Below are 228537 nucleotides of genomic sequence, written 5' to 3'. Positions count from 1 at the left end.
TGTTTAAAAGGAATAGGTGGATAATCCCGTGGCCAATTCTGAAGAGCAACTGATACTGCGGATTTACGATACGGTTGCCGATAGCAACTGTTGGGGCAAGGTTCTTGACGAGGTTGTGGATCGCATCTCTGCGCAGGGGAGCATCATTTTTGAGTGGGCAGATACGGTCAACGGGCGCACTCTGACTGCACCGCTACATTCAGGGCTATATTCTCAGGATGTGCTGTCCGTCTATTTGTCCAAGTGTCAGGACTTGGAGGCGCGCGACCAGGCCATCATACGGCGGGAGACGAATGAGGGTGACGCCGTAGAGCTTATAGATGACAGCGTTTTGGCTCCTTCACTCAATGAGCTCAAATCGCAGGAACACGTCAAAAAACTGATGAGGCTTGGTATTTTGCATCGCGCTGCGGGCGTCATGAACAAGGACAATCAGTGGATCTCACTGTTTTCTGTTCAACTAAATATCGCGCGCGGTCCATTGACCGGAGAAGAACGCGCCTTCCTGTCCAAAATCCTGCCGCACCTTGCAAAGGCGATTGATTTGGGCATCCCAACGCGCCAGTTGCAACAGCGATACGAAGGCATTCTGTCCGCAATCGACAAACTGTCCATCGGGATTTGTGTGTTGGACGCGCGTGGCTGCGTTGTCGTGCGCAACGACGAGTTTCAGCGCCAGCAGGAAAGCTATAGGTTGTTTCGTATTCGGGCGGACGGACGTCTGCACATAGCGGATACCAAGGGACAGAAAAGCTTGGAAGCCCTGATGGACAGCCCGCGCCAACATGGCAAATTCGGCGCAAGACCCCGAAAGGAATGTATACTCAGCCACACGAATGATGTGCTGTGTGTTGAAATCATCCCGTTGTATAGGCTGGACGAGATGGGAGCTTCTCCGTTTCGGGGTTTTTTGCTTTGCAGCACGGATGCCAGCTTGCCCGTCACCTTTAACGTCAATCACGTGCAGCGAGCTTTTGATCTGACCCAGACAGAAACTTCGATCGTCAATTCAATCGGGCGCGGCTTGACCAATCCGGAGATTGCTGACCGGCGCGGGCGCTCTGTTTCGACAATTAATGCACAGACGAAATCAATTCTTTCAAAAACCGGTTGTTCCAACCGAACGCAATTCGTTCGAATGATGATGCGTTACGGAGGTAGTTTTCTGACATCCGAAGTTTGAGTGTACGGAGCTTTTTATGATTATTCTTTATTATCTTGCACTTGCCGCTGTAATCATCGGTCATTTGGTATTTGCATACGCGCAGTGGTTTCACTGGCAGAGAGTATGTGAAAGGTTGACTATTTTTGACGCGAAGGAGATCGAAAAAACGCGCTTCTTGGGCCGTAGCATTGCGTCCTACAACGCATCCATCGGTGTGGGTCTCTGTCTCAGCATATTTCTGCCGGATATTTCTCAAGCCTGGACACAGGCCGTTGTTTTGGGCTTTATCGTGCTGACGGCCATGGTCGGAAATGCGGGTGCGCGCGGAAATTTCATCCTCTACACTAGACTGTCACCCGCAGCAATTGCGCTGGTTTTTCTGATCATTTCTACATGGTTTTGACGTAGGGTGCTGAACTGACACAGTTTTTGCACATGGGAGCTGCTTTAGGAGCTCACGCGTGGCGGCGAATCATGCCATCCTCAATCAACGACCTAAGTCCTACTCCGCATGCTGCATTTGGAGTTGCAGATCAGGAAGGTTGCTCGAGCGATGATCCTTTGACTCAACTAGACCGGCTGAATACTGAACCTGGCGGGAGTTTGTCGGTTTCTTCTGAGCAATCCGGTCCAGAGCATTCGTCCCAAAGAGCTTGACTGTACAATTTATTCGACCTCAACGGCAATTGCCACATTTTCATGATCAACCGGATAGAGGCTTATCTGTGCGCCTGCCAAGGTGGGTGTATCTACAATTGCGCGCCACTCGCGCTGACACAGCCTCTTTTTGACCCCAATTCCATTCCCCTTGTTTTTCGGAAAGACATGAGAAACGTGCTTAACGTATTTTGGTACCTGTCCGGAGTGTGAATTCACGTTGAAGCGCAATTTCTGATTTGTTCTTTTACGTCAGCCGGTTCTGTATTTCCATCAGCTTGCTTTCGAAGACTTCGGCTGGCGTCCGATATCCGAGGCACTCGCGCGGCGTGGAATTGAGGCGATGGCAAATCGACCTAAAAAAATCGATTTGTCAGCGCCGTCGGTTCGGTGATCTTGGAAGGTAGCGCCGGAGCCTGTTGTTGGTGTTCTCGACGGTGCCTTTTTGCCAGGGGGCCTGCGGATCGCAGAACCAACTGTCAGCTCCCGTTCCATCCTTCAGCCTCTGCCAGGCCGAGAACTCGGTGCCGCGGTCGAAGGTAATCGACTGACGTGAATCAGCGGGCGGGGGAGCGAGCCCGTTGATCAGCGCTTCCATGATCGGCTTCGATTGACGGTCCTCGTTGCGCATGACGACGGCATAGTGGCTGACGCGTTCGACCAGAGAGGTCACGTTGACCTTCCCATGCTCTTTGCGGAACATCATCAAATCGCATTCCCAATGACCGAACTCTGTGCGTTCAGGGATACGCTCGGGCCGATGTGACAGGCTTTGGGTGTCGAAAATATGGGTTCGGTTGTGCCTGCGGTGCCCACGCGGTCTGCGCCGCCTGCGGTGTTCAGGCAGGTGGCGGTAGAACTGTTCTTCGCGACCGTCCTTCGAATAGGCGAAGCGATAGATCGTCTCGTGGCTTACACGGACAGGCTGATCGTCGTAACCGAGGCGGCCCGCGATCTGTTCCGGTGTCCAACCTGCAATCAAACGGTCGGTGACATGTGCGCGCAGGACTTCCAAACGTATCAGCTTGCGCCGCCGAGCGCGTCTGGACAGCGCCGATCGTTGTGCTTTGACGTCATAATGACCACTCAGATACGACACCTCGGAGTCTTCGAAACGGTTCCGGTTGATCTCTCGATAAACCGTGGATCGATGCCTACCGATCTCCACCGAAATCTTGCTGATGGGCATCTTTGCGTTCAACATATTCTCAATGGCGCGCCGCTCGTGCAGATCCAGTTCCGTGTGTGCCAATTTCCGTTCTCCTTGCTTTTCAGCAAGATAGGGGATTTTTCGCAACCCAGTTTAGAATGTGCCCGAGCACTGCTTTTCGGAAAGATAAGGGCCGTTATGTTAAATCGTGTGGTCACAGCAGTCTTCCTTGCGTTCGCTGATCAAACGTATTTGCCTGCCGCTGATGTGTGCACAGAAATCTGAGGTAGCAATCGGCAGATAATCAGGCCGAAGCGGCCGCTCCACTGCCACTGCGTTGGGAGACAGCGGAATTTCCGCCATTGATCAAAGTTGGTAGAGCAGGCCACGTTGCCGGTCGCTGCGCTCGCAGGAACAATCGAGCCAAATGGTAGCTATGCTGAGAAAGTGACCTTTGCACTGCCGGGGGACCGGGAGTCCAAGATGAGCCTGAAGACCCATGGTCGAGCTTGTAATACTTAGCGTCTAACAACAGGTTTTTCCCAAAGTGAAATTTTGGTGAAACCGATTGAGCAAAAACGAACTTTACCCAATCGGATTTGCGAGCTTAACCAAGTTCCAATACCAAAAAAAGCAAATCAACCAGTTAACTGCATAATATGAATTTCAAAAGACTTCTTGCTTTCATTTAAAGCGTCTAATAGCGGACGAACATTTGACTGATGTTTCTTTCCAGAGAACCGCGTGATTGCGTTTATTCCTGTGTTCAGGGTCCCCTGAAATTTCCTAAGTGTCTTAACATCTCTTGTTCGCGAAGCGCCGGAAATCAGAACCTGGAACACTTTTGACGCCTCGGCTCCGAAAACGATGCCCGCCTTAATCGGTGCCTCGAAAGCATTCAGAAGGAATCGGAAATCACCGCCAGAGCAAGTTATGTAGCCCTGAAGTGCCCTGCTAAGCCAGTCCAATGTCATGGACTGATCAATTTCATTAGCTGAATCCGCGAAGTGTAGGGCCCATGAATAGTGAAGTACTGCGTCCGCATACAACCTCACTTTGTCTGGGTTGTCCGTGCCAGAAATTGAACGTGCCTGCGTGGATTTGCATTCACCAATCTTAGATGAAAATTCAGAGCGGTGTCTGCTTGAGTACTTTGGGTTGTCTACTACAAGCTGGCAGACCTCGATCGCCTCAGCGAAGCGATATCCAGATTTTCTTTCCGCATGATACCATGCACGGAGCATAAAAATATCGTCAAAACCAAAATTCGATGCGGAACGAAACAAATCTCTCGCTTTCACTAGGTCGGCGGAACTAGCTTGCACCAATGCTCTACCATATATCGCCATGAACTTGGGATTCACTCTAACGGTATCGCTTGCATCTAGCCCGTTAGAGAGAGATACCACCGAGTCATATTGCTTTGATCGCAAAAGATGTTCGGCTTTCGAAATGATTGATGCTTCCCGAGGAGTCGAAGTGGCTGTGTCTTTTCGGAAATGGTCGATAGCGCGGCAGATAGCCGGGAAGTATGGGAGACGCTCTGAGTACGCTCGAACAAATCCAGCTGCAGACGGAGACAAACTATATGCTGTTGTCCCGTCTTCGGCGCTTGAAACTTTCAAAAAGATGTTTGCCGTTTCGTTTATGGCTGACCGGATTCCTTCAGTTTCCATTGTGTTCGTAAGGGCGCAAATTGAGTCGAAGCTTAGTGGACGTTCATACTGCATAAGAGTTGCGAGAACCTGTCGGCTTTTGCCTTTCGCAGATAGCTTTTCGTATTCCCGCTGGTACAGGTAACTGCGAGCGGCATCCCCCCCTCTTTCGCGAAAGTCACGTATTGCCTGTTCGTAACTACTGCCGTTTGTTCTTAACCCAATTATTGTTTCAATAAGCAGAGGCAAGCGGGAGCTTTCCAACACCAGCTCGACTAGTTGAGCTGAGTTAGGCCGCTCGGTATTGAAGAGCTCACAGCAAGCGTCTACGAATGCTGGTACCTCCGTTTCTTCGTCTAATCCAGGGACGGGGATGGCTGCGTTCATTGCATATGAGGCGTCGTTTCGCAAAGTGTAGACGATTTTAACAATCTTCTGGGCCTGGCTCGAAAGGAGAAACAAGTCTTCTTCTCCAGTGTCCCGTCCAGCACGGCTCAATGCGTCTATATCGTCGATTACAATCAAGCCGTTAAAGCTGTCGAACAGTAACTCAATTTTTTCCAGCAAGCTTTCGCGGCTTTGTCCTTCCAAATTAGAAGGCTCCTCGCCGCCAACGTTGGTCAATATCAACTTGAATAAGCCCTCGGCGTCTTCAAATTGACGTAGACTGTACTTTTGTTCTACTCCAGACCTAACGTCTAGTTCTGTTTCTTTCGCTGAGACAAATGCAACAAAGTCAATAGTTTCAGAATTTCTTAACTTGAGGCCAGTCCAATTTCGAGCAACTTGGTCCATAAATTCATAAGCTAGAGTGCTTTTTCCAGAGCCTCCAGCCCCCGATAGATAGATTCTAGGTTTCTTATCTATCAGCAGCCAATCCCAGAGTTTAAAGGCTAGAAAATCTCTACCAATGAACGTTGGAAGCGTTGAAGGTGATGGCGGGGCGTAATACTGCAATCCGATAATGTCCTCACCTGACTCATCACTAAGTATTTCCCGACGTGAGAATAGAATTGGGTAATGACGGCTGTTTGCAACTTTGGCTTCATGACGTTCTCGAATATAGGTATTACCTTTTAATATTTGCCCGTAATTCTTGTGTGCGACCGCCGGACGAGTAGTGCTCCTCCTCGGCACTAAAACTGCAATAATTTTCGCGGGCATTCCGCCTACATTTACATTGTAACTTTTTTTAATAATTTCTATGTTGTTGCCAAATATTTCCGAATAGAGGGCATTATATTTTTCCACATCAAATTCACCTTCCACTCCAACTGGTTTGAAATCCACATCGCGAATCCCAAACAATATCAAGCCTCCATACATATTGTGAAATGCTGCGACTAGCTTAAGCAGCCCCGATCGATAATTTAAATCTCCTTCAGCAGGGAGGTGTTCTTTATAATCGAGCAATGAATTTTCTTGTATCTTAAACTGATCATGCCTTTGATCGTAAATTTCCCCAAAAAGCTCATCAAAATCTGACGGCAAGCTCTCATCGCATATCGCCTTGAAAAGGTTTTTATTTTCTTCTTTCATTACTCGTCGTCCGAAGGTCCATATTCCATGCAAGCCAATCTCGGTTGTGCTGAACTTGGGGTCAAGCCGAAGTTTGCGAACGGGTCTGCAGGAACTTCTCTGTCCACCTTATACGCGGCTGAGTGTCGTGTTTGGGCTGAGGCGGTGTTAAAACTCCGGCACATGAGCTCTCTCGTCGCGCTCGTTTTAGGCACCTGAGCAAAAGCCCTCTCAGAATTGCGAGAGGACGTACGTAGAGGCTGTTTTCGGCATATTTCGCCGGACCGTCAGAGTTTTCACACAGCCTCGGCTCGAGCCAGACATTCAACTTTCTATGTTGGATGTCTGGTTACGGTTTTCGGTGGCTATGAAGAAAGACTTTACCCGTGCTGCGAGGTGTCCCACCAATGCGGTAGCATTAGTTGATGACCAAGGGCGGTCGCGTCAACGCGTTCTTTCCCAGGTCCAGATCGCGTAATCCAGTTGCCGAGGAGTCCAAGCGAAACCGCGCTCAGCCAGTTTGGTAATCGCATTCTGCAATACTGATCTGGCAAACTCCGGCGTGACCCGCTCGGGTCTCATGTTCGCCGCCTTTGCGACGTAGCGCTGAACCATCCGGTCCGGTTTAATCAGGTTGTCGTTGCCGGCGAGCATCCGAAAGTAGTCGAATGAGATTCCGCTGCCCTGGCCCGGGATACGGCGGACCTGCTTTTCGATCATTGTAAGACGGGTTTCGGTCATGTCCCCAAAATCTTCGATCCCGTTTGCCTGCAATGCTTCAGCATACTGGCGAACTGCTTCGGCCTTCAGAATGCCTGAGCGGGTGGACGTGTGCTGTCGATTACCGAAGAGGTCATCGGCCATCTGGTCCGGCGTCAGGCCATCAAACAGCGCCAGAAACTCACTGATGGTGTGCTCGCCGGTTGCGCGAGGCGCATCCGGCGCCAGCGACTTCGTCCAGCCCTGGCGTTCGCAAAACCGGGTCACCGTGTTTGCGGTAGAGGTGTATGTGACGCCAATCGAAAACACCGCATCGATTACACAAAGGGGCAGGGAGGCGTAGAAGAACTCCGCGGGCAGGGGCAGCGGCTTCAGCCCGGTTTCGATGATGTAATCAGCGAGCTGCTTTGTCTGTTTCTCAATGGTAGCGTCAGGTCTTCCCGCGGTTGTCTCTGAAATCAGCATATCAATTCCCTTGTCGTCGATCAGTGACATCGACAAATGCTCGCTGCAAGATGGAAGTCAACATAAAATGTCACTGATCGTCTGTAGACGGATTGGCGACATCCCGTGCCTTTGGGGGCCATGGATGTTCGTAACCGTCTCAGTGGAAACATGCGCCGTCTGCGCCGGTCGAAAGACTGGTCGCAGGAAGAGCTTGCGCATCAGTCCGGCATCCACAGAACATACATCAGTGACCTCGAACGCGGAGCCAGAAATCCCACGATAGAAGTGGTGGACAAGATAGCTGTCGCGCTGGGCGTACCCTGCGGCGAGCTACTGGACTGAGCCGAAGCCGAATCACGTCAGGGTTGAGAGGCCGCGGTAGGGTCCTGAGTGAACCGTTTGCCCGGCGCGAAATCACGGCAAAACCGGCCTGAATGTCATTTTTTGTATAAGCCATTTATAATTTAGGCTTCTCTACCAAAAAAACTTCTTGAAATTCCCACCGAACTTTCCTTTCTGGTGTTCAGCAAGACGCATCCATCGGGTGATCTTGCCTATCAACGGAAGCTGGCTGGTTTGCTGAACCTGCCGGATGTCGGGCTCAGACCCGGCAATTCCGTAAGCGCTCATGAGGCTGCTTACGCATCAACGGAGTTAAGCGGTGACTATCACCGCATGAAATTTCGAAGCCGCCGGATGGTCCGGAGGTAAATGGTGTGTGAGGAGTACTCTGATGCATGCTTCAAAACTGGAACTGCAGGTTCCTAAAATGCCGGTGACAAGCCGGTGGAAAACTGAGCAGGTTTCTCCAAAGAAACTTGTGGACTATGGTCGCGAATACATGCCGCTTCACAGTGGCGAGCAGATCAAAGTGATCGCTAATACGATCCGTGAATTTGGTTTTGCTCTGCCAGTTGTGACAGATGGCCGGGACTCCATTATCTGGGGGCCTGGCCGTGTGAAGGCGGCAATAAAACTCAGGTATTCGACGATTCCGACTATTCCACTTCAGTGGATGACCGAGCAGGAAAGGCGCCTGCTGAGTATTGGCATGATCCGCTTTGCCCGTCTCGGAAACTGGTCGCCGGAGATCCTGGATCTTGATGTGCGTGGCCTGAGGGAAACGGAGCTGAACACTGAATTCAAGATCAATGGTGGCTTCTGTGACGCGCGTGGAAACATTTACTATCCGAAGCTGCGCTAAACAGCCTGACCTGAACAAGCGTTAACTTTTTTGCTTGTTCACACGCAAAGCGAAGTGATCGGTGGGGGGCCTGCCGATCTTGTGCCGGAAGAGTCCGGCCCTTTGCAGGGATCTGTTGATCCGGCCTCTTCCTGAAACAGCGCAGACCGGTTCTCCGAGCAGAGATCCGATCTCTGTCAGGGCGAGCCGGCTGCGCGCATTTGAAAGGCCCCATAATGGCTGACATTAAATCTCTGCCGGAAGAAACCCGGCTGAAGATCGTCTATCGCAAAACGGATGATCTGATCCCCTATGCCGGCAATGCCCGGACGCACAGTGACAAGCAGATTGATCAGATCGCAGCGTCGATCCGACAGTTTGGCTTTACCAATCCTGTATTGATCGACGAAAAAGGCGGCATTATTGCCGGCCATGGTCGCGTCGCAGCAGCTAATCGACTTGGCGCTGTCGAAGTGCCGACGGTTGAACTTGCGCATCTGTCGGACGCAGAACGGCGTGCCTATGTCATTGCTGACAATAGGCTGGCTGAACTGGCCGGCTGGGATCGCGACATCCTGAAAATAGAATTCCAGGCGCTGGAAGAGCTGGAGCTGGATTTTGATCTGGAAATCACCGGCTTTGAAACAGCCGAACTGGATTTGTTGCTGGATTACGATGATGAAGAAACAGCGGACCCGGCTGATGAGGTGCCGGAACCGGATGCAGAGCAGGCAATCACGAAGCCCGGTGACGTCTGGATGCTTGGCGCGCACAGGCTGATCTGCGGCGATGCGCGTGATCCCGAGACATATGCAACGCTGATGGGCGACGATCGCGCTCGTGCTGTTTTTACCGATCCGCCCTACAACGTCAAAATTGATGGCCATGTCTGCGGCTCCGGTGCCGTGAAGCACCGTGAGTTTGCAATGGCTGCCGGCGAGATGGATGCCAGCGCCTTTACAGCCTTCCTGGACGCATCGCTCGGCGCTATGGCAGGTGTCAGCATCGACGGTGCCATTCATTTTGTCTGCATGGACTGGCGCCACATGCCGGAACTGCAGGCAGCCGGATCCAAAACCTATTCAGAACTGAAGAACCTGATTGTCTGGGCCAAGACCAATGGCGGTATGGGTACGTTTTATCGATCGAGACATGAACTGATCTATGTCTGGAAAGTCGGATCCGCTCCCCATCTCAATACTTTTGGCCTTGGTGAGAAAGGCAGATACCGGACGAATGTCTGGGGTTATCCTGGCGTGAACAGCTTTGGCGGAAATCAGAAAGATCTGGAACTGCATCCAACTGTTAAGCCTGTGGCGCTGGTGGCTGATGCCATCAGAGATGTCACGCGGCGCGGTGATATCGTGCTGGACGGCTTTGGTGGTTCCGGTACAACCCTGATTGCTGCCGAGCGCTGTGGCCGAAGAGCCCGCCTGGTGGAGCTCGACCCGATCTATTGTGATGTTATCTGCCGCCGTTTTATGGCGTAGACAGGGCAGCAAGCCGTTCTGGCCTCCACTGGTGAGACATATGCTGAGATGGCCGCTCATCGGTCTGTAGAGGCTATGGCGCCGGCGACGGAGGCTGCAGAATGAGTGATCAGACCAAAACTCAGGTGGGCTATATGCGCCCGCCTGAACACAGCCGTTTCAAAAAGGGAAAATCCGGAAATCCAAAAGGCCGGCCCAAAAAACAGGAAGACATTCTGTCTCTGACGCAAAAAGTGCTGAGGCGCAAAGTCAGGCCGAAGGGTGCAGAGAAACAGATGCCAATCAGCGAAGCCCTGATCCGCAAACTGCGGGAGCTGGCGCTGTCCGGTGACCGGCGTGCCATGGACCTGCAGCGGCGTATCCTGGAAGAAGCCGGTGCCGCCCGGGCTGCTGAGTTTGATCCGAAGGAGAAAAAGCAGCGGATCCTGGATGCGCTCCGTAAGATGGGTGTTAATGTCATCGACGATGGAGGTGGAAATGCCTGACACCTACGACATCGGCTATGGCAAACCTCCGAAATCCGGCCAGTGGAAAAAAGGTCAGTCTGGCAATCCTAAAGGTCGGCCGAAGACCCGTTCCGATCTGATGAAAGACGCTGCAGCGATCCTGTCAGAGCCTGTTGCAGCCCGCACACCGGATGGCCGGACTGTGTCGCTGGACGGATATGAAGCTGCCTACCTGGCGCTCTGCAAAAAAGGTCTTAAAGGTCATGTGCCGTCCCTGATCAAAGCGATCAACATCATGCTGGAGGTGCAGCCGGAAATGGATGCCAGAGAAAACCAGGACAAACAGCGCCGCGAAGAGATACTCGCCAGGCTGGAAAAAATGGGTGTCGATGTCAGTGGTTCCAGGCGCGTATCTGCGGATACCAGCTGAAAGGTTACGCCACTGATTTTAGCGTCCAGACAGGGCCTGGATCAGGGGCGGCGGTGTTATACCTGTCGCCCCTGTCGAACATAGTCTCAGGGGGGTGTCGACCGGGTATCAGCGATTCCGGCCAGTCAGCCGCTCTATGGCCCGTATGCGGGCGTCAGCGTGGTTCAGCAGGGCCTGAATGGACCGTATCAGCTCTTCGGCCTCTTCCGCACTTATCTGCGGGCGCTGGCCCTTCAGGGCCAGCGAGGCCGCATCCTCCAGATTACCGGTCAGCTTCGCAAAAACAAAACTGAGCTGTTCCCGGGTTGCGTCGTCCATGGCGGCAGTACCGCTTGCCGGGCCATGAAAGTCGAGCGAATTCTGCGCCACGATTGGATGTATCGCAAAAACGCAACTTTCATCCTGCCGGTGGAAAAGTCTTAATCTGCGTTAACTTCAGATTCACTTCAATGTTTCCAGAATGTTCTTGCTTCGCGGGACTCTGGCCGCCATAGTGACAAAAAAATTCCCCGCGAATATCTGAAGCGCGGGAGCAGAGGGCGAGCAGAATGACCGAATTTGAATTGTTGTTGCAGAAAACCGGCCATTCGGTTTCTGAGGCCGCGGAAATCCTGGGTTATTCGGAGAGTCACATCTATCGCTGGAAACGCGGAGAGGAAACCCCGCGTGAGGGGGTCATGAACCTGCTGCGGATGGAGGCCGAGGCGCGTCAGCCTGATACCTCCGGCACGGCTTTTTCGTTCATTGACCTGTTTGCCGGTATCGGGGGCCTGAGAAAGGCGATGGAGAGCGCGGGCGGGCGCTGCGTATTTACCTCGGAATGGGACAAATACGCCCAACAGACCTACGACGCCAACTTCGCGGATAACCGCCCCATCGCGGGCGACATCACTCAAATCGAGGCCGAAGACATCCCGGAACATGATGTTCTGGTCGCGGGCTTTCCCTGCCAGCCGTTTTCGATTGCAGGGGTGTCAAAAAAGAATGCACTGGGCCGCGCCCATGGCTTTGACGATGAAACTCAGGGCACGCTGTTTTTCGATGTGCTGCGGATCCTGAAACATCACCGTCCGGCTGCGTTTATGCTGGAAAACGTGAAAAACCTGCGCAGCCACGACAAGGGCCGGACCTTTGAGGTCATCACGCGTAAACTCCGGGACGAGCTGGGCTACTACGTGCCCGAGCCCCGGGTGATTGATGCAGCCCACTTTGTGCCTCAACACCGGGAACGGATCGTTATTGTGGGGTTCCGTGAGGAGGTACCGTTCAGCTTTGATGATGTTGCTCTGCCGGCACGCGGAGCGCGCCGAATGCGGGACATTCTGCATCCGGAGAACGGTCTCGAGAATCCTGAAGGGCATTTCACGCTCGGCAATGACGCCACTGTCAGCGACAAATACACCCTGACCGACAAGCTTTGGAAATACCTGCAGGACTATGCAGCCAAACACAAAGCCAAAGGCAACGGGTTTGGCTTTGGTCTTGTTGACGGCGACAGCATCGCCAGAACTCTGTCCGCCCGCTACTACAAGGATGGATCGGAAATCCTCGTCAGCCGGGGTGAAGGCAATAATCCCCGCAGGCTTACACCGCGCGAGTGCGCTCGTCTGATGGGGTATCCGGAAGATTTCCGGATCCCTGTCTCTGACACCCAGGCTTACAAACAGTTCGGTAACTCAGTCGCTGTGCCGGTATTTGCCGAGGTGGCGCGGGTTATGGAGCCGCATGTCCGCGCAATTCTGGAAAGGCAGGGGACGGCACCTGTGCGCAAAGCTGGCTGACGTCCACGACCGGCAAACCCGCAGCCGTAATATGGCGGCAATCCGGGGTGCGGATACCAAGCCGGAACTGATCATCCGGCGCGGGCTTCATGCCCGGGGATATCGCTATCGCCTGCACGACCGCAAACTGCCGGGACGGCCGGATCTGGTGCTGCCAAAATATCAGGCCGTGATCTTTGTAAACGGGTGCTTCTGGCATGGTCATCAATGCCCGCTGTTCAAATGGCCAAAAACGCGTGAAGAGTTCTGGCGGGACAAGATCGGCGGGAATGTGGAGCGGGATCAGAAAAACCATGCTGCCCTGCGGGAAGCGGACTGGCGCGTGGCAATCGTGTGGGAATGCGCCCTGAAGGGAAAAGGCAGGCGAAACGTTGCGGATGTGATTGACACGCTCTCGCAATGGTTGTCCTGTGGCGACGCGGAGCTTGATATTGAGGGGCTCCGGTAGCCATTCAGGGAGCAGTACTTGTCCGGGCACGGTTTTCTGTCGAAGTATTTTGTTGGTGCCGGTGCAAAAGTCCTGCGCGGCACGGAAGTTGACCCCAAAGTCTCCCATGGCCATGAGTTCCAGGGCGTTGATGTGTTCCGGGCGTTTGTCGGAACCCCGGAAGATCGGGAAAAGATCCCGGTTACTTACATCTGGATCGACGACAGCGGGGATGACCCCGTCAGGCTGAACCTGACCGGATCCTGGTACAACAGCCGGAAGCGGCAACCACATCGGACCGCGGAGTACAGGTTGTACTATCCGGCGGCTTCGGAGCCGGTGGTCTATCGCGCGTCTGCCGGAGACACGCTGTTTCTCTGCATGACTGCCGAACGTCACGTACTGGCCATTCTCTGCCCGGCTGGCAGTTCAATCGAGCAACAGCTCCTGTGGTTGTTTGGTCTGGCTCTGACCGGGGGCTATGAGCTGAGCCAGCGCGACATTGGTAGTGAGGGCGGCAGGGATGTTGATTTTGCTGCCCGGATCATTCTGGATGCTCTGGGCATTGAGCCGGAAGACGTTGAACCGCGTGCCTTCGAGCGGCTCGTTCGCAAGTTTGGTCTGGCGTTCCCGTCAACTGCGAAATTCTCAAAGTTCGCGCGAGACAGCCTGACCGGTGTTGATCCCGTTGGATCCCCTGATGAGGCCCTGCTGGCCTGGATGGAGCATGAAGAAGCGCTGTTCCGTTTCATGGAACGCGAGATCGTCGCGGACCGGTTAAAGACCGGGTTCTTCGATGAAAGTGGTGCCGATGTAGATGGCTTTCTGAAGTTCTCTCTTGGGGTCCAGAACCGCCGCAAGTCACGAGCCGGCTATGCGTTTGGTCATCATACTGAGGCCATTCTTCAGGCTCACAACCTGCGCTACAAACGTGAAGCTACAACCGAAAAACGCAATGCCGCTGACTTCCTGTTTCCGGGCGAGGAAGAGTACGCAAACACCAGCTATCCCGAAACCGGCCTTACGATGCTTGGAGTGAAAACGACCTGCAAAGACCGGTGGCGCCAGGTTCTGGCTGAAGCCAACCGGATTTCCGAAAAACACCTGCTGACGCTCGAGCCTGCGATTTCTCGCGCGCAGACAACAGAAATGCAGGCACAGAACCTGCGCCTTGTTTTGCCACAAGGGCTGCACGGGACTTATCACGCGGACCAGCAACCCTGGTTGCTGAGTGTCACCGGCTTTCTGGATCTGGTGCGGGAGCGCGGATCCGGAGATGTGTTGCTATGACGGGTTCTCCAGAAGTGCTCAACGCCGGATAAACGCGAGATTAGTGGGATCCACAACGCGGTTCTTGAACTTTCCCTTACTCCGGGAACAGGTAAGTGCTGATTTCGGTGATCAGCGGCTCTAAAAACAGCATACGGGCTCGGAAATCATCATCGGCCTTGTTTGCAAAATGCCTGGCCATCGGCCCCTTGCCTATCTGTTCGAATTCTTTCTTCACGAAGATCGCCCAGTCGTCGTGCAGGTGGGCATCCAATGTAGTCTCAGCGTTCACGATCTGGTTGTTGAGTTGGTTCGAAATCACGCTCGGGACGTCCCTGACCTTTAGGTGCCCGCGATCGTCGGCCCACACCCATGCCTCCCTGTCGTATAGGCATTCAAGAACGACCGGCACCCGGAACCCAGCCTGAAGCACGGGGATCAGATGTGGTGGGGTGGGTAGCTTGAAGCACTTGGCCGACTTGATGTTGTCGGGGACATCATTCCAGTTCTTGAGAGCGGTTTTCGCTTCCGGGTCGAGGTCCAAAAGACCCGCTGAGTTGGGCAGTTCAGGATGGTGCTTTGCCCGGCTTCGCCATGATTGGAGCATATCGATTACATAGTTAATCCCGGCCCCGACCTTGGTCTCGACATCGATGTCAGCAGCTCTTTCTGGTGCAAACACGCTCAGAGCCTTATCGATGATGAGTTTGTCGGACTCTCCCTCGACGAAAATTTTTCGGCGGTTGGCCTGGGCAAGCCGTTCTACCTCAGTACGTGCTTGCTCCTGACGTCGCACCCTATCTTCCAACTCGGTTACCATGGGTGCGAACAGAGCCGTGGTTCCCATCCGTTCATCAAGATCGCCAAGTTCGGTGACCTGCTTGGTCCCTTCCTCATCCCCTTTCCGGAAGATGTGGTGGCAGGAAATCCGGTTTTCTCCTTCGTCCTGCTTGCGGTGCAAATTGTAGAAGACCGGGGAATGTGTCGTCAGGAAAATTTGAGAGACCCCGTGGTCAATGAACCCCCAAAACTGATCGGCGAGCTCAACGCAACTGGACAGTTCCAGATTGTTCTCCGGCTCTTCGTACCCCCATATGAACGTATGCGGCTGAGCACCCCGTACCTGAAGACCACGTTTTTTGTCGGCCATGAACTTGAGGATCAGTGGGATATGGCGGGCCTTAATCCCATCGCCTCGTGCATCGAGCGAGATATCTTGGCCTTCGCTAAGGAAATCAAGACTCTCGAAGATATGACTGAGATCCTTGGGCAGTGCCAGGCGGGACCGGAAACCGAGAGCGGCTGTGATCTGGGTTGTCAAGTCTTCAAGCTGGTGGGATATTGATTGTTCGAAGTCTTGGCTTGAATTCCGGAATTCTCGGTCGGCTACTTCGGCAATAACATCGTAGATGCTGGCCCGGAGTTCTGAGAAGTATTCTAGGTCTTTGATAGCGGGCACATAGACGAAATTGATGTTTCGCAGCAGTGCGTGAACGTTGGACTGCTTTGGGATTTTGATCGTTTCGACACTGGTTCCGCCCCGTGGACCTGCCACCCGCCGTCGCCCTGAGTATTCGTCATAAACGAACCCCTCGGAGCGCCACCGACGCTCCCAGACCACGTAGTCGCCGTTTGTGGCTCGATACGACTCGGGCATCGTGATCTCGAGCTTGATAGACACTTCTTTGGCTCGCCGGTTAGGGGTGTTGAACACGTTGTGATCGACCTCGAAGTCGAGATCATCCGTGGGCATGGTCCGGCCATTGAAGAACAAGTTCAGGGCTCTGAGGACGTTCGACTTACCAGAGTCGTTCTTGCCTACTAAGACCGCCAGTTTGCCTGGCGACAATGACAGGTTCCGCACCGAGCGAAAGTTCCGAATTTCGATTTTGGTGATATGTAAGCCCATTAACCCTCTGAAGGACTGATGTAATTGATTTAATTATGTTGGATGACATGCAAATGACGCGCAAGTCTAAGTTGTTCTGCTGTTTAACGAGAAAATACAAAAACTCTGTGTTACAACGGCTCGGGTTAGTGGCTTCGATTTGGCCCCTCATTACACGAGTGACTGGCATCGGGAAGGTCTCATTTTTTGTGCGCAACTTTATTTTTGAAACTACTATAGGTCGGTCACAGACGATGCTTGCCTCACTATCGTTGTCGATTGAAGCATTGCCTGGGCAAAAACTGACCAAGGTTTTGCGTCGACGCCGGACAAAAGAACGCCTGTTTCGATTGTGCTCTCGAGTGATGCCTGCAGCAAGTTTGCCGAACCAATATAGGCCCTAGTATCGTCGCCAACAAAGTATTTTCCGTGGAACGTTTCTCGTTTTCCGCTTGGAAGCTCCCGGCAATAGGTGAAGACAGAAAATCTGGGCGACAGTGATCGGCCCAGACCATGCGCTTCTGCCTTTAATATGGAATCGTACGTACGAACGATAAGGTGGCACTTTGAGCCAATGGGCACAGCTTTCACAATTTCATTCAAGGTATCGACACCTGTGGCATCGATAAATGGAGTGGCGACAAAGAAATCATTCTTTGCGTCTCGAGCGACTTTCAAGAAGGCATCTATTGTTCGACCCAAGGTGGCTCGCTCGACACCTCGACGGCGAATACTCTGGGCGATGTCATATTCATTGTTGGGAAGCGTAATAACAGAGACTGGTTCACTGGCAGATTGAGCAGATCGAAGGCCGATCCTGGCACCTTCGATGGCCCACCTTAAGCTTGCCAGCGATTCCTCCGGCCACAAAACTTCTTGTGCTTGATCGTTTCTTGAGATGACACCATAAGACACTAAAATCTGCTTCAGGGCGAGAATCTCTGTTCTGGATTTGCTTTTTCCAGCAGTGCGTTCCGCGAGAGATTCGAGAACAATATGCCGACCAGCGTAACGGATCATGACGTCTAAAAGATCGATCGCCGCGACTGCATAGGGCAAGCAGGCAGTTGCGGCATGTCGAATATTCTGAGGCTTTGTCAATTTGGGGCTTTCACGAGAAGTAACCAACAAGTGGTTGTTGGTTAGTATCCCAGGACATTGCTTCTCCGCCTGCAAGAAACGCCCGAGATATGATGTTATTAGCAGCCACACAGCTTACTTCCGGTATCATAATACATGCTGGGCAGGCACCACCTCTATGGTCGCATAGAGTACCCGAGCCGCATCGAAGCGACCGGGGGTCATCCAGTGACAGGAGAACGTCTTGCCCGTGATTACGCCACATTGCGGCGAGATTACCTAAGTCTGGTGTCATACCTTTACGATAGATGACAAAGGCGAGGTCTGCGGAAAAAATCCTTTCGCCAAACGAGCCAAGATCCAACCCACTAAACCGAGAGCAAGCATGAATTAGTTGGTGAGATAGTGTGTGAAGCAGACCGTAAACAAAAACTGGCGCATTGCGCTCTCGACGCCCTGAAGTTTCAGAATAAGCCTCTGCAAATCGTCCAAAGTCTTGGTGAAGTTCAATTAAGCGTCCGCCCAGAGTTTTACCGTTCAAACCCTCCACTGCAGCTGACAATCCATTGTCGAAAAGCCAACGCACGACGCGTGCTTCATCCAGTCGGACATAGAGCGCTTCGTTGCTTTGTCGAAGAGCGTAGATAGGTCTTTTCCGGCTGTCGACGCGCGGGAATCCGCAAAGGCGAACAGGCATAGTCAGGCCTTTTTGCTCCGTCGTCGGTGAAGGCGAAACGCGGCTGTATCCGAAAGAATATTGTAGCATCTTTAGGTTCCGGACGAGCTTGAGGTCGCGAATGCCTAAAGCCTCTTTGCGGGCTGTAATCCCATCCAGATAGGTTCTTCGAACGTCGGTGTCGCCAGGTGGCTGTAGGTCCCTGTCCGGTGCTTCAAGATCCACCACAGGACGAATTGCATCGTTCGAGACAGGTGCATCTATTAGCTCTTCTCGAAGCGCTTGATGCTCCAACCCCAGTCGGATCGGGTCAAATTTTCGCGCAATATGAGCTCTAGTTATTGCTTGCCTTCGTAAATCGGCAGGTGCTTCAGGACGCGTGTCTATCCAACCCTTGGTTTGCGCCTCTTCGCGGAAAGCATCCAATTTTGGCTTTAGGAGGTCACTTGCGTTGGATTGGCCGTTTGCTTCAAGTGTCTTGATCGCGTTCAACGCATCTAGAATTCTTGCCGCAAGTTCGGATGAACCAGGTTGATTCACTGCCTGAAGTATCTGAACGATCGATTCATCGTCTTGTGAGCTTGATGGGTAATCATAAAGGACTAAAAGCGCCTCTAGAAGTTCTTCGATTTTGTCTTCTGCCAACAAATCAATATGGCGCGTCGTTTCATAGGAAATCATCTGTTCAGATTGAACATAATAGAGGCTGTTCGCGCGATAAGAGACGGGAAGCATATTGATTTCCCTAAGCGTCTCGCCGGGTTCCTGTGCGTAGCGGTCCAGAAGCCACCTCAGCGTGTTTTCGTCCTTCTGGCGAAGCTCTCTTCGCTCGCCACAATGGCAATAGAAGTACCAATCACGAAACTTTCCTGAGCGCCCTTTGTGGAGTTTGAACTCACACTTCTGCGCCGCGTCACACCGTCCTGGAAACTGTTGGGTGATTTTTCCATTCTTGGTATTAATGTCTTTACGATAGGGAGACAAAGGTTCGACACGCCCTGACCAGTGCGCGAAGACAACGTCGATCTGGCGCCATTCGTGTTTTCCATTGATGTCGGCAGTGCAGGGACGAATTTTTTTGAATGCACCTTCGTCATAAGCGAGTTCGGCCAGTGTTGCTTCATGAACGACTGAACAATTGCGGCAGACCAACATCAAAGGATCTGGCACATAGGCCATTCTATCTGGGGCGCAAAACTCGAATTTTGACAGCTCAAAGGAGGGACGCTTTTCCCGATCTAAAAAGACTTGTTCATCTAGCGCTTGTTCGGGGGCAACAGGTGGATCTTGACGCATAGTAGCGCGCCGGTGCCAGTTTTGAATAAACTCCAAAATACCTTCACGAACTTGGTTGCGTTCTGCCGGTCTAATCTGAACGTCTGATCGCATAACTGGCACGGATCTGCAGGCACCCGCACCCCCCTCGAATGTAAAGTGTTTATCAGGCGCGTAAGTCGTTGCCATTTGTGTTTGAGAGCGCTGCATCACGGTTTTCGACATGACATTAGCCTCCTGTCTCATCGTCTAGTTCTGAACCGCTGGCCCTTTGCTTTCTCAGGTACTTTAGGGCGCGTTCAACTTGATCTTGATATGTGTCTGTTTTTTTGCGCCCAATGGGAGCGATCGCTGGGGCAATCTGTCCAGCGTCTTCAACGTCTCGCAATGACATCATCGGCTGGTTGACGTCTGTGCTGCCACGCCAAAAGTCCGATAGCTTACTAACAGCGAGTTCAGCTTCAGGACCCACAAACAGATCGTAGATCTCGCGGGCTTCATCGAGGACCAAGTTACGGTAATAGACCTGATTGTATGGTTCACCAATTTTTCGCCGCCCGCGACCGTCTACTCCGGTCGCTCCGAGGGCAAAATCGTTAAAGCTGGACCGAAAGATTTGTTGGTTCTTTATCGGTTCCAGATACCGTCGAATATCACGCATCCTCGACATTTGGGGCGCTTTAGATTTGTCGGTCGCGTTTCTAAATAGTCGTGGTTCCACAAAGCCGACTAGCCAGGCTTGAAATAGACTTGGCATCACCCTTTTTATGGCTTGTGTCGCCCACCGATCGATGGCGGGTGGCGAAATCATCCTTTCAAGGAAACGGTGGAAAGGGCGGTGAACTTCAACAACATAGCGATCACGTCGAGACTGCGGTGTAGGCACCAGTAGGCTAAAGCCGACATGCGTTCTTCCCACGCGCGAGGAGGCTTGAATGTATTCGGCTATGTTGCTTGGCATTCCCGCAAACACCATTGAGTTGAACCGATCAACATCGACGCCGTGAGAAATCGCTGATGTGGCGACAATGTTCCGTAAGCTATCGGCAAGCGGAACGAACTGGCCATCCTCTGTCCGGTCTAAATCAGCCTCGCGCATAATCCGCTCAATGCCTTCCATGTCGACACCGCCGGAGATCAGATCGAGTTTGAGCTCGTCCCTTGATAGTCCATCATATCGATGCGTTTCCTCCGAAATGTCTTGTAGTGCGTCTAGTACGACATCGCCGCCCTTCTTGTTGGTGACATAGGTCAGAACCACTCTGTGAAGGTCGACAAGGCTGGCGAGCACATCAAACTGCTGATTGTCGCGGGCTTGTGCCAATGCGTTGGCTCGAAGTGTGGTCACGCCATCTTGGTCTGACGACGATAGCGCCGCAATCATCCGATCGACTGCTCTTGCTTGACGGGCCGCGTCTTCCGCATGCCAAAGATCCGACAGCAATGAGGTTAATGCAGCGTGCATAGCAGCCAATATCGTGACTGTCGTGATAGTGTGCGTTCCGCCATTTGTCATAACTGAGACGTATACTCGGGACCAAAGCGCGGCTTCTTCAGTATTGCCGGATGCCTCTTGGAGTGCTTTTCGCGCAGCGTTGATGGGAGGTTTTGGATGAGAATAAAAAGACTCGTATAGATCCGGGCCAGGCCGCGGAAACTGCTGACACTGGCGCTGGTAGAGAATCTCGGTTTGCCTGGCTGGATCAGAGACCGTGGCTGTCGCGGCGATGATCTTGGGCATGCGTATCGAACGATGCCCTTGATGGTCGGCTATTCCGCGAACAACGCGGTCGCCGAACAACTCCTCGTTTTGACGAAACACTTGCTCTAAGGCCGTTTCGAATAACCCTGCGAAGGCACCTAAGCTTTCTTCTAGCAGGTGCGCTTCATCCTGAATAACCAAGGAAGGAAGCGGGTCGTAAAACAACTCGTGACCGCCTTCGACGAGTGGGCTTAGAGCAACCTGGCCCGTTGGCGGAGTATTCTGATAGTAATCCCTTGGTGCGCCGACCCGTTCAAATCCATTGATTGCTGAACGAGCGAGTCCAAACATTCCAAAAATCTTAGAGATTGTACTATCGTGCTGACCAATAAGCGCGAGCTTGTCGATCGTACCAAGAATAACCGCGGGCGCACGCGCATATATGTCCTCATCCACTAGTAAGAAAGGCAATGGCTCCGTGATTGCACCGGGGTGTTCTAGATTCCATCTGCAGTTTTTGTTGACACAAATAAGCGCTACCCTGTGATTGCCTCTGGCGCTTTCACGACGGCGTCGACGCAATTCTGTCGCTTCGCCACAAAATGGGCAGGACGGAACTTTGTTGAGCGCCCTACGTACGGAGAGATATTTACGTTCGTCATTGCTGCCTGCTTCCAGTAACGGTGCGTCGTCAAATGGAATATCGATCAACCTAGAATCACCAAGGCTGTTTGGTGTATTGTTGTTTCCTACCCAAAATCCAAGTTGGAACGGCGCGCCATCTATGTTTTCAGATTTCCTGATAAGTTCAGCTCGAACCAGTAAGCGAAACAAACGTCGGGCTTGTTGGACTGTTAGTAGCCTCAAGGGATAACGCACGAGCGCGCTGACGCCGAATGTCTTTCCGCGCAACCGATCTAGGAAAAGGAGATACACAAGCGCCCCAAAAAATGCTTCGGATTTTCCGCCTCCAGTCGCGAAATACAGTAGTGACGCTGTTTCCTCGTCTCGCTCGGCGTCAAAATCTTCGGCGTAAGAAGGAAGACGCGATGCAAAGCCTGCAACTTGAGCCAGAACAAACGCAATTTGAAACAGTCGCCATTCAGTAAATTTGGCGCCGCCCGCATCCTTGAAGGTCGCATTCATCATTATCCAGGCGCGAAACGGTGCTCCAGCGGGATCGTTTGGGTTAATATTGAAGGCAGCCTGTGAGCGAGCCAGTAGGTCGATGCCACGTGCAATATCGCGGGCTTCGAGCCGATAAGCTTCACAATCTTCTTCAAAGTTCTGCTGTTCAATGAGTGCCTCGTTGGCGTTGAGATCACCGTTTGTCGGATCGATCCGTGTGCTGAGACCATTAATCCATGCATTAAATTCTTCCGGTAATCTCATGAGATCGCTGATCGGATAGCTTGGGTCGCTCAGCGTTGTGTAGTCTCGCCGAACAGTTGAAGCGGTACGAGGAACTTGCCGCGGCAGTATGTAGCGAGGTGCCCAAGTTGAACGTAGCTCTGTTTTTGTCTCGCTGGTTGTTTGAACAACGCCGCAATTCACGCCCATTCCCGCTTGCGACATGTAATGGCGGTACCGGTAGCTTGGTTTGACGCGATCCAAAGAAAGTGGCCGGAGCGCGGAATTCAAAACACTAACCGTCAGTGAAACCTGAAAACAGCCAGGCTCAATGAATGGTTGGCGTATACTTGCGGGACGTCGACCATGGTGCTCAAAAGCGACTCTAACCAGACTCGTTTTTTGTGATCTGCGATCCGGATTGGACTGCAATATCAGTTTCAAGTCGAATGGATTGGGTAGCAGCTGTTCTATGCGAGGGGCGGTTTTTCTGCATTGCTCTAAATAACCCTCCCAACGTTCTTTCGACTGGCAATCAGATGGCTTTATGCTTTTATTTCGGTAAGCACGTTGACGACCTTCTTCTGTAGAGAGCCAGGTTGCGACAGCGTCTTTGATGCGGCTTTCAATTTCTTCTGAGAGTTTATGAGCTTGGGCAGTTAGGTCGCTTGTGGCATCGATCTTCTTCGGACCGAAGTCTATGGGCACTCTTTTCCAAACTTCCGGTGGTTGCATTGGCTCAGCCAGCGAGTCTGGGATTTCTCTGTTTGGTTTTGCATATAAAGCGTCTTCGAGCAGTGCGCCTGCGTTCTTCTCGTCCTCTGCGGTGTTCTGCGAGTCTTCGTCGAGTTGTTGAAGGGCGACTTCATCGAGATCGACGCTAGGTGTTGGCAATCCCAGTAGTTTGCATTCTGCAGAATAAGCCTCCTGCTTAGCGGTCTGATAATCAGCGTGGCTCGATCCCTGGCCATGGTTCGCTTTCCAACTCTCAAGGCGTCGTTTGACAGCAGTTTTTAGGTGCCGCCTTAACTCTGTCTTAGGCTGAAAGATTGGGAGCAGATTATAGCGCTCTGAATACAATTCTTCCCATTCAGGCAATCCTCGAACGTAAACGCTGAAACTGCCTGAAACCTCAAGCTCTTTGCCGATTTCATCATCAATCGCAAAGTCTATTCCCACTGTGTTAAGACGAATATCATTGGTCTCGTCGTTCTCGCCTGTTGGATCAAATCCAGGAAGAAGAAAACCAGAGACGAAGTGTCGGCTGGGTTTGCGCCCGAATACCAAATCGCCATTCGGACCAAAGCCACTTACACGCTGGAAAGTCAGGTTTACAAGACTATCGCAAACTCCTTCCTTCAGTTCCTCAAGATTTTCAATATCTTCAGGATTCAAAGGTACAGGTTTCATGCATCCTCCTGGCGAACGCGTTCAATACTTGAGACTTCACTTACATGCTCAGCGGACAGATCGTGGATTTTGTCGATCAATGGGCCCGCTGCACCATTTCTTCGAGTAAGTGCATCGGGATCGATAAGTGCTGCTGCGTAAAATTTTCTCAGAAGAAGCCCGGATCGAATGCGACCGCCGCGCGTGGCAACAATGGCGAGCGACCAGTAGATTTCGGCCATAGTGAAATCAATGCCAATAGCTTTGCAAAAGGCGAGGAAATGAGAATATGTACGTGGCGCTTGCGGCGTGCGAAGCTCGATTGGCACTTCGTTCTGCGAAGCAACGTCTAGCCAACGCCGTACGCTCTGCTGCCTCGGCGCGGGTTCGCAATCCATTCGTGTAAGAATTTCTGACGCCAAAGACAGTACGCCCTGGCCATTTGCTTCGACCCGTTGTCCAATTGCTCTATGATAGTCAGCCAAGAGCGGTGCTGCTGCTGCTCGAAATTCATGGGATGCTTCAATAGCTTCCAAAAAGGCCGGGCTGGGAACAAGGATCTCACGTCCTTGAGTGATTTTGTCAGCGCGAACACTTTCGAACTTTTCAAGATCCGCCTGAACTCTAGTTACAAAAACGGTCTGGGGACTTGCATGCAAGACGTCACCGTTAACGGTGTGAATTTCAAGCGTTGCAGACCGCCTTCCACTCGACTGAACAGTTAGGTCAATAAGCGGCGAACCAGAAAGCGACGGTTCTCCAAATGAAAATTCAGGAAGCTCTGCAACCCGGCTTTCAAGACTTGAGTTGAGCTTCTGCAAGGCCTTGTCGACTTGAATTCGGCCCGGAACACTCTCCGACCAATACTGTAACAGAGACTTCCCGTAGTCTGCTAGAAACTTTGCGCTCGAAGTATCACAGACTATTTCAATTCTCTTGGGGCATTTGGGATGCGCTAAAATGGCAAGTGTGTCGCGCGGCTGAGTCGACAGCAACAGGACGTGACCATAGGGTTTTGGCGAGGCCGCTGCTAGTTTGAGTTTAGCAATCGCATCACGTGCAGGAGCTATATCAAACTTTTTGCCTAGGCGATCGGCAATCTCTGACAGATTTTCGTCGGTCTCAATCCAACGCTCGAGCAGTTGGGTCGATGAAACGCCTGCAGTAGCCACCAAGGTTCTCGTTGCACGTTTGGTTAGCGCTTGCAGCTTTGTACGATACAGTCGGCCCGTTGTTCTCGTCGCCTCACTCGAAAGCGACTTTGCAAGCTCAGTTGCCTCTGAAGAGAGAGACAACACGGCACTCTCGAACACGCCAGCATACGAGGCATGATCTCTCAATTCTGCGATAGCTGCGCCTATGTCGAACGTTTTGAGTCGCCGATCGGATAGATGAGGTTCGTCCGGGTCAAAGAGTACATCGCTAACCCCTGACTGTGAGAGAGGCGAGTTGGCGACTGCGCGAAGACGAGAAAGACAGCCACCGATAGATCGAGCTATGGAGCCGCCAGAAAGTCCAGAAACATCCCTCCGGATCTCCATCGCTTTTGCTGCAAATCTCGCTACGTCACTCGCAAAAACATCGACTGTGATATTAAGGTCAGAGCCTTCGCGTTTTCCAACTCTGTCATATGTCGTTTCAGGAGATAAAATTTCTGGTGAATCTTGGTGAAGGAACCGCACGGGGAGCGGGCGTTTTTTTGCGCGTCCTTTTGGCTTTGGAGACAGCTCCCATTTCAAGAAGGTTGCGGTAAAAGGGTCGTCCGTGACGAGAATGAGCGGAATTTCTAGATCGCCATTTCGAAGCTTAGAAACTGCGCTTGAAATTTCTTTTCGCCAATTCTCTCCAAGCCTTGCGCGAGCGCGGTATTGAAGATCAATTAAAAGCACGTTTGGTTTTCGATTGCTTGGCAGAGTGCAGGCTGCCCAACTCCTTTGCGGGCTAGCGCCGTGAATTGTAGATAGCAACCAAGGTGTTGTATCCGGGTCGACTGCCTCGACACGCTGGTAATCAGCTGCATTTTTCTTTGATGTCAGCAGCTCAGACAGTCGTTTCGATCGATCAAGGAAGGTTTCTTCTGGGCTAGAAACTTTCCCATGTGCATCGATCCTTCGCCTTGCGATGAGCTCAAATAATGTTGGATGCCCTCGGTCACCAGTGCGATCAACTATCGCCTTCGCCCTTGGAAAATTCGACAGTGCTTCCGGTCCCAAGTCTTTCGTCCGCGCCAACATATTATGGAACCGCGCTTGCGTTCTCTCTAGGCTATGCAAGGTTGCTGACAAGTTTGAATAGTGGGCGTTCAGCCATGGACGGTTTGCGGACATGAGCCAATCTCTATTGACTAGTAGTGCGCGTTGATTAGCGCCGGTGCGCGCGCTCGCCGGATAAAACACTGTCGTAAAACCTTGGAAATCCTCTGGCCCCTCCGCTAATTCACACAGGAGTGCCAAACTATGGAGTGCAGAAACACCTGGAAGTCCGTTGGGCCAGTTTAGAATGACTGTTGATTGCTGATCTAACAATGTTTGACGAAAAGCTCGCACAGCGCCGGACATGCCTATTGACAACGGAACGTCCTCGAGACTCCCGCTTCGCAGTAGAGTGATTTCTTGCGGATCGAAGGCTTCTTTTTGGTAGGTTTTCTTTTTTGTATCTGCAAGCTTCTTAGCCTTGGCGACCTCCTTCATCTTGGCCGTAAGCGCCTTGACTTTCTCTTCTCTCTCAAAGTGTTGATCGGGCAGCGGGTCTTGCGTCCAATGTCGATTTCGTCTGTGCTTCGACATCAGCCATAAGCCTCTTCGAGAATGGTCTCGAGTTCGACATCACTGTAACCTTCCAAAGAGCTTAGGTTTTCCTTCGAGAGTTTTGGTATTTGTAGGTCCCGCAGGGCCGTTACGTTTATGCTATTGGATGACAACAGTAGGCGCAGACGTCGGTCCACCGCTTTTGTCGATAGCAGCCTTAAAAGCACCCGCAGTGAACATCGCTGTTTTTTTTGGGGGTCGGGTGAGATGACGACAACGTGATTTTCTCCATAGAATCCACCATACTTAGCTATCCAAGCTTCGTCGACTAACCCAGCCCGAATTCGTTTTTCTTGGTCACCGCTATTGGTGCGTTGTAAAACGATTGATGGCGTCGTTACCGGAGGTGTAATTCGCTGAGTCGATACAAAAGTTATGGCGCCGCTGCCTGGTTGTCGGCTTCTCGATGCGGGCTCTACTGCTAAGAAGGGTTGAATGACATGGCCCCATACTAATGGAACAGCGTCTTTTCTGCGCCGTCTAATCCCATCAGAGAGCCCTTTATCGCGATTATGGACAATCGGACCGCAACGCACTGTGAAACCTAGTGCTTCAAGGCTATCGAACTTGGTTTTTTTGTTGTTGTCGTAAAGCCGAGACCAGAGTTCGTCGCTTGAACGGGTTATCCAAAAATCTGTTTCACAGCGCCAGCTAATATTTCGATCCACTGATCGGGCTTGAGCTGAATACCCCTTTCTTTTCTCCACTGCCTTCCTGCAGACCAACAAACAAATATCCTGGGAAACATCGCGAAAGAACTGCCTTCGTTGTTCAATCTTATCGATCGCGAGGATTGTCGAGTTTTCGGAGATGTACTTTCGGAGTGGGCGGAAGTAGGTGCCAGTTATAAAACTTGTTGGAACCAATAACGCTAATAGCCCATTGGATCTTAGTAGTTGAATTCCTCTTAGAATAAAGAGTGAGTAGAGGTTTGCATAGTTCCCTAAAACTACTTTTGCCCAGTCTGGCATTTTTTCTCGCTGGGATGGTGACAGTACTTTGTAGGGAGGGTTCCCAATAACAGCATCGAAGCTTTCAGGTTGGCCATAGACTAGGCCATCGCCACATGCCACCAAATGCTTGACGGGTCTCTGAACTACACAGCGCGCAGCCGCCCGCGCAAAATTCGCAAGCGCGGGATCAATTTCCACTCCTCGCAATGCTTTCGCTATCTGCTCGTGCGTCGCACCTCTGGCGCTCATGCGGCTGGCAATTGGACCGATGAAAGAAGCGCCGCCGGCGGCAGGGTCAATAAATCGATGTTTAGTAAAGTCACCACCAAACGCCTCGACTCGATCTAGTACATATTCACTCAATCGGGGTGGTGTGAAGTACATCGCAAGAGACTTACGTCGGGCTCTCGATTGCGCCCGCGCATAGACAAGAGATGCCGAGTAGATTCGCTCTATAGTTGTCAGCTGTTCCGTGTACGATTTTAGACCAGAATCCAGTGTACTTTCTGGAAGCAGAAGTGATTGACAGTACTCTGACCAGGCATCATTTCGTTCATAGCTGTCCTGTTCAAGAGACTTGGAGCGGACGTAGGTGTGACCCTGCTTGAGCGCATTTTCCAAGAAAAGAGTTTCAGACATCTCCACTACTTACGTTCCACCTTTTATGCTCGCTTACCCGCCCAACCCTTGCATTTCGATAAGTAAACATCGGGTGTTTGTTCTGTGGTGAAGGGCGTTAAATTCCTGCTTATAGTATTAACAAGTAAGTAGCGTTGTTTGCGTACTTGAACAACACAGTTCTCGCTTACTTTTAAATATCAATTTGATGCCTAATTGTGAGTGAGTTTTCTCGCAAAGATGTCTCAGGTTGGCAACAATATTTGAAGCGATCCAAGCACCGAACTCCACAGGTGGTTACCGGAATTTTCCGTCAATCCAGACAAGGATAGCTGGTCGGTCTCTGAGATTTTCTTCGACGAGGAATTTTGACGAACCACGACTTCAAATGACGCATGATGTACGCGCTCATACAACTGCCCCACATCGGTCGATAACTCGACAAACGCTCACTCTTACCGAAGCGTAGCGACACTCTCCTTTGGCTTGTACTGTTTCATAACCAACCGTTCTCCATCCCCTTACGGTCGCAAACTACTCTGCAAAAGGCTCTGGGTGGTTTACAAGAGCAGACCAAACGGGTTGACCAACGTTTTCTTGCACCCAAGCGATTGCATCGCCTGTCATCCGCATAGCTTAGATTGGAATGTCCGCTTTCTTCGGTGATTTCAACTGATCGCCGCAAATCACGCGATGTGGGTGCCTACTTGGGGTTGGTCCCACAACGACACCAATCTGGAGAGGTTGACTATACCGGGAGCATCTCGAAACGAGGGGATGTCAAAGTCCGAACGCTGCTTTACGAGGCTGCAAACGTCATGCTGACTAGATACGCTGCGCCGTTGAAGCTGAAAACATGGGCGCTGGCAATCGCCGCCAGGTCCACGATGCGAAAGGCGCGCGTTGCTTTGGCTAGGCGCCTGGCGATCATTCTTCATGCCATCATGCGAGACCAAACCGACTTCAGGGTGGCCTGAGATTGCAAAGATAAAACCAAGGATTCCAACACCAGTTCCCAGCGGGAACGATGCCCGAGGGAGGGCGTAGGACACGGCGTGTATTCTGTAGCAGCGGCTGCGGCCAGATTGCGGTTTCAACCTTGCCGACCTACCTCGAGCCAACCCCATCATGAGCCCGTGAGCTCGAAGAGAACCAAGGCAACCTCCGACATCGACAGAACTGGAAGAACAGAATTGACAGATTAGAGAACGATATACGCCCGTTTTACCCTATACTACTGGACATTGGGTTGTTCGGAAGCGGTACTGACACCGGTCAAGAATCGCCCGGAATAGCCGGGCTCCACTCAGTACAGGGCGTAGGATCAGCCTGTGTCCGCAAAGTGGAGACAAAAATGACAATTGCATCCGAAACAAAACCCAAAACATCGCCCGCCGAACCCGCCCGGAACAACCTGTCGCGTCAGCAGCAGCTTCAGAAACTGCTGTCCCGCAAGTCCAGTGCCACGATTGCGCAGATTCAGAAAGCCTTTGGCTGGCAACCGCATTCTGCGCGCGCAGCAATTTCGATGATGCGCAAGGCGGGACATAAGGTTGAGCGATCAGCTTCTGACAAAGGCACGGTCTACCGGATCATGAAGGAGGCGTGAACGCCATGGATTCTACGCGCGCAGACCATGACCTTGAGAAGATATTACATGACATTGAATACCTGGATCGCCCCGGCTGTCTTGATCAATGGCGGGAAGTTTTCGGTCGGCCCCCGCCGAAATACCTGTCGCCGCAGTTCATGAAGCGGGTGCTGATCCGGGAGCTGCAGAACCGGGAACTGGAAGTGTTGTCTGTGAAAACAGAGCGTCGACTGCAGCAAGTCGCGTTGGGAAAAACACCGCCGCCTGCTCTGAAACCGGGGTCACATCTGGTGCGGGAATGGAACGGACGCACCTATCAGATTGAAGTAGTCGAGGGCGGGTTCGTCATGGACGGCAAAACGTGGCGCTCCCTGTCAGCCATCGCAAAACACATTACCGGAGCGCACTGGTCAGGCCCGCGCTTCTTTGGGGTTCAGTGATGCGACGTATCCGCTGCGCCATCTACACGAGGAAAAGCTCGGAGGAGGGGCTGGAGCAGGACTTCAACTCACTCGATGCCCAGCGGGAAGCCTGCGAAGCTTATGTTGCTAGCCAGAAGCACGAGGGGTGGGAACTTCTACCGGATTACTATGACGATGGCGGTATCTCGGGCGGTCATCTTCACCGCCCGGCGCTGCAGCGGCTGATGCAGGCTGTAGATGATAATCGTGTTGATCAGATTGTTGTTTACAAGATTGATCGGCTGACGCGCTCCCTGGCGGACTTCGCAAAGCTGGTCGACCGTCTCGACGCGGCGGATGCATCGTTCGTGTCCGTTACCCAGTCTTTCAATACGTCTACCAGCATGGGCCGCCTGACACTCAACGTTTTGCTCAGCTTCGCCCAGTTCGAACGGGAAGTCACCGCTGAACGCATCCGGGACAAGATCGCAGCCTCGAAACGCAAGGGTCTGTGGATGGGCGGGAATGTTCCACTCGGGTATCAGGCGGATGGCCGAACGTTGAAAATCGATGAAAAAGAAGCTGAGATCATCAGGGCGCTCTACGATCTTTATCTGGAGCATCGGAGCATTCTTGATGTGAAAGAGCAGGCTGAGGCACTGGGTCTCCGTTCGCGCCGTCGGGAGCGCCCGGGCGGACGCGTGGCAGGCGGTAAGTTTTTTGACCGCGGACACATCCATCATTTGCTCAGCAATCCTATCTATGCTGGCCGCATCCGACACAAGGGTCAGGTTTATGAGGGGCAGCACCCTGCAATCATTGACCCGGCAGTGTGGGAGCGGGTGCAGCAGCTGTTGACGGATGGAGCGGCAAGGGAGCGTGGAGTAAAGCAGAAAGCGAAGCGATCACTGCTCGCCGGAAAGATCTTTGATGAGACCGGAGATCGGCTGACGCCCAGCCATAGTCGCAAAAATGGCAAGCGCTTGCGTTACTACATCTCCGGCCGGCTGGTGACGGATCGCAGCCAGAAGCATCCGGATGCGTGGCGGCTGCCGGCAGAACAGCTCGAGAGCCTCCTGGCCGAAATGATCAGGCAACATCTGAAGCGACCGAACGCCGTGACATCAATGGCGCGGGATATGTCAGCGGCCGAGATTGCTTCAGCAACGGAGCTTCTCAGAGATTGCCAGTCCGTCAGGAAATGCCTCGGCCTGATTGCGCGGGCAGATCTGCGACAGGGGTCACTGAGGGTGCAACTGGATCTCCGGGCACTGGCTCGAATGATCGAGTGCAGGGCGGATCAGGTCGATGCCGCGAAACTAACGATCGAAGCGCCATTCCGGATGCGCCGCAGAGGTGTGGAGCTGAAACTGCATCTTGGCGATGCACCGCCTGAGATCGATCAAACATTAGTGCGTAACATCATCAAAGCGCGCCGCTGGTTGGCGATGATTATTGATGGCAGAACGTTCTCAGAAATTGCGGAAGAAGAAGGTACGTCCAAACGCCGGGTGCAGGATGTTGTCGATCTCGCAATGCTGGCGCCTGCTGTTTTGGATGCCATCGCTGCAGGCGAACAACCTGACGGCCTGACCACGGATTACCTGATCAAGTCGGGCTTCCCGGCAATCTGGTCAGAACAGCGAAATCAGTTCGCCGTGCTCTGACTGCCTGACACTTCCAAAGATACTAAACTCGTACCGCAGGAATCGCGGACTGAGACTGCGGCCGGAATTCGACCATTGTTGCGCAAACGCTCGAGTCTCAGCTGAAAACGCCAGAAGCTAAGCCGCTGAAAACGCGCCATATTCGGCGACCAAATATTCAGCGCGCGATTTTAGGGAAAATCATGGCTGGGGTGGTAGGATTGGTAAGTTTAAATTATACATTTTATTTCAGGTACTTATGCCGAGGTGTGTGCCAAAATGTTGCGGGAATTGTTGCGGGATCAATTCGACGGCTGGGAGCTGGACACTTCGAATTTTTCAGCCTTCAAAATAATGGCTTCGATAATCTGACCACGCTTTTCGCGAGCGTTCACCTGAAGCCGGACCGGAACTTTGCTCCACTCAGCGTCTTGAATGACCGCGCGATCTTCATGGGACTCCAAAACTTGTTGTACGTCTGCGGAGAAACGCTCTCCTGTTTCAATATTCTCGACCAGCACACGGAAACCATCAGGTACTGTCGTATCGACTTTTAGAATACGATAGTTGCCATCTTTCCTTACTTCGTTCGCAGATTGCCTCGTCTCTCTAGTTATTCTTTGACCAGCTTCGGAAGGAACGGAGACACCGTTGACTTGTGCGTCAGTTTTGGTTGCGTGACGCGTAATCGAATGCCTTGCGTTCTCAGCTTCATTCTGAAGGTCAACGAGCGCAGGCACTTCCTCAGTTGCTTGACGCAATACCTGCCGCTGATCATCTGTCATGCTGTTTGGGCCAATCGTTTGAAGCGCCCGATCAATGGTTTCAAACGCCCGTTGGCTCGAGGTTTCTCGAAGTTCGGTCAGCTTGATTTCTTTCTGATTGTTTAGCCAATTGCTCGTAACACTGGTGCCGCCCCAAGTAAGAATGAGAACAATCAAAACCGTTGCGATCTGTTTTGGTTCCATCTTGCCCACGGCGCTTAGTGCCGTCTCCTTCAATACATCAAGAATATCAGCTTTCTGATCAGAGCTTCCGCTAGAAACCTTTACGACGAGTTCAAGTCGGCTTCTTTCCTCGTCGGTTAGTGATCTAGCGTTGGCATCACCCTTTTTGAGCAGCGCGTAGGAGCGATAGATTGCTCTTTGCGCATCTTGCCACCCTTGCATCATGTATGCGCTCAGCGAAGAGTCGTACTTTCCTTCGGGAATGTAAACTCTTGTTCCAACCCAATCTCCGAAGCGCAGATCGTCGAGAGAGTCTATTTCTAAATTGCCGTTTATCAAGCCATGAAGTGTTGCCCAAGCGTCTTGTTCGGAATTGATTTCTATTAGCATTTCTTGTCCATGAATTTTCGGCGAGAGAACCAGCTTTCGCGTACAACGTAAAGAAGAAACATGCGTGGTTGGTTCGATTTGAAATGGTGCCGAATGCGACCAACTCAGTAAAGAACAAGTTGGAATCCGTAGCTCTGATTCAAACTCAGGAGTGTTGCGGGATCCCGCAACATTTTTATTCAATAAAATCAATAGGTTACGTGATAATGGCTGGGGTGGTAGGATTCGAACCTACGATACACGGTACCAAAAACCGCTGCCTTACCACTTGGCTACACCCCAACGGTGAGGCGCTGTCTACGATTGTTGATCGGCGGGTTCAAGGCCTTTCCGACAAAAAACCAGCGCGGTTTGAAAAAAAATTTGAAGGACACTTTTGACGGTCTATGCGAGGCTTGTTTTCACGGCTTCCTTGTTCGATCCTTCTGTCTGATGATCGCTTTGGCCTACTATTTTATTGCCGGGTAAGGGATGCGCGCATTACAGTGAATTCTGCTGGGCGCTTGTTATTAATTATGTTTCTTTGCAGTAGTTTAGGCGCTTTTGATGCCGCTTCGGCGGACCGCGGGCAGTTTTCTGAAAGGTATGACCATGGAGTTTTTACGCACACCTGTCGCTCGGTTTCAGGGGCTGCCCGACTTCCCTTTCGAACCGGTTTACACGCAGATTGACGACACAGAGGGCGGCCAGCTGCGGGTGCATCATGTGGATGAGGGGGCGAAAAATGCCAATCCGATTCTGATGATGCATGGTGAACCCAGTTGGTCCTACCTCTATCGCCATATGATCGCGGGATTCGTCTCGCGCGGGCACCGGGCGGTTGCACCCGATCTGATCGGGTTTGGTTGCTCTGACAAACCGACCGGACGCAGTGACTACACCTATGAGCGGCACGTAACCTGGATGGGCGAGTGGCTGCGCAAGGTCGACCTGCGCAACATCACGCTGATCTGTCAGGATTGGGGTGGGCTGATCGGACTGAGGTTGTGGGCCGAGATGCCCGATCGGTTCGCGCGCATCGTTGTTGCCAATACTGCGCTGCCGACTGGCGATCAGCCCATGGGGGAAGCGTTTGAAAACTGGCGAAAGTTCAGTCAGGACGTGCCGGAGTTTCCCGCCGGTGGAATTCTGAAAGGGGGAACGGTCTTGTCCCTGTCCGAGGACGTCATCGCAGCTTATGACGCGCCATTCCCCGATGAAAGTTACAAGGCCGGTGCGCGGCAGTTTCCAATGCTGGTGCCAACTTCGCCGAATGATCCATCTTCGGGGCCGAACCGACAAGCTTGGGATGTGATCCGCGAATTGCAAACCCCGGTACTCACTGCATTTGGGGCAGACGATAAAGTCATGGCCGGGATTGATAAGGTGTTTCAAAAGTTGTGCCCAGGCGCTGCGGGGCAGCCGCACGTGATTTTGCCAGATGCAGGTCATTTTCTGCAGGAAGATGTTGGACCGGAACTGGTGGATCTGGCCTGCGATTTCATCGCGCGAACTTCCTGAACTGCGACGGCTATTCGCGGATTTCAGCAGGGTCCACGCCCCAGAGGTTCGATTTCAAAGTCCAGCCGCGATAGCCACCGGCCGAGATTTGGCACCAGTCCAAAGAGCAGCTGCCGAGCCGGGCCACGACCCCGGATTCGAATTGCGCGCTGACCGGCGCTTTGGGGTCGGGGCTGGAGTAAACAGGCAGCATTTCGGATTCGATCAACACGGTCCTCACGCCAGACAGCAAAGCATAGTGAACCCATCCTCCGGCACCGTCGCGGTCCTGAACCTTGCGCCAGTTGCCGTATTCGGCCGTGATCTGCAGCGGCATACCCCGCCGTTTAAACACCCAATCGATTCGATGCGTCAGTGAAGGACCCCGGCGTACATTGCCTTCGGCTGCTTTCATAGAGACATATCGCGGCAGCGGCAGATTCGTGACCGGGCCACGTTTGTCCTGCGCGTTGGCAGGCAGATTGCCGAACACGGCCAGAAAAACAGCGAATACCGCCGGAACAAGGCGTTTTACGGGTAGAAAGCCACTCACTTACTGTCTGCTCTTGTGCCTGTTGATCTTGGTTCGAAAAAAGGTCGACTCAATGCCTATGGGGTTCTTGTGCCCCGCCTTATCCTGCGCCACGATGCCATGGCGCGCGAATGTTTGCAAAGCAGTGGGAGTGCAGAGGTGCCAAGAGAACGTCTGAGTGTTGTCGTTACGCGACGGTTGCCCGAGGCGGTTGAAACCCGGTTGAGCGAATTGTTCGATGTACAATTGCGCGACGATGACAACCCAATGACCCGCGAAGAACTGGTTGCGGCGGTAAAAACAGCTGATGTGCTGGTGCCGACGGTAACCGATACGATTGACGGTGGTTTGCTGGGGCAGGCCGGTGAGAACCTGCGCCTGATCGCGAATTACGGTGCTGGGGTCGACAATATCGACGTCTCAACCGCGCGCCAGCGCGGCATTTTGGTGTCGAACACGCCGGGTGTTTTGACCGACGATACTGCGGACATGACCATGGCGCTTATTCTGGCGGTGACCCGTCGAATCCCCGAAGGCCTGTCCGTGATGCAAAAAGGCGATTGGGACGGATGGGCGCCAAACGCGTTCTTAGGCGGGCGGATCGGTGGGCGTCGCCTGGGTATTTTGGGCATGGGGCGCATTGGTCAAGCCGTGGCGCGCCGTGCCAGCGCTTTTGGAATGCAGGTGCATTACCACAATCGCCGTCGACTGCGCCCCGAAACGGAACAGGAGCTGGAGGCGACTTATTGGGAAAGCCTCGATCAGATGGTCGCGCGGATGGATGTCATTTCCATCAATTGCCCGTCGACGCCTTCGACCTTTCACCTGATGAACGCACGGCGATTGAACCTGATGAAGCCGTCGGCTGTGATTGTGAACACCTCTCGGGGTGAGGTGGTGGATGAAAACGCGTTGACGCGTCTGATCCGCTCAGGCGAAATCGCAGGCGCAGGGCTGGACGTTTATGAGCACGGAACAGATGTGAACCCGCGTTTGCGGCAATTGCCGAATGTTGTCCTGCTGCCCCATATGGGATCGGCCACCTTGGAAGGGCGGATCGAAATGGGCGAGAAAGTCATCATTAACATCAAGACGTTCGAAGACGGCCACCGGCCGCCGGATCAGGTTGTCCCCGCGATGCTTTGACGGGATCTCGCCTGTGCTTCGGTGCGGGCGCTGCGAATTGGAACATGCATTTTTCAGGAGGATACAATGAAACGACGTCTGATCTCGGGTCTGTTTTTGTCGGCGATGGTATTGGCGGGGCCGTCCATTGCCCAAGAGACGGCCGATGCAGTCGCCCCTGAAGGCGCGTCCGAAGGGCAGGTGCAGGGCCTTACCGATGAGGTGATCGCCGCGCTTGAGGCCAAAATGGGCGGAAAGCCGGTCACATCGGAAAACTGGATGGTTGCCGCAGCGAACCCATTGGCGGTTGAAGCTGGCGCAAAAGTGCTGCGGGCCGGCGGCTCGGCGGCAGATGCGATGGTGGCCGTTCAGGTTGTGCTGGGACTGGTCGAACCGCAATCCTCGGGCCTTGGGGGCGGGGCGTTTCTGGTCTGGTACGATGCAGCTACGGGCAAGCTAACCACGCTGGACGGGCGCGAGACTGCACCGCTTGAAGCCAATCACAGGCTGTTTCACGATGAAAACGGCGAACCGCTGAAGTTTTTCGATGCGGTGGTTGGCGGGTTGTCAGTCGGCACCCCCGGCACACCCGCCTTGTTAGAAGAGGCGCACCGGCGCTGGGGTCGCAGCCCTTGGCCCGGCCTGTTTACCGACGGCATTAAGTTGGCCGATGAAGGTTTCCTTGTTTCTCCGCGCCTCGCCAGCCTGGTCGAGAAGGATGCAGAACGCCTGTCGCGCTTTCCCGTGACGGCAGAGTATTTCCTGCCCGGCGGTAAACCGCTGGAGCAGGGGCAACGCCTGACGAACCCGGCCTACGCCAAAACGCTGCGGACTCTGGCGAGCGAAGGGTCTGCCGGTTTCTACGGTGGTGAAATCGCTGCGGGCATCGTCAGTACCGTTCGTGGTGCCGAAGGCAATCCGGGTGTTCTGTCGGGTATCGACTTGGCGCTGTATCAGGTGATCGAGCGTGAACCAGTCTGTGCCACCTACCGCGCCTATGAGGTCTGCGGCATGGGTCCGCCATCGTCCGGAGCGCTGACAGTTGGTCAGATACTGGGCATGCTGGATGGCTATGATCTGGCGGCAATGGGCCCCGAAGACGCCAATGCCTGGCGTCTGATCGGTGATGCCTCGCGTTTGGCTTTCGCGGATCGCGGCCGTTACATGGCCGATCACGACTTTGTCCCAATGCCGACCCAGGGTTTGGTTGATCCAGCTTATCTGTCCGACCGCGGTGCGCTGTTGGGCGGAGAGGCTGCGCTGACAGAGGTCGCGCCGGGCAACCCCGAGTTCGATCATGCGTCAAACTGGGCCGATGATGTCTCTATCGAGCTGCCTTCGACCTCGCACATCTCGATCGTTGACCAATATGGCAACGTCCTGTCGATGACGACGACGATTGAGAACGGTTTTGGGTCACGTCTGATGACCAACGGATTCCTGTTGAACAACGAGCTGACGGATTTCTCGTTCAAAACCCACAGCGACGGGGTGCCGATTGCCAACCGGTTGGAACCGGGCAAGCGTCCGCGTTCGTCGATGAGCCCGACAATTGTGATGCAGGACGGCGCGCCTGTTCTGGCCATCGGATCACCGGGCGGCAGCCGCATCATCGGCTATGTGGCCAAGTCGATCATCGCCTGGGCCGATTGGGATATGGACGTTCAGCAGGCTCTGTCGCTTCCGCATCTGGTCAACCGCTTCGGGACTTACGATGTCGAAGAAAGCACCGCGGCCGAAGGATTCTCGGACGCGTTGATTGAGCTTGGGTTCGAGGTGAACCCACGGGATCTGACCTCGGGCCTGCATGCGATTGAAATAGGGGACGTGCTGGTCGGCGGTGCCGATCCACGCCGTGAAGGCATAGCGCTGGGCGAATAGCCCGGCGTTTCAAAGGGGATAGACATGGTGCAGGCAGTTGCATTGCCGCGAAACTTAGTTGGGATTGAGGCAGCTGTCGGTATCCTGAAGCGGAAATTCGGCGACCGGCTGCAAACCGGACAGGCGATCCGCGAACAGCACGGCCATACAACCACCTGGATCGAAAATCAGTCCCCGGATGCCGTGGTTTTTCCGCGTTCGACGGAGGAGGTGTCGGAGATCGTCAAAACCTGCGCGACCCACAAAGTGCCGGTGATCGCCTTTGGCACTGGCACGTCGCTGGAGGGCCATGTGAACGCGCCTTCTGGTGGGGTCTCGGTCGATTTGTCACAAATGAACAATGTACTGGCCGTTCATCCCGGTGATCTGGATTGTGTGGTGCAGCCCGGTGTGACGCGAGAAGAACTGAACACCCATTTGCGCGACCAGGGCTTGTTCTTCCCAATTGATCCCGGGGCAAATGCCTCATTGGGGGGAATGGCGGCGACGCGTGCGTCCGGCACGAATGCGGTGCGCTATGGCACGATGAAGGACAATATTCTCAGCCTCGAAGCCGTCATGCCGGATGGGCAGATCATCCGCACCGGGCACCGGGCCAAGAAATCCTCGGCCGGGTATGACCTGACCCGCTTGCTGATCGGCGCGGAAGGAACGCTGGGCATCATCACCGAACTTACACTGCGCCTGCAGGGCATCCCCGAGGCGATCACCTCGGCCCGCTGCTCGTTCCCCACGGTCGATGCGGCGTGTCAGGCGGTCATGCTGACCATTCAGTATGGTGTTCCGGTGGCCCGGATCGAGCTGCTGGACGAGATGTCGGTCAAGGCCGCCAATGCCTACTCTGGTCTGAGTTTGCCCGAAACACCACTGCTGCTGCTCGAGTTCCACGGCTCGGAAAGCAGTGCGGTCGAGCAGGCCGAAACCTTCGGCCAGATCGCGGAAGAGTTTGGCGGCTCCGATTTTGCGGCAACCTCAACGACCGAAGAGCGCAGCAAGCTCTGGCAGGCTCGGCACGACATGTATTGGGCTTGTCTTCAGCTGCGTCCGGGCGCGCGGGGGATTTCCACCGACGTATGCGTTCCGATTTCCAGACTGGCCGAATGCGTCACGGCAACACAGGACAAGGCGAAGGAGCTTGGGTTGATGGCGCCCATGGTCGGACATGTTGGCGACGGGAACTTCCATACTCTGCTACTGATCGACATGGAGAATGCCGACGAAGTGGAAAAGGCAGAAGACTTTGTCGGATGGCTGAACGATCTGGCTATTTCGATGGAGGGCACCTGCACGGGCGAGCATGGAATCGGACAGGGCAAACGACCCTATCTGATCAAAGAGCTTGGCCCAGCGGTTGCGTATATGGAGGCCATCAAAAAGGCGCTGGACCCTGATAACATCATGAACCCCGGAAAGATTCTGCCGACACCGTAACGCCTCGGAATTTCGTCTCCAAGCCACAAGAGTGCCCAAATTAATCACTATCAATTGCACGTATGAGCAGTGATTGATTTCGGGGATTGAAATGGACGCTTTAAGGTTCCTTGGCTTTGGGCTGATTGTAGTTCTGGTCGTTGCTGGACTGGATTACTATCAGCAGGACAAAAAGTCGGAAGGCACACTTTCGTTCAATGAGTATGTCGAAACGATCTCTGAACGATTCGACCGGAGCCAACAGAAGCGAGAGGCAAAAAAGGCTGATCGCGAGCGTGAGAAGCTGTGGGATGCGGGGGCTAAAAGCTATTTGCCCAAGCCACCGACCGGGTGGGCGCAACATGCCATGACCGAAGCTGATAACAGCGCGGTTTCCACGGCTCTTACCGAGTTTGGCCTGACACCGCTTATCAGTTCCATCAGTGGTCCGGCTGAGTTGGTCGCGCTCAATAGCGCTGGGAAAGAAGGCGCGATTCGTAAACTGGATGAGACCGGCGCGGTGTATTCCAACGATTCGGAGGTTATTTGGCTTGATATCTCGCTCAAGCCAAAGTCCGCTCGCAATACAATGGCCGGGCTGGCTTTGAGCGCTCAGAGCGCATTCCTTGGAGGCATGAAAGTTGAGGAAGGCTATGCCGTGATCGACGGTGTGGCATTCATGGAAACCACTGGAAATCTGCTGGATAACGACGAAAGGCCCAGGTACCGCGCGTTCACAGGTCGCATCGGTTTTGATCAGGAGGTCGTCATTCGCCTTCACACAGATGCCAAAGACGCGACGATCCGCGACTTTCTGGGCCGGGTGGATTACGCGGGCCTGAACCAGCTGTTGCCTCTGCCTGCCCTGGTTGTCGGCAAGGGGATCAATGTTCCCCTGGAACAACAGTCAGAGATCGCGGACGAAATGCACAAGCTCTATGAAGCGATGCAAAATGCGCAACTCAAACTGGGGCAGGAAAAGTTCAAAAATCTGGATGCTGCCTCTGTGATGGTTAACACTTTGGCCAGTTCTGGGTTCAACACCGAGGGTGTGGTGGACATTACGAATGGTAAAGTCTTCGAAAACCAGGAATTGTCGCAGCTGGCTTACATTCGCACGCAGGATCTGTTGCTGGAATCTGCCCTTAGCAAGGTCGAACCCCAGGTGGCCAGTGAAGGTGGCGACGGCGGGTTTTTTCAGAATCTGATGAACATGGCATTTAAGGCCAAAGCCGGGACAGATGCATCCCAGCAGAAGGCTTCATCGCAAGAGGTGAAGGTACGCAAGGGCGGTTTGGGTACTTCATCCTGCGCAACGCTGGGAAGCAGTAAACGGTGTTCGGTGGGCAGCAACTGACAACTCAGATAGCAAAAAGGACGATCTGCGCCATGCGCGGGTCGTTTTTTTTATATCACTGGTCGGATGAATGTCGCGCCGGGTGCCGCAAATGCGCCATATGGTGTCAACTGAATTCAAGGGGAGACGCCCGGTTATGAAAACCCAAGTCAAAGCACTGGTTGTTGGCGGCGGCGCCGTCGGGACCTCGATTGCCTATCATCTGGCCAAGGCAGGCTGGGACGATGTGATGCTGATCGAGCGGGACGAGCTGACATCGGGCTCGACCTGGCATGCGGCGGGCCTGTTGCCGCTGTTCAACATGTCCTATGCGACGACCCACATCCACAAATACTCCGTCGATTTCTACAAAACGCTTGAGGAAGAAACTGGTCTGAACGCGGGTTTCGCCGTGGTCGGCAACCTGCGTATGGCGCAGACGCAAGAGCGTATGGACGAGTACATGCTTTATGCGTCCACAGCCGAAACCTGTGACGTTGCATATGAGTGGCTAACGCCTGAGCAGATCAAGGAGCGCTGGCCGCTGATCGAGACCTCTGACCTGAAGGGTGCGATTTATCACACCGAAGACGGCTACATTAACCCTGCCGACGTGACTCAGGCGATGGCCAAAGGGGCCCGTCAGCGCGGTGTCGATATTGTTCGCAAAATGCAGGCCGATGCCTTCCACTGGAATGGCACACACTGGGAAGTCACCTGTACCAAGATGGTCGAGAAGGGCGGCAACCTCGTTCCTTCAGATGAGCAGGTGGTAATCACTGCCGAGCATGTCGTGACCGCATCGGGCAACCACGCGCAGCGGACAGCCAAGATGCTGGGCATCAAAATGCCCGCGATCCCGGTCGAGCATACCTTCATCGTAATGGACAAAGACCCTGAGCTGGTCAAATGGCGTGAGGCTGGTAACCCCGAACACCCTGTTGTCCGTGACGCCGACAATGAATCTTACGCCCGCGAAGAACGCGGTGGCTGGATTCTGGGTATCTATGAACACGGCGCGCCCGCACAGTTCGAACATGGCGTGCCAGACAGCTTCCGCGCCGACCTGTTCCCATTGGATCTCGACCGGATTGCGGATCAGTACATGGCAATGGCCGAACGTGTGCCGTCTTGCGCTGAATCCGGCCTGAAAGACGATTTCAACGGCCCGATCTGCTACACCCCTGACGGCAACCCGCTGGTTGGCCCCGCTCCGGGTCTGCGCAACATGTGGCTGGCCGAAGGTTTCTCGTTCGGTATCACCGCCGCAGGCGGCACCGGCTACTATCTGGCGCAGATGATGGTCGACGGCGAAGCCGAGATCGACATGGCCTCGCTGGACCCCAAACGTTACTCGTCCAACTGGATGACCACCGAGTTCGCAGCGCGCAAGAACGAAGAGTGCTATGAGCACGTCTACATTCTGCACCACCCGGATGAAGAGCGTGAGGCATGCCGCCCGCTGCGGACGGTTCCGGCCTACGACCGCCAGAAAGCACGCGGCGCGCAATTCGGTTGGGTCAATGGCTGGGAACGTCCGAACTATTTCGGCCCGCTGGACGCGCCGGACAACTTCGACAGGGAAAGCCGTTCGTTCCGTCGTGGTGGCTGGTGGCAATACGCCGTCGAAGAAGCCAAAGCGATCCGCGAAGGCGTTGGCCTGATCGACGCCTCGGCCTTCACCAAGCATGTCGTCAAAGGCCCCGGTGCGACTCAGTTTCTGGATTGGTTCACCTGCAACAAGCTGCCCAAGGTCGGTCGCATCAACCTGACCTACGCGCTGACCTCGCACGGCACCACCCGCACCGAGTACACCATCGTCCGCAACGGCGAAAACAACTACTACATCGTCTCTGCCGGTGCCTGGACCGAGTACGACGCCGACTACCTGCGTAAGGCGGCCGAGGACAAGATGGAGGAGTTCGGCTATATCGAGATCCAGGACGTGACCACCCAGTGGGGCGTCTTCGCCATCGCCGGACCCAAGTCGCGTGACGTTCTGAAAGAAGTCATCAAGGACGCTGATCCGGAAACTGCACTGTCCAACAAGCGCTTCCCGTGGCTGTCGGCGCGCCAGATCGAACTGGGCATGTGCCCGGTCAACGCGATCCGCGTGGCCTATACCGGTGAGCTGGGTTGGGAATTGCACCACCCGATCGAGATGCAGAACTACCTGTTCGACCTGCTGGAGCAAGCTGGTGAGAAGCACGGTATGAAGCTGGTCGGTGCCCGCGCCCAGAACTGGCTGCGTCAGGAGAAATCCTATCGTGCATTTGGTACCGAACTGGGCCGCGACGCGACACCGCTTGAGGCCGACCTGCCGCGCTTTGTCGACCTGTCGAAAGACTTCTACGGCAAGGCCAAGCTGGAAGAGACCGGCGTGCGTGTGAAGTGCTGCACTCTGCTGATCGACGGACCGGACGATGCCGACCCGTGGGGCCGCGAGGCGCTGTACACGCCTGAAGGCGAGCGGGTTGGTCGTCTGACCTCGGGCGGCTATTCGGTGGCCTTCGAGAAATCCATCGGCATGGGGTATGTGAAGCCCGAGCAGGCGGTCGAAGGCACCAAGCTGCAAGTTAAAATTCAGGACAAGCTGTGGGACGCGGTCGTCACCTGTGACAGTCCGTATGATCCGAAAAACGAAACCATCCGCAAGGACGGCTAATTGACCAAAGGCCCCGGTAACATCCGGGGCCTTTTTCTATTGGTTACGCAGAGAGTTCGTCGAAACATTCCAGCGCTTTGGCTGCGTACATCATCGACGGACCTCCGCCCATTTGAATGGCCATGGCCAGAACATCCGAGACCTCTTCCCGACTCGCCCCGGCTTTGATCAAGGCTTCGGTGTGCAGCGTGATGCAGGGCTCGCACCGGGCGGCAATGGACATACCCAAGGCGACCAACTCTTTTGTTTTGTAGTCCAGCACGCCGCCTTCCTTGACGGACTTCCCAAGCGCACCAAAGGCGCGGGCGGTGTCTGGGATAGCCGAATTGAGATTTCTCAGGTTTTTGCGTGTGTCCGAGAGCTTTTCTTGCCAACTCATAAGTAAGGGTCCTTATACATATCACACATTGAATATGTAAGCGGCTCCTATCACACCTTGATTTCGATCAGGTCCTTGGCTTTTCCGAGACAAAAGCAAGATTGTTGGCGGGCATCTCGACAATCTCAACCAAGGTCAGATTGCATTGACGCAGCAATCCCCGGATTTCGCCGTCGTCTTTGTATCCGATCTCAGGGTATTGTTGTGTCAGCGCCGCGTGGAAGTTCTGGTCGCCCTCGCTGGTCAATTGGCCTGCGCGCATGAATGGCCCGTATAGTACAAGGCGGCCCCCAGGATTCAGGGACAGAGCGGCTTCGGTTACCAGAGTCTTAACCTCTGGCCAGCTGATCAAATGCAGCAGGTTGACCAAGACGATCAGGTCCTGCGCGCCGTGGCGTGAATGCCAACCCGGATCGGTCGCATTCAGTTCAATTGCAGGGGCTATGTTTTCGAAACCGTCCGCGTACGCGTCGATCGAAATGCGCCGTTGGGGTTCGACTTCGCTGGGTTGCCAGTTCAGCCCGCGCAGGCGCTGCGCAAAGGCGGCAACGTGTTGGCCTGTGCCGCTGGCCAATTCCAGTGCGCGACCTGTTGGCGGGGCGAACCGCGCCAACAGATCGCAAAGGGCTTCGGCGTTTCGGCTGGCTGCCGGTGCCACCATTTTTTCCCCATCGGACGCAGTTGCGACGCTGGCATTCGGGGGAAGCTTGCGTGGAGTCATGCGCGTAACCTTTCCGGTTTGAGGGCCGAAACACTGGCTTCATCCAACTCTGACCGATGTCCAGTCGTCAAATCCGCCACAAGTTTCGATGCGGCAGGCGCAGTTTGAAAGCCGTAACCGCCCTGAGCGGCCGACCAGATAAACGTGGGCTCAGCCGGGTCGGGGCCCAGAACCAGTGTCCCGTCTGGTGCAAAGCTGCGCAAACCGGCCCAGTTTGCCTCGACCCTTGTCACGGGTTCGGTCACCATCGCCTCGTACCGTGCCAGCCCTTCGGCCAACACCATATCGTCAGCATAGGCGTCATGGGGAAAACTCGGGTCGGCCTCACAGGGCGAAACAATCAGCTTTCCGGCATCGGGTTTGGCATACCAGCCTTCACCGGCACCCAGCATCATAGGCCAACGCGTTACGTCATGTCCGCCAGGGGCAGGAATGCGCGCCATCGAGCGGCGACGCGGTTCAATGCCGATCGGTGCGACACCTGCCATTGTTGCGACTTCGTCCACCCACGCGCCAGCAGCGTTCACCACGTTTCGGGCTTCGAAAACTTCGCGGGTTTCTACAATCCAATGCCCGGACTTTGTGACGCTTTGCACCTTTTGGCGGGTCAAAACCAGGCCGCCGTTGGCCCGGATCATGCGCACAAAATCCTGCATCATCCGGTCCGTGTCGATGTCAAAGGCCGAGTAGCTTGTGGCCACTTGGCCAACTGTCTGAGGGTTCAATATCGGAACCCGCGCAACGGCCTCGACCACCGAAATCCCCCGAAGCCCAAGATCTGCCGCATCCTGCGAAAACTGGTCTTCTTGATCGTGCCCGGCGATCAACATCAAGCCACGCGGTGACAGATAACCGTTCGAGGTAAGGTACGCCTCGCTGGCCGTGTTCAGAGCAACCACGGACGGCGGGCCATAACCTTTTTCGAACATGGCCGCAGACCGGCCGGAGGTATGATACCCCAGCGCGTCTTCCGCCTCGAGAACGACGACTTGACCATGTTCGGACAACCGCGCGCCCGCGCTTAGGCCGGCTATGCCTCCACCAATGATTAGGAAGTCTATCATGTCCGAAACTCCGAGGGAGGACTCTCCCGAATACCCTGCTGATTTACTTTTACGTGGCTCGTGCGCGAACACTTGCACGCGAAACACAGTTCGAAAAGAGGTGTAATTTCCGTAATGTAAACTTGATCCAAAGCTATCAGCCTGTTTTTAGTGCAGCCAACATCGGAATCGGAGAAAAACGTGACACCGGCAGAGTTACATCCAATGGCCACGGGGCATATCCCGTCTTACGTCACGCAGGCAGATGGCAGTGACTTCCTGCTGACCTTCATGTTTGTGTTTACCGTCCTTGTGATCGTGCTGATTGGTGTTGGCTATTTCACCCTGCATTCAATTCCGGAAAAAATTGCGCATGAATCCAATCATCCCCAGTTTCAGCTTGTGGGTATTTTGGCTCTGTTGGCGTTGTTTACTCACAATGGGTTGTTCTGGGTGGCTGCCATTCTAGTCGCTGGGTTCCAGTTTCCGGATGTTGCTGCACCCTTGCGCGCCATAGCGGATGCGATCCGATCGCTGGGCAATCAACGCGGCGATGAACCGTTGCCTGCCGAACCGACGCAAACCACCGCGCAGCGGGAGCAGTAAACGATGCTAGAGACACTGATGTGCGCGCTGGTAACGGTGCTGCCCGATTACCTGTTCCGTCGCTTCGTGCAAGGCAAACGCATCGGGCACGAGATCACTCTGTTCACCATGTGGTACGAATTGCGCTGGGGTTTGACCACCTGTGCCATTCTCGCGCTGACCGTGATCACCACGCTGTTCTATTTCCACCCGGCCAGCAAAACGGCGGCGTCCTACTTTCGTACCGTGACGATCCTGCCGCAATTGGGGGGGCGCGTCTCTGAGGTCTATGTGACGAACAACCAACAAGTCGTTGCCGGACAGCCCATTTTCCGGATCGAAGATTTCACCCAAACCGCGCAGGTCGAGTCCGCGCATGCGCAAATTGCGCAGGTTCAGGCCTCGTTGAAGGTGGCCGAGACCGACCTGGCCGAAGCCGAGGCCGGCATTGCAGGCGCGCGTGCCGCTCTGGACCAGTCGCTTGAGGATCTGGAGCGTAACACCACCCTACGGGACGAAGGCTCCAGCGCCGTGCGGCTGGCCGAGATCGACCGGCTGGAAAACCTCGTCGCCGAGCGCGAAGCGCAGCTGACCGCATCGCAATCCCGACGCGCCGCTGTCGTGCAACAAATCGAGGAATTGATCCCCGCGCAACTGGCCAGCGCAAATGCCCAATTGGACGCAGCGCTGACAGAGCTGGACAAAACTGTGGTCAGCGCGGGCGTGACGGGCCGGGTCGAACAGTTCGGCCTGCAGGTCGGCGATTACGTCAGCCCTTTGTTGCGACCGGCAGGCATCCTGGTCCCGTCCGCCTCGGGGCACGACAGGTTTCAGGCTGCGTTCAACCAGATGTCGGCGCAAGTCATCAAGCCCGGCATGATCGGAGAGCTGGGCTGCATGACCAAACCGTTCACCGTGATTCCGGTGGTCGTGGTCGAAATTCAGGACGTTATCCCTTCCGGGCAGATCCGCCCCTCGGATGAGCTGCGCGACGTGCAGGCCAACAACAATCCCGGGTCGATTCTGGTGTATCTGGAACCTTTGTACAAAGGCATGGCGGACGACATTCCCCCAGGCAGCAACTGTCTGGCGAACGTCTATACCGACAACCATGAAAAGCTGGAGCACGAGGACCTTGGTTTCTGGGAGGCTGCTTTCTTGCATGTGGTCGACACGATCGGCGTCGTCCACGCGGCGGGCCTGCGCCTGCGCCTGATCCTGATGCCGGTGAATACGCTGGTTCTGACGGGGCACTGACCAGTTGGACAGTTGGATGTATCGATCCGGTTTGCGCATCGCACCTAATGGGATGTGCGACCGGGCTGGTCATCTGGGGCAAGCGAGACAAAGGAATAGGCCAGAACGCAGGCGGCAAACGCTGCGACAAAGCAGAAGACCGTCGTGAACGAACCGGTTATGGCAAAAACCGAACTACCCAAAGCCATGCCGACGGTTCCGCCCAACAGCTGAAACGTCATCGAGATGCCGCTTGCCTGCCCGTGCAGGGTTTTCGGCACGGTTGACATAATAGCACGCCTTGGGGGGACAAACAGAAACGGCACGCAGCATCCCCAAAGGAAGTACCCGCTATAGATCAACATGGCGATGTCCAGGTGCATCCCTAACGCGACCAAAAGAATGGCGATCGTACCCAGCGTTGTACCAGTCAGTGATGGTCCGCGCGTGCCGAATTTATCCGCAACTTTTCCCGCCATCGGGGCTACGAAAATTTGCGGAAAGGCGATCGGTAACAGGGCGACGCCAGCGATCAGCGGTGAAAACCCGAGCTGGGATTGAAAATACGATGCACCGAAGACGAACAGGGCAATCTTGCCGAACTGCGCAGTAAACAGGATCATGTTCGAGGCCGCAAAGCCCGGGTTGGCAAAAAGAGATATGGCAATCAGGGGCGATCCCACTCTCCGCTCAGTGCGGACAAATAACACCAGCAAAGCAAGGCCTGCAGATAGTGCCATCAGAACCTCGGGTTGTGCCCAGCCCCGATCCGGACCTTCCATGATACCGAAAACAAGGGCCGCCAGCCCGGCCACCAGCAGTACCAGGCCTTTCGTGTCAAACCTGCTCTCTTTTTGATGCGGCGGATCCTGCCAGAAAACCCAGGCGACCAAGGCGACCACCAGAACGATTGGGGGATTGACCCAGAATATCCAGCGCCAGGACAGGTACTCGGTCAACAAGCCCCCAACCAGCGGACCCATCGACAGGAAAACGGTCCCGATCCCGCCATAAAGGCCAAGTGCCAGACCTCGTTCCTTTTCGTCAAAGGACTGGATCAGAACGACTAGCGACAGTGGGAAAATCAGGGCCGCCCCGATGCCCTGAACAGCTCGGGCCGAAAGCAGCGCAAAGCCGCTTTCGGCAAATCCACCCAAAGCGGATGACAGGCCGAATATTATCAAGCCAGCGCTGAGCAACAGGCGTATACCCAGAATATCGCCCAGCCGACCCGCCGCACCGGCAAAGCAGGCCAATACCAGCAGATAGATGTTCACAACCCAATGTGCATCCAGCCGCGACAGACCAAGCTCAGCACGGATGGTTGGCAGGGCGACGCTGACGACCGTTTCGTCCAGCAGAATAACACCCAGAATGGCCCCCATCGCACCGAGTATCCACCAGCGGCTGCGATCGTGCGCGTTGGTCTCCATAGGCTTTTTCGTTTCGTGTTGAGGTGGGTAAGCCATTGGCCCATCAGGTCCCGCACACCTGCGCTCGTCAAGGCTCCATCCAGTATTCATTGAGCTGGGTGGTCACCTGAAACAAAAAAGGGCCGGACAAATGGCCAGCCCTTCGGTGCGTTGTGAAGTGGTTTATTGCGGAATTTCGCCTTCCAGCCCTTCGATATAGAAGTTCATACCCGCCAGAGTGCCGTCATCTGCGGTCTCACCTTCCGCCAGCCAGTCGCTCCCGTCCTGTTTTTTCAGCGGACCGGTGAAGGGGTGGTATTCACCTGCGGCCATTGCGGCTTTCATTGCGAGTGCTTCTTCCTTGACGTCGGCCGGTACAGCGTCCGTGATCTCGCCGATCTCAACCATGCCTTCCTTGATGCCGTCCCATGTGTTCACGGTTTCCCACGAACCATCCATTACGGCCTGGGTCCGCGCGATGTAGTAAGGCGCCCAGTTGTCGATGATCGAAGATACGCGCGGGTGCGGAGCGTATTCGCTCATATCCGAAGCCTGACCAAAGGTGATGACGTTGCCCGCCTCCTGCGCGGCCGCCTGCGGAGCGGTCGAGTCGGTGTGCTGCAGGATCACGTCTGCACCCTGTTCGATCAGAACGGTGGCGGCGTCAGCCTCTTTTGCAGGGTCGAACCAGGTGTAGGCCCAGACGATCTTGAACTCGACGTCAGGGTTCACTTTCTTGGCGTGGATATAGGCCGAGTTGATGCCACGGATCACTTCGGGGATCGGGTACGACCCGATGTAGCCGATGATGTTCGACTCGGTCATTTTCCCGGCGATGTGACCCTGCACGGCGCGACCTTCGTAGAAGCGGGCCGAATAGACGGACACGTTCGGTGCAGTCTTGTACCCTGTGGCGTGCTCGAACTTCACGTTCGGGAACTTCTTGGCCACGTTGATGGTCGGGTCCATGTAGCCGAACGAGGTGGTAAAGATCAAATCCGCGCCTTCCAGCGCCATCTGGGTCATCACGCGTTCTGCGTCCGGGCCTTCGGGTACGGATTCAACAAACACGGTCTCGACCTTGTCTCCGAATTCTTCCTCTACCGCCAGACGGCCCTTGTTGTGTTCATAGGTCCAGCCGCCATCGCCCACCGGGCCGACATAGACGAACCCGACCTTGGTCTTGTCTTCGGCCATGGCGCCCGTGGCCAGACCCAGCGCCATGGCGGCACTTGTCAGAAGTGTAGTGAATTTCATGTTGTTACTCCCCAAGTTGGTTCAGTTGGCCCCGTCTAATGCGAGGCATGGAAGGTCCGGCCCAGTGCGGCAGGTGCGCTGCTCTTGTCGGCCGAAAGGATCACAAGCACAAGGATCGTGATGATATAGGGCGACATTGCCAGATACTCGACAGGAATGGCAACGCCCGCTGCCTGCAGATTAAGCTGCAACACCGTGATTCCGCCAAACAAATACGCACCCAGCAATGCGCGCCATGGCTTCCAGCTGGCGAACACCACCAGCGCCAGCGCGATCCAGCCGACACCGGCGGTCATGCCCTCGGTCCACTGCGGCACGCGGATCAGGCTGATGTAGGCGCCACCCAGACCGGCGCAGGCACCACCAAACAGAATCGCCATTATGCGGATCTTGATGACCTTGTAGCCAAGCGCGTGCGCCGCGTCGTGGTTTTCACCCACCGCGCGCAGGATCAGACCAACGCGGGTGTATTTCAGCGTGGCCCAGACCGCTGCGGTCAGGGCGATCCCGACATACAGGATCGGGTCATGCTGGAACAGGATCGGGCCAATCACCGGGATGTCGCTGATCACCGGGATATGGATATCACCCATGCTGGGCGGTTTGATCCCCACATAACTTTGGCCCAGAAGGGCGCTGAAGCCGAGGCCGAACAATGTCAACGCAAGGCCACTGGCCACTTGGTTCGCCAGCGCAACCTGTGTCAGCAACACGAACAACAGTGATAGCACTGCACCACCGATGGCCGCAGCAATAAAGCCCAGCCAAGGAGACCCGGTCTCGACCGAGATCGCAAAGCCGCTGATCGCACCGACGATCATCATACCTTCGACGCCAAGGTTCAGAACGCCTGCCTTTTCGACGACCAGTTCTCCGATCGCGGCCAGCAGCAGGGGGGTTGCGGCCACCATCAGCGAGGCCAGTAAGAGTACGGGATTGATTTCACCAAGGTCCATGGGTCACGCCACCTCGCTACGGGCCGCACGGATGCGGTAGTTTGTCAAAAGATCGAATGCCAACAGGAAGAACAGGAGCATCCCCTGGAACACCTGAATGGCGGCGGCAGGCAGGCCCAGCTGAGACTGCGCGATTTCTCCGCCGATATAGGTCAGCGCCATCAGGCCACCGGCCAGCAGGATGCCCACCGGATGCAGTCGGCCCAGAAAGGCCACGATGATCGCGGTAAAGCCGTAGCCCACGTTGAAGTCGATGCTGACGACGCCCGAGGGGCCAGAGACTTCGAACATCCCGGCCAGCCCCGCCAAAGCACCGGACAGACCCAGGCAGAACAGGATCAGGCGGGCAGGGTTCACACCTGCGAATTTTGCCGCCCGTGGGGCCTCGCCGGTCAGGCGGATGTGAAAGCCCAGCATATGCCGGTTCAGCAGGACATAGGCAAAGATCACCGCAATCAGAGCCGTAACCACGCCCCAGTGCATACCGGAACCGGCGATCAGCTCGGCGTTATGCGCGCTTTCATAGGATTGCAGATTGCGCGATCCGGGAAAACCGAACCCTTCGGGGTTCTTCAGCAGGCCCAGTGAGACTGAGGCCAGCATCTGCTCAGCCACATAGACCAGCATCAGCGATACAAGGATCTCATTGGTGCCAAAGCGCACTTTAAGAAAGGCAGGGATCATCGCCCACAGCCAGCCGCCAATCGCGCCGGCAATCACCATGATCGGGAAGATATAGAACGCGTCCAGAGGGTAAAAGGCCAGACCAGCCCCTGCGCCAAAGATGGCACCCATGATGTATTGACCCTCGGCCCCGATGTTCCAGATGCCTGCTCGAAAGCCCAGGGACAGACCAATCGCGATCAGCACTAGCGGGGCGCCCTTCACCAGCAGTTGCGGGCGATAATAGAATGCGAACTCCCCGAATAGAGGCTCCCAGAAGATCGTGCCAATGGCTTCGACCGGGTTCTTGCCCAGAATGGCGAACAGGATGCCGGCGAAGATCATGGTCGCCAGAACCGCGACCAACGGGGTGGCATAGGACCACGCCTTGGACGGCTGAGGCCGTTTCTCCAACACTATCATCTGCTCATCCCCCCAGATTTTTCATCTTTTTGTAAATACTCTCGCCGAAGGCGGTCCGACGGATCAAACATGAGCCACCTCCATGCCGTGCGCGCCGCCCATCATCAGGCCGATTTCGTCCACGGTCAGACCTGTTGTTGTGCGCGGGGCGCTGAGCCGTCCTTCGTTCAGGGCGGCAAAGCTGTCTGAGATTTCCATAAGTTCGTCCAGATCCTGACTGATGCAGATCACCGCGGTTCCCTTGGCCGCCAGGTCCAGAATAGCCTGACGGATCGAGGCCGCTGCCGCCGCGTCCACGCCCCATGTCGGTTGGTTCACCACCAGAACGTCGGGGTTTTGCAGCACCTCACGCCCGATGACGAATTTCTGCAGGTTACCCCCTGACAGAGATCGCGCGGCGTTTTCAGGTCCGGGCGTGCGGACGTCAAAAGCGCTGATGATTTTTTCAGCAAAACTCTTAGTCTCAGCCCATTTCAGAAAGCCGTTACTCTCTAACCCCTCGCGGACCGAACCGGTCAACAGCGCGTTTTCAGTCAGGCTCATATCGGGTGCCGCGGCATGACCCAGCCGTTCTTCGGGCGCTGTAAGAACACCCAGCTTGCGACGAGCAGTCGGCCCGAGTTTACCAATCCGTTGACCGTTGAACTTAATCGCATCGGCGGCTGTAGGAATCTCACCCGATAGAACGCCCAGCAACTCGTCCTGACCGTTGCCGGCAACACCACCGATGCCCAGAACCTCACCCTTGCGGACGGTCAAGTGGACGTTCCTCAATGCGGTCCCGAACTCTGACGGTGAAGGAACCGACAAGCCGCTGACATCCAGCGCCACCTCACCAAACTCACGGCCAGAACGTTCCGGGGTCTGCAGGGTCGATCCGACCATCATCTCAGCCATGTCGCGGGCTGACGTCTCGGCTGGAACACATTCGCCCACATTCTTGCCCAACCGCAGGATTGTGGCGTGATCGCAAAGCGTGCGGATTTCTTCCAGCTTGTGCGAGATATACAGGATCGACGTGCCTTCCGAGCGCAGTTTGTTCAAAGTCTCAAACAGGATATCCACCTCTTGCGGCGTCAGAACCGAGGTCGGTTCGTCCATGATCAGCAGCTTAGGCTCTTGCAGTAGGCAGCGGATGATTTCGACCCTCTGGCGTTCACCAGCGGACAAATCACCAACGGTGCGATAGGGGTCCAGCGGCAGGCCATAGGTTTCTGAAACTTCGCGAATACGCGTGGCCAGATCACCCATGGCCGGAGGGTTTTCCATCCCCAAAGCGATGTTCTCGGCCACGTTCAGCGCATCGAACAGCGAGAAGTGTTGGAACACCATCGCAATTCCGTCGGTCCGCGCCGCGCGCGGTTCAGGCGGGGCAAAGGGTTGGCCGCGCAGCAACATGGTGCCGCTGTCGGGTTTCACCAGCCCATAGATCATTTTCACCAGTGTAGATTTTCCCGCACCGTTTTCACCCAACAGCGCGTGAACTTCGCCTTCACCGATGTCAAAGGACACCTGATCATTGGCCACGACGCCGGGATAGGCTTTGGTCAGCCCTTGCAAGCTTAAAAGTGGAGTGGTCACGCGCTCAGGTCCTTTTTCAATTCGTTCTGCCGGGCAGGGCGCAGAATTTGCGCCGCGACACCAACTGCGATCATTTGCGGGTGTTTGCCCAGAGAGGGGTCCCCGATTGGGCAGGTGATCCGACCAATCCGCACGGGCGCATGCCCCAACGCGGCCAGCCGGGACCGGAATCGCGCCCATTTCGTAGCCGAGCCGATCAGGCCCGCAAAGCGGAAATCATGCAAAAGCAGCCTGTTGCACAGTTCCAGATCCAGATTGTGTGAATAAGTCAGCACAAGATGCTCGGCATCGCGCGGTGCGTGACGAACTAGTTCGGCCGGTTTGGCCGCCGGAACAATGGTCACACCGTTCGGCACATCATCCGGAAAGCGTTCTGGCCCGGTGTCGACCCAGGTAATCGCCAGATCGGGCAGGGGGGACAGTACATCTACCAGAGCCCTTCCAACATGACCTGCGCCCCAAATCCAGAGGTTGCGTGTAGGTTCGTGAACCGGCTCGATCATCCATCCATCGATCAGCTGCGGGTCGGGCTTTACACCTTGACCGCGGGCCTGCGCCAGCAAGCGCTTGACCGACAGTGGCATTTCACCGCCCGAGGCTGAACGCGCGATGATAGAGTCACTCAGTCGTTCAACCGCCTCAAGATCATAGATTTCGCTAAGCAGGGTTACGGCCCCGCCGCAGCACTGGCCCATATCAGGGCCAAGCGCGTGTTGTGTCTGGCGTGCAGGCACGGTTTGAGATCGCGCCGCTTCGGCCGCCTGAAACTCCAGGGTTCCACCGCCGATGGTGCCCGATTGCCCGTCCTCCCAAACAAGCATTGCGGCACCGACCTCGCGCGGAGACGACCCCTTGATCCCGGCGATAACCACCCGGACCACCTTACCGTGGGTTTTGACCGCCTCCCTCAAAGCCTCTCGATCAAATCCCATCAGATGCCTCCCTTCATCCTTTGGACGCCGTGCCAGACCTCTTCGGCCGTGGCGGGCGCATCCAGTGCCGGATAGCTGTCGCCGCAGGCGGCTACTGCATTGGACAGGGCCAGCCACGCCGAGATACCCAGCATGAAGGGCGGCTCTCCCACCGCTTTCGAGCGATAAATCGTATCCTCGCGGTTTTGACCGTCCCACAAGGCGACATTGAAGATGTCAGGACGGTCCGAGCAGGCCGGAATCTTATAGGTCGACGGCGCATGCGTGCGCAGGTTGCCTTTTTCGTCCCATACCAGTTCCTCGGTCGTCAGCCAGCCTGCGCCCTGTACGTAACCACCTTCGACCTGCCCGATATCCAGTGCCGGGTTCAGCGACGCGCCTGCGTCGTGCAGGATATCGGTGCGTAGGATGCGGTTCTCACCGGTTAACGTGTCGACAGCGACCTCGGTGATCGAGGCACCGTAGGCGAAGTAAAAGAACGGACGACCCCGGCCTTTGATCCGGTCCCACTCGATTTTGGGCGTCTTGTAGAACCCGGTTGCCGACAAGCTGATCCGGCCCTGATAGGCCAACGCGGCGGCTTCGGCGAAGGTATATCGTTCTTCACCGACCGAGACATACCCATCCGAAAAAGTCACCGTCGACGGATCGGCCTGATGCCGTTCGGCCAGATAGTCGGCCATCCGGTCACGGATCGTATCGCAAGCCGCTTTCACCGCCATTCCGTTCAGATCACTGCCCGAAGACGCCGCCGTGGCCGACGTGTTCGGCACTTTGGCCGTATCTGTGGCGGTGATCTTCACCATCTCGAGCGGGATGCCAAAGCGCGAGGCTGCCACTTGCGCCACCTTCTGGAACAGGCCCTGACCCATTTCGGTGCCGCCGTGGTTCAGGTGGACCGATCCGTCCTGATACACATGCACCAGCGCACCGGCCTGGTTCAGGTGAGTCAGCGTGAAGGAAATGCCGAACTTGACCGGAGAAAAGGCGATGCCTTTCTTGATAACGGAGTTCTCTGCGTTCCACTTCTTGATGGCTGCCTTGCGGGATATATAGTCACTGGATTTGAGCAGCGCCTCTGTCATCCCATGCAGTTCGAAATCGGTGACTTCCATTCCGTAGGGCGTGGTGTTCCCCCCCGCAGGAACTGGCCGGACAGGCGGAGCAGTTTTTACCTGTTCAACCCTGCCGGGGCTTGTCAGCTCTTCACGAGGGTCGACATGGCCAAGCGGGCGTTCGGGCAGGTGCTCGGGCTCCATGATCGGCACATGAGCAGGGTCGTAATAGTTCCGGCGACGCAGTTCGACCGGGTCCAGACCCAATTCATACGCAGCATGGTCCATCACGCGTTCAATCCCGACCATACCCTGCGGGCCGCCAAAGCCGCGATAGGCGGTAGCGGATTGGGTGTTGGTCTTCAGCCGATGGCTTTCGATCTGGGCATTCGGCAACAGATAGGCGTTGTCCGAATGCAGCATCGCACGGTCCGCGACGGGCAGGGAAAGGTCCTGAGCCCAGCCACAGATTGCGTAGTGGTGGAACGAAACGCCCTGAACATGGCCGTGCTCATCGAACCCGGCCTTGTACGCAATCCGGAACGCGTGGCGCTTGCCGGTAATGATCATGTCATCGTCGCGGTCATAGCGCATCTTGCAGGTCTTGCCGGTTGCGCGAGCTGCCACGGCGCAGGATACGGCCAGTGCGTTCCCCTGACTTTCCTTGCCGCCAAAGCCGCCACCCATGCGGCGTGTCTCAACACGTATGGCGTGCATGGGAACGCCCAAGGCATCCGCCACTTTGTGCTGAATCTCGGTGGGGTGCTGAGTCGAGCTATGCACCAGCATATCCGCACCCTCATTCGGCACGGCCAGTGCGGCCTGACCTTCGAGGTAGAAATGCTCTTGCCCGCCGAGCTCGAAAGAGCCTTCGATGACATGCGCGGCGTTTTCGATTGCTGCGTCCGCGTCGCCCTTGGCGTAGATGCGCGGGCCTTCCTCGAACCGGCTGTCAGCGTCCAGCGCCTCTTGGATTGTCAGGATCGGTGTTTCTTCGGCATAATCGATATTGCCCAACCGTGCTGCCTTGCGCGCGGCCAGATGGCTGGTGGCGATCACAAGGAAAACGGGCTGACCGATATAGTGGATGGTGCCATCCGACAGCAGCGGCTCATCATGGATCGACGGAGAGACGTCGTTTGCAAAGGGCAGGTCATCAGCGGTCATCACCATGACAACCCCGTCTGCAGCTTTCACCGCTGACAGATCCATCGACGTGATCGTGCCCTTGGCAATCGGGCTTAAGCCAAAGGCCAGATGCAGCGATCCCTTGGGTGTTGGAATGTCATCCACATAACGCGCAGTTCCCGAGACATGCAGTGGGGCTGCGTCATGGGGCAGGGGTTTGGTCACGCTCATGCCAACACCTCCAATACGTTTGTCACTTCACCCTGATCTTCCAGGAAGTACCTCTCAAGCATCGCTTTCGCGGTTTCCAACCGGTAGTTGGCCGAGGCCCGCATGTCCGTCATCGGAGTGAAATCGCTGTCGAAGGCCGGCATTGCAGCTTGAACGGTCTCGCGTATCCAGGGATTGCCCGTCAGTGCCGCTTCGACAGTCGAAGCGCGCTTCGGAATACCAGCCATGCCGCCGAACGCGATACGCGCATCAGTGATTACGCCGTCCGTCACGGTGATATTGAAACACCCGCACACGGCCGAAATATCCTGATCGAAGCGTTTGCTGAGCTTGTAGGCCTTCAGACGATCTTCCTGACGTGCGAAGCTGACGGCCTCGACGAATTCGCCTGGCGCGCGGTCCTGCTTGCCATAGTCGATGAAAAACTCTTCCAGCGGGATCGAACGACGCGCGTCGCCCTTGCGCAGATGCAGTGTCGCGCCCAGAGCGATCAACGCGGGCGGGTTGTCCCCGATGGGCGAGCCGTTGGCGATATTGCCACCGACGGTTGCCGCGTGGCGCACCTGTACACTGGCATAACGGCGGATCATTTCAGCGTAAGAAGGGTGCGGGTCGGCCAGCGCCTCACCCATACGGTTCATGTCAACCATGGCGCCGAAACGGATTTCTTCTTCGGTGATCGTGATCTCTTTCAGATCATCACAGCGGTTCAGAAAGATTACCGGATCGAGATCGCGCAACTGTTTGGTGACCCACAATCCTACATCAGTCGCTCCGGCGACCAAAGTGGCGTCCGGATTCTGGGCATAAACAGCCGCCAACTCATCCGTTGATCCCGGCAGCATCGGCGATGTCACCCGTGTTGCGACCGGCTTGTCTTTGACCCAAACAGGAACCGGTTGAGCCTCGGCAGCTTCAGCCGCGCGTATGATCGGTGCGTAGCCGGTACACCGGCAAAGGTTCCCAGCTAGCTGCGTGTCGTGATCCGTGGCACCATTGGCATGGCTTGCAACCATCGACATGACGAAGCCGGGGGTGCAGAAGCCGCATTGCGATCCATGCAGGTCGATCATGGCTTGCTGGGCTGGGTGCGCCTCGCCATTCGGGCCGCTGGCACCTTCGACGGTGCGCACGGCCTTGCCATGCAGTTGAGGCAAGAACAGAATGCATGAATTCAGCGCCTTGTGGCCGCCCTCATCCGTCACCATGACGGTGCAAGCTCCGCAATCGCCTTCATTGCAGCCTTCCTTGGTGCCGGTCAGGCCGCGATCCTCGCGCAGCCAGTCCAGCAGGGTCGCCGTCGGATCGACATCCGCCAGCTCCACTGTCTCTCCGTTCAGAAGAAACGTGATATTCATTCGAGAAACCCGTCGCCTTACCCGGTTGCGCCCATCGGTGCCCTCCTTCGATGCGACGTAGAAAGAGTGGCGGGCGAATAGCTTGCCGTCAGATGTTAGAAAGTGCATAGGTTGTCTGGCAAGAAAAACTGCCTATGTGATACACCAATTGGGGCTGACGACGCGTGATTATTGCATTCGTCTAATGATCAGCGGCTTGAAACTAAAGCGCTTTTTTCCTTTAGCTGGCGATGAGCTCCGAAGCACCTTCTAAAAAAACCGAATAATCAAAGGTTATTTTTTAGGCGTCTCACGGCTAAGGTTCCTGCTTTTGCCGGGCGCCCTGCTGCGATAGCGTGGCGGTCATGAGCAGTACTCCACGATTCATTCACCTCCGCGTTCACACCGAATATTCCCTGCTGGAAGGCGCCGTGCGGCTAAAAAAGCTGCCCGGTTTGTGTGAAAAGATGGAAATGCCCGCCGTTGCGGTAACTGACACCAACAGCATGTTTTCGGCGCTGGAATTTTCGGTGACCGCTAGCGGGGCAGGTGTCCAGCCGATCATGGGGTGCCAGGTTGATCTGACGTACGTGCAGGCCCAGCCGGGCGAAAAGCCCAAGGCCCCGGCGCCGCTGGTACTGCTGGCGCAGTCCGAGGTTGGGTACGAAAACCTGATGAAGCTGAGTTCGTGCCTGTATGTCGATAAAGGTGGGCAGTTGCCGCAGGTCACGTTGGAGGAACTGGCGGATCGGTCCGACGGTTTGATCTGTTTGTCCGGAGGTCCGGATGGGCCGGTTGGTATGCTGCTGCAACAGGGGCAGCGCCCCGCTGCTGAAGCCCTCGTGGACCGATTGGCGAGGATGTTCCCGGATCGCTTGTATATCGAACTCCAGCGGCATCCGGGCGAAGGTGGCCAGCCTGAAGCCGAACGCCTGTCCGAGCGTGGCCATGTCGAGATGGCCTATGCCAAGAATCTGCCACTGGTCGCAACCAATGACGTCTATTTCCCGACTACGGATATGTACGAGGCGCATGACGCGCTGATCTGCATCGCCGAAGGGGCCTATGTCGACCAGCAGGACGGTCGCCGTCGCCTGACCGCTCAGCATTATTTCAAGTCGCAGCAGGAGATGGTGACATTGTTCGCCGATCTGCCCGAGGCGATTGAGAACACGGTTGAGATCGCCAAGCGTTGCGCCTTCATGGCCTATCGCCGCGATCCGATCCTGCCAAAGTTTGCTGATGACGAGGTCGCCGAGTTGCGCCGCATCGCCAATGAGGGCTTGCAGAAACGTCTGGCCGTGATCCCTCATGCGGTCACGCCAGAAGAGTATCAGGAGCGGTTGGACTTTGAGCTCGACATCATTGAAGGGATGGGTTTCCCGGGTTACTTCCTGATCGTTGCGGACTTTATCCAATGGGCAAAAGACGAAGATATTCCGGTGGGGCCGGGCCGGGGTTCGGGCGCGGGCTCGTTGGTGGCCTATGCGCTAACGATCACCGACCTTGACCCGCTGCGGTATTCGCTGCTGTTCGAACGGTTCCTGAACCCCGAACGGGTCTCGATGCCCGACTTCGATATCGACTTCTGCATGGATCGCCGAGAGGAAGTGATCCGTTACGTGCAGCAGAAATACGGGCGCGACAAGGTGGGGCAGATCATCACCTTCGGTGCGTTGCTGTCGAAGGCGGCCGTGCGCGATATCGGTCGGGTTTTGCAGATGCCCTATGGGCAGGTCGACCGTTTGTCCAAGATGATCCCGGTCGAGGGCGTAAAGCCTGTCTCCATCGAAAAAGCCCTGAAAGACGAACCTCGTCTACGCGAAGAGGCACGCAATGAAGAGGTCGTCGACCGTCTGTTAACCTACGGCCAGCAGGTCGAAGGGTTGCTGAGAAACGCTTCGACCCACGCCGCAGGGGTTGTGATTGGGGACCGTCCGCTGGACGCGCTGGTGCCACTCTATCAGGACCCGCGGTCCGACATGCCTGCCACCCAGTTCAACATGAAGTGGGTCGAACAGGCCGGGCTGGTGAAGTTCGACTTTCTGGGTCTGAAGACGCTGACGGTGATCCAGAACGCTATGGATATCATCTTCAAGTCCGGGCGACCCTTGCACGTGGCGGCGGACGGCACCGAACTCTACGAACCCGCAGAAGGGGCTGAGAACCAGATCAACGCTATCCCTCTGGATGATGAGGCGACGTACAAGCTGTATTCGGCGGCCAAGACAGTGGCGGTGTTCCAGGTGGAAAGCTCGGGCATGATGGATGCACTCAAGCGCATGAAGCCCACCTGTATCGAGGATATCGTGGCCCTTGTGGCGCTGTACCGTCCCGGCCCGATGGAGAACATTCCGACCTATTGCGAGGTCAAGAACGGCCTTCGTAAGATCGAATCCGTACATCCGTTGATCGATCACATCCTTGAGGAAACCCAGGGCATCATCGTTTATCAGGAACAGGTGATGCAGATCGCGCAGGTCATGGCCGGGTACAGCCTCGGCGGTGCTGATCTGCTGCGCCGCGCGATGGGTAAGAAGATCAAAGAGGCGATGGACGCCGAACGCCCGAAATTCGAAAAGGGCGCGGGCGAGAATGGCGTGGATGCCAAGAAGGCCTCCGAGGTTTTCGACCTGCTGGAAAAATTCGCCAACTACGGCTTCAACAAATCCCACGCGGCCGCCTATGCGGTCGTCAGCTATCAGACGGGCTGGCTAAAGGCGAACCACCCGGTCGAGTTCATGGCAGGCGTCATGAACTGCGATATCCACCTGACCGACAAGCTGGCGGTCTATTTTGAAGAGGTCCGCAAGGGGCTGGAGTTGCCCTATGTGCCGCCATGCGTGAACCGCTCGCTGGCGACATTCGACGTGGTCGATGGACATCTGGTATACGCGCTGGGCGCACTCAAGAACGTAGGCGTTGAGGCTATGAACCTTGTGGTCGAAGGCCGCGAGGATAAACCGTTCGTGAACCTGTTCGACTTCGCCCGCCGGGTTGATCTGAAGAAGGTCGGCAAGCGCCCGCTTGAGATGATGGCGCGCGCGGGGGCTTTCGACCAACTCGACAAGAACCGTCGCCGTGTCTTCGAAAGCCTTGAGCAGTTGGTGCAATACTCGGCTGCGATCCACGATCAGAAGAATTCAAACCAGGTCTCTTTGTTCGGTGAGGCAGGCGACGACCTGCCAGAACCACGCCTTTCGCCAACGCCGGATTGGTTGCCGGCAGAGCGCCTAAGCGAAGAGTTCAAGGCCATCGGTTTTTACCTTTCCGGCCACCCGCTGGACGACTACATGCCCGCGCTGAAGCGCAAACAGGTTCTGACGCTGGACGAAGTGACCGAAAAGGCGCGTTCCGGTCCGTTGATCGCCAAGATGGCGGGTGTCGTCGCGGGGCGACAGGAACGCAAATCCGCGCGCGGCAACCGGTTCGCCTTTGCACAGCTATCGGATCCGACCGGTGCTTACGAGGTGACACTGTTCTCGGAAACCTTGGAGAAATCACGCGAGTTTCTGGAAACCGGCGCGCAAGTTGTCCTGACTGCCGAGGCAACGATGGAGGCAGATCAGCTCAAGCTGCTGGGGCGCTCGGTCGGGCCGGTGGACTCGGTTGTGGCCGAGGCTGGCGCAACCGGATTGCGCATTTTTGTTGATGAGCCGCAGGTGCTGCCAACCGTTGCCAAAGTTCTGGAAGACGCAGCAGGTGCCGCCAAAGGGGCGGCAAAAGGGCCGATCCATCTTTGCCTGCTTGATCCCGGACTGCCAGGAGATGTCGAGATGGACCTCGGTCAGGACTTTCCGATCAACCCGCAGATCAAAGGGGCGATCAAATCGCTGGACGGCGTTATGTCGGTCGAGGAAATCTAAGCTATCGTTTTGTTGCCACAACGAATTCGCCCGGCTAGGCTGACTCTTATATCTTATTGGGTCATGCCACAGGAGGGCACCGATATGACGATTTCACGCATTGGTTTCAGAACACTGACTTTCGCCGCGGCGGCAACGGTGGCGATGGCATCGGCCGGGATGGCGGATGACAAAAAGAAAGAAAACACAATCAAGGGCGCGGTGGTCGGCGCGGGTGTTGGTGCGCTGATCGGTGACGGCAAGGGCGCGGCGATCGGCGGCGTGGCCGGGGCTATTATCGGACATAACTGGAAGTGATGGCGATGCGGTATTTTAATCTCAGAATGTCCGTGTTCGCCGCAATTCTGGCGGCTCCGAGTGTGGCGATGGCTGATGACGAGGCTGACCAGATGGTGCAAGACGCCTTGCCTGTGATGCACTATACCTGCGCCTCGATTGCCGAAGAGGCGGATGGTGACGAAGCCTTTGTTGTGGCCGTTGTCGGAAAGATGACGGCCCTATCTCTCTACAATCGCCAGATCAATATCGAAGATCATGCGACCACGGATGAGGAAAAGGCTCAACTGCGTGAGGCATTCATTGCCGCGCTGTCAGAAGGATGCGCCGCGGATAAGGATGCCCTTTTGGGCGGAGTGGTGGATAACGCAGTGAAAACAACGCTGGGATTTTGAACGTTCAATAATGCGGCGGGCGTTCGTCTCCGAATACGACCCCGCCGGACCCTTCCTGCGCCCGTTCGGCCTCACGCTGCAGTAACATCTCGACCCGGCGGGTCAGGCGGTCGATTTCGCCTTGTTGGCGGGTGACGACCGTGTTCAGCTCTTCAACTGTGCGGGTCAGATGGGCGATCTGTTCTTCCAGATGCTGCATGGGCGACTCCTGTATCTCGGGCTGGTCATAGCGACCCTGTGACGCCGTGGCCAGCGAAAGCGCGCCTTGCCCCGATGCGGGCCATGGGATAGACCGCGCGCGGAACATGACCCTCGAAGGACGCCCCACATGGCCAAGCCCAAGAAACAGCCCCGCCCCAAGGCAATTACGCCCAAAGGGTTCCGCGACTATTTCGGCCAGGAAGTCACGCAGCGCACCGAGATGCTGCGGGCCATTGCGAACGTCTATCATCGTTACGGGTTCGACGCTCTGGAAAGCAGCGCGGTGGAAACCGTTGAGGCGTTGGGCAAGTTCCTGCCCGACGTGGATCGCCCGAACGAAGGCGTGTTTGCGTGGCAGGAGGTCGATGAGAACGACAAGGGCGACTGGATGGCGCTGCGGTATGACCTGACCGCGCCTTTGGCGCGTGTCTATGCGCAGCACCGCAACGATCTGCCGACGCCGTATCGCCGCTATGCGATGGGGCCGGTGTGGCGCAACGAAAAGCCCGGACCGGGTCGGTATCGCCAGTTCTATCAGTGTGATGCGGATACGGTCGGCACGGCCTCGATGGCCGCAGACGCCGAGATTTGCGCCATGCTGTCGGACACACTGGAGACCGTGGGTATCCCTCGCGGTGACTATCTGGTGCGCGTCAACAACCGCAAAGTTCTGAACGGCGTTATGGAGATTGCTGGCTTATTCGATAAGCAAAATCCGGGAGCTTTTGAGACAGAGCGGGGAATTGTCCTGCGGGCTATCGACAAATTCGATAGGCTAGGCGCAGAAGGAGTGCGTTCACTTCTGGGAGAAGGGCGCAAGGATGGAAGTGGTGATTTCACAAGTGGAGCTGGGCTAAATCTTCATCAAATCGAAACCATAATGTCGTTTGTGCTCGCTCCTGGTCTCGTCGCTGAGAAACAGGAGGAAATAAGGGCGCTTGTCGAAAGCCAAATTGAAGACGGTGTTGGTGCCACCACGGTTTCTTTGGATAAGGGGAATAAGATTAGCCAATCCACTAGGTTAGTCGCTGCGCTGTATGCACCCCACCCCAACAATCCGTCACCCGAAAATCACTACTGGAATATTGCCGCAATTAGCGTCCTAGGAGAGCTGGTTCGAGGTTCCGAGGAAGGTGAACAAGGTGTAGACGAGCTTAGTGAGATTGTAGATTTACTCTACGCACAAGGCTACGGTCCTGACCGGATTAAAATAGACCCAGCTGTTGTGCGTGGCTTGGGATACTACACTGGGCCTGTATTTGAAGCTGAGCTAACCTTCGATGTTTTCGATGAGAAGGGGCGCAAGAGGCAATTTGGCTCAGTCGCCGGTGGTGGACGTTACGACGACTTGGTAAAACGCTTTACTGGTCAGCCCGTACCTTCTGTCGGCGTGTCTATCGGTGTTGACCGTTTGCTGGCAGCTCTACGCGAAAAGGGCCGGATCGCCGCGCAGGCCACCGGCCCCGTTGTTGTCACCGTAATGGACCGCGACCGCATGGCTGACTATCAGGCGATGGTGGCGGAACTGCGCAACGCAGGCATCCGGGCCGAGGTCTACTTGGGCAACCCCAAGAACTTTGGCAATCAGTTGAAGTATGCGGACAAGCGGAACTCTCCGATTGCGGTGATCGAAGGCGGCGATGAAAAGGCCAATGGGATCGTGCAGATCAAGGACCTGATCCTTGGCGCAAAGATTGCCGAAAGCGCCACTCTGGAGGAATGGAAAGAACGCCCCAGTCAGTTTGAAGTGCCGCGCGGTGATCTGGTTTCCAAGGTGCGCGAAATTCTGGACAGTCAGGACTGATCCATGCCCAACCGTTCTCAGATACAGGCCCGCGCCGCGATGATGCGTGTCCGGTTCGAGGCCGCAGGCGCACAGGTCGTGGATACGCCTTTGCTGCAGCCGGCGGAAATGCTGCTGGACCTCTACGGCGAAGACATTCGTGCCCGTGCCTATGTGACGTCGGACGCCTTGCGCGGCGAGCAGATGCTGCGCCCCGACTTCACGCTGCCGGTTGTGCAAATGCACATGACGGAAGGGGCCGAGCCGGCGCGTTACACCTATTCGGGCGAAGTTTTCCGCCGACAGGAACACGACCCAGACCGGTCCAATGAGTACATTCAGGTCGGGTACGAGGTCTTTGACCGGGACGATCCGGCGGGGGCGGATGCCGAGGTGTTTTCGCTGTTTGCTCTGCAATTGCGGGGTTTGCCCCTGCGCGCGGCCACCGGCGATATTGGCATTCTGACTGCGGCTGTTCAGGGTCTTCGCACCACGGATCGCCGTAAAGCGGCTTTGATGCGCCACCTGTGGCGTCCACGCCGGTTCCGTATCCTGCTGGATCGCTTTGCCGGGCGAAAACCCGAGCCGGAACACCGCGCAAAACTGCTGGATGCAGCGGACCCCATGGGGTTTGACGCGCCGATGATCGGAAAAAGACGCGCTGCCGAGATTGAAGCCCGTATCGAAGCATTGCGCGAAGATCGCGAGACGCCACCGATTTCGGATAACGAACTCGCGGGGCTCGAGTCGCTTTTGGCAGTGCGGGAAACTATGCCCTTCGCGCTGGAGCAGTTGCGGGATGTGGCCGTCGACTTACCACAGATCACTCCGGCGCTGGACAGGCTCGAGGCCAGAATTGCGGCCCTTCAGGCACGCGGCGTGGAAGTCGAGACGCTCGATTTCGAGGCTGCATACGGGCGCACGTCCATGGAGTATTATGACGGGTTTGTCTTTGGGTTTTATGCTGAAGGTCGTCCGGACCTGCCGCCGATTGCCACGGGCGGGCGCTATGATGCGCTGACCCGGCAATTGGGCAACGGGGCGGAAATTCCGGCCGTTGGTGGTGTTCTGCGCCCGGACCTGATGCTGGAAATCGAGGAGGACGCGAAATGAGCCTGAAACTTGGCGTGCCCTCCAAAGGCCGGTTGATGGAGAAAACCTTTTCGTGGTTCGAAAAGCGCGGCATCACCCTTTCGCGCAGCGGATCGGACCGGGAGTACGCAGGCAGGGTCGAGGGGATTGATGGTGTCTCGCTGATCCTGCTGTCTGCGGGTGAAATCCCTCGGGAACTGGCCGCGGGTCGCATTCACATGGGTGTCACCGGAACTGATCTGGTGCAAGAGAAACTGCCGCGCTGGGAGCAGCAGATCGAAGAGATATCGCAACTTGGGTTCGGCAAAGCGGATCTGATCATCGCGACGCCTGCCTGCTGGGTCGACGTTGATACGCTGGACGATCTCGATGCCGCAGCCGCCGCGTTTCGAAAGACCCATGGCCACCGGTTGAGGATTGCCACCAAATACCACCGTCTGGTGCGAGAGTTTCTGACCGATGCGGGCGTTGCCGACTACACGTTAATCGACAGCCAGGGCGCGACTGAAGGCACCGTGATGAACGAAACCGCCGAAGCGATTGCCGATATCACCTCGACCGGTGAGACTTTGCGGGCCAACCACCTCAAGATCCTGTCGGACGGTCTGATCCTGCAATCACAGGCAACACTGTGGCGTAGTCGTGTAGCTGCTTACGATGCGGGTGATAAAGAGGTTCTGTCTGAACTATTGGATCGGCTGAGCTGATTACAGCACGCCGATCTCCGCCAATGCGCGGTTCAGATCATCGGGCAGAGAATCGTCCTCTGCCCGTCCTTTGGGAAGATCGGCAGGCGTGTCCTCCGGTTTAAGGTATCGCCAGCCCTGGAATGGGCGTTTCAAAGCGTTCTGCGTGCGGTGCACTTCGGGGTCGAGCACGATGGCGCAGCGGCGGATGCCGTCTTCGCCGCGCACTTCATCCAGTCGCAGAATCTTTTGACGACACTGGACGACGCCCTTGATCACCCAGTAGATTGATCCGCCGTTCAGAATCTCGGCCTCGCGCTTGGGCCACATGCGGGTGACGTGGCGCGGGCACCCGTCCTCATACAGCGGCTTACGGCTGTCCTGCCACGCAATCAGCGTGTCGACGCTTTCCGATCCGACCGATAGTTTTATGAGGTTTATGTAGTTATCCACAGCTTTCCCACAGAGTCGTCCCGAGGCCCATCTTTATATTGTAGCTTTCTGGTGGCTGTCATCAAGGTGTTGTGGTGCGCATGTGAATTGGGATAGTCTGGATACCTCTTTCAAGACAGGGAATCACCAATGAGCCGCTTTGCCGCCCCCATCGCCGAGCAGATCTGGGACATGAAATACCGCTTCAAACAGGCGGATGGCACGCCCATCGACCAGACCGTCGAGGACAGCTGGCGGCGCATCGCCCGCGATCTGGCGCGGGTAGAAAAGGATCAGGGCCATTGGGAAGAGAAATTCTACGAAGCGCTTGAAGACTTCAAATACCTCCCCGCCGGTCGTATCACTGCGGGTGCGGGTACGGCGCGTCAGGTGACCCTGTTCAATTGCTTTGTCATGGGCACCGTTCCCGATAGCATGGGCGGTATCTTCGACATGTTGAAAGAGGCCGCGCTGACCATGCAGCAGGGTGGGGGGATCGGTTATGATTTCTCGACCATCCGCCCTCGTGGCGCGGATGTGCACGGGGTAGCAGCAGATGCTTCAGGTCCGCTGTCGTTCATGGATGTGTGGGACGCGATGTGCCGCACGATCATGTCCGCAGGTTCGCGCCGCGGGGCGATGATGGCTACTATGCGCTGCGACCACCCTGACATCGAACACTTCATCACCGCCAAATCCGATCCGGCCCGCCTGCGTATGTTCAATATGTCGGTGCTGGTGACGGACGCCTTTATGGAGGCGGTCAAGGCCGATGGCCCGTGGGAACTGGTGTTCGGAGACAAGGTTTATCACACGGTTCAGGCGCGTGATCTGTGGAACAAGATCATGCAGGCAACCTATGACTATGCCGAACCGGGCGTGATTTTCATCGACCGCATCAACACGGCCAACAACCTTAGTTACGTGGAAACCATCGCGGCGACGAACCCCTGTGGCGAGCAACCTTTGCCGCCTTATGGTGCCTGTCTTCTGGGCTCGATCAATATGGCGCGTCTGGTCGCGGAGCCGTTTGAGAAGGGCGCACATCTGGACGAAGCCGCGATGCAGGAATTGGTCGCCACGGCTGTCCGGATGATGGACAACGTTGTGGATGCGTCGAAATTCCCGCTGCCCGAACAAGCCGCTGAGGCGCAGGCCAAACGCCGTATCGGTTTGGGTGTGACCGGGCTGGCGGACGCTCTGCTGATGTTGGGTCTGCGCTATGGGTCGGACGAAGCGGCGCGTCAGACAGAGCGCTGGTTGCACGCGATCGCCCGCGCCGCGTATCTGGCGTCGGTCGACTTGGCAAAGGAAAAGGGGGCGTTCCCCTTGTTCGACGCCGAGAAGTATCTGGCCAGCGGGACCATGCAGCAAATGGATGAAGACGTGCGCGACGCAATTCGTGAACATGGTATCCGCAACGCGTTGTTGACGTCGATTGCGCCCACCGGGACGATCTCGCTTTATGCCGGGAATGTGTCTTCGGGGATCGAGCCGGTGTTTGCCTATGCCTACACACGGAAAGTGCTGCAGAAAGACGGTTCGCGTACGGAAGAGGAAGTCGTGGATTACGCCGTGCAGATGTGGCGCGACAAGTTTGGCGACACGGATCTGCCGGATTACTTCGTCAACGCACAGACGCTGTCCCCATCCGATCACGTCAAGATGCAGGCGGCGGCGCAGAAATGGATCGACAGCTCGATCTCGAAGACGATCAACTGCCCTGAGGACATCAGCTTTGACGCCTTTAAGGATGTTTACATGCAGGCCTGGGATCAGGGATGCAAAGGGTGCACCACCTATCGTCCCAATGATGTGACCGGATCGGTCCTGACAGTGTCGGAGAGCGATGACAAGGCACCGGGAGAAAGCGCCGATGCCCCGCATGGGGTGGACGGCGGAGACGTGATTTACATGTCGGAGCCGTTGGACCGTCCGCAATCGCTGGAAGGGTCAACCTACAAGCTGAAATGGCCCGATAGCGAGCACGCGATTTACCTGACGATCAATGATATTGTGATCGGCGGCCGTCGTCGCCCGTTCGAGGTGTTCATCAACTCTAAGAACATGGAGCACTACGCCTGGACTTTGGCGCTAACGCGGATGATCTCGGCCGTCTTTCGGCGGGGTGGAGATGTGTCCTTTGTCGTCGAAGAACTGAAGGCTGTGTTCGATCCGCGGGGCGGTGCATGGGTGCAAGGAAAATACATCCCTTCGATTCTGGCAGCGATTGGTGGCGTGATCGAGCAACACATGATCAATATTGGCTTTCTTGAAGGTGAAGGCATGGGGTTGAAGTCCGATCCGCAGGCTCAGGTCGTCAACATGGACGCGCCTCGCGGTAAGGCCTGCCCGTCTTGCGGCCAGTTTGATATGGTGATGATCGAGGGCTGCATGACCTGCCGCAGCTGCGGACACTCAAAATGTGGTTGACGACTCTGTCGTTATCTCCCTAGGGTTGTATTGCGTATTGCCGGAGTCTCATTGTGAAATGACTCTCCGGCAACATTTTCGTGATTGCTGCATTTCCGTCTCTTTTCCGCCAGAATCTGCCCTGATAAGTGTAGTTCAGTGAGCAGTGATTTGTTGAAAGGTACAGGCGGGCACAATGAGAGCCGGGCATAGCGGTCGTATAGCCATTTCGTGGACGCAGACAGAGTTGGATGGGCTTGAGGCTGCGCCTCAGTCTTTTTTGAAGGTTGGTGCCGCATGGTCGTGGCGTGGACAGGCCCATTCGTTGACTGAATCCTCCCCACACAGTCTTGCGCTGTCGGGGCAGGCCCAAGAAATCACCGAAAAAATGTTGAAAAGCTTAGTGCCGTCGCTTGAAGTGGCTGATGGCGCAATGGCTGTTGTCGTTCTGACCAACGGAGCGCAGACGTTTACAGGGCATCTGTACTTGGTCACCGGCGAGGCAGATCCTGTGCTGGTTTTCGAAGACGGATGTCCTGCCCGAGATCAGGAATTCTGGATCGGCGCGTATACCGAGTTTGAAAATCAAAGCGATTCTATTCAGCTGGATCGAACTGTCGTCGCGTTCCCGACGCGGGCGCGGTCTGACGGGGACTGGGAAAAATCGGTTGATCGTCCTGCCGTTCGTGCCAGGACCATGGCGGACTGAGCGCACGAGCCGATCGGTTCTTTGAACATATAGCTAAACTTCCCAAGCCGTGTTGACTCTGCCAGTTCTGCAGATATAAGCGCGGCTTCATTGGTGTTGGTGGCCCCCGCAAGGGGATGCCTGTCATGGGGGAAACCTCAAGAGGACAACGCCCTTCATAGTGGCCTGAACTGGCCTCGACCTAAACGAAGGAGATCAGCCGTGACCAAACGCACGTCTGCCAAGTACAAAATCGACCGCCGGATGGGCGAAAACATCTGGGGCCGTCCGAAATCCCCGATCAACCGTCGTGAATATGGCCCCGGCCAGCACGGTCAGCGCCGCAAGGGCAAACTGTCGGACTTCGGTCTGCAGCTGCGCGCCAAGCAGAAGCTGAAAGGCTACTACGGCGACCTGACCGAGAAGCAGTTCCGCCGCATCTACGCCGAAGCCGAGCGTGTCAAAGGCGACACCGGTGAAAACCTGATCGGTCTGCTGGAGCGCCGTCTGGACGCCGTCGTTTACCGCGCCAAGTTCGTCCCGACCGTGTTTGCTGCACGTCAGTTCGTGAACCACGGCCACGTCAAAGTGAACGGCAAGCGGGTCAACATCCCGTCCTACCGCGTCAAAGAAGGCGACGTGATCGAAGTACGTGACAAGTCCAAGCAACTGGCTGTTGTTCTGGAAGCAGTTGCTCTGGCCGAGCGTGATGTTCCTGACTACATCGACGCCGACCACTCGAAAATGACCGCGACCTTCGTTCGTGCACCGGGCCTGGGCGATGTGCCTTACCCGGTCATGATGGAACCGAACCTGGTCGTCGAATTCTACGCGAAGAACTGATCTTCGCCGATCCGACTGGAATTCAGAGCCGCGCTACCCAGCGCGGCTCTTTTTCTTTTCAGCCCAGCAATACGATATCCGACGCGCCGGTGCTGCGGCGCAGATCGTGCACGTCTTTCAGTTCCGGGTCGTTGATCCAGCCAAGTGCTGCGTCCTTGTCCGGAAAGGACAGAAGGGCTGCAACGTCGGGCAAATCGGGGGTGCCGTCCAACGCTGTTGTGTCGGCTGTGGCCTGTTCGACCTTGCCGCCGTGACGGGCCAGGGCGGGGCCTGCCTGCTCGCGATAGGCGGCCAGAGCATCGGGGTTTTCTACTGTGAGTTTGGCGTATGCGTAGATCATGGTTTTTGTCCTCAATTACGTGATACAAAGCTAGGTTTCGTGTTGGCCTGCGAAAACGCGTGCTTTTGCATCCTTCGTATGCGATTTTGCACGTATGAATATGCACTGGGATGATTATCGCGCTGTTTTGACGGTTGTTCGCAGGCGGACCTTGTCTGCTGCCGCTGAGGATCTGGGCGTAAACTATACCACCGTTGCGCGCCGCATTTCCCGGGCAGAGAGCGCGACAGGAGAGGTCTTGTTCGAACGATTGGCTGACGGGTATCGGCCTACTGAGGCGGGCAAACTGGTTGCCCGCCATGCGGCCGAGATGGAGAGCGCAGAGCATGCCATGCTGCGCGGGTTGTCCGGCCGCGACGAAAAGCTGGAAGGAGAGCTGACGCTAACCGCGCCCCAGCTGCTGATCGCGCAGGTTTTGGCTCCGGTTTTGGATGCGTTCAGCAAACAGCATCCCGACGTTACCCTGCGGGTCCGAGCGGCTAACGAGATCCTCGACCTCAACAAGCGCGAGGCCGATATCGCCATCCGTATCAGTCGCAATCCTGGCGATACATTGAAAGGCTTGCGCCTGGCCGAGCAACATGCGGCCAGCTTTGCCGCACCTGAACTGGCCGAGCGAATTGCCAATGACCCAGAGGGCGTCGTGGATTGGTTGGTTTACGAACGTCGGCAGGACCTGCCTGAACATGTTCGCGCGTCACGCCCCGGATCGCGTATCAAGATGCGGTTTGATGACATGGTCGCTATGTCCGCCGCTGCGCAGGCAGGGTTGGGCGTGGTCAGGATGCCCGTTTTTTTGGGGCGGTCACTGCAGGGGCTGGTTCAGGTGCCTGAGTTTAAAACGCACCCCTACGCAGACATTTGGATTGTCGCGCATCCGGACGTTTGGCCCTCGGCAAAGCTGGAGGCATTTCGCGCCATTGTCGTCCCATACTTTCGCGAAAATCGCCCGCTGTTTGAGGCCTGATCAAATCGGCAGAGGACGCCCTTCAGCGATGGCTTCCATCGCGAAGTAGGACGTCACGCTGTCCAGTTCGACCTTATCGATTAGTCGCTGATAGACCTTGTCATAGGATGCCATGTCCTGCGTAACGACCTTCAATTGATAGTCATAGTCGCCTCCGATGCGGTGGAAATCCACAACCTCGGGGATCGTCAGAACATGACTGCGAAAGGCCTGCAGCCATTCTGCAGAATGATGCCGGGTGCGCAGCATTACGAAGACCACAAGGCTCAACCCGAGTTTCTCTCGCGCGATGCGTGCGGTGGAGCCGGTAATGACGCCGTTCTCATTCAATGCCTTAAGCCGCCGCCAGCAAGCGTTTTGTGACAACCCGACACGATCCGCCAGCTCGCGCTGAGACAGCGTTGCGTCTGTTTGAAGCTCGCGCAGAATGCGTTTGTAAATATGATCTAAATTTTCGCCCATTCCGAAGCATATGACACAACAAACAAGAAATCTATCCAAAGAAAGGTGAAGTTTTTGCACTGCTTCTCAATCATATTTGATACTGCAATACGGAGATATTCCCATGACCTTGTCCAAATTTCGCGCAGACCTCCAATCCACCACTCGCAATTCAACCCTGCGCGATGGGCTGATCGGAGAGAATGTTCTGATCCCTGGTCTGAACGGGGACGTGCCGCTGGTCTATGCGGATTACGTCGCTTCGGGTCGTGCGATGCGGCAGGTTGAGGATTTTGTCGCCCACGAGGTGCTGCCTTTCTATGCCAACAGCCATACCGAAGCCTCCTATTGCGGGTCTTACATGACCCGTCTGCGCCGCGAAGCGCGCGCAGAAATAGCCCGCATAGTTGGAGCGAGGGGAGAGGACGCGGTGATCTTTACCGGGTCCGGCGCCACTGCGGGTCTTAACCGGCTGGTCAGTTTGATGGGAGTTGATGGGGCTGACCGGCCGGTTGTCTTGATCGGGCCTTACGAGCATCATTCCAACATTCTGCCGTGGCGCGAAAGCAAGGCGCAGGTGATTGAAATCCCCGAAGCGCCGGAAGGCGGTGTCGATCTGTCAGCGCTTGAAAAAGCACTGGTTGAGAACGCCGACTCTGATTTGATCATCGGGTCCTTTTCGGCGGCATCCAACGTGACGGGTATCATCACTGATCCGGATCCGATCACCCGTCTGCTCAAGTCTCATGGGGCTGTTTCGATCTGGGATTACGCTGGCGGTGGACCTTACTTGCCGATGGATATGGGGCCAGAGGATGCGCGCAAGGACGCCATCGTTGTTTCCCCACACAAGTTTCCGGGTGGCCCGGGCGCGTCCGGTGTGTTGATCGTCAACGAGAACGCGGTGCGGCGCACATGCCCCAGTTGGCCCGGTGGCGGCACTGTCAGTTTCGTTTCGCCCTGGCGGCATGATTACAGTGAAGATCTGGCAACGCGTGAAGAGGCCGGAACGCCTAACGTGATCGGCGATATCCGCGCAGCGCTGGCCTTCATCGTCAAGGATGTCGTCGGTACGGACGAGATTGCCAAACGCGAAGCGCGGTACAACGAGATGGCCTTGAAAGGGTGGGGCGACAATCCGAACCTGACCTTGCTGGGCACAGACAACCCGCACCGTCTGCCGATCTATTCCTTCCTTGTGCGGGACAATTCCGGCAAGCCAGTGCATCAGCAACTGTTCACCCGGATGCTCAGCGACATTTACGGCATTCAGGCGCGTGGCGGCTGTGCTTGTGCCGGGCCATATGCGCATCGCCTGCTGGGTATCGACCGCGAAACGTCGAATGAACTGCATGCCGCCCTTTCCGCCGGGGAAGAGATGAAGAAACCCGGTTGGGTGCGGCTGAATTTCTCGTACCTGATGAGCGAGGAAACGGTTCAGTTCATCATTGACAGCGTCAATGACCTGTCCCACCGGACCGAGGAATTCACACGCTTTTACAACGCGGACCCGGCGACGGCCCGCTTCAAGGCGGCGTGACGGAATTGCCGCTTTTCTCAACCCGTTGAGACAGGTATGAGAGGCTCCAACAACGGAGCCTCTTATGAACAAGATCACCCCACAACCCGGCATTATGGACATCGCCCTCTACCAGGGCGGTCAGTCGCATGTGGCGGGGGTGGAGCATGTGATCAAGCTCAGCTCGAACGAGAACCCGTTCGGCCCGGGCCCCAAGGCGATCGAAGCTGTACGGGAAAGCGCGGAAACCCTGCATCGTTATCCCAGCACCGACCACGCCAGCCTGCGCGCGGCGATTGGTGAGCGTCACGGGCTGGACCCGGCACGGATCATTTGCGGCGTCGGCAGTGACGAGGTCCTGCAATTCATCGCTCAGGCTTATGCGGGGCCGGGGGATGAGGTGATTTATACCGAGCACGGGTTTTCGATGTACCCGATCATCGCCCGCATGGCCGGTGCGTCGCCAATTATGGTGGCCGAACGCGAGCGTCATGTGGACGTCGACAATATTCTGGCTGCGGTGACCGGGAAGACCCGCATCGTTTTCGTGACCAACCCGGGCAACCCGACTTCGACCATGATCCCCGAGGCTAAACTGGTCCGGTTGGCCGAGGCGCTGCCACCGACCTGCCTGATGGTGATAGACGGTGCATATGCCGAGTTTGTCGATGGGTTCGACGGTGGCGCATCTCTGGTGGATCAGTTCGAAAACGTGATCATGACACGGACCTTCTCGAAGGTCTACGGCTTGGGCGGCATGCGGGTTGGCTGGGGATATGCAGCACAGTCAATCATCGATGTGCTGAACCGGGTGCGTCAGCCGTTTAACCTGTCCTTGACCGCTTTGGCGGCAGCAGAGGCTGCTGTGAAAGACGTGGAGTTTCTGTCTTTCTGTCAGGCCGAAAATGCGCGTCTGCGGGCGTGGCTGTCCGAAGAACTGGCCAAGATCGGAGTACCTTCGGACGCGTCCTGCACCAATTTCATCCTCGCCCGCTTGGCCGATCAGGCCGAGGCTGAGGCGTGTGATGAGTATCTCAAAACCCAGGGTTTGATCGTGCGTCGCGTAGCGGGCTACAACCTGCCGAATGCCCTGCGTATCACCGTGGGCGATGAAGAAGCCTGTCGCCGAGTTGTTGCGGCCATCACTGCGTTCAAAGGGGGCGTCGCATGAGCCAAGTTTACGACCGTGTGGCCCTGATCGGGCTGGGCCTGATCGCCTCGTCCATGTTCTGGGCGATAAAACGCGCAGGGCTTGCGGGCGAAGTGACCGGCTATGCCCGGTCTGAGTCTACGCGCGAAACGGCCCGACAGATCGGCCTGTGCGACCGCGTATGTGACACCGCGAAAGAGGCGGTTGAGGGCGCCGACCTTGTCGTGCTTTGCGTGCCAGTTGGCGCGATGGGGGCCGTTGCCGAGGATATTGCGCCAGCCCTGAAATCCGGGGCAACGGTAACAGATGTGGGATCGGTTAAGCGGCACGTCATCCAAGCTGTGTCCCCACATATTCCCGAAGGTGTGCATTTCATCCCCGCGCACCCATTGGCCGGGACCGAACACTCCGGCCCTGAGTCAGGTTTTGCCGAGCTGTTCGACAACCGCTGGTGCCTGCTGGTTCCAGTCGAAGGCTCTGACCCGAATGCAATTGCCCGTCTGCGCGCGCTGTGGGAAGGCATGGGGTCAAACGTGGATGAGATGGATGCGGATCACCACGATCTGGTTCTGGCGGTCACATCGCACGCGCCACACCTGATCGCTTACACAATGGTGGGCGTGGCCGACGACCTGCGCCGGGTGACGGATACAGAAGTCATCAAGTATTCCGCCGCGGGTTTTCGGGACTTTACCCGTATCGCGGCCTCGGACCCGACCATGTGGCGGGACGTGTTCCTGACCAACAAAGACGCGACGTTGGAGATCCTCGGCCGATTCACCGAAGAGCTGTTCGCCTTGCAGCGCGCAATCAGAACAGGTGACGGCGAGCAATTATTCGACTATTTCACTCGCACACGCGCGATCCGGCGCGGGATCATCGACGCCGGACAGGATACGGATGCGCCCGATTTCGGACGGGGAAAAGCGAACCCATGAGACACGGCTGGAGAACCTTTCTGATCGGACTGGCGGCGATTTGCGCCTCATCTTCTCAGGCGGGCTCTCCGAAAAGCTCTCTGTTCCCGGTGTCGCGGCCCGACGCAGCTCCGGTGGTGGAAGCCGTCGCTTTTCTAAGTGCAGCGCCGCAGACGGCGCTGCCGAACATGCGCCCAGAATTGCGCCCGGTTTCACCCCAGGTGCTGGCCGTTGCAGCCCGTCCGTCCAACTTGCCACTGCTTGGGCCGGACACTTCGCTTATGCCATACCTACGACCGAAATCTCTTGAGCAAGAGGCCTTTTTCAAACGGCGAAAGCTGCGAAAAGGATCGGTCTGCGGTGACATTGATATTCAGGGCAAACCGATGGGCAAAGTGCCGGGCAAGATAAAGGCCTGCGGTATCAAAGACGCTGTTCAGATTACATCGGTGTCGGGTGTCACGTTAAGCCGACCATCCACGATGGATTGTGGAACGGCCGTTGCGCTGAACAATTGGGTCGAAAAAACGGTCAAGCCGACATTCAAGCGGCGCGGGCCTGTGGTCGAGTTGCAGGTCGCCGCGCATTACGCTTGTCGGACACGCAACAACCGCAAGGGCGCACGCATTTCCGAACATGGGAAGGGCCGGGCAATCGACATCTCGGCCTTTAAAATGGCTGATGGAGAGGTGGTGACGGTCCTGAATGGGTGGCGCAAGAACCCGTCGCAAAACCAGTTGATAAAGGTCTGGCGCGGGGCGTGCGGGCCGTTTGGCACCGTTTTGGGGCCGAATGCCGACCGCTACCACCGCGACCATTTCCATCTGGACACTGCCCGCCACCGCCGCGGGCCATACTGTCGTTAGCGCAGGATCAGATGCGGCGCTGGCCCAAGTGGCAGGGGACCAAGTGCCACGAACCCATCCCGGAAGTTCAATTGCAGGTCCAGCGTCTTTGGATTCCCTCCCAGCCCGGCCATGAAATTCAGCGCCCGCGTCACCGGATCGACGGCCTGATCGGGCAGAGCGCCTGCCGCGTTTGCCATGGCAATCATATCCCGCCAATTCTCGGCCTTGATCGCAATTTCACCCGAGGGAATGCCCTGTGCGTCAACGTCCAGCTTACCCGCCGCAAACAGGCGCAATTCGCCCCACTTCATCTCGGCCAGTTGCAGATCGATCTTCACCGGTTGCGGTCTGCTCTGCTCTAGGGCTGTTCGATCCCAGGCTTTGTCGAACGTGACTGTCATGTCCATCTCAAGCGTTTCAAACGCCTGAGGCAGAGTTGTGGCAGACCGCATTAGCTCTCGCAGATCGTCCCCTGGCGTGAACCCATCGATCCGGGCGCCGACTGTATATGCCTCAGGAATTGATGTTTGCTCCATGATCAACGTAAGCGTGTTGCCCCCCGCCAAAGCTTCGGCTTCGTCCGTGATCGACCACGGACCTGCGGTCAGTGCCATCTTTTCCAACACCAGCGCGACACCTGGCCGTAACTGCAACTCGGCCTGCAGATCATTGGCTTCAATGGTTGCGGTCTGGTCGAAATAGGAAAGGCGCTGAGGCGTGTCGGCAAAGCGCAGCACCTGCCGACCCGGCCAGATTGAGGGGCTTTGGAACTCGATCCAATCCGCGCTCCAGGCCGTGCCATTCACTGGGTCGGCCAGGGCCGGGCTGTTCAGGTGCGTTACGTGATGAAACGGATACCCAGCGGTTGAGACATCCGAAAATTCCGCCTGCCAGCCTCTTTCCTGCTGCTTGTCGAACCATGTGGTAATCGCGTTTCGCAATCCGAATCCGGCGACGAACCAATAGGCGCTCCAGACAACGGTTACAAAAATGATCACTCGTATAAGACCGCGCATGGCAGTTGGCCCTTTTTCCCGCGTTGAAATTGATGTTTATAGGCGCAAACGGGCAAGGACCAGAGCTATGACGATGTGGGTTTTCGGATATGGATCACTGCTGTGGAATCCGGGCTTTCCCGTGGCCCGCAGTGAGCACGCCACTTTGCATGGCTATGCGCGGTCCTTTTGCATGAGCTCGATCCACCATCGCGGAACCGAAGAACACCCTGGTCTTGTACTGGCGCTGGACGAACAAGCGGATGCCAACTGCACAGGTCTGGCGCTCGCGGTTGAGGCGGGGCATGAAGACAGAACTTTGCAGGAATTGCGCGAGCGTGAACTGATTTCCTCGGCCTATGTAGAGAAGATGCTGGATGTGCATTTGAACAGTGGCGTGGTCGTCAACGCAGTGACCTACGTGATCGATGCTGACCACGTGCAATATTGCGGTGGCCTGCCACTTGAGGAGCAAGCACAGATCATCGCTCATGCGGTTGGTGGGCGTGGGCCGAATACGGAATATCTGTATAACACGGCCGAACATCTGGCTGAGATCGACCTGCACGATCCTGATCTTGAGTGGTTAGCGCAACGGGTGCGCAACATCACCGCATAAACCCTTGGCGTCACCGGCTGATTTTCGCTAGATTCGGGCCAGAGCAGGCAAATTCAGGATCAACGCGCATGGCGCAGGCACATCAGGGCGCGAGACCCCATTTCTCGCATCCCATTCGACAGATTGTGATGATGTTAGTCGCAATTGGCCTGGCAGGCTTGGGCGTCTTCATGGCGCTGCCCTATGTCATGCCGGTTTTTCAGGCAAACCCTTACCTGAACGGCTTTATCATTCTGGTGTTTGTGATCGGCGTATTCGCCTGTTTCTATCAGGTGACGCAATTGATCGGTTCGGTCCGCTGGATTGAGGCTTTTGTCGGCGGTGTCGTCCGCGAAGATGCCCGTACGCCGCAACTACTGGCGCCGCTGGCCTCGCTGCTGCGGGAACGGGGCGCGAGATCGCAGATCAGTTCAACGTCCACCCGCTCGATTTTGGATTCGGTTGCTGAACGGGTCGAGGAAGAGCGTGAGATCACGCGTTATATCACCAACGTACTGATTTATCTGGGTCTTTTGGGCACGTTCTTTGGTCTGGCAACCACGGTTCCTGCTATCGTTGACACGATTCGCAGCCTGAACCCGCAAGAGGGTGAAGAAGGCCTGGCCGTGTTCAACCGCCTGATGGTTGGACTTGAGGCGCAGTTGCAAGGCATGGGCGTGGCATTCGGTTCATCCCTTTTGGGTTTGGCCGGATCACTGATCGTGGGGCTGCTGGAACTGTTTGCGGGCCATGGCCAGAACCGGTTCTACCGCGAGCTTGAGGAATGGCTGTCGTCGATCACTCGGGTTGGCTTTGCCGCAGGGGACGAGGGCGGTGCGGAGATCGCCGTGCTGACGCCCGTTCTGGATGCCATGTCCGAACAGATGGACGCGCTGCAGGATCTGTTCTCGGCGCAGGAAGCGGACCGGGCTACGGTTTCGTCCAAGTTGGGTCAGTTGGCCGACGCCATCGGTGAAATGAATGTTCGGCAGTCCGATAGCGAAGGTGTAACAGCCGCACTGGAACGCGTCGCGCTTGGTCAGGATGCGCTGCTGGATCACATGCGCGAACAGGGCACTGGTGATGGCATCGACGCCGAAAGCCGGATGCGTCTGCGATCGATGGACGTGCAACTGCTGCGTATTCTCGAAGAAATCTCGGCTGGCCGTCAGGAAAGCATGAGCGAGATGCGCAAGGATATCGAACTGCTGGTCAAAGCTCTGACATTACCTCGAGGCGCCGTACGCACCGCTCCGGAAGGAGAGTAACTTATGGCTCTGTCCCGCCGCACAGGTCAGCGTTTTCAAGGGTCGGTTTGGCCGGGCTTTGTTGACGCGATCACAGGGCTGTTGATGGTGCTGACCTTTGTTCTGACCATCTTCATGGTGGTGCAGTTCGTGTTGCGCGAAACCATTTCCGGGCAAGAGGACGAACTGACCGCGCTGTCCGATGAGGTCGCAGCGCTGGCAGGGGCGTTGGGTCTGGAAGAGCGCGAAAACAGCCGGTTGCAAGCCCGTCTTGGGGCGCTGAATGCAACCTTGTCGCAAACCGAAGATTCTCTGGCGCGGGCCGAAGTGGATCTGGCCCTGTCGCAGGCGCGCATCACCGATTTCGAAGCTCAGGTTACCGCATTGCTGGCCGATCAGGAGCGGGCGCGCGGTGCAATCGCCACGCTGGAATCCCAGCAAGCGGAATTGCTGGATGAACAGCAGGCGCTGAATCTGGCATTGGCGCAAAGCCGGGCCGAGATTGACGAACAGACCGAAGCTGCGCGGCTTGCTGCAGCCCAACGTGAGGCGCTGGAAGCTCTAGTCGCGGACCTTGAACAGAGCGAAACGACTCAGGCCACACGGATCGGAGAGCTGGAGGAGCAGATGAGCGCGGAAGAGGCCGCCAAACTGGCCGAGGCAGCTGCTGCCGAAAACCTGCGCAATCGGCTACAGGATGCCGACGCCGAACTGACAGCCATGACGCTGGCTCTGGAAGCGCAGCGTAAAGAGGCCGAGGATACGCTGACATTGCTGGCGGCTGCGCGGGCCGCCAAAGCGGAACTCGAACGCCAGTTTGGTGCGTTGAACACCGAAGAGTTGCGGGACCAGCTACAGGCCGCACTCGCAGCGCAAACCGAAGCACAGGCCGAAGCGCAAACCCAACGATCGCTGGCGGAAGAGCGTGCGGCCCTGTTGGCTGTTGCCCGCGATGCGATTTCCGCCGAGAAGGAGATTTCCGCCGAAGCGCAACGCGAAACTGCATTGCTGAACCAACAGATGGCTGCGCTGCGCCAACAGCTGGGCGGGTTGCAAGCGATTCTGGATGACTATGAAGAACGGAATGCCGCCGCCGATATCCGCATTCAGACGCTGGGTCAGGACCTGAACGCAGCGCTGGCCCGCGCCGCCTCGGAAGAGCGTCGTCGTCGTCTGCTGGAAGAGGCCGAACGCGCACGGCTGGAGGCCGAGGCCGAAGCTCTGTCTGGTCAGAACGAGGAACTGGCTGCTCAAGCCGAAGATCTGCAGCGCTACCGCTCGGAGTTCTTTGGCCGTCTGCGTGATGTTCTGGGAGACGAGGAAGGTGTTCGTATCGAAGGCGACCGCTTTGTGTTCTCATCGGAAGTACTGTTCGACACAGGCTCGGCCGTTTTGTCACCGATTGGGCGGCAAGAGGTTGCAAAGGTGGCCAACATCCTGCGCGGCGTGGCGGCCGAAATCCCCGAAGGCCTGAACTGGGTGATCCGCGTCGATGGTCACACGGACAACGTGCCGCTGGCTGGGTCCGGCCGGTACCGCGACAACTGGGAACTCAGCCAGGGCAGAGCTTTGTCGGTGGTGCGGTACATGGTCGAAGCGCTGGGCATCCCGCCAAACCGGCTCGCCGCCAATGGGTTTGGTGAGTTCCAGCCCGTCAATCCGGCGGATACGCCGGAGGCGCGGGCGCAAAACCGGCGGATCGAGCTGAAACTCACCGAAAGGTAACAGGGTACTCGTTAACCACATTGGGTTTTGGTCAGCGCCGCCCGAACCGAAAGCTGTCGTCTGGCGTACCGGCAAAGCAGCGTGGCACGACGGGATATGCCTCGGTCAGGAAGTAGGCGTATGTGCCCGAGGGGTATTCTGGCGATACGGTGAAGGCCCCATTGCACGCTTCCAGATTTCCGGCGCCAGCGACATACACGTAGTCTTCATTGAACGTGCCGTCGTGCTTTCCGTCTGGTGAGCCGCCGCCGGGGCGATTGCCGCTTTTCAAACGATATGACGACGTCATTTGCGTCACGGTTCCATTCACGACACCCGTCATTGCGTAAATCGGGAAACCATCTGCTGCATAGCCGATCAGCGGCGAATGACGGTTTGGCGCATAGTCCAACAGTTCGATCAAACTTGTGGGAATACCGTGATAATGATATTTCCCGTTGGGTTGTACATGGGCATAGTTTTCGTCCAGCCCCAATGCGACAGCGCCACCCAGCGCATTGTACGACCAGCCCGAGCGGGGGTTCCCCTGCCAAAACTCGGCGGCCAGTGGGTCGAACGCAACCCCGTTCAGGGACACGCCAAAGTTCCACCCCAGATTGAGCGGAGTGACAGACCCATTTGATTTTGGGTTGGAAGGAATCTTCAGATTGACCTTTTGTTCGGAAATCTGGTGGGGATTCCCCCGGTTTGGGAACTTACCTACCAGGTGATCCGGAATGCCATTGGCTGAGACGCGTAGATTGGTTCGGGATTCCTTTAGCTCAGAGCGGCTGATCCCCGGGTCGACTGTTGCCGCTTGCAAGGTCAGCGGCCTGGTTTCCGTTTCATCGTGATAACGAAACCTTTGCTGCGCTGTCGCTATGGCGGCAACGGTGGAAAGGGCGAATGCAATGCTCCATACGGTGATGATTTTGATCATGAAATTCCCCATTGCGGTCCGACTATGAAATTAAAACGCGCAATGCTTGGGATTCCGTCGAAAAAACCATCACTGGACGGAAAACTGCGTTAGTTGGCGCACAAATGGAAATCGCCCGGTTGAAGGGTCAACCGGGCGATCAGTTTAAGAACTCAGAACGAAGATTAGTCCGCTGTTAAAAGCGGGGGCTTGTCGCCCGGAATGCGCGGCTGATCGGGGCCGAGGATTTCCAGGTTCAAATCGCCCTTCTTGACGGACACCCGTACCACGCCACCCTTGGCCAGTTTCCCGAACAGCAGTTCCTCGGCCAGAGGTTTCTTGATGTGCTCCTGAATGACACGGCCCAGCGGACGTGCGCCCATCTTGTCGTCATAGCCCTTGTCAGCCAGCCATTCAGCGGCCTTTGGCGTCAGGTCGATGGTCACATTGCGATCCAACAATTGTGCCTCGAGCTGCAGGACGAACTTCTCAACGACCTGCAGGATGACCTCTTTCGGCAGCGGCGCGAACGAGATCACAGCATCCAGACGGTTGCGGAATTCCGGCGTGAACATGCGTTCGATCGCGGCGGTATCCTCACCTTCACGGCGGTCACGGCCAAAGCCGATGGCAGCCTTGGCCTGTTCCTGCGCACCCGCGTTCGAGGTCATGATCAGAACCACGTTGCGGAAGTTCACCGTGCGACCGTTGTGATCGGTCAGCTCACCGTGGTCCATCACCTGCAAGAGGATGTTGAACACGTCCGGATGCGCTTTCTCGATCTCATCCAGCAGCAGCACACAATGCGGATGCTGGTCGACGCCATCAGTCAGCAGGCCACCCTGATCGAAGCCGACATATCCCGGAGGCGCACCGATCAAACGGGAAACGGCGTGCTTCTCCATGTATTCGGACATGTCAAACCGCAGCAGTTCCACACCCAGCGTATCCGCCAGCTGTTTCGCGACCTCGGTCTTACCAACACCGGTAGGACCTGCGAACAGGTAGTTGCCGATGGGCTTCTCGGGTTCGCGCAGACCGGCACGCGCCAGCTTGATTGCGCTGGACAGCGCTTCAATGGCCTCGTCCTGACCAAACACCACCCGTTTCAGCGAGGCTTCGAGATCCTTCAGAACCTCGGCGTCGTCCTTGGTGACGTTCTTGGGCGGAATGCGGGCGATCTTGGCGACAACCGCTTCGATTTCTTTCACACCGATTGTCTTGCGCCGTTTGCTTTCCGCGACCAGATGCTGTGCGGCTCCGGCCTCATCAATCACGTCGATGGCCTTGTCGGGCAGCTTGCGGTCGTTGATATACCGCGCCGACAGTTCGACGGCAGTTTTGATTGCATCCGCAGTGTATTTGATCTCGTGGTGCTTTTCGAAATAGGGCTTCAGACCACGCAAGATTTTCACGCTGTCTTCGACCGAAGGTTCGTTCACGTCGATCTTCTGGAACCGGCGGCTGAGCGCGCGGTCCTTCTCAAAATGCTGACGGAATTCCTTGTATGTGGTTGAACCCATAGTGCGCAGCTTGCCGCCCTGCAGGGCAGGTTTCAGCAGGTTTGACGCATCCATCGCGCCACCCGAAGTGGCACCGGCACCGATGACGGTGTGGATCTCGTCGATGAACAACACCGCGTCGGGGTGGTCTTCCAATTCGGTCACGACTGCCTTCAGACGTTCCTCGAAGTCACCGCGGTAGCGGGTGCCCGCAAGCAGAGCCCCCATATCCAGAGAATAGATAGTAGTGTTGGACAGCACTTCTGGGGCTTCGCCGCCCACAATCTTATGTGCCAGTCCCTCGGCAATGGCGGTTTTGCCTACGCCCGGATCACCCACCAGCAGCGGGTTGTTCTTGCGGCGACGGCAAAGAACCTGAATGCAGCGCTCAACCTCGTCGGCGCGACCGATCAGCGGATCGACATCGCCTGCGCGGGACTTGGCGTTCAGATCAATGCAGTACTTACCCAGCGCGCTTTCTTTCTGCTCGCCTTCACCTGCGTTGGACTGAACTTCTTCTTCGACCTGGTCCGCGCCTGAAACCGAGCGGTTCTCGCCATAGGCTGGGTCCTTGGCCACACCATGCGCAATGAAGTTCACCGCGTCGTACCGGGTCATGTCCTGCTCCTGCAGGAAATAGGCCGCGTTACTTTCGCGTTCGGCGAAGATGGCGACCAGCACATTGGCCCCGGTCACTTCGGTGCGGCCAGAGCTTTGGACGTGAATCGCCGCGCGTTGAATGACGCGCTGGAAAGCAGCCGTTGGAACGGCTTCGGAACCGTCGATATCCGTCACCAGATTTGACAGATCTTCGTCGATGAATTCGACCAGTGTGCTGCGCAGTTCATCCAGATCAACGCTGCAGGCTTTCATGACGCGAATAGCGTCGGGTTCTTCCAGCAGCGCCAGCAGCAGATGCTCAAGCGTAGCAAATTCGTGGCGCCGTTCATTCGCAGCCGCCAGGGCCGCGTGAATGGCTTGTTCTAATGTGCTCGAGAATGAAGGCACGCGGGTGCTCCTCTGTCTTGGGTCGAAAGGGGCAGCCTTTGGCCGGCACCCCATCCAACCATGTCCTCATACTATTAGAGTTTGGTTGATCGTGGCGCGGCTTCAAGGGTTTTCTTTCACTTGACAGTCACATTTCACGTGACCGTGGCCGTGAAGAAGGCGATTTAGGCATTAGAAGCGGTCTTTTCTAGCCCGAATTTCCGCAAAAACTTCTGCCGGGTCGGTATTCTGCATCCCCAAATGTGCCTGAATCGCCGGATCGTCGGCGCGCAAGAACGGGTTTGTTGCTTTTTCCAACGCCAGAATCGACGGTACGGTGGGCTCTCCCGCGGCGCGTGCTCGGTCAATATCCGCCATGCGCTGCTTCAATGCCTTGTTGTCGGGATCGACGGTAATGGCAAATTTCGCATTGGATTGTGTATATTCGTGACCCGAGCATACCATAGTTTCATCCGGCAACACAGCCAGTTTGCTGAGTGAGGCCCACATCTGCGGCGCCGTGCCCTCGAACAGGCGGCCACAACCCAACGCCATGAGGCTGTCGGCAGTAAAGACGACCGCGCTCGCGGGCAAATAGTATGCGACATGTCCGACGGTATGGCCGGACACGTCCATCACGTGCACAGGCTCGCTCCCGATCTCGAACGTATCACCTTCGCTGACCTGTTGATCCAGCGGGGGCAGGCGGTGCGCGTCCGCTGCGGCCCCGATCACCTTGGCAGGTTGCTTTTCCAGAATACCGGCCAGCCCGTCTACGTGGTCCCAATGGTGATGCGTCAGCAGGACATGAGACAGGGCCCATCCGCGCTTGTCCAGTTCGGCCAGAATGGGCCCGACCTCGGGCGCGTCGATCAGTGCGGTGTTGCCGCTAACGGCGTCATGCGCCAGAAAGGCGTAGTTGTCGCTGAGACAAGGAATGGTAACGATCTCAAGAGGCATGGCCTTTTGCCCTTTCGTTGCTAGACTGCCTCCAGCTAAGCCGATTGACCGGGTGTCCGCAATGCATCTTGATGTGCAGGATCTGAGGAATTTCTACTATCGCAGCACACTGGGCCGTGCGGCGCAGGCGGCGATCCGTGGGCGATTGGTCCAACAGTGGCCTGAAGCCAAGGGTCAAACCGTTGTTGGGTTCGGATTCGCAGTGCCCTTGCTGCGCCCCTACTTGGCCGATGCGCGGCGCGTGATAGGCCTGATGCCAGGCCCGCAGGGGGTTATGCCGTGGCCTGCAGGAATGCCAAATGTTTCCGTTCTGACCGAGGAAACACTGTGGCCGATCGAAACCGGTCATGTCGACAAGCTAATTGTCATGCACGGGCTTGAGACGTCGCAAAGGCCCAGTCAGTTGCTGGATGAATGCTGGCGTGTGTTGGGGCCCGGTGGCCGGGCGTTCTTTATTGTGCCGAACCGGGCAGGGCTGTGGTCGCGAACGGACAAGACCCCGTTCGGATTCGGTCGGCCCTATTCGGCTTCGCAATTGGAAAGCCAGCTCAAGGCACATCATTTCATTCCGGAACGTCATTGTTCGGCGTTGTACTTGCCGCCGTCCTTCCGTCGTTTCTGGCTGAAGTCGGGCAGTCTGATCGAAAAGACCGGGCAGCGGTTGCCGACTATCATGGCGGGCGGTGTGCTGATGGTCGAGGTCACCAAACATATCCGCCCCCCCAGCGGCAATGTCGCGAAAGACACGGAGCGCCGGCCGATCAAGGCGCTGGATGGTCTGCTGAAACCGGCCTGAGGCGTCAGGCTATTTTCCCGCATCAAATCGCGAAAATTGAGGGAAAAAGGCCACAGGAATCGCAAAAACCTACACTTTCGTAACATTTTTCGCCCTTCTCAGCCGGATAAAAGGGTCGCACCCATCGTAAGTGGCTGAAATAAAACATTTTGTGGATAAAGTGCTTGCCGTGATAATATATTGCTAGCTGAGTTCGGCTCTGCTAGACCCCCGGTGATTTTGATCCCCGGCCGCATGGGCGGGGTTTCCTCACGCCCCGGGTAGCGGCCGCTACGCAAAATCGGGGCCTCAAATATCGGAAGGGTGGACGTGTCCGAACCAGCTTCGATTTCCACTGGCATTGCCGAGCGCTATGCCACAGCGATCTTTGAGATCGCAAAAGAGAATAACGACCTCACAGGTCTGGAATCCGGCATCAATGATCTGGCAGCAGCTTTGGGCGAAAGCGCCGACTTGCGTGACCTGATCGCCTCGCCGCTGGTTTCACGCTCCGAACAGGAAGCAGCGATTACCGCGATTGCCGACAAGATGGGTCTGCATACCATCCTGCGCAACACGCTGGGTCTGATGGCCGAAAAACGCCGCCTGTTCGTCATCCCGCAGTTGGTGCAGGTTCTGCGCGACATGCTGGCGGATGAGCGCGGCGAAGTGACCGCGGATGTCGCCTCGGCCAAGGCGCTGACCAAGACGCAAATGGAAAAACTGTCCAAGACGCTGTCCGAGCGTGTGGGCAAGACCGTGACAATCAATGCGACCGTTGATGAAAGCCTCATCGGCGGTCTTGTCGTTAAAGTGGGCTCGAAAATGATCGATAGCTCGATCCGTTCGAAGCTGAACTCCCTACAGAATGCAATGAAAGAGGTCGGATAAATGGGAATCCAAGCTGCAGAGATTTCTGCAATCCTGAAGGACCAGATCAAGAATTTTGGTCAGGAAGCCGAAGTGGCCGAGATCGGCCGCGTGCTGAGCGTCGGTGACGGGATTGCCCGTGTATACGGCCTGGACAACGTGCAAGCCGGTGAAATGGTCGAATTCCCCGGCGGCATCATGGGCATGGCGCTGAACCTGGAAAGCGACAACGTTGGTGTCGTTATCTTCGGTTCCGACCGTGACATCAAAGAAGGTGACACTGTTAAGCGCACCAACTCGATCGTGGACGTTCCGATCGGTGACGAGCTGCTGGGCCGCGTTGTTGACGGTCTGGGCAACCCGCTGGACGGCAAAGGTCCGATCAACGCAACCAAGCGTGGCGTTGCAGACGTTAAGGCACCGGGCATCATCCCGCGTAAATCGGTTCACGAGCCGATGGCAACCGGCCTGAAATCGGTTGACGCGATGATCCCGATCGGCCGTGGCCAGCGTGAGCTGATCATTGGTGACCGTCAGACCGGTAAAACCGCCGTTGCTCTGGACGCGATCCTGAACCAGAAAACCTACAACGAAGCTGCCGGCGACGACGAGTCGAAGAAGCTGTACTGCGTGTACGTTGCGATCGGTCAAAAGCGTTCGACTGTTGCTCAGCTGGTGAAGAAACTGGAAGAGTCCGGCGCGATTGACTACTCGATCGTTGTGGCCGCAACCGCGTCCGACCCGGCGCCGATGCAGTTCCTGGCGCCCTACGCCGCGACCGCGATGGCCGAGTACTTCCGTGACAACGGCCGCCACGCGCTGATCATCTATGATGACCTGTCGAAACAGGCCGTTTCGTATCGTCAGATGTCGCTGCTGCTGCGTCGTCCGCCCGGACGTGAAGCCTATCCCGGCGACGTTTTCTACCTCCACTCCCGTCTGCTGGAACGTTCGGCGAAGCTGAACGAAGACTTCGGCGCGGGCTCGCTGACCGCTCTGCCGGTCATCGAAACTCAGGGTGGCGACGTTTCGGCGTTTATTCCGACCAACGTGATTTCGATCACCGACGGCCAGATCTTCCTGGAAACCGAACTGTTCTACCAAGGCATCCGCCCTGCTGTGAACACCGGTCTGTCGGTTTCGCGTGTGGGCTCCTCGGCTCAGACCAACTCGATGAAGTCGGTTGCCGGTCCGGTTAAACTGGAACTGGCTCAGTACCGCGAAATGGCTGCGTTTGCGCAGTTTGGTTCCGACCTCGACGCCGCAACTCAGCAGCTGCTGAACCGTGGTGCACGTCTGACCGAGCTGATGAAACAGCCGCAGTACTCGCCGCTGACCAACGCTGAAATCGTTTGCGTCATCTTCGCGGGTACCAACGGTTACCTCGACAAGATCGACGTGTCCGACGTTGGCCGGTACGAGGCTGGCCTGCTGGCGCACCTGCGTGGCAAACACGCGGATCTGCTTCAGTGGATCACGGACGAAGATCCCAAGGTCAAGGGTGACGCTTCCGACAAGATCAAGGCTGCGCTGGACGAATACGCCGCAACCTTCGCTTAAGGGAGAGGCGGGCATATGCCAAATCTTAAGGACCTTAAAAACAGGATCGAGTCGGTCAAATCGACCCGCAAGATCACCAAGGCCATGCAGATGGTCGCGGCTGCAAAATTGCGCCGCGCCCAGGAATCTGCCGAAGCCTCGCGTCCCTATGCCGAGCGGTTCAATGCCGTGATGGCGGGGTTGGCGGCTTCGGTCGGGGGCAGCGACAGCGCCCCCAAGCTGCTCCGTGGTACGGGCAGTGATGATGTCCATCTGCTGGTTGTCATGACAGCCGAACGCGGTCTCTGCGGCGGCTTCAACTCGAACATCGCCAAGCTGGCCCGTCAGAAGGCGGAAGAGCTGCGCCTGAAGGGCAAGACGGTCAAAGTTTTGACCGTTGGCAAGAAGGGCCGCGACGCGCTGAAGCGTGATCTTGGCGATCTGTTCGTTGGACATGTCGACCTGAGCGAGTTCAAGCGCATTGGCTACACCAACGCGCAGGACATCGCGAAGGACATCCTGTCTCGCTTCGACGGGGGTGAGTTCGATGTTGCAACGATCTTCTACTCGAAGTTCGTCAACGTTGTGACTCAGATCCCGACGGCACAGCAGGTTATCCCCGCCTCATTTGAGGAAACCGAGGGTGACGACAGCGGTGCGGTCTTCGATTACGAGCCCAGCGAAGAGGCCATTCTGGCCGACCTGCTGCCCAAGGGGGTTGCGACCGCGATCTTCTCGGCTCTGCTCGAAAACGGAGCGTCTGAACAGGGTGCACGGATGTCCGCGATGGACAACGCGACACGCAACGCGGGTGAGATGATCGACAAGCTGACGATCCAGTTCAACCGTTCGCGTCAGGCCGTGATCACCAACGAGCTGATTGAAATTATTTCCGGCGCCGAAGCGCTGTAAGAAAACCGGAGACGAAACATGGCGAATGCAAAAGGCAAAGTCACACAGATCATCGGGGCCGTCGTCGACGTGCACTTCGAAGATCAGCTGCCTGAAATTCTGAACGCGCTGGAAACCACCAACAACGGCAAGCGTCTGGTGTTGGAAGTTGCTCAGCACCTGGGTGAAAACACTGTCCGTACCATCGCGATGGACGCGACCGAAGGTCTGGTCCGTGGCGAAGAAGTGTCCGACACCGGTGCTCCGATCTCGGTTCCGGTTGGTAATGCCACTCTGGGCCGCATCCTGAACGTGGTTGGTGAGCCGATCGACGAAAAAGGCCCGGTTGAGGCGACCGAAGCCCGCGCGATCCACCAGCCCGCACCGACCTTTGATGAACAGTCGACCGAGTCGGAAGTTCTGGTCACCGGCATCAAGGTTGTTGACCTGCTGGCCCCCTACGCCAAAGGCGGTAAGATCGGTCTGTTCGGCGGTGCCGGCGTTGGTAAAACCGTTCTGATCATGGAACTGATCAACAACATCGCAAAAGTGCACTCGGGCTTCTCGGTGTTCGCGGGTGTTGGTGAACGGACCCGTGAAGGGAACGACCTGTACCACGAGATGATCGAATCGAACGTTATTAAGCCGGACAACCTGTCGGAATCGCAGGTGGCCCTGGTTTACGGTCAGATGAACGAACCTCCGGGAGCCCGTGCACGTGTTGCTCTGACCGGTCTGACTCTAGCCGAGCAGTTCCGCGACCAGTCCGGCACCGACGTTCTGTTCTTCGTCGACAACATCTTCCGCTTCACGCAGGCGGGCTCCGAGGTTTCGGCTCTGCTGGGTCGTATTCCTTCGGCGGTGGGCTACCAGCCGACGCTGGCCACCGACATGGGCGCCCTGCAGGAACGCATCACCTCGACCAAGTCGGGCTCGATCACCTCGGTTCAGGCGATCTACGTGCCTGCGGACGACCTTACCGACCCTGCGCCGGCAACCTCGTTTGCTCACTTGGATGCGACTACCGTTCTTAACCGTGCGATCTCGGAAAAGGGTATCTACCCGGCGGTTGACCCGCTGGACTCGACCTCGCGTCTGCTCGACCCGGCCATCGTTGGTGAAGAGCACTACAAGGTTGCGACCGACGTTCAGCAGATCCTCCAGCGCTACAAATCGCTGCAGGACATCATCGCCATCCTCGGCATGGACGAACTGTCGGAAGAGGACAAACTGACCGTGGCTCGTGCCCGTAAGATCGAACGCTTCCTGTCGCAGCCGTTCGACGTGGCCGAAGTCTTCACCGGTTCGCCGGGTGTTCAGGTTGCTCTGGATGTCACCATCTCTTCGTTCAAGGCTGTTGTGGCCGGCGAATACGATCACCTGCCCGAAGCAGCCTTCCTGATGGTTGGTGGCATCGACGATGTGGTCGCCAAAGCGGAGAAGATGGCCGCAGAAGCTGCCTAAGGAGTATCCCTGATGGCAAACACGATGCAATTCGACCTCGTCAGCCCCGAGCGGAGCCTAGCTTCGCTCAGCGTGACGGCGGTCCAGATTCCCGGCGCGGACGGGGACATGACGGCGATGCCTGACCATGCCCCCACCATCACCACGCTGCGCCCCGGTCTGCTGAAGGTTGAGGCACCCGAAGGAGCCAGCGAATACCTGGTCACCGGAGGGTTTGCCCAGATCAACGGCGATGGCCTGTCGGTTCTGGCCGAAAAGGCCATTCCGGTTGCCGAAGTGACCCGGTCGCATCTGGACGACCTGATCGCCGAGGCGCGCGCTTCGCACGACGCGGCAAAGGAAGGCGATGATCAGACGATCGTCGACGATGCCGCCAAGCTGCTGGCCGACATGGAAGCCCTTGGAACGCATATGAGCCTTTAAGGCTCGTCGCATTTAGACAGTTAGAATCGGCCCCGTATACTCGGGGCCGTTTTTTTATCGTGATATTACCACGGCGCTGAGTTAAGGTGCGGAAATACATAGATAAAGACAAATGAATGAAGACGTTTCGAACCCATCCTATTGGTATCGACCAAGGCGAGGCCGTACTGTTTTCCGAATTCGCCGATGGCGGCGAAATGTGGACGGGTGAAGGCCCGCGCGAGCGACGGTCGGCCATAACATTCAACCAACCGTTCCGTTCTATACCTGCGGTTCAGATCGGTGTGTCCCTGTGGGATGTGGATACGTCTTCTGCTTTGCGGGCTGAAGTTATGGCAGAGAACATCACCCCCGAAGGCTTCAGCGCCGTTTTCCGCACCTGGTCCGACACCCGCATCGCGCGCATCCGCGTGACCTGGACCGCCATCGGAGAGGTGGCGCATGAGGATGACTGGAATATCTCTTAAGGGCAGAGGCGCCATTGCGTTGGATTGGCTCCTTCTTCAGTGACTTGAGATTTCGCCAATTTGTGTTGTTCGTCTCGGGCCAACATGAAAATGCCCTTTTCATCACGGATCATCGCCGGAATGAATTGAAAGCAATTAGGTTTAAGGCATGTCCGACAAGAGCATTGAGATTATCTACAGCATAGCCGACATTCCGGACATCACTGACCGTAGCGCGTTCAGCGCCCAGGCTTTGGATTTCCGCAACGCCGCGATGGAGCATATCGAGAGCGCATTGACCGTTGCCAATCTGGGAGAATGGGAAGGCGCTGAGATTGGGGCGGATGAGGTCAGTTTCGGTTTCAGTGTTTACGATTTTGAGCAGGCTGAAGCGGCTGTAAGACAGGCCGTATCTGGCACGCGCTATGCTGGTATTTGCGAGATCGTGCGGTGTGAACTGTCCGAGAATGACTTTGGTGGCATCGCAGTGGATGCAAAGCCTTTGGGGTTCTTTGGCATGCTCAGCCTCCTGATTTTTCGGCGTTTGCCAAAGCGGTTCAGGGATAACTGACTGTTAAAAAAACGGGTGGTTGAAACTAAAAAGCCAGACCCCGTTTCAGGTCTGGCAAAAATTGTCCGGGTACGGAGGCAAGCGACCTCAGTCGTCGTTGCTTTCGATCATGTCCACGCGGGTTGCATGGCGGCCGCCTTCGAACTCGGCCTCCAAAAACGCATCGACGATGTCCAGGGCCTGACCTTCGCCTACCACACGCGCACCGATGGACAGCATGTTGGCGTCGTTATGCGCGCGGATCATGCGGGCCGAGAAGGCATCAGAGCATACGCCGCAGCGGATGCCCGGAACCTTGTTGGCTGCCATCATGATCCCTTGACCGGTGCCGCAAAGGACGATTCCAAGTTGGCAATCGCCCGAAGCAACAGCGAGCGCTGCGGCTTTTCCGTGAACTGGATAATGCGTGCTTTCAGGTGTTTTGGGTCCGATGTCCACGACCTCCCAGCCTTGTGCTGCGACGTGGTCGGCGACCGCCCGGCGCAACTCGATGGCCGCGTGGTCGCTGGAAAGAACAATACGTTTTGAGGCTGTCACGGGAATGTCCTGCCTTCTTGTGTTGACGAAAAAGGGCGGCTGTTACGCCGCCCAACTCGGTCAGTCCATGTGATACATCGACTCGTAGATCGGAGTCAGGGTTTTGTCCTCGAACAGCGAGGATACACTCGTTCCGTTCCAGATGTTGAGAATCGCCTGAGTGAAAATCGGCGCGGTCGGAACAATGCGGATGTTCTTCGCTTTGGCGACTTCTGCGGTTGGTTGGATCGTGTCGGTCAGCACCAGGGACTTCATCACCGAATTGGTCACACGCTCGACCGCCGGGCCGCTCATGACGCCGTGCGTAATGTAGGAGTGCACTTCCTTAGCGCCGTTATCCAAAAGGACCTGAGCTGCTTTGCACAGCGTGCCGGCGGTGTCGCACATGTCGTCCACGATCAGGCAGATCTTGTCTTTCACGTCACCGATCACGGTCATCTCGGCCACTTCGCCTGCCTTTTCGCGGCGTTTGTCCACGATCGACAGCGGGGCGTTGATGCGCTTGGCCAGTTCGCGAGCACGGGCCACACCGCCTACGTCGGGTGATACGACCATGAGCTCGTCCAGATTGTTCTGGAATTGGTGCTTCACATCCAGCGCAAAGATTGGTGACGCGTAGAGGTTGTCGACTGGCATGTCGAAAAAACCCTGAATCTGCGCGGCGTGCAGGTCCATGGTCAGGATCCGCTCGATCCCTGCTCCGGTCAACATGTTAGCCACCAGCTTGGCGCTGATCGGCGTACGGGCCTTGGTGCGGCGGTCCTGACGGGCGTAACCAAAATAGGGGATCACGGCGGTGATCCGCTGGGCCGACGAGCGGCGCAAAGCGTCGGCGATGATCAGCAGCTCCATCAGGTTGTCGTTTGCCGGGTTCGACGTTGGCTGGACGATGAACATGTCCTCGCCGCGTACGTTTTCGAACACTTCGACGAAGATCTCGCCGTCGTTGAAGCGCTCGACCCGTGCATCGACCAGATTCTGATCGACACCGCGATACAGGCTCATGCGTCGCGAGATGGATTCGGCAAGAGGAAGGTTAGCGTTCCCAGCGATTAGCTTGGGTTCGTTGAGTGTCGGCATCGGCTGAGGTCCCCGGGCAGCAATGGCAATGTGACAGATTCGTGATGTTGACACCGCTTAGCATGGCCTTACCGTCTCGCAAAGATAACGCAGCGGAGAAAGTGCACATGGCCAACATTGACTACTATTTTGCGACACTCTCGCCATACACCTACCTGGCAGGCTCGCGCCTAGAAGAGATTGCGGCCAAACATGGTGCAACGATCAGCTACAAACCGCTGGATATCGTCGCGCTGTTCGGACGCACGGGTGGAACCCCGCCGAAGGACCGGCACATCTCGCGCATTGAGTACCGGGCGCAGGAGCTTTTGCGCCAGTCGAAGAATTTGGGAATGGCGTTCAATCTGCAGCCAGCGCATTGGCCAACCAACGCGGCACCATCTTCGTACGCGATTATTGCGGCGATCAAGGACGGTTCGGGCGATGTCGGCAAACTGGCCCATTCCTTCGTGCGGGCCTGCTGGGCCGAGGAAAAGGACATCGCGCAGGATGATGTGATCCGTGAGTGCCTGACACAAGCCGGGTTTGATCCGGGACTTGCCGATAGTGGTTTGCTTGTCGGTGCTGAGACCTACGCCGCCAATCTGGAAGAGGCCGTGGACCGCGGCGTTTTTGGCGCGCCGTTCTATATCACAGAAGACGATCAGCGGTTTTGGGGACAGGATCGGCTGGATGATTTGGACCGGCATCTCACGGAGTGAAAGGGTGAGAGACGACCCCCCGTCAAGCGATGTGTTTGTCAGAACGCTGGGGCAGGGCGCGCGCGAGGTGCTCGCTCTGCACTGCACCATCGCGCATTCAGGGGCGTGGTCCGGGTTGGCGTCCGCACTGGACGGGCAAGCGACATTGATCGCCCCCGATATGCCATCCCATGGCCGAAGTCCTGATTGGGACGAGCAGTGTGATTTTTTTGACCTTGTAACAGAAGCGTCGGCGGCGCAATTGACCAAGCCGATGGACATTATCGGGCACTCTTTTGGCGCTGTGGTCGCCTTGCATTTGGCGGCCCGGTTGCCGGACCTGGTTCGCAGCGCCGTGCTGATCGAGCCAGTGTTTTTTGCGGTTGCCGCCCAGGATGCGCCGGAACTGACAGGGCGTTATGATGAGGAAATAAAGCCCGTTACCAACGCGTTTGCCGCTGGAGATATGGCGCTGGCGGCTCGGTTGTTCAACCGGATGTGGGGCGCAGATGCCGGCCCGCGCTGGCCTGATCTGCCGGAGAAAACACGAGCGGCCATGACCCGCGGCGTTCACGTTGTTCCGGCCGTAGATGACGTCTTGTTTCGCGATCAAAAGGGGATGTTGAACGCTGGTGTTCTGGATCGGGTTACCATGCCGATCCTCATTGTTAGTGGGTCAGAGACGCACCCGGTTGTGCCTGCAATTGGCGAGGGTCTTTGCCGACGACTTCCCAACGCCCGAGCCGAAGTTGTTTCGGGGGGTGGGCACATGGTGCCGATCACGCACCCCCAGCACGTGGCAGGCGTTGTCCAACAGTTCTGGTGCGATTTGCCTCAGTCGTCTTGATGTGAGTGTCCTGAAAGTTTCAAGGGGAGGCAATCCCCCAGCGTTGCTCACAACAAAGCAAGGAATTTATCGATATCGTCCGAGCTGATGGACCAGTCGCAGACTAGGCGGCAGGCTAGAATCTCATTGTCATCTGCGCCGTCCAATTCCGCACCCCACAGGTGATAGACCGCGCCCGCCTCGTGCAGTTGCTTATGCCGCGCTCGGGAAAACTGCGCAAAGATCATGTTGGCTTGCGGTTCGTGCAGGAAGGTCGCCCCTTTGGCGCGTAGCCCATCGGCCAGATGAGCGCAGTTTGCGTTGGCCATTCTTGCCAACTGCAGCCACAGGTCGTCATTCAGATACGCAGCCATCTGTGCGGAAAGATAGCGATGCTTGGAAAAAAGATGCGCACCGCGCTTGCGACGCAGTTCGAATTCCCAGGCTTTGGATTCGTCAAAGAAAACGACGGCTTCGACACCCATCAATCCGTTCTTGGTGCCGCCAAAACTGACCGCGTCGACGCCCGCCTTCCATGTCATCTCGGCCGGAGAACAGTTCAGCGCCACCAAAGCGTTGGTGAAACGCGCGCCATCCAGATGCACTGGCAGGCCGTATTCCTTTGCCACACCGCACAGCGCCTGCAATTCAGTCAGAGAATAGACCGACCCGCGCTCCGTCACCTGTGTTATCGAGACCGGCCCGCGCTGAGGTCCATGAACTCCGCGGGTCTCCTCGGCCAGAATCGAGCGGCGCAGCGCCTCGGGAGTCATCTTGTCAATGCCCGGAACCAGCGTCAGTTTGGCACCGCTATAGAATTCGGGCGCGTTGCATTCATCCTCGTGGATATGGGCCACGGGCGAGCAGAACACCGTTTCCCACGGCCGGGCCAGCGTTGCCAATGCCAGTGAATTCGCCGCCGTACCGGTGGCGACCAAATATACGGCTGCTCCGGGTGCTTCGAAAATCCCGCGAATGCGATCCCGGACTTCGTTCATCAGAGTGTCCGCGCCATAGGCCATCTGATAGCCCTGATTGGCTTCGTTCAAAGCGGCCATAACCTGCGGATGAACCGGCCCGGAATTGTCAGAAGCGAAATACATCAGCTGGGCTCCTCAATGATATAGTCTTCCCACTCTTCCATGGGGGTTTCGAACTCAGACACCGTGCGCCCCTGAACCGAGACACCTGCGGCGTGCACGCTATCCGGCGTACCAGATATCAAGGGGTGCCAATCGTAAAGAGGTTTCCCCTCCCACAACAACCGATAGGCGCAGGTCTGCGGCAACCAGTAGGCGTGATCGTCGATGTTGTCCGGTTTCATCACGATACACTCCGGCACGAATTGGTGGCGGATATCGTATTGCGTGCAGCGGCAGCTTTCATCATCCAGCAGGCGGCACGCGACGCAGGTCAGGGCGACCTCGCCAGTATCCTCATCTTCAAGCTTGTTCAGACAGCATTTGCCGCAGCCATCGCACAGCGCTTCCCATTCGCGCTGGTTCATCTTCGTCAGCGGTTTGCGTTCCCAGAACCGGGGCGACAGCCCGCCGCGATCGATCGGGTCGGTACTCATAGTGCGGCCAGCAGGGAGCGGGCTTTGTCGCAATCGGCGTTCATCTGGGCGATCAGCCCGTCCAGCCCGTCAAACGTCATTTCGGGGCGCAGATACTCGACCAGTCCGACAGAGAGCGTCGACCCGTACAAATCGCCCGAGAAATCAAACAGGAAGGTTTCGATGTTGGGCACTTCGCCGTTGAACATCGGTCGCGTCCCGACCGAGGACGCGCCATGATAGCTGCCCTGATGGGGGCCATCCAGCACATCGACGAGCACGGCATAGACGCCAAATCTCGGCGGGTGAAGCCCTTCGATGGACATGTTGGCGGTGGGGAAACCAAGTTCGCGCCCGCGTTGCTCGCCGCCGATCACCTCACCTTCGACGCGGTGCCAGTGGCCCAGCATTGCGGCGGCGTCGCGAGGGCGGCCATCGGTCAGTGCCTTGCGGATCGCGGTCGAAGATACGACGTCGTCGGACCGTTCCATCAGCGGCGCAATGGTCACGCCAAAACCCATCTCTTGCCCAAACCGGGCCATGTCTTCGGCGGTGCCACTGCGCCCTTTACCGAAACAGAAATCCGCACCGACCACCACATGTGACAGGCCAAGGCCTTCGCAGATGACGTTTCGGGCAAATTCCTCGGGTGTCAGCCCTGCAAGGGCCGCATTGAATGGCAATTCGTACAGCTTTTGCACTCCCAGCTTCTCTAACCGGTGCGCGCGGGCATTGCCGCGCATCAGACGAAACGGCGGAGAGTCAGGCGCAAAGTATTCGCGTGGGTGCGGTTCGAACGTCAGTACGCCCAATGGTGCATCGGGGGCCACGCTGTTTGCCAGTTCAATGACTGACTGGTGGCCGACATGCACGCCATCAAAGTTCCCGATGGCCACACTGGCACCGCGGTCTTCTGGCTCGACAAACTGGAAATCCCGGATGATCTGCATGGAGCTTGCCTAGCGGGACTGAAGGCTGTGTTCAAGCACCTGATTGGCACTATGGCTTCAAGGGGCCTAAGCGCGGCTTTCAGACAGAAAACGCCGGACCCATTCCCGGTTTGTGGCATCTGCCAACCGGGATGTGGGCGGTTCGATGTCGAAGGGCACGTTTGGATCAAGACCCAGTTGCGCCAGAATGTCAGCCACCACCTGCGCGGGCGAGGCGGCCAGATGATCGTAGTCCACCTGCAACGGATCAATGTCTTGAGTTAAGAACCAGTCTCGCCAACGATGATCCATACCCTCGAACTCTTTCTTGCGGTGGGCGATTTCGACACTATCGAATTCCGGACGGGCAGGCGGGGCCGTTCGTTCCATCTCGGTGCCGTCCGCGTTTCGATGCCAGAGGCCGGTCTGCGCCGCTTTCACAAACGAGACCGCTTGCTCCAGCTTGTCCTTGCGGGACAGGTGGATGAACAGCGTCCTGCCGAATTCCGAACTGATCCGCGCAGTGTCACTGTTTGCGGCTGGGTGTAGTAAGCGTAGCTGCGCCAGGAAGAAGTCCAGAGTTTGCCCCTGCAGGCGCAGCCCGAATATACCTGTTCCTGCAGTCCCCTGTGTGCGTGCCGCCTTGAAAACTGCGCGTAATGCCTGCGCGCGGTCTTCGAAATCAGCAGCGTTAAGCCCAAAGTAATTCAGCCACTCAGGCACAGACGGTGCATGGAAGTATGAGGATGGCCTGCCTGCCAAGTTGGTTTGAGACAACAGCTTGCACAGCAGAGTGCTTCCGCTGCGCGGGCTGGTGCAGATGACGTAGGAATCGTAAAGGAGCATGGCGGTTTGACACTTTTCTGTCAGGCAACGCTGCTGGTGCGCCGAAAATTACTAATGCGTTTAAAGGGCTTGCTTAACAATCTCGCAACAAAAAAAGGCGCCGTGACCGGCGCCCTGTGATCCTGTCGAAGCGATGTAGTTCAGTCGAACTTGCGCGATGGAGCCAGTACCATCGCTTCGCCCACCAGCACCTTTTTGCCATCGACCGCGCAATGGCAATCCAGTTTTACACGGCGCTTGGCAAAGTCGATATCGATGACCTTGACCTCGGCATAGACCATGTCGCCGGGGCGTACCGGGGCCAGAAACTTGAGAGACTGGCCCATGTAAACCGTACCGTGGCCCGGCAGTTGCTCACCGATGACAGCCGAGATCAGACCCGCCGTCAGCATCCCGTGGGCAATACGCCCTTCAAAGATCGTATCGCGGGCATAGTCGTCGTCCAGGTGTACCGGATTCCGGTCCGTCGATACCTGCGCGAACATCTCGATATCTTCGTCCGTCACCACTTTGCGCAGGTGGCGGGTCATGCCCATTTCGATGTCTTCAATACAGATCGTGCCGCGTGGAAGATTATCCAACATGTCGCCCTCACTTGAGTTCATCGGGCAACAAAACAACGCAAGCCGCCCCCGTTTGGCAACTTTATTACTTCGCAACTGCAGAAAATCAAGTCTTTTCTGACTATCTCAAGCGGCCGATCGTGTAGGTCGGGTTTATCTTTTCCCTTGCAATATAATCACTTAGGGATTCGTGGTGCGGATGGTGCTCAGTTTTTGTTTCTGCGGCGGCCAATCCGCCCGAGATAAACAGAGAATCAATACCCTCTCCCATTCCGCCCAAAATGTCGGTATGTGGCCCGTCGCCGATCACCAGAATGTCGCCATCGGGGATGTCGTGACCCAGTTCCTGCAGCCGGCGACGTGCCAGATCATAGATCGGTGGATGGGGTTTTCCGAAGTACAGGCTCTCGCCCCCCATTTCGGTAAACAGCTTCGCCAACGCACCTGCGCACCATTCGCGCACTTCACCCCGGTCCACGACAATGTCCGGGTTCGCACACAGCAACTTCATGCCTTTCTGCTTGGCATACAGGAAATCGGGGCGGTTGACGGCAGGGTCAGCCATCGGATCGAACGGCCCGCAGCACACGATACCTTCGGCCTCATCCAGCGGGACGCGTTCGATGTGGATCGGGTGGTGCAGTAGTTTCAGGGGCTCAAAGAAACCCGCGTCGCGCTCCCATTCGCCCATGAAATAGACTTTGTGCCCAACCGCTCCGCGGAACATCGCAGATCGCGCCGAGTCCCCGCTGGTGGCGATAGTGTCGTAGGCGTCGGCGGGGACGTTGAACTGCCCAAGCTGATCGGCCACGCCTGCCCGCGGTTTAGGAGAGTTCGTGACCAGCACGACGATCCCACCTTGCGCCCGGTATTGCTGTAGTGCTGCGACAGCTTCGGGATATGCAGTGATACCGTTGTGAACGCACCCCCACAGGTCAACGAACAACGCTTTGTAGCGGTCTGAAATCTCGGAAAGCGTGTGGATGATCTGGGTCATGGGGGCCTCGGGATCTGAAGTCGGAGTTGTGACAGCTATGGCAAAGCTTTCATCCGTTGACCATCCCGCAAAGCAAATTACAGGCTCAGTTAGAGCCGCCTGTTAGTTATCTTCCGAGATTTCCTCAACGTCGGGGGCCTGTTGGACGTTTTCGGTTCCCAAGATGACTTGCGCGCCGATTCTGTTCTGGAACCGAACCACGACCAGATACCCGGGGCCCAGTTCATCGCGGAGCGCATCGATCAACGGCGTTTCCCGCAGCGACTCGGGTAACAACCCCGCGATCGAGGAGACTTTGTACGCCGCTTCGATCGGTAGATCGACAATCAGCCAAACATCCGCGTGTTTGCGTTTGGCATTCACGTCGACGCGGATGATCTCGACCGAAACGGGATCTGCCCAATCGCGGATTGCCTGCGCCAGTTGCGCCTCGGTCCGGGTTTCTAGGTATCGATTGTAGGTGGACTTTCCCAATTGTAGAACAACGAAGGCAAGGAATGCCAGTGTCACGACCACGCTGGCGGTGAAGTTCAGTTTGCGCCGACCCTTGCTGAAAACCACGGCGCGCGCCGCGTACACGATGTAAACCGCGCAGGCGGACAGAATGATCGCGCCAAGGTTTGTTGCGAACAACAATCCGGCCTCATAGGCCTCGGCAGGTTCGCCGAAATACAGCAGGACACCCGAAGCAGACAGGGGCGGCACCAGCGAGACGCCGATGGCCGCACCGGGAAGCAGGCTGACCTCGGACCGGTTGATCTGAACGTAGGCAGCGGCCACTCCGGCAGCCAAAGCAACGATCAGATCCTCGGTGCCGGGATCAGTTCGGGCCAGAACCTGATCGGGGATCAGGATACCGCGTGGCACATCTGCGACGTAGACAAGAAACCATGCCAGAAAGACGCTGATCAGCGCCGCACCGCAGACAATCAAGGCCAGTTTGAACGCGCGGCCCAGCCATCCCATGACCATGGCGGCCGCAACGCCCAGGATTGGTGTCATCAGCGGCGCGACCAGCATCGCGGCGATCACCACCGCGCCTGAGTTTCGCAACATGCCCATTGTGGCGATCACAACGGAAAGGGTCAGCAACATTGCAAACCGCCGCCAATAGGCGGCCTTGTCCGTGCCTTCGAACCTCAGGATATCGCGCGTAGTGCTGAACTTGCGAGAACTCATAAACGTCGTCTGATCCTATTAGCTGTCTGGCCGTCGAATCCAGACTAGCAATGGTTGGCGGTCTCGCAAAACACTCGTCGCAAAGAAAAAAGGCGCCCGTGTTGGGCGCCTTTCGTTTGGGACGTTTGAAAAGTCAGACTTTGAGGTTCGGAATGATCTGCTTTTTGCGGCTCATGATGCCGGGCAGGACCACGGCGTCGCCGTTTACGCTTGCGCCAAAGCTCTTTTCGGCGACGCCTTTGACCAGATCGTTTGGCACCAGCAGGGTGGCTTCTTCGTTCAGGATGTCGACCACGAACAGCAGGACCTGATCGACGCCGTCTTCCTTGGCTACGTCGACCATCGAGTCCGCCAGGCTGGCCTTGCGGTCCAGCACAACGCCCGGCGCGGTGGTTTCCAGAACCGAGACGCGGAATTTGGTGCCGTCGACCTCGTACTCTTTGCTGTCCATGCGGATCAGTTCGGCGTCCGAGAACGAGGATACATCCGACTTGGCCGCGAACATGTCGGCGGCATAGGCCGAGATGTCCAGACCAAGATCAGCGGCCAGTTTCTCGGCCACGGCGCGGTCATGCGCGGTTGTGGTGGGCGAGCGGAACTCCAGCGTGTCTGACAGGATGCAGGTCAGTGCTGCGCCCTTGATGGCCTCGGGCATCTTGGCGGCGTCATCCCCGATCAGGTCCATCATGATGGTCGCCGTGCAGGCCAGAGGGCGCACGGTGATGTCGATCGGACCTTTGGTTTCCAGGCCGCCGACCAGCTTGTGGTGGTCGATGATGGCACGGATGTCAGCGCTGTTGATGCTGGCAGGCAGTTCGGCCGGGTTGTTGGTGTCCACGATGACAACCGGCGCATCGGCGTCGACGTCTTCGATGATGCGCGGTTTGGGCAGGTCCCAGCGCTGTAGCAGGAACGCCGCTTCGGTGTTGGGTTCACCCAGCAAAACGGGCTCGGCCTGTTCGCCTTTGATTTCGTTCAGGTACCAGGACCATAGGATCGGCGAACCTGTGGAGTCGGTGTCGGGGGATTTGTGGCCAAATACGAGCGTTGTCATGTCAGCGTCCTGAGGATGATCATTTCGCGCGCCTTATAGGGCGGTCCGCCGGGGTTGTCACCCAGCAGTAAATACGCTGCGACGGTTGGTCTGACTTTGGTTGGAAGATTAGAAAGAAGCGCGCGTCAAAGAATACCCCGCCTGCTGCAATTGGTTTAGCAACCCGTGGGTGTCCCCCAGATGCCCGGCCCCAACCGCGATGACGGCTGTCTGATCCTGAATGCCCAGAATGTGCTGCATCCAGTTGTTGTTGCGCTCGACCAGCAGTTGCTGCTCGAAGCTGTTCCATTCCTCGTCGAAAACGTCCGGAGACAGACCCGACTCTTCCAGCCCCTGCAGGCGGGCAAGCTGGATGATTTCGACGTGCTTTTCTTCCAGATAGGCGTTGACCATCGTGGCCAGCTGATCTTCGCTGCCGCCTAACGCACCGGCCATCCGCACAAGGGACTGGACCTGATCTTCGATGGGGTGGCTGTCGAACATGGCCATCAAATCGGCGACCTGTTCAAGCGAATATTGAGGGATACTAAGTTCGATTGCCAAATCGTTCAGGCGCGCGTCCATCCCATGGTTCGCATCGGGGTCCTGCATCATGCAAGGCGGGATGCCCAGCATCATACTCAGGAACCAGGGACGCATTTTGGCAGCCATCCATCCGGGGATCCCGCGCTCGGACAGTCCGCTGGACAGGGCGGCCCAGTCATCCTCGGACATCAGATCGATCAGAGTCGGGCCCGAAGTTATCATCACAGGGCTCATATCTTCAGCCAGATCCTTTTCGAACGCGTCCATCTCGTCCTGAGTGACCTCAAAGTAAAACGCATCAGCCTGTTTCAGTGTAGGCATCAGGCCTTCCACCACCGCATCCATGCGCGGATCATTGGTATGCAGCGTCCCGATCAAGTGCAAAACAGTGTCGCCCTTGGTGGCAATCCAGTGATTGCCTTCGGGAAACGGGATGCCCGTCACCGCCTTTTGCAGTTCAGTCCGTTCCTCGGCCGTTAGATCCGGCCTCAGGTCGCGCCCTTCGCACGCGGCCTGAACCGAAACGGGCAGCAAAAGACAAATCAGCAGTGCAATCAGGCGCATCAAGATCATCCCAGAACCATAAACGTTGTCAGAACATTGCCTTGGCCCAGCCTTGTGTTCAACCCGGACACACGTGATGTCTGGCGTTCGCGGCAAATTTGCCTAGCATGGCAGGATGAACCGCGAGCAGGACTTATACCCTCCGATCAAGGCGCTGCTAGAGCGTCAGGGATACACCGTAAAAGGTGAAGTCGGCGCAGCTGATATCGTTGCTGTTCGCGATGGCGGTGAACCGGTGATTGTTGAGCTAAAGCTGCGGTTCTCATTGGCGCTGTTCCATCAGGCCATCACGCGGCTCAAGGTGACCGACCAGGTCTATATCGGTGTGTGTAAGCCAAAAGGCCGAACCGCGCGGCGGGCGCTGAAGGATAACCTGGCGCTGTGCCGCAGGCTTGGTCTTGGGCTGATCACCGTGCGGGCTGATGGTACGGTCGAAGTGCAATGTGACCCCGGGCCCTATGCTCCGCGTAAGGCCAAGGCAAAGGCCGAGCGGCTGCTGCGCGAATTCGACCGGCTGCAGGGCGATCCCAATGCCGGAGGAGCCACCCGGCACGGGATTGTGACGGCCTATCGTCAGGACGCGTTGAAATGTGCAGCGCACCTAACTAAATGCGGAGCAACTAAAGGGGCAGAGGTTGCCGAGGCAACTGGTGTACCCGGGGCCACGCGTCTGATGCGGGACAATCACTATGGTTGGTTCGAGAAGGTTGAAAAGGGCGTTTACAATCTGACCGAAGCGGGGCGCGAAGGTCTGAAACACTGGGCCTATAGCTGGGAACAGGCTGACTGAGGCCTATCGCCAAAAAATTCCATCACAGCTTGTTGACTCGGGGAATTCGAGCCCCTAGCTATGCGTCGTTATCACTCTCTACCTTTGAGTGCTAACGCCTCGCCAGCCGGCGAGGGGAGGATAATAAACTTTGAGCCCAAGGAGCTGCAAAGATGGCATTGAAACCGCTTCATGACCGCGTGCTGGTTCGCCGTACCGAAAGCGAAGAGAAAACCGCAGGCGGCCTGATCATTCCCGACAGCGCTAAAGAAAAGCCCAGCGAAGGCGAAGTCGTCGCAACCGGCGAAGGCGCACGCAAGGACAGCGGCGAACTGATCGCAATGGCTGTTAAAGCTGGCGACAAGATCCTGTTCGGCAAATGGTCGGGCACCGAAGTTCAGGTCAACGGCGAAGAGCTGCTGATGATGAAAGAAAGCGACATCATGGGGATCATCGAGTAAGCCCGAGCGCTTCTCTGATCTTCATTCCAATACATTTTCTCAAGGAGAAACGACATGGCTGCAAAGGACGTCAAGTTCGACACCGATGCCCGTAACCGCATGCTGGCAGGTGTGAACATCCTGGCCGATGCTGTTAAAGTGACCCTGGGCCCCAAAGGCCGCAACGTGGTTCTGGACAAATCCTTCGGCGCACCGCGCATCACCAAAGACGGTGTTTCGGTTGCCAAGGAAATCGAACTGGAAGACAAGTTCGAAAACATGGGCGCGCAGATGGTGAAAGAAGTCGCCAGCCGCACCAATGACGAAGCCGGCGACGGCACCACCACCGCAACCGTTCTGGCTCAAGCCATCGTTCGCGAAGGTCTGAAGCAGGTTGCAGCTGGCCTGAACCCGATGGACCTGAAGCGCGGCATCGACCTGGCAACTGCCAAGGTTGTTGAAGGCATCAAAGACGCCTCGCGCGAAGTCAAAGACTCGGCGGAAGTTGCTCAGGTTGGCACCATCTCGGCCAACGGCGAAGCCGAAATCGGCCAGCAGATCGCAGACGCGATGCAGAAAGTTGGCAACGAAGGCGTTATCACCGTCGAAGAAAACAAAGGTCTGGAAACCGAGACCGACGTTGTCGAAGGTATGCAGTTCGACCGTGGCTACCTGTCGCCTTACTTCGTCACCAACGCAGACAAGATGATCGCAGAGCTCGACGACTGCATGATCCTGCTGCACGAAAAGAAACTGTCCTCGCTGCAGCCGATGGTTCCGCTGCTCGAGCAGGTGATCCAGTCGCAAAAGCCGCTGCTAATCATCGCGGAAGATGTTGAAGGCGAAGCGCTGGCGACCTTGGTTGTCAACAAACTGCGCGGCGGCCTGAAAATTGCTGCTGTCAAAGCACCGGGCTTCGGCGATCGCCGCAAAGCGATGCTGCAGGACATCGCAATCCTGACCGGCGGTCAGGTTATCAGCGAAGATCTGGGCATGAAGCTCGAGTCCGTCACCATGGACATGCTGGGCACCGCCAAGAAAATCGAAATCACCAAAGACGAAACCACCATCGTCGACGGTGCTGGCGAGAAAGCCGAGATCGAAGCACGTGTTGCTCAGATCCGCACTCAGATCGAAGAAACCTCGTCGGACTACGACCGTGAGAAGCTGCAAGAGCGCGTTGCCAAACTGGCGGGCGGTGTTGCTGTTATCCGCGTCGGCGGCATGACCGAAGTTGAAGTGAAAGAGCGTAAGGACCGTGTGGACGATGCTCTGAACGCAACGCGCGCTGCTGTACAAGAAGGCGTTGTTGTCGGCGGTGGTGTTGCTCTGGTTCAGGCCGGCAAAGCACTTGACGCTCTGGAGGGCGCAAACCCTGACCAGAACGCAGGCATCAACATCGTGCGCAAGGCCATCGAATCGCCGCTGCGCCAGATCGCCGAGAACGCAGGTGTTGACGGTGCGGTTGTTGCGGGCAAAGTCCGTGAATCCGCTGACGCAGCATTCGGCTTCAACGCGCAGACCGAAGAATATGGCGACATGTTCTCGTTCGGTGTGATCGACCCGGCCAAAGTTGTCCGTACCGCTCTGGAAGATGCGGCATCGGTTGCCGGCCTGCTGGTCACCACCGAAGCGATGGTTGCAGACCGCCCCGCCAAAGAAGGCGCGGCACCTGCAGGCGGCATGCCCGACATGGGCGGCATGGGCGGCATGATGTAAGAACGTCGAATTCGCTTTGGCGAATTCTGACGATCCCGACAGGCGCTTGGCTGTCAGGCCAAGCTGCCGAAAGGGAAAGCCCAAACATAATCAAGCGGGGTCGCCTTCGGGCGGCCCCGTTTTTTGTGTTTCATGTCTCGCGCAGGAATGTGAGTGTTCAGGTGACAGTGAAACCGCTATGCGACTGATATGAGACTGCTCCTCCTCACCTCACTGACGATGTGCGCCTTTGCGGCGAACTCAATCCTGAACCGTCTTGCGATAGACAGCGGTGCCAGTGATCCCACGGCTTTCGCCGTTGTGCGCGTTCTGGCTGGGGCTGTGGTTCTGGCCGGGCTGGTTTTTCTGAGAGGTGGGCATCTGCCCCTATTTAACCGCCGCAGAATTTCGGGCGCAGGATCCTTGTCCCTGTACATGATCGGGTTCTCACTCGCTTATCTGACCCTGGATGCCGGGCTGGGTGCGCTGATCCTGTTTGCTGTGGTGCAGATCACGATGTTCACGGTGGTGTCGGTCACAGGTGTTATGCCGACCGGTCGCCAGATCGCGGGCGCGGCGATCGCGTTGTTGGGACTGGCTTATGTACTGTGGCCGTCCGGTGAGATTCGGGTCAACCTGACGGGAGCCGCGCTAATGATTGCTGCTGGCGTAGGCTGGGGAATCTATTCGCTTGTTGGCAAGTCCGAGCCGGACGCATTGTCCGGAACAGCCGCCAATTTCGTCGTCGCACTGCCCGTGACATCGCTGGCTTTGGTGGCGACCGGTGGGGCCTGGCAAATGACCGCCAGCGGGTATTTTCTAGCTGCGCTGTCGGGTGGCGTCACGTCGGGAATGGGCTATGCGCTTTGGTATCGCGTTCTGCGGCAGTTGACGCCCACAACTGCTGCAGTCGTACAACTCAGCGTTCCGATCATCGCAATTGTAGCAGGGATCATCCTGCTTGGCGAAGCCGCCAGCCTGCGCCTGTTCCTCGGGGCCGCTTTGGTACTGGGCGGGATTGCGCTAGCTGTTCTGCGTACGACGCCCCGCTAGGGGTTTATTCGTGCGCCTTTTGCCCTTATCTGGCGGATATGCGCTATTTGCTTGCCCTCTTTCTGTTCTTTGTCCCGGCCGTGGTGAACGCGAAATGCGTGGTGCTACTACACGGGCTGGCTCGGACCGAGGCATCCTTTACCGTCATGGAGCAATTGTTCAAAGCGCATGATTATACCGTTGTGCGACCGGGCTATCCGTCAACTGATTTGCCCATTCCGGAACTGGCGGCGCAGACCCTGCCGGGTGCCTTTGCTGAATGTGGTGATGACACCGTGAACGTGGTTGCGCATTCGATGGGTGGTATCCTGTTGCGCTATTGGATGCAGGACAATCATCCTGACAATCTGGGCCGCGTTGTCATGCTCGGGCCGCCCAATCAGGGTAGCCAGCTGGTAGATGAGCTTGGCGCGTATGAGGTGTTTGGCATGCTGCACGGCCCCGCCGGTCTGGCGCTGGGCACAGGCCCCGAAGGTATTCCAAGACAACTGCCGCCGGTCGACTTCGAGCTGGGTGTGATTGCGGGAGAGAATTCGCTGAACCCGGTGTTTTCCTCGATGATCGAAGGCACGGATGACGGCAAGGTTTCAGTGGATACCACCAAGGTCGAGGGGATGGCCGACCACATCGTCTTGCCCGTGACCCACACTTTCATGATGAACAACCCACGCGTGATGGCGCAGGCGCTGCATTTCATCGAATTTGGTCAGTTCGATCCGCAGATCACCTGGCTGGATGGCGTGATGGATATCATCGACGAAATTTGCATCGGGCAGGATTGCTCGGAACCTGCTTCGGAGCCTTCTCAATGACCTCACTCACCCTGACGCTGACCGGCGCAGAGGTTCTGCTGCCGGACCAAGGCCTGACGCGCGCTGACTTATCTTTGGCCGAAGGTATCGTGCAGACCGAACGTGCCGGGCGCGAGGTAGACCTTTCAGGTTATCTGGTCCTACCCGGTATCATTGATCTGCATGGCGACGGATTCGAACGCCACATCGCCCCGCGACGGGGGGCGATGAAGCAGATGGACGAAGGCATTCTGTCGGTCGAGGCTGAACTGGCCGCCAACGGGATCACAACAGCGGTTCTGGCCCAGTTCCTCAGCTGGGAGGGTGGCGTGCGCGGTCCTGAGTTCGCTGGTCAGGTTTTCAACGCCATCGCATCGGTCAAAGATCGTGTGGTGACTGACCTGATGCCTCAACTGCGCTTCGAAACCCATATGTTGGAGGACTACCCTAGCTTGCCTGAACGCATCACTGCTTGGCAGGTGCCTTATGTAGTGTTCAATGATCATCTTCCGCATGATCGGTTGGCAGAGGGGCGCAAGCCGCCGCGTCTGACCGGGCAGGCGCTCAAGGCCGGACGCAATCCGGAAGTGCACTTTGAAATGCTGCTGTCCATGCATGCCCGCCGGGATGAGGTCCCGGCTGCACTGGACGCGCTATGTACGTCATTGGCGGAACAGGGTGTCCGCATGGGCAGCCATGATGATGCAACCGCCCAAACCCGCGCCGATTGGCGCGCCCGCGGTGCTATGATTGCCGAGTTTCCCGAGACGCTTGCCGCGGCCGAGGCCGCACGTGCCGCCGGGGATCACATCATTCTGGGGTCACCCAACGTTGTGCGCGGCGGATCGCACAAGGGTAATGTCAGTGCTCTCGACCTGATCACAATGGGACTGTGCGATGCGCTGGCATCTGATTATCACTATCCCAGTCCACGACGAGCAGCGTTGATGCTGGCCAAATCGGGTCTGTTGGATCTGGCTGGCGCGTGGGCGCTGGTGTCGTCCGGTCCGGCGCGGGTACTTGGGCTGCAGGATAGGGGTGATTTGTCCCCCGGAAAGCGTGGGGACATTGTGATTTTGGACACTGAAACAAAGCGCGTAGCCGCCACGCTGGCAGGCGGGCGGGTCAGCTTCATGTCCGGCGATATTGCGGCGCGGTTCGTGGGCTAAGTCACCGCGAGATGCGATTGAAGTGCCCCATCTTGCGACCTGCTTTGACCTCGGCCTTACCATAAAGGTGCAGGGCGACGTCGCGTTCCCGTGCCAGGTCCGGCACACGGTCCATATCGTCGCCAATCAGGTTCTCCATCACGACGTCGGAATGACGTTGCCCATCACCCAGCGGCCATCCAGCCACCGCGCGGATGTGCTGCTCGAACTGATCCACCGCGCAGCCGTTCTGCGTCCAGTGGCCTGAGTTGTGCACCCGTGGCGCAATCTCGTTCACGATCAGGCCCTGCGGTGTCACGAACAGCTCAACCCCCATCACGCCGACATAGTCCAGTGCGTTCAGGATATTGGCAGCCAGCAGCACGGCATCGGTTCGCTGCGCCGGGGCAAGGCGGGCCGGGACAGTCGACGTGTGCAGGATGCCATCGCGATGCACGTTCTCGCCGGGGTCGAAACAGGCCACCTGACCATCCAGTCCGCGGGCCGCGATAACCGACACCTCATGGCTGAAAGTTACGAACCCTTCGAGAATTGCTGGCGCGCCTGCCATATCGGCCAGTGCAGCCTCGGCATCTTCAGGGCTGCGCAACCGGGCCTGTCCTTTGCCGTCATATCCAAAGCGGCGCGTCTTCAGGATTGCGGGCGTGCCGATCTGATCAATCGCCGCCTTCAGGCTGTCCAGATCCGAAATGTCCGCAAACGGAGCGGTTTTGAGGCCCAGACCGGCGAGAAAGTTCTTTTCGGTCAGCCGGTCCTGACTGACACGCAATGCTTCACGTCCCGGACGGATCGGGCGGTGGGCTTCGAGCAGATCCAGCGCCTCGGTCGGGATGTTTTCGAATTCATAGGTGATAACATCAACGGACTCGGCAAACGCCTTCAGCGCGTGCTCATCGTCGTAAGCCGCAGTGGTCACCCGATCAGCCACCTGCCCAGCGGGTGGGTTGGCGCCGGGCTCGAAGATATGGGTCGCAAAGCCCAGCCGGGAGGCTGCCACCGACAGCATCCGGCCCAACTGACCACCGCCCAGAATCCCAATTCGCGCACCCGGAGCGAGCATGTTTGTCATCAGTCTGTCTCCAACCTTTTCCCAATCGCCTCCAGGGCAGAGCGCAGCGCATCATGTGCTTTGCCCGCATGCAATGCCTGCGTCATCTGAAGGCTGAGCGTTCCATCCGTTGCCAGCGCATCCCGCTCCTCGGCCAGCCGGCCTGCGTTACCTGTCTGCATCGTACTCAGGAAACCGGACAACAGCTGCGTTGTGTAAAACTCCGAAGCGTTTTCGTCGCCGGTTTGTTCAGCCAACCACTCCGCGCCCGTCGCCATTACGTCCAGAATACCGGGAACCATGGCGCAGATCGCAAAATGCGCATTCAGCGCGGCCTCGTCCGCGACTTTCACGACCGGGTTTTCGGGTTCGAACAGCTTGGCCAGCAGCACATCGTTGCCAAAGGCCGCAAGCGGGCACCCGCCTTGTTGAAGAAAACCCAACGGAATTGTTTGCACGAAATCAGTCGCGGGCGAGCACAGGGCGGTCAACTGATCCGCCGATACAGCCGCCATCACTGATATGATCTGTTGATCCGGGCGAAAGTGCAGCGTCTTTAGTACCTCGGGGGCGATCTGCGGGCGCAGGCATAAAAAGACAATATCGGATTCGTCGATGACCGCTTGCGGGGCGGCAACGATTACGCCCAGTTCGGCTTTCAATTCGGCAGACACATTGGCATTGCGCTCGGTCACGGTGATCTCGTGCCCCTTGGCCGCCAGAAAACGGGCGATGGGCGCTGCAATATGTCCGGTTCCGATGAAGCCGATCCGGCTCATCCCTGCGGCTCCTCGGGGATTGAGGCCGACAAAGCCTCACGCCAGGAATCCAGCCGATTGGCCAGCGCTGCGTCCTGCAGGGCCAGGATACCCGCTGCCATCAGACCGGCATTTGCGCCGCCAGCGGACCCGATTGCCATAGTCGCCACAGGGAAGCCTTTGGGCATCTGAACGATTGAATACAAGGAATCGACGCCGGACAGGGCACGCGTCTGAACAGGAACACCGATCACCGGGACGCGCGTCTTGGACGCCATCATACCCGGTAAATGCGCAGCGCCACCTGCGCCCGCTATAATCACATGCAAGCCGCGTTGGACGGCGGTCTTGCCGTACTCCCACAGACGATCTGGGGTGCGGTGTGCCGAGACGATGCGTTTTTCATACGCAATGCCCAGCTCATCCAGAATATCTGCGGCTTCTTTCATCGTGGGCCAGTCCGACTGGCTGCCCATGATGATCCCCACTTTCACATCGCCCATCCGCTTGCGCCCCTGTCTTCTGAAAGAGCGCGCACTATAGCCAAATCGGCCTGTCTGGCAATGCGGTACAGGGGTTTCAGGCGATGATATCCGGGGTCAGGCGGTCTTCGATCAGGCGAATGATGTCTTTCAGGCGCAGTTTCTGCTTTTTCAGCCGTTTTATCGTCAATTGATCGGATGTGCCTTTGGCCTGTAACGCCTCGATTGCCTCGTCCAGATCGCGGTGCTGACGTCGAAAGACCTCAAGCTCGACCCGCAGAACTTCATCTGTTTTCATCGAAATGTCAGTGGGCGCGTTCATGGGCGACTCAGTGTTTATTGTGGTGCTTTCCACACAAGATAGTGTGTCAGGGTTTATCCGGCCAGACCTTGTGGACATCCCTGCATATTCCCATATTCTATCATACGCGGTTGCCAGAACGGGGCCGCACCACACGTCGCTTTGGCAATAAAGGACGATAATACGTGTCAAAACTTACTCTTGGCTCATACCCGCATCTTTTGGGGTTCGAGCAGTTGGAACGCCTTCTGGAACGGTCTGCAAAGGCTGGCAACGAAGGGTACCCGCCCTATAACATCGAACAGACCTCGGATTTTTCCTATCGCATTACGCTGGCTGTGGCCGGTTTTGCGGAAGAGGACCTGTCGATTACGATCGAGGATCGCCAGTTGGTGATCCGGGGCCGTCAACGCGACGACAGCGAGGGGCGCATCTTTCTGCATCGCGGCATCGCGGCGCGTCAATTCCAGCGCATGTTCGTGTTGGCAGACGGGGTCGAGGTGGGCGAGGCGATCATGGAAAACGGTCTGCTGCATGTGGACCTGACCCGCGCCGTGCCGGAAACCGTGGTTCAGACAATCAATATACGAAAGGGGTAAGAGCAATGAATACACAGATTGAAATCAACGCCGAAGGCGACCGGATCGTATACGTAAAAGCTGTCGACGTGGCTGATCTGCCTCGTGAAGTACGCGAACAGGCCGGTGATCTGGACCAGCTCTACGCTGTGCACGACTCCGATGGCCAGCAACTGGCGCTGGTCGCTGATCGCAAGCTGGCCTTTGTCCTGGCGCGCGAACACGACTTCTCACCAGTGGCCGTTCACTGAAACGGCCGCGCCTCTGTCGATTTTCCCGTGACATCTGCCGCCCAGCGGGTGAGATATGCGAACCAACAAAGGTTCGCATGGCGGAGGCAAGATGAATGAGCTGGTTTGATTTTGACTGGGTGGATGCATTTAGTGACCGTGCCTTTGGCGGCAATGGCTGTGCCGTAGTCCATGGCGGAGCCGTCCTGTCCGAAGATGTCTGTACCGCCTATGTGCGCGAGACCTCGTTAGTTGAATGCACCTTCACCGGACCCTCGGACGTCGCCGATATCCGTGTGCGTTACTTTCTTGCCAGTCGCGAAATTCCCTTTGCCGGACACCCGACAATCGCAACTGTCGCGGCTATGCAGTCACGCAGGCTGGTTCAGGGCGACGCGCTGACGCTGGAGACCGGGGCGGGGATCGTGTCGATCCAACTCAACGGCGATGAGATCGAAATGACGCAGGTCGCGCCGCAGTTCGGCACCATAGTTCCTGCCGATCTGGTTGCCGCGTCTATCGGCCTGCCTGAAAGCGCGATAATCTCGCCGCCGCAGATGGTTTCCACTGGATTGCCATTCTGTATCACCGTTCTGCGCGATCACGATGCATTGCGCGCCGCGAGGTTGGACGAAGAACCTTTACGCAAAGTGATCAAAGCCGGAGGGTATTCCGGGTCGGACATGGCCGAGCCCTTCCTTGTTACGCTAAAAGGTGCGACCGAGGCCGGTGACACGTTCTCGCGCCTATTGATGCTGCCGCCCAGCCCGCCAGAAGACCCGTTCACCGGATCCGCCACGGGGGCAATGGCGGCCTATCTTTGGAGATATGGACTGATGCCCAGAGATACGTTTGTGGCCGAACAAGGCCACGACATGGGTCGCCCAGGTCAGGCGACCGTCACGCGCGTCGGGCCGACGGATGCAATGACAGGCATCAAGGTCGCGGGACGCGGCTATGTCCTGATGCGCGGTCAGGTCGACTTGCCCGAGCAACTGCAATGACCGAACCCGCGATCGCCATCCTGCCCTATGGGCACCGCCTTGGGCCAAAACTGTCCTCGGTTCCTTTGTCCGAGCTGATCTGGCCAGAGGGGTGCCCGGATCGGCTGACAGGAAAAACAGTTGGCGATCTCGAACGCACCGATCACCTGATCATGTATCCCAATTCGACCGTGCATCTGCGCCTGCGTCGAGGAACCCGTGCGCAGATTTCACTGATGATGGGTGAGCCATCCGCCATCCACGCTAAGCATGATCGGATGCTACGCTATACTTGGCGGCGGTTCTTTCGGGTGATGACTTTCCACGATGTATTATTGCAGAATATCCCGAACGCGGTGTTCTTGCCCTACGGCGTTACGATGATTCCGGATTGGCGAGGATTGAGCGTTGAAAAGACCAAATCCTGTTCGCTGATTGCCTCTGCCAAACGCGATCTGGAAGGCCACCAATTGCGCCATTCCATCATTGACTGGGTGCGTGAGACGGGCGCTGACGTGGATATCATGGGTCGCGGCTATACGCCATTTGATCGCAAGTCCGACGGGCTCGCCCCGTATCGTTATTCGGTGGTGATCGAGAATGTTCGTGAGAAGAACTATTTCTCGGAAAAGCTGACAGACGCGATCCTTTGTTCGACGATTCCAATCTATTGGGGTTGCCCGAACATCGGTGACTTCATGGATACCGCTGGCATGATCCTGTGCGAGTCCGAGGCCGATATTCGACAGGCAATCAATGGTTTATCCGCAGACGACTATGACCAGCGGCTGCCGCACCTGAAGGCCGTTCAAGAAAAGGCGGCCGAATACGGCGACTTTGAAGGCCGGGCGGTGCGCACATTGCGAGACCAGATAAACGCAGCCTAGCGGTCCCTTGTCCGGGGCGCCAACCATCCCACGGGCAGGATCGGGTTTGCTGACGGATTGATCCCATGCCGCTCGCAGAGCCGATGCAAATAGGATCCCGTTACGGGCAGTCCGGCTGTCTTGCCAGCCAACAGCTTTTTCTGGTGCCCATAAACGTGGACCGAGTGAACCGTGTCGCGTTCGATTTCGGTCGTCGGAATGCGCGGGTCGTGCAGTTTCCGCAAGTCCTCGGTGGCCAATGGATAAAACACATCGGCTTGCATGACGTGGCTCTCTTCGCCGGTTTGACGCAGAAAGAACTCTAACGCTTTAGGTCCTGAACTCCCCCAGGGGAGGGTTTCGATGCCCCAGGTTTCGCCGTCTCGGATGCGTCGGCGATTACGGCGATACAACCTGCCGCCCCTCCATGGCTGGGTCGGGTTGGCCGACGTCACAAATTCATACATCAGGGCCAGTGTTTCAGAGTTCTCGGGCAGGCGCAGCACACCGTTGGGATAGTTCCCCGAATGCGAGCAACCAAGAATGTATGGCGATGGAAAGGCGAAAGGCTTTACACAATAGGCATCCAGATCGACCCAGATGTACTGTGTCTTTTGCATAAGCCGCAGCCGGAAGATGTCGGAAAACACCGCAACGCCTTGCCTGTCCTCAGGGCGGAGTTCAAACGGTGCTGGCCAGAGGATGTCGCCCGCAGGATGTATCTCGACACCGTCGGGAATGCCTTCGATGTCGTGCGCGGCATACAAAATAAACCGGTGGCCGTTGTCGAGATAGGATTGAATACACAGCGCCTCGAGCCAACTGAGGTCTGAGCCGAACCAGAAACTGGCGATTACAGGCAGGTTTCGGTTCATGGGCACTTTGCGCGTTGAACGGTTTCTGTAATTGCAGCAAGGCAGTGCGTGCTTGTCAATCCGGCATTAAAAAGCGGCCACCGAGGGCCGCTTTGTTTGTCGATGTCAGGGCTGACTTACGATGCTGCAATCAGACCCATGCTCTCCAGTTTGAGCAAGACCTGATGGGCGCAGTTGTCGACCTCGACATTTTCGGTCTCAACGCTCAATTCAGGGTTCTCGGGCACGTTGTACGGGTCCGAGATCCCAGTGAACTCCTTGATCTTGCCTTCGCGGGCCAGTTTGTACAGACCTTTACGGTCACGGCGTTCGCATTCCTCAAGACTGGTGGCCACGTGAACTTCGCAGAAGGCACCGAATTGTTCGATCTCTTCCCGAACGGCACGGCGAGTGGTCGCGTAAGGCGCGATGGGCGCGCAAATGGCGATGCCGCCGTTCTTGGTGATCTCGCTGGCCACGTAGCCGATGCGGCGGATGTTCAGGTCGCGGTGTTCTTTGGAAAAGCCCAGCTCGGATGACAGGTTTTTCCGTACGATATCGCCATCCAGCAAGGTAACGGGGCGGTCGCCCATTTCCATCAGTTTGACCATAAGAGCGTTGGCGATGGTCGACTTGCCCGAACCGGAAAAGCCGGTGAAGAACACGGTGAAGCCCTGCTGCGAACGCGGCGGGAAACGGTTGCGAAGTTCCTGCACAACCTCGGGGAACGAGAACCACTCGGGGATCTCCAGCCCTTCGCGCAGACGGCGGCGCAGTTCCGTGCCAGAGATGTTCAGGATGGTGACGTTGTCTTTGTCGTGGATTTCGTCATTCGGCTCGTACTGCGCGCGTTCCTGCACGTAGACCATGTGTTTGAAATCAACCATCTCGACGCCGATTTCGTCCTGATACTGGCGGAACAGGTCCTGCGCATCGTAGGGGCCATAGAAATCTTCACCCTGGCTGTTCTTGCCCGGACCAGCGTGGTCACGTCCGACGATGAAATGCGTGCAGCCGTGGTTTGCGCGGATCAGCCCGTGCCAGACCGCCTCGCGCGGGCCAGCCATGCGCATGGCCAGGTTCAGCAGCGACATCGATGTGGTCGAGGCCGGATATTTGTCTAGCACCGCCTCATAGCAGCGAACGCGGGTGAAGTGGTCCACATCGCCCGGTTTGGTCATGCCCACAACCGGATGGATCAGCAGGTTGGCCTGCGCTTCCTTCGCGGCTCGGAAGGTCAGTTCCTGATGCGCGCGGTGCAGCGGGTTACGGGTCTGGAACGCGACGATACGACGCCAGCCAACTTTGCGGAAATAGGCGCGCAGTTCGTTCGGTGTGTCGCGGCGGGCGCGGAAATCATAGTGCACAGGCTGCTGGATGCCGACCACGGGGCCACCCAGATAAACCTTGCCGGCTACGCTATGCAGGTAGTTGACCGCCGGGTGCGCTTCGTCGTCGGCACCAAAGACCTTTTCGGCCTCACGCACCTTGTCAGGCGTCCAGCGATCGGTCACGGTCATGGTTCCCAGAATGACACCTTCCTGATCACGCAGGGCGATGTCCTGACCCAGTTCGATCTGGTCGGCAAACTCTTCGTTGACGTCCAATGTGATCGGCATCGGCCACAAGGTGCCATCGGCCAGTCGCATGTTCTCGACGACATTGTCGTAGTCCGCCTCGCTGAGGAACCCTTTGAGTGGGTTGAACCCGCCATTCATCAGCAATTCCAGGTCGCAGATCTGACGTGGACTCAGGTCCCAGCTGGTCAGATCGGCGGCTTCCACCTTCAGTTTCTGCGCCGACTCGTACGAAACATACAGTTCGGAAATCGGGGCCAGATTACTTAACATTGTCATTGGAATACTCTTGTCGAAGTGCTGTTTTGCCGTTGTTTCAAGGGCGTTTGCCCCGGCTTTTGCTTGAAGTCCATATACCTCGGTTAAACAAAGGACGATATGCGCCGTTTTTTCACGGAATGGAAGGATATTCCTGTTTCTGGTGCAGTTGGCGAAGCTGGTCCCTGAGATGGGCAACAATACGCCCGGTTTGAGAGCGTGTGTTCCTATGCGGCGACGCCAGTGATCAGGTCCGCAGCGTATTGGACGGGTAGGGCGGGAATCGGACGCGTCACGCCGCGCAGTTCAAAGGACTGAACCTGCCGCATGTCGCCATCATATCCTGCGGCCAGCAACAGCTCTTCCGAGACCAGAAGCTCGCAGCCCAGCTTTTTGGTTTCGGCTTCCAATCGGCTGGCGACATTGACCGTGTCGCCGATGATCGTCCGTGCGGCATGTCCGGCGGCGCCGATCTCGCCCAGTACTAAATCCCCCAGATGTAGACCCATGCCGATGCGAATCCGGGGGCTGCCTTCGGTTTCCAACTGTTGGTTGAACCGTTTCAGCGCAAGGCTGATATCCGTGGCGGCCTTCATCCCTGCGCGGGCCGAGCTTTGGGCGTCGGCCGTTTCGAATACAGCCAAAAGGCCATCCCCCATATATTTATCGACCACGCCGCCCTCGGCCGTAATCGCCGGGACGATGGCGTCGAAAAAGCGGTTCAGCAGGAAAACAATGTCATAGGGCAGCTGACCGGCTGTGCGCGAGGTAAAGCCGCGCATGTCCAGAAACAGCACCGCCAATTGCCGCTCCTGACCTTGGCTTGCATGTGCCCGGTGCCGCGCGCCATCCGGACGGAACATGCGAAAGGCGGTGATCGGTTCGGTTGGGCGGATTTGACAAGCCAGACGCGCCCCTTTCGGCGCGCTGACGGCCGCAAGGCTGCGGGCCTCGATGTCGCTGGGATCAGGCAAGTGATCCGCACCGTCTTCGACAATCACGCGGCAAGTGGTGCAACGGCCTTTGCCACCACACAGGGCGGTATGTGGAATGCCGTTGGCTTGCGATATCTCAAGCAGGGTCATGCCTTTTTCAGCCACGACCTCTGGGCCTTCGACATATTTCACGCGCACAGAATGCCTGCGGCGCCAAAGTTTGCGGATCACAAACACTGCCAAAGTTGCGCCCAAAGCCATCCAGAACGCCATCAGGGCGTTGTCTTTTACACTGAATAGTTCCTGGAACTCTTCGGGAGAAGGCCAGTTGTAGTGTTCGATATACTGCTCACGTAAAAATGGGTCCGCAAAGTCGGCCCAGATCCGGCGCCCTTCCGTCAACACCCCGGCAAGGGCAAATGTCGGAACGAATACCGCCACGCCAATCAGATAAGGAACAGTTTTGGACCACCAGCTCGTCAGCCGAAGCCACATATGAAGGCCGATACAGCCATGCACCCAAACCACCAGCAACAACAGGCTTTGCATCCAGACCGCATAGCTGGGCCACATCAGAACGATGATGTACCCCATCTCGTCGTTCACATCGTAGACCGTGTTGGCATAGCGCGTCTGGACGATGTGCGAAATCAGTTGCAGCGGGATTAACAGCCCCAGAGCAACCTGCAATCCGGTGCTGAACGGCATACGCAATGTGCGGCGCTGGCTGATAGAATACAGGGCCAGCCCCGCGTGTATGAACAGCGCGGCATACAGGATCACACTGCCGATGTCGTGACGGGTGATAACGTGTCGGGCATCCTGCATGTCGTGCAAGTAGTCGGTGTGGAACAGGCCCAGCCCGATGTTGACGAAGTGAAAGAACGCAAAGACGAACAGAATCAGACCGCTGCCGATCCTCAGCCGGCTCACCCAGCTGCCTTGCCAAAGAACACTTTTCAATCAGGTCACCTGCATTCGTCTCGCCGTTGTCCGAGTCTGATACGTGGCAGCTTAGCGGTCAAGCGAACGTTGTGAATAGGGCGGTGTCCATGCCTGTGCGGGCGCATCAATGCGGATGAGGGCAGGGGAGGTATTGAACAGGACGATGTGGCTGAGTTCCGGGCGAGAGCGCGAGCTGTAAAGCAACCCGTCAGCGCCCGCGTCTCGGGCACGGTCGGAATATTGCCACGTCGGAGAAGTACCCTGCCTTTCGTGAGTGTCTTGCCAGACGATCGACGCGTCGCTCTGTCCACGCACGTCGAATAGCTTTGCGCCGGTTATCTGCGCCTGTTGCATGACCCTCGGCGGGTCGCTGGCCGAGACATACCGTCGAATGGCGACACCAGCACCTTCTTCGCTAAGCGAAGCATACAGCGCCGTCTGCCCCGAATAATGAAAACGCCCCTCGGGCGCCCGCGCGGGGGCCAGAGGGGCGTTCATTTGTGACAGATACAGAATTCTCCAGACCGGGCCGGAGAACTCCAGCATCGGATTACTCCTGCTCGGCCAGGAAGCGCTCGGCATCCAGCGCGGCCATGCAGCCCATACCGGCGCTGGTGACAGCTTGCCGATAGACGTGGTCGGTCAGATCTCCGGCGGCGAAAATCCCCGGCACCGAGGTTTCGGTCGTGCCCGGCTTGGTCACGACATAGCCACCCATATGAGTTTCCAGCGAATCCTTGACCAGTTCGTTGGCCGGGGCGTGACCGATGGCAACGAAAACGCCTTTGCAGGGGATTTCGGTGATCTCGCCGGTTTTTACGTTTTTGACACGCACGCCTTCGACACCCAGCGGGGCGTCAGCGCCGATCACTTCTTCCAATTCGTGGAACCAAAGCGGTTCAATCTTTTCGTTCTTGAGCAGGCGGTCCTGCAGAATTTTCTCGGCCCGCAGCTCATCCCGGCGGTGGACCAGAGTGACCTTGCTGGCGAAATTCGTCAGGAACAACGCCTCTTCGACTGCGGTGTTGCCGCCGCCGATCACCACAATTTCCTGCCCGCGATAGAAGAAACCGTCGCATGTGGCACAGGCCGAAACACCGAACCCTTTGAATTTCTCTTCCGAGGGCAGACCCAACCATTTGGCGCGCGCGCCGGTGGCCAGAATGACGGCATCGGCAGTGTATGTCGTGCCATTGTCACCCTTGGCGGTGAACGGGCGCTTGCTGACATCCAGATCGCTGATGATATCGCCGACGACCTCACATCCCATCGCCTTGGCGTGGTCCTGCATCTTGATCATCAGGTCGGGGCCCTGAACTTCGGTGAATCCGGGGTAGTTTTCGACATCCGTCGTCGTGGTCAACTGGCCACCGGGTTCGATCCCCTGAACCAAAATTGGCTCCAGCATTGCGCGGCTGGCATAGACGCCGGCTGTGTAACCGGCCGGTCCCGATCCGATGATCAGAACCTTTGTATGTCGTGTTTCGGCCATGGTACCCCCAACTCGATCTGCCTGATGCGGGCGCGTGGCCCCTGATGGTTGGATATAGCGACCGCCGCGCAGGGCTTAAACCCCTTTCGTTTCGCCTACCCGCTATGCATTCGGCGAAGAGTGCTCAATTTAAAGGACATTGAAAATGTGGAATATTGCGCATGTACGAAAGATAATTGCGCATTGATCGGGTGCTGATATAACAACCGAAAAACTAGGAGCATTTCATGGTCGCGATACGGCTGGATGAGATTGACCGCAAGATTCTGGCAGAATTGCAGGCCGACGGTCGCATGACCAATGTCGAGCTGGCGAAACGTGTGGGAATTTCCGCGCCGCCATGCCTGCGGCGTGTGCGTACGCTTGAGGAATCCGGGTTTATCCGAGGCTATCATGCCGACGTGAATGCGCGCGAGCTGGGGTTCGAGGTTCAGGTCTTTGCCATGGTCGGGCTGGAAAGCCAGGCCGAATCCGAACTCAATGCGTTCGAGGAACGCTGCCGCGAATGGCCCTTGGTCCGCGAATGCCACATGTTGAACGGCGAAGTGGATTTTATTCTGAAATGCGTCGCCCCTGATCTGAGCAGTTTTCAACAGTTTCTGACAGGTGAATTGCTGACCACGCCAAACGTGGCCAGTGTCAAAACGTCGCTTGTTATCCGCGGCGCAAAAGACGAGCCAGGCGTTCCCTTCGATGTTCTCGAAGAACGAATGAGCCGGACGGCGTAAACATCATCCGTTTGTTTTGCGGTTTTGACGGCGGCAGAAAAGCTGCGACCGTCAAGGAAAGAATCCAACTAATTATCAGCTGCATAATGCCCCCACATTGCAGTTATCGTTAGGAATCAGGCCGTGATCGCATCTATCTCTCCGTCACCGGCGCGCGGTAGAAGCAGCGGGCCAAAGTCGTTCAGCGATTCGACATGTGCAAACAGGTTCAGATAGATCGACCGTAGCGAGCGGCTTACCTGGCGCACGGCGTTGATGCCGGGGTGGTAAGATTCGAATTGCAGGCCGTCGACCTTGATGACCGAATGGCGTTTCAAGCAGATATGAAACAACTCAATCGGCGTCGGCGGCAACGTTTCAATCACGCTCATGCCATCCTGAAACTCATGGACCGGGGTCAGGATTTCGCCACCCCCGTGCAAATGACGCAGATGCGCAGGTGCACCCAACAGGCGAGCAGCGGGTCCCGCGATGACACCGGACAACGGCTTTTGCATTCCGAACGTATCGGCCATGATCCGAGTCAGTGGTCGTGTGCGACCCCGCGAATCCTCGCGGCCTGGGATCAGGGTCACCGACCCCTTCCATAACACGGTCTGCGAACTACCATCCTGAGTCAGAACAGTATCGCCCGGCAACAGATCTTCGATCGCCAGTGGACCAGTTTCCGTTTCAACCAGCGATCCACGCGTAAAGGCGCAGAAGGCGTCTTCGAACATCGGCAGGGCCGGGGCGATGTGGCGCGTTTGCGAAACATCTCCGTTCGGCAACAAGGTACTGACCTCATAGCGCCGCAGTTGCGCTTTTGGCCTTGGTTCTGCCCTTGAGCGTTCGCGCAGCATTGCCGACGTTTCGACGGCATTTCTGGCCGCGCGGGCCAAGGAATGTGGAATCGTCATTGTTATTCCGTCCCCTCTAATAACCGCTCAGACAGGTAAAGCCCTCCGTACAGGGCAGCCTGACCGGTTTCTTTTTTGTCTTGAATGAGATGGAGACCACAGAGCGTACGCCGTTCCGGCGCCGCGACGCGAGTAAAATTCGCATACCTTTGGTCAACATACTGACCCCCCAGACAAACTCACTACACCGCAGGCGGAAATTGCCTACGCACACACGCCCCAGAACCTGGCCGCTGGAAATCTCAGCGACAGGTCACACACCGGCCCGGAGCACCCCTCCGATGTGCGTCTTGGCCCCGGGAACCGGCAGCATGGTCCCTGGGCTTTTGGTCAGCGTCGGGTTGCCAGACGGCGTGCGACCCTGACCGAACTGCTGGAAACCCGTTTCCACGGCATCTCCGGCGCCTGCTCTCTTGTGGCCGCAACGACGGCACTTAGAAAGCGAGATTTTACCTTCATTTCTTGTTCCTGCTCGTATTGGGAGCGAACGCCCCGATTTCCTTTGTCGGACCAATGTGACGGGCCAATGCGGCACCGGTATGGCTGTTCCGGGATGAAATCAGGAATATTGAAGGTTGGCAGTTCCTCTTCTTTCGAACTGTCGCACGCTGCAGAAAAATCGCCTGATAAGCACCTGAGCGTGGACAATAAAAATCAAAATGTCTCGACTCAGATAGACACAACAAATGTGGCGAAAAAGCGGCGAAGCCGCCACAATTCAGGCGAGGCCTATAATTTAATGGCGGAAATCAGGCGGCCGTAGTCTGCTTCTTTTGCATGAGTGGACCGGCGGTAGGAATAGAATCTGTCCGGGTCCGAATAGGTGCAGTGGCGGGTCCATTCAGCCTGACCCACGCCCGCCTGACGCAACCTGTGCAGGCCAAATGCGGGTAGGTCGAACTGTAGCCGGTCGCCTTCGCCGTTTGCAAAAAACCTGAGGTTTTCGGGCGATTCCGCGACGAACTCATCAAGAAAGTCTGGGCCTACCTCGTAAGCACGTTGTGATATCGTCGGTCCAATTACGGCGACGGTGTTTGCCCTCTGGGCGCCCAACGTCTCCATCGCGTCCACCGTTGCTTCAAGGACACCGTCCAGTGCGCCGCGCCAGCCGGCATGCGCGGCTCCGATCACTTTGGCGTCAAGATCGGCAAACAGGACAGGTTGGCAGTCCGCCGTAAGAATCGTCAGCGCCAGGCCCGGGGTTGCCGTCACCACGGCGTCGGCCTTTGGTTTGTCCCCGTTAAATGGACTATCCACTGTCAGAACGGTTGGAGAATGAACCTGATGCACGCCGACCAGGGCCTCCGGTTCGACCTCCATCGCCGCGGCTACGCGCTGGCGATTGATCGTCACCGCTTCGGTCTGGTCAGAGGATCCGTACCCACAATTCAAGCCCTTGAATATCCCGGACGATGCGCCTCCGCGCCGGCTGAAGAACCCGTGGCGGACAGGGGATAGGAGGTCCGAGGTCAGAATTTCCAGTGTCATGATTCCAGTCCCGGTGGAGGTGCAGCATAGGAGGGGTAGAGACCCAGTACTTTGAACAGGTTTCCCATTTTCTCGGGGTGCGTCAACCGGCGATGTGCGGCAACCAGCGTCTCAAGCTCAGACCCGCCGAGCGGCGCGGCCAGAGCCTGCGCGCGCGCGGTGATTCCCAGCCGCTCCAGAAACACACCCTGAGGCGTGAGCAGTGTATGGGCACACCCTGCTGCGCGCGCGGCCAGAGCAAGCGGCTCAAAGTCCACATGGGCGGTCAGGTCCGCCTGACCCGGTGTCTCCAGCGGGTCCACACGTTGATGCGCCTGAAGGGCCTGAAATGTATCGCCAAGCGAATGCCAGTCGCCGTAGTCCACGATCAGCGCGGCCCCTCCATGCGAGGCGATCCGGCCTGCGACCACGGTTAGAATCGGAATCGCAGCGGCGCAGAGTTCGATTAGATCACCGTCTTCGGTGTCCACGATCCGGTCGTTCAGCGCCACCTGAGCCGCGTGCGGCCCCAACCCATAAGTCAGCGATTCGCCTTCTGCACCGATCAGCCGTTCCCGCCAGCCATCGCCGTCCCGCATGAATTGGCGCACGGGCAGGGCATCAAAGAACTCGTTTGCCACCAGAAAAAGTGGCGCTTCGGGGAGGTCCGCTACCGAGTCGATCCAGAGTGGTTCGTACTCAGTGAGTGTTTGCCTTTGAATGTCTCGCAAAGCAGGCGAGGCTTCGAACAGCACGATCTGTGCGGCCGCGTGAAAACCCGGTACGCTGCGGGTCGCACGCAGGATGTCAAATAACAGCGTGCCGCGTCCCGGACCAAGCTCGGCCAGCACAAACTTTTCCGGTTTCCCTTGGTCCATCCAACTTTGTGCGAGGCTTAGCCCGACTAGTTCGCCGAACATCTGAGAGATTTCCGGTGCGGTGATGAAATCCCCCTGCGCCCCCAGCGGGTTGCGCGTGGTGTAATAGCCGAATTCCGGATGCAGCAGGCATTCGGTCATGTATTCAGCAAGACTCATCGGTCCGTTCAGGGCGACGTGCGCCAGCAAATGGTCCTTCAAGCTCATGGTGCCCGACGTGCGCGTAGGGCGAACCACAGGCCGAGCGCGATCATTGGCAGTGACAGCAATTGCCCCATCGTTAGCCCGTATCCACCTACGTGCCACGCCAGCCCCAAGGGATTTCCGGGCGAGACGAACTGTGCGTCAGGTTGGCGGAAGAATTCGACTATGAACCGCGACGCGCCATATCCGGCAAGGAAGATACCCATCACAAGACCGGGCTTGTGAAACGCCCCGCGCCGATAGGCCATCCACAACAGAACTGCGCCCAGGAGCAAACCCTCCAGCGCGGCTTCGTACAGTTGCGAAGGGTGTCGTGCGCACATCCCGGCAACGACGCTGGGGCAATCCTGTGCGGCCGCGCCGGGGAATATCACCGCCCAAGGCAATTCGCTGGGTCGCCCCCAAAGTTCTGCATTGATGAAATTGGCCAGTCGTCCAAGCAGTAGCCCGGGTGGCACCGTGTGTGCGACCAGATCTGCCAGAGGTAGAATCGGAATCTGGTTGCGCCGCGCGTACAGAATCGTGGCGACCACGACCCCCAACAGGCCACCGTGGAATGCCATCCCCCCCTGCCAGATTTTCAGAATCTCCAGCGGATGCGACAAGTAATAGCTGGGTTGGTAAAACAGAACAAATCCCAGCCGTCCGCCCAGAATCACGCCGAGGATGATCCACGTGATCAGGTCCTCCAACTGCTGTGGTTTCATCGGGGGCGTCTGATTGGGCCACAGGGCAGGGCGTTTCAACGCCATGGCTCCCATGCGCCACGCAATCAGAATTCCGGCGATATAGGCCAGCGCGTACCACCTGAGGGCGAACTCCATCCCGAACAGCGAGATCGAGAACAATTCGGGCGACAGATCGGGGAAATTCAGAACAGCCTGCATATGCGTCTCATTGCCCGGGGTTAGCGGGGCAAGTCAACCTTGAGCCCGGGCCAATCTTTACCCATATAGAGACCAACTGCGATACCGGAGTAAAGCCATGCAAACCCGCAACAAGATTCTTGATGACGTTTCCCAACTGATGACCAACGCCATGGGTGTGGCGCAGGGCGCACGGGAAGAGGCCGAGAATGCAATGAAGTCGATGATCGACCGCTGGCTGGCCGACCGTGATTTCGTCACGCGTGAGGAATTCGACGCTGTCCGCGCCATGGCCCAGAAAGCCCGCGAAGAAAACGCAGCGCTAGAGGCGCGCATTGCGGCGCTTGAAGCCAAGCTGGACAAGTAAGGTCCGCTTATCCAAGTTTTGAGAAAAGCTAAAACGCCGCGCAATCCAGCTTCGGATTGTGCGGTGTTGTGTATCTTGACGCCTCGCAGAATTTAATCAAGACAAAGCTGGGCAAGATGCCAATATTTTGACCTCCGTTGCCAGCTGTCCACAACTTATTGCTGTTATCCCCAATAAATAGGGTTGCCAGAACCCGGCCCGCGTCGCACCATATTTAGTACAGGCAGACGGGGGAAGCCCGGCTTGTAGAGCAAGCAACTAGCGCTGGGGCGCTGCCAGCCCCTAAAAGGCTAGAGATTAGTGAGGTGGCATTATGGCCCTTTCCGAACAGTTTCTCGAAGAAGACCTTCATCCAATCGACATTGTTGAACATCTTGCAGAACATCACGACTGGGATTTCGACCGGATCGGGGATGATCAGATCGCCATGGCTGTCGAGGGGCAGTGGCGCACGTATTCGATCACTCTGGCGTGGTCCAACTATGACGAAACGCTGCGTATGGTGTGCTCGTTCGAAATGGAGCCTCCATCCGAGCGTGAAACGGAACTGTACGAGCTGCTGAACAAGATGAACGATCAGTGCTGGGCCGGGGCATTCACCTACTGGGCCAACCAGAAACTGATGGTCTATCGTTATGGTCTGGTGCTGGCGGGCGGCCAGATGGCCAGCCCGGAACAGATCGACACAATGATCACCGCCGCGGTACTTAGCGCCGAGCGGTATTATCCGGCGATCCAGTTGGTCACATGGGGCAACCGCACCCCCGAAGAAGCGATGCAGGTCGCCATTGCAGAGGCCTACGGCCGCGCGTAAAGCTTTGCCCCAAGCCGAATAAGGGGAGGGGCAATCATGGACATGTCACGCGTCGCCGAGCAGGGGCTGGTTCTTCTGGGATGCGGCAAGATGGGATCGGCCATGCTCGCCGGATGGTTGGAGCATGGCCTTCCTGCGTCCGCCGTCTGGGTCATCGATCCATACCCTTCGGACTGGTTGAAAGCGCAGGGCGTCAATATCAACACACCTTTGCCCGAAGCTCCAGCCGTGGTGCTGGTTGCCGTTAAGCCACAGATGATGGGCGACGCGCTGCCTGCTATCAAAGCGCTGGGCGGGGGCCGTAGCCTGTTTGTTTCCGTTGCGGCGGGTACGTCCATCGCCACTTTTGAAAGTGTCTTGGGCGACGGTACTCCGATCGTGCGTGCGATGCCGAACACTCCGGCTGCGATCCGGCAGGGAATCACCGCTTTGATCGGCAACGGAAATGCCTCGGACGCCGACTTTGCTCTTGCCGAAAATCTGTTGTCCGCAATCGGCGAAACAGTTCGCCTGGATGATGAGTCGCAGATGGACGCGGTGACCGGCCTAAGTGGTTCGGGTCCCGCTTACGTTTTTCATCTGATCGAGACACTGGCCGCTGCGGGTCAGGCGCAGGGCTTGCCGGACGAATTGGCAATGAAACTGGCCAAATCCACCGTAGCCGGGGCAGGCGCGCTGGCTATGGCGGCTGAGGAAGATCCCTCGCAACTGCGTATAAACGTGACGTCGCCCAATGGTACGACACAGGCCGCGCTTGAGGTTCTGATGCACGAAAAGTTTGGCTTCCCTGACCTGTTGCACCGCGCAGTCAAAGCCGCAACCGATCGATCCAAGGAGCTGTCCCGTGAGTGAGATTACATTCGACGATTTCCTGAAGGTGGACATCCGCGTGGGGGAAGTGATCCGCGCCGAACCGTATCCCGAAGCTCGGAAACCGGCGATCAAGATGTGGATCGATTTCGGAGAGGAAATCGGCGAACGCAAGACCTCGGCCCAGATCACGGCTCATTACGATCCGGCGACATTGGTAGGCAAGCAGGTGATGGCCGTCGTCAACTTCCCCCCGCGTCAGATCGGCAGGTTCATGTCCGAGGTTCTGGTTCTGGGTCTTCCTGACGACAATGGTGAGATTGTTCTGATCGGCCCTGATGGCGAAGTTCCAACCGGTGGGCGGATGCATTGATGAAGCTGTTTATTGCCCGACCGATGACACCGGCCGTCGAGACCCGCGCCCGCGCTGAGTTCGATGTCGAAATTCGCGGCAACACCCTGCCGATGACGCATGAGGAAATGCTGCGGACCCTGGCTGAGTTCGACGTGGTGGTTCCAACGCTGGGCGATCAGTTTTCGGCTGAGGTTTTTGCCAAGGTGCCAGAGACACGCTGTAAGTTGTTGGCCAATTTCGGTGTGGGATACAACCATATCGATGTGGCGGCAGCACGAGCCGCAGGTGTTGAAGTCACCAACACGCCGGGGGCCGTAACCGATGCTACGGCGGACATCGCCATGACCTTGCTGTTGTCCACCGCCCGCCGCGCGGGCGAGGGCGAACGGCTGGTTCGAACCGGTGACTGGCAAGGTTGGCACCCGACCCAGATGCTTGGGCATCATGTGACCGGTAAGCGTGTCGGAATCGTGGGGATGGGCCGCATTGGTCAGGCGATTGCCTGGCGTTGCCATTACGGATTTGGGATGGACGTAGCGTATCAGTCGCGCAGCCCAAAGGAAGTGGAGTTCCCGGCTGAGAACATCCTAAGTCTAAAGGAATTGGCCGCAGCCGTCGATTTTCTGGTTCTCGCCGTGCCAGGTGGTGCCGAAACCCGGCATCTGATTGATGCAGAGGTGCTGGAGGCCATGAATCCCTCGGCCATCCTGATCAACATCGCGCGCGGAGAGGTGGTGGACGAAGCCGCCCTGATCGCTGCCCTTCAGTCCGGTCAGATCGCGGGCGCGGGTCTGGATGTCTACGAATTCGAACCCGCCGTTCCGCAGGCGCTGCGCGGTATGGATAACGTGACGTTGCTGCCTCATCTGGGTACTGCGACCGAAGAGGTCCGGACCGATATGGGACACATGGCGCTGGACAACGTTGCGGCCTTTGTCGCAGGCCGACCGCTGCCAAACCCGGTTTAGTCGCCGACGGCCTCACGCCAATGTTTGCGGCACAACGAGACATAGGTCTCGTTCCCGCCGATCTGCACTTGCGCGCCTTCGGTGATGGCGTTGCCGTTTTCGTCCTGACGGATAACCATCGTCGCCTTGCGCCCGCATTCGCAAATGGTGCGCACTTCGCGCATCTCATCGGCCAGGGCCAACAAAGCAGCCGAGCCCGGAAACAGGCGGCCCTGAAAATCGACCCGCAAACCGTAGGCCAAAACCGGAACCCGCAGGTCGTCCACCGCTCGGGCCAACTGCCAGACCTGTTCTTCAGTCAGAAACTGCGCCTCATCGACAAAGACACAGGCTATTTTTCCTTGGCTAATGCGCTGTTCAATCATCGAAAACACGTCGTCTCCGGCGGCGAATGTATCGGCATCCGCGGATATTCCGATTCGCGATGCAATCCGGCCTAAACCGGCGCGCCCGTCCAAAGCAGCGGTCATCAGATAGGTGTCCATGCCCCTCTCACGGTAATTGTGCGAGGCCTGCAGCAACACGGTCGATTTTCCCGCGTTCATGGTCGAATAATTGAAGTAAAGCTTAGCCATGGTCCGGGTCTAAAACGCCTGAACCGTGCGGGCAAGTCATCAAACTGCTTGAACAAGCGACGTCGCCGTTATTGTTGCAGAGGTCGAGCGTAAGCCCTTTGGGGATGGATACCCCTGCCTCAACAACAGCGACGCCGTCGGCCAACATGCGGCCTAAACAAAGCAGTGCGAAAAAGCACTGCACCTACTCATTACCGGCATGAAATGCCGCCACTCACTCACAAAACCCCTGCATATCTGAGGGATAGCCAACATATGACATTTCAATTATGAATCGAGTATGGGAAATTTCGTTTCCCTTTCCCCCACAATGGCAGATGTAGTGGGTGACGCAGGCAATAAAGGTAAAAACATGGCAGATATCGGGGCCTACCTGAAAAAACACACAGAAGCGCTGGTCAAGGACGTCGGAATCGAATCCGCGTGCGAGATCACGGGCAAATCCAAAGCCACGTTGGGCCGTTACTATTCTGACAATATCGAACATGCCGACCGGTTCATGCCGGTGGACGCAGTCGCCCGGCTTGAGGCGGTTTCGAACTTCCCTCACGTCACCTCGGCACTTGCCGATTTGAAAAACATTACCCTGTCTTACGACGGGCGAAACGACGACAGCCCTCGCACCGGCGGCGTGAATTCCGACGTGATCGCACTAAGCCAGCGATTTGCGATGCTGATGACCGAGTATCAGTCAGCGATTGAGGACGGGATCATCACGGTGAACGAAGCCAAACGCCTGCTGAAGGAAACCAGCCTGCTGCAACAGGTCCTGTTGGACATGAAACTGCATCTGGAAGAGGAAAGCGTGAGCTGAGGTTCGCACCCGTTTTCCACTTCCTGAACGGTCCCGTTGCAACACCAGGCTTTTTGATTTGGTGCCGATGGAAACGCCAATTGGTGAGGGTGGGGAAGGCTTCGGAAAAGCTCATAGGAAGCTAAATGCGTTGCCTAAGCCACCAACCGGCACGGCAAATCTGGGCTTCAGGAGAACACCAGAACCTTGACCGGCAATAGAATGGCCTGCGCCCGAAGAACGATGGCGTTGGCAATTCCCATGCCGTCCACGATCCGGGCAACAAACGCCGACATTCCAGTGATCTTTCCGGATTCGATTTCCTCGGCGCGGCTGGTATAGGCCACACCAACGCAGGAACTGCCCCGCGGAATTCCCTCAACGTGCTCGGGAAAAATTGGGCTGAGGAAAACGGTCACCGTACCCGGACGGGCGCGGTCCTGTTGATCCAACAGTGCATCACCAGGCCGGAACTGCCCGGCGGCGATTGCCCCTTGGACTTCATCAACGACCATCGGGATGACAACCAGCGGTTTCGATGCGCAGGTGATTTCAACAAGCATACCAGTTTTCACAACACTGGCCGAGATTTGACCAAAGGCCGCTACGAAACGTCCTTGTCCGGTGGTCTCCGGCACCAGAATACCTGCAGGACGCAGAATCGGGTTAATTATGTCACCCGGTTTCAACAGGAATTGTGTTACAGTCCCGTCCACTTCGGCAAATATGGTGGACTTGGCAATTTCATTCTCGGCCTCGCGCAGAACGGCGCGTGCGCTTTCTCGTTGTGCCGGTAAAAGAGTAGTTTGGCGCAGTTTCGCACCGTCAAGCACCGCCAAAGCGGCGGTACGTTGACCATCCGCGCGAGATACTGCCGTCTGCAAGCGTTCCAGCTCCTGTTCGCTGACAACGGTGTCGTTGCGTTCCGCCAGAGCGACACGGCGGTTCAGATCGTCTGTTGCCTGCCTCAGATCAGCTTCGGCCGTTTCCAGTTGCGCTGTGGCGCCGGCTATTTCTGTCGCAATGAGGCCTAGTGCTGCGTCGATTTCCTCCATCCGTCGCTGCGCGGTTTCCACAGCCGCTTCCTGACGTGTGGTATCCATGCGGAAAATCGGGTCACCGGCCTCAACCGTTTCATTGTTTGCGACATAGACTTCTGCAACTCGGCCGGGTCGGTCAGACAGGATCGTCACGGTGCGAAACGGGGCAGACACATTGCGCGTCGAGGGGTGAAAATAGAAAATGACGGTGATCAAGCTGATCGCAAGGATCGCGCAGGCCGTTAGCCCCCAACGAAGCTCATACCAGATATTGAACAAAGTAAGTTCATGTCCCCACCTCTTACCTTGTTTGTAGCGGCGATAAAGATAGTCGGGAACGATTGTGATCAGGGCGGAGAAAAGAAGCTCAAGCATCGTCGGGCTCGGATGCGTGTTTTAGCGGGAAAACCTCGTGCAATGGTACGGCAGCGACAAGGATTGCCGCGATCCAAAAGGCGTTGTTTAAAGTGAACAGTGAAATCAGCCCAAGTACGCCTACCAATTGCATTTGCACTTTGTGAGCGCCGGCCGCCATGCGGTCGGGGATAGCCTGAACTGTGAAATAGAGCGCGCCGAAACCGAGAAGAACCAACACAAGAAGAAACCCGACGGTAACAAGGAAACCATCTGTTTCTCCCGGCGGAGTTACCCAGAATGGAAGTCGTGCCAGTGCTTCATCGGAAATGGATTTGTCCATTTGATCCTCCGATTTAGTGACGATCCCGTTAAAGATAACCGCCTAAACCTTGGAAAATCAACGTAGTTCAGTGCAGGGTGGCTTTTGGATCAACCCGGCTTAGCACAATCTCGTTCGTATGACTCCTGGACCGGAACCGGCCCAAAGAGCTGATGTCACCCGTGCCGTTTAACGATCACCGAACCCACCGAATACCCTGCGCCAAACGAGCAGATCAGACCGACATCCCCGTCCGTCAGGTCTTCGGAATACTTGGAAAACGCGATGATCGACCCGGCCGAGGACGTATTGGCATAGTCCTGCAGAATGTTGGGTTGCTCACCGGCTTCGGGCTCACGTCCCAGAACTTTCTTGCCAATGAAGTCGTTCATCGTCTTGTTTGCCTGATGCAACCACAGGCGTTTCAGGTCACCGCTTTCGACACCTTCGGATTCCATGTGGTCCGAGATGTGCTTGCTGACCATCGGCAGTACTTCCTTGAATACCTTGCGGCCGTTCTGCATGAACTGCATGTCACGGCGATCAACGACACCGTCTGGGCGTGAACGGCGCAGGAAGCCGTTGTTGTTGCGGATATTGTTCGAAAACTCGGTGGCGCAACGTGTCGACAGGATCTCGAAATGCGGACCTTTCGCGTCTTCGACCCGTTCGATCAGAGTGGCCGTTGCCACATCACCAAAGATGAAGTGGCAATCCCGGTCGCGCCACTCCAGATGGCCCGAGCAAATTTCGGGGTTCACGACCAGCGCCGACCGGACCGAGCCCGAGCGCACCATGTCGGCCGCGGCCTGAATGCCGAATGTGGCCGAAGAACAGGCGACGTTCATGTCAAAGCCGAACCCCTTGATCCCAAGGGCCTGCTGGATCTCGATCGCGACGGCGGGATAGGCCCGTTCGTGGTTCGAGGCGGCGCAGATCACAAGATCAACGTCTTCGGCGCTGCGCCCGGCCTGTGCCAGCGCCTTTTTGCAGGCGTCGACAGCCATCTCGGTCATGATGCCCGGTTCATCGTCGTTACGCTGGCGCAGCAGCGGGTGCATCACGTCGGGGTTCAGAACACCGCCCTTGTCCATGACATAGCGGTTTTCGATGCCCGACGCCTTGACGATGAATTCCTCCGAGGAATGCTGCATCGGCTCCATCTCACCCGCCGCAATCGCATCCGCGTTCCGGGCGTTCATCTTGTCGGCATAGGCATTGAACGCTGTGACAAGTTCGGCGTTTGTGATGACGTTTTCTGGGGTGAAAACACCGGAGCCGGTGATCGCGGGCGTGTACATGATAGAACCTGAATGTTTCGGATTTGCCCAAAATGCAGTCATCAATGGGTTAGATCAAGAGAGGTTGACCCAAGGGAATATTAAAGATTTCGACTAAATCAACTTCACTTCTTGAATAGTTCATTTTTCGAAGTATATGCGAAGCCGAAATCGCAAACGGATTCGCCCATGACATACGACGACAGCGCTTTGGTCAGACGCCTCAGCCCCGAAGTGCAGGCAATGATGGGGGTCTACGCACTCTATTGGAAGCTGGAAGAAAGCTTGGATGCGCTTGAGGTCGAGCTGAGCCATCAGGAATGCCACATGATGGTCAAGCTGGATCAACCCAAGCGCATGGGCGTTCTGGCGGCAGACATGCTGACGGTGCCATCGACCATCACGTCGACTGCCGATGCGCTGGAAGCGGCGGGATATCTGACCCGGCAGCGCGACCCCGAAGATCGTCGCGCGTGGTTGCTGGTTCTTAGCGAAAAGGGGCTTGAGATGCGGCAGATGCTGTTGTCCGAGGCAGGGGATTCGTTCCGGCGTGCTTCGGGTCTGGACGCTGATGAGACTGCCGAGTTCGCACGACTAGCCCGGAAGATCCGGGAAAACATAATGAAAACAGGAATTCCTGAGGGATTGAAGAAATGAAACTCTTCTCTGTTCTGAGCGTTGCTCTGACCGTAATCGCCACGACTGCCTTGGCGCAGGATACGGCCAAACCTGTGAAACTAATGGTGGTCGAGGAAACCTCACCGGGTTTCTCGCGCCAGTTCTTTGGCCGCGTTGCCGCCCGGCAAACGGTCGATCTGGCCTTTCAGGTAGCTGGACAAATCGTCGAAATGCCGGTGACCGAAGGGTTCGTGATTCCCAAGGGCGAGTTGATCGCGCAGCTGGATCAGGAACCGTTCCAGCGCCGCTATGACCGGGCCGTGCTGCAAAAGGACCAAGCTGATCGTACCGTCGCCCGCCTGTCTCGCCTGCGCGGAACAACCGCCAGCCAAGTCGCTGTGGACGACGCGGAGACCGAAGCGCAACTGGCGGACATCGCAGTGCGCGACGCTGAATACGATCTGGAACATGCCACGCTGACAGCGCCTTTTGACGCTCTGGTCTCGCGCCGCACGGTCGAATCCTTCACCACCGTTTCCGCGGGCGCTCCGATCGTGCGTATCCACGATATGTCCGAATTACGGATCGAAGTGGACGTTCCGGAAATTCTGTTTCAGCGCTCTGGGCAGGAAGACGATATCTCGATCACCGCGAAATTTCCGGTCAGCGACGAGGTCTTTCCGCTGCAAATCCGCGAGTTTGATGCGGAATCGTCCAGCGTGGGGCAAACATTCCGCATTCAGTTCGGCCTGACACCGCCCGAGGGGTTGCAGATTTTGCCAGGCTCGTCGGTAACCGTGAACGTTCAGGTTCAGGACAGCCGGACCGGAATCGTTGTTCCGGCCACCGCGATCGTTTCCGGCGCGAACGGTGAACTGGGAGTCATGGTGTTTTCGCCAGTCGGAGCCGACGAAGGTTCGGTGCGCCTAGTGCCGGTGACCATCGAACCGACGCAGACGGGCGAGGTTCGGGTTCTGACCGGCTTGAACGACGGCGATGAGATCGTCGTTGCAGGCGGCGGCGCGCTGACCGACGGTCAAGCCGCGCGCCGTTTTGCCGGCTTTGCAAACTGAAGGGCGGATCGATGAACATTGCGCGCGCATCCATTGATCGCCCGATCTATACGTGGCTGATCATCCTGATCGCCTTGTTTGGCGGTATCTGGGGCTTCCTTTCGCTCGGGCGTCTCGAAGACCCGGCCTTCACCATCAAGAACGCGGTCATCGCGACCCAGTACCCCGGAGCAACAGCCGAGCAGGTGGCGCTGGAAGTGTCGGAACCTCTGGAATCCGCCATCCAGCAAATGGGTGAGGTCGATACGATTACATCCGTGAACCAGCCTGGCTTGTCTCTGATCGAGGTTGAGATCAAATCGACCTATGATGGCGCCGAGCTGCCGGAGATCTGGACCAAACTACGTGCCAAGGTGCGTGATACGGCGCGTGGCCTGCCGTCTGGTGTGCAACAGCCGCTGGTCAATGACCGGTTCGGCGATGTGTTTGGCCTATTCTATGCCGTAACCGCCGATGGGTTCTCGGACGCTGAAAAGCACGAGTTGTCGACCTTCCTGCGGCGCGAGTTGCTGACCGTGGACGGCGTTGCAGATGTCGAGGTGATGGGATTGCCACAAGAGGCGATCTTTGTCGAACCGGATCTGGCCATCTCGGTGAACCAGAATGTGCCGCTTCAGTCCATCAACGAAGCCATCGCCAATGCGGATTCCGTGAACGCGTCGGGGTCGGTCCGGTCGGAAAATGACCGCACGACCATCCTGACCGCTGAAGGGTCGGATAGTGTTTCGGCAATTGCTGGTCTGTCCGTCGGCTCGCAGGGGCAGGTGATCAACCTGTTCGACATGTCCAACGTGTATCGCGACCGCCAGACCGACCCGGACGTGATGATCCGGTTCAACGGCACCGAAGCCTTCACGCTGGGCATTGCGGGTCTGTCTACGGAAAACATTGTCGAGGTGGGCAAGCGCGCGGATGAAAAATTCGCCGAACTGGATTCGCAGATCCCGTTTGGCGTTGAAATCCTGCCGATCTACCAGCAGCACGTCGTGGTCGAGCAGGCCTCGAACGACTTTTTGGTGAACCTTGCCATGTCCGTGACCATCGTGGTTGTGGTACTGGCGCTGTTCATGGGGTGGCGCGCAGCCGTAGTTGTGGGCTCGACCCTGTTGCTGACCGTGGTGGGCACGCTGCTGTTCATGTCGATGTTCTCGATCGAGATGGAGCGGATTTCGCTTGGGGCGCTGATCATTGCGATGGGGATGTTGGTGGACAACGCTATCGTTGTCGCCGAAGGCATGCAGATCGCCATGTTGCGCGGCAAAAATTCGCGCGATGCGGCGGACGAGGCGGCCTCGAAAACGCAAATTCCGCTGTTGGGCGCGACGGTTATCGGGATCATGGCCTTTGCGGGGATCGGTCTTAGTCCTGATGCTACGGGTGAGTTCCTGTTCTCGCTGTTCGCCGTGATCGGTATATCGTTGCTGCTGAGCTGGGTGCTGGCTTTGACGGTAACACCGATGCTGGGTCACTACTTCTTCAAGCAGGGCGAAGAGGGGGCCGTGGATGCCTATGGTGGAATTATGTTCCGGGTCTACGGCAGCATCCTGCGCTGGGCGCTTCGGTTCCGCTGGCTTGTCGTCGCTGGTTTGGTCGGCGTTACGGTCGCTTGTTTTGCCGGGTTCGGATTGGTGAAGCAGCAGTTTTTCCCGGATTCCAATACTCCGCTGTTCTTCGTGCATTACAAACTGCCGCAAGGCACGCCCATCGCGCGCACAGCCGAGGACATGGCCGTGTTCGAGGAATGGCTGGACAAGCGTAATGATGTCGTTGCCGTCACTACGTTCGTGGGGCAGGGTGCAACCCGGTTCCTGTTGACCTATTCGGCGGAGAAACCAAACCCAAGCTATGGCCATATGATCATCCGCACGGAAACACTGGACGACATCCCTGCATTGCAGGCGGATCTTGAGGCATTTGGTTCAGCGCAATTCCCCGAAGGCGAGTTCCGCACCAAACGTCTGATCTTTGGCCCCGGCGGGGGCGACCCGATCCAGGCGCGGTTCTCCGGCAGTGATCCGGTCGTGCTGAGGCAGCTTGCGGATGAAGCGATCCTACGGATGCGCGACGCGTCCGAGAATGCCTTGCATGTCTATCAGGACTGGCGCGAGAAAGAGCTGGCGGTCCAGCCCATCTACGCGACAGAGCGTGCGCAGACGGCCGGTGTCACCCGCGAGGATATCGCCGGGACGCTGCAGTTCTCGACCGATGGGGTCAGGGCGGGGGTCTTCCGTGAACGTGATCGCCTGATTCCGATCATTATCCGCCGCCCGGCGGACGGAGATTACTCAATCGTCGATCAGGTGGTGTATTCGGACCAGTCTGAAAAGTTTGTGCCAATCGAACAAATGGTCGACGGGTTTGAATACCAGTCGCTCAACACGCTGGTTCATCGCCGTGACCGGGTGCTGACCATCACCGTTGGGGCGGAAATCCCGGCGGGCATGACGGCAGCTCAGGTTCATTCGGAAGTGCGCGCTGCCATCGAAGAAATGGAGCTGCCAGCGGGTTATCGCATGGAATGGGGTGGCGAGTTCGAAAATGCGGGTGAGGCAAACGAAAGTCTGGGCCGTCAGTTGCCGGTAAGTTTGTTGATCATGGTGCTGATTTCAGTGCTGATCTTCAACGCGGTACGTCAGCCAATCATCATCTGGCTGCTAGTGCCGATGTCCGTCAACGGCGTTGTCATCGGTCTGTTGGGTACGGGTCTGCCGTTCACATTCACCGCGTTGCTGGGTCTGCTCAGCCTGTCGGGGATGCTGATCAAGAACGGTATCGTTCTGGTCGAGGAAATCGATCTGGTCCGCGAGACCGGCAAAGGTTTGCGCGAGTCGATCATCGAAGCTTCGGTCTCGCGTCTGCGCCCCGTGATGCTGGCGGCGATCACCACCATTCTTGGCATGGCGCCGCTGCTGACGGATGCGTTCTTCAAGTCCATGGCGGTGACGATCATGGGTGGCCTGGCCTTCGCAACGATCCTGACGATGGTCGCGGCACCAGTGTTCTACATGATTTTCTTCGCACGGGACGAAAAGCGTGAACTGAAAGCGGCAGCGGCTTAAGCAAACCCCCAAAACTGTTCAAACCCGGCCGGCGTCCTATCCGGCCGGGTTTTTTGACCAGTCGACACCGTTAAACGCCGCCTTTGTTTTGGGCGCCAACTCGTAATTGGATAAGGCACTGGCGTCATAGTTCCGCCAGGCGCTCGAGGTGATCGCCTTGCAATGCCAGATGCCGCTATCCTTCGGAGTGATCAGGCTGCCGTGCGACCTGAGTAATCCGATCGTATGGACGTGCCATGATGTGAACCAAAGCGGCCCCGAAGGCGCAATACAGTACTTGGCCCTGCACAGCTCGTCTCCGCGTAATTTGCGGACGTGATCGGAGTGCCGGAAGCCCTCGGTGCGGCCTGCATCCGGGTATCGCCACCCTACGTCCAGACGAACGAAACCGGTCGGCCGCTTTTGGGTCAGGTCAAAGATCGACTCATTTTGGCACCAGACCAGTTCATCAATGTCGCACTGCAGAACAGCGCGCGCGAGAGAGAGGAACCGCAAGCGGGCAATGTTCAGCAGCGCGGTCTGCAGAAATATTGTGTTGAAGCGCGCCTTGCCCTTCCTGTCTTGTGAAACAACACCGTACCGAAACGGGGCAGACAGAACGATAGGGTTGTTGATGCCGCCCTGCCTCAGCGCCTCGCGGATGTCACCCAGCCCATACCGGGACGAGGCATTGTCGAAGAACAAGATCTGTTCCAGCCCATGCACCTGGCAATGGTAGCGGGCGAAATCTTCGATCCAGGTCAGGTCGTTATCGCGAGACAGGGTCACGGCCACGTTTTTCCCGGTATTAGGGGTCGAGTCCTTCTGAACGGAATTTACCGCAGATTCGACACTTGCGCCGCCCCATTCGAACCCGAGAGTCTGGGGCCGGTCTGAGGAGCGAATGATCAGGGCATCATAGAATTCATGCGGCTTCAGGCGGGTATTCCGGACCCGTTTGCCATCCAGTAAAAAACTGACCTTCGCGGATAACGTCATACAGGCCGAACAGCTTGGGGCAAATGATCGTCAGGCGGCCTTTGTCCCAGAAAGCGTCATACCAGAAGGTGTCGTAATCATAGACGTGTTCGGTATAGCCCGGGCCGGTATGGCCCGGTTTCATCTCGCGCCGCAGCCCGAGTTCCGTCAGGCTACTGGAGGCAAGAACGGGATGGCTCTGCACATTCAATGTCGTTGCCTTTATTCTTTTGGCGATTTCACATCGCTTAGCGTCTTGATTGCCAGCAAAACGGCATGGCTTGCGGCGGCTTGTTTAGTCGCCCGGATCCTGCGCTGGGTCATAGTGATAGTAAAAACAGGACAGCTTGTTCCCGTCGGGGTCGCGCAGATAAGTGACATAGAAATCAGATGCGTAATAGTCCCTTGTGCCCGGCACACCCGCATCCGTACCACCATGTTCCAGTCCTGCGGCGTGGAACTGTCTGACGTTGGCGGCACTTTGGACAGGGAACGCGATCATCGTCCCGTTGCCCACGTTGGCGGGTCTACCGTCAAAAGGCCTGCAGATCCAAAACCCTGTTCCAGCCTCCGGCTCGGTGCCCCAGCCTGCACGGGTCTTGGTCCACCCCGGAAGGCGCGGCTGTTCCAAAACAGAGAAGATCGCGTCGTAAAACCGAATGGCCCGTGGCAGGTCATTGGTTCCATAGGTGGTGTAAAGGCGCACGGTTCCTCCGCTTGGCTTGGATCAGAACTATGCGCCCATGCAGCGGCGGGGCAAAGCGAAAATGACTAGGATGTCTGTCTCAGATCAAAGGGATCAAAGGGACATCACACGCTGCAAGTGTCAAAAGTGCGGCCAAAAGCATAAACCCACGCATTTGTTTTTTCCTTCTGCTCGATCACAGAAAAGATGCGCGCCCGAAGACATAAGGTCAACGGGCGCGCGAAAACGTTCAGGTCTGCAAGCAAGTTCAGGCCGATCAGCCTTGCAGAGATTTCACCTCGACATCTCCCTCGGCCTGCGCCTTGATCGCCAAAGCAGCGGCATGGCTTGCAGCGGCGGTCGTGTAGTAAGGGATCTTGTCGTACAGAGCGATGGAGCGGATGGCCTTGCTGTCCTCGACCGCCTGTGCACCTTCGGTGGTGTTCATCAGCAGCTGCACCTGACCGTCTTTCAACATGTCGACCACGTCCGGACGGCCCTCATAGACCTTATTGACAACTTCACAGGCAACGCCCTGTTCCTCTAGCCAGCTTTGCGTGCCGCGTGTCGCGACAAGTGAGAAGCCCTGCTCGGTCAGAACCTTCGCGGCCTCAAGCATCGCCGCGCCTTTGTCGGCGTCCTTGATCGAGATGAAGGCACGACCCGACGAGGGCAGAACCATACCTGCGCCCATCTGCGCCTTGAGGAAGGCACGGGGGAAATCGCGGTCCCAACCCATGACTTCACCGGTCGAACGCATCTCGGGGCCGAGTATTGTATCAACACCGGGGAAACGGGCGAAGGGCAGCACGGCCTCTTTAACCGAAAACCACGGCATGTCCGGGTCGGCCAGTGTCATCTGGTCGGCGATCTTGGTGTCCTGACCTTCTTTGTAAGCCGGGCGCATCGGGAAATTCGACAGCTTCTCACCCGCCATCACACGAGAGGCAATCGAGGCAATCGCGCTGTCAGTTGCTTTGGCCACAAACGGCACGGTACGAGAGGCGCGCGGGTTAACCTCGATCAGGTAGATCTCATCGTCCTTGATCGCGAACTGCACGTTCATCAGGCCGACGACGTTCAACGCCTTGGCCAGTTTGAACGCCTGATCCTTGATCTGCTCGATGATCTCAGCCGACAGCGAATAAGGCGGCAGCGAACAGGCCGAGTCGCCCGAGTGCACGCCGGCCTCTTCGATGTGCTGCATGATGCCCGCGACATGTACGTCAGTGCCGTCGCACAGCGCATCCACGTCCAATTCAACCGCGCCCGCAAGATAGCTGTCCAACAGAACAGGGCTGTCGCCGGAAACCACCACGGCCTCGTTGATGTAGCGTTTCAGCTGATCCATATCGCGCACGATTTCCATCGCGCGACCACCCAGAACGTAAGAGGGGCGGATCACCAGCGGGAAGCCGATCTCTTCGGCAATTTCCAGCGCCTGTTCATCGGTCGAAGCGATGCCGTTCTTAGGCTGTTTGAGGCCCAGTTCGTTGACCAGCGCCTGGAAGCGTTCACGGTCTTCGGCCAAATCAATCGCGTCTGGCGTGGTGCCGAGAATCGGAATACCTTCTTCTTCCAGCGCATTCGCCAGTTTCAGCGGTGTCTGGCCGCCGAACTGCACAATCACACCGTGCAGCGTGCCATTTTCCTGCTCTTTCGTCAGGATTTCCATGACGTGTTCAAAGGTCAGCGGCTCAAAATACAGACGGTCCGAGGTGTCATAGTCGGTCGACACCGTTTCGGGGTTGCAGTTGACCATGATGGTCTCATAGCCAGCTTCGGTCAGCGCGAAACAGGCGTGACAGCAGCAATAGTCGAACTCGATCCCCTGACCGATCCGGTTCGGGCCACCGCCGAGGATGACGACCTTTTTACGGTCAGACGGGCGTGCCTCGCATTCAACCTCACCCATCATGGGCGCTTCGTAGGTGGAATACATGTACGGCGTTTGCGCTTCGAACTCGGCGGCGCAGGTATCGATGCGTTTGAACACCGCGTTGACGCCCAGATTGCGGCGGGCGCGGCGAACGTTGTCCTCGTCGCGGCCGGTCAAGTTGCCCAGGCGCGCATCGGTGAAGCCCAGCATTTTCAGCTTGCGAATGCCGGCCTCGGTCACTGGCAGACCGTCTTTGCGGACCTGACGCTCGGCTTCAATGATCTCGCGGATGCGGGCCAGGAACCATGGGTCAAATTTGGTGACGCCAAAAATCTCATCATCGGTCAGACCGTGACGCATGGCTTGCGCGATGGTGCGCAGACGGTCAGGCGTCTGCTGGCTGATCGCCTTGATCACGGCGGCTTTGTCATCGGCTTCGTCCCAGAGGCCGACGTTCAGGCCGGGGATTTCAATCTCATCAAACCCGGTCAGGCCAGATTCCATCGACGCCAGCGCTTTTTGCATAGACTCGTGGATCGTGCGGCCGATTGACATCGCCTCACCCACCGATTTCATCGCGGTGGTGAGGTAGGGTTCCGAGCCGGGAAATTTCTCGAAGGCGAATTTCGGGATCTTGGTGACGACATAGTCGATGGTCGGCTCAAACGAAGCAGGCGTGACCTTGGTGATGTCGTTGTCCAGCTCGTCCAGCGTGTAGCCAACGGCCAACTTGGCCGCGATCTTGGCAATCGGAAAGCCGGTCGCTTTCGACGCCAGCGCCGAGGACCGCGACACGCGCGGGTTCATCTCGATCACAACCATCCGGCCATCAACCGGGTTGATCGCCCATTGCACGTTCGAGCCACCAGTTTCGACACCGATCTCGCGCAGAACGGCAATCGAGTGATTGCGCATGATCTGGTATTCTTTGTCGGTGAGCGTCAGAGCCGGTGCAACAGTGATCGAGTCACCGGTATGCACGCCCATCGGGTCAACGTTTTCGATGGAGCAGACGATGATGGCGTTGTCGGCAGTGTCACGTACCACCTCCATCTCGTACTCTTTCCACCCCAGCAGGCTTTCGTCGATCAGGATCTGACCCACGGGCGAGGCATCCATGCCTGTGCGGCAAATATGAATATAGTCTTCGCGGTTATACGCCACACCACCGCCTGTGCCGCCGAGTGTAAAGGCGGGGCGAATGATGGCCGGCAGGCCCACTGTTTCAAGGGTCTCAAGGGCCAGTGCCACACCGGCGTCCAGATCTTTCTTGCCGTCTTCGTCTTTGGGGGCAGTCACGATCTCGGCCTTGGGGTTTTCGATTCCCAGCCGGTCCATCGCCTCGCGGAACAGCGCGCGGTCTTCGGCCATTTCAATGGCATCGCGCTTGGCGCCGATCATTTCGACATTGAACTTGTCCAGCACACCCATTTCTTCGAGCGCGAGCGAGGTGTTCAGACCTGTCTGACCGCCCATGGTGGGCAGCAGGGCATCGGGGCGTTCTTTCTCGATGATCTTGGCGACAACCTCGGGCGTGATCGGCTCGATATACGTCGCGTCCGCCAGTCCGGGGTCGGTCATGATGGTTGCAGGGTTTGAGTTCACCAGAATGACCCGGTATCCTTCTTCCCGCAGCGCCTTGCAGGCCTGAGCGCCGGAATAGTCGAACTCGCAAGCCTGACCGATAACAATGGGGCCCGCCCCGATGATCATGATCGACTGGATGTCGGTTCTTCTCGGCATGGCCTTGTTCCTTCGATTGTCCGCGAGTCAGGGCGCACCCCAAGCGCCCAAATTGTCCTGCGTTATAGGGACCGCGCGAAAAGGTTCAAGAGGTATCGGAAACAGGGGCGAAATTGCCGCTTTCCCCTCTTCCCCTTGCCGCCGTATCCTCTATATCGCGCTGCACGGCAAATGAGGATGCACGTGCGTATTCGTTTTGATCAGGGGCCGGCCGGGCCAGGGACCAGTTTTGACCGGCCAGTCAAGGTGATCCGCGCCGACAATGCGGAGGACGTGCCCCAGGCGATGGCGGCGCTGGATGAAGCGCGCGCTGATGGTGCTTGGCTGGCGGGCTACGCCAGTTATGAGTTGGGGTATGCGCTTGAACCTCGTCTTTCCGACCGAATGCCGACCGGGCGCAGACTGCCTTTGTTGTGCTTCGGGGTGTATGACCGCCCCGCGCAACACGAGCTTCCCACGGCCGACGGTGGTGTTACCCGGTTTGAACCGCGCTGGGACGAAGCGCGGTACGCGCGTGCCTTTCAGCGAGTACACGACGCCATCGGGGCCGGGGACATTTATCAGGCCAACCTGACCTTTCCGATCGATATGACGGTGGAAGGGGACAGTGCCGCGCTGTACGTCGCGCTGGCGCAAGGACAGCCGGTGGGACACGGCGCGCTTGTTCAGCAGGATGGTCTGCCGGATCTTCTAAGCCGGTCGCCCGAGCTTTTCTTCCGAACCGATGCAGATCGGCGCATCGAGACCCGTCCGATGAAAGGCACGCAGCCTCGCAGCGATGACATGGCCGAGGATGCTCGCCGCCGTGCGTTCCTGTCGACCGACGAAAAGAACAGGGCCGAAAACCTGATGATCGTCGATCTTCTGCGCAACGATATCAGCCGCGTCGCGCTGCCCGGATCGGTCAAAGTGCCCGAGCTGTTCAAGGTCGAAACCTATGCCACCGTGCATCAGATGATCTCACTGGTGCAGGCGCAGCTGCATATGGGGGCGGAACTGTCGGATATCCTGACGGCGTTGTTCCCCTGCGGTTCGATCACCGGCGCGCCCAAGATCCGGGCGATGGAGATTCTGGCGGATCTGGAGCCCTGGCCACGCGATATCTACTGCGGTGCTATCGGCTGGGCGGCACCGGATGGGCGGTCCGAATTCAACGTGGCGATCCGCACGCTGATGGTCGAAGATGGCGCGGCCACCCTGAATGTCGGCGGTGGTGTTGTCTGGGACAGCACAGCCCCATCGGAATACGAGGAAGCGTTATGGAAAGCCCGCTTTGCCCACCAGCTGACCCTGACTTCCGCCTGATAGAGACTCTGGCCTACAGGCCGGGACAGGGATTTGTGCGCCGGGATCGGCATCTATCGCGAATGGCCCGGTCAGCGACGGCGTTCGGGATTTCATTTGATGTGGACGTGGCCATCCAAGCCTTGGAAGCTGTTTCGGGGCAATCCTCCCTGCGATGCCGCCTCACGCTGGACGTCGACGGCACTTGTCATGTGACGACCGGAGCGCTGGGTGACAATCCTCCAGTTTGGCGCATTGCGATCACAGACACGCGGCTTTCCTCGTCGAATGCCTGGCTGCTTCACAAGACGACGCAGCGCTCGGTCTATGATACAGCCCGTGCAGCACTACCCGAAGGCATAGACGAGCTTCTGTTCCTGAATGAGCGTGATGAGCTGTGCGAAGGGACAATCACCAACCTGTTTCTGCACATGCCGGACGGAAGCCGCTTGACCCCAAAGCTCACCTGCGGATTGCTTCCGGGGGTCCTACGTGAAGAATTGCTTGATAATAAACAGGTTACCGAGTCGGTCTTGTCCTTGACCGATCTGCAAAACGCGGAAAAGCTCTATGTCGGGAATTCCTTGCGTGGCCTGATCCGGGCGGAGTTGGCGGTATTGTGAGCAAACAAAGCGATTGGGCGGATAATACGACGCATAACTTGCGGCTGAGGTTGGAATTCGGGCTGTTCTTCATTGCTGCGCCGGTGCTGATCGCTGTCTTTTTCCCCCCCAATTGGATGTTCCCGTCGCTGTTCACCTTCACGGCCATCGGTATCGTCCTGCTGCATTTTACGCCCGGCTTCGCCTGGTCCGAATTGCGATACAACTGGCGCAACTGGTCGTGGCGCGAACTCGCCATCTTCTTTGTTGCCATGACTGCGTTTTGCACATTGGTCGTCATGACGACGCGACCTGATGCTGCATTTCGTATACTTCTCTACAGGCCGGAATTTCTGGCCGTGATTTGGATTGGCTATCCGCTACTGTCGGCGCTGCCGCAAGAGCTGCTGTTCCGCTCGCTGTTCTTCCGTCGTTACCATGCGATCCTGCCAAACGGTCGGGCGTCCTACCTTTTGAACGCGTCCCTGTTTTCTCTGGCCCATCTGATGTACTGGAGCTGGATCGTCGCCGTTATGACTTTCGGAGGAGGCTTGTTGTTTACCTGGGCCTATCGCAAACGCGGATCGTTTTTTTATGCGGTCCTGTTGCATGCGATTGCCGGGAATATCATCTTTGCGGCGGGTCTGGGCATCTATTTCTATTCAGGCAACGTTCAAAGGCCGTTTTGACGGCGCGACCTGCCTTGACTTTCCAAGCCTGACGGGGTGTATCGGCGCGACGAATTCTGCGCCCGAAGGGATATGATCCATGCACGCCTATCGCAGCCACACCTGCGCCGCTCTGACCGCCGCCAATGTCGGTGAAACCGTCCGCCTGTCTGGCTGGGTGCATCGTGTCCGAGATCACGGCGGCGTCCTGTTCATCGATCTGCGCGACCATTTCGGCGTTACACAGGTTCTGTGCGACGGCGACAGCGCGGCCTTTGCCGAGCTGGAGAAGGTCCGGTCCGAATGGTGTATCCGCATCGACGGCACCGTCAAAGCGCGTGATCCGGAACTGGTGAACGCCAAGCTGCCCACCGGCGAGATTGAAGTTTACGTGCGTGAGCTTGAGGTTCTTGGTGCGGCCGATGAACTGCCGCTGATGGTTTTCGGTGATCAGGAATACCCCGAGGAAACCCGCTTGCGCTATCGCTATCTGGACCTGCGTCGTGAAGCGATGCAACAGAACATGACCCTGCGCTCGGACGTTGTGGCCTCGATGCGCAAACGTATGTGGGATCAGGGATTCCGCGAGTATCAGACGCCGATTATCACTGCATCGTCACCCGAAGGTGCGCGCGACTTCCTCGTGCCCTCGCGTCTGCATCCGGGCAAGTTCTACGCGCTGCCTCAGGCCCCGCAGCAGTTCAAACAGCTGATCATGGTGTCGGGCTTCGACAAGTATTTCCAGATCGCACCCTGTTTCCGTGACGAAGACCCTCGCGCTGATCGGTCGCCCACCGATTTCTACCAGCTTGACCTCGAGATGTCGTTTGTCGAGCAGCAGGACGTGTTCGACACGATCCAGCCTGTTCTGACCGGCGTTTTCGAAGAGTTCGGCGGTGGCCGCAAGGTCGATCAGGAGTGGCCGCAGATCTCCTACAAGGACTCGGCGCTGTGGTACGGCACGGATAAGCCTGACCTGCGGAACCCTATTAAAATGCAAGTGGTCTCCGACCACTTCCGCGGGTCTGGCTTCGCGATTTTCGCGAAGCTGCTGGAGCAGGAAGGCACCGAAATCCGCGCAATTCCCGCGCCGACCGGTGGCAGCCGCAAGTTCTGTGACCGCATGAACGCCTTTGCCCAGAAAGAAGGGCTGCCCGGCATGGGTTACATCTTCTGGCGCGATCAGGGTGAAGGAATGGAGGCCGCTGGTCCTCTGGCTAAAAACATTGGCCCCGAGCGTACAGAGGCAATCCGTCAGCAGCTGGGGCTGGGCGTCGGTGATGCGGCGTTCTTCCTGGGTGGCAAGCCGAAAGCCTTTGAAAAGGTCGCTGGTAAAGCGCGCGACGTGATCGGTGAGGAACTGAACCTGACTGAGAAAGACCGCTTTGCCTTTGCATGGATCGTGGATTTCCCGATCTATGAGCAGGACGAAGAGACCGGCGCGATTGACTTTGAACACAACCCGTTCTCGATGCCGCAGGGCGGTATGGAAGCGCTGCAGGGCAACCCCTTGGATGTGCGCGGCTATCAGTACGATCTGGCATGTAACGGCTATGAGCTGGTTTCGGGCGCAATCCGAAACCACAAGCCTGAGATCATGCTGAAGGCCTTCGAGCTGGCTGGCTATGGCGAAGAAGAGGTCAAGAGCCGCTTTGGTGCCTTGTTCAACGCGTTCCACTATGGCGCGCCGCCGCACGGTGGTTGTGCTGCAGGTATCGATCGGATCGTGATGCTACTGGCTGATGAGGCGAACATTCGCGAAGTCATGATGTTCCCGATGAACCAGCGCGCCGAAGATCTGATGATGGATGCGCCATCCGATCCGACATCTGATCAGCTGATGGAGCTGGGGCTACGGATCATCCCTCAGGATTGAACTTAAGAAAACCCGCTGCAACATTGCAGCGGGTTTTTCAATTGGTGGGGCTGATGCACCAAGCCTCATGCGCGTGGTGATTTCCAAGCCCAACATGTACGAGTACCAATCCCGCGAATAGGATGCCTACTTGAACGGGTCTTTCAATGACTTTCGACTGGTGCGAATATTCCGCGCCGTTGCGCGGGTTTGCCAATAGACCCACAAACATAAGATCGTGGCGGTCACAAAATACGCTGTTACCATCTCAGATCGCCTCGCGCTGTTCCAAACGGTTCTGAACGATACCGGCGACCTGAGCCGCCACAGCGGTCACAGGCGTGCCCCCGGCACGGGACTCGGCGAGGCTTTGCGCTGCATCGGCCAGAACCGTATCCTCGGCATCTCGTGCGACGCCTCGTAGGAATTGCGCTGCGTAATCCAGTGTGCGCTGATCATTTGGTCCGGCCAGAACATCCGCGATATGCGCCATGTCGTCCTGATAGGCCATTGGGTCGGGGCGAATAACTTCGTCCCGGACGGCATGCAGGCTGCTGGGGCGGCGATCTTCGGGCAAGCGTTCCAGAATGGATGTCTGGAAATACGCCAGTGACTTTAGCGGTTTGGCCAGAAAACCGTCGGCACCGGCCCGCATCGCAGTGCGCTCCGTATGATCATCCCCGGACATGCCAAGAATGGCACCGATACGGGGCGTGGCTTCGGACAACTCAGCGATCAGCTCAGCACCGGACCCGTCGGGCAGCCCCATGTCCACAAGGATTACCGAGGGGCGGTAGATCTGCAGGTGTCGCCGTGCCGATTGCAGGCAATCCGCGCGTCTGATGCGCGCGCCGCTGTGCAGGCACATCAACCGGATGGCGTCGCAGGCATAGCGACTGTCTTCGACAACCAGAATGGTTTGTCCCAGCAGAGGCCGCGTGGCGGTCGGCTGCGCGGGGGAGGCGAAGGGGCTCGAATCGTCCATTGCAGAACTCCTAATCAGCAGATGCCTCACGCTAGGAACTTCTGGCTAACACAGCGTTAACGGCAATTTGGCGCACTTGTCCTTTGCCCGCACAGCCCCCATAACCGCGGCAACGCAGAACAGAGGAGAGTTCCATGATTGGTCGTCTGAACCACGTCGCCATTGCCGTTCCCGATCTTGATGCCGCGTCTGAACAGTACCGCAGTGCGCTGGGCGCCAAGGTTGGTGCCCCGCAGGACGAACCGGATCATGGCGTGACCGTGGTGTTCATCGAACTGCCCAACACTAAGATCGAATTGCTCTATCCGCTGGGCGACGACAGCCCGATCAACGGCTTTCTGGAAAAGAACCCCGCAGGCGGCATTCACCACGTCTGCTATGAGGTCGAAGACATCATCGCCGCGCGCGATCACCTGAAGGAGTCGGGCGCCCGCGTTCTGGGCTCGGGCGAGCCCAAGATTGGTGCCCATGGAAAACCCGTGCTGTTCCTGCATCCCAAGGACTTTAACGGCTGCCTGGTCGAGCTTGAACAGGTTTAACCAAACCCCGGAGGGGATGAGATGACGATTACTGCTGCGGCGGTCCTGTTCGCCGTTATCTGGTTCATGACCCTGCTTGTTGTGCTGCCGATCCGCATCAAGACGCAGGGAGATCTGGGTGATATCGTGCCGGGCACCCATTCGGGTGCTCCGGAAGTGCATCACATGAAGAAAAAGATGTGGATCACCACCGGTATCTCGGTGGTGCTCTGGGCCATTATCGCGGGGATCATCATTTCAGGTGTGATTTCAGTGCGCGACTTCGACTGGCTGAACCAATTGGAGCCGCGCGACTAACCATCAGGGCGTCGACCCCGACAGCTTGTGGTAAATATGCGTGAACGTTGCGGCCCCGATGATCGGGATTACCAGGTTTATCAGCGGAACCGACAGCGGGATCGCCATTAAGGTTCCCGCCAGCCAGATGGTCGCAGTATGCTTGGCGCGCAGTTTTCGCGCGCCTTCGCGGCCCACGCGCCGCATGGCGGCAAGTGTGAAGTATTCGCGCCCCAGCAGGAAGCCGTTCATGCCCCAGAAGATGAAGGGCGCGAGAGGCGTAAAGATCGCATACAGGATCAGGGCGAGCAGGTTGGCAACGACCAGTACACCCATGAAGCTAAGCCCATCGCGCACGCTTTCACTGAATGGAATGCCGGGTACAGCGGGCAAGGATGGGTAATGCTTGTCCTCGACGGCCTGCGCGACCTCTTCCAGAAACATCGACATAATCGCGGATGCCACCGGAACCATTAGGAACACGGGCAGGATCAGAACGACAAAGATTCCGGAGTAACTCAGGACGTCGTTCAGCCAGGGAACCGCGCCGACAAAGGGCAGGGATATCTCATCACCTGACAACCTGTTGATCAGCCAGATCGCCGCCGCGCAGGCAGCAACCAGCAGTACGATGGTCAGCCCGACGCCACGCAGCAGGACAGCCCGGAATTTTGTATCTCCGATCTGTCCCAGCGCCGCGAAAAAGGCGTTCAGAATCATCATTGCGAGGCCCATTCGGTAAGTGCTGCCACATCGGGGCGCGGGCGTTCCGGCGGCGCTGTACCTTCGGTCGCGATATGGATCAGGCCGGCGACACGTTCATTGTCTTTCAGCCCAAAAGCACGGCGGCAGAAGTTTCGGTCATGTGTCTGCCAGCCCGACAGCCAGTTTGCGCCCCAACCCGCAGCAAGTGCGGAGTTCAGAAGGGCAAGGCAAACCGCGCCGGCAGAATAGGTCTGCTCAATCGCGGGAATCTTTTCGGAAGGTTGTTGCACTTCGATCACGGCGACCGCCAGATGGCCCATGTCGAACTGGCTACGGGCTTTGGCGATGTCTTCCGCCGACTTTCCCAGAGAAGTACCACATTCCTCGGTCAACGTGGCCAAACGCGGCATCGCGCCTTTCTCCAATACGATAAAGCGCCAGGGTTCCAGCTTGCCATGATCCGGGGTGCGCGCGGCGGCAGTCAGAAGGGGCAGCAACTGTTCCCGCGTCGGCGCAGGTTCTACCAGCGTTTTTGCGGGGCGAGACCGGCGCGTTTGCAGAAACTCTAGGGCAGCCGGATTTTCCAAGGACATATGTTAACTTCCTTTACATGGGCGGTTGTGTATGTGGTTGAACATCTGGCGGGTTTCAAGGGTAAGAAGCTGGATGCAGTGGATCAATTTCACTCCCCGGACATTCGTGCAAGTGTGTTTGGGAAAAAGGGGGTAAGATGGCCAAGCCAAAGTTGCGCAATGCGCCGGACCTGAGCGCGTGCGCCGTGCCGGGCGACGCGATACAGGTCAAAGTCACACCGAAATCGGCAAAAGATGGAATCGACTTACAGAACGGAGCTATTCGCATCAGCGTCACCGCGCCTCCCGAAAACGGAAAGGCAAACGAAGCGGTTCGCATCATACTTGCTGCAGCCATGGGTGTGGCACCGTCCACGCTAACCCTAAAGCGCGGTCAGGCATCGCGGGAAAAGGTGTTCGTCTATGAGCCCTGACCCGGTGTTTCCCGGATTTGGTACACACCTTCCGGCAGGTCCAATGCCGCGGCCAGATCACGAACCTGTTCCGGGGACAGGGTGATCTTTTGAATCCGATCCGTACGCGGGTCCAATTGTTCTAGCGTCACACATTCGGCGAAGCTGTTGATGACAACATCTTCATTCAAAGGCTTGGGGCCTTCGTCCACCAGAGTAATGACAGTCGAGTCGAATTCATGCTCAATCGAAAACATATTGGCAGAGTGCAGGGCATGCGATCGCAATGCAACCCGTTCGACTGCAATCAGGATGTGGCAGTATCAGTGGCGTCACGCTATGGTTTGAAAAACGGGCCAACCGTTTCAAAGGGATATGAATGCGCCGTCTGATCTGTCTGTTTCTCCTCCTGCTTCTGGCGGCCTGCGGCGCCAACACGTTACGCGTTCAACCGGCGGCAGAGTGGACGCAGGGTTCCGAGGAGTTCAGGGTCGAGGCCGAAACGTTCCAACAGGTCAGTCGCCAGGTCAGTGAACAGGCGCGAACGGAATGCCAGCGGGCGTCCAATGTTCCGAATTGCGATTTTACCATTTTGGTGGACCTGAACCCGAATGCCCCGGCCAACGCGTTTCAAACGCTCGATAACAAAAATCAGCCGGTGATCATTTTCACCCGTTCGATGATCAAATCCGCTGAAAACGCGGATGAGTTGGCTTTCGTGATGGGCCATGAGGCTGCTCACCACATCCTTCGGCACATCCCCCGACAGTCCCAAAACGCGCGGGACAGCGCCGTAATTTTCGGCGAGCTGGCCCGGTTGGGAGGGGCAGACGGGTCAGGGGTCGAAGAGGCGCAGAAGCTAGGCGCGAAGGTGGGGGCGCAGGTCTACATCAAAGATTTCGAACTGGAAGCGGATCAATTGGGCACGATCATTACTTACCGCGCGGGGTACAATCCGTTGATCGGAGCAAAGTATTTCGACCGGATTCCGGATCCCGGTGATAGTTTTCTGGGAACCCACCCGCCGAATGCGAAGCGCGTTCAAATAGTCAAGGACACCGCACGGCAACTTGGACTGACGCAATGACCGCATTGGTACAACTGGGCGTGGTCCTGACGGATCGCGGTTCGAAATACGCGGTATCGGGTGCGCCGGTTCAAACGCGCGATGATGTCGATGCGGTTCTGCGGGACCTGAAGTCCGACAAAAGTTATGCCAAGGCCACGCACAACACGTGGGCGGCGGTTTTGCCCACGGGCGCGCTAAAGGCGGATGACGGGGAAAGCGGTGCCGGAATGGTGATCCTGCGCATGCTGGAGCGGGCGAACTTGGACGGGCATGTCATTATCGTCACCCGTTGGTATGGGGGCAAAAAGCTGGGAGGAGACCGATTTCGCCGGGTGCAGGACGCCACCCGCGCCTATCTGGATCATATCGGAGCGGGGCCTTGACCTGAGTCAAAGGCCGGTCCGGGCTGCTGCACTATCCTGTTCAAACTGCGCGACAGGGAGAGGATGCTATGCCTGGCAAAGATACTCTGAAACGGCACGCTGAGCTGGTCGATAATATGGCAACCCGTGTCGGGGTCGATCTGGAGGATGCTGCAATCAGCGGAAAGGTCACGATTGACGAGATTTCTGAGGCCGTAATTCGTTGCAGTGCCTGTTCGAACCCGGACCATTGCGAGGGCCTTTTGGCAGAACCTGATCACGACGGGAAAACACCGGAGTATTGCAAAAACAAAGAGCTGCTTGACCGTCTCACATCAGCATCGGATAGCGAATGCAACGACTAGGGCGGATCATGGAGCATCACCGTCTCGTGCTGCGCATGGGGCAGGTGGTTGGATCAGACATCGTGACAGGGCACCAACAGGGTCGCCTAAGTCAGCGGGACTGGGCCGATATGGTTCGGCGGTGCCAGGGGTGCGAATGGGCCTGCGCCTGCGAGGACTGGCTGGAACGTACTGAAACCGCCAATGAAGCCCCGCGAACCTGCCCGAACCGCGCACGGTTTGCGAACCTCAAACAGCAAGACAGTCGGAAAACCCAATGACCCGCGATGTTCTGGGAGACGTTCAGAAACACTTCTGGCTCACCCGCTCGGTGGCCAGATGCATGAATGAATCGTTTAGTGAAGCGATGGCCGAAGGGCGACTTTCCGCCGATGAGTACGCAGAAATCGTAACCCGCTGCCGTGCTGCAGGGTGCAGCAGTCAATGCGAGCTGTGGCTGTCAGCACAGCAGTCCGAGGCCAGATCGGCACCGGAATTTTGTGCAAATGCACAAAAATTGAACGCTTTGAAAAGGTAGTCAGAGCTTGGAATGCGACCCGTCGCAAAGTGGCGGGTTTGCCGTTTGCTTGCAGCCGCAAAAGAACACCTTCTCGCTACTCTCAGCGGTGAATTTAACCGGTTCGAACCCTGATCCCTTATGTGAACCATCGCAAAATGGTTGTCTTTCGGACCTGCCGCAGGCGCACCAGAAATAGCTTTTTCCCTCGGTCACATCGACCGGGTAGGGGCCTTTTTGAGCAATGTTTGGCGTGTCGGACATGTGGCTACTCCGCTGTTGGCTAAGGTCGACGCTTAAGTTTAGGGCAATAATACACGAGGTATAGGACGCGCTTCGAAATTCGTTCCGGCAGCATGGATTCGCCGCTCTCACAAATCCGTGATTGATTTTGTTGCAATAATATCAATGAGGTCGTATTTTGACACTGGCCCCAGGTAGTAGGGCAATATGAAAAATTTTTAGAGGATTGACGGACATGAAACTTAAATTTGCTGCCGTTAGCGCAATTGCCCTAGTTCTGGCTGCATGCTCGCAGCAGGAAGAGCCTGCGCCGGTTTACATCACGCCTGAGTACGACAAGTTCGGTACACCGAGCTGCCCGGCAGGTACCGCGCTGGCCACGACCGAAGCGGGTCAGACCGTCTGTAACCCGGTCTAACATAGAAATTCCGCGGGCGGCTGAGCCTTAGCCGCCCGCACATCTTGACTGATGCAGCCGCCTTTTCCGGGCGGTTTTTCCTAGCCTGATTTGCCCAGATCCAGTGTCACCGCGAGCATGTCACATGCACGAAAACACGGAGGTTCGGGATTCGGCAACAGCGCCACAAAGACCCAATTTGGTGCAGCAAGCCTATTCCGCAGTATCAAAGCCGGGCGTCGGAAACGCAGCCCGGCGGGATCAATTGAGTTTTCCCCACAGGTCGTATTCCCCGGCTTCGTCGACCACGACTGACACAATGTCCCCCGGCTTCAAATCTTCGAAACCCTCATCAATGAACAGGTTTCCGTCGATCTCGGGTGCGTCCGCCTTGGTGCGGCATGTGGCGGCTTCGTCATCGACCTCGTCGACGATCACATCGATGGTCTGGCCGACCTTGGCGGCCAGCTTGGCCTCGGAAATGGCTTGCGCCTTTTCCATGAACCGTTCCCAGCGGTCTTGTTTGACCTCGGCCGGGACGTGATCGGGCAGGTCGTTCGAGCGCGCGCCATCGACGTTCTCGTATTGAAAACAGCCGACCCGATCCAGTTGAGCCTCATCCATCCAATCCAGAAGGGTCTGGAACTCGGCCTCTGTCTCGCCCGGATAGCCCACGATGAAGGCCGACCGCAGTGTGATATCCGGACATGTCGCGCGCCATGCGGCGATCTCATCCAGCGTTTTGGCGGCAGCGGCCGGGCGGGCCATGCGTTTCAGAACGTCCGGGTGGGCGTGTTGGAACGGGATGTCCAGATAGGGCAGAATGTTGCAGCCTGCGTCCGCCATCAGAGGGATCAACTCACGCACATGGGGGTACGGGTAGACGTAGTGCAGCCGGACCCAGGCATCCAATTGCCCCAGCTCACGCGCCAGATCGGTGATGTGGCTGCGGACCTCGCGGTCTTTCCACGGGTTCACGTCGTATTTCCGGTCCAGCCCATAGGCCGAGGTGTCCTGCGAGATCACCAGCAGCTCTCGCACGCCGTTATCGACCAGCTTTTCTGCTTCGCGCAGGACAGCGTGGGCCGGACGGCTGGCCAGTTTGCCGCGCATGTCCGGGATGATGCAAAATTTGCACTTGTGGTTACAGCCCTCTGAAATCTTGAGATAGCTGTAATGGCGTGGTGTTAGCTGCACACTTGCTGCGGGCAGCAGGTCCACAAACGGATCGGGATCGGGGGGAACGGCAGAATGCACTGCGTCCAGCACCTGTTCGTATTGGTGCGGGCCGGTGACAGCCATGATGCGCGGGTGATGTTCGCGGATGTAGTCCGGTTCTGCGCCCAGACAGCCGGTCACAATGACCTTACCATTTTCCACCAGTGCCTCACCGATCGCGTCCAGCGATTCCGCCTTGGCGCTGTCGAGGAACCCGCAAGTGTTCACGATCACGGCATCCGCGCCTGAATAGTCTGGAGATATCCCATATCCTTCGGCACGAAGGCGGGTCAGGATACGCTCACTGTCGACAAGAGCCTTAGGGCAGCCCAAAGAGACCATACCGATAGTCGGTTGGTTCGAACGTGGCGTCTCGGGCATCCGGGCGGCTGGCGCCAGGTCGGGGCGGAGGTTTGGCGGGTTCGTGGTCATGGCGCGGCATATAGTGGGGAACGCTTCCCCTTGCAAATGCGACGCAGGATTTGGATGATCTTTTTAAACGCATGAAAAAGGCGGAGAGCAGAAAATGAAGTGGCTATTGCGCATCCTCTTCCTGTTGGTGGCGGTTTTCGGCTTGGTCGTGGGGGCCTTGCTGCTGATGCCCGGCGACAAGCTGGCCGCGATTCTGGCAGAACAGGTCCGCGCCCAGACAGGTCGTGATCTGAAGCTGTCGGGGGACGTGAACCTTTCATTCTGGCCCGTATTGGGGATGGAGACGGGTCCCGTAACATTTGGAAACGCACCCTGGGCTGGTCCGGAACCGATGCTGAGCGCCGAAAGCCTGGCCGTCGGGGTTGATGCGGCAGCTCTGATCTCAGGGGATTTGCGCATCAAACGGGTGATCGCCGATAACCCTGTTCTGCGACTGGAGCTTTCTGACGGTCGTGGAAACTGGGAACTTTCAGCGCCCGCATCGTCGGCCGTCCCCGCGACCTCTGCAAGTGGCGCAACGCCGCAAGAGCAGCAGGGCGAAGTGACGCTGGATCACCTGAAGCTAACAAATGCGCGCTTGGTTTACATTGAAAACGGTGCGACCAAATTTGACTTTGCCAATGTCGATCTGGCGGCCAGTTGGCCTGATGTTTCAGCGCCATTGGACGTGAAGGCGAAATTGGCAGTGCCGGGCGGTGACGTCGATGTGGACCTCAAGATCCAGGATTTACCGGCCTATGCATCGGGCGTCGTAACGCCGCTTGCGCTGACTCTGACTGCGCCCGGTGGAAGGTTCAGCTTCGACGGCCGCGTCAATCTGGCCGGCGAAATGGATGGCAAACTGAGTGCCAAAACAACAAACACGGAACGCATGCTGGCCGCCTTTGGTCAGGCCGGTGTCGGGGTGCCTTTGGGTCTGGGGCGCGCGGCTGATGTGGCAGGGCAGATGACCTATACCAGCGATGGTCGGATCTCGCTGCGGAACATGGTGGCGCTGTTGGACAATAACCGTTTGACCGGAGAGGCGGATATCGTGATCTCTGACCCGCCGCGAATCACAGCGCGATTGGATGGCGGGGACCTTGATCTTGCCAATTTCAACGATACGCAGGCTGCCGCCGGTGGTGGGACGGCATCTGCGTCTGCGCCCGACGAAGGCTGGTCTACCACCCCGATTGATGCGTCTGCGCTGGCTTTGGCGAATGGTAAAATTCGCCTCAAGGCCAATTCCATTGCTGTGCCGGGGCTGACGCTGGGTCCCAGTGATCTGACGCTAAACCTTGATCGGTCCCGCGCAGTACTTGCGATGAACCCCGCCACATTGTTCTCAGGCCATCTCACCGGTCAGGTGGTCGCCAACAATCGGAACGGGTTGTCTGTTGGCGGCAACCTCAAGGCCGATGGTATCGATATCCAGCAAGCTCTGTCCGCCCTGGGTGGGATTGAACGCTTGTCCGGTACCGGATCGGGATCGTTCGAGTTTCTGGGCATCGGACAAACCGAAGACCAGATCATGCGCTCGCTGAGCGGCAAAGGTGGTCTGAATGTCGGCAGAGGGTTGATCTCGGGGTTCGACCTGGATCGCCTGATGGGGCGCGGTGGGGGAGAAGGGGGTACCACCGTATTCAACAGCCTGTCCGCCAGTTTCACCATCGATCAGGGGGTGCTGCGGAATGATGACCTGTTGATGTCGCTGGATAACTTCCGGGCTGACGGGACCGGGCGGGTTGGAATCGGAAACCGCGATATCGACTATCTGTTCACGCCGGTCGCGCTGCGGGCGAATTCGGGCAACGGAATCTCGGTGCCGGTGCGCATAGTGGGACCGTGGAGCAATCCGTCGATCAAGCCGGATCTGACCAAAGTCATCGAAGCGGCGGCTGAGGGAAAGGCCAAAGAGCTTGAGGATGAAGCAAAGCAAAAGGTCTTTGAAAAGGTCGGTGAGGAACTGGATACGACGATCACTGACAGCGAACAGATCGAAGACGCCATCAAGAATAAACTGGAAGAAGAAGTGAATAAGGGGCTCTTGAAGCTGTTCGGCGGCAACTGAAGCGCACCGTCGGATTAGTGTTTCGGGGCAGTGGATGCCCCGAAAAGCCGTATGGCTCAGATGGTTTGATCGTAGTCGCCGACGCCCGGCTCGGTACGTATGACAGCATCGATATCGGCAAAGATCGCGCGCATTTCTTCGTCGCTTTCGCTGCTTTCGCAAACGACAACAAGATTGGGCGTGTTCGACGACGCCCGCACCAGCCCCCAGCTGCCATTGTCCAGAATGACACGGGCACCGTTGACGGTGACGACCTCTTTGATCGCGCGACCGGCGAAGGTGTCTCCGGCGTCCGCCTTGGCCACCAGTTTGTCGACCAGCCGTTTGAGGATGTCGTACTTCTCGGTATCGGCAGCATAAGGCGACATGGTCGGCGTTGACCATGTTTTCGGCAAGGCCTTTCGTAGGTCCGACATGCTTTTGTCCGGGTTGCGGTCCATCAGCTTGCAGATCTCAACCGCAACACGCATTCCGCAGTCGTAGCCGCGCCCGATAGGCTCAGCCAGAAAGTAGTGGCCCGACTTCTCAAAACCCGCCAGCGCGTTGATCTCTTTGACCCGGCGCTTCATGTGGCTGTGGCCGGTTTTCCAGTAGTCCGCTTTGACGCCATGCGCCTGCAATTCAGGGTCGCTGGCGAACAGGCCGGTTGATTTGACGTCTGCCACAAATGTTGAATTGGGATACAGCTTGGCCAGATCGCGGGCCATGATCACGCCAACCTTGTCGGCAAATATCTCTTCCCCTTCGTCATCCACAACGCCGCAACGGTCGCCGTCGCCATCAAACCCCAGCGCCAGATCGGCGCCGCTGGATTTCACGGTATCGGCCATGTCATGAAGCATTTCCATGGCTTCGGGGTTGGGGTTATAGTTGGGGAAGGTGTAGTCCAGCCGGTTATGGCTTGGCACCACTTCGACGCCCATGCGTTCGAAAATTTCGGGTGCAAAGGCCGAAGCTGTTCCGTTGCCGGTGGCGCAGACGACTTTCAGAGGGCGGGACATTTTGAAGTCGCCGACAAGATCGTTGATGTAGGCTTCTTTGACACCGTCCACGAACTCATACGATCCGCCTTCATGGGCTGAGCCTTCACCGTTCAGAACGATGTCACGCAGTTCCGACATCTCGTCCGGGCCGTGGGTCAACGGGCGGTCAAAACCCATCTTGACCCCGGTCCAGCCGTTCGGATTGTGGCTGGCTGTAACCATGGCCACCGCAGGCACATCCAGATGGAATTGCGCAAAGTATGCCATCGGGCTGAGCGCCGGGCCAATATCCTTGACCTGAATACCGGCCTGCATCAACCCAAGGATCAGCGCGTTTTTGATCGCCAGCGAGTAATCCCGATAGTCGTTGGCAACTGCGATCACCGGCTCGATTCCACGTTTGCGCATCTGTGTGCCCAAACCCAATCCAAGCGCAGTCATGCCGGGCAGGTTGATCTCTTCGGGGTACTTCCAGCGCGCGTCATATTCGCGGAACCCGGTCGGTTTGATCATGGGGTCGCGCAGAAAGCTCCAGGTGTTCGGAGTCACCTCGGGGATTGGTTTATTCATAACTATTGCTCTTGATTAAATCTCAATCGGATTGGCCTTGGCCAATGCATCAAAGCGCATCAATGTGTCAATGAGTTGAGGCATTTGATCCAAGTATATCATGTTTGGCCCGTCGCATGGGGCGTTATCCGGATCCTGGTGTGTTTCCATGAAGACCGCACCCGTGCCGACAGCAACGGCCGCCCGCGCCATGACCGGTGCAAATTCTCTTTGCCCGCCCGAGGAACCGCCTTGCCCGCCGGGTTGCTGCACGGAGTGGGTGGCATCCATCACCACAGGGTAACCTGTCTTCGCCATTTGAGGCAGGGACCGCATGTCGGCAACCAAAGTGTTGTAGCCGAAGGAAGACCCCCGCTCGGTCAGCAGGATATTCGTGTTCCCGGTGCTTTCTATCTTGGTCACGATATTGGGCATTTCCCACGGGGCCAGGAACTGACCCTTTTTGACGTTGATAACAGCGCCCGTGTTTCCAGCTGCCAGCAACATGTCTGTCTGACGGCACAGGAAGGCCGGGATTTGCAAGACATCCACTGCTTCGGCTGCGATGGCGCATTGGGCTTCGGTATGGACGTCCGTCAGCACCGGGATGCCCATGGTTTTCCGGATGTTATCCAGAACCGTTAGCCCAGCGTCGATCCCCATGCCGCGCTTTCCGGACAGAGATGTACGGTTGGCCTTGTCGTAGGAGGCTTTGAACACATACTGCGCACCTGCTGCGTCGCAGGCCTCTTTCATTTTTCCAGCGATCATCTGCGCATGATCTGCGGTTTCAAGCTGGCAGGGGCCGGCGATGATCGTCAGAGGCAGATCATTGCCGACCGTGAGATCGGAGATTTTTACATGTTTCATGTGTCTTACGAGGATACCTGTTCACGAAGGACCGACGCGGTAAGCGAGATCAACAGGTAGATACCAGCAAACAACAGAAAAGCCAAAATCGTATTTTCGAACTTGCGCGGATAGGTGGGTTCCTGACTTGGCACGGGCTTCACCGACACGGTCAGGTAGCGCACTTTGCGGTTTGCTTCGGTCCGCGTGGTTTCCATTTGCTGCATGGCGGTCTGCAACATCATGTCCCTTGCGACAAGGTCGGCCTGCGCCATTTGAATCCGCACACTAAGCCGGGCCAGCGAGTTTTCGCCGGCAGACACGTCCAGCATTTCCGCGTTGAGCTCTTCCAGCACGGCTTCAAGGCGTGAGATATCCGCGCGGGCACCGTCGACCTTCGCTTGGTTGGGGCGCCTGTTGTCCAGCAGCGCGGCAAGTTGAAGCTCTTTGTCCTGCAGCTGGGTTTCGATGCCGTTAATGCGGCCGCGAAGGCCGGCAATAACGTTTTCCGGGTCCAAAAGAGCGCCTTGCAGTTGAAGCTCAATAAGGTCTTCCTGTGCATTTTTCCGTTCTTCTTGTGCCATTTCGAAACTGGCCAAAGCTTCGCGCATTTGATCTTCGCGCTTTAATTCGGACAGACCGTTGATCGTTTCTTCGGCGTAAGACAGAAGACGGTCCGAGATGGCAACCGCGATGTCCGGAGCCGGTGCCGCGACCTCCATTCGGATGATGCCGTCGCTTGGGTCGTACCCGATCGTAATCATCCGCTTGTACAGCTTGTACGTTTCTTCCAGCGTCGCGTCGGGCGAAAGGCGCTGGATCGGATCAATCCACTGCTGTTTGAAGATTTCTGCAAAGCCCATATCGCGCTCAAGCCTCAGTAACGCGTCTTTGGATTCCAGAAACTCCTGCGTTGCCACGGAATCCTGCGCGGTTGCGTACTGGGTGCCTGCCAGAAAACCGCCGAAGGATGCGCCAGCACCGTCAGCCTGAAGGATCGAGAAAGCAGAGTCGCTGGCATACATGGGTGTCGCCAGACGGTAGAAGTAAATCCCGACGATCAGCGTGGGCAGGAACACGAACACAGCCAGTCGCGCGAACAACGCCAACAGTTTGCGACGGCGACGACGCGCGATGTCTTTTCGTATCTGGTCAATTTCGAATTCGCGTCGTTGCGCTGGGGACAGCTCGGGGCCTGGTAGCGTCTGGGCGCCCTCGTTGACCGTTTGCGGCAAGTGAATCTTGATCTTGTCTTCAGCGCTTTTCTTCTCGGTAGCCAGGTCCAACAAGTTCGTGCGCTGAAACGGGTCGATCCCTTTTTTGCGCAGCAGGCGCACCGCATCATAATCCGAGGTTGCTGCAAGGTCGTTTTTCTGAGCCAGCCTGCGCGCCATGCGCAATTGTCGGCCTGTCAGCCCCTCACGCTTGATTGCATCCAGTTCGGTTCCGGGTTGCGGGTCGTTGGCCGCAGCAGGCGGCTGAGTTGCCTTGCGAATGCGCGAGATCGCGTCGGCGCGGGCCTCTGCAGTGCCTTCGCTACGGCGTTTGCGACGCCAGTTGTAAATTCTAGCCTTGGGTTTGGTAGTCATATAGCTGCTTTGCCTCTTCCAAGGTGTCGAACATGTGAAGCTGCCCATCTACAAGAACAGCAGCCTGTCGCGCAAATTTTTCCAAAACGTCGGGGCTGTGCGACACGATCACCAGCGTCGTCGTGCGCAACTTTTCCCTAAGGACGTCGCCAGCTTTTCTGTTGAAATCGACATCTGTCGAGGCCGGCATACCCTCGTCAATCAGATACATGTCGAAATCCAGCGCCAGCATCAACGCAAAGGTAAAACGCCCCTTCATACCGGACGAATACGTGGCAAGCGGTTGGTTGAAGTACTCTCCTAAGTTGCAGAGCCAGCTACAGTACGCTTCGACATAGTCAGGGTCCATGCCGTAGATTTTGGCGATGTAACGCGCGTTTTCCAGTGCCGACAGATTATTCGCGACCCCACCGGAAAAGCCCATCGGGAACGAGACTTTGCAGGACTTTCGAATCACGCCCTCATCCGGTTTCTCCAGCCCGGCCATCATGTTGATCAGCGTTGTTTTCCCGGTGCCATTGGGAGCAAGAATGCCGATCGAGCGGCCCAGCTCGATCCGGAACGAGACATTGTCCAGGATCACCTTGCGGCGCGTTCCGGTCCAGAAGGACTTACTGACATTCTCAAACTCAAGCATTTGCGCCTGCTGCCTGTACCTGTGTTGTGCCGAATGCACCGACAAATGAGTGGTTATCCTACGCGTTTATATAGGCCACATTATGTCGAATAACGAAGCGTATGATCAATGCATCCAAAAGCTGGCTGTTGGCAATGTGACTTTTTCATGTGTTGGCCCCGTGCCCTGCGATGACTATCTTTCACTCTGACCGTCAACCAGTTTGAAGCACTAATCCTTGCGATCCGATGAATTCACTCCAGAAAGAAATCGCATCCTGTCGCCTCTGCGCTGATCGGTTTGCCGCAACAGAGACTGCGCACGAACCGCGCCCTGTGGTCTGGTTTCGGTCCGGAACGCCGATTTTGATTGCGGGCCAGGCGCCTGGTGCGCGTGTGCATGTGTCTGGGCGGCCGTTTACCGATCCGTCAGGGGATCGCTTGCGGGACTGGCTAGGGATCGATGAGGCCGTGTTTTACAACAGGTCGTTGGTTTCGATTGTGCCGATGGCGTTCTGTTTTCCGGGCTATGATGCCCGTAAGGCAGATTTGCCACCGCCCACAGTCTGTGGGCAGACGTGGCATGACAAGGTGTTGCAAACGCTTGGGGATGTACGCTTGACGATTCTGATTGGCGGGCACGCTCACAAGTATCATCTGAACGCCCGTACCTCAGTCACGGAAACCGTTCGGAACTGGCGGGACCATGCGCCGCGCGTCTTTGCCTTGCCTCATCCGTCGTGGCGGAATACGGCATGGATGAGGAAAAACCCGTGGTTCCAAGCCGACCTTCTGCCGGTATTGCGCGCCCGGGTGCAAGAGGTTCTGAATGACTGAAGCCACAGCTCTGGATGCCGCCCACGCCGCGATGGAGGCTAACCCGCAGGACGATGCCGCGCGACTGCGTTTTTTCGAACGGCTGGCCGACAGCGAATTGTTCCTGATGCTGACCGAAGAGGCGAAGGACGAGAATATCTCGCCCGAATTGTTCGACGTTGCCGACGGGCGTTTTGTGTTGGTCTTTGATCGAGAAGACCGGCTGGCGCGGTTTGCCGAACGCCCGGTGCCGTACGTCGCGCTGTCCGGGCGGGTGCTGTCTTCGATGCTGTCGGGGCAGGGGATCGGGTTGGGTTTGAACCTTGAGGTCGCACCGTCATCAATGCTGATCCCGTCCGAGGCGCTGGGCTGGTTGGCTGAGACGTTGCAGCACGGACCAGAAGAGGTGCAACAGCGGCTGGAGGAGTTTCTGGCTCCGGCCGGATTGCCTGACAATCTGCTGACCGCGTTGGACGCAAAGCTTGCCACGGCGGTTGGATTGGCCGACGCGGCTTATCTGGTTGGGACCAAAACAAAGGGTGGTGGGTCAGGTCATCTGCTCGGTTTTGTCGGGGCGGTCGAGGGCGCGGAGGCAGCGCTTGCCAAAGCGGCATCCGAGGCACTGACATTTTCCGGGATCGAGGCAGGGGCCATGGATGTCGGGTTTTTCCCTCCGAATGATCCGGTTGCCGCATCACTGGCGCGCGTTGGATTGCGTTTCGATCTACCGCAGCCCGAGGTGCGCGTTGCCACGCAGACGATACCGGGCAGCGATCCGGAAAAACCGCCCATTCTAAAATAGGATCTGGAAAACAAATCGCCCCGCGACCGGTAGTGTGCAGGGCGATTGAGTGTTTACTCCGCAGCCGCTTCCAGTTTGTCTTGCGTGCGGGTTTCGAAGTCTGTGGCCTCGTGGCGTTCGTGCAACTGGGTATGCGGCTCGCCGAACGCGCGGTTGACCATCCGTCCGCGCTGTACTGCCGGGCGGGCGTCGATGGCCTTGGCCCAACGCATGATGTTCTTGTAGGATTCGACGTCCAGGAACTCTGCTGCGCTGTAAAGACGGCCCAGTACCAATTGGCCATACCACGGCCAGATCGCCATGTCGGCAATCGTGTAGTCTTCGCCCGCGATGTACGTCTTGTTGGCCAGTTCGCGGTCCAGAACGTCCAGCTGGCGTTTGGCCTCCATGGCAAACCGGTTGATTGGGTACTCCCATTTTTCCGGCGCATAGGCGTAGAAATGGCCAAATCCACCGCCCAGATAGGGCGCGCTGCCCATTTGCCAGAACACCCAGTTCATGACTTCCGTGCGTTCCGGACCGGATTTGGGCAGGAAAGCGTCGAACTTCTCGGCCAGATGGAACAGGATCGAGGCGCTTTCGAAAACACGGGTCGGTTCGTCACCCGACCGGTCCCACAGCGCAGGAATTTTTGAGTTCGGGTTGGCCCCGACAAAACCCGAGCTGAACTGATCGCCTTCGCCGATATTGACCAGCCAGGCATTGTATTCGGCGCCTTCGTGACCCAAAGCCAGCAGTTCTTCCAGCATCACGGTCACTTTGACACCGTTAGGTGTGGCCAGAGAATAAAGTTGCAGCGGGTGACGACCGACCGGCAGGTCCTTGTCGTGGGTGGCTCCGGCAATCGGGCGGTTGATGTTGGCGAATTGGCCGCCGTTCTGGCTGTCCCATGTCCAGACCTTTGGGGGCGTATAGGTCGGTTGCTCGCTCATTTCTTGCCTTTCTTAGCAAAGTGCAGGTGAATTGTCCGTCCGTCACAACAGCTAATGTTGCAAAGCGCCGAGTCCAACCCCCAACTCAGAGGCCGTTTTGTAACAAACCACATCCGACATCTCACGTTTTCTCATTCGTCGTCACAGCGCCGCGAGCGGGACTGCGCATCAAATCGAAATCACCTATTGTCTGATCAGACCCGCTCGTACGGGCAAATCAACAACCCAAAGGACAAAAGGATTGACCACCATGAAACGTTTTGCCCTGATCGTAGCTGCGGCGATGACCCTTGCTGCTCCGGCCTTTGCCGGAGATCAGTATGTGGATGGTACCGGCTATGCAGTATCCGGTTACGATGTCGTCGCCTATCGCAGCCTGGATCAGGTTCCGGTCGGTCAGTCGCAGCCTGAAGGCGTGCGTGGCAGTGCCAACATCACCGCAGATTACAATGGCGCCACCTGGGCGTTTTCGACCGAAGAGAACCGCGATAAATTCCTGGAAAACCCGGCCTATTACGCCCCGCAATATGACGGGCATTGCGCATACGGTGTGTCGAAAGGCGGCAAGGTTCCGGCAAACCCGAACCTGTGGCGCATAGTGGATGACAAGCTGTACTTGAACATCACCGATGTTGTTGTCGGCTTTTGGGAAGAAGACGTCCCGGGCAACATCGATATCGCCGAAGGCAACTGGCCCGGCATCGAACCTGATGGCGCATCGACCAGCGTAATCCCAAAATTCACTTCGGAAGGTCCTGTGACAAACTAAGTGGCCACTCACGCGCCCAAAGCCCGGCTGGACCACAGTCGGGCTTTTTTGATGATTAGTGCGTCAACCAGAACTCATCGCGCATCTGCTGGTCGGCATCGAAACGAATCCGAACGCTTTTAGCGCCAGGGAATGTACGGGCCGTTATGGCATCGGGAACAACAACCTCGCCACCGCCAGAGTTATTTGACTGGAAATTCAGGACTTCGGTTTCCGTCCGACGCGACCCTGCCAGAACCGAAGTTGGCAGAGCTACGCGATTTGCCCCCTGATAGACCGGTGTGGAAACAAAGAACGTCACGTGGCGGCCGAAAAAGCCGACCGCATCGGGAATGTGATCGGATTTGCACAATTGATCTGGATTCGACGGTTCGGTTTCGTCGCTTCTGTCTGGCAGTGCTTTGTTCAGCAGTGCGCGACAGGCGTCGATGTCGGTAGCTTCAAGGGTGATCACGCGTCTACGCAATTTCGGGCGCCGCGGTTTTCCCGCCCCTGCGCCTTTGCCCGTCAACCCTTCCTTGCGCAGAAGGTCATAGGCCTCTTTGGCGCGGGCAAATCCAGAGCAGTCGCCGTCCGCCTGATCAGGATGCCCATGGAACGCAATATTCCGCCACGCATTTCTGATGTCATCTGAACTGGCGCTTTGATCCAACCCCAGAGCAAACAACGCGTCTGTACGGGCCCTGATCTTTTCAGCGGTTTCCATACCCATTTAACTCATTAAAACACTACACAACCCCAGTTTCCGGAGGGTTGTGAATTTGTCAAATTTCACGCGAAATTGAAGTAACTACAGGAACAATTTCAGTCGTGCGCAGGGATTGTTTTCGGAGCATGAGGCGACAAAACGGCTTGATATTGGCCCATTGTCAGATCAGGCGACATTCTGCAAATCGGCTCGTGGCGTGATGCCAAGGGCAAAGCACACATCACGCGTCAGTTCAGGCCGGTTCAGCGTGTAGAAATGCAGCTTGTCCACGCCGCCCTCGATCAGATCCGAGCACAACTCGGTGCACAGCGCGGTGGCCAGCAAATCCTCGCGGTCGTCGCGTACGGCCTTCTCAAACGCCTGCTCGACCCAGGAAGGAATGCGCGTGCCACAGCGTTTGGCGAAGTTGCGCGCGCCCTTCCAGTTCTCGATCGGAAGAATGCCGGGCACGATGGGTTTATCGATACCAGCCTTCTCGCAGGCATCACGGAACCGGAAGAAGGTCTCGGCCTCGAAGAAGAACTGGGTCAGAGCCTCATCAGCGCCTGCATCCAGCTTGGCCTTGAGCCAGTCGATATCCGCGCTGGAATTTTGCGCCTCGGGGTGAATGTCGGGATACGCGCCGACGCGAATGCTGAACATCTCTGTCTCTGCCAGGGCAGAGATCAACTCGACCGAGCTTGCAAAACCATCTGGGTGCGGCTCGAAACGGTCCTGACCGCTGGGCGGATCGCCGCGCAGGGCTACGATGTCCTGAACGCCGGCCCGCGCGAACGAATCCGCGATTTCAAGCGTTTCCTGACGGGATGCATCGACACAGGTCAAATGCGCCGCAACCGGCAGACCCGAGGATTTGTGCAGGGTCGCCACCGCGTCGCGCGTCAGCTCCCGCGTCGTGCCACCTGCGCCGTAAGTCACCGAGACAAAGCGAGGCTCAAGCGGGGCAAGCGTCTGAACGGTATCCCAAAGGCGGAATGAAGCCTCGAGTGTCTTGGGCGGGAAGAACTCGAATGAAATTTCTGGTTTAGTCATCTCGGCCTCACGTGTCTGGTTCAAGGACCTTGTGCCAGCTTCTGCATTGTGAGACAAACTCATAATATTCAAGAACAACATGAGCGCCACTGCGATGCACATCGAATTCCGCCATTTGCGAACCATCAAGGCGATCCACGAATGCGGTGGGCTGGCCCGCGCGGCGGATCAGTTGAACATCACACAATCCGCGTTGAGCCATCAGATCAAAGGATTGGAAGATCAGGCCGGGGTTGAGTTGTTCCTGCGCCGGTCCAAGCCGATGAAACTGTCTGCCGCCGGGTTGCGATTGCTTCGTCTGGCGGAACAGATTCTGCCGCAAGTCGAGGCGACACAACAGGAATTCTCGTCACTGCGAGACGGGAGAACGGGGCGGATGCACATCGCCATCGAATGCCATGCCTGTTTTGAATGGCTTTTCCCGGTGCTTGAATCTTTTCGGAAGTCCTGGGGCGATGTGGATGTCGATATCCGGCCGGGCCTGGCCTTCGACGCGCTGCCGGCCCTGCAGAAAGAAGAGGTTGATCTGGTCGTTTCGTCCGATCCCGAAGACCTGCCGGGCATCGAATTCATCGAACTGTTCGACTATGACGCCGTCTTTGTCGCCGCGTCGTCGCACCTTCTGGCGCAGAAAGAGTACATCGATGCCGAAGATTTCAGGGGGCAGACCCTGATTACTTACCCGGTCGAACGGACACGCCTTGACGTTTTCAGTCAGTTGCTGATCCCTGCGCGGGTTGAACCGGCCGCAATCAGGCAAGTTGAGTTGACCGCAGTGATCCTTTTGCTGGTCGCCTCAAACCGCGGCATTTCGGTGTTGCCCGACTGGGTTGTGCGCGAGGTGAAGTACAATTCGGACTACGTCACCCGCCCACTGACCGAAAACGGGATCACCCGCAGTCTTTATGCTGCGGTGCGTACCGAGGACCTTGAAAAACCCTATGTGCAAGAGTTGATCCAACTGGCCGGGACCGAGGCGCGCAAGCTGCAACAGCAATAGGCGCAAAACGCGGGTCTGCTATGCGCATCATTCCTCTTGGCAAGGGCGCATTGCCCCAGTATACGCGCGGTTTGACCGGACAGGAGCCTTTGGACAATGGTTGGCAGTGCAAATCTCAACATCATGATCAAAGCCGCGCGCAAGGCGGGGCGTTCTTTGGTCAAGGATTTTCGTGAAGTCGAGAACCTGCAGGTGTCGATGAAAGGCGCAGGAGACTTTGTCTCGAAAGCCGATATCGCCGCCGAGGCGATCCTGAAAGAAGAGCTTCTGGGCGCGCGCCCGACCTATGGCTGGCTGGCCGAAGAAGGTGGCGTGATTGAGGGCGAAGACCCGACCCGCCGCTGGATTGTTGATCCTTTGGACGGCACCACGAACTTCCTGCACGGCCTGCCGCACTGGGCGATCTCGATTGCGCTGGAACACAAGGGCAAGATCGTCGCCGGTGTGATCTACGATGCCGCCAAGGACGAGATGTTCTTCGCCGAAAAGGGCGAGGGCGCATGGATGAACGACATGCGTATCCGCGTTTCGGGCCGTCATCGCATGATCGAGTCGATCTTTTCGACCGGTCTGCCCTTTGGTGGACGCTCGGATCTGCCCGCGACCCTGCAGGATCTGGCCCGCCTGATGCCCGCCTGTGCGGGTGTACGCCGTTGGGGTGCCGCTGCGCTGGATATGGCTTATGTGGCAGCGGGCCGTTACGAGGGTTTCTGGGAACGCCGCCTGAACGCCTGGGACCTTGCCGCTGGTATCATCATCGTCAAAGAAGCGGGCGGCTTTGTTCAGGCGCTGAACCCCGAAGGCAGCGTGCTGGAAGATGGCGAAGTGATCTGTTCGAACGAGCCGATTTTTGACCAGTTCGCCAAGGTGATCCGGGGCTGATTGTTCAGTAAATCTGGTAGGTAAGCGCGCCCCGATCGAGGCGCGCTTTTTCGTTTCAGAGGGTAGCGCGTTGAGCCAGCCCGGCTTCATCGGCCAGACGCGCGGCGACGGATGCAACCGCTAGGTCCTGCAACCCGACGCCAGTTCCGTCGAACAGGGTGATCTCGTCTTCACTGGTTCGCCCGGGGTGGTCGCCGTTTATGACGGCCCCAATGGGCGTGATCTGAGTTTCGCTCAACGCGCCCGCGCCGATGGCATGTTGCGCTTCCCCGATGGACACGGATTGGGCAACCTCGTCCGTAAAGACAGTGGCTGTGGCGACCAGCACCGGGTCGACCTCTTTCTTTCCCTTGGTATCCGTGCCCATGCAGGCCAGATGCGTACCTGGTTTGATCCAGTCTTTCTCCAAAAGCGGCTCGAATGCCGACGTGATCGTGATGATAACATCCGCTTTGGCACCCAGCTCTTGCTGGCTGACAGCTTCGAACTCCAACCCGATATCCTCGGCAACCGCTGCCAGTCGGGGCAGCATGTCTGGGTGTGGGTTCCAGGCAATGACCTTCTCAAAGTCACGCTGCTCGGCGGCAGCGCGCAATTGGAAGGTCGACTGATGTCCGGCGCCAACCATGCCCAGAACTTTGGCATCCTTCCGGGCTAGGTGCGCGATGGATACCGCAGAAGAGGCCGCCGTCCGCACCGCCGTTAGATAGTTGCCGCCCACCAGAGCGGACAGCTGTCCGGTATCGGGGTCGAACAGAAATACCGTGGATTGGTGATTTGTCAGACCATGCTCGGCATTGCCCGGCCAATAACCACCGGACTTTACTCCAAGCACCTGACCATCCCGGTCGAACCCCGATTTGAAGCCGTACAGAGCGTTGGCATAGCCCAACGCCTCACGTACAACCGGAAAGTTCCTGGCTCCACCGCTGGCCATCGCGCCAAAGACGGCTTGGACAGCGTCAAAGGCTTGTTCGCGACCCACCAGTTGTTCGCACAGGTCCTCGCCTACGATCAGCAGGCCGTCGGTTTGCGTGTTCATGGCATCCCTCATCGATCAATAGGCCTTGCCGCGGGCAGAAACAGGCCACAGAGTTTCGACCTTGCCGTCCCGCACGCCCACATACCAATCGTGGACATTGCAGGTGGGGTCACAGTGCCCGGGCACCAGTCGCAGTTTATCATTCACCTTCAGAACGCCATTCGGATCGCCGATTACGCCGTGCTCGTCCGAACACTTAAGGTATTCCACGTCATCGCGCCCGTAGATGAAGGGCAGGCCGCTATCGACCGACTGTGCTTTGAGGCCTGCGTCACAGATCGCCTTGTCGGCTTTGGCGTGGCTCATGACGCTGGTCAGAATGAACAGCGCGTTTTCCCATTCGCCCTGATCGATCCGTTTGCCGTCCTCGTCCAGAATACGACCATAATCCGCATCCATGAAAGCGTAAGAGCCGCATTGTAGTTCGTTGTAAACACCCGAATTGCTTTCGAATTAATACGACCCGGTTCCACCGCCCGAAACCAGTTCACATTCGATGTCTTCAGCCTTCAGGCCCTCGACCGCATCCTTGACCATCGCAATGGCTGTATCCAGCTTTTCCTTGCGTGCTTTATAGGTGTCGAGGTGCTGCATCGCGCCCTGATAAGCCTGAATGCCGGTGAATTTCAGGTTTGGGGCGGCTTCGATTGCCTTAGCGATTTCGATAACTGCCGGAGTTGTGGTCACTCCGCAGCGGCCGGCACCACAATCGATCTCGACAAAGACTTCCAGTTCGGTGCCGTGTTTGATGGCGGCTGCTGACAGATCGGCAACATTGTCAACATCGTCGACACATACGATAGTACGAGCACCAAGCTTTGGCAGTTGCGCCAGACGGTCGATTTTGGCCGGGTCTCGGACTTGGTTGGACACCAGGATGTCCTTGATGCCGCCACGGGCAAACACTTCGGCCTCGGACACCTTATGACAGCAAACGCCAATCGCGCCGCCAAGTTCTTCCTGCAGCTTCGCCACGTCGACCGACTTGTGCATCTTGCCGTGCACCCGATGGCGCATGCCGTGGGCCTTGGCGTATTCCCCCATCTTCTTAATGTTCCGCTCCAGCGCATCCAGATCGAGGATCAGGCACGGGGTCTGGATTTGGCTCTCGTCCATGCCGATGGCGGCAGGAATGTCGAACCCAACGTCCAGTTCGTTGATGTTTACGGGTTTGTTCATATCGTTCCTCCTTACCCTTTCAGCCAGGGTAGTTTGTCCAGATCCACGTTGCCGCCAGTGACGATTACGCCAATGCGCTTGCCGCGGAATACGTCCGGGTTTTTGAGAATGGTCGCGAGGGGCACCGCCGATGACGGCTCCATCACCACGCGCAGGTATTTCCAGGTTAGTTTCATTGCTTGGATGATCTCATCATCAGAGGCGGTGAAGATGTCGGTCACGTTGTTGGACACGAAGTGCCAGGTGTTTTCCTTCAGCGGCACCAGCAGGCCGTCAGCGATAGTTTTCGGCGCGTCATCGGCGATGATGTGCCCGGCCTTGAATGAGCGATACGCGTCATCCGCCTGTTCCGGTTCTGCCGCGTAGATCGCTGTGCTGGGGGACAAGTTTGAAACCGTCAGGCAGGTGCCCGAGACCATGCCGCCGCCTCCGATCGGGGCAATGACCGCATCCAGACCATCGGTCTGTTCCAACAGTTCGGCCGAGCATGTCGCCTGACCGGCAATGACGCGCGGGTCATTATAGGGATGCACAAACTCGCCGCCCGTTCGGGCTTGCACATCTGAGAATGTCGCCTCACGGGATGAGGTCGATGGCTCGCATTCGGTGATCGTGCCGCCATAGCGGCGCACGGCGTCTTTCTTGGCTTGCGGGGCTGTACGCGGCATGACCACGTTACAAGGGATACCCCGTCGACCGGCTGCATAGGACAGAGACAGCGCGTGATTGCCGCTGGAATGCGTACAAACGCCTTTCTCTGCGATATCGTCGCCGAGGCCGAACACGGCGTTGCTGGCACCGCGTACTTTGAAGGCTCCGGCCTCCTGAAAGTTCTCGCATTTGAAGAAGAGTTGCGCGCCGGTCAGATCGTTCAGATAGTCCGACACCATAACCGGGGTGCGCCGAATATGGGGTTTGATACGCTGGTGCGCGATGCGCATGTCCTCAATCGTCAGGTCTGCGGCGGGTGTGTGATCCAACATCTTCATCCTCCTCAGGCTGCCGCTTTGGCATGGTCAGATGGGCCTGTGCGATAGTAGTCCTGCGCGGCGGCAACGCCGCTTCCCAATGCGATCGGGTAATTCAGATCAGCCATCGCCATCTCGATCGTGCTGAGCCCGGACAGGACCATCACATCCGTCAGACTGCCCGGATGACCGATGCGGAACGCCTGACCATTCAACTGACCCAGACCAATACCGAAGGACACACCATAGGCATTAAACGCGTGGTCGGTCAGCACATTGCTGTCAAACCCTTCTGGCACGTAGATCGCACTGACCGTGTCAGAATACACATCGGGCGATTGCGCGACCAGTTTCAGCCCCCACGCATCCACGGCGCGACGCACACCTTCGGCAAGGCGGAAGTGGCGGGCGTAGACGTTGTCGAGCCCTTCTTCGAACAGCATCTTGAGGCTTTCGCGCATACCATAGATCAGTTGCAGCGGCGGCGTATAAGGAAACCCACCCGAGGCATTGGCTGCCATCATGTCATCGAAGTCAAAGAAGGTACGCGGCAGCTTGGCGTTCTTTGTTGCCTCAAGCGCTTTGGGGCTGACGCACAGGATCGCCATGCCGGTGGCCAGCATGAACCCTTTCTGCGAGCCCGACACGGCGATATCGACACCCCAGGTGTCAAACTCGAACGGCATTGAGGCCAAAGAGCTGACGCAGTCGACAAACAGCATCGCCGGGTGATTTTCGGCGTCCATTGCTTGCCGAACGGCGGCAATGTCCGAGCGCACTCCAGTGGCGGTTTCATTATGTGTGACCAGAACAGCGCGAATCTCATGGGCGGTATCTTCGGCGAGTGCAGACTGAAACTGATCCGCCGGGGCACTGGTGCCCCAATCGCATTCGACGATCTGAACGTCCAGCCCGTGCCGTTCACACAGGTCGATCCAGCGGTGGCTGAACACGCCGTAGCGCGCAACCAGAACCTTGTCGCCGGGGCTGAGCGTGTTGGTCACCGCTGCTTCCCACCCGCCAGTGCCACTGGCCGGGAAGGTCACGATTTGTCCGGTTTTGGTGCCGAACACCCTCTTCGTGTCTTCAAGCACGGGCGCAAAGGTTTCGACAAAATCCGGCGCGCGGTGATCCTGCGTCTGTACCTGCATGGCAAGGCGCAACCTGTCGGGGATGTTGGTCGGGCCGGGAATGAAAACCGGGTTTTGGTTGGACATCTCTTGCTTCCTCCGCTCTGGAACAAAGTGTCCGGGAAAAAGCTTGCGCGCGCAATTTTCTTGAAAAATATTTTCATTTTTGCGATTAAATATGCAAACCACTGTATTTACGTTGCTTTCTGTTTTTCATTTGTGGACCCCAAATACACGCGGTTAAGAAAAATTACAGCAGGTGGAAAGGATTGGACGGGAATGGAGGCTCAGAAAAGACCGCGCGGCAGGCCCAAATCCCTGTTCAAGGAAAGCTCGGCCGGGACCATGCAATCGCTGGATCGGGCGTTGGGCGTGCTGACCACGATCGCGCGGCTGGAACGGGCGGCGCTTAGCGATCTGGCCCGCGAGATAGATGTGCCCACGGCGACGACGCACCGCATTCTGGTGACGCTTCAGAAACACGGTTTCGTTGCGTTCGATGATGAGCGGCAGGAATGGATGATCGGGATCGAGGCCTACAGGATGGGCGCGTCGTTCCTGCGGCGCAACAGTGTGCTTGAGATTGGGCGTCCGAACCTGCGACGCCTGATGCAGGACAGTGGAGAAACGGCCAACCTGGCCGTACCGGACGGGGGAGAGGTTGTCTTTGTCGGGCAGGTCGAAACACCAAACCCGATCCGGGCTTTTTTCCCTCCGGGCGCGCGAACTCCGATGTATGCGTCCGGCACGGGCAAGGCGATATTGGCCGCGATGAATGAGGCCGCAGTGAAAAGGGCATTGGGTTCAGCCGAGACGCAGCGGTTCACGGATCATACCCTTGTGACCGAGGATGGGTTGCAATCGGATCTTGCTGAGACGCGCACCCGTGGATGGTCGCATGACCGCGAGGAACGGTATGAAGGTATGTCCTGTATTGGTGCCGTGATTTACAACGATCGCGCGGAACCATGTGTCGGTATCTCAGTGTCTGGTCCCACCGTTCGTTTCGATACAACCCGCGCAAGCGAACTGGGTGAACTGGTTATGGCCGCGGCGCGCGAGATCACGTGGCTGAGCGGTGGACGTATCCCCGATTCAGATGAGACATGATGCGCGCTTACTTTCGGGGAACACGCGGAATCCTTGATTGCGACAGTTTGTATTTGTGTTCGGGGTGCGGAGGGTGCCCGTGTGTGCGACCCCAGAACTCGGGCCCGCCACGCTTTAGCCAAAGGGGAATACATAGGATCAGGCCCACAAAAAAACCGCCCGTATGTGCCCAATAGGCGACGCCACCTTCGTCCGGATTACTGGCGAAGCTGCCCAGAAACTGCATGCCCAGCCAGACGCCGAGCATCACGAAAGCGGGGATTGTGAACACGCGGAAATAGACAATCAGGATCAGCAGAATATCCACGCGGGCTTTCGGGAACATCAGCAGATAGCCGCCCATGACACCAGCGATAGCACCGGAGGCCCCGATGGTCGGCACCACCGAGCCCGGTGCAGTAATGACGTGGATCAGGCCTGCGCCGATTCCGGCAACAACGTAAAACAGCAGAAAGGGCAGGTGACCCATTTCGTCTTCGAGGTTGTCCCCGAAAATCCAAAGGAACAACATGTTCCCGGCCAGGTGCATCCACCCACCATGCAGGAACATCGAGGTTACCAACGTCTCAAAGGCAAAACCGTCGGTGATACGCGCCGGTATGACCGCATAGTCGAAATAGAGCCGGCTGATCAGCTGGGTATTATCCATGATCCCCACATAGCTGAGGAATATCAGGATATTGGCCGCCATCAGCAGATAGACGACATATGGCGTTCGCCCCGAAGGGTTATGGTCACGGATCGGAAACATGGGGGGACGCTGGGCTTTTCCCGGCCCAGCGTCAAGGTATGGTTACGCCGCACCTCCCAACAATGCTGCGTTACCGCCGGCGGCAGTGGTATCGACGCAAACATGGCGTTCGCCCAAGACCCGTGCCCGGTCCGGCAAGCCGGGGATCAGCGGCAGGATCGGACCGTCGCGGCGTGCGAGATGACGTTCGATCTCGCGTGCGGTCTGTTCATCGCCCCACCACAGAACGCCCGATAGGCCGGTCATGTTTTCCAAACGGTGCAGATCCAGAGCGCCTGTCGCCTGGATGGCTGTGCCGCCCAGTGCCTTGACCGCGTCGGCCTGTGCCTGCGCTGCATCAGCACCCGGTCCCATGCACAGCAATGGCGCACGCGGGAATTCACTCAGGCGGTTGGACTCACCGGTTGGGCCGGGCAAAGATTGGGCCCGCACCGGCGCTGGTTGGCCCTGAGTAACTGGCAGCTCGCTCATTGTGCTGTCCCACTGTGCACTGGACTGCTGCCGGTCCGGCGCGCAGAACCGGGCCATGTAGTTCGGTCCGCCAGCCTTTGGCCCCGTACCCGAAAGCCCCTCGCCGCCGAACGGTTGTGATCCCACGATGGCGCCAATCTGGTTGCGGTTAACGTAGATATTGCCGGCATGGACAGCCTCTGTGATGTGCTGGACCCGGTCATCGATGCGGGTGTGCAGCCCAAAGGTCAGCCCGTATCCGGTTGCGTTGATTGCGGCGATGACCTGATCGATTTCCGAGGCCTTGAAGCGTACGACATGCAGGACCGGGCCAAAAATTTCACGCTCCAGCGCTGATATGCCGGGTATCTCGATCAATGTCGGTGCGATGAACGTCCCTTCGGGCGGTACGGCCAGTTCCTTGAGGACGCGCCCCTCGGCACGCGCTTTGGATACGTGATCCGCAATGCCCTGGCGTGCGGCGTCGTCAATGACCGGACCGCAATCGGTTGAGATCTGCCATGGTTCGCCGATCTGCAAGGCCGCCATTGCGCCGGTCAGCATTGTCAGCAGGTCATCTGCGATATCCTCCTGCACATAGAGGCAGCGCAGGGCGGAACACCTTTGGCCTGCAGATTGAAACGCGCTTTCGATGATGGATTGTACCGCCTGCTCCGGTAGGGCGGTGCTGTCCACGATCATCGCATTCAATCCACCCGTCTCAGCGATGAGTGGCGTGCCCGGGCGGAGGTTATCTGCCATTGCGGAACGGATTTTCATCGCAGTTGCGGTCGACCCTGTGAAGGCCACGCCGGAAACGCGCGGGTCAGAGGTCAACGCTGCACCAACGGACGGTCCACCGGGCAACAATTGCAACGCATCACGCGGCACTCCGGCTTCGTGCAGTAGTTGAATCGCCCGATGTGCGATCAGAGGTGTCTGAGGTGCGGGCTTGGCCAGAACGGCGTTTCCTGTTGCCAGCGCCGCCGATATCTGGCCGGTGAAAATGGCCAATGGGAAGTTCCAGGGGCTGATACAGGTAAAGATGCCCGCGGGTTCAGCGTCGGGGATGTTCGCAGCGTAATAACGCAGGAAATCGACCGCCTCACGCAGCTCGGCCACCGCGTCGGGTACGGACTTTCCGGCTTCGCGCGCGAGCAGGGCAAAAAGCTCGCCGAAATTCGCTTCGTAGAGGTCCGCTGCCGCATTGAGGGTGCGTGCACGGTCGGCGGGCGGAGCCTGCCACGGTGAGGCTGTTGCCAGAGCCAACTCGACATCCTGCGCGCTGGCGGCGGCGACTGCACCCGGCCTGTCCTGTGGTTGTGCCGGGTTTGTGATTGGTTGGTCTTCTTCAGGGTTTGCATCCCCTGACAGAAGAGGTTGGGCATACCAATGGTGCGCCCGAAATGCGTCGCGCGCGGCGTCGATCCTGTCCAGCGTGGGTGTATGATGCAGGTCGAAACCCTTGGAATTCGGCCGTTCCGGTTGAAAAAGCTCTGGGCCGGTTGGCAAAGGCGGCACCTGATCCTGAATGGACAGGAACGGATCGGCCGCGACGTCTTCCGGCGGAACCGTCTCATCCACGATTTGGTTTACGAAGGACGAGTTTGCGCCGTTTTCAAGCAAGCGTCGTACGAGATAAGCTAGCAAATCGCGATGCGCCCCGACTGGCGCGTAGATTCGACAGCGGGTGTTGCCCTGATCCTTGACGATTTGGTGCAGCGTTTCGCCCATTCCGTGCAGTCGTTGGAACTCGAATGGTTGGGTGTCGGCCATATGAAGGATTGCGCTGACCGTGTGGGCATTATGCGTGGCGAATTGCGGATAAATCCGGTCGGTCATACCCAGCAGCTTGCGTGCGTTGGCGATATAGGAAACATCTGTTGCTGCCTTGCGGGTGAACACGGGGAATCCGCCGACACCTTCGACCTGGGCGCGCTTGATCTCGGTATCCCAATAGGCACCCTTCACAAGCCGAACCATCAGTTTGCGATCATGACGTTCGGCCATGCCATTCAGCGTATCCAGAACGATCCCGGCCCGAGGTCCATATGCCTGAACCACGATGCCCAGACCGTCCCACCCGGCAAGGGCAGGTTCGGCCATCACCGCTTCGATCACTTGCAGGGACAGGGACAGACGGTCCGCTTCTTCGGCGTCGATGTTCAGACCCATTCCTGCCGCTTTGGCCAACAGACACAGGGCCCGCAGACGCGGCACCAGCTCCTCCATCACGCGCTGTTCCTGCGCCAGTTCATAGCGCGGATGCAGAGCCGACAGTTTGACCGAAATTCCCGGATTGGCTCGGATGTCATCGTGGATGCAGGCTTCGGCTATTGCCGCGATCGCCCGCGAGTATGACAGGTGATAGCGGGCGGCATCCGCCTCGGTCCGCGCGGCTTCTCCAAGCATGTCGTAGGAATAGGTGTAGCCTTTGTCCTCCATTCCTTTTGCGCGGTCCATGGCGGATTGGATGGTCTCGCCCAGAACGAACTGGCGGCCCATTTCCTTCATCGCTCGTCCGACGGCTGTGCGGATCACCGGCTCGCCCAGACGTTTGATCGCCCCGCGCAACGCGCCAACCGGAGAGGTCTTGTCTTCGTCCAGTACCTTGCCGGTTAGCATCAGTGCCCATGTTGACGCGTTGACCAGCGAAGAGGACGACTGACCCAGATGCTTGCCCCAATCCGATGGAGCGATCTTGTCTTCGATCAGCGCGTCGATCGTGTCGGCATCGGGCACGCGCAGCAAAGCCTCGGCCAGGCACATCAGCGCGACGCCTTCATCCGTGGACAGGCCATATTCGGCCAGAAACACCTCCATCATGCCAGGCGAGGTGCTGGACCGGATGTCGCGCACCAACTGTGCCGCGGCCGAGCAAATCGCGGTGCGGTCGGTTTCGCTCAGGTCGGCATTGGCGATCAACGCGTCAAGAATGTCAGATTGATCGGCATAGGTCTGGCCATCAATCAGGGTGCGCAGGCTGTGTGACATAGGTCCTCCGGTCTTTTGTGTAATATAGTGTCGAAAATTCAGGACGATTGCCTTATTTTTTCCAAGTGATAGGCGAATGGCCTGTTTTTGAGGTTGTCTACGATGCAAAAAGACTTTCCGGGGCTGGACCGGTTCGACAGATCAATCCTTGCGATTCTGGCCGAAGACGGCCGGATACCCGTTGCCGATCTTGCGCGGCGTATCGGGCTGTCCAAGTCGCCCACTCAAGCACGTGTGAAGAGACTTGAGGCCGAAGGGGTCATCACGGGATATCGCGCTTTGCTTGACCCAATCCGCCTGGGTCTGGACCACGTCGCCTTTGTCGAAGTCCGGTTGACGGACACGCGCGAGAAAGCGCTGGCCGAGTTCAATGCGGCCGTTCGGAAGGTGCCTGAAATCGAGCAAGCCCATATGATTGCTTCGAATTTCGACTATTTGTTAAAAATCCGGACCGGCTCGATGTCTGAGTACCGCGCGGTTTTGGCCGAGAAAATCTCGTCTCTGCCACACGTCGCAAACACCTCGACCTTCGTGGCGATGGAGGCGGTGAAAGAGACCGGAGTGTCCGGGGCCTTGGACGGGGTGGGTTGACGTAAGCCACACACGCGTCACCATTGGTGCATGAAACAGATTGCTTCTGCTTGTTTGTTGTACGTTGCGCTGTCAGTCGCGGCCAATGCCCAGGATTGCCCGGTCGCGCCGGACCATTCCGCCGACGTATCGGCAATTATCGCGCAAATTCAGGATGCCGAGAACGAACAAGCCGCCCGCGTCTTGTCGAACCAACTCTGGGAGTTTTGGACGGACGCACCTGACGAAAGTGCGCAGGCGGTGCTTGATCGGGGAATGACGCGTCGAAATGCGTGGGACTTGCTGGGCGCAATTGAAGACTTCGACAGGTTGATTGCGTACTGCCCATCTTACGCCGAAGGGTATAACCAACGCGCATTTGCCCATTATTTGCGGCAGGACTTTCAGTCCGCTTTGCCCGATCTGGACAGGGCCATCGAATTGTCGCCGAACCATGTTGCCGCGATCAGCGGTCGCGCACTGACCTTGCTGGGGCTTCAGCGTATCGATGAGGCGCGGGAGGCATTGTCTCAAGCATTGGAGCTGAATCCGTGGCTTTCTGAACGCCATCTGATGGCCCCCGGAGGACCGCTCGCACTACCGGGTGAAGATATCTAAAAAAAACGCCCCCGAACCGTAAGGTCGGGGGCGTTTCGATTCTGAAAATCTTAACCAACCAAATCGTTGTCGGCGCGCTTGATCGTGATCACGGATGAGCGCGGCGTACCGCCATCCGGCCAATTGCTGCCGGGGTGCTGAATGCCGACGAACATGGTACGCAGGTCGCTGGACCATGCCAGACCGGTGACTTCGCAGCCATTCGGACCGGTCATAAACCGCACGATTTCACCGGTAATGGGATCGCCAACCAGCATCTGGTTGTTGCCGTTCCCTGCAAAGTCGCCCTCGTTGTCGTCATTGCCGTCTGTCTGGATCCAGATCAGGCCGGTCGAGTCGATGACCATGCCGTCGGGCGAGTTGAACAGGTTACCCTCGTTCACGTTTTCCGAACCAGCGCGGTCGTCCGAATGAACGGTCGGGTTGCCTGCCATGACGTACAGGTCCCAATCGAACCCTTCGGCAGCGTGGTCGTCATTTGCCGGACGCCAGCGTACGATCTGACCGTACTTGTTGGCCTCGCGCGGGTTAGGTGCGTTGACGGACGTGTCATCACCACCGGCGTTCGGCTTCACACCACGGTTTTTGTTGTTGGTCAGGCAGCAATAGGCCTCGACCGCAACAGGGCTGGAGGCCACCCACTCAGGGCGGTCCATGGTGGTGCCGCCGGCCTTGGATGCGGCCATGCGGGTGAAGATGGAAATCTCTGCCGCTTCCATGCCGGTGGTTTCAGGCGTCAAAGGCAGCCATTCTCCGGTCGCATCATCGTTGAACTTGGCGACGTAGAGTGTGCCGTCATTCAGCAGTCCCTCGGTCTCGCCGCCCGGCTGGTAAGTGCCGTTCGAGACAAACTTGTACAGGTACTCGCCCCGTTCATCGTCGCCCATGTAGACCACTACACGACCGTCTGCGGCCAGGGTGACCTCAGCGTTCTCATGCTTGAAACGACCCAGACCAGTGTGCTTGACCGGTGTGCTGTCCGGCTTGGTCGGGTCGATTTCAACGATCCAGCCCGCGCGATGCGGTTCGTTCGGGTTTTTTGACGTGTCGAAACGCGGGTCGAACAGCTCATACCCGTTCCAGCTTTCGGCCTTGACGCCATAGCGCTTAAACCCGTCTGCGACCTTCTGGTCATAGCTGGCGTTTTCGTCCGACGAGCCGAAGTAGCCGTTAAAGTTCTCTTCGCAGGTCAGGTAGGTGCCCCAAGGCGTCTTGCCCGCACCACAGTTGTTCATGGTGCCCAGCGAGGATGTGCCGGTCGGGTCAGCTTCGGTCTTCAGCAGATCGTGACCAGCGGCGGGGCCGACGATCTTCATCGGGGTATTGTGGTGGATGCGACGGTTGAAGGGGCTGTCTTTGACAACCGACCAGCCATCGGGACCTTCGGCGATTTCCATCACGGTCACACCCTGAATGTTCTGGAATTTCAGAACATCGTCAGCGCTGGCCGGGACACCTTCCTGCGCAGCAGGCAGGTTGATCTTGCGGTTCGGATATTCGTGGTTGATCGCGATCAGTTCGTGACCCTGGAACGAGAAGGTTTCCATCCCGTCGGTGTTTTCTCCAAAGATGCGATCCGATTTCTCAACCGGGCCACCATCGGTGATGTCATAGCCATCAGCGTCCGAGAACAGCGGGTCACCCCAGCGCGTCATGACCTTCCACTCATACCCTTCGGGCACATGGACGGTGCCATCAGTCTGTGCGGCGATCGGAGTGAAAGCGAAACGCGAGGCTTCGACGGCCTGAGCCGAGGTTGAACCCAGCAGGCCTGTACCCATGGCAGCGGCGCCGGAGCCGAAGGCAACTACGCCAGCCAGAAATCCCCTGCGCGAGATGGCGCTTTCAACGACGCGGTCAAAGTCGTTTTCCTCGGGGCGCGGGAAGTGCAGCTCGTCCCAATCGTCGGCGGACAGGTTGGTCGAATCGACGTCTTTCATGAATGGCTCCTGGCTGTCTTGAGAAAGATTATGAGAGCCATGTAGGGCGTCTTTGTGACACAAACTTAACAACCCGATTAACGACGTTGTTATGCCAGCTGGGATATCCAAAATAACCAAAGGAAGGGCAGAAGTACGCCGATGTGTTCTGTCGGTTTTGCGGACTTTTTGTGGTTGGCAGAATCGCGTTGTGGGCTCCCACAAAAGCAAATGGTTCAGCCTAGGCGCTGTCCGGCCTCATTGAACCGATAGGCTTTGTCTTCAGAGTATGCGAATCGCAGTTCCTGCCCCTCCGAGATCGAATGCTGCCCAAACAGGCGCGCTGTCACCGCGTGATCCTGAACGTTGGCGATGACATTTGTATCCCCGCCGAGTTTTTCGACATGACTGACCTGTGCCGCAAGCGGACCGTCATCAGACAGGAACAGGTCTTCGGGGCGAATTCCGATGGTGTTTTGCCCACCATCCTGCAGCAGCGCCTCGGGCAGGAAGTTCATGGAAGGCGAGCCAAGGAATCCGGCCACAAACTGATTGGCGGGGTTGTTGTACAACTCCATCGGGCTGCCGATCTGTTCAACGCGACCGTCGCGCAGCACAACGATCTTGTCCGCCAGAGTCATGGCCTCGGTTTGGTCGTGGGTTACGTATATCATCGAAGCATCTAATGCTCGGTGCAGGTTGGCGATTTCGATACGCGTGTTCATACGCAGGGCGGCATCCAGATTGGACAGCGGCTCGTCAAACAAGAAGAGTTTGGGTTCGCGGACAATGGCGCGTCCGATCGCAACCCGCTGACGCTGGCCGCCGGATAACTCAGACGGGTAGCGGTCCAGATAAGGCTCAAGATTCAGCATGCGGCTGGCATTGGCTACACGTTCTTCAATCACCTGCTTTGGCTGTTTTTCCTGCTTCAGCGCCAGGGTCATGTTCCCGCGCACGCTGAGATGGGGGTAGAGCGCATAGCTCTGAAACACCATCGCGATGCCGCGCTTGGATGGCGGTACCAGATTGACTTGTTGCCCACCAATGCTGATTTCGCCCGAGGATGCATCTTCAAGTCCGGCTATTACACGCAGCAGAGTGGACTTGCCGCAGCCCGATGGGCCGACAAAAACGACGAATTCGCCTTCTTCGACCTCCAACGTGATGTCTTTGAGAACGTGCACATTGCCGAAGGATTTGTTCACGTTGTTCAGCGTCAGGGCAGTCATTTCGATGGCTCCTCAAGGGAAACGGGTTGCCCGGTGCGGATACTTTCATCCGCGGCCAGACAAATGGCGAGGGATTGGACGGCGTCATTCATATGGCGCGTCAGATCGATTTCTTCAGCGATGGCGCGCAGCATGTAAGCCTGTTCAGCATCGCAGAGTTCCTGATGGCCGGGTTCATCGGGCATATCAATTGTGCGATCAACTTCTGGCGTGTGAACAAGCAGGCCACCGATTTTCGTATGGCCGTCTATATCGGCGGAGGCCCCCTTGTTTCCGTCGGTAATCGAAACGGACCCGTTGGGGGATACGATATCTTTCACGAAGAACGCGGTTTCGGACATCATCGGACCCCAGCCGGCCTCATACCAGCCGACCGAACCATCATCGAAGATCACCTGAAACTGGCCGTAGTTGTACATATCCGGCGCGATCTCATCTGACAGACGCAGGCCCATGCCATGCACCCGGACGGGCTGCGCATCGGTGATCTGGCACATCACGTCGACATAGTGCACGCCGCAATCGACGATGGGTGAGGTGGTCTGCATCAGTGCCTTGTGCGTTTCCCACTCCGATCCCGACGATTGCTGGTTCAGGTTCAGGCGGAACACATATGGGCCACCAAGATTTCGCGCCTCATCAATCAATCGCATCCACGAGGGGTGATGGCGCAAGATATACCCGACCACCAATTTACGGTTCAGGCGAGTGGCAGTCTCAACCACGCGCCGCGCGTCGGCGACATTGGTGGCGAGTGGTTTTTCGACGAATACATGCGCGCCAGCCTCCATCGCCGCACAGGCATAGTCGGCGTGGCTATCTGAGTAGGTGGCGACCACTACCAAATCAGGTTTTGTTTCGGTCAACGCTGCTGCGAAATCCGAATAAGCTGGATAGCCTGCAAGTTCTGGGTGATCCACACGGCCAGACCGGTTCACCAATCCTACGATCTGCGCGTCGGGATGTTGATGATGTGCCAGCGCGTGGCTCAATCCCATATTGCCAAGGCCTGCAATCAGAACACGGGTCATTTGACAGCTCCTGAAGTGATGCCGCGGATCAGTTGGCGTGAGAAGATGACATAGAGGATCAACACCGGCAGGATCGCCATCGACAGGGCCGACAGGACCGCGTTCCAGTCGGTGACGAACTGCCCGATGAAGACCTGGCTGCCCAGCGTAAGCGTCTTGGTCTCCTCGGCAGGTGCGAGGATCAGCGGGAACCACAGGTCGTTCCAGATCGGGATCATGTTGAACACGGCCACCGTTGCCATGGCAGGGCGGACAAGGGGCAGAACCAGCCGGAAGAAGATTGTATATTCCGACAGTCCGTCGATACGCCCGGCATTCTTTAGGTCGTCACTGACCTGCCTCATGAATTCGGACAGAATGAAGACGGCCAGTGGTAATCCTTGCGCTGTGTAAACCAGTATCAGTGCCCAGAGCGTGTTCACCAAACCGGTGGCCACCATCATCTCAAGGATCGCCACGGTGCCGATACGGATCGGGATCATGATCCCCAGCGCAAGGTACAGGCCCATGACCAGATTGCCTTTGAACTGGTATTCGGACAGCGCATAGGCTGCCATTGCGCCGAACAGCAGGACAAAGAACAGCGATGCAACGGTGACGATCATCGAGTTCTGGAAGTAGAGGAAGAAATCCCCCTGCTTCATCACCGTCTCATAGCCGATCATTGAAAAGCTGTCGGCGTTTGGAAACGCCAGCGGTTCGCGAAAGATCGCTCGACGGGATTTGAAGCTGTTGATCAGGATCACAAAAACCGGGAACAGGGCGATCAGAGTGTACAGGATCAGCGCGCCGTGCATTGCGATCATGTTGAGGGGGTTATGACGTGCTTTGTTCATCGTTTGACCCTCACAATTGATACCGGCGCATCCGGGTCTGGATACCGAACAGATAGATACACACACCGACGAGGATGATCGCGAACATCGCCCCCGCGATGGCAGACCCCATATGCGGATCGCCCAGTTGCAATTGGAAGCCGAAGAAGGTGCGATACATGAAAGTACCCAGAATATCAGTCGAGAAATCCGGCCCCGCCAGAGCGCCTTGGGCGGCATAGATCAGGTCGAACGCGTTGAAATTGCCCACGAAGGTCAGGATCGAGATGATGCCGATCGACGGAAGGATCAGCGGCAGTTTGATCTTCCAGAAGGCCGCTGCCCCGGTGATTCCATCAATCTCGCCAGCCTCAAGAATTTCTTCAGGGATGGTCAGCAGGGCAGCATAGATCAGCATCATCGGGATGCCCACGAACTGCCAGACCGAGATCAGCGCCAGCGTGGTCAGCGCGTATTCCTCTTTCCCGAGCCAAGGAGCGAAAAGAAACTTTAGCCCGACGGCGTCCAGCATGGAAGGCGCGATGCCCCAGATCGGGGACAGGATCAGCTTCCAGGCGAACCCGACGATCACGAAGCTCAGGATCGTGGGGATGAAAATCGCAGACCGGTACAGTGCTGCGAACCGCAGGCGAGGGTGGCTGAGCAGGGCGGCCAGCGCGATCCCAATCGGGTTCTGAACCAGCATGTGGATCAGGAAGAACCAGAAGTTGTTGCCCAATGCGTTCCAGAACTGTTCAGACCAGATAGGGTCGAAAAATAGTGTTTGAAAATTCTGCAATCCAACAAAAACACGGCTCTGATCGATCTCGGTGTAGAGCGCCAACCGCAGCGTGTTGAACAGCGGAAAGATCATCACCGCCGTGTAGACGAGAACGGCCGGTGCAAGAAACACGACGATATGCCAGCGGAAGCGGGGGCGGTTCATGGGATTGCTTTCAAAGGGGTGTCGGGATTACCCGGGCGATCATCGCCGCCCGGGTAGTGTTGAGGCCAGACTTACTGGTGCGGCGCGTACCAGGAGGACAGGCCTTTCTGCAGATCTGCGCCCAGTTCCTCGGGGGTGCTGGCACCCTTGATGGCGGCAACAGATGCGCCCCAGGTCTCGTTCTCAAGGTTTGGCGTGCCACGCGACAGGATTTGATAGGTCGAGCGGATAGTCGATTCACATTCATCGCGCCAGCCGACGAACTCCTTGGCTAGCGGGTCCTGCAGTTCTACCGGAGTGTTAGACAGCGGGAAAAAGCCAGGCACAGCGTTGCCAAAGATTTCCGCGAATTCGGGGCTTGCGACCCAAGCCAGGAACGTTTCAGCCGCCTCGGGATGCTCGGTCGCGGCATTCATGCCGATGCCGATATCTGTGTGGTCAGAGATATAGCAGGTGTCGCCTGCATTTTGGACCGGTGGCTTGAACGCGCCCATTTCGAAGTCGGCCTGCGTGTTGAAGCCTGCAATCTCCCACGAACCTGCGGGGTAGATTGCGGCACGGCCCAGCGTGAAGATATTCTGGCTGTCGGGATAGGTCTGCGCTTCGTACCCGTCACCCAGATACTGACCCCAACGTGCAAGAGTGGCGTAGGGCGCCGTCCATGGCTCGTCCGTCAGTTTTTGTTCGCCGGCGATCAGGGCTTGGCGACCTTCCTCGCCTTTCCAGTAGTTCGGACCAATGTTGTTGTAGCCCATAGTGGCGGCTTCCCATTGGTCGTTGGTGCCCATCGCCATTGGGATGTAAGTGCCGTCTTCCTTGATCTTGTCGAGTGCAACAAAGAACTCGTCTTCGGTGGTCGGAACCTCAATACCCAGTTCGGCAAACGCGTCTTTGTTGTAGATGAAGCCGTGGATCACCGAGGCCATCGGAACACAGAAGCTGGCTGATCCATCGTCCGTCTGCCAAGCGGATTTAGCAACATCCGAGAAGTTGCTCATCGCTTCGACCGAGGATAGGTCGGTCAGGTGGCCAGCTTCATACAGAGCCAGAGAAGCGTCGAAGGGTCGGCACGTGATCAGGTCTCCGGCCGAGCCTGCATCTAGTTTCGAGTTCAGGACCGCGTTGTATTCTGCTGGGGCTGACGGGGTGAATTGCAGTTTGATTCCGGGATGTTTTGCTTCAAAGGCCGGAATGATTTGCTCCTGCCACAAAGTCAGGTCGTCATTACGCCAGCTTTCGATGATCAGCGTGACGTCTTCGGCATAAGCACTTGACGCCATCAGGGTCGTGCCCAGTAAGGCCAGTTTCAGGCTATTGCGTTTCATTGTTGTTCTCCCAGTTGGTTAGCAGTCAGTTGTCTTGGTCCAGCGCGGAATTCAGAACGCCACCACTTGCGTCCAAAGTGGCGCAGGCATCCACAGCGGACATGCCCCGCGCCGCGATTAATATTGCCGGTTTCACGTCTCCGCTTGCGGCCTTCAGGGCGTGTTTCGCCGTTTCTGTGTCGACCTCGGCGATCCGGGCGACGATACCAGTGGCTCGCGCGCGCAGCTTGTCATTATCGGCGCGCAGATTGACCATCATTCCGGCGTGAACATGGCCCAGTTGCAGCGCCATAAGAGACGAGAGCATGTTGAGTGCGATTTTTTGGGCCGTTCCTGCGCCCATACGCGTTGAGCCTGAGATCAGTTCCGGAGGCGTCGCCAGTAGAATGGGAATATCGGCATTCTTCAGCAAAGGGCTGCCTGCGTTATTGGCAATCCCGATAACGGTCGCGCCGCGCGAGCGGGCGATGTTGCTGGCGGTCAGGGTATACGGGGTCGATCCGCTAGCGGACACTGCAATCACAGTGTCCATTTGCTGCAACTGAGTCAGTTCGTTCTCCAACCCGTCGGCCACATCTTCTGCGCCTCCGTGCATTTCGACCCCCGTCGGCAGACCACCAGCCATATGAATGCGAAGTTGGCTCGCGGGGATCGAGAAGGTGCCGCCCAGCTCTTGCGCATCGGCGGCGGCCATCAGGCCGGATGAACCCGCCGCCACGTAGTGCAGCGTTCCGCCAGCACTGATCGCCTGCGCCATGGCCGAGCTTCCTTGCGCGATCGCCTCAAGCGCATCCCGCACTGCGGTTGCGGCGGCGATCTGCCCTTCAGCCAGCGCTTTGGCTGATGCAAGCGGGTCCCGCGAGTCCAGCTTGATTGCGTCCGGATGCAGTTGTTCGGTCGACGGCAGCGCCAAAAGAATCCCCTCCTTTGCGTTTCGTTTACAATACCTATTTAATACCACTTGTCCATAATTTTATTTTCCTCAACGAAATCGAGGATTTTGGAGGAATATCGCTGGAAAGGTGCCGAATTCGCTCAACTTCGCTCTTTCTAAATCTCAATAGGTATTATAATGGTATTGTCATGACTGAGTCTCTGAACAGTGCCGTACTTGCCGTAGATGGGGGTGGAACCAGATGCCGCGTTGCTTGTGAGGCCAGTGGTATTGTCCAATCTGTGGAAACCGGGGCCGCGAATGTCTCAACTGATTTTGACGCGTCCATCCGGCAGATTCAGGCAGGGTTTGCGCAGATGGCGCAAATGCTGGGTGTTGAGCAGCAGGACCTTGTCCGATTGCCCGCCTTTGTTGGCCTTGCCGGAGTCACTGACGACCGGATTGCCAGTCGCGTTAAGGCGTCTCTGGGGCTTGCCCATGCGCGCGTTATGGATGATCGCCCCGCCGCGCTGCGTGGAGCGCTGGGCGCACAGGACGGATTGATTGTGCATTGCGGCACAGGATCCTTCATCGCGTCTCAGAAGAAAGGCGTGATGCGTTTTGCCGGTGGTTGGGGGCCGGTTCTGGGAGATGAGGCGTCGGCGCAGTGGGTCGGGCGACGTGCGCTGGCGGAAACACTGGATGCCGTCGACAACGTTCATGCCTCTTCCGCTTTGACGCAAGAATTGATGACAGAATTCGGCGGTGCAGCCGGGATTGTTGATTTCGCCGGAGATGCTACGCCGAGGGAGTTCGGCGCGTTGGCCCCAAAGGTGACCTCTGCAGCGGTTTCCGGAGACATTGTTGCTACGCGCGTCATGCAGGCAGGTGCCGCGTATGTCACTGAGATGATCCAACGCCTTGGGTGGCGGCGCCAGGTGACAATCTGCCTTACCGGCGGCATTGCGCCTCATTACGCAGAGTACCTGCCGACTGAAATGCAGTCTGCTATTCAACGCCCATTGGGCGAACCACTGGCCGGAGCGCTGGCGCTGGCGAAGGAGGTCCAAAATGAGCATCGCTGAGTTTCTTCGCTCTGATCTATGGTTGACCCCAGAAAACGGCCCTCGATACGTGCAGTTGCGGCGCAGGTTGCAAGAAGGGATCGACACCGGTGTACTTGCGCCAAACTCGTCGCTTCCATCCGAGCGGGAGCTTGTTGAAATCACGGAATTGTCCCGCGTGACCGTTCGCAAGGCAATTCAGGAACTGGTGCAGGAAGGCGTGATCGAACAGCGTCAGGGATCCGGCTCGTTCATTCGGGAACGTGTCCCGCGCGTCGAACAATCGCTGAAACATTTGACTTCTTTCACCGAAGACATGTCGAGCCGCGGGATGCAGACCACCTCAAAATGGCTGGAGCGTGGAGTTTTTGCGCCAACAACCGAAGAGGTCACCGCCCTGAATTTGGCGGAAGGGGAACAGATATCCCGCATCTATCGCCTGCGCGAAGCGAACGGGCGTCCGCTGGCACTGGAACGGGCCGCGTTGCCGCTGGATATTCTGCCAAACCCGATCGAAGTGACCACATCTCTGTACGAAGTGCTCGAAGCTCTGGGACGTCGCCCGGTGCGCGCCGTACAGAAGATTTCAGCGCTGAACCTCGCCGCGCGAGAGGCGGAACTGCTGGAAGTCCCCGAAGGTGCGGCAGGCCTGAACATCGAGCGTCTCTCATTTCTGAAAAACGGGCGGGTCGCCGAGCTGACGCGATCGCTCTATCGCGGCGACGCCTACGATTTCGTCGCTGAATTGCGCCTATAGCCGGAAGGACCGGGATCACATGTCCGAGAAAACATCGAAAATGCGTCAGGAAATTCTGGAGATCCCTGATGCCGTCGAAAGATTGCTAACCCTGGGTGCAGACAACATCCGGAAATCCGCCCAAAGCGTTAGGGATACGAAGCCTCGCTTTCTGATTTCAGTTGCGCGGGGGTCTTCTGATCATGCCTGCAGCTATCTGAAATACGCCAGTGAGTTGCTGCTGGGTTTGCCGGTTGCCTCGGTTGGTCCGTCAGTCAGTTCGATTTATGGAGCGGACCTGAAAGCAACAGGATCGGTTTGCCTGTCCATTTCCCAATCGGGGCAAAGTCCGGATATCGTGGGATTGACCCGTTCTTTGCGATCGTCCGGAGCAATGACAGTTGCGGTCACCAACAATACAGAATCGCGGCTGGCAGAGGTGGCGGATGCGGTACTGCCATTGCACGCCGGTCCGGAACTCAGCGTCGCTGCGACCAAGACTTTCGTAACCTCGCTGGTGTCCGGTCTGTGGTTGTTGGCGGAAGTTAAAGGCGATTCCGAGTTGGTCCGAGCAATTAAGAACTTGCCAGAATACCTGGCGCAAGCAGCACAGTGTGACTGGTCGGCGGCGGCGGATACGATCACAGGGCGCTCATTGTTTACGCTAGGCCGCGGACCATCCTATGCGATTTCCGACGAAGCCGCGCTGAAGATCAAGGAAACCTGCCAGATTCACGCCGAAAGCTATTCTTCGGCCGAAGTGCTGCATGGGCCGGTCTCGATTGTCGAAGAAGGGTTTCCTGTGATTTCATTTGCTGCCGCAGATGCCGCCGAGAAGACCTCGGCCGAAGCCGCAGACGCGCTGGCGGAAAAGGGGGCGGCGGCCTTTGCTACAACGGACAAAGTAACACGGGCACAGGCCCTTCCGGTCGTTCGGACAGATCACTGGATTACCGATCCGATCACTGCCATCACGTCGTTTTACAGTATGGTCGAGGCCGTCGCCAGCGCGCGTGGGATCGACCCGGACGCGCCGCGGCACCTCAAGAAAGTGACAGAGACGGTATGACAGAGCGCAAAACGATCATTCGCAATGGGCCGATCTTCGATGGAGACCGGTTGCTGCACGGCCACGCGATTGTGTTCCGTGAAGGGCGGGCGGGTCAGCTATTGCCCGAGGGCGAGTTGACCGAAAAAGGCGATACGATCGATCTTAAAGGCGATATTCTGAGTCCCGGATATGTTGATCTGCAGGTCAACGGTGGCGACGGGATCATGTTCAACGATGATCCTTCGGTTGAAACGATCCGCAGAATCGCCAGTGCGCACCGGCGGTTGGGTGTGGCATCCTTGCTGCCCACATTGATTACCGACAGCGCCGACAAAACTTGGGCGGCTATAGATGCCGCAATTCAGGCTGTTCGCAAACAAGTGCCCGGGGTCGCCGGGCTGCATCTGGAGGGGCCACATCTGTCGGTGGTACGCAAAGGAGCCCACGACGCCGATCTGATCCGCCCGATGGAGGAGGCGGACCTGAATGCGTTGATCTCCGCCTCTGACGCGCTTCCCTGTCTGAAAGTCACCGTGGCCCCCGAAAGTGTCTCGGAACAGCAGGTCCGGACGATGAGCGAAGCGGGTGTCCTCGTATCTTTGGGGCACACCGATGCCGATTTCGCAACATGCCAGCGGTATGTCGCCGCCGGAGCCCGGTGCGTGACCCATCTGTTCAATGCGATGAGCCAACTGGGCAATCGCGAGCCGGGCTTGGTCGGTGCGGCGCTGGCAAACGGGGGCCTGTCAGCAGGGCTGATCGCGGACGGGATCCATGTACACCCGGCCGCCATGCGGACGGCCTGGGCTGGGAAATCCACCCCCGGACGCATCTTCCTGGTCAGCGATGCGATGGCCGTCGCGGGCACAGATCAAAGCGAATTCGATTTGGAGGGCCGCAGAATCACGCGCACCGATGGCAGGCTGACCTTGGCGGATGGAACGTTGGCGGGCGCGGATCTCGACCTGACGACCGCTGTTGGCGTCCTCGTCGACAAAGTCGGCGTACCGTTGCAGGACGCATTGACTGCGGCCATCAGCTATCCGGCACAACTGATCGGATTGGCCCGGTCAGCGGCTTTGGAATATGGTTCCATGATCCGAATTTCCGCCGGGTTCGACAAATGTGATTGGTTGCCGGATCGGGGCTGAGGTCGCCTCAGGCGGGCGAAATAGCAGCTCGCAACGAATTTGAAATCTGCGTCCGAACTGCGCTTGACGGCATCTGACGCATCGCATAAACCAACCAACGCTGAGCGGGCGTCGTATACTGGCTATTACCTCAGCCTTCCAAGCTGATGAAGCGGGTTCGATTCCCGCCGCCCGCTCCAAGTCAGCCCCAAAATTCTGCGTCAAATGGCCCTTATGGGCAGCCATTTCACATGGTGCTTCTTGACCCCGGCTGCAGCGGTCGCCAAGAAGCGTACACTTAAGTGCGAACATGACGTAAGGGCCGAATATGGCAAACTCCGCCTCAGGCAATCCCAAGGGCAAACCCGCGCCCGGCGCCACGGAAGAGCGCGCGGGCTCGCGGAAAATAGGCGTTTTGGCCTCACTTTGGCCATTTATGAAGCCCTACCGTTTGCTGATGATAGGCGCGACATTTGCCTTGGTTCTGACGGCCAGCATGACCCTGACGCTGCCGCTTGCGGTGCGAAGGGTTGTCGACAATTTCCGCATCGAAGACGGTGAGTTGCTGGACTGGTACTTTCTGGCAGCCCTGGTCATCGCGGCGATTCTGGCAGTGGGGACGGGTATCCGCTATGCGTTGGTGACCCGGCTGGGTGAGCGTGTTGTGGCCGATATCCGCAAAGCCGTGTTTGACCGCGTCATCGGGATGAGCCCCGAGTTCTACGAAAGGATCATGACCGGAGAGGTTCTTAGCCGTATCACCACGGACACGACGCTGATTCAGTCCGTGCTCGGATCGTCGGTATCAATTGCGCTGCGCAATATGCTTTTGTTCGTGGGCGGGTTGGTCTTGATGCTTCTGACCTCTGCCAAGCTGACGGGCATGGTGCTGCTGCTGATTCCTGTTGTCGTTGTGCCGATCCTTGTGATGGGGCGTCGTCTTCGGGTGCTCAGTCGCGAAAACCAGGATTGGATCGCGGCTTCGTCCGGCAACGCGGGCGAGGCGCTGGGCGCGGTGCAAACGGTTCAGGCCTTTACGCACGAACAAGCCAGCCGCAAGCAGTTCGGCGACATGACCGAAACATCTTACTCGGTCTCACTGCGGCGAATTCAGACGCGTGCGGTGATGACGGTTATCGTCATTTTCCTCGTGTTTTCAGGCATTGTTGGTGTGCTGTGGATGGGTGCGAATGACGTCCGTAATGGCGTGATGACCGAAGGTGTTCTGATCCAGTTCGTAATCTACTCGATCATCATGGCCGGCTCTGTTGCCGCCCTGTCCGAGATTTGGAGCGAGCTGCAGCGCGCCGCAGGCGCGACCGAGAGGTTGGTTGAGTTGCTCAATGCCCAAGACACCGTGATTGATCCGGCCAAGGCAAAATCGCTGCCGACGCCGGTACGTGGCGAGATCCGCTTTGACGACGTCACGTTCCGCTATCCGGCGCGGCCGGATATTGTGGCGCTGGATCACATGTCTTTGGCGATCAATCCTGGTGAGACCGTGGCTTTCGTAGGTCCGTCTGGTGCTGGCAAAACCACAGTCATCCAGATGATCCAGCGCTTCTATGATCCGGATGCAGGTCATGTCAGCCTTGATGGTGTCGATCTGCGCGACCTTGATCGTTCGGATTTCCGGCAGCACATGGCGCTGGTGCCGCAGGACCCGATCATCTTTGCAGCCTCGGCCCGTGAAAACATCCGGTTTGGTCGGTTGGATGCAACAGACGCCGAAGTTGAAGCAGCGGCCCGTGCGGCTGCTGCTGACGAGTTCATCTCGAAGCTGCCCGAAGGGTATGACAGCTTTGTTGGCGAGCGCGGCGTGATGCTGTCAGGCGGCCAGAAACAGCGTATCGCGATTGCCCGCGCCATCCTGCGCGACGCGCCGGTTCTGTTGCTGGACGAGGCAACCTCAGCATTGGATGCCGAAAGCGAACGCGCGGTGCAAGGTGCCGTCGATCAGATGCGCGCCGGTCGGACCACGCTGATCGTGGCGCACCGCCTGGCGACCGTCAAAAAGGCGGATCGGATCGTGGTGATGGAGGCCGGTCAGATTGTGGCGCAGGGCACGCATGAGGATCTGGTTGTTCAGGATGGTTTGTATGCCCGCCTGGCACGCCTGCAATTCACCGATGGCGTCGCGGCTGAATAGCCTGACGTCGCGGAACTCAAATATACGCCGCTGCGTAATTCTACAATTTTGGGCATGGCCCCTCTAACCCGTCGCTTGCACCTGCGGGGTTTTCCTCCCATCTTGAAGGGGAAAAATCCGCGCGCGACGTGGGAATAAAATAGGGAGGAGCCACATGGCCTTTGTGGGTTTGGAAGACAAGGCAAGAATTGAGCAGGAAATGTCGTGGGAGGATCGGGACGTTCCGGTTACCTTCCATCAGTTGCTGTCGCGTACGGCTGGTAAATTCCCCAACAACAATGCGATCAGCTTTCAACTCATGTCAGGCCCGACGGACAAGGCCGAAACCCTGACGTGGTCGCAACTTCTAGGCAAGGTCAATCAGGCGGCGAACCTGTTCCGGTCTTTGGGCATCGGTGAAAAAGACGTGGTGGCCTATGTGCTGCCCAATTGTAACGAAACGCTGGTCACCATGATGGGGGGCGCGGTTGCAGGTATTGTGAACCCGATCAACCCGCTGCTTGAGCCTGAACAGATCGCTGCAATCCTGCGCGAAACCGGCGCCAAAGTGGTTGTGACGCTCAAATCATTCCCCAAGACGGATGTGGCGCAAAAGGTCGAAGAGGCGGTGCGCCATGCGCCCAATGTCAAAACGATCCTCGAGATTGACCTCAACCGCTATCTGACGCCGCCAAAATCCTGGCTGGTGCCGTTCCTGCGCCCCAAAATGGGCGACAAGGAACACCTGGCGCATGCGGACTACAAGAACTTCAACAAGGAATTGGCCAAGCAGCCGACGACTCTGACTTTTGTGGACAGCAAGGAAGATCGGGTCGCCTGCTACTTCCACACCGGTGGTACGACGGGTATGCCGAAGGTTGCACAGCACAAATACTCGGGCCTGATTTACAATGGTTGGCTTGGACACACGCTGCTGTTCTCGGACGAAGACGTGATCATGTGCCCACTGCCCATGTTCCACGTATTTGCCGTCCACGTGATCATGATGGCCGCAGTGTCGTCCGGCGCGCATGTGGTCTTCCCGACACCCGCAGGATATCGCGGCGACGGCGTGTTCGACAATTTCTGGAAGCTGATCGAACGCTGGAAGGTGACGTTCATCATCACCGTTCCAACCGCAATTGCCGCCAAGATGCAGCGCCCGGTCGATGCGGATATCTCAAGCGTAAAGACCGCATTCTCGGGCTCGGCACCTTTGCCGGTCGAACTGTTCCGACGCTTTGAAGAGGCAACCGGCGTGACCATCGTGGAAGGCTACGGCCTGACCGAAGCCACATGTCTGGTGTCCTGCAACCCGGTGGATGGGGAAAAGAAGATCGGCTCGATCGGTATTCCGTTCCCCTATACGGATGTCAAAATCCTGCAAGATGGCCCTGATGGCCCGAAGGAATGCGACGCGGACGAGATCGGTGAGATTTGCATTTCGAACCCCGGCGTATACGCGGGCAATACCTATACCGAGGCGGACAAGAACGTCGATCTGTACCACTTCGACAAATACCTGCGTACTGGCGATCTGGGTCGGTTTGACGAGGACGGTTATCTCTGGATTACCGGCCGTGCCAAGGACCTGATCATTCGCGGCGGCCACAACATTGACCCGGCCGAGATCGAAGAAGCCCTGCTGGGCCACGATGCCGTCGCCTTTGCCGGGGCCATCGGTCAGCCGGATGCCTATTCGGGCGAGGTGCCTTGCGCCTTTGTCGAACTGGTCGATGGGGCCTCGGTGACCGAGAAGGAGTTGATGGAGTATTGCGGTGTGCACGTCCATGAGCGCGCGGCACAGCCCAAGCATATGACCATTCTGGACGAGCTGCCCAAAACTGCCGTCGGTAAGGTCTTTAAGCCCGAGCTTCGCAAACAGGCCATCACGCGCATCTACAATGGCGCGCTGGAAGACGCAGGCCTTGACGCGCGGGTAGTGTCTGTCATCGACGATAAGAAGCGTGGACTTGTCGCACAGCTTGACGCGAAGGGTTCCTCAGAGGACGATGTCAGCAAAGTGCTGGGATCGTTCACCCGGCCATGGGAGTGGGCTGCCTGACCGGGAGGGAACATGGATTATGAACGTCTGATTGATGAAGAAACCTGGGCGTTCATAAAACGAACGGCTGAAAGCTATCCGGATGACGCAGTCGACCTGTCGATTGAGGATCAGCGCCGCGTGTATGACACGATGTGTGCGGACTTTCGCCAGCCCCGCCCACAAGGGGTCGAAACTGAGGACAGGCAGGCCGAAGGCGTGCCCGTCCGCGTCTACACTGCGGGCAATCCAACGCGAACCGTCATCTATTTCCATGGTGGCGGTTTTGTTGTTGGGGGTTTGGACAGCCACGACGACGTTTGTGCCGAGATTTGTGCACAGACCGGGTATCGTGTTGTGGCTGTGGATTACCGCCTGTGCCCGGAACACCTGCACCCTGCGCAGTTTCAGGACAGCTGGACCGTCACGAACTGGGCGATGCAGGAATTCGGCGACCCGATTGTCCTTGCTGGTGACAGCGCTGGTGGCAACCTGGCTGCGGCGGTTGCACAACATGGGCGAGGGCGGCTGGAGAATGTGCTGGGCCAGGTTCTGATCTACCCCGGTTTGGGCGGTGACAGCACGCAGGGTTCGTATATCGAACACGCCCACGCGCCGCTTTTGACGCTGGACGAAATTGTTTTCTATGAAAAGGTTCGGTGTGGCGGCAACGTTCCGCAAAACGACCCGACATTTGCCCCGCTTCACGACACAGACTTCTCGGGCCTGCCGCCAACCGTCGTGGTAACTGCTGATTGCGACCCTCTGCGTGATGACGGACCCATCTATTGCGAAGAGATCACCGCCGCTGGCGGTCAGGCGCATTGGATCAATGAGCCGGGGCTCGTCCACGGCTATCTCCGCGCGCGAACATCCGTGAAGCGGGCGGCAGACAGCTTTGAACGGATCTCGGTCGCAATCGAGGCGTTGGGCCAGCAGATCTGGCCCTACGACTGATCCCTTATTTCAAGAACGGGGCGGCTTTCATGGTTTCGGCAACAGGCGCGCCAATTCGGTTCAGGATTGTAGGCGCAAGCTGTAGCTGATCGATCACCGTGTCGACCTCAGGACCTTCAGCGTCACCAAAGTAGTAAAGCGCCGTTTCCTGCTGCAACGGACCGCGTCCGCCGTGGTGCCCGCGTTCGTCCTGCCCGTGATCGGCGGTCACGATGACCTCGTACCCCAACTGTCGCCAACGGGGGATGAAAGGCGCGAGCATCTCGTCCATGACGAAGCAGGCATGGTCCATCTCTTCGCAATCATGGAAGAACCGGTGCCCCATACAGTCCAGCGTGCAAGTGTGTAGGATACCGTAATCCAGCCCAAAGCGAAGGCACAGGTTAGTCAGAGTACCAAACAGGTCGACATCTGACGGAGTCATCTGATTGACCTTGCCATAACCGGTCATGCTGTGGAATCGACCGTGGTTGATGGTCTGGCTGTCTGGTTCGTCGTATTCAACATCGCGGACATAGTCGAATGGGTGACGGTTGAAGAACTGCGACCAATAGCTGTGAGTAACTGCGCCGGTTACGCCGCCAGCTTCGCGGACTTGGCTGAAGATATCCTTATGGCTCAGGCGGAAAACGTTTCCGTTGCCGGTGCAACCGTGTTCCTGAGGCGTGACACCGGTGTGGATCGAAGCATAGCAGCTGGCCGATGTAGACGGCAGAACGGCGCGCAGTTTCCAGACCCGCGCCTCGCCGCTGTCGACCCAACCTTCCAAGTTGCCAAACAAGCGCCGGAAATTGCGCCACGGAACACCGTCCAGGATGATGAGGAGTAGTTTGCGGTCCATGTCATTGGCCTTTTGACTAGATATTTCTGGCGACCCTAGGAGATTCGTGATCAGGGGTCTGCCTGTTCGCGCCCCCAATAGCAAAATCCCGACACCTGTCATCTAACAAGGTGCCGGGATTTCGATTTTTCACCAAACTGTCACAGAAAGGGGAGGGATCAGTTCCCGGCGCTTTCCATTTTTCGGTGGGCGACGACCTCTTCCAGCCAGCCCAGATGCATTTCGGGCACCGAGCTAAGCAGCAGGTCGGTATAGTCGTCGAACGGCGGGCTCAGAACCTGAGATTTCGGGCCATAGCGAACGACGCGACCCTGATACATCACTGCGATGCTGTCGCTGATTGCACGCACTGTCGCCAGATCGTGGGTGATGAACAGGTAGGCCACATCCTCGATCTTTTGCAGATCCAGCAGCAGCTTCAGAATGCCGTCCGCGACCAGAGGGTCAAGCGCCGAGGTGACCTCATCGCAGATGATCATCTTGGGCTTGGCCGCCAGCGAGCGCGCAATACACACACGCTGTTTCTGACCACCTGACAGTTCCGCCGGATAACGATCGATGAACTTTTCGCCCAGTTCGATCTCATCCAGCAATTCGATGATCCGCTTGCGCTTTTCGGCACCGCGCATGTTGAAGTAGAACTCCAACGGGCGGCCTATGATCGTGCCAACGGTCTGACGCGGATTCATCGCCACGTCGGCCATCTGATAGATCATCTGCAGTTCGCGCAGGTCTTCGCGGGATCGGCCTTTCAGATCGCCACTAAGCTTGCGCCCGGCAAAGGTGATCTCACCATCACGCGGCGGCAGCAGACCGGTGATCACCCGAGCCAGCGTGGATTTGCCCGAGCCGGATTCACCCACAACAGCCAGAGTCTGCCCGGGATGAAGCTCGACATTGACGTTGTGCAGTACGTCGAAATTCAGCCCCTTGTAGCGCGCGGTGATACCATCAACGCTCAGAACCGGTTCCGGTGTTGGCTTTTTCTCTTCGTGCTCAATGGAGCGGACGGAGACCAGAGCCTGCGTATACTCCTCTTGCGGATTGTTGATGATCTGATCGGTATGGCCATACTCGACTGTGTTGCCCATCCGCAGAACCATGATGTCGTCGCTCACCTGAGCCACAACAGCAAGGTCGTGCGTGATATAGAGCGCTGCAACGCCGGTATCAGCAATAGCCTCTTTGATCGCCATCAGAACGTCGATCTGTGTGGTCACGTCCAGGGCCGTGGTGGGTTCGTCGAACACCACCAGATCGGGTTCAGGGCACAAAGCCAGCGCAGTCATGCAGCGTTGCAACTGACCACCCGAGACCTGGTGCGGATAGCGTTCACCGATATTCTCCGGGTCGGGCAGACCCAGCTTGGCGAACAATTCGCGCGCGCGGCCCTCAGCCTCTTTGCGGCTGAACTTCTTTTGTTCGACCGCAGCCTCAACCACCTGATCCATGATCTTCTTGGCCGGGTTGAAAGAGGCAGCGGCGGATTGAGAGACGTAAGTGACCTCGCCGCCACGCAGTTTGCGAATATCGCTGTGCGACGTCTTGAGGATATCGCGCCCGTTCACCCAGACTTCGCCGCCGGTGATTTTCACACCACCCCGGCCATAGGCCATCGAGGCCAGACCGATGGTGGACTTGCCGGCCCCGGATTCTCCGATCAGCCCCAGCACCTTGCCGCGCTCGAGGTCAAAGCTGACCCCATGCACGATTTCGATGTCATGGGGTTTTTCACCCGGCGGGTATACGGTCGCGCCGATTTTGAGGTCGCGGACCTTGAGAAGGGTATCACTCATCCCCGACCTCCTTTCAGCGATGTAGTACGGTTCAGGACCCAGTCAGCGACAAGGTTGACCGAAATGGCCAGCGTCGCGATGGCCACAGCGGGGTACAACGCCGCGCCGATACCGTAAACGATGCCGTCCTTGTTTTCCTTCACGATGCCGCCCCAGTCCGCCAGCGGCGGCTGAACGCCCAGACCCAGGAAGGACAATGTCGAGACGAACAGAACCGCAAAGATAAACCGCAAACCCAGTTCCGCGACCAGCGGTGACAGGGCGTTTGGCAGGATCTCGCGGAAGATGACCCAGACCTGACCTTCACCGCGCAGGCGCGAGGCCTCAACATAATCCATCACGGCGATATCGACAGCGACGGCGCGGGCCAAGCGGTAGACCCGAGTGGAGTCCAGCAAGCCCATGACCAAGATCAAAACCGGGATTGTCACCGGCACCATGGCCAGAACGACCAGCGCGAAGATCAGGGTCGGGATCGACATGATAAGGTCTACTGCACGGGACATGACCTGATCGGCCCATCCGCCCAGAACGGCGGCCAGAAACCCAAGTATCGAACCGGTTACGAAGCTGAGGATCGTCGCGGCGGTGGCGATGAAGATCGTCGTGCGCCCGCCATAGATCATGCGGCTGAGAAGATCGCGGCCAATATTGTCGGTGCCCAGCCAGAATTGCGAGCTGGACGGCTCCCACACGTCGCCGACCACTTCGGCCATGCCGTAGGGGGCCAGCAGGGGCGCAAAGATCGCGATGATGAAGTACAGGGCTGTGAAGGCCAGCCCGATCATTGCAGAGATAGGGATGTTCTTCATTTCGGATGCCTCAGCCTTGGGTTGGCCAGAATGGCAACGATGTCTGCAATCATGTTCAGTCCGATATAGATGGCAGCGAAGATCACGCCGCAGGCCAGAACCACCGGCACGTCACGCTTGGTCACGTGATCGACCAGATACTGTCCCATACCGGGATAGACGAACACCACCTCAACCACGACGACGCCGACAACCAGATAGGCCAGGTTCAGCATCACCACGTTGACGATAGGCGCGACCGCGTTGGGGAAAGCATGGCGGTAGATGACCTGAAAATTGCTCAGACCTTTCAGCTCGGCCGTTTCCACATAGGCCGACTGCATTACGTTCAGGATTGCCGCCCGGGTCATGCGCATCATATGCGCCAGAACGACCAGCGTCAGCACGATGACCGGCAGAGCAATGGAGTTCAGCTTTTGCCCGAAGGACATGCTGTCATTGATCATGGCCAGAGGCGAGAACATGCCCAGCTTGACAGCAATGAAATAGACCAGAACGTAACCGATCAGGAATTCAGGGATGGAAATCGTGGTCAGGGTCACAGCTGAAATCAGCTTGTCCGGCCAGCGATTGCGATAGCGGACGGCCAGAAGGCCGAGAAAGATGGCAAGCGGAACCGATACGACTGCGGCCCAGAACGCCAGAAACAGAGTGTTACCCAGACGACTGCCGATCGAGTCTGCAATATCCAGTTTATTGGTCAGTGACTGACCCAGATCGCCCTGCAGAATGCCGCCCAACCATTCGAAATAGCGGGTCAAAGCGGGACGGTTGAGGCCCATTTCTTCGCGCAGGTTTGCCAGCGCCTCGGGGGTTGCGGATTGGCCAAGGACCGCTTGTGCAGCGTCCCCGGGCAGGGCTTCAGTGAGGCCGAAAATCAGAGCCGATGCACCGAAGAGAAGCAGGAGTCCCAGCGCAAGGCGCTGGGAAACCAGTTTGATGATTGGATGCATTAACCGTGGGCCCTATCAGGAGAACCACATCTTGCGGGACATCTGACCATTCATCATCTCTTGGGTCGGGTCGCTTTCCCAACCTGCGAGTTGATTGGTGACGCCTTCCACAAAATCGTTGAACATCGGGCAGATCAGGCCGCCCTGGTCGCGGACCATGACGCCCATCTTGCTGTAGATGTCCTTGCGCTTGTCGTTGTCCAGTTCGGCGCGTGCTGCGAACAACATCTCGTCGAACTCCGGCACCTTGAAGCGGGTGTCGTTCCAATCCGCTGTCGACAGATACGCGGTCGCGTACATCTGATCCTGCACCGGACGGCCACCCCAGTAGGAGGCACAGAATGGCTGAACGTTCCAGACCTCGGACCAGTAACCGTCGTTCGGCTCGCGCTTGATCTCCAGCGGGATACCGGCCTGAGCGGCGCTTTGCTGGAACAGAGCTGCGGCATCCACGGCACCCGGGAAGGCACCATCTGCGACACGCAGGATGATTGGCGAGCCGTCATGACCCGACTTCTGATAGTGCTCAGCGGCCTTTTCAAGGCTGAACTCGCGCTGCGGGATCGAGCCGTCAAACAGCGGGTATGCCGCGTTGACCGGCATGTCGTTACCAATGGTGCCGTAGCCACGCAGAACCTTGTCGACCAGATCCTGACGGTTGATGGCATGCTTCAGCGCCAGACGCAGTTCGTTGTTGTCGAACGGCGCAGTATCGCAGTGCATGATGAACACATAGTGCCCACGACCAGCGGTCGAATGCACAGTCAGGTTCGGCGCGCGGCCCAGCAGATCGGCAACCTTCGGCTCGACGCGGTTGATCGCGTGAACCTGACCCGATTGCAAAGCGGCCGTACGTGCGGTCGCATCGTTGATAACGATCACTTCAACGCTGTCGAAATTGCCGAAATCGGGGTTCCAGTGGTTGGCAAACTTCTTGAACAAATGGCGCACGCCCGGCTCGTCGACTTCGACCTGATAGGGACCGGTGCCGATGCCTGCGCCAGGGTTGTCCATACCGCCGTCCGGCTGGATGATCAGGTGATAGTCGGCCATCAGGAAGGGGAGGTCAGCATTCGGCTCGGTCAGAGTCACCTGGAAGTTGTCTCCGTCAGCCTTCATTGACTCAATGCCCTTCATGATGCCCAGGGCACCGGACTTGGAGTCTTCGTTGGAGTGGCGTTCCATGGTCTTCAGCACGTCTTCGCTGGTCATGGTCTTGCCGTTGTGGAATTCCACACCCTGACGCAGCTTGAAGGTCCAGACCTTGGCATCTGCGCTGCCTTCGACGCTTTCGGCCAAGCGGGGTTCGATTGAACCATCCGGTGCGACTTCGACCAGCGTGTCGCCGAATTGTCTGCCAGTCTGGAATGGCACCGAGCTGGCATAGGTCGCCGGGTCAAGCGAGTCGGTGGAGTTCCCGCCCTGCAAACCAAACTTCAGATCGCCGCCCTTTTTCGGCCCAGCCGCACGCGCGGCATCGGCAAACATGGTGCTGGCCATCGCTGCCGACACACCCAAAGCCGCCGCTTTCCCCATGAATTCGCGGCGGGTGAGTTTGCCCGCTGTGACCTGACCGGCCATGTGAGTGAGTTGTTCGTTCATTTATTGGTCTCCCAGTTGATTGGATTGCAGCCCTTGTCGGGCTTTTTATTGACGCATGAGTCAAGGTAGGCGCATTTCGGTCTGCCGAGCAAGGACAAATGTCTGACCTTTCACCACCAAAATATCACATCTGGTTGCGTGGAATGGTATCCTCCGTTTGCTTGGAAAATACCAAGGTTTCGTTTTCAAAGGCACTTATTTTCGCCTGTAAGTAAAAGTTTTCCCGGTCTGACCACATTTCACAGGACGTTTCGGTGCGCAGATCAATTCCGTCCCGGCTGAGTTCCTGCGTCCAGTCGCAATACCCTCGGGCGGAAAGCGGGTCATCCGGATGAATGGTCCAGCGTTCATATGCAGTCCCGCCGTGGGTCAGACCGTGGTGGTTGTCAGTGACAAGACCAAAGTCGTCTTCGACAATAAGACTGGTTTCACCCGAGTTCATATCGGTTTCCACACGTCGCGAGTTGCTGCTGTCGCGCAACGTCGTGACCTCGAGCGGGGTTTCGGATTCAGGGGGGTGAAACAAATGCTCGTCTCCGCCCGGTGTCGCCCGGTTCGGGATCGAAATTTCGCCGCTCGTTAAATGTATCTCGACAGGTTCCGGAGACGGCCAGATCAATGGCCAGTACGCGCTGGAAACTGCAACACGCAAGCGATGCCCTTTGGGAACGCGATAGGCGATATGGTCCAGACTCAGTGTAACTTCATAAGGTGTTCCGCATTCCAGCGGAGTAGGATTTGCATGACCGTCACGATGCGACAGATTCAAGACGCCATAGGTGATCCGAGTTGTTGCACCGTCCGGGTGGACATGGTTTAGCCGCACCGCGATCTGCGCCTGAGGACGGTCAGCGCTGACTTTCAACCGAATACGCGGCGCGCCCACGATGTCCAAATCTTCGGACAAAGGCGAACCATCGAAACCAGCGGATAGCGCATCGTCTGCGCGCTGATCCCCCGGCATGTCGGGACCCAGCCAAATTGCGCAATACTCCCCACCCTCCATGCCGCAAGTCTGGGGGGAGCGTACGCGCCTGTTCAGTGATCCATCCTGGCCAAGCCCGTCATCCGACAGAGTCAGTTTGAGGTCAGGCAGATGCGTCGTTGCGCCGGCCTGTTCTGCAATCCAGCGCCCGGGTCTATCCGTGTACCACCGCTGCGGGCGGACTCCATCCATCAGATAAGCCCGATAATCGGGGTCGTTTTCAACGCCCGTGTCCAAACCTTTCAACCAGTGATCCCACCAGCGCAGCGCCTCTTGCAAGAAACCGATTCGTGGCTCGGGCACCGCAAAGTGCGGGTATTTATGCACCCACGGGCCAACGATACCTTTCGCCGGGGCATCAAGCTGTTCAACCAGCAACGGTACAGTGTTCTTATAGGCGTCGCCCCAACCGCCAATGGCCAGGGTAGCCGCGCGGATTGCACTGAAATCTTCGCAGACCGAGCCATGGCGCCAATAGGCATCCCGTGTCTGATGGCGCAGCCAAACCAACGGCAGGAAGGGTTCCTTTTCAAGACGCTCGAGCCACAACTCACGCCAGTTCGGGCGCAGCGCCGGATCGGGGGCTCGGGACGAATAGGACCACATGGTCGCGCCCCAGCCCAAATTTTCGTTCAGCAGACAACCGCCCTTATAGTGGATGTCATCCGCATATCGGTCAGCCGTTGAACATAGCGTGATGATTGCTTTCAAAGGGTCTGGTTGAAGGGCCGCAACCTGCAGGGCGTTGAAGCCACCCCAACTGATTCCCATCATGCCAACCGCGCCCGAACACCAAGGCTGTTCCGCCAACCACAGAATTGTCGACACGGCATCATCCAGCTCTTGCTGGGTGTATTCGTCCTCCATCAAACCCTCGCTGTCGCCATTGCCGCGCATGTCAACGCGAATGCAGGCATAGCCACGTTTGGCAAACCAGGGATGGGTCAGGGTATCGCGTGGCGCCGTGCCGTCACGTTTGCGGTAGGGGAGGAATTCCAGAATGGCCGGTACGGGATTTTCGCCGGCGTCAACCGGACGCCAGACGCGTGCTGAAAGACGACACCCATCCGGCATTACTATGCCGACATCCGGTAAATCTTCGATATCGCATAGCGAATTGGGCGAGCGCGTCATTCTAAGAGTGTCTCGGTCTTTTTTACTTTGGTATGCGTGAAAATCGTCAAATCAACGCCTTATTGCGACAACAAGGTCCATCACATTCGTTCCTGTGGGCCCTGTCACCAACAATGCGCCGGCGTCGTCCAGAAAGCTACCGCTGTCAGCATGCTGCAGGGCACGATCGGCTCCGTCGCCCCAGGTCGCGCCATCGACCACCGCTCCGGCTGCGTCGGTCGGGCCATCGGTGCCATCGGTTCCGCCAACGACCACGGTCAGATCCGACACTCCGGCGATTTCCCGGGCCAGCGCCAGTGCAAGAGCTTGGTTGCGTCCACCGCGGCCAGGGTTTTCCGGCAGCACAACTGTTGGCTCACCGCCGAAAACCATGACCCCGGGTTCCATGTCTCTTATGCGTTTCCCCAGCGTCGTAGCGACCCGATTGACATCATCGTGCAGGCACTCTTCATCGGCCAACACCTGAAAACCTTCGCCGCGCGCAAGATCGACCGCCGCAGAACGTGCGTGAGCGTTGGACGCGACGATCTGTGCTTTCGCCTTAAAATCACGTGTCTCAGGTAGCGCGCCAATGCCAGACCCGATGACATTCAGATCATCACCGGGAACGTCCGAAATCGCCAGAACGGTCGCCTTGGCCCCCTTGAAATGGGCCAGAAGCCCACCGCCCTTGATCCGCGACAGCTTGCGGCGTTCTGCATTCATCGCAGTAATATCCAGACCTTCGGCCAGAAGTCGTTGGTTCAATAGTTCCAGATCGGCCAGAGTTTTTTCCGGCAACAAATCCTCGGCCAGCGAGGATGCCCCGCCAGAGACCAGCAGCAACACATGCGAACCGTGCGGCATGGCCTCAATCGTCTCGCGCAGGGCGCGGCCGCCGTCGAGGCTGCGCGAGTCTGGCACGGGGTGGGAGGCTTCGATCACCTCCACCTTTTCCGGCAAGTCCCGGCCATGATCGTCCTTGGTCACGACCAGGGTCGGACACGGCCCAAAATGGTCCAATGCCGCGCGGGCCATGGCTGCTGCCGCCTTACCAACTGCAAGGATTTGGTCCGGCGTCGGGATGTCGTCCAAAACAGCCTTCGTGGCCCTCTGTCCGTCAACCGCGTCCACTCCGGCTTGCCAGATGCGAATTGCCTGCTGCCTTTGATCCATCAACTTTCCATCCAAATCGTAACCGGCCCGTCGTTGACCAATTCCACTGCCATATCAGCCCCGAATTCACCGGTTTCGACCGGTACGCCCCGAGCCTGCAGCTGCTGGGCAAACACCTCGTAAAGGTGCTTGCCCTGATCCGGGGGGGCAGCTTCGGAAAAGCCGGGTCTGTTCCCGCGAGAGGTATCGGCGGCGAGTGTAAACTGACTGATCACCAAAGCCGAGCCGCCGACATCTACGACAGATCGGTTCATCTTTCCGGCATCATCCTTGAAAATTCGCAGTTTTGAGACCTTGGCCGCCAGTTGCTCGGCCTTGTGTTCGTCGTCACCTTGCATGGCGCAGACCAGGATCATCAAGCCCGGGCCGGTCTGCCCGATCTGTTCTCCGTCCACCGAGACGTTGGCCCGAGACACCCTTTGTAAAACCGCGCGCAAATTAGTTTTCCGTTTGGTGAAGTGTTGATCCACGCCAACTTGCTATTTCGTCCAGTTCAGCGCGACCGGTTCGAAACCCGTTGGCCGGGTGTTCTGCATCCGAGTACCCGAAAGAGATTGCGCACAATACCAAACGGTCGTCTGGAATGCCGAAATACCGGTGCAGGAATTTGCCATAGCTGGCCACAGCGGCCTGCGGGATCGTGGCAATGCCCAAGGCTTGTGCTGCCAGCGTGAAGGCCATGACAAAGCCGCCACAATCCATTGCTCCATACGGTCCAAGATCTGCAGGGCTTGAGATGATCGCGCAATGGGGTGCGCCGAAAAGGTTGAAGTTTTCCAGCGTTTGCCTGGCTGAGCCGGCCCTGTCGCCGCGTTCGACGCCAACAGCCTCATACAACGCCCAGCCGCATTCCCGTCGGCGCGCCTGATAGACCCCGTTATACGCAGTCGGGAACGGCAGGTCCGGTTCTGGCGCGCCGGTCGCGACTTCGTTCTGCAATGCCTTTCGGAACGCGTCAGTTTCGCTGCCGCTGGTGATCACGGCGTTCCAGGGTTGCGCGTTACACCAGCTTGGCGCACGTGATGCGCTGGTCAAAATCTGTTCGATCAGGGCCTTAGACACGGGGTCGGGGCGAAATGCGCGACAGGAATGCCGCTCAGTCAGCAATCGATCCAGATCTGATGGCGTCACGCTGTCCTCCCCTTCATGTTGACGAGGCCGAGGATGGCGGGAGGTTCCGGAATGTTCAAGCGCTTATAAGGAAACAGAGCTTACTGCTGACCGGTCGCCATCAGATAGCCAACACCTGCCGCAACCAGCAGGCCAAGTACCACAGCGATTGTGATCTTGATGGCGGACCACGGACGTTCGCCCTGAACGCGCCCGGTCCTGCCATTCACAACGAAACGATAGGTTTCGCCGCGATATTTGTACGCAGCCATCCAGACGGGCAGCAAGACATGCTTGAAGGTCACGTTCCGCACATCCGTGTCGATTGCATGAATACGTTGTCTGTCGCCACCAATGTCGAACCGCACATCACGTTCGATCACCCGGGCCATGTGCCCTCGTGCCTCGGTGTATCCGTCCTGCAAGTCCACCGTGTATGCCTCGGCCCGGAATCCTGCCAGATACTCTGGTTGATAAGGTTCCAGCGCCGGCAAATCCCACGGTTCCAACGCGTCCGTGTAGCTTTTGGGCAAGGACCGAGACGCCAGCACCAGCACATCGTCGAAAAACCGCGCGACCCGGCCTGATTTCGGGGACCAGCGCACCTTGGCCACACGCTGCTGCATTGGCTTGCCGTCGCGCATGACGGTTCGGGTTTCGTAGTAAACCGTGCCACGTTCGCCCTGATAATTGGACTGCGTATCCGCATCGAATGTCCAGTAGGGGACATATATCCCCTGCATCTTGCGGCCCTTGCGGGCATATTCCTTCAGCCCGTTGGGTGCGAACCAAAGCCTGCCAAGCCAATCGGACATCGCTTTGTGGGCTGAGCGTTCGTCCAGCGCGAAGGGCAAAACGCCCTTTGGTTTTATATGCCGATTGACGCCGGTTTCTGTGACTACCGGTGTGGCGCAGAATGGGCATTCCGCCGCGTGGGTGTTTGGGTCGAATTCAACCTGAGCCGCGCAGTTCGGACAGGACAGAACGCGGGTTTCTTCAATTTCACCTTCGGGCAGCTTGTCTTCCAGCGCTGCATTGAAATCCAGCTCTTTCAAACTGGCGCCGCCCCATGGGCCGGCACCAATAGTCTCTGAATGCCCGCAATGGTCGCAGGTCAGCGTGCCATCGCCGGGGTTGAACCGGTAATCCGCGCCGCATTGATCGCAGGGAAAGCGGTGTTCGTCGGTCATTGCTGAGCCTTGGTCATCCATTCATGCCGAAGTCAAGCACCCGGCGGAGGCGGAGGCAGGATCGTAAACAGTTGTGCCAGTTCCTGCACATCCCCGGCCTTCTTCCAGCCATCCTGACCGGCGGTCCAGACATGGGTGTCACGGGTGATTTCTCCGTCCGTCGCCATGCGCCCCATCTTGGCCTTCGAGAACGGACCACTGGTCTGGCCGTCCACCGCGATATGCCAGACATGCTCAACCGGGGGCGGGGGCGGCGGTGCCGCATGCGCTGGTGGTTGCGGGGCAGCGGGGGAGGGCGCTCCCCACGGGCCGCTCGGTTGACCCGCTGCCATGTTCGACATCTGCTGTGCCATCGCCATGCCCATGCCCATGCCAAGACCGGCACCCATGCCGCCTCCCTGACCGGGGTTGTTGGCCGCGGCGGTCATCGCTTCGGCTGCGGAGTATTGCGTGAACTTGCCCAGATCGCCAGCCAGCCCCATTGAGGTGCGCTTGTCCAGCGCGGCCTCGACAGCGGGCGGTAGTGAGATGTTCTCGATATAGAACTCGGGCATTTCCAGCCCGTAGCCTTCCAGAACAGGCGAAACTTCGGCAGCGATCAGCTTACCCAGATCGGCGGTGTTGGCCGCCATGTCCAGAACTGGGATGCCAGAGCCTGCGATGACGCGGCTGAACTCCTGCACGATGATGTTGCGGATCTGAAAGCTGATCTCATCCATCGTGAATTCACCGTCAGTGCCGACGATTTCAATCAGGAACTTCGCCGGGTCCTTGACCCTGACCGTATAGGTGCCGAAGGCGCGGATTCGGGTCGGTCCGAACTCGGGGTCCCGCAGCATGATCGGGTTCTTGGTGCCCCATTTCAGATCATTGAAACGGGTCGTGTTGACGAAATAGATCTCGGACTTGAACGGAGACTGAAAGCCGTGATCCCAGTGCTGCAGGGTCGTCAGGATCGGCATGTTGTTGGTCTCAAGCATATAGAGACCCGGGGTGAAAACGTCCGCCAGTTGCCCTTCATGGACAAAAACCGCTGCCTGGCCTTCGCGCACGGTCAGCTTGGCGCCGTATTTGATCGCATGCCCTTCGCGTTCGAACCGCCAGACCATGGTATCGCGGGTGTCGTCGACCCAGTGGATGACGTCGATGAATTCTCCGGTCAGAAAATCGAAAATGCCCATTGGGGTTCTCCTCTTCCGGGGCTCAGAGCGGCTGGCCCATCAGTTCTCGTGCAATGATCCGCACCACGGGGCGGGCGTTGTCTACCAAAACACCGGTTTCCAAGCGCGGATCATACAACATTGTCAGTAGTTTTTCGTCATGGCTGGTCAGCAGCGCAAATTCGTCATCGTCGTTGAAAATCGACGGACGTGCAGCCGGGCTGTCGTTGGACAGCCCCAATCCCTGAGCGATCTCTTCGTGAATGCAACTGCGACGCAGCAGATCTGGCAGTTCCGACCGGATCAGTGTCACGGCCCGAACGTATCTGTTTGGGGCCGAGCTGTTGCCCAGCGCAAAAACAAAGCAATCGATATCGGAGCGCGGGTTTGCCACCAGATCCAGAGAATCCTGGCTTATATTCGGGATCAACTGTTTCAGACGAGTTACCACGTAGGCGCTATCGTCCTTGCCCGCAAAGAAGACGTAAAAATTGGCCCTTCGGCTGACCACCGAAATCGGATGCCCTGTCACTCTGGCCAGTCTGGCAGAATACGACTCGACCTCGGCCACGTCCTGCGTGCGCGTGGCCGGCAGGACAGAGGGGCCAAATTCGGTTTGGACGCGCACAGGCCCCGCCCAACGGCTCAGCTGCCCGTCCGTTTGGCGGGATGCTACGGCCACCGCGTGGTCGGGGTATTCGCTGTAAAAGGCAATCGCTTCGAAATTGCGCGCCAGATCGTCAGCGTCATAGGGGGTATCCGGACCACCCCCATCGGTGCGCAACAGGCCCCTTGTCAGCAAGTCACGTTCAACTCGTTCATAAAACCGCGTCAAATCCTGGCTGGCGGCTGACGGCGGGACATAGGCGTTGGGCTTGGGCGCTGGTGCGACGGGGCGCTGTTCCGGAACAACGGACGACGTCAGCGCCTCATCGCAATTGGCCAAAGCCAGCAGCGATACAAGCGCCAACGCGGGTTTCAGTACACTCGAAAATCGCACGCCCAGCCTGCCTTTAGCTCGAAACCGCAGTTCCCGCGTTGTCGCCAACCCCGTCCTTGCGTGCCTTGGCGGCGGCCAGCGTGTCGCGCAGTTCGGCTTCCATCTTCTGCAGTTCCTGTTCGGCCGCAGCGCGCTTGGCCTTGCCTTCGTCCGCAATTGCCAGACTTTCGTTGATTGTGCCGATGAGGTCAGCATTGGCCTGTTTGACCGCTTCGATATCAAAGACGCCGCGCTCCATTTCTTCGCGGATCATCTTATTCGACTGACGCAGATTGGCAGCGTTGGATGTCAGCAATTCATTCGTCAGGTCATTCGCGTCACGAACGGCTGAGGCTGCTTCGGCGCTGCGCTGGATTGTGACGGCCTGTGCCAACTGCGTTTCCCACAGAGGCACGGTGTTGACGAGTGTCGAGTTGATCTTGGTCACCAGCGACTTGTCATTTTCCTGCACCAACCGGATCGATGGCAGGGATTGCATCGTAACCTGCCGCGTCAGTTTCAGGTCATGAACGCGCCGTTCCAGATCATCGCGCGCGGCACGCAGATCGCGCAGCTCCTGCGCTTTCATGACCTGCCCGTCTTCCGGCGCGGCCTGAACCTCGGCCTCTTTTTCGGGGATGTCATGGCTGTCCAGTTCGGTCAGCTTTTCCTCACCCGCAGCGATATACAGCGCCAGTTCGTCATAGAAATCCAGCGTCTTTTCATAAAGCATATCCAGCGACTTAATGTCTTTCAGCAGCGTATGCTCGTGCGACAGAAGATTATCGGTGATACGGTCGATCTGCCCCTGAACTTCTTCGTATTGCGCGGTGAACTTGGCAAAAGGCGCGGCCTTGCCGATCAGTTTTTCCCACCAACTGCGCTCGCGCCGGACATCCAGTTCACTGACCGAAAACCCGCGGATCGTGGTCACGATGTTGCGCAGGCTGTCACCGGCAGGGCCCACATCCTTGTTGCGCACATCCGCCAACATGGCCTGACTAATTTCCTGCAGTTCGGCCTGTGCGGAGGACCCGAACGAGACGATCGAGTTGGTGTTCTCCATGTCGATCTCTGCCATCCGCTTGCGGATTTCAGCGCCAACAGGTTCGTCGGCTTCCTCAAGTGAGACGACCTCGGCCGTGGGGTCGGGCAGGGCAACGGCCGTCACCTCCTGCACCAGAGTTTCAGCTTCGACCGCCTTGTTCTTGATGTCATCGGACATGGGGATAATCCTCTCTCAAATAATGGCCGGTCAGTCCAACCGGACGCCTTCGCGTTGCAGTCTTTCGCGCAACACATCAATTTCAACCGTCAGATCACTGCGGTCATCCAAAAGCATTTTACGGGTACGTGCCGCGAAATTTTGTTCAAGGTCATCCAGCAATGCCGAGAAGTCTGCCAGAGCCTGCGCATCGCGGGTGCGGGAATAAACATCTGCGAACTTGATTGTCGCGTCACGTGCACCCTGAAGGTAAACCGTCAGGTATTTTCGCGCGCCTGCCAAGTCACGCGGGTCTTCCTCGACCGTGCGGAACAGGTCGCGCGCAGTGTCCTGAAACCGTTCTACACGCGCCTCGATCCGGCGGTCGCCAGCGCGTTTTATGGCGTCCGTCATTTCGGACAGGTGGGTTTCGGCGTCCTCGACTACACGGGCGACGCGGTCTTGCTGAAAGGTGTCGACGCCTTCCATCCCCTTGTCCTTCATCGGGTCTATTCCGAAGGAGACGGAATGCAGGACGGTCGCCGCCACACCAAACAGGATAGGGGCTATCAGGCTGGCTTCGGACGCTGTCGCAGCATCCAGAAACTCGGTGCGATAGGCGGCCAGACCGATCCCAAGTCCGGTCAACAGGCTCGAGAAGATTTTTCTTGGAAAAGCCGGGCGTCGGGCGGTGCGTCGGGAATGGTACGCAGCTTCGGCCCGCAGCCCTTCACGCAGCAGAAAAGCGGCAGCCGTCAAAACACCGGCGGCAACCAGCCCGATTGTCATTCCGACAGCACCGTCGTTCAGGGAAAGAAACACCAGCGGGACGGCAGGAAGAAACAACAGGTTTGCGCGTGCCCCGGCGGGTTCGACACGTGCGCCGTCATACTGGCCGCGCGGAGGTTGATCCGACGTGTCGCCCTGGGGGCTGTATTTTCCGCCATAGCGTTTGGCCATGTGCTCACAAGCCCCCAAGCAGGCCGGTGCAGACGCCCAACATAAGCGCTAGCAGCACGACATAGGCCAGTTTTTGCACTCCGGTCCCGGACATGGCGCCCCCCAATGATGCCCCTGAGGGAAATCTAGGCCATGAGAGGCCATGGCGCTAGGGGGAAGGTTGTATAACCTGCGTCACTTGCGAGGTTTCTTGCCGATCGGAGGCCGTTTTCTCTGGGGGCGGACGGGTCGTTTGGCCGGGGTGTCGGGTTCGGCGTCCAGACCCAATTGATCCCTCATGACCCTGCGGCGAATTTCCTCGACCTCGCCGGGTTTCAAATTCCCCAGTTGAAAGGGGCCATAGGATACGCGCAACAGACGGTTCACGGCATAACCGATATCTTCCATCGCGCGGCGAATCTCTCGGTTCTTGCCCTCGCGCAGTCCGATTGTCAGCCAGGCATTTGCCCCTTGCTGGCGGTCCAGCGTCACGGTCATCGGCTGAAAGCGTTCGCCCTCAATCACCAGCCCCTTTCGCAATGGGGCAAAATCTTCATCCTTGGGGCGGCCATTCACACGCACACGGTACTTCCGCAGCCAGCCTGTCGCGGGCAATTCCAGCTTGCGCTTGATGCCGCCGTCGTTGGTCAGCAGCAGCAACCCTTCCGAGTTCAGGTCCAGCCGGCCAACGCTCATGACGCGGGGCATGTCCTCGGGCAGGTTGTCGAAGATCGTCGCGCGCCCTTTTTCGTCGCGCGTCGTCGTCACCAAACCCGACGGTTTGTGATACAGCCACAGGCGCGACGGTTCTGGTTCCGATACCGGTTTGCCATCAACGGTGATCTTGTCTTTGGCGGTGACGTTCAGCGCAGGGCTGTTGATGGTCTTGCCATTCACACTCACACGACCGGCTTCGATCATGCGTTCAGCTTCACGACGCGAGGCGACGCCTGCGCGGGCAAGGACTTTGGCGATCCGGTCGCCGGGAGGAGGGGTGTTGCTCATCCGCAGGCCATAGCGCATCCCGGCCGCTTGCGAAAGACGGGTTTCTGAGGCAGTCAGGGGCATGGAGTTCAGATCTCACATGAAACTCGCGCTGGAGCAGGCGCGCGCGGCGGCAGATCGCGGCGAAGTTCCGGTGGGCGCGGTCATCGTCTCGGCCGACGGCAAGGTCGTTGCCGCTGCTGGTAATCGTACGCGGGAGCTGAATGATCCTACCGCCCACGCTGAGATTCTGGCCCTGCGAGCAGCCTGCGCCGAAGCCGGGTCCGAGCGTCTGCCTGACCACGATCTTTATGTGACGTTGGAACCCTGCGCGATGTGTGCGGCGGCTTTAGCTGCGGCACGTATCCGGCGCATCTATTACGGGGCCTCCGATCCGAAATCCGGTGGTGTGGCTCATGGCGCACGCGTGTTTTCGCATCCGCAAGCCCATCATGTGCCCGAGGTTTACGACGGCCTCTCGGCAAAGGAATCCGAAAATCTGCTGAGATATTTCTTTGTGGAGAGGCGGTCGCCCTGAAATTGGCGCCGTGCAACGACGTCACTTCTGCCAGTCAAGCCTGTAAATCTTGTGATCTCCCTTCAGGCCTTTCAGCGGCACGGTTGCGGCATCGGAAAACGAGAACTGAGTCCCACTTCCAACCATTATTCTGGTGGCGTCTGACACACGAATCTCATCCGGGGCGCACATAGAGGCGATCCGCGCCGCTTTGTTTACCACCGTTCCAAAATAGTCCCCGTCGGTCTCGAGAACATCACCTGTGTGAATGCCAATTCTGGCCCGAAGGCGTGGTTCGTTTTTGTCGGAATGCAATTTCCGTTGGATCGACTGGGCTGCCTCAAGCGCACTATGGGCCGTTGGGAACGCGGACATTGTTCCGTCGCCCAGCGATTTTATCATTTTCCCGCCTGTTTGATCGATTTCCGCTTCGACTTTTTCCAAGTGGTGTCTGACGGCCCGGTTCCAGAGATGATCACCGATTGCCTGTGCTATGGCCGAGCTATCGGCAATGTCGGTAAACATGATCGACAATATGCCTGAAGGGCTTTGCTGTAATTCTTCCTGATCCACGGCCAGCAACAGGTCGTCGAAACTTTGGGATTCGAACCCCATTGCTTCAATATTCGAAACGGGATTGGAATTGTGGATCTGAACAATGCGCCATACGGCGTCTTCAAGAATGAATACAAAGGAAATACGAAAATCCACGGCCTTGTCTGTTTCCGGCGCGTAGACCTTGGCGCGCCAGACAGCCCAACCGACCGGGCCAAATTCATGCGCGACGATGCTGGACTCGTTGATAACGAATTTCGGGACGTCCTCGATATAGGCTTTGTACCCGGTCCGAAGAGCGTCTCCGATCCAGAACTCATTGTCCGCTGATCCCAGATAGGTCAGAGCACTGGACTTTGAAAACAAATTGACGACGACATCTGTATCACGCGCGCCAAATGCCGAGACCCACCTTTGTACTATGGCCTCCAATTCCGGAGATGTGGCAATACGATCATCCATTCTTTGAAGATTTTGGTTCAAAATACGACTTTGACTATATCTTATAGCCGTATCGACGTCATCACTTCCGGTTCAATGACCTCCACACCCGGCAAACCGTCAATCAGGGCCTGAGCCGATTGTTCCAGAACCGGAAACGTCTTGTAGTGACATGGAATCACCGTTTTGAAGTCGAAATAGCGCTTTGCCGCATACGCGGCGGCTTTCATATCCATCGTGAAATGGCCACCGGCTGACAGAATGCCGATATCGGGTTTGTAATAATCTCCCATCCAATCCATGTCGGCCATGATGTCGGTGTCACCCGAGACATACAGCATGCGTCCTTCCGAGGCGATCATGAACCCGACCTCGCTACCACCGGTGCGCAGTCCGTCGGGTGTGGAAAAGGTCGAGCTGTGGGAGGCTGGAACCATCGACACTTTGACTCCGTTCAGGTTCACGGTTCCGCCTTTATTATAGCCGATGGTTTCCAGCCCCTCGGCCTCGCTCCAATACCCCATCAGATCGTATTGCCCGACAACGGGAACCTTCAGGTGGTTGGCCAGCGAGACGACATCCGCGACGTGGTCGAAATGCGTGTGCGTCAGAAGGATATGAGTCGCACCTTCCAGCGCGGCGTCATGTTGATCTTCGGACAAGACCGGGTTCCCCGTCAGCCAGGGATCGATCAGCAGAACCTGACCACCAGTTTCGATGCGAAAACTGCCGTGACCCAGCCAAATGATATCCATGAAATAGTCCTCCCAAACAAAGTGTTGGCTTTAATCTAACATCGGATATGTAAAAGTTCATGGACTGGTTTCAGGAAATTGATGGCTATTGCGAGCGCTTGTCGCCCGCCTATTGGGCCGAACCTATAAACGCGGTGACAAACGCCGCGTTTTTGATTGCAGCTTTTGTCATGTGGCGGCGCGTGCGTGGGCTAGGGATGCCTTTGGCGACGTTGCTGGTCGTTATTCTGGCCGCCATCGGGCTTGGCAGTTACCTGTTTCATACCCACGCGCAGGTCTGGGCCGCGATGGCGGATGTTCTGCCGATCCTGCTGTACATTCTGGTTTATATCTTCGCGATCAACCGGGACGTCTGGCATATGCGGCCGTTGGCGGCCGGGGTCGTGACGGCGCTGTTCATCCCTTATGCCGCGGCGACCGTGCCCCTGTTCCAGTTTGTGCCGGGTTTGGGTGGATCAGCTGCATATGCGCCGGTTCCGTTGCTGATTCTGATCTATGCGTTTCTGTTACGCCATCGGGTGCCGGACACCGCCCGTGGTTTAGCCATCGGAGCGGTGATTCTGATCGCCTCGATCACCTTTCGCGCGCTGGACGAACCGATTTGCGGGCAGATCCCTCTGGGCACGCATTTCATGTGGCACATCCTGAACGCCATGATGTTGGGCTGGATGATCGAGGTCTATCGGCGGCACCTGGCCCGCGCGGCTCAGGTCTGAAACGCCGCGGCCAGATGGTCGGGCAGGTCGAATTCGGACAAAACCCGCGCCCGGCCGTCGTCTGACATTTTGCGGGCGGTTTTCTCGACGATGTTCTGGATTTTCTCGGCGGAGTGCTTTTTGGCGAACGGAGCGAAGTACCATTTGAGGAAAACAAAACAGATCACGTCCTCCAATGCCTGCACCTCTGCGTCGCGCTTGATGCCCTGTTTGCGCAGCATCCGACCAGCGGCTTCGACATCGTCGGCGCTGTAGCCGCTCTGTTCCATCAGGCCCGTCACAACGTCAGCGTGATGAACGCCTTGGGCTTTGCGCCATGTCAGGTATCCAGCGCGACCTTCCGGGTATTCACTGCGCGCCAGTTTCCACCGTTCGACATGCTGACCCCTTGCGGCGAACTGCAACGGATCGGATGCATCCGGGAACAATCGATCCAACTCGGCGCTCATGCGCTGACCATACAAAAGCTCGGCTGGCTGGCCGTCTTCCAGGTTGGGGTCTTGTGAGTTGGCCGCATCAATTGCGTCCAGAACAGCTTGCTTGCGCGCGTTCATCTTTCGCTCCGTTGGCTTGCCGGATCTGCAGCGCAGACCGGTGGGTCGTTTCGTGCCATCGTAACGGTTTGCTGCATGGGGCGCAGCAAGCAATTGCCGGGTCGGCACCAGTTTGGCCGACCCAGCCGCGGGTCATGTTACTTGCCCGGCTTGGTCTGATCCTGGGTGACGGGCTCGGAAACCTGATCGGGGAACATCAGGCTACGGGTCAGGGTGTCCATGGTTGGGCCAAAAGCGCCTGCTTGTGCCTGCGCTGCAAGAACTGTGGTGGCCAATACAAGGGCGGTCATGAACGTTTTCATCGCTTTTCTCCGATTAATAGGCTGTGCCATGCCATATGAAGTGAACAGTTCAGTTCAGTTTTTCAAGAGGTAAAATGAACTAATCGGTTTACTTTTTCGCATAGGGGGTATGCAGAAATGAATGACCGGATCGGATTTTGTGGACCTTCGCGACAGATCCAAGGCAGGATCGGGGCCTCGGCGGTCTTGCGACCCGACGACCAGACAGGTAAATGCCCCCTAACGCATATGAGGATATCCGATGTCGATTGACCAAAGCAATGCCGCCAAGGTGGCCAAACTGGCCCGGATCAAGGTCGAGGATGACGCGCTGCCGGCGCTGGCATCCGAGTTCAACACCATCCTTGGGTTCATCGAGCAACTCAACGAAGTGGATGTCGAAGGCGTCGAGCCGATGGTCTCGGTCGAACCGATGCGCCTGAAGCGTCGCGAGGATGTGGTCACCGATGGCAATCAGCAGGACAAGGTTCTGGCCAACGCCCCTGATGCGCGCGAAGGGTTCTTCGCTGTTCCCAAAGTTGTGGAGTAAGACATGAGCGATCTGAACAAACTGGGCCTGGCCGAAGCCCGCGACGCGCTGCGTAAGGGTGAAGTAACTTCGGTCGAGCTGACCGAATCCTGCCTCAAGGCCATCGATGACGCGGACGCGCTGAACGCTTTTGTCCACAAGACACCCGAGATCGCGCTGGAGCGCGCCAAGGCTGCGGATGAGCGGATCAAGGCTGGCGATGCCCCGTCGATGTGCGGCCTGCCGATCGGCATCAAGGATCTGTTCTGCACCAAGGGCGTACCCTCGCAGGCAGCTTCGAAGATTCTGGAAGGCTTCAAGCCCGAATACGAATCCACCGTGTCGCAGCAACTGGCCGACGCAGGCGCAGTGATGCTGGGCAAGTTGAACATGGACGAGTTCGCGATGGGCTCGTCCAACGAAACCTCCGTTTACGGCAACGCGGTCAGCCCGTGGCGGCGCGGCAATGACGACGCGCAACTGACGCCAGGTGGTTCGTCGGGTGGCTCGGCCTCGGCCGTGTCCGCTGACCTGTGTCTGGCGGCGACCGGCACCGATACCGGCGGTTCGATCCGTCAGCCCGCCGCCTTCACCGGCATCACCGGCATCAAGCCGACCTATGGCCGTTGCTCGCGCTGGGGTATCGTTGCCTTCGCTTCCTCGCTGGATCAGGCAGGCCCGATGACCAAGGACGTCCGCGACGCTGCGATCATGCTCGAGGCGATGTGTGGTCACGATCCTAAGGATTCGACCAGCACCGAGCTGGCAGTTCCAAATTTCGAAGCCATGCTAACAGGCGACATCAAGGGCAAGAAAATCGGTATCCCAAAAGAATACCGCATGGACGGCATGCCCGCCGAAATCGAAAAGCTATGGGCTGACGGTGCCGAGATGCTGAAAGCTGCGGGTGCCGAGATCGTCGATATCTCTCTGCCGCACACCAAATACGCGCTGCCTGCATATTACGTTATTGCCCCGGCTGAGGCGTCCTCGAACCTGGCTCGATACGATGGTGTCCGCTATGGCCGCCGCGCACAGCTGGCGCAGGGCGATGGCATCACCGAGATGTACGAGAAGACTCGCGCCGAAGGCTTTGGTCACGAAGTTCAACGCCGTGTCATGATCGGTACCTATGTTCTGTCGGCTGGCTTCTACGATGCCTACTATAATCGTGCGCGCCGCGTTCGGACGCTGATCAAGAAAGATTTCGAAGACGTTTTTGCTGCTGGCATTGATGCGATCCTGACGCCAGCAACGCCTTCGGCCTCGTTTGGCCTGGGTGAGATGACCGAAGCGGATCCGGTGCAGATGTACCTGAACGACGTCTTTACCGTAACGGTGAACCTGGCCGGTCTGCCCGGTATCTCGGTCCCGGCTGGTCTGGACAAGCAGGGTCTGCCGCTTGGTCTGCAGCTAATCGGCCGTCCTTGGGACGAAGGCGATCTGCTGAACACAGCCTATGCGCTGGAAAGCGCCGCGGGGTTTGTGGCCAAGCCGGGCAAATGGTGGTAATCCTCGGATCAGGCAAGACGAGCTAAGACGGAGCAGCCGAATGCGCTTTACGCTTCTGATCCCCGCAATCGGGCTTGTGGCCGCCTGCAACACGGTGGCCCCGGTCCAGGGTACAGGTTTCAACACGCCCCAATACCAGGCGCAGCGCGAGGCTGCGCTGGCAGGGCAGGGGTATACCGGAAACCCTCTGGTTGGCCCGTCTGAAGTCTCAGAACAGCAACTGGGCGCTCCCGGCACCACGCCGACGGGTGACAACGCTGATATAGCCTCAGCAACAGCTGCTGCTTTGGCCAGCACATCGGGGCAGAGTACGGTCACTCAAGCCCCGCTTTCTGCGACCAGCAACAACGCGATCTCCGATGAACAGGATTTTGAGGCCGTATCGGGCCGTCGCACAATTGAATCCGACGCGGCACTAATTCAGCAGAACCGCCAAACCTACGAAGTCGTCACCCCGACCGCCGTTCCGCAACGTGGTTCGGATGGGCAACCGAATATCGTGCAATACGCTCTGAGCACTTCGAACCCTGTTGGCACACAACTCTACAGCCGTGCCGGTTTCAACCTCGAGGCCAAGGCTCAGCGTAATTGCGCCAAGTTCCCATCGCCGGATCAGGCTCAGATCGAATTTCTGGCCAATGGAGGCCCGCAGCGTGATCGCAATGGGCTGGACCCTGATGGCGATGGCTACGCCTGCGGCTGGGATCCCAGTGCATTCCGCAGTGCCGTCAACAACTGAATCGCTGTCGCCGATCTGGCACCCATCGCCCAATTTCGGGCCGCGCAGGGACGGGCTGACGCCGTCGCTGATCGTTCTGCACTATACGGCCATGGACAGCGCGCAGGACGCGCTGGACCGGCTGTGCGACCCCGTTCATGAGGTCTCGGCGCATTACCTGATCGGTGTTGACGGAACATTTTGGCAGATGGTTCGGGAAAGGGACCGCGCCTGGCATGCCGGGGCCGGAGAGTGGCATGGGCAGAACGACATCAACTCCCGCTCAATCGGCATCGAGCTGGACAACACCGGCCGGCATCCGTTCTCTGAGCCACAAATGAACGTGCTGGAGCGGTTGCTGCGCCAGATCATGCACCGCTGGGCCATTCATCCAAACGGTGTAATCGGACATTCCGACATGGCCCCGGGCCGAAAATTTGATCCGGGCTCCCGATTTGACTGGTTGCGACTGGAACGCAACGCGCTGGCCGGGCGACGCGGAGACCCTGAAGGACCTCGAGACGCTCCAGTGGATCAGTTCCGCGCTTTGGCAAGGGCCGCTGGTTTCAGCGCCGATGTTGACGACGAAACCCTATTGTCCGCTGTCCGCTTGCGCTATCGACCCTGGGGCAAAGGCCCGTTGCGCTCTGCCGATCTCGCACCTTTAACCAAACAAACCTGATCCGCGCTTCATCCGGCCAAAAATACCTCGGGGTTGAATTGGCCGCAGGCCAAGAAGGGGCTGGCCCCTTCGCGCCCTCATCCACCCTTGACGCCGCTGGGCCCAGAGCGTACCCACCCAAATGCGCGGAGGGCCGGATGGCCGCTGGGGCTTAGGCCCGAGAGGAAAGTCCGGACTCCACAAGACAACGGTGCCGGGTAACGCCCGGGCGGGGCAACCCGACGGAAAGCGCCACAGAAATCAGACCGCCACGGCCTGTCGAAGGTTCGCCTTCGGCAAAACGTGGTAAGGGTGAAACGGTGGGGTAAGAGCCCACCGCGCCGCTGGCAACAGCGGCGGCACGGCAAGCCCCACCGGGAGCAATGCCAAATAGGGTCCCCGCGCGGGATGGTCGGCGTCAGCCGATACCACCGCTAAGCGCGTCTTGGCCGAGAGGGACCGGGTTGGCAGCTTGAGCCGCGCAGCAATGCGCGGCCTAGAGGAATGGTCATCGAAGGGGGCAACCCCGGAACAAGATCCGGCTTACAGGCCCTCCGCGCGTATTTCCCGATCAGTTGCCCGGCGGCGTGTAGGCACCCGTCAGTTTCGCAGCTTTTTTGGTGACGGCGACGAAATCTTTCGCCGTCCAGGCACGTACCGTTTCAATCTTTGAAACAGCGCCGGACGCGGCAACGGCCATGCCAATTGCAACTGCATCCGTGCCATCCGGGGCCTCGCTGATGACCACAACATCATTGTCCCCGGTGGTCATATAAAACGCCAGTAACTTGCCGCCGACTTTTTTCAACAGCTGCTTTACAGGCGCTGTGCGATCTGCGGGTTTCTTCAGCATTCCTTTGACGCCTTCCTGCGAATAGGACGCGTATGTGATGAAAACAGGCATTATCTCTCCTCCTTGGGTCAATGCTTTTGGAACTATGAAATTGGCCGGCTCCACGGCCTGTAATCTTGCTTCAGAATCCAGTCAGAACTGCGTCCAGAACGACCCACAAACCCGCTGCGATCAGCACTATTCCCGTCAGTGCGGGCAGCCAGCGCGCGCCGGGCAGCAGCTTTTCCAGGGCCACGTACACGGCAATACCGGCGATCCAGTACAGGTTCATGATACCGCCCACGAACAACAGCGCCATCAATGCCCAGCAGCAGCCGAGGCAGTACAACCCGTGCAATGCTCCGGTTCGGAGCGCGCCATAGGCTCCGGGCCGATTATGATCTGCAATGAACCGGGCAGGGCTCTGACAGTGCTTCAGGCATGCGGTTTTGAGGTCGGACAACTGATAGGCTCCGGCGGCAATCAGAACGCACCCGGCAAAGGCCTTGGACCGGATTGTCATCATGGGTCCATCTGACAACCCGACGCTTTCCAGCCCCCATTGCAAGCTGGTCGCAATAAGGCTGAAAAATGCCCAGGCGATCAGATATCCCGTTAAGAAGCAAAAGCTGAAACGCGCCGCCTTGTCCCTTTCACGACCGACCCGCTTTATCGCCGTGTACAGCAGAACCGCCGGAGCGGCACTGGGCGTCATCATCGCGATCATCATGACCCACCACATCAGAAAGATCAGGATCGCGTATTGCAGATCCCAAACGGGTGGACCGCCCATTTGCATGGGCTCTCCGATCGGGCCGGCCATCCGGGTCATCTCGGTGGCGGTCATGTTCATGCCAATTCCGGCAATGGTGTACCATGCCGAGGCCAGAACGATCAGGAACACGCCTCCAAGTACGATGGCCCGGTCATGCAGCATCAGCCGCTCGACCGCCCCTGTGCGAGGCGGAGTGGGGTGCGATGTCATGGTATGCCCCGGATCAGGCGCCCAGGACACCATGGCCCGAAATGTTCAGATGGGCCAGATGAGCATGGGTCGCGTCAAAGGTCAGACTGATTTCACCGCCATGTGTTTTGGCCGAGCCAGAGGCGGCCTCGGCGTGACGGTATTCGAACCCGTTGGGCAGTTGAATCGAAGCCCTGTGCGCCGCGCCGGATACGATATGCGGAATTGGGCTGACCTCGACGTCGAATATCCCCGTTGCCTTGGCAAAGCCCGTACGCTCGTCACGATTCCAGTTCAGTTCAATCGGAACGTAAAGCGTTTCGTGTTTGGTCGGCGCCATTGCGCTGTAGACGTACCACATCGTGGCCATCTCATCGGTATCTTCACCCGTCATGATGGCCTGAAGGGCCGCGCGCTGATCTACGCTGGCGCTTTCGTCGATGATCAGTTGCATCTGGCCGTTGCCCTCATGGATCGGGCCTGGCCAGTAGTACACTCCGGCAGCTCGCACCCCGGCCAGATCAGTGTCTCCGTAGTGACCGCTTTCGATGTCGAACACGACGACGGCTTCGCAATTGCCGTGTGTCGGAAGTACGCTGAACTGGCACGGGCAGCCAAAGTTGCAATTGCAATTGGCCAATTCTTCGCCCTTGATGGTCCACTCTGTCATGATGCCCCCCAAAACAATATCAATCATGCAAACTCTGCTATTGCAGTCGCTTGCCTGTTCATGGTGCCTCGATGACCGAACCCGAAATTGGTTTCTTGGGATTTTTGTTGGGCGAAAACTATCACAAATTCGAATTTCATACAAATTAGGTTCAGGCATGTGCGGGAATACGCCTGTTGCAAGATCATTGGATCAAACTGGCGCTGCGGTCTGCCAATATCTCTTAACCTAAGATAGCGCGCCATGTGGCCTTTCGCGTAATCTGTTTAGCCGCCCGTTGCGGCAGTGAATGATTGCGTCACAGAAATCTGTTAAGTTGCGGAAACGCATTTTGAGAACCGGGAGGATTGTTATGAGTTTCATGAAAGCGCTGGCCTCGGTCGCGGTTGGATTTGCCGCCGCAAAAGGGATCGAGAAATACAAGCAAATGGGTGGAATGGCCGGGCTGCAGGACATGATGCAAGGTGCCGGAGGCGGCTTTGGCATGGATCAGCTTGGCAAGATGGCGGAACAGTTCGGCATGCCGGGGGGCGCAGCAGGATTGCAGGAAATGATTGGAAAACTCGGCATGGCGAACCCGGCCGGGGCTGCTGGTCTCGGCGGGTTGATGAATGCCATGCAAGGCGCGGCAAAGACCGGCAGCCAGCAAACCGTGGACATGATGGAGACGGTGTTCAAGGGCACTCCGGGCGGTGCCGTGATGGAGGTGCAGGCCAAGGTGATGCTGCGCGCAATGATCCAGGCGGCCAAAGCGGACGGAGAGCTGGATGAACATGAAAAGGAAACCATTCTCGGCGAGTTGGGCGACGATATCAGCGATGAGGAACGCACCTTTGTTCAGGACCAGCTGAACGCCCCGATTGATGTGATCGGGCTGGCTGCCGAATCCGGTGCGCCGCTGAAAACGCAGGTCTACGCCACGTCACTGGCGGCGATTCGTCTGGATAACCAACGCGAGGCGTCTTACCTGAGGCAACTGGCTACCGCGTTGGGCTTATCGGACGCCGAACGTGACCAGATACACGCGTATATGGGCGCGCCAACCCTATAGGCCTTGGACTGTTCCCATAACAGTCACCCATGTGCCCGATAGCTCTTGACACGGGCCGTGCAAGGCGTAAAAGCGCACGCTCATAGGAATTCAACCGAAAGGCCCCTGCCTTTCCGGACGCAGGAGATAACCATGGCGAAGCCGACGACAATCAAGATCCGTCTGAACTCGACCGCGGGCACGGGCCACTTCTACGTGACCAAAAAGAACGCTCGCACAATGACCGAGAAAATGACCGTTCGTAAATACGACCCGGTCGTTCGTAAGCATGTCGAGTACAAGGAAGGCAAGATCAAATAATCTGCCGTCCGTCTTGGACAAGTTCAAAAGGGTTCCGCAACAGCGGAACCCTTTTTTGTTTCACCTGCGGGCGCTGCCAGGTGAACACCCGGTTGGAGCCGAGAACCTGGCCGTTGCAGTGGCGCATCAGCGCCTTTCCTATTCGTCCGAGCGGCGGGTTGCTTTTTGCAGCACCTTGACCATACGCTTCAGCAAACCGTCCCAAAATGTTGGTCGCCATGAAAAAAATCTTGTTATCCACAATTACCGTGCTTGCCCTTGCGGCCTGCGAAGACCCCTATAACCGTTCCGGCGTGGGGTTTACCGGCATTGATGGTGAGCCGCGGACTGTCTCGGATGTGCCGGGCTCGGTCGCGTTTGTGCCACAGGCTACGAACATCCCGGCAGAACTCGCCATCCTTCCCGCAGTAAACGTGGTCACAGATGAAACCGAGCTGCAGAAAGTTGCGCGGGTCGCGATCGATAATGGCGGTCAGACCGACACCAACGCCGTCGCCCTCAGCGGCTCGGATGTCAATCTGTACCTGAGCACCGTCAAAGTGAACGGCACTTTGTTCGGTGTGCTTCGGACTGCAAACAATGGCACACGCGTGGACAACAGTATCGGCGCAGCATTTGGTCAAAATGCCGAACAGTTTACGGGGTGTTTGCCAACTGGCGAAGTGTATCGCAAAGGGACATCGTCGCGCAGCTCGGGGTTTGCCGTGGCTCTGAATTGCAGCTGATCGAACCAACGGATAGTTTATCCAAAGGCCCTCACCGCGCTGGTGAGGGCTTTTTCATTTCCGGTGATGCATGCCAACGAAAAAGGCGGGCCGATGTGGCCCGCCTTTTATTTCGAACAATGGTTTGCCGTTATTCGCGGTTGCCGAACAGCTGCAGCAGGAACATGAACATGTTGATGAAGTCCAGATACAGGCTCAGCGCGCCCATGATGGCGGCTTTACCCAGCCATTCCTGATCGCCCGAATGGGCCATCTGCAGGTAAGTGTTCTTGATGTTCTGCGTGTCATAAGCCGTGAGGCCAGCAAAGATCAGCACGCCGATAACCGAGATGGCAAAGGCGACAGCCGAAGAAGCCAGAAAGATGTTCACGATCGAAGCTACGATCAGGCCGATAACGCCCATGATCAGGAACGTGCCCATCGCGGACAAGTCTTTCTTGGTCGTGTAGCCATACAGCGACAGGCCCGCAAAGGCGATCGCCGTGATCAGGAACACCTGAATGATAGACTGGCCGGTGAAGACCAGGAAAATCCAGCTGATCGACACACCCATGACCGCCGCAAACAGATAGAACACGGTCTGTGCTCCGGCTGCGGACAGGCGGTTAATCCCGGCGCTGAAGCCAAAGATAAAGGCGAGCGGTGCGAACATGATCACCCATTTCAGAGGCGAAGCGAACAGGGTGTAGCCGAACGAAGTCAGGTATTTGCTTTCGCTCAGCTGTGCTGCCGCCGCTGACGGATCGGTTGTGGTCGCAAGGCCTGAGATCGCCCAAGCCGCTGCAAACGTAATCAGCATGCCCACGGACATCGTGCCGTAGACTTTGTTCATATGGGCGCGCAGGCCCTCGTCAATCTGGGCAGCGCGCGCGCCGGTCGCCGTCCGGATCGTGTCAAATTGTGCCATTAAGGGTCTCCCTTCGCATAGTTCTTATCGTGGCCCCGATACGGGCCCCGTTCCCCGCAAATATCGGCAAGTGCGGGCTGCGTTTCAAGGGTTTAAAGGCGGAAACTGGCTAAAACACGCAACAAAAATGGCAGCCCGGTGATCCGGACTGCCTTTCGACGTCAAAAGATGCAAACATGCGTTACTTTTGCCAGAAATCCGGGGCGTCCCAGACAAATCGCGCGGCCTCGGCTTCGGCCTGTTCACGGGTGATCCCGATGTCTTCCAGGGCGCGGTCATCCAGTCTTGCAAGCGATTGGCGCTGACGCTGAAGGGCCAGCGCCCCCCAAAGCGAGGACAACGAAAAGCGACGCTGAGGCTTGCAGTGTTGTTTGAGTGCAATTTGGGTCATGTCTATTGTCCTTTCATAGAATTCCGAT

Annotated in this window: 219 protein-coding genes, 2 tRNA genes, 1 other RNA gene and 3 pseudogenes; 109 read left to right on the top strand and 116 right to left on the bottom strand. The window is 57.4% G+C overall.

What is annotated here, in order from left to right; genetic code table 11:
• Positions 1-28 precede the first annotated feature (28 nt).
• A complete protein-coding gene (locus MHN28_RS24970) occupies positions 29-1183 on the top strand; it encodes a helix-turn-helix transcriptional regulator (RefSeq protein ID WP_239337611.1) in 1155 nt (384 codons plus the stop codon).
• Positions 1184-1199: 16 nt separating this feature from the next.
• Positions 1200-1568: a DUF1304 family protein gene (locus tag MHN28_RS07540; protein WP_239337609.1), complete on the top strand. Its 369-nt coding sequence runs from the start codon at positions 1200-1202 to the stop codon at positions 1566-1568.
• Between the two features lie 501 nt (positions 1569-2069).
• Here the strand turns inward: MHN28_RS07540 and MHN28_RS07535 are convergent.
• The 3 genes and pseudogenes from MHN28_RS07535 to MHN28_RS07525 all read right to left on the bottom strand — a co-directional run bounded on the left by MHN28_RS07535 (position 2070) and on the right by MHN28_RS07525 (position 7360).
• Positions 2070-3074: pseudogene (locus MHN28_RS07535) on the bottom strand (IS30 family transposase).
• Between the two features lie 536 nt (positions 3075-3610).
• Positions 3611-6166 carry an RNA-binding domain-containing protein gene (locus MHN28_RS07530; RefSeq protein ID WP_239337607.1) on the bottom strand — a complete coding sequence of 852 codons (2556 nt, stop codon included), beginning with the start codon at positions 6164-6166 and terminating at the stop codon, positions 3611-3613.
• Between the two features lie 423 nt (positions 6167-6589).
• Positions 6590-7360, bottom strand: a complete 771-nt coding sequence (locus tag MHN28_RS07525; RefSeq protein WP_239337605.1) for a hypothetical protein — start codon at positions 7358-7360, stop codon at positions 6590-6592.
• A gap of 90 nt (positions 7361-7450) precedes the next feature.
• Here MHN28_RS07525 and MHN28_RS07520 point away from each other — a divergent pair, with 90 nt between their 5' ends.
• The 5 genes from MHN28_RS07520 to MHN28_RS07500 all read left to right on the top strand — a co-directional run bounded on the left by MHN28_RS07520 (position 7451) and on the right by MHN28_RS07500 (position 10861).
• Entirely contained in the window at positions 7451-7654 is a 204-nt protein-coding gene (locus tag MHN28_RS07520) for a helix-turn-helix domain-containing protein (protein WP_239337603.1), read from the top strand.
• Positions 7655-8045: 391 nt separating this feature from the next.
• Positions 8046-8516, top strand: coding sequence for a ParB N-terminal domain-containing protein (locus MHN28_RS07515; protein ID WP_239337600.1), 471 nt, complete (start codon positions 8046-8048; stop codon positions 8514-8516).
• Between the two features lie 215 nt (positions 8517-8731).
• Complete coding sequence (locus MHN28_RS07510; protein ID WP_239337598.1) at positions 8732-9985, top strand: DNA methyltransferase; 1254 nt, start codon at positions 8732-8734, stop codon at positions 9983-9985.
• A gap of 101 nt (positions 9986-10086) precedes the next feature.
• Entirely contained in the window at positions 10087-10470 is a 384-nt protein-coding gene (locus MHN28_RS07505; protein ID WP_239337596.1) for a DUF5681 domain-containing protein, read from the top strand.
• A complete protein-coding gene (locus MHN28_RS07500) occupies positions 10463-10861 on the top strand; it encodes a DUF5681 domain-containing protein (RefSeq protein WP_239337595.1) in 399 nt (132 codons plus the stop codon). The genes MHN28_RS07505 and MHN28_RS07500 overlap by 8 nt, the downstream gene beginning before the upstream one ends.
• A 108-nt stretch (positions 10862-10969) precedes the next feature.
• Here the strand turns inward: MHN28_RS07500 and MHN28_RS07495 are convergent, their stop codons facing one another.
• Positions 10970-11179 (bottom strand): hypothetical protein, encoded by a 210-nt coding sequence (locus tag MHN28_RS07495; protein WP_239337594.1) that lies wholly within the window; start codon positions 11177-11179, stop codon positions 10970-10972.
• A gap of 230 nt (positions 11180-11409) precedes the next feature.
• On the opposite strand from MHN28_RS07495, the gene dcm reads away from it, so the two are divergent.
• The 3 genes from dcm to MHN28_RS07480 are packed head-to-tail and all read left to right on the top strand — an operon-like array spanning position 11410 to position 14359.
• Positions 11410-12642: a DNA (cytosine-5-)-methyltransferase gene (dcm, locus tag MHN28_RS07490; protein ID WP_239337593.1), complete on the top strand. Its 1233-nt coding sequence runs from the start codon at positions 11410-11412 to the stop codon at positions 12640-12642.
• Positions 12587-13090 carry a very short patch repair endonuclease gene (locus MHN28_RS07485; RefSeq protein ID WP_370645670.1) on the top strand — a complete coding sequence of 168 codons (504 nt, stop codon included), beginning with the start codon at positions 12587-12589 and terminating at the stop codon, positions 13088-13090. Before dcm ends, MHN28_RS07485 begins: the two co-directional genes overlap by 56 nt.
• 18 nt (positions 13091-13108) lie before the next feature.
• Entirely contained in the window at positions 13109-14359 is a 1251-nt protein-coding gene (locus MHN28_RS07480; protein WP_239337592.1) for a type II restriction endonuclease, read from the top strand.
• Between the two features lie 76 nt (positions 14360-14435).
• Here the strand turns inward: MHN28_RS07480 and MHN28_RS07475 are convergent, their stop codons facing one another.
• From MHN28_RS07475 to MHN28_RS07450, 6 genes are all read right to left on the bottom strand, one after another.
• The gene (locus tag MHN28_RS07475) at positions 14436-16247 is read right to left on the bottom strand and encodes an ATP-dependent endonuclease (protein WP_239337591.1); all 1812 of its coding nucleotides are present in this window, start codon (positions 16245-16247) and stop codon (positions 14436-14438) included.
• A gap of 213 nt (positions 16248-16460) precedes the next feature.
• Positions 16461-17327, bottom strand: a complete 867-nt coding sequence (locus MHN28_RS07470) for a phospholipase D-like domain-containing protein (RefSeq protein ID WP_239337590.1) — start codon at positions 17325-17327, stop codon at positions 16461-16463.
• Positions 17328-17337: 10 nt separating this feature from the next.
• On the bottom strand, positions 17338-19482 hold the full coding sequence (locus MHN28_RS07465; protein WP_239337589.1) for a hypothetical protein: 2145 nt from the start codon (positions 19480-19482) through the stop codon (positions 17338-17340).
• A 4-nt stretch (positions 19483-19486) separates the two neighbouring features.
• A complete protein-coding gene (locus tag MHN28_RS07460; protein WP_239337588.1) occupies positions 19487-23719 on the bottom strand; it encodes a DEAD/DEAH box helicase family protein in 4233 nt (1410 codons plus the stop codon).
• On the bottom strand, positions 23716-26484 hold the full coding sequence (locus MHN28_RS07455; protein WP_239337585.1) for a hypothetical protein: 2769 nt from the start codon (positions 26482-26484) through the stop codon (positions 23716-23718). Before MHN28_RS07455 ends, MHN28_RS07460 begins: the two co-directional genes overlap by 4 nt.
• Positions 26484-28097 (bottom strand): N-6 DNA methylase, encoded by a 1614-nt coding sequence (locus tag MHN28_RS07450; RefSeq protein WP_239337583.1) that lies wholly within the window; start codon positions 28095-28097, stop codon positions 26484-26486. The genes MHN28_RS07455 and MHN28_RS07450 overlap by 1 nt, the downstream gene beginning before the upstream one ends.
• Positions 28098-28756: 659 nt before the next feature.
• On the opposite strand from MHN28_RS07450, the pseudogene MHN28_RS07445 reads away from it, so the two are divergent.
• From MHN28_RS07445 to MHN28_RS07430, 4 genes and pseudogenes are all read left to right on the top strand, one after another.
• Positions 28757-29053 (top strand): annotated as a pseudogene (locus tag MHN28_RS07445) (transposase); the annotation flags it as partial.
• A gap of 377 nt (positions 29054-29430) precedes the next feature.
• Positions 29431-29685, top strand: coding sequence for a DUF3489 domain-containing protein (locus tag MHN28_RS07440; protein WP_239337581.1), 255 nt, complete (start codon positions 29431-29433; stop codon positions 29683-29685).
• A gap of 5 nt (positions 29686-29690) precedes the next feature.
• Positions 29691-30107 (top strand): DUF2924 domain-containing protein, encoded by a 417-nt coding sequence (locus tag MHN28_RS07435; RefSeq protein WP_239337579.1) that lies wholly within the window; start codon positions 29691-29693, stop codon positions 30105-30107.
• Positions 30107-31735, top strand: coding sequence for a recombinase family protein (locus MHN28_RS07430; protein WP_239337577.1), 1629 nt, complete (start codon positions 30107-30109; stop codon positions 31733-31735). The genes MHN28_RS07435 and MHN28_RS07430 overlap by 1 nt, the downstream gene beginning before the upstream one ends.
• A 281-nt stretch (positions 31736-32016) precedes the next feature.
• On the opposite strand, the gene MHN28_RS07425 is transcribed toward MHN28_RS07430, so the two are convergent.
• Both MHN28_RS07425 and MHN28_RS07420 read right to left on the bottom strand, forming a co-directional pair.
• Positions 32017-33051: a hypothetical protein gene (locus tag MHN28_RS07425; RefSeq protein ID WP_239337575.1), complete on the bottom strand. Its 1035-nt coding sequence runs from the start codon at positions 33049-33051 to the stop codon at positions 32017-32019.
• 207 nt (positions 33052-33258) lie between these two features.
• Positions 33259-33333, bottom strand: a tRNA-Gln gene (locus MHN28_RS07420).
• A 264-nt stretch (positions 33334-33597) separates the two neighbouring features.
• Between MHN28_RS07420 and MHN28_RS07415 the strand changes: the two genes are divergently transcribed.
• Complete coding sequence (locus MHN28_RS07415; protein ID WP_239337573.1) at positions 33598-34551, top strand: haloalkane dehalogenase; 954 nt, start codon at positions 33598-33600, stop codon at positions 34549-34551.
• A 10-nt stretch (positions 34552-34561) separates the two neighbouring features.
• On the opposite strand, the gene MHN28_RS07410 is transcribed toward MHN28_RS07415, so the two are convergent.
• Entirely contained in the window at positions 34562-35029 is a 468-nt protein-coding gene (locus MHN28_RS07410; protein ID WP_239337685.1) for an SH3 domain-containing protein, read from the bottom strand.
• Positions 35030-35221: 192 nt separating this feature from the next.
• Here MHN28_RS07410 and MHN28_RS07405 point away from each other — a divergent pair, with 192 nt between their 5' ends.
• The 5 genes from MHN28_RS07405 (at position 35222) to MHN28_RS07385 (ending at position 43479) form a co-directional block, all read left to right on the top strand.
• The gene (locus MHN28_RS07405) at positions 35222-36208 is read left to right on the top strand and encodes a D-glycerate dehydrogenase (protein ID WP_239337571.1); all 987 of its coding nucleotides are present in this window, start codon (positions 35222-35224) and stop codon (positions 36206-36208) included.
• A gap of 66 nt (positions 36209-36274) precedes the next feature.
• Entirely contained in the window at positions 36275-38068 is a 1794-nt protein-coding gene (gene ggt, locus MHN28_RS07400) for a gamma-glutamyltransferase (protein ID WP_239337568.1), read from the top strand.
• A gap of 24 nt (positions 38069-38092) precedes the next feature.
• Entirely contained in the window at positions 38093-39499 is a 1407-nt protein-coding gene (locus MHN28_RS07395; protein WP_239337565.1) for an FAD-binding oxidoreductase, read from the top strand.
• Positions 39500-39590: 91 nt separating this feature from the next.
• Positions 39591-40835, top strand: coding sequence for a hypothetical protein (locus tag MHN28_RS07390; protein WP_239337563.1), 1245 nt, complete (start codon positions 39591-39593; stop codon positions 40833-40835).
• A 136-nt stretch (positions 40836-40971) separates the two neighbouring features.
• Positions 40972-43479, top strand: coding sequence for an FAD-dependent oxidoreductase (locus MHN28_RS07385; protein WP_239337561.1), 2508 nt, complete (start codon positions 40972-40974; stop codon positions 43477-43479).
• A gap of 43 nt (positions 43480-43522) precedes the next feature.
• Here MHN28_RS07385 and MHN28_RS07380 read toward each other — a convergent pair whose 3' ends face one another.
• From MHN28_RS07380 to MHN28_RS07370, 3 genes are all read right to left on the bottom strand, one after another.
• Positions 43523-43858, bottom strand: coding sequence for a carboxymuconolactone decarboxylase family protein (locus MHN28_RS07380; protein ID WP_239337559.1), 336 nt, complete (start codon positions 43856-43858; stop codon positions 43523-43525).
• A gap of 67 nt (positions 43859-43925) precedes the next feature.
• Complete coding sequence (locus tag MHN28_RS07375) at positions 43926-44579, bottom strand: DUF938 domain-containing protein (RefSeq protein WP_239337558.1); 654 nt, start codon at positions 44577-44579, stop codon at positions 43926-43928.
• Positions 44576-45643 (bottom strand): FAD-binding oxidoreductase, encoded by a 1068-nt coding sequence (locus tag MHN28_RS07370; protein WP_239337557.1) that lies wholly within the window; start codon positions 45641-45643, stop codon positions 44576-44578. Before MHN28_RS07370 ends, MHN28_RS07375 begins: the two co-directional genes overlap by 4 nt.
• A 180-nt stretch (positions 45644-45823) precedes the next feature.
• Between MHN28_RS07370 and MHN28_RS07365 the strand changes: the two genes are divergently transcribed.
• The gene (locus tag MHN28_RS07365; protein WP_370645669.1) at positions 45824-46228 is read left to right on the top strand and encodes a hypothetical protein; all 405 of its coding nucleotides are present in this window, start codon (positions 45824-45826) and stop codon (positions 46226-46228) included.
• Positions 46229-46231: 3 nt separating this feature from the next.
• Positions 46232-47464 (top strand): HlyD family secretion protein, encoded by a 1233-nt coding sequence (locus MHN28_RS07360; RefSeq protein ID WP_239337556.1) that lies wholly within the window; start codon positions 46232-46234, stop codon positions 47462-47464.
• 44 nt (positions 47465-47508) lie between these two features.
• Here the strand turns inward: MHN28_RS07360 and MHN28_RS07355 are convergent, their stop codons facing one another.
• The 8 genes from MHN28_RS07355 to xdhA form a co-directional block, all read right to left on the bottom strand.
• Positions 47509-48876 carry an MFS transporter gene (locus tag MHN28_RS07355; RefSeq protein WP_239337555.1) on the bottom strand — a complete coding sequence of 456 codons (1368 nt, stop codon included), beginning with the start codon at positions 48874-48876 and terminating at the stop codon, positions 47509-47511.
• Positions 48877-49038: 162 nt separating this feature from the next.
• Positions 49039-50112: a BMP family ABC transporter substrate-binding protein gene (locus MHN28_RS07350; RefSeq protein WP_239337537.1), complete on the bottom strand. Its 1074-nt coding sequence runs from the start codon at positions 50110-50112 to the stop codon at positions 49039-49041.
• Between the two features lie 35 nt (positions 50113-50147).
• Positions 50148-51068: an ABC transporter permease gene (locus MHN28_RS07345; RefSeq protein WP_239337535.1), complete on the bottom strand. Its 921-nt coding sequence runs from the start codon at positions 51066-51068 to the stop codon at positions 50148-50150.
• A gap of 3 nt (positions 51069-51071) precedes the next feature.
• Positions 51072-52154, bottom strand: a complete 1083-nt coding sequence (locus MHN28_RS07340; RefSeq protein ID WP_239337533.1) for an ABC transporter permease — start codon at positions 52152-52154, stop codon at positions 51072-51074.
• Positions 52155-52217: 63 nt separating this feature from the next.
• Positions 52218-53735 (bottom strand): ABC transporter ATP-binding protein, encoded by a 1518-nt coding sequence (locus MHN28_RS07335; RefSeq protein ID WP_239337531.1) that lies wholly within the window; start codon positions 53733-53735, stop codon positions 52218-52220.
• Positions 53732-54667 carry a xanthine dehydrogenase accessory protein XdhC gene (xdhC, locus tag MHN28_RS07330; RefSeq protein WP_239337530.1) on the bottom strand — a complete coding sequence of 312 codons (936 nt, stop codon included), beginning with the start codon at positions 54665-54667 and terminating at the stop codon, positions 53732-53734. The genes MHN28_RS07335 and xdhC overlap by 4 nt, the downstream gene beginning before the upstream one ends.
• The gene (gene xdhB, locus MHN28_RS07325) at positions 54667-57081 is read right to left on the bottom strand and encodes a xanthine dehydrogenase molybdopterin binding subunit (RefSeq protein WP_239337529.1); all 2415 of its coding nucleotides are present in this window, start codon (positions 57079-57081) and stop codon (positions 54667-54669) included. The genes xdhC and xdhB overlap by 1 nt, the downstream gene beginning before the upstream one ends.
• Complete coding sequence (gene xdhA / locus MHN28_RS07320; protein ID WP_239337528.1) at positions 57078-58439, bottom strand: xanthine dehydrogenase small subunit; 1362 nt, start codon at positions 58437-58439, stop codon at positions 57078-57080. Before xdhA ends, xdhB begins: the two co-directional genes overlap by 4 nt.
• A gap of 344 nt (positions 58440-58783) precedes the next feature.
• Here xdhA and dnaE point away from each other — a divergent pair, with 344 nt between their 5' ends.
• The 3 genes from dnaE to MHN28_RS07305 all read left to right on the top strand — a co-directional run bounded on the left by dnaE (position 58784) and on the right by MHN28_RS07305 (position 62955).
• Positions 58784-62284, top strand: a complete 3501-nt coding sequence (gene dnaE / locus MHN28_RS07315; RefSeq protein WP_239337527.1) for a DNA polymerase III subunit alpha — start codon at positions 58784-58786, stop codon at positions 62282-62284.
• Positions 62285-62368: 84 nt separating this feature from the next.
• Positions 62369-62581: a YMGG-like glycine zipper-containing protein gene (locus tag MHN28_RS07310; protein ID WP_239337526.1), complete on the top strand. Its 213-nt coding sequence runs from the start codon at positions 62369-62371 to the stop codon at positions 62579-62581.
• 5 nt (positions 62582-62586) lie between these two features.
• Entirely contained in the window at positions 62587-62955 is a 369-nt protein-coding gene (locus tag MHN28_RS07305) for a hypothetical protein (protein WP_239337524.1), read from the top strand.
• Positions 62956-62959: 4 nt separating this feature from the next.
• Here MHN28_RS07305 and MHN28_RS07300 read toward each other — a convergent pair whose 3' ends face one another.
• Positions 62960-63154, bottom strand: coding sequence for a SlyX family protein (locus MHN28_RS07300; RefSeq protein ID WP_170573549.1), 195 nt, complete (start codon positions 63152-63154; stop codon positions 62960-62962).
• A gap of 129 nt (positions 63155-63283) precedes the next feature.
• On the opposite strand from MHN28_RS07300, the gene hisS reads away from it, so the two are divergent.
• The 3 genes from hisS to hisG are packed head-to-tail and all read left to right on the top strand — an operon-like array spanning position 63284 to position 66738.
• Positions 63284-64960, top strand: a complete 1677-nt coding sequence (gene hisS, locus MHN28_RS07295) for a histidine--tRNA ligase (protein WP_239337522.1) — start codon at positions 63284-63286, stop codon at positions 64958-64960.
• A 3-nt stretch (positions 64961-64963) separates the two neighbouring features.
• Positions 64964-66052, top strand: coding sequence for an ATP phosphoribosyltransferase regulatory subunit (locus MHN28_RS07290; RefSeq protein WP_239337520.1), 1089 nt, complete (start codon positions 64964-64966; stop codon positions 66050-66052).
• Positions 66049-66738, top strand: coding sequence for an ATP phosphoribosyltransferase (gene hisG / locus MHN28_RS07285; protein ID WP_239337517.1), 690 nt, complete (start codon positions 66049-66051; stop codon positions 66736-66738). Before MHN28_RS07290 ends, hisG begins: the two co-directional genes overlap by 4 nt.
• Here hisG and MHN28_RS07280 read toward each other — a convergent pair whose 3' ends face one another.
• The gene (locus MHN28_RS07280; protein ID WP_239337515.1) at positions 66739-67170 is read right to left on the bottom strand and encodes a DUF1489 domain-containing protein; all 432 of its coding nucleotides are present in this window, start codon (positions 67168-67170) and stop codon (positions 66739-66741) included.
• 129 nt (positions 67171-67299) lie between these two features.
• Between MHN28_RS07280 and MHN28_RS07275 the strand changes: the two genes are divergently transcribed.
• The 3 genes from MHN28_RS07275 (at position 67300) to rpsD (ending at position 71092) form a co-directional block, all read left to right on the top strand.
• Positions 67300-69582, top strand: a complete 2283-nt coding sequence (locus tag MHN28_RS07275) for an adenosylcobalamin-dependent ribonucleoside-diphosphate reductase (protein ID WP_239337513.1) — start codon at positions 67300-67302, stop codon at positions 69580-69582.
• A 175-nt stretch (positions 69583-69757) separates the two neighbouring features.
• A complete protein-coding gene (locus tag MHN28_RS07270; protein ID WP_239337511.1) occupies positions 69758-70270 on the top strand; it encodes a hypothetical protein in 513 nt (170 codons plus the stop codon).
• Between the two features lie 201 nt (positions 70271-70471).
• Positions 70472-71092, top strand: a complete 621-nt coding sequence (gene rpsD / locus MHN28_RS07265) for a 30S ribosomal protein S4 (protein ID WP_170763724.1) — start codon at positions 70472-70474, stop codon at positions 71090-71092.
• A 58-nt stretch (positions 71093-71150) separates the two neighbouring features.
• Here rpsD and MHN28_RS07260 read toward each other — a convergent pair whose 3' ends face one another.
• A complete protein-coding gene (locus MHN28_RS07260) occupies positions 71151-71432 on the bottom strand; it encodes a DUF1330 domain-containing protein (protein ID WP_239337509.1) in 282 nt (93 codons plus the stop codon).
• 94 nt (positions 71433-71526) lie between these two features.
• Between MHN28_RS07260 and MHN28_RS07255 the strand changes: the two genes are divergently transcribed.
• Positions 71527-72399: a LysR family transcriptional regulator gene (locus MHN28_RS07255; protein ID WP_239337507.1), complete on the top strand. Its 873-nt coding sequence runs from the start codon at positions 71527-71529 to the stop codon at positions 72397-72399.
• Here the strand turns inward: MHN28_RS07255 and MHN28_RS07250 are convergent, their stop codons facing one another.
• A complete protein-coding gene (locus MHN28_RS07250; protein ID WP_239337506.1) occupies positions 72400-72861 on the bottom strand; it encodes an Lrp/AsnC family transcriptional regulator in 462 nt (153 codons plus the stop codon).
• Positions 72862-72964: 103 nt separating this feature from the next.
• Between MHN28_RS07250 and MHN28_RS07245 the strand changes: the two genes are divergently transcribed.
• The 4 genes from MHN28_RS07245 (at position 72965) to MHN28_RS07230 (ending at position 77292) form a co-directional block, all read left to right on the top strand.
• Complete coding sequence (locus tag MHN28_RS07245) at positions 72965-74380, top strand: aminotransferase class V-fold PLP-dependent enzyme (RefSeq protein WP_239337505.1); 1416 nt, start codon at positions 72965-72967, stop codon at positions 74378-74380.
• 64 nt (positions 74381-74444) lie between these two features.
• Positions 74445-75530 carry a histidinol-phosphate transaminase gene (gene hisC, locus MHN28_RS07240; RefSeq protein WP_239337503.1) on the top strand — a complete coding sequence of 362 codons (1086 nt, stop codon included), beginning with the start codon at positions 74445-74447 and terminating at the stop codon, positions 75528-75530.
• Positions 75527-76447, top strand: a complete 921-nt coding sequence (locus tag MHN28_RS07235) for a prephenate/arogenate dehydrogenase family protein (RefSeq protein WP_239337502.1) — start codon at positions 75527-75529, stop codon at positions 76445-76447. The genes hisC and MHN28_RS07235 overlap by 4 nt, the downstream gene beginning before the upstream one ends.
• Complete coding sequence (locus MHN28_RS07230) at positions 76444-77292, top strand: extensin family protein (protein WP_239337500.1); 849 nt, start codon at positions 76444-76446, stop codon at positions 77290-77292. The genes MHN28_RS07235 and MHN28_RS07230 overlap by 4 nt, the downstream gene beginning before the upstream one ends.
• Here MHN28_RS07230 and MHN28_RS07225 read toward each other — a convergent pair.
• Positions 77289-78290 (bottom strand): DUF2125 domain-containing protein, encoded by a 1002-nt coding sequence (locus MHN28_RS07225; protein WP_239337498.1) that lies wholly within the window; start codon positions 78288-78290, stop codon positions 77289-77291. The genes MHN28_RS07230 and MHN28_RS07225 overlap by 4 nt on opposite strands.
• Positions 78291-78357: 67 nt before the next feature.
• Here MHN28_RS07225 and MHN28_RS07220 point away from each other — a divergent pair, with 67 nt between their 5' ends.
• The 3 genes from MHN28_RS07220 (at position 78358) to MHN28_RS07210 (ending at position 81839) form a co-directional block, all read left to right on the top strand.
• On the top strand, positions 78358-78888 hold the full coding sequence (locus tag MHN28_RS07220) for a gamma-glutamylcyclotransferase (protein ID WP_239337496.1): 531 nt from the start codon (positions 78358-78360) through the stop codon (positions 78886-78888).
• A 68-nt stretch (positions 78889-78956) separates the two neighbouring features.
• Positions 78957-80135: a biopolymer transporter ExbB gene (locus MHN28_RS07215; protein ID WP_239337494.1), complete on the top strand. Its 1179-nt coding sequence runs from the start codon at positions 78957-78959 to the stop codon at positions 80133-80135.
• Positions 80136-80138: 3 nt separating this feature from the next.
• Positions 80139-81839: a peptidoglycan -binding protein gene (locus MHN28_RS07210; RefSeq protein ID WP_239337492.1), complete on the top strand. Its 1701-nt coding sequence runs from the start codon at positions 80139-80141 to the stop codon at positions 81837-81839.
• 31 nt (positions 81840-81870) lie between these two features.
• Here MHN28_RS07210 and MHN28_RS07205 read toward each other — a convergent pair whose 3' ends face one another.
• From MHN28_RS07205 to gloB, 3 genes are all read right to left on the bottom strand, one after another.
• Complete coding sequence (locus MHN28_RS07205) at positions 81871-82758, bottom strand: YHYH protein (RefSeq protein ID WP_239337490.1); 888 nt, start codon at positions 82756-82758, stop codon at positions 81871-81873.
• A gap of 164 nt (positions 82759-82922) precedes the next feature.
• A complete protein-coding gene (gene clpA / locus MHN28_RS07200; RefSeq protein WP_239337489.1) occupies positions 82923-85247 on the bottom strand; it encodes an ATP-dependent Clp protease ATP-binding subunit ClpA in 2325 nt (774 codons plus the stop codon).
• Between the two features lie 171 nt (positions 85248-85418).
• Positions 85419-86186: a hydroxyacylglutathione hydrolase gene (gene gloB, locus MHN28_RS07195; protein WP_239337487.1), complete on the bottom strand. Its 768-nt coding sequence runs from the start codon at positions 86184-86186 to the stop codon at positions 85419-85421.
• A gap of 61 nt (positions 86187-86247) precedes the next feature.
• On the opposite strand from gloB, the gene MHN28_RS07190 reads away from it, so the two are divergent.
• The 8 genes from MHN28_RS07190 (at position 86248) to MHN28_RS07155 (ending at position 93165) form a co-directional block, all read left to right on the top strand.
• Entirely contained in the window at positions 86248-86982 is a 735-nt protein-coding gene (locus MHN28_RS07190; RefSeq protein WP_239337485.1) for a class I SAM-dependent methyltransferase, read from the top strand.
• Between the two features lie 309 nt (positions 86983-87291).
• Complete coding sequence (locus MHN28_RS07185) at positions 87292-87852, top strand: F0F1 ATP synthase subunit delta (RefSeq protein WP_239337483.1); 561 nt, start codon at positions 87292-87294, stop codon at positions 87850-87852.
• Positions 87853-89391, top strand: a complete 1539-nt coding sequence (gene atpA / locus MHN28_RS07180) for a F0F1 ATP synthase subunit alpha (protein ID WP_239337482.1) — start codon at positions 87853-87855, stop codon at positions 89389-89391.
• 15 nt (positions 89392-89406) lie between these two features.
• Positions 89407-90282, top strand: coding sequence for a F0F1 ATP synthase subunit gamma (locus MHN28_RS07175; RefSeq protein ID WP_239337481.1), 876 nt, complete (start codon positions 89407-89409; stop codon positions 90280-90282).
• Positions 90283-90300: 18 nt separating this feature from the next.
• Positions 90301-91725: a F0F1 ATP synthase subunit beta gene (gene atpD / locus MHN28_RS07170; protein WP_239337480.1), complete on the top strand. Its 1425-nt coding sequence runs from the start codon at positions 90301-90303 to the stop codon at positions 91723-91725.
• A gap of 12 nt (positions 91726-91737) precedes the next feature.
• On the top strand, positions 91738-92148 hold the full coding sequence (locus MHN28_RS07165) for a F0F1 ATP synthase subunit epsilon (protein ID WP_239337479.1): 411 nt from the start codon (positions 91738-91740) through the stop codon (positions 92146-92148).
• Positions 92149-92264: 116 nt separating this feature from the next.
• Positions 92265-92615, top strand: coding sequence for an H-type lectin domain-containing protein (locus tag MHN28_RS07160; RefSeq protein WP_239337477.1), 351 nt, complete (start codon positions 92265-92267; stop codon positions 92613-92615).
• A gap of 148 nt (positions 92616-92763) precedes the next feature.
• The gene (locus MHN28_RS07155) at positions 92764-93165 is read left to right on the top strand and encodes a hypothetical protein (RefSeq protein ID WP_239337475.1); all 402 of its coding nucleotides are present in this window, start codon (positions 92764-92766) and stop codon (positions 93163-93165) included.
• Between the two features lie 87 nt (positions 93166-93252).
• Here MHN28_RS07155 and rpiB read toward each other — a convergent pair whose 3' ends face one another.
• Together rpiB and MHN28_RS07145 are read right to left on the bottom strand one after the other, a co-directional pair.
• Positions 93253-93702, bottom strand: coding sequence for a ribose 5-phosphate isomerase B (gene rpiB / locus MHN28_RS07150; protein ID WP_239337474.1), 450 nt, complete (start codon positions 93700-93702; stop codon positions 93253-93255).
• A 60-nt stretch (positions 93703-93762) separates the two neighbouring features.
• The gene (locus tag MHN28_RS07145) at positions 93763-94782 is read right to left on the bottom strand and encodes a ribose-phosphate pyrophosphokinase (RefSeq protein WP_239337473.1); all 1020 of its coding nucleotides are present in this window, start codon (positions 94780-94782) and stop codon (positions 93763-93765) included.
• Between the two features lie 107 nt (positions 94783-94889).
• Between MHN28_RS07145 and MHN28_RS07140 the strand changes: the two genes are divergently transcribed.
• Positions 94890-95483, top strand: coding sequence for a 2-hydroxychromene-2-carboxylate isomerase (locus MHN28_RS07140; protein WP_239337471.1), 594 nt, complete (start codon positions 94890-94892; stop codon positions 95481-95483).
• Between the two features lie 4 nt (positions 95484-95487).
• Positions 95488-96309, top strand: a complete 822-nt coding sequence (locus tag MHN28_RS07135) for an alpha/beta fold hydrolase (protein WP_239337469.1) — start codon at positions 95488-95490, stop codon at positions 96307-96309.
• Positions 96310-96356: 47 nt separating this feature from the next.
• On the opposite strand, the gene MHN28_RS07130 is transcribed toward MHN28_RS07135, so the two are convergent.
• The 9 genes from MHN28_RS07130 to MHN28_RS07090 form a co-directional block, all read right to left on the bottom strand.
• The gene (locus MHN28_RS07130; RefSeq protein ID WP_239337467.1) at positions 96357-97391 is read right to left on the bottom strand and encodes a low specificity L-threonine aldolase; all 1035 of its coding nucleotides are present in this window, start codon (positions 97389-97391) and stop codon (positions 96357-96359) included.
• The gene (locus MHN28_RS07125; protein WP_239337465.1) at positions 97391-97864 is read right to left on the bottom strand and encodes a YcgN family cysteine cluster protein; all 474 of its coding nucleotides are present in this window, start codon (positions 97862-97864) and stop codon (positions 97391-97393) included. The genes MHN28_RS07130 and MHN28_RS07125 overlap by 1 nt, the downstream gene beginning before the upstream one ends.
• Positions 97861-98793, bottom strand: coding sequence for a bifunctional riboflavin kinase/FAD synthetase (locus tag MHN28_RS07120; protein WP_239337463.1), 933 nt, complete (start codon positions 98791-98793; stop codon positions 97861-97863). The genes MHN28_RS07125 and MHN28_RS07120 overlap by 4 nt, the downstream gene beginning before the upstream one ends.
• 66 nt (positions 98794-98859) lie before the next feature.
• Positions 98860-99618, bottom strand: a complete 759-nt coding sequence (locus MHN28_RS07115) for a Stf0 family sulfotransferase (RefSeq protein WP_239337461.1) — start codon at positions 99616-99618, stop codon at positions 98860-98862.
• A 140-nt stretch (positions 99619-99758) separates the two neighbouring features.
• Complete coding sequence (locus MHN28_RS07110; protein ID WP_058275996.1) at positions 99759-100202, bottom strand: MaoC family dehydratase; 444 nt, start codon at positions 100200-100202, stop codon at positions 99759-99761.
• Between the two features lie 100 nt (positions 100203-100302).
• On the bottom strand, positions 100303-101178 hold the full coding sequence (locus MHN28_RS07105; protein ID WP_239337458.1) for an HAD family hydrolase: 876 nt from the start codon (positions 101176-101178) through the stop codon (positions 100303-100305).
• 102 nt (positions 101179-101280) lie between these two features.
• Positions 101281-102357, bottom strand: coding sequence for a DUF389 domain-containing protein (locus MHN28_RS07100; RefSeq protein WP_239337455.1), 1077 nt, complete (start codon positions 102355-102357; stop codon positions 101281-101283).
• Between the two features lie 133 nt (positions 102358-102490).
• Entirely contained in the window at positions 102491-103411 is a 921-nt protein-coding gene (locus tag MHN28_RS07095) for a manganese-dependent inorganic pyrophosphatase (protein WP_239337453.1), read from the bottom strand.
• A gap of 108 nt (positions 103412-103519) precedes the next feature.
• Positions 103520-104500: a TraB/GumN family protein gene (locus MHN28_RS07090; RefSeq protein ID WP_239337451.1), complete on the bottom strand. Its 981-nt coding sequence runs from the start codon at positions 104498-104500 to the stop codon at positions 103520-103522.
• Positions 104501-104615: 115 nt separating this feature from the next.
• Here MHN28_RS07090 and MHN28_RS07085 point away from each other — a divergent pair, with 115 nt between their 5' ends.
• The 6 genes from MHN28_RS07085 to MHN28_RS07060 all read left to right on the top strand — a co-directional run bounded on the left by MHN28_RS07085 (position 104616) and on the right by MHN28_RS07060 (position 110420).
• Complete coding sequence (locus MHN28_RS07085) at positions 104616-105290, top strand: DUF2161 domain-containing phosphodiesterase (RefSeq protein WP_239337450.1); 675 nt, start codon at positions 104616-104618, stop codon at positions 105288-105290.
• A 152-nt stretch (positions 105291-105442) separates the two neighbouring features.
• Positions 105443-105730 (top strand): co-chaperone GroES, encoded by a 288-nt coding sequence (groES, locus tag MHN28_RS07080; RefSeq protein WP_039523824.1) that lies wholly within the window; start codon positions 105443-105445, stop codon positions 105728-105730.
• Positions 105731-105784: 54 nt separating this feature from the next.
• Positions 105785-107428, top strand: coding sequence for a chaperonin GroEL (groL, locus tag MHN28_RS07075; RefSeq protein ID WP_239337449.1), 1644 nt, complete (start codon positions 105785-105787; stop codon positions 107426-107428).
• Between the two features lie 189 nt (positions 107429-107617).
• Positions 107618-108460 carry a DMT family transporter gene (locus MHN28_RS07070; protein WP_239337448.1) on the top strand — a complete coding sequence of 281 codons (843 nt, stop codon included), beginning with the start codon at positions 107618-107620 and terminating at the stop codon, positions 108458-108460.
• Positions 108461-108498: 38 nt separating this feature from the next.
• Positions 108499-109272: an alpha/beta fold hydrolase gene (locus MHN28_RS07065; RefSeq protein ID WP_239337447.1), complete on the top strand. Its 774-nt coding sequence runs from the start codon at positions 108499-108501 to the stop codon at positions 109270-109272.
• Positions 109269-110420 (top strand): alpha-D-ribose 1-methylphosphonate 5-triphosphate diphosphatase, encoded by a 1152-nt coding sequence (locus tag MHN28_RS07060; protein ID WP_239337446.1) that lies wholly within the window; start codon positions 109269-109271, stop codon positions 110418-110420. Before MHN28_RS07065 ends, MHN28_RS07060 begins: the two co-directional genes overlap by 4 nt.
• A 1-nt stretch (position 110421) precedes the next feature.
• Here MHN28_RS07060 and MHN28_RS07055 read toward each other — a convergent pair whose 3' ends face one another.
• The 4 genes from MHN28_RS07055 to MHN28_RS07040 all read right to left on the bottom strand — a co-directional run bounded on the left by MHN28_RS07055 (position 110422) and on the right by MHN28_RS07040 (position 113030).
• Positions 110422-111489 (bottom strand): 5-(carboxyamino)imidazole ribonucleotide synthase, encoded by a 1068-nt coding sequence (locus tag MHN28_RS07055; protein ID WP_239337445.1) that lies wholly within the window; start codon positions 111487-111489, stop codon positions 110422-110424.
• Complete coding sequence (locus MHN28_RS07050; RefSeq protein WP_239337444.1) at positions 111489-112247, bottom strand: NAD(P)-binding domain-containing protein; 759 nt, start codon at positions 112245-112247, stop codon at positions 111489-111491. Before MHN28_RS07050 ends, MHN28_RS07055 begins: the two co-directional genes overlap by 1 nt.
• The gene (purE, locus tag MHN28_RS07045; protein WP_239337443.1) at positions 112244-112729 is read right to left on the bottom strand and encodes a 5-(carboxyamino)imidazole ribonucleotide mutase; all 486 of its coding nucleotides are present in this window, start codon (positions 112727-112729) and stop codon (positions 112244-112246) included. Before purE ends, MHN28_RS07050 begins: the two co-directional genes overlap by 4 nt.
• A gap of 76 nt (positions 112730-112805) precedes the next feature.
• Positions 112806-113030, bottom strand: a complete 225-nt coding sequence (locus MHN28_RS07040) for a YdcH family protein (protein WP_170478426.1) — start codon at positions 113028-113030, stop codon at positions 112806-112808.
• A 164-nt stretch (positions 113031-113194) separates the two neighbouring features.
• Between MHN28_RS07040 and MHN28_RS07035 the strand changes: the two genes are divergently transcribed.
• The 4 genes from MHN28_RS07035 (at position 113195) to MHN28_RS07020 (ending at position 115687) form a co-directional block, all read left to right on the top strand.
• Positions 113195-113608 carry an Hsp20 family protein gene (locus MHN28_RS07035; RefSeq protein WP_058275530.1) on the top strand — a complete coding sequence of 138 codons (414 nt, stop codon included), beginning with the start codon at positions 113195-113197 and terminating at the stop codon, positions 113606-113608.
• 5 nt (positions 113609-113613) lie between these two features.
• Entirely contained in the window at positions 113614-113838 is a 225-nt protein-coding gene (locus MHN28_RS07030; protein WP_239337440.1) for a DUF1150 family protein, read from the top strand.
• Positions 113839-113933: 95 nt separating this feature from the next.
• On the top strand, positions 113934-114821 hold the full coding sequence (locus tag MHN28_RS07025) for a PhzF family phenazine biosynthesis protein (RefSeq protein WP_239337438.1): 888 nt from the start codon (positions 113934-113936) through the stop codon (positions 114819-114821).
• Complete coding sequence (locus MHN28_RS07020; protein WP_239337435.1) at positions 114818-115687, top strand: hypothetical protein; 870 nt, start codon at positions 114818-114820, stop codon at positions 115685-115687. Before MHN28_RS07025 ends, MHN28_RS07020 begins: the two co-directional genes overlap by 4 nt.
• Here MHN28_RS07020 and MHN28_RS07015 read toward each other — a convergent pair.
• The 5 genes from MHN28_RS07015 to trxB form a co-directional block, all read right to left on the bottom strand.
• Complete coding sequence (locus tag MHN28_RS07015) at positions 115684-116541, bottom strand: hypothetical protein (RefSeq protein ID WP_239337432.1); 858 nt, start codon at positions 116539-116541, stop codon at positions 115684-115686. The two genes, MHN28_RS07020 and MHN28_RS07015, sit on opposite strands and share 4 nt — an antisense overlap.
• A 116-nt stretch (positions 116542-116657) precedes the next feature.
• Positions 116658-118376 carry a bifunctional sulfate adenylyltransferase/adenylylsulfate kinase gene (locus MHN28_RS07010; RefSeq protein ID WP_239337430.1) on the bottom strand — a complete coding sequence of 573 codons (1719 nt, stop codon included), beginning with the start codon at positions 118374-118376 and terminating at the stop codon, positions 116658-116660.
• Positions 118377-118582: 206 nt separating this feature from the next.
• On the bottom strand, positions 118583-120253 hold the full coding sequence (locus MHN28_RS07005) for an adenylate/guanylate cyclase domain-containing protein (RefSeq protein WP_239337427.1): 1671 nt from the start codon (positions 120251-120253) through the stop codon (positions 118583-118585).
• Between the two features lie 51 nt (positions 120254-120304).
• A complete protein-coding gene (locus MHN28_RS07000) occupies positions 120305-120781 on the bottom strand; it encodes an RES family NAD+ phosphorylase (RefSeq protein ID WP_239337424.1) in 477 nt (158 codons plus the stop codon).
• Positions 120782-120785: 4 nt separating this feature from the next.
• A complete protein-coding gene (gene trxB, locus MHN28_RS06995; protein ID WP_239337422.1) occupies positions 120786-121727 on the bottom strand; it encodes a thioredoxin-disulfide reductase in 942 nt (313 codons plus the stop codon).
• A gap of 227 nt (positions 121728-121954) precedes the next feature.
• Between trxB and MHN28_RS06990 the strand changes: the two genes are divergently transcribed.
• Positions 121955-122455: an Lrp/AsnC family transcriptional regulator gene (locus MHN28_RS06990; protein ID WP_239337419.1), complete on the top strand. Its 501-nt coding sequence runs from the start codon at positions 121955-121957 to the stop codon at positions 122453-122455.
• 116 nt (positions 122456-122571) lie between these two features.
• On the opposite strand, the gene MHN28_RS06985 is transcribed toward MHN28_RS06990, so the two are convergent.
• From MHN28_RS06985 to lgt, 5 genes are all read right to left on the bottom strand, one after another.
• On the bottom strand, positions 122572-123354 hold the full coding sequence (locus MHN28_RS06985) for a Hint domain-containing protein (RefSeq protein ID WP_239337416.1): 783 nt from the start codon (positions 123352-123354) through the stop codon (positions 122572-122574).
• Positions 123355-123607: 253 nt separating this feature from the next.
• Positions 123608-123745, bottom strand: coding sequence for a hypothetical protein (locus MHN28_RS06980; protein WP_239337414.1), 138 nt, complete (start codon positions 123743-123745; stop codon positions 123608-123610).
• A 338-nt stretch (positions 123746-124083) separates the two neighbouring features.
• Positions 124084-124842: a peptidoglycan editing factor PgeF gene (pgeF, locus tag MHN28_RS06975; protein ID WP_239337413.1), complete on the bottom strand. Its 759-nt coding sequence runs from the start codon at positions 124840-124842 to the stop codon at positions 124084-124086.
• Positions 124839-125906, bottom strand: coding sequence for a class I SAM-dependent methyltransferase (locus MHN28_RS06970; protein ID WP_239337412.1), 1068 nt, complete (start codon positions 125904-125906; stop codon positions 124839-124841). The genes pgeF and MHN28_RS06970 overlap by 4 nt, the downstream gene beginning before the upstream one ends.
• A complete protein-coding gene (gene lgt, locus MHN28_RS06965; RefSeq protein WP_239337411.1) occupies positions 125903-126790 on the bottom strand; it encodes a prolipoprotein diacylglyceryl transferase in 888 nt (295 codons plus the stop codon). The genes MHN28_RS06970 and lgt overlap by 4 nt, the downstream gene beginning before the upstream one ends.
• Positions 126791-126887: 97 nt before the next feature.
• Here lgt and MHN28_RS06960 point away from each other — a divergent pair, with 97 nt between their 5' ends.
• The 5 genes from MHN28_RS06960 (at position 126888) to MHN28_RS06940 (ending at position 130083) form a co-directional block, all read left to right on the top strand.
• Positions 126888-127136: an accessory factor UbiK family protein gene (locus MHN28_RS06960; protein WP_050604795.1), complete on the top strand. Its 249-nt coding sequence runs from the start codon at positions 126888-126890 to the stop codon at positions 127134-127136.
• 313 nt (positions 127137-127449) lie between these two features.
• Positions 127450-127950, top strand: coding sequence for a YbjN domain-containing protein (locus tag MHN28_RS06955; protein ID WP_239337410.1), 501 nt, complete (start codon positions 127450-127452; stop codon positions 127948-127950).
• 36 nt (positions 127951-127986) lie between these two features.
• Complete coding sequence (proC, locus tag MHN28_RS06950) at positions 127987-128802, top strand: pyrroline-5-carboxylate reductase (RefSeq protein WP_239337409.1); 816 nt, start codon at positions 127987-127989, stop codon at positions 128800-128802.
• Positions 128795-129133 carry a tRNA-binding protein gene (locus MHN28_RS06945; protein WP_239337408.1) on the top strand — a complete coding sequence of 113 codons (339 nt, stop codon included), beginning with the start codon at positions 128795-128797 and terminating at the stop codon, positions 129131-129133. Before proC ends, MHN28_RS06945 begins: the two co-directional genes overlap by 8 nt.
• Positions 129133-130083 carry a D-glycerate dehydrogenase gene (locus MHN28_RS06940; RefSeq protein WP_239337407.1) on the top strand — a complete coding sequence of 317 codons (951 nt, stop codon included), beginning with the start codon at positions 129133-129135 and terminating at the stop codon, positions 130081-130083. Before MHN28_RS06945 ends, MHN28_RS06940 begins: the two co-directional genes overlap by 1 nt.
• Here the strand turns inward: MHN28_RS06940 and MHN28_RS06935 are convergent.
• Positions 130080-130658, bottom strand: a complete 579-nt coding sequence (locus MHN28_RS06935) for a thymidine kinase (RefSeq protein WP_239337405.1) — start codon at positions 130656-130658, stop codon at positions 130080-130082. The two genes, MHN28_RS06940 and MHN28_RS06935, sit on opposite strands and share 4 nt — an antisense overlap.
• A 352-nt stretch (positions 130659-131010) precedes the next feature.
• Between MHN28_RS06935 and MHN28_RS06930 the strand changes: the two genes are divergently transcribed.
• Positions 131011-131472, top strand: a complete 462-nt coding sequence (locus tag MHN28_RS06930) for a hypothetical protein (RefSeq protein WP_239337680.1) — start codon at positions 131011-131013, stop codon at positions 131470-131472.
• 167 nt (positions 131473-131639) lie between these two features.
• Here MHN28_RS06930 and MHN28_RS06925 read toward each other — a convergent pair whose 3' ends face one another.
• The 3 genes from MHN28_RS06925 to MHN28_RS06915 form a co-directional block, all read right to left on the bottom strand.
• Positions 131640-132866, bottom strand: a complete 1227-nt coding sequence (locus MHN28_RS06925; protein ID WP_239337403.1) for an HlyD family secretion protein — start codon at positions 132864-132866, stop codon at positions 131640-131642.
• Positions 132859-133188, bottom strand: a complete 330-nt coding sequence (locus MHN28_RS06920) for a hypothetical protein (protein ID WP_239337400.1) — start codon at positions 133186-133188, stop codon at positions 132859-132861. The genes MHN28_RS06925 and MHN28_RS06920 overlap by 8 nt, the downstream gene beginning before the upstream one ends.
• 155 nt (positions 133189-133343) lie before the next feature.
• Complete coding sequence (locus MHN28_RS06915; protein ID WP_239337397.1) at positions 133344-134468, bottom strand: beta-ketoacyl-ACP synthase III; 1125 nt, start codon at positions 134466-134468, stop codon at positions 133344-133346.
• Positions 134469-134636: 168 nt separating this feature from the next.
• Between MHN28_RS06915 and MHN28_RS06910 the strand changes: the two genes are divergently transcribed.
• The 3 genes from MHN28_RS06910 to MHN28_RS06900 are packed head-to-tail and all read left to right on the top strand — an operon-like array spanning position 134637 to position 139197.
• Positions 134637-135104: a MarR family winged helix-turn-helix transcriptional regulator gene (locus MHN28_RS06910; RefSeq protein ID WP_239337394.1), complete on the top strand. Its 468-nt coding sequence runs from the start codon at positions 134637-134639 to the stop codon at positions 135102-135104.
• Positions 135101-136138, top strand: a complete 1038-nt coding sequence (locus MHN28_RS06905) for an efflux RND transporter periplasmic adaptor subunit (RefSeq protein WP_239337391.1) — start codon at positions 135101-135103, stop codon at positions 136136-136138. The genes MHN28_RS06910 and MHN28_RS06905 overlap by 4 nt, the downstream gene beginning before the upstream one ends.
• A gap of 11 nt (positions 136139-136149) precedes the next feature.
• Positions 136150-139197, top strand: a complete 3048-nt coding sequence (locus tag MHN28_RS06900; protein WP_239337388.1) for an efflux RND transporter permease subunit — start codon at positions 136150-136152, stop codon at positions 139195-139197.
• Between the two features lie 36 nt (positions 139198-139233).
• Here the strand turns inward: MHN28_RS06900 and MHN28_RS06895 are convergent, their stop codons facing one another.
• The 4 genes from MHN28_RS06895 to carB all read right to left on the bottom strand — a co-directional run bounded on the left by MHN28_RS06895 (position 139234) and on the right by carB (position 144461).
• Positions 139234-139965 (bottom strand): hypothetical protein, encoded by a 732-nt coding sequence (locus MHN28_RS06895; protein WP_239337386.1) that lies wholly within the window; start codon positions 139963-139965, stop codon positions 139234-139236.
• 136 nt (positions 139966-140101) lie between these two features.
• A complete protein-coding gene (locus MHN28_RS06890; protein ID WP_239337384.1) occupies positions 140102-140359 on the bottom strand; it encodes a hypothetical protein in 258 nt (85 codons plus the stop codon).
• Between the two features lie 90 nt (positions 140360-140449).
• Positions 140450-140860 (bottom strand): VOC family protein, encoded by a 411-nt coding sequence (locus MHN28_RS06885; protein WP_239337382.1) that lies wholly within the window; start codon positions 140858-140860, stop codon positions 140450-140452.
• A 256-nt stretch (positions 140861-141116) separates the two neighbouring features.
• On the bottom strand, positions 141117-144461 hold the full coding sequence (gene carB / locus MHN28_RS06880) for a carbamoyl-phosphate synthase large subunit (protein ID WP_239337381.1): 3345 nt from the start codon (positions 144459-144461) through the stop codon (positions 141117-141119).
• 177 nt (positions 144462-144638) lie between these two features.
• On the opposite strand from carB, the gene MHN28_RS06875 reads away from it, so the two are divergent.
• The 4 genes from MHN28_RS06875 (at position 144639) to aspS (ending at position 148891) form a co-directional block, all read left to right on the top strand.
• Positions 144639-145766, top strand: a complete 1128-nt coding sequence (locus tag MHN28_RS06875) for an aminodeoxychorismate synthase component I (protein ID WP_239337380.1) — start codon at positions 144639-144641, stop codon at positions 145764-145766.
• Positions 145721-146368 (top strand): aminotransferase class IV family protein, encoded by a 648-nt coding sequence (locus MHN28_RS06870; protein ID WP_239337379.1) that lies wholly within the window; start codon positions 145721-145723, stop codon positions 146366-146368. Before MHN28_RS06875 ends, MHN28_RS06870 begins: the two co-directional genes overlap by 46 nt.
• The gene (locus MHN28_RS06865) at positions 146365-147036 is read left to right on the top strand and encodes a CPBP family intramembrane glutamic endopeptidase (protein ID WP_239337378.1); all 672 of its coding nucleotides are present in this window, start codon (positions 146365-146367) and stop codon (positions 147034-147036) included. Before MHN28_RS06870 ends, MHN28_RS06865 begins: the two co-directional genes overlap by 4 nt.
• Positions 147037-147115: 79 nt before the next feature.
• Positions 147116-148891 (top strand): aspartate--tRNA ligase, encoded by a 1776-nt coding sequence (gene aspS, locus MHN28_RS06860; RefSeq protein ID WP_239337377.1) that lies wholly within the window; start codon positions 147116-147118, stop codon positions 148889-148891.
• 247 nt (positions 148892-149138) lie between these two features.
• Here aspS and MHN28_RS06855 read toward each other — a convergent pair whose 3' ends face one another.
• The gene (locus MHN28_RS06855) at positions 149139-149855 is read right to left on the bottom strand and encodes a response regulator (protein WP_239337376.1); all 717 of its coding nucleotides are present in this window, start codon (positions 149853-149855) and stop codon (positions 149139-149141) included.
• 134 nt (positions 149856-149989) lie between these two features.
• Between MHN28_RS06855 and mce the strand changes: the two genes are divergently transcribed.
• Positions 149990-150394: a methylmalonyl-CoA epimerase gene (gene mce / locus MHN28_RS06850; RefSeq protein WP_239337375.1), complete on the top strand. Its 405-nt coding sequence runs from the start codon at positions 149990-149992 to the stop codon at positions 150392-150394.
• Positions 150395-150415: 21 nt separating this feature from the next.
• Entirely contained in the window at positions 150416-150691 is a 276-nt protein-coding gene (locus tag MHN28_RS06845) for a DUF1467 family protein (RefSeq protein WP_239337373.1), read from the top strand.
• Positions 150692-150694: 3 nt separating this feature from the next.
• Here the strand turns inward: MHN28_RS06845 and MHN28_RS06840 are convergent, their stop codons facing one another.
• Both MHN28_RS06840 and MHN28_RS06835 read right to left on the bottom strand, forming a co-directional pair.
• The gene (locus tag MHN28_RS06840) at positions 150695-151390 is read right to left on the bottom strand and encodes an EI24 domain-containing protein (RefSeq protein ID WP_239337677.1); all 696 of its coding nucleotides are present in this window, start codon (positions 151388-151390) and stop codon (positions 150695-150697) included.
• Positions 151390-151968 (bottom strand): nitroreductase, encoded by a 579-nt coding sequence (locus MHN28_RS06835; protein ID WP_239337372.1) that lies wholly within the window; start codon positions 151966-151968, stop codon positions 151390-151392. The genes MHN28_RS06840 and MHN28_RS06835 overlap by 1 nt, the downstream gene beginning before the upstream one ends.
• 137 nt (positions 151969-152105) lie before the next feature.
• Between MHN28_RS06835 and MHN28_RS06830 the strand changes: the two genes are divergently transcribed.
• On the top strand, positions 152106-152381 hold the full coding sequence (locus tag MHN28_RS06830; protein ID WP_239337370.1) for a DUF167 domain-containing protein: 276 nt from the start codon (positions 152106-152108) through the stop codon (positions 152379-152381).
• On the opposite strand, the gene MHN28_RS06825 is transcribed toward MHN28_RS06830, so the two are convergent.
• Positions 152369-152617 carry a hypothetical protein gene (locus tag MHN28_RS06825; protein WP_239337368.1) on the bottom strand — a complete coding sequence of 83 codons (249 nt, stop codon included), beginning with the start codon at positions 152615-152617 and terminating at the stop codon, positions 152369-152371. The two genes, MHN28_RS06830 and MHN28_RS06825, sit on opposite strands and share 13 nt — an antisense overlap.
• Before the next feature lie 122 nt (positions 152618-152739).
• Between MHN28_RS06825 and MHN28_RS06820 the strand changes: the two genes are divergently transcribed.
• From MHN28_RS06820 to MHN28_RS06800, 5 genes are all read left to right on the top strand, one after another.
• The gene (locus MHN28_RS06820; RefSeq protein WP_239337366.1) at positions 152740-153447 is read left to right on the top strand and encodes a M48 family metallopeptidase; all 708 of its coding nucleotides are present in this window, start codon (positions 152740-152742) and stop codon (positions 153445-153447) included.
• The gene (locus MHN28_RS06815; protein ID WP_239337364.1) at positions 153444-153812 is read left to right on the top strand and encodes a YigZ family protein; all 369 of its coding nucleotides are present in this window, start codon (positions 153444-153446) and stop codon (positions 153810-153812) included. Before MHN28_RS06820 ends, MHN28_RS06815 begins: the two co-directional genes overlap by 4 nt.
• A 68-nt stretch (positions 153813-153880) precedes the next feature.
• Positions 153881-154156 (top strand): DUF6455 family protein, encoded by a 276-nt coding sequence (locus MHN28_RS06810; protein WP_239337362.1) that lies wholly within the window; start codon positions 153881-153883, stop codon positions 154154-154156.
• Positions 154144-154416 (top strand): DUF6455 family protein, encoded by a 273-nt coding sequence (locus MHN28_RS06805; protein WP_239337360.1) that lies wholly within the window; start codon positions 154144-154146, stop codon positions 154414-154416. The genes MHN28_RS06810 and MHN28_RS06805 overlap by 13 nt, the downstream gene beginning before the upstream one ends.
• On the top strand, positions 154413-154673 hold the full coding sequence (locus tag MHN28_RS06800; protein ID WP_239337358.1) for a DUF6455 family protein: 261 nt from the start codon (positions 154413-154415) through the stop codon (positions 154671-154673). Before MHN28_RS06805 ends, MHN28_RS06800 begins: the two co-directional genes overlap by 4 nt.
• Here MHN28_RS06800 and MHN28_RS06795 read toward each other — a convergent pair whose 3' ends face one another.
• Positions 154674-154916, bottom strand: a complete 243-nt coding sequence (locus MHN28_RS06795) for a CDGSH iron-sulfur domain-containing protein (RefSeq protein WP_239337356.1) — start codon at positions 154914-154916, stop codon at positions 154674-154676.
• A 214-nt stretch (positions 154917-155130) separates the two neighbouring features.
• On the opposite strand from MHN28_RS06795, the gene MHN28_RS06790 reads away from it, so the two are divergent.
• Positions 155131-155313, top strand: a complete 183-nt coding sequence (locus tag MHN28_RS06790; RefSeq protein WP_239337354.1) for a hypothetical protein — start codon at positions 155131-155133, stop codon at positions 155311-155313.
• A gap of 240 nt (positions 155314-155553) precedes the next feature.
• Here MHN28_RS06790 and rimO read toward each other — a convergent pair whose 3' ends face one another.
• Positions 155554-156942, bottom strand: coding sequence for a 30S ribosomal protein S12 methylthiotransferase RimO (gene rimO / locus MHN28_RS06785; RefSeq protein WP_239337353.1), 1389 nt, complete (start codon positions 156940-156942; stop codon positions 155554-155556).
• Between the two features lie 94 nt (positions 156943-157036).
• Here rimO and MHN28_RS06780 point away from each other — a divergent pair, with 94 nt between their 5' ends.
• The gene (locus tag MHN28_RS06780; RefSeq protein WP_239337352.1) at positions 157037-158995 is read left to right on the top strand and encodes an AsmA family protein; all 1959 of its coding nucleotides are present in this window, start codon (positions 157037-157039) and stop codon (positions 158993-158995) included.
• 56 nt (positions 158996-159051) lie between these two features.
• Here the strand turns inward: MHN28_RS06780 and MHN28_RS06775 are convergent, their stop codons facing one another.
• Genes MHN28_RS06775 through MHN28_RS06760 form a run of 4 tightly spaced genes read right to left on the bottom strand, consistent with a single transcriptional unit; the run spans position 159052 to position 163602 of the window.
• The gene (locus tag MHN28_RS06775; RefSeq protein ID WP_239337351.1) at positions 159052-160548 is read right to left on the bottom strand and encodes a phosphomannomutase/phosphoglucomutase; all 1497 of its coding nucleotides are present in this window, start codon (positions 160546-160548) and stop codon (positions 159052-159054) included.
• A gap of 15 nt (positions 160549-160563) precedes the next feature.
• Positions 160564-161397 (bottom strand): 3-deoxy-8-phosphooctulonate synthase, encoded by an 834-nt coding sequence (kdsA, locus tag MHN28_RS06770; RefSeq protein WP_239337350.1) that lies wholly within the window; start codon positions 161395-161397, stop codon positions 160564-160566.
• A gap of 5 nt (positions 161398-161402) precedes the next feature.
• A complete protein-coding gene (locus tag MHN28_RS06765) occupies positions 161403-162965 on the bottom strand; it encodes a capsule biosynthesis protein (protein ID WP_239337349.1) in 1563 nt (520 codons plus the stop codon).
• Entirely contained in the window at positions 162943-163602 is a 660-nt protein-coding gene (locus MHN28_RS06760) for an ABC transporter ATP-binding protein (protein ID WP_239337348.1), read from the bottom strand. The genes MHN28_RS06765 and MHN28_RS06760 overlap by 23 nt, the downstream gene beginning before the upstream one ends.
• A gap of 227 nt (positions 163603-163829) precedes the next feature.
• Between MHN28_RS06760 and MHN28_RS06755 the strand changes: the two genes are divergently transcribed.
• Positions 163830-164417, top strand: a complete 588-nt coding sequence (locus MHN28_RS06755; RefSeq protein WP_239337347.1) for a uracil-DNA glycosylase family protein — start codon at positions 163830-163832, stop codon at positions 164415-164417.
• Complete coding sequence (locus tag MHN28_RS06750; RefSeq protein ID WP_239337345.1) at positions 164410-165198, top strand: SseB family protein; 789 nt, start codon at positions 164410-164412, stop codon at positions 165196-165198. The genes MHN28_RS06755 and MHN28_RS06750 overlap by 8 nt, the downstream gene beginning before the upstream one ends.
• A gap of 53 nt (positions 165199-165251) precedes the next feature.
• Here MHN28_RS06750 and yghU read toward each other — a convergent pair whose 3' ends face one another.
• Positions 165252-166130: a glutathione-dependent disulfide-bond oxidoreductase gene (yghU, locus tag MHN28_RS06745; protein WP_239337343.1), complete on the bottom strand. Its 879-nt coding sequence runs from the start codon at positions 166128-166130 to the stop codon at positions 165252-165254.
• A 250-nt stretch (positions 166131-166380) separates the two neighbouring features.
• On the opposite strand from yghU, the gene MHN28_RS06740 reads away from it, so the two are divergent.
• The gene (locus tag MHN28_RS06740; protein ID WP_239337341.1) at positions 166381-166899 is read left to right on the top strand and encodes a YHS domain-containing (seleno)protein; all 519 of its coding nucleotides are present in this window, start codon (positions 166381-166383) and stop codon (positions 166897-166899) included.
• A 55-nt stretch (positions 166900-166954) separates the two neighbouring features.
• Here MHN28_RS06740 and MHN28_RS06735 read toward each other — a convergent pair whose 3' ends face one another.
• Together MHN28_RS06735 and metF are read right to left on the bottom strand one after the other, a co-directional pair.
• Entirely contained in the window at positions 166955-167605 is a 651-nt protein-coding gene (locus tag MHN28_RS06735; RefSeq protein WP_239337340.1) for a J domain-containing protein, read from the bottom strand.
• Between the two features lie 168 nt (positions 167606-167773).
• The gene (gene metF, locus MHN28_RS06730; protein ID WP_239337339.1) at positions 167774-168640 is read right to left on the bottom strand and encodes a methylenetetrahydrofolate reductase [NAD(P)H]; all 867 of its coding nucleotides are present in this window, start codon (positions 168638-168640) and stop codon (positions 167774-167776) included.
• 94 nt (positions 168641-168734) lie between these two features.
• Between metF and MHN28_RS06725 the strand changes: the two genes are divergently transcribed.
• Both MHN28_RS06725 and MHN28_RS06720 read left to right on the top strand, forming a co-directional pair.
• Positions 168735-169640 (top strand): LysR family transcriptional regulator, encoded by a 906-nt coding sequence (locus MHN28_RS06725; protein ID WP_239337675.1) that lies wholly within the window; start codon positions 168735-168737, stop codon positions 169638-169640.
• 96 nt (positions 169641-169736) lie between these two features.
• A complete protein-coding gene (locus MHN28_RS06720) occupies positions 169737-170522 on the top strand; it encodes an inositol monophosphatase family protein (RefSeq protein ID WP_239337338.1) in 786 nt (261 codons plus the stop codon).
• 55 nt (positions 170523-170577) lie between these two features.
• Here MHN28_RS06720 and bhcD read toward each other — a convergent pair whose 3' ends face one another.
• The 4 genes and pseudogenes from bhcD to bhcA all read right to left on the bottom strand — a co-directional run bounded on the left by bhcD (position 170578) and on the right by bhcA (position 174928).
• Positions 170578-171564 (bottom strand): iminosuccinate reductase BhcD, encoded by a 987-nt coding sequence (gene bhcD / locus MHN28_RS06715; RefSeq protein WP_239337337.1) that lies wholly within the window; start codon positions 171562-171564, stop codon positions 170578-170580.
• Between the two features lie 15 nt (positions 171565-171579).
• Positions 171580-172743 (bottom strand): annotated as a pseudogene (gene bhcC, locus MHN28_RS06710) (3-hydroxy-D-aspartate aldolase BhcC).
• An 11-nt stretch (positions 172744-172754) separates the two neighbouring features.
• Positions 172755-173726, bottom strand: coding sequence for a beta-hydroxyaspartate dehydratase BhcB (gene bhcB / locus MHN28_RS06705; protein WP_239337336.1), 972 nt, complete (start codon positions 173724-173726; stop codon positions 172755-172757).
• Positions 173727-173737: 11 nt separating this feature from the next.
• Positions 173738-174928: an L-aspartate--glyoxylate aminotransferase BhcA gene (gene bhcA, locus MHN28_RS06700; protein WP_239337335.1), complete on the bottom strand. Its 1191-nt coding sequence runs from the start codon at positions 174926-174928 to the stop codon at positions 173738-173740.
• Positions 174929-175120: 192 nt separating this feature from the next.
• Here bhcA and MHN28_RS06695 point away from each other — a divergent pair, with 192 nt between their 5' ends.
• On the top strand, positions 175121-175951 hold the full coding sequence (locus tag MHN28_RS06695) for an IclR family transcriptional regulator (protein ID WP_239337334.1): 831 nt from the start codon (positions 175121-175123) through the stop codon (positions 175949-175951).
• A 7-nt stretch (positions 175952-175958) separates the two neighbouring features.
• Here MHN28_RS06695 and MHN28_RS06690 read toward each other — a convergent pair whose 3' ends face one another.
• Positions 175959-176702, bottom strand: coding sequence for a rhomboid family intramembrane serine protease (locus MHN28_RS06690; protein WP_239337332.1), 744 nt, complete (start codon positions 176700-176702; stop codon positions 175959-175961).
• A gap of 42 nt (positions 176703-176744) precedes the next feature.
• A complete protein-coding gene (putA, locus tag MHN28_RS06685; protein WP_239337330.1) occupies positions 176745-180146 on the bottom strand; it encodes a bifunctional proline dehydrogenase/L-glutamate gamma-semialdehyde dehydrogenase PutA in 3402 nt (1133 codons plus the stop codon).
• Between the two features lie 102 nt (positions 180147-180248).
• Between putA and MHN28_RS06680 the strand changes: the two genes are divergently transcribed.
• Both MHN28_RS06680 and MHN28_RS06675 read left to right on the top strand, forming a co-directional pair.
• Positions 180249-180737 (top strand): Lrp/AsnC family transcriptional regulator, encoded by a 489-nt coding sequence (locus MHN28_RS06680; protein WP_239337327.1) that lies wholly within the window; start codon positions 180249-180251, stop codon positions 180735-180737.
• 30 nt (positions 180738-180767) lie between these two features.
• Entirely contained in the window at positions 180768-181334 is a 567-nt protein-coding gene (locus tag MHN28_RS06675; RefSeq protein ID WP_239337325.1) for a tetratricopeptide repeat protein, read from the top strand.
• A 50-nt stretch (positions 181335-181384) separates the two neighbouring features.
• Here MHN28_RS06675 and MHN28_RS06670 read toward each other — a convergent pair whose 3' ends face one another.
• From MHN28_RS06670 to MHN28_RS06640, 7 genes are all read right to left on the bottom strand, one after another.
• Positions 181385-183274 (bottom strand): PhoX family phosphatase, encoded by a 1890-nt coding sequence (locus tag MHN28_RS06670; RefSeq protein ID WP_239337323.1) that lies wholly within the window; start codon positions 183272-183274, stop codon positions 181385-181387.
• A gap of 215 nt (positions 183275-183489) precedes the next feature.
• A complete protein-coding gene (locus MHN28_RS06665; RefSeq protein WP_239337322.1) occupies positions 183490-184485 on the bottom strand; it encodes an ABC transporter ATP-binding protein in 996 nt (331 codons plus the stop codon).
• On the bottom strand, positions 184482-185516 hold the full coding sequence (locus MHN28_RS06660; protein ID WP_239337321.1) for a Gfo/Idh/MocA family protein: 1035 nt from the start codon (positions 185514-185516) through the stop codon (positions 184482-184484). The genes MHN28_RS06665 and MHN28_RS06660 overlap by 4 nt, the downstream gene beginning before the upstream one ends.
• Positions 185513-186352: a carbohydrate ABC transporter permease gene (locus tag MHN28_RS06655; RefSeq protein ID WP_239337320.1), complete on the bottom strand. Its 840-nt coding sequence runs from the start codon at positions 186350-186352 to the stop codon at positions 185513-185515. Before MHN28_RS06655 ends, MHN28_RS06660 begins: the two co-directional genes overlap by 4 nt.
• 10 nt (positions 186353-186362) lie before the next feature.
• Positions 186363-187277, bottom strand: a complete 915-nt coding sequence (locus MHN28_RS06650; RefSeq protein ID WP_239337319.1) for a carbohydrate ABC transporter permease — start codon at positions 187275-187277, stop codon at positions 186363-186365.
• Between the two features lie 71 nt (positions 187278-187348).
• Entirely contained in the window at positions 187349-188602 is a 1254-nt protein-coding gene (locus tag MHN28_RS06645; RefSeq protein ID WP_239337318.1) for an ABC transporter substrate-binding protein, read from the bottom strand.
• A 25-nt stretch (positions 188603-188627) separates the two neighbouring features.
• Positions 188628-189515 (bottom strand): N-acetylmuramic acid 6-phosphate etherase, encoded by an 888-nt coding sequence (locus MHN28_RS06640; RefSeq protein WP_239337317.1) that lies wholly within the window; start codon positions 189513-189515, stop codon positions 188628-188630.
• Between the two features lie 170 nt (positions 189516-189685).
• Between MHN28_RS06640 and MHN28_RS06635 the strand changes: the two genes are divergently transcribed.
• From MHN28_RS06635 to MHN28_RS06600, 8 genes are all read left to right on the top strand, one after another.
• Complete coding sequence (locus MHN28_RS06635; protein ID WP_239337315.1) at positions 189686-190561, top strand: BadF/BadG/BcrA/BcrD ATPase family protein; 876 nt, start codon at positions 189686-189688, stop codon at positions 190559-190561.
• A complete protein-coding gene (locus MHN28_RS06630) occupies positions 190548-191297 on the top strand; it encodes a GntR family transcriptional regulator (RefSeq protein ID WP_239337313.1) in 750 nt (249 codons plus the stop codon). The genes MHN28_RS06635 and MHN28_RS06630 overlap by 14 nt, the downstream gene beginning before the upstream one ends.
• 19 nt (positions 191298-191316) lie before the next feature.
• Positions 191317-192345 carry an SIS domain-containing protein gene (locus tag MHN28_RS06625; protein ID WP_239337310.1) on the top strand — a complete coding sequence of 343 codons (1029 nt, stop codon included), beginning with the start codon at positions 191317-191319 and terminating at the stop codon, positions 192343-192345.
• Positions 192342-193478 (top strand): N-acetylglucosamine-6-phosphate deacetylase, encoded by a 1137-nt coding sequence (gene nagA, locus MHN28_RS06620; protein ID WP_239337309.1) that lies wholly within the window; start codon positions 192342-192344, stop codon positions 193476-193478. The genes MHN28_RS06625 and nagA overlap by 4 nt, the downstream gene beginning before the upstream one ends.
• 104 nt (positions 193479-193582) lie before the next feature.
• Positions 193583-193657: transfer RNA gene (locus tag MHN28_RS06615), tRNA-Gly, on the top strand.
• Positions 193658-193785: 128 nt separating this feature from the next.
• Positions 193786-195606 (top strand): ABC transporter transmembrane domain-containing protein, encoded by a 1821-nt coding sequence (locus MHN28_RS06610; RefSeq protein ID WP_239337308.1) that lies wholly within the window; start codon positions 193786-193788, stop codon positions 195604-195606.
• Between the two features lie 154 nt (positions 195607-195760).
• Positions 195761-197650: an acyl-CoA synthetase gene (locus MHN28_RS06605; RefSeq protein ID WP_239337307.1), complete on the top strand. Its 1890-nt coding sequence runs from the start codon at positions 195761-195763 to the stop codon at positions 197648-197650.
• A gap of 12 nt (positions 197651-197662) precedes the next feature.
• The gene (locus tag MHN28_RS06600; protein ID WP_239337306.1) at positions 197663-198586 is read left to right on the top strand and encodes an alpha/beta hydrolase; all 924 of its coding nucleotides are present in this window, start codon (positions 197663-197665) and stop codon (positions 198584-198586) included.
• Positions 198587-198590: 4 nt separating this feature from the next.
• On the opposite strand, the gene MHN28_RS06595 is transcribed toward MHN28_RS06600, so the two are convergent.
• The 15 genes from MHN28_RS06595 to MHN28_RS06525 form a co-directional block, all read right to left on the bottom strand.
• Positions 198591-199427 carry an alkaline phosphatase family protein gene (locus MHN28_RS06595; RefSeq protein ID WP_239337305.1) on the bottom strand — a complete coding sequence of 279 codons (837 nt, stop codon included), beginning with the start codon at positions 199425-199427 and terminating at the stop codon, positions 198591-198593.
• Positions 199428-199585: 158 nt separating this feature from the next.
• Positions 199586-201223, bottom strand: coding sequence for an ABC transporter ATP-binding protein (locus tag MHN28_RS06590; protein WP_239337304.1), 1638 nt, complete (start codon positions 201221-201223; stop codon positions 199586-199588).
• Complete coding sequence (locus MHN28_RS06585; RefSeq protein ID WP_239337303.1) at positions 201220-202035, bottom strand: ABC transporter permease; 816 nt, start codon at positions 202033-202035, stop codon at positions 201220-201222. Before MHN28_RS06585 ends, MHN28_RS06590 begins: the two co-directional genes overlap by 4 nt.
• Positions 202032-202988: an ABC transporter permease gene (locus MHN28_RS06580; protein WP_239337302.1), complete on the bottom strand. Its 957-nt coding sequence runs from the start codon at positions 202986-202988 to the stop codon at positions 202032-202034. The genes MHN28_RS06585 and MHN28_RS06580 overlap by 4 nt, the downstream gene beginning before the upstream one ends.
• A gap of 15 nt (positions 202989-203003) precedes the next feature.
• Positions 203004-204590 carry an ABC transporter substrate-binding protein gene (locus MHN28_RS06575; protein ID WP_239337300.1) on the bottom strand — a complete coding sequence of 529 codons (1587 nt, stop codon included), beginning with the start codon at positions 204588-204590 and terminating at the stop codon, positions 203004-203006.
• Between the two features lie 124 nt (positions 204591-204714).
• Complete coding sequence (locus tag MHN28_RS06570; RefSeq protein ID WP_239337298.1) at positions 204715-206709, bottom strand: CocE/NonD family hydrolase; 1995 nt, start codon at positions 206707-206709, stop codon at positions 204715-204717.
• 51 nt (positions 206710-206760) lie between these two features.
• A complete protein-coding gene (locus tag MHN28_RS06565) occupies positions 206761-207864 on the bottom strand; it encodes a glycerate kinase (RefSeq protein ID WP_239337295.1) in 1104 nt (367 codons plus the stop codon).
• A complete protein-coding gene (dtd, locus tag MHN28_RS06560; RefSeq protein WP_239337293.1) occupies positions 207864-208301 on the bottom strand; it encodes a D-aminoacyl-tRNA deacylase in 438 nt (145 codons plus the stop codon). Before dtd ends, MHN28_RS06565 begins: the two co-directional genes overlap by 1 nt.
• A 1-nt stretch (position 208302) precedes the next feature.
• Positions 208303-208995 (bottom strand): nitroreductase, encoded by a 693-nt coding sequence (locus MHN28_RS06555; protein WP_239337291.1) that lies wholly within the window; start codon positions 208993-208995, stop codon positions 208303-208305.
• 80 nt (positions 208996-209075) lie between these two features.
• On the bottom strand, positions 209076-210164 hold the full coding sequence (locus MHN28_RS06550; protein ID WP_239337290.1) for a TFIIB-type zinc finger domain-containing protein: 1089 nt from the start codon (positions 210162-210164) through the stop codon (positions 209076-209078).
• 32 nt (positions 210165-210196) lie between these two features.
• Entirely contained in the window at positions 210197-211345 is a 1149-nt protein-coding gene (locus tag MHN28_RS06545) for an SPFH domain-containing protein (protein WP_239337289.1), read from the bottom strand.
• Between the two features lie 22 nt (positions 211346-211367).
• Positions 211368-212324: a DUF2927 domain-containing protein gene (locus MHN28_RS06540; protein ID WP_239337288.1), complete on the bottom strand. Its 957-nt coding sequence runs from the start codon at positions 212322-212324 to the stop codon at positions 211368-211370.
• Between the two features lie 13 nt (positions 212325-212337).
• Complete coding sequence (locus MHN28_RS06535) at positions 212338-213528, bottom strand: toxic anion resistance protein (RefSeq protein WP_239337287.1); 1191 nt, start codon at positions 213526-213528, stop codon at positions 212338-212340.
• A 30-nt stretch (positions 213529-213558) separates the two neighbouring features.
• Positions 213559-214467, bottom strand: a complete 909-nt coding sequence (locus MHN28_RS06530) for a 5-bromo-4-chloroindolyl phosphate hydrolysis family protein (protein WP_239337286.1) — start codon at positions 214465-214467, stop codon at positions 213559-213561.
• 174 nt (positions 214468-214641) lie between these two features.
• A complete protein-coding gene (locus MHN28_RS06525) occupies positions 214642-215514 on the bottom strand; it encodes a pseudouridine synthase (protein ID WP_239337285.1) in 873 nt (290 codons plus the stop codon).
• On the opposite strand from MHN28_RS06525, the gene MHN28_RS06520 reads away from it, so the two are divergent.
• The gene (locus tag MHN28_RS06520) at positions 215513-215968 is read left to right on the top strand and encodes a nucleoside deaminase (RefSeq protein ID WP_239337284.1); all 456 of its coding nucleotides are present in this window, start codon (positions 215513-215515) and stop codon (positions 215966-215968) included. The two genes, MHN28_RS06525 and MHN28_RS06520, sit on opposite strands and share 2 nt — an antisense overlap.
• A 21-nt stretch (positions 215969-215989) precedes the next feature.
• Here the strand turns inward: MHN28_RS06520 and MHN28_RS06515 are convergent, their stop codons facing one another.
• Together MHN28_RS06515 and MHN28_RS06510 are read right to left on the bottom strand one after the other, a co-directional pair.
• The gene (locus tag MHN28_RS06515) at positions 215990-216964 is read right to left on the bottom strand and encodes an adenylate/guanylate cyclase domain-containing protein (RefSeq protein ID WP_239337282.1); all 975 of its coding nucleotides are present in this window, start codon (positions 216962-216964) and stop codon (positions 215990-215992) included.
• A 41-nt stretch (positions 216965-217005) separates the two neighbouring features.
• Complete coding sequence (locus tag MHN28_RS06510) at positions 217006-217698, bottom strand: metal-dependent hydrolase (protein WP_239337280.1); 693 nt, start codon at positions 217696-217698, stop codon at positions 217006-217008.
• A gap of 59 nt (positions 217699-217757) precedes the next feature.
• On the opposite strand from MHN28_RS06510, the gene MHN28_RS06505 reads away from it, so the two are divergent.
• Complete coding sequence (locus MHN28_RS06505; protein WP_239337277.1) at positions 217758-218414, top strand: ceramidase domain-containing protein; 657 nt, start codon at positions 217758-217760, stop codon at positions 218412-218414.
• Here the strand turns inward: MHN28_RS06505 and MHN28_RS06500 are convergent.
• Positions 218405-218968 (bottom strand): DUF4202 domain-containing protein, encoded by a 564-nt coding sequence (locus tag MHN28_RS06500; RefSeq protein WP_239337273.1) that lies wholly within the window; start codon positions 218966-218968, stop codon positions 218405-218407. The two genes, MHN28_RS06505 and MHN28_RS06500, sit on opposite strands and share 10 nt — an antisense overlap.
• A gap of 137 nt (positions 218969-219105) precedes the next feature.
• Positions 219106-219258: a hypothetical protein gene (locus MHN28_RS06495; protein ID WP_239337271.1), complete on the bottom strand. Its 153-nt coding sequence runs from the start codon at positions 219256-219258 to the stop codon at positions 219106-219108.
• A 253-nt stretch (positions 219259-219511) separates the two neighbouring features.
• Here MHN28_RS06495 and gatC point away from each other — a divergent pair, with 253 nt between their 5' ends.
• The 5 genes from gatC (at position 219512) to rnpB (ending at position 223231) form a co-directional block, all read left to right on the top strand.
• Positions 219512-219799 carry an Asp-tRNA(Asn)/Glu-tRNA(Gln) amidotransferase subunit GatC gene (gatC, locus tag MHN28_RS06490; RefSeq protein WP_058275619.1) on the top strand — a complete coding sequence of 96 codons (288 nt, stop codon included), beginning with the start codon at positions 219512-219514 and terminating at the stop codon, positions 219797-219799.
• A gap of 3 nt (positions 219800-219802) precedes the next feature.
• Complete coding sequence (gene gatA / locus MHN28_RS06485) at positions 219803-221290, top strand: Asp-tRNA(Asn)/Glu-tRNA(Gln) amidotransferase subunit GatA (protein ID WP_239337268.1); 1488 nt, start codon at positions 219803-219805, stop codon at positions 221288-221290.
• Between the two features lie 40 nt (positions 221291-221330).
• Positions 221331-222029, top strand: a complete 699-nt coding sequence (locus MHN28_RS06480; protein ID WP_239337265.1) for a hypothetical protein — start codon at positions 221331-221333, stop codon at positions 222027-222029.
• Positions 221974-222690, top strand: a complete 717-nt coding sequence (locus MHN28_RS06475) for an N-acetylmuramoyl-L-alanine amidase (protein ID WP_370645675.1) — start codon at positions 221974-221976, stop codon at positions 222688-222690. Before MHN28_RS06480 ends, MHN28_RS06475 begins: the two co-directional genes overlap by 56 nt.
• Before the next feature lie 125 nt (positions 222691-222815).
• An RNA gene (gene rnpB, locus MHN28_RS06470) (RNase P RNA component class A) lies at positions 222816-223231 on the top strand.
• Positions 223232-223240: 9 nt separating this feature from the next.
• Here the strand turns inward: rnpB and MHN28_RS06465 are convergent.
• The 3 genes from MHN28_RS06465 to MHN28_RS06455 all read right to left on the bottom strand — a co-directional run bounded on the left by MHN28_RS06465 (position 223241) and on the right by MHN28_RS06455 (position 225162).
• Positions 223241-223573: a GYD domain-containing protein gene (locus tag MHN28_RS06465; RefSeq protein WP_239337260.1), complete on the bottom strand. Its 333-nt coding sequence runs from the start codon at positions 223571-223573 to the stop codon at positions 223241-223243.
• A 70-nt stretch (positions 223574-223643) separates the two neighbouring features.
• A complete protein-coding gene (locus tag MHN28_RS06460; RefSeq protein ID WP_239337258.1) occupies positions 223644-224486 on the bottom strand; it encodes a DUF2182 domain-containing protein in 843 nt (280 codons plus the stop codon).
• Positions 224487-224499: 13 nt separating this feature from the next.
• Complete coding sequence (locus MHN28_RS06455) at positions 224500-225162, bottom strand: DUF1326 domain-containing protein (RefSeq protein WP_239337256.1); 663 nt, start codon at positions 225160-225162, stop codon at positions 224500-224502.
• Positions 225163-225487: 325 nt separating this feature from the next.
• Here MHN28_RS06455 and MHN28_RS06450 point away from each other — a divergent pair, with 325 nt between their 5' ends.
• Together MHN28_RS06450 and rpmG are read left to right on the top strand one after the other, a co-directional pair.
• Positions 225488-226186 (top strand): DUF533 domain-containing protein, encoded by a 699-nt coding sequence (locus MHN28_RS06450; RefSeq protein WP_239337255.1) that lies wholly within the window; start codon positions 225488-225490, stop codon positions 226184-226186.
• Between the two features lie 132 nt (positions 226187-226318).
• The gene (gene rpmG, locus MHN28_RS06445) at positions 226319-226486 is read left to right on the top strand and encodes a 50S ribosomal protein L33 (RefSeq protein WP_007799108.1); all 168 of its coding nucleotides are present in this window, start codon (positions 226319-226321) and stop codon (positions 226484-226486) included.
• Here the strand turns inward: rpmG and MHN28_RS06440 are convergent.
• Entirely contained in the window at positions 226479-226706 is a 228-nt protein-coding gene (locus MHN28_RS06440) for a hypothetical protein (protein ID WP_239337254.1), read from the bottom strand. The two genes, rpmG and MHN28_RS06440, sit on opposite strands and share 8 nt — an antisense overlap.
• Between MHN28_RS06440 and MHN28_RS06435 the strand changes: the two genes are divergently transcribed.
• Positions 226705-227211 (top strand): hypothetical protein, encoded by a 507-nt coding sequence (locus MHN28_RS06435; protein ID WP_239337253.1) that lies wholly within the window; start codon positions 226705-226707, stop codon positions 227209-227211. The two genes, MHN28_RS06440 and MHN28_RS06435, sit on opposite strands and share 2 nt — an antisense overlap.
• A 130-nt stretch (positions 227212-227341) precedes the next feature.
• Here MHN28_RS06435 and MHN28_RS06430 read toward each other — a convergent pair whose 3' ends face one another.
• Positions 227342-228118: a Bax inhibitor-1/YccA family protein gene (locus MHN28_RS06430; RefSeq protein WP_239337252.1), complete on the bottom strand. Its 777-nt coding sequence runs from the start codon at positions 228116-228118 to the stop codon at positions 227342-227344.
• 181 nt (positions 228119-228299) lie between these two features.
• Entirely contained in the window at positions 228300-228509 is a 210-nt protein-coding gene (locus MHN28_RS06425; protein WP_239337251.1) for a DUF1127 domain-containing protein, read from the bottom strand.
• Positions 228510-228537: the final 28 nt, after the last annotated feature.

Origin of the sequence: Ruegeria sp. Ofav3-42 (genome assembly GCF_022347725.1) — a bacterium.
Taxonomy (GTDB): Bacteria; Pseudomonadota; Alphaproteobacteria; order Rhodobacterales; family Rhodobacteraceae; genus Ruegeria.
Note: the sequence above shows the minus strand (reverse complement) of the source record. Positions and strands in the feature narration are given on the sequence as shown.

Coding starts and splice junctions, on each gene's coding strand:
- MHN28_RS07540 (WP_239337609.1), top strand. CDS start 1,200: ATGATTATTCTTTATTATCTTGCACTTGCCGCTGTAATCATCGGTCAT.
- MHN28_RS07530 (WP_239337607.1), bottom strand. CDS start 6,166: ATGAAAGAAGAAAATAAAAACCTTTTCAAGGCGATATGCGATGAGAGC.
- MHN28_RS07525 (WP_239337605.1), bottom strand. CDS start 7,360: ATGTCACTGATCGACGACAAGGGAATTGATATGCTGATTTCAGAGACA.
- MHN28_RS07520 (WP_239337603.1), top strand. CDS start 7,451: ATGGATGTTCGTAACCGTCTCAGTGGAAACATGCGCCGTCTGCGCCGG.
- MHN28_RS07515 (WP_239337600.1), top strand. CDS start 8,046: ATGCATGCTTCAAAACTGGAACTGCAGGTTCCTAAAATGCCGGTGACA.
- MHN28_RS07510 (WP_239337598.1), top strand. CDS start 8,732: ATGGCTGACATTAAATCTCTGCCGGAAGAAACCCGGCTGAAGATCGTC.
- MHN28_RS07505 (WP_239337596.1), top strand. CDS start 10,087: ATGAGTGATCAGACCAAAACTCAGGTGGGCTATATGCGCCCGCCTGAA.
- MHN28_RS07500 (WP_239337595.1), top strand. CDS start 10,463: ATGCCTGACACCTACGACATCGGCTATGGCAAACCTCCGAAATCCGGC.
- MHN28_RS07495 (WP_239337594.1), bottom strand. CDS start 11,179: ATGGACGACGCAACCCGGGAACAGCTCAGTTTTGTTTTTGCGAAGCTG.
- dcm (WP_239337593.1), top strand. CDS start 11,410: ATGACCGAATTTGAATTGTTGTTGCAGAAAACCGGCCATTCGGTTTCT.
- MHN28_RS07485 (WP_370645670.1), top strand. CDS start 12,587: ATGTCCGCGCAATTCTGGAAAGGCAGGGGACGGCACCTGTGCGCAAAG.
- MHN28_RS07475 (WP_239337591.1), bottom strand. CDS start 16,247: ATGGGCTTACATATCACCAAAATCGAAATTCGGAACTTTCGCTCGGTG.
- MHN28_RS07465 (WP_239337589.1), bottom strand. CDS start 19,482: ATGTCGAAAACCGTGATGCAGCGCTCTCAAACACAAATGGCAACGACT.
- MHN28_RS07460 (WP_239337588.1), bottom strand. CDS start 23,719: ATGAAACCTGTACCTTTGAATCCTGAAGATATTGAAAATCTTGAGGAA.
- MHN28_RS07455 (WP_239337585.1), bottom strand. CDS start 26,484: ATGTCGAAGCACAGACGAAATCGACATTGGACGCAAGACCCGCTGCCC.
- MHN28_RS07450 (WP_239337583.1), bottom strand. CDS start 28,097: ATGTCTGAAACTCTTTTCTTGGAAAATGCGCTCAAGCAGGGTCACACC.
- MHN28_RS07440 (WP_239337581.1), top strand. CDS start 29,431: ATGACAATTGCATCCGAAACAAAACCCAAAACATCGCCCGCCGAACCC.
- MHN28_RS07435 (WP_239337579.1), top strand. CDS start 29,691: ATGGATTCTACGCGCGCAGACCATGACCTTGAGAAGATATTACATGAC.
- MHN28_RS07430 (WP_239337577.1), top strand. CDS start 30,107: ATGCGACGTATCCGCTGCGCCATCTACACGAGGAAAAGCTCGGAGGAG.
- MHN28_RS07425 (WP_239337575.1), bottom strand. CDS start 33,051: ATGCTAATAGAAATCAATTCCGAACAAGACGCTTGGGCAACACTTCAT.
- MHN28_RS07415 (WP_239337573.1), top strand. CDS start 33,598: ATGCCGCTTCGGCGGACCGCGGGCAGTTTTCTGAAAGGTATGACCATG.
- ggt (WP_239337568.1), top strand. CDS start 36,275: ATGAAACGACGTCTGATCTCGGGTCTGTTTTTGTCGGCGATGGTATTG.
- MHN28_RS07395 (WP_239337565.1), top strand. CDS start 38,093: ATGGTGCAGGCAGTTGCATTGCCGCGAAACTTAGTTGGGATTGAGGCA.
- MHN28_RS07390 (WP_239337563.1), top strand. CDS start 39,591: ATGGACGCTTTAAGGTTCCTTGGCTTTGGGCTGATTGTAGTTCTGGTC.
- MHN28_RS07385 (WP_239337561.1), top strand. CDS start 40,972: ATGAAAACCCAAGTCAAAGCACTGGTTGTTGGCGGCGGCGCCGTCGGG.
- MHN28_RS07380 (WP_239337559.1), bottom strand. CDS start 43,858: ATGAGTTGGCAAGAAAAGCTCTCGGACACACGCAAAAACCTGAGAAAT.
- MHN28_RS07375 (WP_239337558.1), bottom strand. CDS start 44,579: ATGACTCCACGCAAGCTTCCCCCGAATGCCAGCGTCGCAACTGCGTCC.
- MHN28_RS07370 (WP_239337557.1), bottom strand. CDS start 45,643: ATGATAGACTTCCTAATCATTGGTGGAGGCATAGCCGGCCTAAGCGCG.
- MHN28_RS07360 (WP_239337556.1), top strand. CDS start 46,232: ATGCTAGAGACACTGATGTGCGCGCTGGTAACGGTGCTGCCCGATTAC.
- MHN28_RS07355 (WP_239337555.1), bottom strand. CDS start 48,876: ATGGAGACCAACGCGCACGATCGCAGCCGCTGGTGGATACTCGGTGCG.
- MHN28_RS07350 (WP_239337537.1), bottom strand. CDS start 50,112: ATGAAATTCACTACACTTCTGACAAGTGCCGCCATGGCGCTGGGTCTG.
- MHN28_RS07345 (WP_239337535.1), bottom strand. CDS start 51,068: ATGGACCTTGGTGAAATCAATCCCGTACTCTTACTGGCCTCGCTGATG.
- MHN28_RS07340 (WP_239337533.1), bottom strand. CDS start 52,154: ATGATAGTGTTGGAGAAACGGCCTCAGCCGTCCAAGGCGTGGTCCTAT.
- xdhC (WP_239337530.1), bottom strand. CDS start 54,667: ATGGGATTTGATCGAGAGGCTTTGAGGGAGGCGGTCAAAACCCACGGT.
- xdhB (WP_239337529.1), bottom strand. CDS start 57,081: ATGAGCGTGACCAAACCCCTGCCCCATGACGCAGCCCCACTGCATGTC.
- xdhA (WP_239337528.1), bottom strand. CDS start 58,439: ATGAATATCACGTTTCTTCTGAACGGAGAGACAGTGGAGCTGGCGGAT.
- dnaE (WP_239337527.1), top strand. CDS start 58,784: ATGAGCAGTACTCCACGATTCATTCACCTCCGCGTTCACACCGAATAT.
- MHN28_RS07310 (WP_239337526.1), top strand. CDS start 62,369: ATGACGATTTCACGCATTGGTTTCAGAACACTGACTTTCGCCGCGGCG.
- MHN28_RS07305 (WP_239337524.1), top strand. CDS start 62,587: ATGCGGTATTTTAATCTCAGAATGTCCGTGTTCGCCGCAATTCTGGCG.
- MHN28_RS07300 (WP_170573549.1), bottom strand. CDS start 63,154: ATGCAGCATCTGGAAGAACAGATCGCCCATCTGACCCGCACAGTTGAA.
- hisS (WP_239337522.1), top strand. CDS start 63,284: ATGGCCAAGCCCAAGAAACAGCCCCGCCCCAAGGCAATTACGCCCAAA.
- MHN28_RS07290 (WP_239337520.1), top strand. CDS start 64,964: ATGCCCAACCGTTCTCAGATACAGGCCCGCGCCGCGATGATGCGTGTC.
- hisG (WP_239337517.1), top strand. CDS start 66,049: ATGAGCCTGAAACTTGGCGTGCCCTCCAAAGGCCGGTTGATGGAGAAA.
- MHN28_RS07275 (WP_239337513.1), top strand. CDS start 67,300: ATGAGCCGCTTTGCCGCCCCCATCGCCGAGCAGATCTGGGACATGAAA.
- MHN28_RS07270 (WP_239337511.1), top strand. CDS start 69,758: ATGAGAGCCGGGCATAGCGGTCGTATAGCCATTTCGTGGACGCAGACA.
- MHN28_RS07260 (WP_239337509.1), bottom strand. CDS start 71,432: ATGATCTACGCATACGCCAAACTCACAGTAGAAAACCCCGATGCTCTG.
- MHN28_RS07255 (WP_239337507.1), top strand. CDS start 71,527: ATGAATATGCACTGGGATGATTATCGCGCTGTTTTGACGGTTGTTCGC.
- MHN28_RS07250 (WP_239337506.1), bottom strand. CDS start 72,861: ATGGGCGAAAATTTAGATCATATTTACAAACGCATTCTGCGCGAGCTT.
- MHN28_RS07245 (WP_239337505.1), top strand. CDS start 72,965: ATGACCTTGTCCAAATTTCGCGCAGACCTCCAATCCACCACTCGCAAT.
- hisC (WP_239337503.1), top strand. CDS start 74,445: ATGAACAAGATCACCCCACAACCCGGCATTATGGACATCGCCCTCTAC.
- MHN28_RS07235 (WP_239337502.1), top strand. CDS start 75,527: ATGAGCCAAGTTTACGACCGTGTGGCCCTGATCGGGCTGGGCCTGATC.
- MHN28_RS07230 (WP_239337500.1), top strand. CDS start 76,444: ATGAGACACGGCTGGAGAACCTTTCTGATCGGACTGGCGGCGATTTGC.
- MHN28_RS07225 (WP_239337498.1), bottom strand. CDS start 78,290: ATGCGCGGTCTTATACGAGTGATCATTTTTGTAACCGTTGTCTGGAGC.
- MHN28_RS07220 (WP_239337496.1), top strand. CDS start 78,358: ATGACGATGTGGGTTTTCGGATATGGATCACTGCTGTGGAATCCGGGC.
- MHN28_RS07215 (WP_239337494.1), top strand. CDS start 78,957: ATGGCGCAGGCACATCAGGGCGCGAGACCCCATTTCTCGCATCCCATT.
- MHN28_RS07210 (WP_239337492.1), top strand. CDS start 80,139: ATGGCTCTGTCCCGCCGCACAGGTCAGCGTTTTCAAGGGTCGGTTTGG.
- MHN28_RS07205 (WP_239337490.1), bottom strand. CDS start 82,758: ATGATCAAAATCATCACCGTATGGAGCATTGCATTCGCCCTTTCCACC.
- gloB (WP_239337487.1), bottom strand. CDS start 86,186: ATGCCTCTTGAGATCGTTACCATTCCTTGTCTCAGCGACAACTACGCC.
- MHN28_RS07190 (WP_239337485.1), top strand. CDS start 86,248: ATGCATCTTGATGTGCAGGATCTGAGGAATTTCTACTATCGCAGCACA.
- atpA (WP_239337482.1), top strand. CDS start 87,853: ATGGGAATCCAAGCTGCAGAGATTTCTGCAATCCTGAAGGACCAGATC.
- MHN28_RS07175 (WP_239337481.1), top strand. CDS start 89,407: ATGCCAAATCTTAAGGACCTTAAAAACAGGATCGAGTCGGTCAAATCG.
- atpD (WP_239337480.1), top strand. CDS start 90,301: ATGGCGAATGCAAAAGGCAAAGTCACACAGATCATCGGGGCCGTCGTC.
- MHN28_RS07165 (WP_239337479.1), top strand. CDS start 91,738: ATGGCAAACACGATGCAATTCGACCTCGTCAGCCCCGAGCGGAGCCTA.
- MHN28_RS07160 (WP_239337477.1), top strand. CDS start 92,265: ATGAAGACGTTTCGAACCCATCCTATTGGTATCGACCAAGGCGAGGCC.
- MHN28_RS07155 (WP_239337475.1), top strand. CDS start 92,764: ATGTCCGACAAGAGCATTGAGATTATCTACAGCATAGCCGACATTCCG.
- MHN28_RS07145 (WP_239337473.1), bottom strand. CDS start 94,782: ATGCCGACACTCAACGAACCCAAGCTAATCGCTGGGAACGCTAACCTT.
- MHN28_RS07140 (WP_239337471.1), top strand. CDS start 94,890: ATGGCCAACATTGACTACTATTTTGCGACACTCTCGCCATACACCTAC.
- MHN28_RS07130 (WP_239337467.1), bottom strand. CDS start 97,391: ATGTATTTCGCTTCTGACAATTCCGGGCCGGTTCATCCGCAGGTTATG.
- MHN28_RS07125 (WP_239337465.1), bottom strand. CDS start 97,864: ATGAGTACCGACCCGATCGATCGCGGCGGGCTGTCGCCCCGGTTCTGG.
- MHN28_RS07120 (WP_239337463.1), bottom strand. CDS start 98,793: ATGCAGATCATCCGGGATTTCCAGTTTGTCGAGCCAGAAGACCGCGGT.
- MHN28_RS07115 (WP_239337461.1), bottom strand. CDS start 99,618: ATGCTCCTTTACGATTCCTACGTCATCTGCACCAGCCCGCGCAGCGGA.
- MHN28_RS07110 (WP_058275996.1), bottom strand. CDS start 100,202: ATGTTGGATAATCTTCCACGCGGCACGATCTGTATTGAAGACATCGAA.
- MHN28_RS07105 (WP_239337458.1), bottom strand. CDS start 101,178: ATGACCCAGATCATCCACACGCTTTCCGAGATTTCAGACCGCTACAAA.
- MHN28_RS07100 (WP_239337455.1), bottom strand. CDS start 102,357: ATGAGTTCTCGCAAGTTCAGCACTACGCGCGATATCCTGAGGTTCGAA.
- MHN28_RS07095 (WP_239337453.1), bottom strand. CDS start 103,411: ATGACAACGCTCGTATTTGGCCACAAATCCCCCGACACCGACTCCACA.
- MHN28_RS07090 (WP_239337451.1), bottom strand. CDS start 104,500: ATGCGCCTGATTGCACTGCTGATTTGTCTTTTGCTGCCCGTTTCGGTT.
- MHN28_RS07085 (WP_239337450.1), top strand. CDS start 104,616: ATGAACCGCGAGCAGGACTTATACCCTCCGATCAAGGCGCTGCTAGAG.
- groES (WP_039523824.1), top strand. CDS start 105,443: ATGGCATTGAAACCGCTTCATGACCGCGTGCTGGTTCGCCGTACCGAA.
- groL (WP_239337449.1), top strand. CDS start 105,785: ATGGCTGCAAAGGACGTCAAGTTCGACACCGATGCCCGTAACCGCATG.
- MHN28_RS07070 (WP_239337448.1), top strand. CDS start 107,618: ATGAGACTGCTCCTCCTCACCTCACTGACGATGTGCGCCTTTGCGGCG.
- MHN28_RS07065 (WP_239337447.1), top strand. CDS start 108,499: ATGCGCTATTTGCTTGCCCTCTTTCTGTTCTTTGTCCCGGCCGTGGTG.
- MHN28_RS07060 (WP_239337446.1), top strand. CDS start 109,269: ATGACCTCACTCACCCTGACGCTGACCGGCGCAGAGGTTCTGCTGCCG.
- MHN28_RS07055 (WP_239337445.1), bottom strand. CDS start 111,489: ATGACAAACATGCTCGCTCCGGGTGCGCGAATTGGGATTCTGGGCGGT.
- MHN28_RS07050 (WP_239337444.1), bottom strand. CDS start 112,247: ATGAGCCGGATCGGCTTCATCGGAACCGGACATATTGCAGCGCCCATC.
- purE (WP_239337443.1), bottom strand. CDS start 112,729: ATGGGCGATGTGAAAGTGGGGATCATCATGGGCAGCCAGTCGGACTGG.
- MHN28_RS07040 (WP_170478426.1), bottom strand. CDS start 113,030: ATGAACGCGCCCACTGACATTTCGATGAAAACAGATGAAGTTCTGCGG.
- MHN28_RS07030 (WP_239337440.1), top strand. CDS start 113,614: ATGAATACACAGATTGAAATCAACGCCGAAGGCGACCGGATCGTATAC.
- MHN28_RS07025 (WP_239337438.1), top strand. CDS start 113,934: ATGAGCTGGTTTGATTTTGACTGGGTGGATGCATTTAGTGACCGTGCC.
- MHN28_RS07020 (WP_239337435.1), top strand. CDS start 114,818: ATGACCGAACCCGCGATCGCCATCCTGCCCTATGGGCACCGCCTTGGG.
- MHN28_RS07015 (WP_239337432.1), bottom strand. CDS start 116,541: ATGAACCGAAACCTGCCTGTAATCGCCAGTTTCTGGTTCGGCTCAGAC.
- MHN28_RS07010 (WP_239337430.1), bottom strand. CDS start 118,376: ATGACAATGTTAAGTAATCTGGCCCCGATTTCCGAACTGTATGTTTCG.
- MHN28_RS07000 (WP_239337424.1), bottom strand. CDS start 120,781: ATGCTGGAGTTCTCCGGCCCGGTCTGGAGAATTCTGTATCTGTCACAA.
- trxB (WP_239337422.1), bottom strand. CDS start 121,727: ATGGCCGAAACACGACATACAAAGGTTCTGATCATCGGATCGGGACCG.
- MHN28_RS06990 (WP_239337419.1), top strand. CDS start 121,955: ATGGTCGCGATACGGCTGGATGAGATTGACCGCAAGATTCTGGCAGAA.
- MHN28_RS06985 (WP_239337416.1), bottom strand. CDS start 123,354: ATGACGATTCCACATTCCTTGGCCCGCGCGGCCAGAAATGCCGTCGAA.
- pgeF (WP_239337413.1), bottom strand. CDS start 124,842: ATGACACTGGAAATTCTGACCTCGGACCTCCTATCCCCTGTCCGCCAC.
- MHN28_RS06970 (WP_239337412.1), bottom strand. CDS start 125,906: ATGAGCTTGAAGGACCATTTGCTGGCGCACGTCGCCCTGAACGGACCG.
- lgt (WP_239337411.1), bottom strand. CDS start 126,790: ATGCAGGCTGTTCTGAATTTCCCCGATCTGTCGCCCGAATTGTTCTCG.
- MHN28_RS06960 (WP_050604795.1), top strand. CDS start 126,888: ATGCAAACCCGCAACAAGATTCTTGATGACGTTTCCCAACTGATGACC.
- MHN28_RS06955 (WP_239337410.1), top strand. CDS start 127,450: ATGGCCCTTTCCGAACAGTTTCTCGAAGAAGACCTTCATCCAATCGAC.
- proC (WP_239337409.1), top strand. CDS start 127,987: ATGGACATGTCACGCGTCGCCGAGCAGGGGCTGGTTCTTCTGGGATGC.
- MHN28_RS06940 (WP_239337407.1), top strand. CDS start 129,133: ATGAAGCTGTTTATTGCCCGACCGATGACACCGGCCGTCGAGACCCGC.
- MHN28_RS06935 (WP_239337405.1), bottom strand. CDS start 130,658: ATGGCTAAGCTTTACTTCAATTATTCGACCATGAACGCGGGAAAATCG.
- MHN28_RS06930 (WP_239337680.1), top strand. CDS start 131,011: ATGGCAGATATCGGGGCCTACCTGAAAAAACACACAGAAGCGCTGGTC.
- MHN28_RS06925 (WP_239337403.1), bottom strand. CDS start 132,866: ATGCTTGAGCTTCTTTTCTCCGCCCTGATCACAATCGTTCCCGACTAT.
- MHN28_RS06920 (WP_239337400.1), bottom strand. CDS start 133,188: ATGGACAAATCCATTTCCGATGAAGCACTGGCACGACTTCCATTCTGG.
- MHN28_RS06915 (WP_239337397.1), bottom strand. CDS start 134,468: ATGTACACGCCCGCGATCACCGGCTCCGGTGTTTTCACCCCAGAAAAC.
- MHN28_RS06910 (WP_239337394.1), top strand. CDS start 134,637: ATGACATACGACGACAGCGCTTTGGTCAGACGCCTCAGCCCCGAAGTG.
- MHN28_RS06905 (WP_239337391.1), top strand. CDS start 135,101: ATGAAACTCTTCTCTGTTCTGAGCGTTGCTCTGACCGTAATCGCCACG.
- MHN28_RS06900 (WP_239337388.1), top strand. CDS start 136,150: ATGAACATTGCGCGCGCATCCATTGATCGCCCGATCTATACGTGGCTG.
- carB (WP_239337381.1), bottom strand. CDS start 144,461: ATGCCGAGAAGAACCGACATCCAGTCGATCATGATCATCGGGGCGGGC.
- MHN28_RS06875 (WP_239337380.1), top strand. CDS start 144,639: ATGCACGTGCGTATTCGTTTTGATCAGGGGCCGGCCGGGCCAGGGACC.
- MHN28_RS06870 (WP_239337379.1), top strand. CDS start 145,721: ATGGAAAGCCCGCTTTGCCCACCAGCTGACCCTGACTTCCGCCTGATA.
- aspS (WP_239337377.1), top strand. CDS start 147,116: ATGCACGCCTATCGCAGCCACACCTGCGCCGCTCTGACCGCCGCCAAT.
- MHN28_RS06855 (WP_239337376.1), bottom strand. CDS start 149,855: ATGGACGATTCGAGCCCCTTCGCCTCCCCCGCGCAGCCGACCGCCACG.
- mce (WP_239337375.1), top strand. CDS start 149,990: ATGATTGGTCGTCTGAACCACGTCGCCATTGCCGTTCCCGATCTTGAT.
- MHN28_RS06845 (WP_239337373.1), top strand. CDS start 150,416: ATGACGATTACTGCTGCGGCGGTCCTGTTCGCCGTTATCTGGTTCATG.
- MHN28_RS06840 (WP_239337677.1), bottom strand. CDS start 151,390: ATGATTCTGAACGCCTTTTTCGCGGCGCTGGGACAGATCGGAGATACA.
- MHN28_RS06835 (WP_239337372.1), bottom strand. CDS start 151,968: ATGTCCTTGGAAAATCCGGCTGCCCTAGAGTTTCTGCAAACGCGCCGG.
- MHN28_RS06830 (WP_239337370.1), top strand. CDS start 152,106: ATGGCCAAGCCAAAGTTGCGCAATGCGCCGGACCTGAGCGCGTGCGCC.
- MHN28_RS06825 (WP_239337368.1), bottom strand. CDS start 152,617: ATGTTTTCGATTGAGCATGAATTCGACTCGACTGTCATTACTCTGGTG.
- MHN28_RS06820 (WP_239337366.1), top strand. CDS start 152,740: ATGCGCCGTCTGATCTGTCTGTTTCTCCTCCTGCTTCTGGCGGCCTGC.
- MHN28_RS06815 (WP_239337364.1), top strand. CDS start 153,444: ATGACCGCATTGGTACAACTGGGCGTGGTCCTGACGGATCGCGGTTCG.
- MHN28_RS06810 (WP_239337362.1), top strand. CDS start 153,881: ATGCCTGGCAAAGATACTCTGAAACGGCACGCTGAGCTGGTCGATAAT.
- MHN28_RS06805 (WP_239337360.1), top strand. CDS start 154,144: ATGCAACGACTAGGGCGGATCATGGAGCATCACCGTCTCGTGCTGCGC.
- MHN28_RS06800 (WP_239337358.1), top strand. CDS start 154,413: ATGACCCGCGATGTTCTGGGAGACGTTCAGAAACACTTCTGGCTCACC.
- MHN28_RS06795 (WP_239337356.1), bottom strand. CDS start 154,916: ATGTCCGACACGCCAAACATTGCTCAAAAAGGCCCCTACCCGGTCGAT.
- MHN28_RS06790 (WP_239337354.1), top strand. CDS start 155,131: ATGAAACTTAAATTTGCTGCCGTTAGCGCAATTGCCCTAGTTCTGGCT.
- rimO (WP_239337353.1), bottom strand. CDS start 156,942: ATGACCACGAACCCGCCAAACCTCCGCCCCGACCTGGCGCCAGCCGCC.
- MHN28_RS06780 (WP_239337352.1), top strand. CDS start 157,037: ATGAAGTGGCTATTGCGCATCCTCTTCCTGTTGGTGGCGGTTTTCGGC.
- MHN28_RS06775 (WP_239337351.1), bottom strand. CDS start 160,548: ATGAATAAACCAATCCCCGAGGTGACTCCGAACACCTGGAGCTTTCTG.
- kdsA (WP_239337350.1), bottom strand. CDS start 161,397: ATGAAACATGTAAAAATCTCCGATCTCACGGTCGGCAATGATCTGCCT.
- MHN28_RS06765 (WP_239337349.1), bottom strand. CDS start 162,965: ATGACTACCAAACCCAAGGCTAGAATTTACAACTGGCGTCGCAAACGC.
- MHN28_RS06760 (WP_239337348.1), bottom strand. CDS start 163,602: ATGCTTGAGTTTGAGAATGTCAGTAAGTCCTTCTGGACCGGAACGCGC.
- MHN28_RS06755 (WP_239337347.1), top strand. CDS start 163,830: ATGAATTCACTCCAGAAAGAAATCGCATCCTGTCGCCTCTGCGCTGAT.
- MHN28_RS06750 (WP_239337345.1), top strand. CDS start 164,410: ATGACTGAAGCCACAGCTCTGGATGCCGCCCACGCCGCGATGGAGGCT.
- yghU (WP_239337343.1), bottom strand. CDS start 166,130: ATGAGCGAGCAACCGACCTATACGCCCCCAAAGGTCTGGACATGGGAC.
- MHN28_RS06740 (WP_239337341.1), top strand. CDS start 166,381: ATGAAACGTTTTGCCCTGATCGTAGCTGCGGCGATGACCCTTGCTGCT.
- MHN28_RS06735 (WP_239337340.1), bottom strand. CDS start 167,605: ATGGAAACCGCTGAAAAGATCAGGGCCCGTACAGACGCGTTGTTTGCT.
- metF (WP_239337339.1), bottom strand. CDS start 168,640: ATGACTAAACCAGAAATTTCATTCGAGTTCTTCCCGCCCAAGACACTC.
- MHN28_RS06725 (WP_239337675.1), top strand. CDS start 168,735: ATGCACATCGAATTCCGCCATTTGCGAACCATCAAGGCGATCCACGAA.
- MHN28_RS06720 (WP_239337338.1), top strand. CDS start 169,737: ATGGTTGGCAGTGCAAATCTCAACATCATGATCAAAGCCGCGCGCAAG.
- bhcD (WP_239337337.1), bottom strand. CDS start 171,564: ATGAACACGCAAACCGACGGCCTGCTGATCGTAGGCGAGGACCTGTGC.
- bhcB (WP_239337336.1), bottom strand. CDS start 173,726: ATGTTGGATCACACACCCGCCGCAGACCTGACGATTGAGGACATGCGC.
- bhcA (WP_239337335.1), bottom strand. CDS start 174,928: ATGTCCAACCAAAACCCGGTTTTCATTCCCGGCCCGACCAACATCCCC.
- MHN28_RS06695 (WP_239337334.1), top strand. CDS start 175,121: ATGGAGGCTCAGAAAAGACCGCGCGGCAGGCCCAAATCCCTGTTCAAG.
- MHN28_RS06690 (WP_239337332.1), bottom strand. CDS start 176,702: ATGTTTCCGATCCGTGACCATAACCCTTCGGGGCGAACGCCATATGTC.
- putA (WP_239337330.1), bottom strand. CDS start 180,146: ATGTCACACAGCCTGCGCACCCTGATTGATGGCCAGACCTATGCCGAT.
- MHN28_RS06680 (WP_239337327.1), top strand. CDS start 180,249: ATGCAAAAAGACTTTCCGGGGCTGGACCGGTTCGACAGATCAATCCTT.
- MHN28_RS06675 (WP_239337325.1), top strand. CDS start 180,768: ATGAAACAGATTGCTTCTGCTTGTTTGTTGTACGTTGCGCTGTCAGTC.
- MHN28_RS06670 (WP_239337323.1), bottom strand. CDS start 183,274: ATGAAAGACGTCGATTCGACCAACCTGTCCGCCGACGATTGGGACGAG.
- MHN28_RS06665 (WP_239337322.1), bottom strand. CDS start 184,485: ATGACTGCCCTGACGCTGAACAACGTGAACAAATCCTTCGGCAATGTG.
- MHN28_RS06660 (WP_239337321.1), bottom strand. CDS start 185,516: ATGACCCGTGTTCTGATTGCAGGCCTTGGCAATATGGGATTGAGCCAC.
- MHN28_RS06655 (WP_239337320.1), bottom strand. CDS start 186,352: ATGAACAAAGCACGTCATAACCCCCTCAACATGATCGCAATGCACGGC.
- MHN28_RS06650 (WP_239337319.1), bottom strand. CDS start 187,277: ATGAACCGCCCCCGCTTCCGCTGGCATATCGTCGTGTTTCTTGCACCG.
- MHN28_RS06645 (WP_239337318.1), bottom strand. CDS start 188,602: ATGAAACGCAATAGCCTGAAACTGGCCTTACTGGGCACGACCCTGATG.
- MHN28_RS06635 (WP_239337315.1), top strand. CDS start 189,686: ATGACTGAGTCTCTGAACAGTGCCGTACTTGCCGTAGATGGGGGTGGA.
- MHN28_RS06630 (WP_239337313.1), top strand. CDS start 190,548: ATGAGCATCGCTGAGTTTCTTCGCTCTGATCTATGGTTGACCCCAGAA.
- MHN28_RS06625 (WP_239337310.1), top strand. CDS start 191,317: ATGTCCGAGAAAACATCGAAAATGCGTCAGGAAATTCTGGAGATCCCT.
- nagA (WP_239337309.1), top strand. CDS start 192,342: ATGACAGAGCGCAAAACGATCATTCGCAATGGGCCGATCTTCGATGGA.
- MHN28_RS06610 (WP_239337308.1), top strand. CDS start 193,786: ATGGCAAACTCCGCCTCAGGCAATCCCAAGGGCAAACCCGCGCCCGGC.
- MHN28_RS06605 (WP_239337307.1), top strand. CDS start 195,761: ATGGCCTTTGTGGGTTTGGAAGACAAGGCAAGAATTGAGCAGGAAATG.
- MHN28_RS06600 (WP_239337306.1), top strand. CDS start 197,663: ATGGATTATGAACGTCTGATTGATGAAGAAACCTGGGCGTTCATAAAA.
- MHN28_RS06595 (WP_239337305.1), bottom strand. CDS start 199,427: ATGGACCGCAAACTACTCCTCATCATCCTGGACGGTGTTCCGTGGCGC.
- MHN28_RS06590 (WP_239337304.1), bottom strand. CDS start 201,223: ATGAGTGATACCCTTCTCAAGGTCCGCGACCTCAAAATCGGCGCGACC.
- MHN28_RS06585 (WP_239337303.1), bottom strand. CDS start 202,035: ATGAAGAACATCCCTATCTCTGCAATGATCGGGCTGGCCTTCACAGCC.
- MHN28_RS06580 (WP_239337302.1), bottom strand. CDS start 202,988: ATGCATCCAATCATCAAACTGGTTTCCCAGCGCCTTGCGCTGGGACTC.
- MHN28_RS06575 (WP_239337300.1), bottom strand. CDS start 204,590: ATGAACGAACAACTCACTCACATGGCCGGTCAGGTCACAGCGGGCAAA.
- MHN28_RS06570 (WP_239337298.1), bottom strand. CDS start 206,709: ATGACGCGCTCGCCCAATTCGCTATGCGATATCGAAGATTTACCGGAT.
- MHN28_RS06565 (WP_239337295.1), bottom strand. CDS start 207,864: ATGGATCAAAGGCAGCAGGCAATTCGCATCTGGCAAGCCGGAGTGGAC.
- MHN28_RS06550 (WP_239337290.1), bottom strand. CDS start 210,164: ATGACCGACGAACACCGCTTTCCCTGCGATCAATGCGGCGCGGATTAC.
- MHN28_RS06545 (WP_239337289.1), bottom strand. CDS start 211,345: ATGGGCATTTTCGATTTTCTGACCGGAGAATTCATCGACGTCATCCAC.
- MHN28_RS06535 (WP_239337287.1), bottom strand. CDS start 213,528: ATGTCCGATGACATCAAGAACAAGGCGGTCGAAGCTGAAACTCTGGTG.
- MHN28_RS06530 (WP_239337286.1), bottom strand. CDS start 214,467: ATGGCCAAACGCTATGGCGGAAAATACAGCCCCCAGGGCGACACGTCG.
- MHN28_RS06520 (WP_239337284.1), top strand. CDS start 215,513: ATGGAGTTCAGATCTCACATGAAACTCGCGCTGGAGCAGGCGCGCGCG.
- MHN28_RS06525 (WP_239337285.1), bottom strand. CDS start 215,514: ATGCCCCTGACTGCCTCAGAAACCCGTCTTTCGCAAGCGGCCGGGATG.
- MHN28_RS06515 (WP_239337282.1), bottom strand. CDS start 216,964: ATGGATGATCGTATTGCCACATCTCCGGAATTGGAGGCCATAGTACAA.
- MHN28_RS06510 (WP_239337280.1), bottom strand. CDS start 217,698: ATGGATATCATTTGGCTGGGTCACGGCAGTTTTCGCATCGAAACTGGT.
- MHN28_RS06505 (WP_239337277.1), top strand. CDS start 217,758: ATGGACTGGTTTCAGGAAATTGATGGCTATTGCGAGCGCTTGTCGCCC.
- MHN28_RS06500 (WP_239337273.1), bottom strand. CDS start 218,968: ATGAACGCGCGCAAGCAAGCTGTTCTGGACGCAATTGATGCGGCCAAC.
- MHN28_RS06495 (WP_239337271.1), bottom strand. CDS start 219,258: ATGACCGCCCTTGTATTGGCCACCACAGTTCTTGCAGCGCAGGCACAA.
- gatC (WP_058275619.1), top strand. CDS start 219,512: ATGTCGATTGACCAAAGCAATGCCGCCAAGGTGGCCAAACTGGCCCGG.
- gatA (WP_239337268.1), top strand. CDS start 219,803: ATGAGCGATCTGAACAAACTGGGCCTGGCCGAAGCCCGCGACGCGCTG.
- MHN28_RS06480 (WP_239337265.1), top strand. CDS start 221,331: ATGCGCTTTACGCTTCTGATCCCCGCAATCGGGCTTGTGGCCGCCTGC.
- MHN28_RS06475 (WP_370645675.1), top strand. CDS start 221,974: ATGGCTACGCCTGCGGCTGGGATCCCAGTGCATTCCGCAGTGCCGTCA.
- MHN28_RS06465 (WP_239337260.1), bottom strand. CDS start 223,573: ATGCCTGTTTTCATCACATACGCGTCCTATTCGCAGGAAGGCGTCAAA.
- MHN28_RS06460 (WP_239337258.1), bottom strand. CDS start 224,486: ATGACATCGCACCCCACTCCGCCTCGCACAGGGGCGGTCGAGCGGCTG.
- MHN28_RS06455 (WP_239337256.1), bottom strand. CDS start 225,162: ATGATTGATATTGTTTTGGGGGGCATCATGACAGAGTGGACCATCAAG.
- MHN28_RS06450 (WP_239337255.1), top strand. CDS start 225,488: ATGAGTTTCATGAAAGCGCTGGCCTCGGTCGCGGTTGGATTTGCCGCC.
- rpmG (WP_007799108.1), top strand. CDS start 226,319: ATGGCGAAGCCGACGACAATCAAGATCCGTCTGAACTCGACCGCGGGC.
- MHN28_RS06435 (WP_239337253.1), top strand. CDS start 226,705: ATGAAAAAAATCTTGTTATCCACAATTACCGTGCTTGCCCTTGCGGCC.
- MHN28_RS06440 (WP_239337254.1), bottom strand. CDS start 226,706: ATGGCGACCAACATTTTGGGACGGTTTGCTGAAGCGTATGGTCAAGGT.
- MHN28_RS06430 (WP_239337252.1), bottom strand. CDS start 228,118: ATGGCACAATTTGACACGATCCGGACGGCGACCGGCGCGCGCGCTGCC.
- MHN28_RS06425 (WP_239337251.1), bottom strand. CDS start 228,509: ATGACCCAAATTGCACTCAAACAACACTGCAAGCCTCAGCGTCGCTTT.